At 66.1% G+C, this 221,819-nt stretch carries 223 protein-coding genes, 1 tRNA gene, 16 pseudogenes and 1 riboswitch (2 of these 241 only partly in view); of the genes and pseudogenes, 108 read left to right on the top strand and 132 right to left on the bottom strand.

The features are described 5' to 3' along the window. The 11 genes from LRS08_RS03650 to LRS08_RS03600 form a co-directional block, all read right to left on the bottom strand. Positions 1-96, bottom strand: partial view of a toxin-antitoxin system HicB family antitoxin gene (locus LRS08_RS03650; protein WP_257845506.1) — the start only. The gene continues 123 nt to the left of window position 1, outside the view; the window shows 96 of its 219 coding nt (coding positions 1-96); its start codon is at positions 94-96; the stop codon falls past the left edge of the window. Between the two features lie 4 nt (positions 97-100). Next, entirely contained in the window at positions 101-994 is an 894-nt protein-coding gene (locus LRS08_RS03645; protein WP_260481350.1) for an SPFH domain-containing protein, read from the bottom strand. Between the two features lie 103 nt (positions 995-1,097). Next, a complete protein-coding gene (locus LRS08_RS03640; RefSeq protein ID WP_257844857.1) occupies positions 1,098-1,394 on the bottom strand; it encodes a hypothetical protein in 297 nt (98 codons plus the stop codon). Positions 1,395-1,479: 85 nt separating this feature from the next. After that, positions 1,480-1,803, bottom strand: a complete 324-nt coding sequence (locus LRS08_RS03635; RefSeq protein WP_257844858.1) for a hypothetical protein — start codon at positions 1,801-1,803, stop codon at positions 1,480-1,482. Positions 1,804-1,975: 172 nt separating this feature from the next. Next, positions 1,976-2,491 (bottom strand): peptidoglycan-associated lipoprotein Pal, encoded by a 516-nt coding sequence (gene pal, locus LRS08_RS03630; RefSeq protein WP_260481349.1) that lies wholly within the window; start codon positions 2,489-2,491, stop codon positions 1,976-1,978. A gap of 89 nt (positions 2,492-2,580) precedes the next feature. Further along, positions 2,581-3,948, bottom strand: coding sequence for a Tol-Pal system beta propeller repeat protein TolB (tolB, locus tag LRS08_RS03625; RefSeq protein WP_257844859.1), 1,368 nt, complete (start codon positions 3,946-3,948; stop codon positions 2,581-2,583). A gap of 67 nt (positions 3,949-4,015) precedes the next feature. Next, positions 4,016-4,765, bottom strand: coding sequence for a hypothetical protein (locus LRS08_RS03620; RefSeq protein WP_260481348.1), 750 nt, complete (start codon positions 4,763-4,765; stop codon positions 4,016-4,018). Continuing rightward, positions 4,765-5,199, bottom strand: a complete 435-nt coding sequence (tolR, locus tag LRS08_RS03615) for a protein TolR (RefSeq protein WP_257844862.1) — start codon at positions 5,197-5,199, stop codon at positions 4,765-4,767. The genes LRS08_RS03620 and tolR overlap by 1 nt, the downstream gene beginning before the upstream one ends. Further along, positions 5,199-5,912: a protein TolQ gene (tolQ, locus tag LRS08_RS03610; protein ID WP_257844863.1), complete on the bottom strand. Its 714-nt coding sequence runs from the start codon at positions 5,910-5,912 to the stop codon at positions 5,199-5,201. Before tolQ ends, tolR begins: the two co-directional genes overlap by 1 nt. Before the next feature lie 7 nt (positions 5,913-5,919). Then, positions 5,920-6,375 (bottom strand): tol-pal system-associated acyl-CoA thioesterase, encoded by a 456-nt coding sequence (ybgC, locus tag LRS08_RS03605; protein WP_308223019.1) that lies wholly within the window; start codon positions 6,373-6,375, stop codon positions 5,920-5,922. 108 nt (positions 6,376-6,483) lie between these two features. Further along, positions 6,484-6,885 (bottom strand): EVE domain-containing protein, encoded by a 402-nt coding sequence (locus tag LRS08_RS03600; protein WP_257844864.1) that lies wholly within the window; start codon positions 6,883-6,885, stop codon positions 6,484-6,486. 162 nt (positions 6,886-7,047) lie between these two features. Here LRS08_RS03600 and LRS08_RS03595 point away from each other — a divergent pair, with 162 nt between their 5' ends. After that, on the top strand, positions 7,048-7,407 hold the full coding sequence (locus tag LRS08_RS03595; RefSeq protein WP_257844865.1) for a hypothetical protein: 360 nt from the start codon (positions 7,048-7,050) through the stop codon (positions 7,405-7,407). A gap of 69 nt (positions 7,408-7,476) precedes the next feature. Further along, entirely contained in the window at positions 7,477-7,743 is a 267-nt protein-coding gene (locus LRS08_RS03590; RefSeq protein WP_257844866.1) for a DUF3297 family protein, read from the top strand. Positions 7,744-7,871: 128 nt separating this feature from the next. Here the strand turns inward: LRS08_RS03590 and LRS08_RS03585 are convergent, their stop codons facing one another. The 4 genes and pseudogenes from LRS08_RS03585 to LRS08_RS03570 form a co-directional block, all read right to left on the bottom strand. Continuing rightward, positions 7,872-8,102 carry an isocitrate lyase/phosphoenolpyruvate mutase family protein gene (locus tag LRS08_RS03585; protein ID WP_260481638.1) on the bottom strand — a complete coding sequence of 77 codons (231 nt, stop codon included), beginning with the start codon at positions 8,100-8,102 and terminating at the stop codon, positions 7,872-7,874. A 49-nt stretch (positions 8,103-8,151) separates the two neighbouring features. After that, positions 8,152-8,619 (bottom strand): annotated as a pseudogene (locus LRS08_RS03580) (isocitrate lyase/phosphoenolpyruvate mutase family protein); the annotation flags it as partial. Between the two features lie 75 nt (positions 8,620-8,694). Then, the gene (locus tag LRS08_RS03575) at positions 8,695-9,495 is read right to left on the bottom strand and encodes a LytR/AlgR family response regulator transcription factor (protein WP_257844868.1); all 801 of its coding nucleotides are present in this window, start codon (positions 9,493-9,495) and stop codon (positions 8,695-8,697) included. Between the two features lie 104 nt (positions 9,496-9,599). Then, positions 9,600-10,697 (bottom strand): sensor histidine kinase, encoded by a 1,098-nt coding sequence (locus LRS08_RS03570; protein ID WP_260481347.1) that lies wholly within the window; start codon positions 10,695-10,697, stop codon positions 9,600-9,602. Positions 10,698-10,841: 144 nt separating this feature from the next. On the opposite strand from LRS08_RS03570, the gene LRS08_RS03565 reads away from it, so the two are divergent. Continuing rightward, entirely contained in the window at positions 10,842-11,267 is a 426-nt protein-coding gene (locus LRS08_RS03565) for an OsmC family protein (protein WP_260481346.1), read from the top strand. Positions 11,268-11,356: 89 nt separating this feature from the next. Here LRS08_RS03565 and gpmA read toward each other — a convergent pair whose 3' ends face one another. Beyond that, positions 11,357-12,043: a 2,3-diphosphoglycerate-dependent phosphoglycerate mutase gene (gpmA, locus tag LRS08_RS03560; protein WP_257844870.1), complete on the bottom strand. Its 687-nt coding sequence runs from the start codon at positions 12,041-12,043 to the stop codon at positions 11,357-11,359. Positions 12,044-12,112: 69 nt separating this feature from the next. Here gpmA and LRS08_RS03555 point away from each other — a divergent pair, with 69 nt between their 5' ends. After that, positions 12,113-12,838: a dienelactone hydrolase family protein gene (locus LRS08_RS03555; protein WP_257844871.1), complete on the top strand. Its 726-nt coding sequence runs from the start codon at positions 12,113-12,115 to the stop codon at positions 12,836-12,838. Positions 12,839-12,935: 97 nt separating this feature from the next. Here LRS08_RS03555 and LRS08_RS03550 read toward each other — a convergent pair whose 3' ends face one another. Genes LRS08_RS03550 through purB form a run of 3 tightly spaced genes read right to left on the bottom strand, consistent with a single transcriptional unit; the run spans position 12,936 to position 15,567 of the window. After that, the gene (locus LRS08_RS03550; RefSeq protein WP_257844872.1) at positions 12,936-13,550 is read right to left on the bottom strand and encodes a DUF4126 domain-containing protein; all 615 of its coding nucleotides are present in this window, start codon (positions 13,548-13,550) and stop codon (positions 12,936-12,938) included. 4 nt (positions 13,551-13,554) lie between these two features. After that, entirely contained in the window at positions 13,555-14,226 is a 672-nt protein-coding gene (locus LRS08_RS03545) for a hypothetical protein (RefSeq protein ID WP_257844873.1), read from the bottom strand. Positions 14,227-14,253: 27 nt separating this feature from the next. Beyond that, a complete protein-coding gene (purB, locus tag LRS08_RS03540) occupies positions 14,254-15,567 on the bottom strand; it encodes an adenylosuccinate lyase (RefSeq protein WP_257844874.1) in 1,314 nt (437 codons plus the stop codon). Between the two features lie 261 nt (positions 15,568-15,828). Here purB and LRS08_RS03535 point away from each other — a divergent pair, with 261 nt between their 5' ends. Next, entirely contained in the window at positions 15,829-16,392 is a 564-nt protein-coding gene (locus LRS08_RS03535; protein ID WP_257844875.1) for an EF-hand domain-containing protein, read from the top strand. Positions 16,393-16,463: 71 nt separating this feature from the next. Here LRS08_RS03535 and radC read toward each other — a convergent pair whose 3' ends face one another. Continuing rightward, complete coding sequence (gene radC, locus LRS08_RS03530; protein ID WP_260481345.1) at positions 16,464-17,264, bottom strand: RadC family protein; 801 nt, start codon at positions 17,262-17,264, stop codon at positions 16,464-16,466. A 204-nt stretch (positions 17,265-17,468) separates the two neighbouring features. Between radC and LRS08_RS03525 the strand changes: the two are divergent. The 5 genes and pseudogenes from LRS08_RS03525 to LRS08_RS03505 all read left to right on the top strand — a co-directional run bounded on the left by LRS08_RS03525 (position 17,469) and on the right by LRS08_RS03505 (position 19,986). Next, a pseudogene (locus LRS08_RS03525) lies at positions 17,469-17,785 on the top strand (AtpZ/AtpI family protein). Between the two features lie 63 nt (positions 17,786-17,848). Continuing rightward, entirely contained in the window at positions 17,849-18,613 is a 765-nt protein-coding gene (locus LRS08_RS03520; RefSeq protein WP_257845508.1) for a F0F1 ATP synthase subunit A, read from the top strand. 43 nt (positions 18,614-18,656) lie between these two features. Beyond that, positions 18,657-18,884, top strand: a complete 228-nt coding sequence (locus LRS08_RS03515) for a F0F1 ATP synthase subunit C (protein WP_257844876.1) — start codon at positions 18,657-18,659, stop codon at positions 18,882-18,884. A 63-nt stretch (positions 18,885-18,947) separates the two neighbouring features. Beyond that, on the top strand, positions 18,948-19,439 hold the full coding sequence (locus tag LRS08_RS03510; protein WP_257844877.1) for an ATPase: 492 nt from the start codon (positions 18,948-18,950) through the stop codon (positions 19,437-19,439). Between the two features lie 10 nt (positions 19,440-19,449). Beyond that, a complete protein-coding gene (locus LRS08_RS03505) occupies positions 19,450-19,986 on the top strand; it encodes a hypothetical protein (RefSeq protein WP_308223020.1) in 537 nt (178 codons plus the stop codon). A gap of 155 nt (positions 19,987-20,141) precedes the next feature. Here LRS08_RS03505 and LRS08_RS03500 read toward each other — a convergent pair whose 3' ends face one another. Both LRS08_RS03500 and LRS08_RS03495 read right to left on the bottom strand, forming a co-directional pair. Then, positions 20,142-21,461, bottom strand: coding sequence for an amidohydrolase (locus LRS08_RS03500; RefSeq protein WP_260481344.1), 1,320 nt, complete (start codon positions 21,459-21,461; stop codon positions 20,142-20,144). A 66-nt stretch (positions 21,462-21,527) separates the two neighbouring features. Then, the gene (locus LRS08_RS03495) at positions 21,528-22,973 is read right to left on the bottom strand and encodes a S41 family peptidase (protein ID WP_257844880.1); all 1,446 of its coding nucleotides are present in this window, start codon (positions 22,971-22,973) and stop codon (positions 21,528-21,530) included. An 86-nt stretch (positions 22,974-23,059) separates the two neighbouring features. On the opposite strand from LRS08_RS03495, the pseudogene uvrC reads away from it, so the two are divergent. After that, positions 23,060-24,976: pseudogene (uvrC, locus tag LRS08_RS03490) on the top strand (excinuclease ABC subunit UvrC). Positions 24,977-25,011: 35 nt separating this feature from the next. Here the strand turns inward: uvrC and LRS08_RS03485 are convergent. Beyond that, positions 25,012-25,842, bottom strand: a complete 831-nt coding sequence (locus tag LRS08_RS03485; protein WP_257844881.1) for a 23S rRNA (adenine(2030)-N(6))-methyltransferase RlmJ — start codon at positions 25,840-25,842, stop codon at positions 25,012-25,014. Between the two features lie 175 nt (positions 25,843-26,017). Between LRS08_RS03485 and LRS08_RS03480 the strand changes: the two genes are divergently transcribed. The 6 genes from LRS08_RS03480 to LRS08_RS03455 all read left to right on the top strand — a co-directional run bounded on the left by LRS08_RS03480 (position 26,018) and on the right by LRS08_RS03455 (position 31,422). Continuing rightward, positions 26,018-26,338 (top strand): hypothetical protein, encoded by a 321-nt coding sequence (locus LRS08_RS03480; protein ID WP_257844882.1) that lies wholly within the window; start codon positions 26,018-26,020, stop codon positions 26,336-26,338. A 276-nt stretch (positions 26,339-26,614) separates the two neighbouring features. Then, a complete protein-coding gene (locus LRS08_RS03475) occupies positions 26,615-27,568 on the top strand; it encodes a polysaccharide deacetylase (protein WP_257844883.1) in 954 nt (317 codons plus the stop codon). Next, positions 27,565-28,485 (top strand): GNAT family N-acetyltransferase, encoded by a 921-nt coding sequence (locus LRS08_RS03470; protein ID WP_257844884.1) that lies wholly within the window; start codon positions 27,565-27,567, stop codon positions 28,483-28,485. Before LRS08_RS03475 ends, LRS08_RS03470 begins: the two co-directional genes overlap by 4 nt. A 9-nt stretch (positions 28,486-28,494) precedes the next feature. Continuing rightward, positions 28,495-29,226 (top strand): DNA repair protein RecO, encoded by a 732-nt coding sequence (gene recO / locus LRS08_RS03465; RefSeq protein WP_257844885.1) that lies wholly within the window; start codon positions 28,495-28,497, stop codon positions 29,224-29,226. A gap of 49 nt (positions 29,227-29,275) precedes the next feature. Then, positions 29,276-30,322, top strand: a complete 1,047-nt coding sequence (gene leuB / locus LRS08_RS03460; protein ID WP_257844886.1) for a 3-isopropylmalate dehydrogenase — start codon at positions 29,276-29,278, stop codon at positions 30,320-30,322. 65 nt (positions 30,323-30,387) lie between these two features. Continuing rightward, on the top strand, positions 30,388-31,422 hold the full coding sequence (locus LRS08_RS03455; RefSeq protein WP_409456290.1) for a glycosyltransferase: 1,035 nt from the start codon (positions 30,388-30,390) through the stop codon (positions 31,420-31,422). Here the strand turns inward: LRS08_RS03455 and LRS08_RS03450 are convergent. After that, positions 31,419-32,657 carry a glycosyltransferase family 39 protein gene (locus LRS08_RS03450; RefSeq protein ID WP_260481342.1) on the bottom strand — a complete coding sequence of 413 codons (1,239 nt, stop codon included), beginning with the start codon at positions 32,655-32,657 and terminating at the stop codon, positions 31,419-31,421. The two genes, LRS08_RS03455 and LRS08_RS03450, sit on opposite strands and share 4 nt — an antisense overlap. Positions 32,658-32,739: 82 nt before the next feature. Between LRS08_RS03450 and LRS08_RS03445 the strand changes: the two are divergent. The 5 genes and pseudogenes from LRS08_RS03445 to LRS08_RS03420 all read left to right on the top strand — a co-directional run bounded on the left by LRS08_RS03445 (position 32,740) and on the right by LRS08_RS03420 (position 36,549). Then, a pseudogene (locus tag LRS08_RS03445) lies at positions 32,740-33,947 on the top strand (trans-sulfuration enzyme family protein). Further along, positions 33,944-34,342, top strand: coding sequence for a Co2+/Mg2+ efflux protein ApaG (gene apaG / locus LRS08_RS03440; RefSeq protein ID WP_257844889.1), 399 nt, complete (start codon positions 33,944-33,946; stop codon positions 34,340-34,342). Before LRS08_RS03445 ends, apaG begins: the two are co-directional and overlap by 4 nt. A gap of 3 nt (positions 34,343-34,345) precedes the next feature. Further along, positions 34,346-35,139 (top strand): annotated as a pseudogene (locus tag LRS08_RS19995) (LysR family transcriptional regulator). Then, positions 35,136-35,933, top strand: a complete 798-nt coding sequence (locus LRS08_RS03425; RefSeq protein WP_260481340.1) for a hypothetical protein — start codon at positions 35,136-35,138, stop codon at positions 35,931-35,933. The pseudogene LRS08_RS19995 and the gene LRS08_RS03425 overlap by 4 nt, the downstream one beginning before the upstream one ends. 103 nt (positions 35,934-36,036) lie before the next feature. Next, positions 36,037-36,549, top strand: coding sequence for a GNAT family N-acetyltransferase (locus tag LRS08_RS03420; protein WP_257844892.1), 513 nt, complete (start codon positions 36,037-36,039; stop codon positions 36,547-36,549). 9 nt (positions 36,550-36,558) lie between these two features. Here the strand turns inward: LRS08_RS03420 and parE are convergent, their stop codons facing one another. Further along, positions 36,559-38,541, bottom strand: a complete 1,983-nt coding sequence (gene parE, locus LRS08_RS03415; protein ID WP_257844893.1) for a DNA topoisomerase IV subunit B — start codon at positions 38,539-38,541, stop codon at positions 36,559-36,561. A gap of 147 nt (positions 38,542-38,688) precedes the next feature. On the opposite strand from parE, the gene LRS08_RS03410 reads away from it, so the two are divergent. Then, positions 38,689-39,513: an outer membrane protein gene (locus LRS08_RS03410; protein WP_257844894.1), complete on the top strand. Its 825-nt coding sequence runs from the start codon at positions 38,689-38,691 to the stop codon at positions 39,511-39,513. A 63-nt stretch (positions 39,514-39,576) separates the two neighbouring features. Here the strand turns inward: LRS08_RS03410 and LRS08_RS03405 are convergent, their stop codons facing one another. The 4 genes from LRS08_RS03405 to LRS08_RS03390 form a co-directional block, all read right to left on the bottom strand. After that, positions 39,577-40,113 (bottom strand): methyl-accepting chemotaxis protein, encoded by a 537-nt coding sequence (locus LRS08_RS03405; protein ID WP_260481339.1) that lies wholly within the window; start codon positions 40,111-40,113, stop codon positions 39,577-39,579. Positions 40,114-40,264: 151 nt separating this feature from the next. Continuing rightward, on the bottom strand, positions 40,265-41,122 hold the full coding sequence (locus LRS08_RS03400) for a hypothetical protein (RefSeq protein WP_260481338.1): 858 nt from the start codon (positions 41,120-41,122) through the stop codon (positions 40,265-40,267). Next, positions 41,119-41,397 (bottom strand): hypothetical protein, encoded by a 279-nt coding sequence (locus LRS08_RS03395; RefSeq protein ID WP_257844896.1) that lies wholly within the window; start codon positions 41,395-41,397, stop codon positions 41,119-41,121. Before LRS08_RS03395 ends, LRS08_RS03400 begins: the two co-directional genes overlap by 4 nt. 132 nt (positions 41,398-41,529) lie before the next feature. Continuing rightward, entirely contained in the window at positions 41,530-42,216 is a 687-nt protein-coding gene (locus LRS08_RS03390; protein ID WP_260481337.1) for a GcrA family cell cycle regulator, read from the bottom strand. A 63-nt stretch (positions 42,217-42,279) separates the two neighbouring features. Here LRS08_RS03390 and LRS08_RS03385 point away from each other — a divergent pair, with 63 nt between their 5' ends. Next, a complete protein-coding gene (locus LRS08_RS03385; RefSeq protein WP_260481336.1) occupies positions 42,280-43,125 on the top strand; it encodes an ABC transporter permease in 846 nt (281 codons plus the stop codon). Here the strand turns inward: LRS08_RS03385 and LRS08_RS03380 are convergent. Continuing rightward, positions 43,115-45,082, bottom strand: a complete 1,968-nt coding sequence (locus LRS08_RS03380; protein ID WP_260481335.1) for a sensor histidine kinase — start codon at positions 45,080-45,082, stop codon at positions 43,115-43,117. The two genes, LRS08_RS03385 and LRS08_RS03380, sit on opposite strands and share 11 nt — an antisense overlap. Positions 45,083-45,355: 273 nt before the next feature. On the opposite strand from LRS08_RS03380, the gene LRS08_RS03375 reads away from it, so the two are divergent. The 6 genes from LRS08_RS03375 to queE all read left to right on the top strand — a co-directional run bounded on the left by LRS08_RS03375 (position 45,356) and on the right by queE (position 50,353). Further along, positions 45,356-46,549, top strand: coding sequence for an aspartate aminotransferase family protein (locus tag LRS08_RS03375; protein ID WP_257844901.1), 1,194 nt, complete (start codon positions 45,356-45,358; stop codon positions 46,547-46,549). Continuing rightward, positions 46,550-47,473 carry an ornithine carbamoyltransferase gene (argF, locus tag LRS08_RS03370; RefSeq protein WP_257844902.1) on the top strand — a complete coding sequence of 308 codons (924 nt, stop codon included), beginning with the start codon at positions 46,550-46,552 and terminating at the stop codon, positions 47,471-47,473. It abuts the gene before it with no gap. A gap of 153 nt (positions 47,474-47,626) precedes the next feature. Continuing rightward, entirely contained in the window at positions 47,627-48,517 is an 891-nt protein-coding gene (locus LRS08_RS03365; protein ID WP_257844903.1) for an Hsp33 family molecular chaperone HslO, read from the top strand. Between the two features lie 50 nt (positions 48,518-48,567). Beyond that, complete coding sequence (locus LRS08_RS03360; protein ID WP_260481334.1) at positions 48,568-48,969, top strand: hypothetical protein; 402 nt, start codon at positions 48,568-48,570, stop codon at positions 48,967-48,969. A 54-nt stretch (positions 48,970-49,023) separates the two neighbouring features. Beyond that, positions 49,024-49,710 carry a 7-cyano-7-deazaguanine synthase QueC gene (gene queC, locus LRS08_RS03355; protein WP_257844905.1) on the top strand — a complete coding sequence of 229 codons (687 nt, stop codon included), beginning with the start codon at positions 49,024-49,026 and terminating at the stop codon, positions 49,708-49,710. 10 nt (positions 49,711-49,720) lie between these two features. Continuing rightward, positions 49,721-50,353, top strand: coding sequence for a 7-carboxy-7-deazaguanine synthase (queE, locus tag LRS08_RS03350; protein ID WP_260481333.1), 633 nt, complete (start codon positions 49,721-49,723; stop codon positions 50,351-50,353). A gap of 78 nt (positions 50,354-50,431) precedes the next feature. Here the strand turns inward: queE and LRS08_RS03345 are convergent, their stop codons facing one another. The 3 genes from LRS08_RS03345 to lipB all read right to left on the bottom strand — a co-directional run bounded on the left by LRS08_RS03345 (position 50,432) and on the right by lipB (position 52,352). Beyond that, complete coding sequence (locus tag LRS08_RS03345) at positions 50,432-51,121, bottom strand: hypothetical protein (RefSeq protein WP_260481332.1); 690 nt, start codon at positions 51,119-51,121, stop codon at positions 50,432-50,434. Positions 51,122-51,341: 220 nt separating this feature from the next. Continuing rightward, entirely contained in the window at positions 51,342-51,590 is a 249-nt protein-coding gene (locus LRS08_RS03340) for a hypothetical protein (protein ID WP_257844907.1), read from the bottom strand. An 87-nt stretch (positions 51,591-51,677) separates the two neighbouring features. Continuing rightward, positions 51,678-52,352 carry a lipoyl(octanoyl) transferase LipB gene (lipB, locus tag LRS08_RS03335; protein ID WP_257844908.1) on the bottom strand — a complete coding sequence of 225 codons (675 nt, stop codon included), beginning with the start codon at positions 52,350-52,352 and terminating at the stop codon, positions 51,678-51,680. A gap of 112 nt (positions 52,353-52,464) precedes the next feature. On the opposite strand from lipB, the gene LRS08_RS03330 reads away from it, so the two are divergent. Both LRS08_RS03330 and LRS08_RS03325 read left to right on the top strand, forming a co-directional pair. Next, positions 52,465-53,280, top strand: a complete 816-nt coding sequence (locus tag LRS08_RS03330; protein WP_260481331.1) for a hypothetical protein — start codon at positions 52,465-52,467, stop codon at positions 53,278-53,280. Further along, positions 53,277-54,017: a hypothetical protein gene (locus LRS08_RS03325; RefSeq protein ID WP_257844910.1), complete on the top strand. Its 741-nt coding sequence runs from the start codon at positions 53,277-53,279 to the stop codon at positions 54,015-54,017. Before LRS08_RS03330 ends, LRS08_RS03325 begins: the two co-directional genes overlap by 4 nt. Here LRS08_RS03325 and LRS08_RS03320 read toward each other — a convergent pair. Genes LRS08_RS03320 through LRS08_RS03310 form a run of 3 tightly spaced genes read right to left on the bottom strand, consistent with a single transcriptional unit; the run spans position 53,981 to position 55,882 of the window. Next, positions 53,981-54,580, bottom strand: coding sequence for a GNAT family N-acetyltransferase (locus tag LRS08_RS03320; RefSeq protein ID WP_257844911.1), 600 nt, complete (start codon positions 54,578-54,580; stop codon positions 53,981-53,983). The genes LRS08_RS03325 and LRS08_RS03320 overlap by 37 nt on opposite strands. A gap of 1 nt (position 54,581) precedes the next feature. Beyond that, positions 54,582-55,436, bottom strand: coding sequence for an oxygen-dependent coproporphyrinogen oxidase (gene hemF / locus LRS08_RS03315; RefSeq protein ID WP_257844912.1), 855 nt, complete (start codon positions 55,434-55,436; stop codon positions 54,582-54,584). After that, a complete protein-coding gene (locus LRS08_RS03310) occupies positions 55,433-55,882 on the bottom strand; it encodes a tRNA (cytidine(34)-2'-O)-methyltransferase (protein ID WP_257844913.1) in 450 nt (149 codons plus the stop codon). The genes hemF and LRS08_RS03310 overlap by 4 nt, the downstream gene beginning before the upstream one ends. A 316-nt stretch (positions 55,883-56,198) precedes the next feature. Between LRS08_RS03310 and petA the strand changes: the two genes are divergently transcribed. The 5 genes and pseudogenes from petA to LRS08_RS03285 all read left to right on the top strand — a co-directional run bounded on the left by petA (position 56,199) and on the right by LRS08_RS03285 (position 60,277). Continuing rightward, positions 56,199-56,771, top strand: coding sequence for a ubiquinol-cytochrome c reductase iron-sulfur subunit (gene petA, locus LRS08_RS03305; protein ID WP_257844914.1), 573 nt, complete (start codon positions 56,199-56,201; stop codon positions 56,769-56,771). Between the two features lie 15 nt (positions 56,772-56,786). Then, positions 56,787-58,073, top strand: a complete 1,287-nt coding sequence (locus LRS08_RS03300) for a cytochrome b (protein WP_257844915.1) — start codon at positions 56,787-56,789, stop codon at positions 58,071-58,073. A gap of 14 nt (positions 58,074-58,087) precedes the next feature. Next, positions 58,088-58,922, top strand: a pseudogene (locus LRS08_RS03295) (cytochrome c1). Between the two features lie 68 nt (positions 58,923-58,990). Further along, positions 58,991-59,530 (top strand): adenine phosphoribosyltransferase, encoded by a 540-nt coding sequence (locus LRS08_RS03290; RefSeq protein ID WP_257844917.1) that lies wholly within the window; start codon positions 58,991-58,993, stop codon positions 59,528-59,530. A 228-nt stretch (positions 59,531-59,758) separates the two neighbouring features. Then, on the top strand, positions 59,759-60,277 hold the full coding sequence (locus LRS08_RS03285) for a hypothetical protein (RefSeq protein WP_260481330.1): 519 nt from the start codon (positions 59,759-59,761) through the stop codon (positions 60,275-60,277). On the opposite strand, the gene LRS08_RS03280 is transcribed toward LRS08_RS03285, so the two are convergent. The 4 genes from LRS08_RS03280 to LRS08_RS03265 all read right to left on the bottom strand — a co-directional run bounded on the left by LRS08_RS03280 (position 60,274) and on the right by LRS08_RS03265 (position 63,775). Beyond that, positions 60,274-60,726, bottom strand: coding sequence for a MaoC family dehydratase (locus tag LRS08_RS03280; RefSeq protein WP_257844918.1), 453 nt, complete (start codon positions 60,724-60,726; stop codon positions 60,274-60,276). The two genes, LRS08_RS03285 and LRS08_RS03280, sit on opposite strands and share 4 nt — an antisense overlap. Before the next feature lie 41 nt (positions 60,727-60,767). After that, positions 60,768-61,973 (bottom strand): ectonucleotide pyrophosphatase/phosphodiesterase, encoded by a 1,206-nt coding sequence (locus LRS08_RS03275; RefSeq protein WP_257844919.1) that lies wholly within the window; start codon positions 61,971-61,973, stop codon positions 60,768-60,770. Between the two features lie 38 nt (positions 61,974-62,011). Beyond that, positions 62,012-63,073: a hypothetical protein gene (locus LRS08_RS03270; RefSeq protein WP_260481329.1), complete on the bottom strand. Its 1,062-nt coding sequence runs from the start codon at positions 63,071-63,073 to the stop codon at positions 62,012-62,014. A 381-nt stretch (positions 63,074-63,454) separates the two neighbouring features. Beyond that, positions 63,455-63,775, bottom strand: coding sequence for a hypothetical protein (locus LRS08_RS03265; protein ID WP_260481328.1), 321 nt, complete (start codon positions 63,773-63,775; stop codon positions 63,455-63,457). 50 nt (positions 63,776-63,825) lie between these two features. Between LRS08_RS03265 and LRS08_RS03260 the strand changes: the two genes are divergently transcribed. Beyond that, entirely contained in the window at positions 63,826-64,665 is an 840-nt protein-coding gene (locus tag LRS08_RS03260; RefSeq protein ID WP_260481327.1) for an oxygenase MpaB family protein, read from the top strand. 34 nt (positions 64,666-64,699) lie between these two features. Beyond that, positions 64,700-65,461 carry a hypothetical protein gene (locus LRS08_RS03255; protein ID WP_257844922.1) on the top strand — a complete coding sequence of 254 codons (762 nt, stop codon included), beginning with the start codon at positions 64,700-64,702 and terminating at the stop codon, positions 65,459-65,461. A gap of 44 nt (positions 65,462-65,505) precedes the next feature. Here the strand turns inward: LRS08_RS03255 and ychF are convergent, their stop codons facing one another. From ychF to LRS08_RS03240, 3 genes are all read right to left on the bottom strand, one after another. After that, positions 65,506-66,606: a redox-regulated ATPase YchF gene (gene ychF / locus LRS08_RS03250; protein WP_257844923.1), complete on the bottom strand. Its 1,101-nt coding sequence runs from the start codon at positions 66,604-66,606 to the stop codon at positions 65,506-65,508. Between the two features lie 107 nt (positions 66,607-66,713). Then, positions 66,714-67,178 carry a glycine zipper 2TM domain-containing protein gene (locus tag LRS08_RS03245; protein ID WP_260481326.1) on the bottom strand — a complete coding sequence of 155 codons (465 nt, stop codon included), beginning with the start codon at positions 67,176-67,178 and terminating at the stop codon, positions 66,714-66,716. A gap of 78 nt (positions 67,179-67,256) precedes the next feature. Next, complete coding sequence (locus LRS08_RS03240; protein WP_257844924.1) at positions 67,257-67,856, bottom strand: TIGR02466 family protein; 600 nt, start codon at positions 67,854-67,856, stop codon at positions 67,257-67,259. 112 nt (positions 67,857-67,968) lie between these two features. On the opposite strand from LRS08_RS03240, the gene LRS08_RS03235 reads away from it, so the two are divergent. The 3 genes from LRS08_RS03235 (at position 67,969) to LRS08_RS03225 (ending at position 69,676) form a co-directional block, all read left to right on the top strand. Further along, positions 67,969-68,229, top strand: coding sequence for a hypothetical protein (locus LRS08_RS03235; protein WP_260481325.1), 261 nt, complete (start codon positions 67,969-67,971; stop codon positions 68,227-68,229). Next, entirely contained in the window at positions 68,226-68,504 is a 279-nt protein-coding gene (locus LRS08_RS03230) for a hypothetical protein (RefSeq protein ID WP_260481324.1), read from the top strand. The genes LRS08_RS03235 and LRS08_RS03230 overlap by 4 nt, the downstream gene beginning before the upstream one ends. Positions 68,505-68,965: 461 nt before the next feature. After that, positions 68,966-69,676 carry a transferrin-binding protein-like solute binding protein gene (locus LRS08_RS03225; RefSeq protein WP_260481323.1) on the top strand — a complete coding sequence of 237 codons (711 nt, stop codon included), beginning with the start codon at positions 68,966-68,968 and terminating at the stop codon, positions 69,674-69,676. A gap of 58 nt (positions 69,677-69,734) precedes the next feature. On the opposite strand, the gene pth is transcribed toward LRS08_RS03225, so the two are convergent. The 3 genes from pth to LRS08_RS03210 form a co-directional block, all read right to left on the bottom strand. Further along, positions 69,735-70,307 carry an aminoacyl-tRNA hydrolase gene (pth, locus tag LRS08_RS03220; RefSeq protein ID WP_257844927.1) on the bottom strand — a complete coding sequence of 191 codons (573 nt, stop codon included), beginning with the start codon at positions 70,305-70,307 and terminating at the stop codon, positions 69,735-69,737. Positions 70,308-70,392: 85 nt separating this feature from the next. Then, on the bottom strand, positions 70,393-71,079 hold the full coding sequence (locus LRS08_RS03215) for a 50S ribosomal protein L25/general stress protein Ctc (protein ID WP_257844928.1): 687 nt from the start codon (positions 71,077-71,079) through the stop codon (positions 70,393-70,395). A 110-nt stretch (positions 71,080-71,189) separates the two neighbouring features. Further along, a complete protein-coding gene (locus tag LRS08_RS03210) occupies positions 71,190-72,035 on the bottom strand; it encodes a TraB/GumN family protein (RefSeq protein WP_257844929.1) in 846 nt (281 codons plus the stop codon). An 81-nt stretch (positions 72,036-72,116) separates the two neighbouring features. On the opposite strand from LRS08_RS03210, the gene LRS08_RS03205 reads away from it, so the two are divergent. The 4 genes from LRS08_RS03205 (at position 72,117) to LRS08_RS03190 (ending at position 78,613) form a co-directional block, all read left to right on the top strand. Continuing rightward, a complete protein-coding gene (locus LRS08_RS03205; RefSeq protein ID WP_257844930.1) occupies positions 72,117-73,010 on the top strand; it encodes a glycine--tRNA ligase subunit alpha in 894 nt (297 codons plus the stop codon). After that, positions 73,007-75,151, top strand: coding sequence for a glycine--tRNA ligase subunit beta (gene glyS, locus LRS08_RS03200; protein ID WP_260481322.1), 2,145 nt, complete (start codon positions 73,007-73,009; stop codon positions 75,149-75,151). The genes LRS08_RS03205 and glyS overlap by 4 nt, the downstream gene beginning before the upstream one ends. A 250-nt stretch (positions 75,152-75,401) precedes the next feature. Continuing rightward, entirely contained in the window at positions 75,402-78,065 is a 2,664-nt protein-coding gene (ppdK, locus tag LRS08_RS03195) for a pyruvate, phosphate dikinase (RefSeq protein WP_260481321.1), read from the top strand. Between the two features lie 5 nt (positions 78,066-78,070). After that, positions 78,071-78,613, top strand: a complete 543-nt coding sequence (locus LRS08_RS03190) for a hypothetical protein (RefSeq protein WP_257844931.1) — start codon at positions 78,071-78,073, stop codon at positions 78,611-78,613. A gap of 13 nt (positions 78,614-78,626) precedes the next feature. Here the strand turns inward: LRS08_RS03190 and LRS08_RS03185 are convergent, their stop codons facing one another. The 9 genes and pseudogenes from LRS08_RS03185 to LRS08_RS03150 all read right to left on the bottom strand — a co-directional run bounded on the left by LRS08_RS03185 (position 78,627) and on the right by LRS08_RS03150 (position 86,498). Then, positions 78,627-79,253: a hypothetical protein gene (locus LRS08_RS03185; RefSeq protein WP_257844932.1), complete on the bottom strand. Its 627-nt coding sequence runs from the start codon at positions 79,251-79,253 to the stop codon at positions 78,627-78,629. A gap of 88 nt (positions 79,254-79,341) precedes the next feature. Next, positions 79,342-80,340 (bottom strand): type II secretion system F family protein, encoded by a 999-nt coding sequence (locus tag LRS08_RS03180; RefSeq protein WP_257844933.1) that lies wholly within the window; start codon positions 80,338-80,340, stop codon positions 79,342-79,344. 4 nt (positions 80,341-80,344) lie between these two features. Then, entirely contained in the window at positions 80,345-81,322 is a 978-nt protein-coding gene (locus LRS08_RS03175; RefSeq protein ID WP_257844934.1) for a type II secretion system F family protein, read from the bottom strand. Between the two features lie 46 nt (positions 81,323-81,368). Continuing rightward, a complete protein-coding gene (locus tag LRS08_RS03170; protein ID WP_257844935.1) occupies positions 81,369-82,652 on the bottom strand; it encodes a pilus assembly protein CpaE in 1,284 nt (427 codons plus the stop codon). Next, positions 82,649-83,287 (bottom strand): CpaD family pilus assembly protein, encoded by a 639-nt coding sequence (locus LRS08_RS03165; protein WP_257844936.1) that lies wholly within the window; start codon positions 83,285-83,287, stop codon positions 82,649-82,651. Before LRS08_RS03165 ends, LRS08_RS03170 begins: the two co-directional genes overlap by 4 nt. Before the next feature lie 18 nt (positions 83,288-83,305). After that, a complete protein-coding gene (locus LRS08_RS19990; protein ID WP_312026646.1) occupies positions 83,306-84,121 on the bottom strand; it encodes a hypothetical protein in 816 nt (271 codons plus the stop codon). Beyond that, positions 84,040-84,762, bottom strand: a complete 723-nt coding sequence (locus LRS08_RS19985) for a pilus assembly protein N-terminal domain-containing protein (protein ID WP_312026676.1) — start codon at positions 84,760-84,762, stop codon at positions 84,040-84,042. The genes LRS08_RS19990 and LRS08_RS19985 overlap by 82 nt, the downstream gene beginning before the upstream one ends. A 177-nt stretch (positions 84,763-84,939) precedes the next feature. Beyond that, a pseudogene (gene cpaB, locus LRS08_RS03155) lies at positions 84,940-85,977 on the bottom strand (Flp pilus assembly protein CpaB); the annotation flags it as partial. Between the two features lie 50 nt (positions 85,978-86,027). After that, positions 86,028-86,498 carry a prepilin peptidase gene (locus tag LRS08_RS03150; protein ID WP_257844939.1) on the bottom strand — a complete coding sequence of 157 codons (471 nt, stop codon included), beginning with the start codon at positions 86,496-86,498 and terminating at the stop codon, positions 86,028-86,030. A 50-nt stretch (positions 86,499-86,548) separates the two neighbouring features. On the opposite strand from LRS08_RS03150, the gene LRS08_RS03145 reads away from it, so the two are divergent. From LRS08_RS03145 to LRS08_RS03120, 6 genes are all read left to right on the top strand, one after another. Beyond that, a complete protein-coding gene (locus LRS08_RS03145; RefSeq protein ID WP_257844940.1) occupies positions 86,549-87,493 on the top strand; it encodes an alpha/beta fold hydrolase in 945 nt (314 codons plus the stop codon). Continuing rightward, positions 87,490-88,596: an FAD-binding oxidoreductase gene (locus tag LRS08_RS03140; RefSeq protein WP_260481320.1), complete on the top strand. Its 1,107-nt coding sequence runs from the start codon at positions 87,490-87,492 to the stop codon at positions 88,594-88,596. The genes LRS08_RS03145 and LRS08_RS03140 overlap by 4 nt, the downstream gene beginning before the upstream one ends. 60 nt (positions 88,597-88,656) lie before the next feature. Beyond that, on the top strand, positions 88,657-88,830 hold the full coding sequence (locus LRS08_RS03135; protein WP_257844942.1) for a YegP family protein: 174 nt from the start codon (positions 88,657-88,659) through the stop codon (positions 88,828-88,830). A 16-nt stretch (positions 88,831-88,846) separates the two neighbouring features. After that, positions 88,847-89,185, top strand: coding sequence for a YciI family protein (locus tag LRS08_RS03130; RefSeq protein ID WP_257844943.1), 339 nt, complete (start codon positions 88,847-88,849; stop codon positions 89,183-89,185). Positions 89,186-89,229: 44 nt separating this feature from the next. Continuing rightward, positions 89,230-90,261, top strand: coding sequence for a sulfite exporter TauE/SafE family protein (locus LRS08_RS03125; RefSeq protein WP_257844944.1), 1,032 nt, complete (start codon positions 89,230-89,232; stop codon positions 90,259-90,261). Positions 90,262-90,793: 532 nt separating this feature from the next. Next, on the top strand, positions 90,794-91,120 hold the full coding sequence (locus LRS08_RS03120; RefSeq protein ID WP_257844945.1) for a hypothetical protein: 327 nt from the start codon (positions 90,794-90,796) through the stop codon (positions 91,118-91,120). Positions 91,121-91,154: 34 nt separating this feature from the next. Here the strand turns inward: LRS08_RS03120 and rnhA are convergent, their stop codons facing one another. The 3 genes from rnhA to ispH all read right to left on the bottom strand — a co-directional run bounded on the left by rnhA (position 91,155) and on the right by ispH (position 93,766). After that, positions 91,155-91,595, bottom strand: a complete 441-nt coding sequence (rnhA, locus tag LRS08_RS03115; RefSeq protein ID WP_257844946.1) for a ribonuclease HI — start codon at positions 91,593-91,595, stop codon at positions 91,155-91,157. Continuing rightward, positions 91,592-92,545: a homoserine kinase gene (gene thrB / locus LRS08_RS03110; protein ID WP_257844947.1), complete on the bottom strand. Its 954-nt coding sequence runs from the start codon at positions 92,543-92,545 to the stop codon at positions 91,592-91,594. The genes rnhA and thrB overlap by 4 nt, the downstream gene beginning before the upstream one ends. 267 nt (positions 92,546-92,812) lie before the next feature. Then, the gene (ispH, locus tag LRS08_RS03105; protein ID WP_257844948.1) at positions 92,813-93,766 is read right to left on the bottom strand and encodes a 4-hydroxy-3-methylbut-2-enyl diphosphate reductase; all 954 of its coding nucleotides are present in this window, start codon (positions 93,764-93,766) and stop codon (positions 92,813-92,815) included. A gap of 123 nt (positions 93,767-93,889) precedes the next feature. On the opposite strand from ispH, the gene LRS08_RS03100 reads away from it, so the two are divergent. The 10 genes and pseudogenes from LRS08_RS03100 to LRS08_RS20185 form a co-directional block, all read left to right on the top strand. Further along, positions 93,890-94,555, top strand: a complete 666-nt coding sequence (locus LRS08_RS03100) for a hypothetical protein (protein ID WP_257844949.1) — start codon at positions 93,890-93,892, stop codon at positions 94,553-94,555. 256 nt (positions 94,556-94,811) lie between these two features. Next, positions 94,812-94,908: riboswitch (glycine riboswitch) on the top strand. A gap of 213 nt (positions 94,909-95,121) precedes the next feature. Further along, positions 95,122-96,231 carry a glycine cleavage system aminomethyltransferase GcvT gene (gene gcvT / locus LRS08_RS03095; RefSeq protein WP_257845510.1) on the top strand — a complete coding sequence of 370 codons (1,110 nt, stop codon included), beginning with the start codon at positions 95,122-95,124 and terminating at the stop codon, positions 96,229-96,231. After that, on the top strand, positions 96,228-96,599 hold the full coding sequence (gene gcvH, locus LRS08_RS03090; RefSeq protein WP_257844950.1) for a glycine cleavage system protein GcvH: 372 nt from the start codon (positions 96,228-96,230) through the stop codon (positions 96,597-96,599). Before gcvT ends, gcvH begins: the two co-directional genes overlap by 4 nt. Before the next feature lie 164 nt (positions 96,600-96,763). Continuing rightward, entirely contained in the window at positions 96,764-98,122 is a 1,359-nt protein-coding gene (gcvPA, locus tag LRS08_RS03085) for an aminomethyl-transferring glycine dehydrogenase subunit GcvPA (RefSeq protein WP_257844951.1), read from the top strand. Further along, positions 98,119-99,708 (top strand): aminomethyl-transferring glycine dehydrogenase subunit GcvPB, encoded by a 1,590-nt coding sequence (gene gcvPB, locus LRS08_RS03080; RefSeq protein ID WP_257844952.1) that lies wholly within the window; start codon positions 98,119-98,121, stop codon positions 99,706-99,708. Before gcvPA ends, gcvPB begins: the two co-directional genes overlap by 4 nt. A gap of 9 nt (positions 99,709-99,717) precedes the next feature. Beyond that, positions 99,718-101,301 (top strand): DUF4403 family protein, encoded by a 1,584-nt coding sequence (locus tag LRS08_RS03075; protein ID WP_260481319.1) that lies wholly within the window; start codon positions 99,718-99,720, stop codon positions 101,299-101,301. 91 nt (positions 101,302-101,392) lie between these two features. After that, a complete protein-coding gene (locus LRS08_RS03070; RefSeq protein WP_257844955.1) occupies positions 101,393-101,755 on the top strand; it encodes a hypothetical protein in 363 nt (120 codons plus the stop codon). Positions 101,756-101,815: 60 nt separating this feature from the next. Then, positions 101,816-102,940 carry a serine hydrolase gene (locus LRS08_RS03065; RefSeq protein ID WP_257844956.1) on the top strand — a complete coding sequence of 375 codons (1,125 nt, stop codon included), beginning with the start codon at positions 101,816-101,818 and terminating at the stop codon, positions 102,938-102,940. Further along, on the top strand, positions 102,937-103,566 hold the full coding sequence (locus LRS08_RS03060; protein WP_257844957.1) for a class I SAM-dependent methyltransferase: 630 nt from the start codon (positions 102,937-102,939) through the stop codon (positions 103,564-103,566). Before LRS08_RS03065 ends, LRS08_RS03060 begins: the two co-directional genes overlap by 4 nt. Continuing rightward, a pseudogene (locus tag LRS08_RS20185) lies at positions 103,563-103,700 on the top strand (hypothetical protein); the annotation flags it as partial. The gene LRS08_RS03060 and the pseudogene LRS08_RS20185, both read left to right, overlap by 4 nt. A gap of 403 nt (positions 103,701-104,103) precedes the next feature. Here LRS08_RS20185 and LRS08_RS03055 read toward each other — a convergent pair. Further along, positions 104,104-105,060 (bottom strand): DMT family transporter, encoded by a 957-nt coding sequence (locus LRS08_RS03055; RefSeq protein WP_257844958.1) that lies wholly within the window; start codon positions 105,058-105,060, stop codon positions 104,104-104,106. 85 nt (positions 105,061-105,145) lie between these two features. Here LRS08_RS03055 and LRS08_RS03050 point away from each other — a divergent pair, with 85 nt between their 5' ends. From LRS08_RS03050 to LRS08_RS03040, 3 genes are read left to right on the top strand one after another with little or no spacing between them, the layout of a single operon-like run. Beyond that, positions 105,146-106,678 (top strand): proline--tRNA ligase, encoded by a 1,533-nt coding sequence (locus LRS08_RS03050; RefSeq protein WP_257844959.1) that lies wholly within the window; start codon positions 105,146-105,148, stop codon positions 106,676-106,678. A 59-nt stretch (positions 106,679-106,737) separates the two neighbouring features. After that, positions 106,738-107,085, top strand: a complete 348-nt coding sequence (locus tag LRS08_RS03045; protein WP_257844960.1) for a DUF6152 family protein — start codon at positions 106,738-106,740, stop codon at positions 107,083-107,085. A gap of 10 nt (positions 107,086-107,095) precedes the next feature. Further along, a complete protein-coding gene (locus LRS08_RS03040) occupies positions 107,096-107,581 on the top strand; it encodes a DUF6644 family protein (RefSeq protein WP_257844961.1) in 486 nt (161 codons plus the stop codon). On the opposite strand, the gene glpD is transcribed toward LRS08_RS03040, so the two are convergent. Beyond that, positions 107,572-108,711 carry a glycerol-3-phosphate dehydrogenase gene (gene glpD, locus LRS08_RS03035; protein WP_257844962.1) on the bottom strand — a complete coding sequence of 380 codons (1,140 nt, stop codon included), beginning with the start codon at positions 108,709-108,711 and terminating at the stop codon, positions 107,572-107,574. The genes LRS08_RS03040 and glpD overlap by 10 nt on opposite strands. Before the next feature lie 171 nt (positions 108,712-108,882). Between glpD and LRS08_RS03030 the strand changes: the two genes are divergently transcribed. The 5 genes and pseudogenes from LRS08_RS03030 to LRS08_RS03005 all read left to right on the top strand — a co-directional run bounded on the left by LRS08_RS03030 (position 108,883) and on the right by LRS08_RS03005 (position 112,463). After that, positions 108,883-109,626 (top strand): hypothetical protein, encoded by a 744-nt coding sequence (locus LRS08_RS03030; RefSeq protein WP_260481318.1) that lies wholly within the window; start codon positions 108,883-108,885, stop codon positions 109,624-109,626. A gap of 70 nt (positions 109,627-109,696) precedes the next feature. Then, on the top strand, positions 109,697-109,825 hold the full coding sequence (locus LRS08_RS03025; protein ID WP_260481317.1) for a hypothetical protein: 129 nt from the start codon (positions 109,697-109,699) through the stop codon (positions 109,823-109,825). A 50-nt stretch (positions 109,826-109,875) separates the two neighbouring features. Beyond that, a pseudogene (locus tag LRS08_RS20180) lies at positions 109,876-111,383 on the top strand (RNB domain-containing ribonuclease); the annotation flags it as partial. Positions 111,384-111,474: 91 nt separating this feature from the next. After that, entirely contained in the window at positions 111,475-112,131 is a 657-nt protein-coding gene (locus tag LRS08_RS03010) for an RNB domain-containing ribonuclease (RefSeq protein WP_260481315.1), read from the top strand. Continuing rightward, complete coding sequence (locus LRS08_RS03005) at positions 112,131-112,463, top strand: hypothetical protein (RefSeq protein ID WP_257844964.1); 333 nt, start codon at positions 112,131-112,133, stop codon at positions 112,461-112,463. Before LRS08_RS03010 ends, LRS08_RS03005 begins: the two co-directional genes overlap by 1 nt. Before the next feature lie 2 nt (positions 112,464-112,465). Here the strand turns inward: LRS08_RS03005 and LRS08_RS03000 are convergent, their stop codons facing one another. Both LRS08_RS03000 and LRS08_RS02995 read right to left on the bottom strand, forming a co-directional pair. Beyond that, complete coding sequence (locus LRS08_RS03000; RefSeq protein ID WP_257844965.1) at positions 112,466-113,632, bottom strand: saccharopine dehydrogenase family protein; 1,167 nt, start codon at positions 113,630-113,632, stop codon at positions 112,466-112,468. Between the two features lie 41 nt (positions 113,633-113,673). Next, positions 113,674-113,925, bottom strand: coding sequence for a hypothetical protein (locus tag LRS08_RS02995; RefSeq protein WP_257844966.1), 252 nt, complete (start codon positions 113,923-113,925; stop codon positions 113,674-113,676). 20 nt (positions 113,926-113,945) lie between these two features. Between LRS08_RS02995 and LRS08_RS02990 the strand changes: the two genes are divergently transcribed. Beyond that, positions 113,946-114,263 carry a hypothetical protein gene (locus LRS08_RS02990; protein ID WP_257844967.1) on the top strand — a complete coding sequence of 106 codons (318 nt, stop codon included), beginning with the start codon at positions 113,946-113,948 and terminating at the stop codon, positions 114,261-114,263. Here LRS08_RS02990 and LRS08_RS02985 read toward each other — a convergent pair. Further along, positions 114,260-116,047 (bottom strand): ABC transporter transmembrane domain-containing protein, encoded by a 1,788-nt coding sequence (locus LRS08_RS02985; RefSeq protein WP_260481314.1) that lies wholly within the window; start codon positions 116,045-116,047, stop codon positions 114,260-114,262. The genes LRS08_RS02990 and LRS08_RS02985 overlap by 4 nt on opposite strands. A gap of 150 nt (positions 116,048-116,197) precedes the next feature. Between LRS08_RS02985 and LRS08_RS02980 the strand changes: the two genes are divergently transcribed. Further along, positions 116,198-117,427 (top strand): polyhydroxyalkanoate depolymerase, encoded by a 1,230-nt coding sequence (locus LRS08_RS02980; RefSeq protein ID WP_260481637.1) that lies wholly within the window; start codon positions 116,198-116,200, stop codon positions 117,425-117,427. A gap of 32 nt (positions 117,428-117,459) precedes the next feature. Here LRS08_RS02980 and LRS08_RS02975 read toward each other — a convergent pair whose 3' ends face one another. Further along, positions 117,460-117,828: a YkvA family protein gene (locus tag LRS08_RS02975; RefSeq protein ID WP_257844968.1), complete on the bottom strand. Its 369-nt coding sequence runs from the start codon at positions 117,826-117,828 to the stop codon at positions 117,460-117,462. A gap of 31 nt (positions 117,829-117,859) precedes the next feature. Then, on the bottom strand, positions 117,860-118,453 hold the full coding sequence (locus tag LRS08_RS02970) for a TetR/AcrR family transcriptional regulator (protein ID WP_257844969.1): 594 nt from the start codon (positions 118,451-118,453) through the stop codon (positions 117,860-117,862). A gap of 124 nt (positions 118,454-118,577) precedes the next feature. Here LRS08_RS02970 and LRS08_RS02965 point away from each other — a divergent pair, with 124 nt between their 5' ends. Then, on the top strand, positions 118,578-119,024 hold the full coding sequence (locus LRS08_RS02965) for a hypothetical protein (RefSeq protein ID WP_257844970.1): 447 nt from the start codon (positions 118,578-118,580) through the stop codon (positions 119,022-119,024). A 68-nt stretch (positions 119,025-119,092) separates the two neighbouring features. On the opposite strand, the gene LRS08_RS02960 is transcribed toward LRS08_RS02965, so the two are convergent. The 4 genes from LRS08_RS02960 to LRS08_RS02945 form a co-directional block, all read right to left on the bottom strand. After that, entirely contained in the window at positions 119,093-120,268 is a 1,176-nt protein-coding gene (locus LRS08_RS02960; RefSeq protein WP_257844971.1) for an acetyl-CoA C-acyltransferase, read from the bottom strand. Positions 120,269-120,294: 26 nt separating this feature from the next. Continuing rightward, positions 120,295-120,714 carry a MaoC family dehydratase gene (locus LRS08_RS02955; RefSeq protein WP_374581299.1) on the bottom strand — a complete coding sequence of 140 codons (420 nt, stop codon included), beginning with the start codon at positions 120,712-120,714 and terminating at the stop codon, positions 120,295-120,297. Between the two features lie 212 nt (positions 120,715-120,926). Then, positions 120,927-122,120: a mechanosensitive ion channel family protein gene (locus LRS08_RS02950; RefSeq protein ID WP_257844973.1), complete on the bottom strand. Its 1,194-nt coding sequence runs from the start codon at positions 122,118-122,120 to the stop codon at positions 120,927-120,929. A 9-nt stretch (positions 122,121-122,129) separates the two neighbouring features. Then, positions 122,130-123,137: a DNA topoisomerase IB gene (locus tag LRS08_RS02945; protein WP_257844974.1), complete on the bottom strand. Its 1,008-nt coding sequence runs from the start codon at positions 123,135-123,137 to the stop codon at positions 122,130-122,132. 105 nt (positions 123,138-123,242) lie between these two features. Between LRS08_RS02945 and LRS08_RS02940 the strand changes: the two genes are divergently transcribed. Together LRS08_RS02940 and LRS08_RS02935 are read left to right on the top strand one after the other, a co-directional pair. Further along, positions 123,243-123,794: a type 1 glutamine amidotransferase domain-containing protein gene (locus LRS08_RS02940; RefSeq protein WP_257844975.1), complete on the top strand. Its 552-nt coding sequence runs from the start codon at positions 123,243-123,245 to the stop codon at positions 123,792-123,794. Positions 123,795-123,880: 86 nt separating this feature from the next. Beyond that, complete coding sequence (locus LRS08_RS02935; RefSeq protein WP_260481313.1) at positions 123,881-124,813, top strand: right-handed parallel beta-helix repeat-containing protein; 933 nt, start codon at positions 123,881-123,883, stop codon at positions 124,811-124,813. A 91-nt stretch (positions 124,814-124,904) separates the two neighbouring features. Here LRS08_RS02935 and LRS08_RS02930 read toward each other — a convergent pair whose 3' ends face one another. The 6 genes and pseudogenes from LRS08_RS02930 to LRS08_RS02905 all read right to left on the bottom strand — a co-directional run bounded on the left by LRS08_RS02930 (position 124,905) and on the right by LRS08_RS02905 (position 130,511). Further along, a complete protein-coding gene (locus LRS08_RS02930; protein WP_260481312.1) occupies positions 124,905-125,258 on the bottom strand; it encodes a hypothetical protein in 354 nt (117 codons plus the stop codon). After that, positions 125,255-125,623 (bottom strand): hypothetical protein, encoded by a 369-nt coding sequence (locus LRS08_RS02925; RefSeq protein WP_260481311.1) that lies wholly within the window; start codon positions 125,621-125,623, stop codon positions 125,255-125,257. The genes LRS08_RS02930 and LRS08_RS02925 overlap by 4 nt, the downstream gene beginning before the upstream one ends. Further along, positions 125,620-128,289: pseudogene (gene acnA / locus LRS08_RS02920) on the bottom strand (aconitate hydratase AcnA). The gene LRS08_RS02925 and the pseudogene acnA overlap by 4 nt, the downstream one beginning before the upstream one ends. Before the next feature lie 625 nt (positions 128,290-128,914). Then, a protein-coding gene (locus LRS08_RS02915) for an IS5 family transposase (RefSeq protein ID WP_374580061.1) occupies positions 128,915-129,693 on the bottom strand; the annotation gives its coding sequence in 2 pieces (ribosomal slippage) (positions 128,915-129,336 and positions 129,336-129,693; 780 coding nt in all). Then, positions 129,644-129,934, bottom strand: a complete 291-nt coding sequence (locus LRS08_RS02910; protein ID WP_260481310.1) for a hypothetical protein — start codon at positions 129,932-129,934, stop codon at positions 129,644-129,646. Before LRS08_RS02910 ends, LRS08_RS02915 begins: the two co-directional genes overlap by 50 nt. Beyond that, positions 129,915-130,511 (bottom strand): DUF5677 domain-containing protein, encoded by a 597-nt coding sequence (locus tag LRS08_RS02905; RefSeq protein WP_260481309.1) that lies wholly within the window; start codon positions 130,509-130,511, stop codon positions 129,915-129,917. The genes LRS08_RS02910 and LRS08_RS02905 overlap by 20 nt, the downstream gene beginning before the upstream one ends. A 124-nt stretch (positions 130,512-130,635) precedes the next feature. On the opposite strand from LRS08_RS02905, the gene LRS08_RS02900 reads away from it, so the two are divergent. Next, positions 130,636-131,397 (top strand): LysR family transcriptional regulator, encoded by a 762-nt coding sequence (locus LRS08_RS02900; protein ID WP_257844979.1) that lies wholly within the window; start codon positions 130,636-130,638, stop codon positions 131,395-131,397. 217 nt (positions 131,398-131,614) lie between these two features. Continuing rightward, positions 131,615-132,781: pseudogene (gene purT / locus LRS08_RS02895) on the top strand (formate-dependent phosphoribosylglycinamide formyltransferase). Here purT and LRS08_RS02890 read toward each other — a convergent pair. From LRS08_RS02890 to LRS08_RS02875, 4 genes are all read right to left on the bottom strand, one after another. Beyond that, entirely contained in the window at positions 132,778-133,212 is a 435-nt protein-coding gene (locus tag LRS08_RS02890; RefSeq protein ID WP_260481308.1) for a hypothetical protein, read from the bottom strand. The pseudogene purT and the gene LRS08_RS02890 sit on opposite strands and share 4 nt — an antisense overlap. A gap of 73 nt (positions 133,213-133,285) precedes the next feature. Next, positions 133,286-133,678, bottom strand: coding sequence for a hypothetical protein (locus LRS08_RS02885; RefSeq protein ID WP_257844982.1), 393 nt, complete (start codon positions 133,676-133,678; stop codon positions 133,286-133,288). A 76-nt stretch (positions 133,679-133,754) separates the two neighbouring features. Further along, positions 133,755-134,675, bottom strand: coding sequence for a DMT family transporter (locus tag LRS08_RS02880; RefSeq protein ID WP_257844983.1), 921 nt, complete (start codon positions 134,673-134,675; stop codon positions 133,755-133,757). A 277-nt stretch (positions 134,676-134,952) separates the two neighbouring features. After that, positions 134,953-136,467 (bottom strand): fumarate hydratase, encoded by a 1,515-nt coding sequence (locus LRS08_RS02875; RefSeq protein ID WP_257844984.1) that lies wholly within the window; start codon positions 136,465-136,467, stop codon positions 134,953-134,955. Between the two features lie 74 nt (positions 136,468-136,541). Here LRS08_RS02875 and LRS08_RS02870 point away from each other — a divergent pair, with 74 nt between their 5' ends. Then, positions 136,542-136,934: a hypothetical protein gene (locus tag LRS08_RS02870; RefSeq protein WP_257844985.1), complete on the top strand. Its 393-nt coding sequence runs from the start codon at positions 136,542-136,544 to the stop codon at positions 136,932-136,934. Between the two features lie 195 nt (positions 136,935-137,129). Beyond that, positions 137,130-139,160, top strand: coding sequence for a TonB-dependent receptor family protein (locus tag LRS08_RS02865; RefSeq protein WP_260481307.1), 2,031 nt, complete (start codon positions 137,130-137,132; stop codon positions 139,158-139,160). Here LRS08_RS02865 and LRS08_RS02860 read toward each other — a convergent pair. From LRS08_RS02860 to LRS08_RS02835, 6 genes are all read right to left on the bottom strand, one after another. After that, positions 139,157-140,017, bottom strand: coding sequence for a hypothetical protein (locus LRS08_RS02860; protein ID WP_257844987.1), 861 nt, complete (start codon positions 140,015-140,017; stop codon positions 139,157-139,159). The genes LRS08_RS02865 and LRS08_RS02860 overlap by 4 nt on opposite strands. 276 nt (positions 140,018-140,293) lie before the next feature. Beyond that, positions 140,294-141,586, bottom strand: coding sequence for an ATP-dependent protease ATPase subunit HslU (gene hslU, locus LRS08_RS02855; protein ID WP_257844988.1), 1,293 nt, complete (start codon positions 141,584-141,586; stop codon positions 140,294-140,296). 8 nt (positions 141,587-141,594) lie between these two features. Beyond that, the gene (locus LRS08_RS02850; protein ID WP_257844989.1) at positions 141,595-142,002 is read right to left on the bottom strand and encodes a hypothetical protein; all 408 of its coding nucleotides are present in this window, start codon (positions 142,000-142,002) and stop codon (positions 141,595-141,597) included. Beyond that, the gene (gene hslV / locus LRS08_RS02845) at positions 141,999-142,550 is read right to left on the bottom strand and encodes an ATP-dependent protease subunit HslV (RefSeq protein WP_260481306.1); all 552 of its coding nucleotides are present in this window, start codon (positions 142,548-142,550) and stop codon (positions 141,999-142,001) included. The genes LRS08_RS02850 and hslV overlap by 4 nt, the downstream gene beginning before the upstream one ends. Positions 142,551-142,650: 100 nt before the next feature. Further along, positions 142,651-143,064 carry a holin family protein gene (locus LRS08_RS02840; protein ID WP_257844991.1) on the bottom strand — a complete coding sequence of 138 codons (414 nt, stop codon included), beginning with the start codon at positions 143,062-143,064 and terminating at the stop codon, positions 142,651-142,653. Positions 143,065-143,100: 36 nt separating this feature from the next. After that, entirely contained in the window at positions 143,101-143,643 is a 543-nt protein-coding gene (locus LRS08_RS02835) for a glycoside hydrolase family 108 protein (RefSeq protein ID WP_257844992.1), read from the bottom strand. A 167-nt stretch (positions 143,644-143,810) separates the two neighbouring features. On the opposite strand from LRS08_RS02835, the gene LRS08_RS02830 reads away from it, so the two are divergent. Together LRS08_RS02830 and LRS08_RS02825 are read left to right on the top strand one after the other, a co-directional pair. Next, the gene (locus tag LRS08_RS02830) at positions 143,811-144,563 is read left to right on the top strand and encodes a TlyA family RNA methyltransferase (RefSeq protein WP_257844993.1); all 753 of its coding nucleotides are present in this window, start codon (positions 143,811-143,813) and stop codon (positions 144,561-144,563) included. A gap of 99 nt (positions 144,564-144,662) precedes the next feature. After that, a complete protein-coding gene (locus LRS08_RS02825) occupies positions 144,663-144,815 on the top strand; it encodes a hypothetical protein (protein WP_257844994.1) in 153 nt (50 codons plus the stop codon). A gap of 29 nt (positions 144,816-144,844) precedes the next feature. On the opposite strand, the pseudogene LRS08_RS02820 reads toward LRS08_RS02825, so the two are convergent. From LRS08_RS02820 to LRS08_RS02755, 14 genes and pseudogenes are all read right to left on the bottom strand, one after another. Next, positions 144,845-146,341: pseudogene (locus tag LRS08_RS02820) on the bottom strand (helicase HerA domain-containing protein). Positions 146,342-146,526: 185 nt separating this feature from the next. Beyond that, complete coding sequence (locus tag LRS08_RS02815; protein WP_257844996.1) at positions 146,527-147,375, bottom strand: dienelactone hydrolase family protein; 849 nt, start codon at positions 147,373-147,375, stop codon at positions 146,527-146,529. Position 147,376: 1 nt separating this feature from the next. After that, positions 147,377-148,874: pseudogene (locus LRS08_RS02810) on the bottom strand (gamma-glutamyltransferase family protein). A gap of 221 nt (positions 148,875-149,095) precedes the next feature. Beyond that, on the bottom strand, positions 149,096-149,527 hold the full coding sequence (locus LRS08_RS02805) for a gamma-glutamyltransferase (protein WP_260481305.1): 432 nt from the start codon (positions 149,525-149,527) through the stop codon (positions 149,096-149,098). A 55-nt stretch (positions 149,528-149,582) separates the two neighbouring features. Continuing rightward, positions 149,583-149,705 (bottom strand): annotated as a pseudogene (locus tag LRS08_RS02800) (gamma-glutamyltransferase); the annotation flags it as partial. Further along, positions 149,674-150,816 (bottom strand): gamma-glutamyltransferase family protein, encoded by a 1,143-nt coding sequence (locus LRS08_RS02795; RefSeq protein WP_260481304.1) that lies wholly within the window; start codon positions 150,814-150,816, stop codon positions 149,674-149,676. The pseudogene LRS08_RS02800 and the gene LRS08_RS02795, both read right to left, overlap by 32 nt. A 46-nt stretch (positions 150,817-150,862) precedes the next feature. Continuing rightward, a complete protein-coding gene (locus LRS08_RS02790) occupies positions 150,863-152,173 on the bottom strand; it encodes a dicarboxylate/amino acid:cation symporter (protein WP_257844999.1) in 1,311 nt (436 codons plus the stop codon). Then, positions 152,170-153,765, bottom strand: a complete 1,596-nt coding sequence (locus tag LRS08_RS02785; RefSeq protein ID WP_257845000.1) for an N-acyl-D-amino-acid deacylase family protein — start codon at positions 153,763-153,765, stop codon at positions 152,170-152,172. The genes LRS08_RS02790 and LRS08_RS02785 overlap by 4 nt, the downstream gene beginning before the upstream one ends. Continuing rightward, the gene (locus tag LRS08_RS02780) at positions 153,765-156,821 is read right to left on the bottom strand and encodes a TonB-dependent receptor domain-containing protein (protein WP_257845001.1); all 3,057 of its coding nucleotides are present in this window, start codon (positions 156,819-156,821) and stop codon (positions 153,765-153,767) included. Before LRS08_RS02780 ends, LRS08_RS02785 begins: the two co-directional genes overlap by 1 nt. A gap of 53 nt (positions 156,822-156,874) precedes the next feature. After that, entirely contained in the window at positions 156,875-158,092 is a 1,218-nt protein-coding gene (locus LRS08_RS02775; RefSeq protein ID WP_257845002.1) for an FAD-dependent oxidoreductase, read from the bottom strand. A gap of 142 nt (positions 158,093-158,234) precedes the next feature. Then, the gene (locus LRS08_RS02770) at positions 158,235-159,137 is read right to left on the bottom strand and encodes a LysR family transcriptional regulator (RefSeq protein ID WP_260481303.1); all 903 of its coding nucleotides are present in this window, start codon (positions 159,135-159,137) and stop codon (positions 158,235-158,237) included. Positions 159,138-159,146: 9 nt separating this feature from the next. Beyond that, entirely contained in the window at positions 159,147-159,971 is an 825-nt protein-coding gene (locus tag LRS08_RS02765) for a phytanoyl-CoA dioxygenase family protein (RefSeq protein WP_257845005.1), read from the bottom strand. Between the two features lie 54 nt (positions 159,972-160,025). Then, positions 160,026-160,193 (bottom strand): hypothetical protein, encoded by a 168-nt coding sequence (locus tag LRS08_RS02760; RefSeq protein ID WP_257845006.1) that lies wholly within the window; start codon positions 160,191-160,193, stop codon positions 160,026-160,028. Between the two features lie 51 nt (positions 160,194-160,244). Continuing rightward, on the bottom strand, positions 160,245-160,523 hold the full coding sequence (locus LRS08_RS02755; protein WP_257845007.1) for a hypothetical protein: 279 nt from the start codon (positions 160,521-160,523) through the stop codon (positions 160,245-160,247). Positions 160,524-160,730: 207 nt separating this feature from the next. Between LRS08_RS02755 and LRS08_RS02750 the strand changes: the two are divergent. The 4 genes and pseudogenes from LRS08_RS02750 to LRS08_RS02735 all read left to right on the top strand — a co-directional run bounded on the left by LRS08_RS02750 (position 160,731) and on the right by LRS08_RS02735 (position 164,321). After that, positions 160,731-161,373: pseudogene (locus tag LRS08_RS02750) on the top strand (cell cycle transcriptional regulator TrcR). An 80-nt stretch (positions 161,374-161,453) separates the two neighbouring features. After that, positions 161,454-162,551, top strand: a complete 1,098-nt coding sequence (locus LRS08_RS02745; protein ID WP_257845009.1) for an MBL fold metallo-hydrolase — start codon at positions 161,454-161,456, stop codon at positions 162,549-162,551. Positions 162,552-162,718: 167 nt separating this feature from the next. Further along, positions 162,719-163,579, top strand: a complete 861-nt coding sequence (locus LRS08_RS02740; RefSeq protein WP_257845010.1) for a dienelactone hydrolase family protein — start codon at positions 162,719-162,721, stop codon at positions 163,577-163,579. A 115-nt stretch (positions 163,580-163,694) separates the two neighbouring features. After that, on the top strand, positions 163,695-164,321 hold the full coding sequence (locus tag LRS08_RS02735; RefSeq protein ID WP_257845011.1) for a glutathione S-transferase family protein: 627 nt from the start codon (positions 163,695-163,697) through the stop codon (positions 164,319-164,321). 37 nt (positions 164,322-164,358) lie between these two features. On the opposite strand, the gene LRS08_RS02730 is transcribed toward LRS08_RS02735, so the two are convergent. The 3 genes and pseudogenes from LRS08_RS02730 to LRS08_RS02720 all read right to left on the bottom strand — a co-directional run bounded on the left by LRS08_RS02730 (position 164,359) and on the right by LRS08_RS02720 (position 167,623). After that, positions 164,359-166,104 carry an asparagine synthase C-terminal domain-containing protein gene (locus LRS08_RS02730; protein WP_260481302.1) on the bottom strand — a complete coding sequence of 582 codons (1,746 nt, stop codon included), beginning with the start codon at positions 166,102-166,104 and terminating at the stop codon, positions 164,359-164,361. Positions 166,105-166,121: 17 nt separating this feature from the next. Continuing rightward, positions 166,122-167,484, bottom strand: a pseudogene (locus LRS08_RS02725) (DUF5935 domain-containing protein). Continuing rightward, the gene (locus LRS08_RS02720; RefSeq protein ID WP_257845014.1) at positions 167,477-167,623 is read right to left on the bottom strand and encodes a hypothetical protein; all 147 of its coding nucleotides are present in this window, start codon (positions 167,621-167,623) and stop codon (positions 167,477-167,479) included. The pseudogene LRS08_RS02725 and the gene LRS08_RS02720 overlap by 8 nt, the downstream one beginning before the upstream one ends. Positions 167,624-167,689: 66 nt before the next feature. On the opposite strand from LRS08_RS02720, the gene LRS08_RS02715 reads away from it, so the two are divergent. Further along, positions 167,690-168,931, top strand: a complete 1,242-nt coding sequence (locus LRS08_RS02715) for a TIGR04063 family PEP-CTERM/XrtA system glycosyltransferase (RefSeq protein ID WP_257845015.1) — start codon at positions 167,690-167,692, stop codon at positions 168,929-168,931. Continuing rightward, on the top strand, positions 168,901-169,824 hold the full coding sequence (locus LRS08_RS02710) for a hypothetical protein (RefSeq protein WP_257845016.1): 924 nt from the start codon (positions 168,901-168,903) through the stop codon (positions 169,822-169,824). The genes LRS08_RS02715 and LRS08_RS02710 overlap by 31 nt, the downstream gene beginning before the upstream one ends. A gap of 1 nt (position 169,825) precedes the next feature. Here the strand turns inward: LRS08_RS02710 and LRS08_RS02705 are convergent, their stop codons facing one another. Further along, positions 169,826-170,140, bottom strand: a complete 315-nt coding sequence (locus LRS08_RS02705) for a hypothetical protein (RefSeq protein WP_257845017.1) — start codon at positions 170,138-170,140, stop codon at positions 169,826-169,828. Continuing rightward, positions 170,137-170,331 carry a hypothetical protein gene (locus LRS08_RS02700; protein WP_257845018.1) on the bottom strand — a complete coding sequence of 65 codons (195 nt, stop codon included), beginning with the start codon at positions 170,329-170,331 and terminating at the stop codon, positions 170,137-170,139. The genes LRS08_RS02705 and LRS08_RS02700 overlap by 4 nt, the downstream gene beginning before the upstream one ends. 102 nt (positions 170,332-170,433) lie before the next feature. Between LRS08_RS02700 and LRS08_RS02695 the strand changes: the two genes are divergently transcribed. After that, positions 170,434-171,054 (top strand): S24 family peptidase, encoded by a 621-nt coding sequence (locus tag LRS08_RS02695; protein WP_260481301.1) that lies wholly within the window; start codon positions 170,434-170,436, stop codon positions 171,052-171,054. A 7-nt stretch (positions 171,055-171,061) separates the two neighbouring features. Here LRS08_RS02695 and LRS08_RS02690 read toward each other — a convergent pair whose 3' ends face one another. Both LRS08_RS02690 and LRS08_RS02685 read right to left on the bottom strand, forming a co-directional pair. Beyond that, positions 171,062-171,835: an energy transducer TonB gene (locus tag LRS08_RS02690; protein ID WP_257845020.1), complete on the bottom strand. Its 774-nt coding sequence runs from the start codon at positions 171,833-171,835 to the stop codon at positions 171,062-171,064. 38 nt (positions 171,836-171,873) lie between these two features. Continuing rightward, positions 171,874-172,059 carry a hypothetical protein gene (locus LRS08_RS02685; RefSeq protein WP_257845021.1) on the bottom strand — a complete coding sequence of 62 codons (186 nt, stop codon included), beginning with the start codon at positions 172,057-172,059 and terminating at the stop codon, positions 171,874-171,876. Positions 172,060-172,239: 180 nt separating this feature from the next. Here LRS08_RS02685 and LRS08_RS02680 point away from each other — a divergent pair, with 180 nt between their 5' ends. From LRS08_RS02680 to LRS08_RS02670, 3 genes are all read left to right on the top strand, one after another. Beyond that, complete coding sequence (locus LRS08_RS02680; protein WP_224923392.1) at positions 172,240-172,452, top strand: hypothetical protein; 213 nt, start codon at positions 172,240-172,242, stop codon at positions 172,450-172,452. A 143-nt stretch (positions 172,453-172,595) separates the two neighbouring features. After that, positions 172,596-174,275, top strand: a complete 1,680-nt coding sequence (locus tag LRS08_RS02675; RefSeq protein ID WP_260481636.1) for an SLC13 family permease — start codon at positions 172,596-172,598, stop codon at positions 174,273-174,275. Between the two features lie 56 nt (positions 174,276-174,331). Continuing rightward, positions 174,332-174,682 carry a zf-TFIIB domain-containing protein gene (locus LRS08_RS02670; protein WP_257845022.1) on the top strand — a complete coding sequence of 117 codons (351 nt, stop codon included), beginning with the start codon at positions 174,332-174,334 and terminating at the stop codon, positions 174,680-174,682. A gap of 108 nt (positions 174,683-174,790) precedes the next feature. Here LRS08_RS02670 and LRS08_RS02665 read toward each other — a convergent pair whose 3' ends face one another. The 6 genes from LRS08_RS02665 to LRS08_RS02640 form a co-directional block, all read right to left on the bottom strand. Continuing rightward, positions 174,791-176,215 (bottom strand): aldehyde dehydrogenase family protein, encoded by a 1,425-nt coding sequence (locus LRS08_RS02665; RefSeq protein WP_260481300.1) that lies wholly within the window; start codon positions 176,213-176,215, stop codon positions 174,791-174,793. Positions 176,216-176,303: 88 nt separating this feature from the next. Next, positions 176,304-177,599, bottom strand: a complete 1,296-nt coding sequence (locus LRS08_RS02660; protein WP_257845023.1) for a M20/M25/M40 family metallo-hydrolase — start codon at positions 177,597-177,599, stop codon at positions 176,304-176,306. A gap of 241 nt (positions 177,600-177,840) precedes the next feature. Beyond that, on the bottom strand, positions 177,841-179,286 hold the full coding sequence (locus tag LRS08_RS02655) for a purple acid phosphatase family protein (RefSeq protein WP_257845024.1): 1,446 nt from the start codon (positions 179,284-179,286) through the stop codon (positions 177,841-177,843). Between the two features lie 75 nt (positions 179,287-179,361). Beyond that, positions 179,362-182,139 carry a TonB-dependent receptor gene (locus tag LRS08_RS02650; RefSeq protein WP_257845025.1) on the bottom strand — a complete coding sequence of 926 codons (2,778 nt, stop codon included), beginning with the start codon at positions 182,137-182,139 and terminating at the stop codon, positions 179,362-179,364. 242 nt (positions 182,140-182,381) lie between these two features. After that, a complete protein-coding gene (gene glnA / locus LRS08_RS02645) occupies positions 182,382-183,794 on the bottom strand; it encodes a type I glutamate--ammonia ligase (protein WP_257845026.1) in 1,413 nt (470 codons plus the stop codon). 130 nt (positions 183,795-183,924) lie between these two features. Further along, complete coding sequence (locus LRS08_RS02640; protein ID WP_224923404.1) at positions 183,925-184,263, bottom strand: P-II family nitrogen regulator; 339 nt, start codon at positions 184,261-184,263, stop codon at positions 183,925-183,927. Between the two features lie 290 nt (positions 184,264-184,553). Between LRS08_RS02640 and LRS08_RS02635 the strand changes: the two genes are divergently transcribed. After that, positions 184,554-186,368 carry a DUF885 family protein gene (locus LRS08_RS02635; RefSeq protein WP_260481298.1) on the top strand — a complete coding sequence of 605 codons (1,815 nt, stop codon included), beginning with the start codon at positions 184,554-184,556 and terminating at the stop codon, positions 186,366-186,368. A 7-nt stretch (positions 186,369-186,375) separates the two neighbouring features. On the opposite strand, the gene LRS08_RS02630 is transcribed toward LRS08_RS02635, so the two are convergent. The 4 genes from LRS08_RS02630 to map all read right to left on the bottom strand — a co-directional run bounded on the left by LRS08_RS02630 (position 186,376) and on the right by map (position 190,793). Next, positions 186,376-188,166: a hypothetical protein gene (locus tag LRS08_RS02630; protein ID WP_260481297.1), complete on the bottom strand. Its 1,791-nt coding sequence runs from the start codon at positions 188,164-188,166 to the stop codon at positions 186,376-186,378. A 285-nt stretch (positions 188,167-188,451) separates the two neighbouring features. Next, positions 188,452-189,576, bottom strand: a complete 1,125-nt coding sequence (locus tag LRS08_RS02625) for an NAD(P)/FAD-dependent oxidoreductase (protein WP_257845514.1) — start codon at positions 189,574-189,576, stop codon at positions 188,452-188,454. A 205-nt stretch (positions 189,577-189,781) separates the two neighbouring features. Beyond that, the gene (locus LRS08_RS02620) at positions 189,782-189,964 is read right to left on the bottom strand and encodes a hypothetical protein (protein WP_257845029.1); all 183 of its coding nucleotides are present in this window, start codon (positions 189,962-189,964) and stop codon (positions 189,782-189,784) included. Position 189,965: 1 nt separating this feature from the next. Beyond that, positions 189,966-190,793, bottom strand: coding sequence for a type I methionyl aminopeptidase (gene map / locus LRS08_RS02615; RefSeq protein WP_257845030.1), 828 nt, complete (start codon positions 190,791-190,793; stop codon positions 189,966-189,968). Between the two features lie 63 nt (positions 190,794-190,856). Here map and LRS08_RS02610 point away from each other — a divergent pair, with 63 nt between their 5' ends. The 6 genes from LRS08_RS02610 (at position 190,857) to LRS08_RS02585 (ending at position 197,445) form a co-directional block, all read left to right on the top strand. Next, the gene (locus LRS08_RS02610; protein WP_260481296.1) at positions 190,857-191,612 is read left to right on the top strand and encodes a competence/damage-inducible protein A; all 756 of its coding nucleotides are present in this window, start codon (positions 190,857-190,859) and stop codon (positions 191,610-191,612) included. 84 nt (positions 191,613-191,696) lie between these two features. Further along, complete coding sequence (locus LRS08_RS02605; RefSeq protein WP_260481295.1) at positions 191,697-193,118, top strand: M16 family metallopeptidase; 1,422 nt, start codon at positions 191,697-191,699, stop codon at positions 193,116-193,118. 1 nt (position 193,119) lies between these two features. After that, positions 193,120-194,535, top strand: a complete 1,416-nt coding sequence (locus LRS08_RS02600) for a M16 family metallopeptidase (RefSeq protein WP_260481294.1) — start codon at positions 193,120-193,122, stop codon at positions 194,533-194,535. Between the two features lie 214 nt (positions 194,536-194,749). Continuing rightward, positions 194,750-195,091 carry a hypothetical protein gene (locus LRS08_RS02595; protein WP_260481293.1) on the top strand — a complete coding sequence of 114 codons (342 nt, stop codon included), beginning with the start codon at positions 194,750-194,752 and terminating at the stop codon, positions 195,089-195,091. Positions 195,092-195,158: 67 nt separating this feature from the next. Beyond that, positions 195,159-196,091, top strand: a complete 933-nt coding sequence (locus LRS08_RS02590; protein WP_260481292.1) for a hypothetical protein — start codon at positions 195,159-195,161, stop codon at positions 196,089-196,091. Positions 196,092-196,200: 109 nt separating this feature from the next. Next, a complete protein-coding gene (locus LRS08_RS02585; protein WP_257845035.1) occupies positions 196,201-197,445 on the top strand; it encodes a hypothetical protein in 1,245 nt (414 codons plus the stop codon). A gap of 224 nt (positions 197,446-197,669) precedes the next feature. Here LRS08_RS02585 and rplL read toward each other — a convergent pair whose 3' ends face one another. The 12 genes from rplL to rplK all read right to left on the bottom strand — a co-directional run bounded on the left by rplL (position 197,670) and on the right by rplK (position 209,539). Then, positions 197,670-198,050: a 50S ribosomal protein L7/L12 gene (gene rplL, locus LRS08_RS02580; RefSeq protein WP_257845036.1), complete on the bottom strand. Its 381-nt coding sequence runs from the start codon at positions 198,048-198,050 to the stop codon at positions 197,670-197,672. 56 nt (positions 198,051-198,106) lie between these two features. Further along, positions 198,107-198,622 (bottom strand): 50S ribosomal protein L10, encoded by a 516-nt coding sequence (gene rplJ / locus LRS08_RS02575; RefSeq protein ID WP_257845037.1) that lies wholly within the window; start codon positions 198,620-198,622, stop codon positions 198,107-198,109. A gap of 444 nt (positions 198,623-199,066) precedes the next feature. Continuing rightward, positions 199,067-199,384, bottom strand: a complete 318-nt coding sequence (locus LRS08_RS02570; RefSeq protein ID WP_257845038.1) for a hypothetical protein — start codon at positions 199,382-199,384, stop codon at positions 199,067-199,069. 20 nt (positions 199,385-199,404) lie between these two features. After that, complete coding sequence (locus LRS08_RS02565; RefSeq protein WP_257845039.1) at positions 199,405-200,886, bottom strand: murein L,D-transpeptidase; 1,482 nt, start codon at positions 200,884-200,886, stop codon at positions 199,405-199,407. 74 nt (positions 200,887-200,960) lie between these two features. Continuing rightward, complete coding sequence (locus LRS08_RS02560; RefSeq protein WP_257845040.1) at positions 200,961-201,791, bottom strand: alpha/beta hydrolase; 831 nt, start codon at positions 201,789-201,791, stop codon at positions 200,961-200,963. Between the two features lie 72 nt (positions 201,792-201,863). Then, on the bottom strand, positions 201,864-202,322 hold the full coding sequence (locus LRS08_RS02555) for a YaiI/YqxD family protein (protein WP_257845041.1): 459 nt from the start codon (positions 202,320-202,322) through the stop codon (positions 201,864-201,866). Positions 202,323-202,661: 339 nt separating this feature from the next. Continuing rightward, positions 202,662-203,440, bottom strand: a protein-coding gene (locus LRS08_RS02550; RefSeq protein WP_374580061.1) for an IS5 family transposase whose coding sequence is annotated in 2 segments (ribosomal slippage) — positions 202,662-203,083 and positions 203,083-203,440 — 780 coding nt in all. Because the reading frame shifts where the segments join, the coding sequence is not laid out codon by codon here. A gap of 47 nt (positions 203,441-203,487) precedes the next feature. After that, on the bottom strand, positions 203,488-205,050 hold the full coding sequence (locus LRS08_RS02545) for a DUF4011 domain-containing protein (RefSeq protein WP_257845042.1): 1,563 nt from the start codon (positions 205,048-205,050) through the stop codon (positions 203,488-203,490). 76 nt (positions 205,051-205,126) lie between these two features. Continuing rightward, positions 205,127-206,191: a type I restriction endonuclease gene (locus tag LRS08_RS02540; RefSeq protein ID WP_257845043.1), complete on the bottom strand. Its 1,065-nt coding sequence runs from the start codon at positions 206,189-206,191 to the stop codon at positions 205,127-205,129. A gap of 280 nt (positions 206,192-206,471) precedes the next feature. Then, a complete protein-coding gene (locus tag LRS08_RS02535) occupies positions 206,472-208,223 on the bottom strand; it encodes a DEAD/DEAH box helicase (RefSeq protein ID WP_260481635.1) in 1,752 nt (583 codons plus the stop codon). Between the two features lie 181 nt (positions 208,224-208,404). After that, positions 208,405-209,103, bottom strand: a complete 699-nt coding sequence (gene rplA, locus LRS08_RS02530) for a 50S ribosomal protein L1 (protein ID WP_257845044.1) — start codon at positions 209,101-209,103, stop codon at positions 208,405-208,407. 4 nt (positions 209,104-209,107) lie between these two features. Continuing rightward, positions 209,108-209,539, bottom strand: coding sequence for a 50S ribosomal protein L11 (rplK, locus tag LRS08_RS02525; protein WP_257845045.1), 432 nt, complete (start codon positions 209,537-209,539; stop codon positions 209,108-209,110). 272 nt (positions 209,540-209,811) lie between these two features. Between rplK and LRS08_RS02520 the strand changes: the two genes are divergently transcribed. From LRS08_RS02520 to nusG, 9 genes are all read left to right on the top strand, one after another. Continuing rightward, positions 209,812-209,888 (top strand) — tRNA-Trp (locus tag LRS08_RS02520). Positions 209,889-209,933: 45 nt separating this feature from the next. Continuing rightward, positions 209,934-210,506, top strand: coding sequence for a YqaA family protein (locus LRS08_RS02515; protein WP_257845046.1), 573 nt, complete (start codon positions 209,934-209,936; stop codon positions 210,504-210,506). 83 nt (positions 210,507-210,589) lie between these two features. After that, complete coding sequence (locus LRS08_RS02510; RefSeq protein WP_260481291.1) at positions 210,590-210,838, top strand: hypothetical protein; 249 nt, start codon at positions 210,590-210,592, stop codon at positions 210,836-210,838. 91 nt (positions 210,839-210,929) lie between these two features. Continuing rightward, positions 210,930-211,343 carry a ketosteroid isomerase-related protein gene (locus LRS08_RS02505; protein ID WP_260481290.1) on the top strand — a complete coding sequence of 138 codons (414 nt, stop codon included), beginning with the start codon at positions 210,930-210,932 and terminating at the stop codon, positions 211,341-211,343. A 240-nt stretch (positions 211,344-211,583) separates the two neighbouring features. After that, a complete protein-coding gene (locus tag LRS08_RS20175) occupies positions 211,584-211,928 on the top strand; it encodes a hypothetical protein (RefSeq protein WP_409456272.1) in 345 nt (114 codons plus the stop codon). Next, positions 211,925-212,821 carry a carbon-nitrogen hydrolase family protein gene (locus tag LRS08_RS02495; protein WP_260481289.1) on the top strand — a complete coding sequence of 299 codons (897 nt, stop codon included), beginning with the start codon at positions 211,925-211,927 and terminating at the stop codon, positions 212,819-212,821. Before LRS08_RS20175 ends, LRS08_RS02495 begins: the two co-directional genes overlap by 4 nt. A gap of 85 nt (positions 212,822-212,906) precedes the next feature. Further along, positions 212,907-213,158, top strand: a complete 252-nt coding sequence (locus LRS08_RS02490; protein ID WP_260481288.1) for a hypothetical protein — start codon at positions 212,907-212,909, stop codon at positions 213,156-213,158. A 264-nt stretch (positions 213,159-213,422) separates the two neighbouring features. After that, positions 213,423-213,620, top strand: coding sequence for a preprotein translocase subunit SecE (gene secE, locus LRS08_RS02485; RefSeq protein ID WP_257845051.1), 198 nt, complete (start codon positions 213,423-213,425; stop codon positions 213,618-213,620). Positions 213,621-213,645: 25 nt separating this feature from the next. Then, positions 213,646-214,185, top strand: a complete 540-nt coding sequence (gene nusG, locus LRS08_RS02480) for a transcription termination/antitermination protein NusG (RefSeq protein ID WP_257845052.1) — start codon at positions 213,646-213,648, stop codon at positions 214,183-214,185. A 129-nt stretch (positions 214,186-214,314) separates the two neighbouring features. Here the strand turns inward: nusG and LRS08_RS02475 are convergent, their stop codons facing one another. The 4 genes from LRS08_RS02475 to LRS08_RS02460 form a co-directional block, all read right to left on the bottom strand. Further along, positions 214,315-215,727, bottom strand: a complete 1,413-nt coding sequence (locus LRS08_RS02475) for a HEPN domain-containing protein (protein WP_260481287.1) — start codon at positions 215,725-215,727, stop codon at positions 214,315-214,317. A 166-nt stretch (positions 215,728-215,893) separates the two neighbouring features. Further along, positions 215,894-216,736 carry a hypothetical protein gene (locus tag LRS08_RS02470; RefSeq protein ID WP_260481286.1) on the bottom strand — a complete coding sequence of 281 codons (843 nt, stop codon included), beginning with the start codon at positions 216,734-216,736 and terminating at the stop codon, positions 215,894-215,896. A gap of 189 nt (positions 216,737-216,925) precedes the next feature. Next, on the bottom strand, positions 216,926-219,244 hold the full coding sequence (locus LRS08_RS02465) for a putative bifunctional diguanylate cyclase/phosphodiesterase (RefSeq protein WP_257845515.1): 2,319 nt from the start codon (positions 219,242-219,244) through the stop codon (positions 216,926-216,928). 192 nt (positions 219,245-219,436) lie between these two features. Further along, positions 219,437-221,200 carry a fatty acyl-AMP ligase gene (locus LRS08_RS02460; protein WP_257845055.1) on the bottom strand — a complete coding sequence of 588 codons (1,764 nt, stop codon included), beginning with the start codon at positions 221,198-221,200 and terminating at the stop codon, positions 219,437-219,439. A 136-nt stretch (positions 221,201-221,336) separates the two neighbouring features. Here LRS08_RS02460 and LRS08_RS02455 point away from each other — a divergent pair, with 136 nt between their 5' ends. After that, positions 221,337-221,819, top strand: the 5' portion of a protein-coding gene (locus LRS08_RS02455; RefSeq protein WP_257845056.1) for a regulatory protein RecX. 51 nt of this gene lie beyond the right edge of the window; the window shows 483 of its 534 coding nt (coding positions 1-483); it begins with the start codon at positions 221,337-221,339; its stop codon lies off the right edge, out of view.

Here is a 221,819-nt window from a genome sequence, read left to right as displayed (position 1 = left end):
GTCGGTTGCCGCGCTCCGCTCGATCGCGGCGTAGAGCGCGGGATCGAGGCGGAGCGGGAACGCTTTCTTGGATGGGGCGTCGGCCATCGGCCCGATCCGCTTACTGGTACAGCGACCCGGCGTTCACCACCGGCTGAGTGTCGCGTTCGGAGCAGAGCACGACCATCAGGTTGGACACCATCGCCGCGCGGCGCTCGTCGTCCAACTCGACGACATTCTTGTCGCTGAGCTGCTCCAGCGCCATCTCGACCATGCCGACCGCGCCCTCGACCAGTGTCTTGCGCGCCGCGACCACCGCCTCGGCCTGTTGCCGGCGCAGCATCGCCTGGGCGATCTCCTGCGCATAAGCGAGGTGGGTCAGGCGGCATTCGTCGATGTGCACGCCCGCAGCCAGCACACGCTCCTGCAGCTCGACGCGCAGTTCCTCGCTGACATGCTCGGCATTGCCGCGCAGCGTCACCTCCTCATGGGTGAAATCGTCATAGGGGTAGCGCGAGCCGATCGCGCGGACGGCACTCTCGATCTGGATATGGACGAACTCCCGATAGTCATCGACGTCGAACAGCGCCTGCGCTGTGTCGGCGACGCGCCACACCACGTTCGACGCGATCTCGATCGGATTGCCGCGCAGGTCGTTCACCTTCAGCCGCTCCGAGGTGATGTTGTGGATGCGGACCGAGATTTTCTTCTTGCTCAGCCACGGCCATGCCCAGCGCAGCCCGGTGGTGCGGTCGGTGCCCTGATAGTCGCCGAACAACAGGATCGCTGCCGCCTGATTGGGCTGAAGCAAGTAGAAGCCGCACGACACGAAGGTGAGGATCAGCGCGCCCGCGACCGTGATGAAGGGTGCCCATTGCACCTCACCGATCTGCGGTGCCGACGCGATAATGGCGATGAGCGACAGCAACGCGACGAGCAGCATGACATAGCCGCTGGCGGTGCTGGCGGGCCGCTCCGCACTGGAGCGAAGCGCGCGCGAATCGAAGTCCGACATATTTGCCTCCCTGTAAAATATGATATCATATTTATATCGAATCTTGGGGTTGGCAAGCGGAATCGGACGCCCCCCGCCGCGCGGGGCGGCGGGGGGCAAGGGGTCACCGCGCACCGACCTCCCAGGCCAGCCAGCAGATCACCAGGAAGGGCAGCGCAATCGCTGCGGCCACCACCAGCTGTCGACCGATGCCCAGCCGGAAATGCTCGGGGTGATCCGCCTCGACCCGGCGGATCGCGGCGGCGGTGGCGGGGTCGCCCTTGAGCATCCCGCGATCGACCGCTGGGCCGGACTTGATGAAAGTGATCAACTCGTCGCGCTCGACGGGGTCGAGTGTGGGGTAGCGGCCGAGAAGCACCGCCATGCGATCGCGCAGGCGGGTGTCGTTGGTGTCGTTCATGCTGAAATTCCCGTTGCGGCGCACGCGCACAGGCGCGCGCCGACCGCCGCTGGGGGCGGTCATGTGATACGTCAGATGTCGGGGTTCAGGCTGAGTAAGGCGGCGCGCGTGCTTGATAGGGGCGTCCCCGGCGGGCGAAGGGCGCTATTTCCGGCGTCGCTGGGGCGAACCGGACAGAGGGTGCCGCATGAAGCGGGGTACGCGCGGCGGACTGCGCGGGGATCGGCGGATCCCCATCGCGGTGATCTGGCCCCTTTAGCGCGCGCTGTGCCGCCGCCTCGATCGCGGCGGCAGGGTCGCGGAACTGGGCATGGGCCGGCGTCGGCGCGCTGAGTGCGGCAGAGCGCAGCTCGGCGGGGTCGATACGCGGTGCCCCGGGCAGCGCGGCGGCGGCGTTGATCGCCAGCAACAGCCCGGCAAGCCAAAGCCACAAGCGACGCGAGGCTCGGGCCGTGACGGGGCTGGAGGGCAGAGCGGGGGTCATGCTGCGGTCAGATATAGGGAGGATCGTCGGAATTGCCCGCACAAACAAAAGGGGCGCGACCGCAGTCGCGCCCCCTCGTTCCGGTCGGGACGGCCGATCAGTTGATGACGATCGTCACCGCACGGCGGTTCTGCGCCCAGCTGGCTTCGTCCGAACCCAGCGCGATCGGGCGTTCCTTGCCATAGCTGATCGTCGTGATCCGCGCGGGTGAGACGCCGCGCGCGGCGAGATAGTTCTTCGCAGCATTGGCGCGGCGGTCGCCGAGCGCGAGGTTGTATTCGCGCGTGCCGCGCTCGTCGGCATGGCCCTCCAGCGTGATCCGCGTGTTCGGATACTGCGTCAGCCACTGCGCCTGGCTGTCCAGGATCTGCCGTGCGCGCGCGTCGATGTCGTACTGATCGAAACCGAAATTGATCGTGTCGCTGACCACGTTCTGCCGGAAATGTTCCGCCGTGCCGGGTTGGGCATAGCCGCCGCTGCCACCGCCGCCGGTCGAGCCTGAATCGACTTCACCGCCGGGGCCGGGGGGCAGCGTTTCGGGGCGCTTCTTCTGGCAGCCGGCGACCGCGACGGCCATGGTTGCGATGATCAGGGCGGTCTTGAACTTGGCCATTGGTCTATTCTCCCTTGGCTGTTTCGAATATCGATACCCCTGCGTAACGGGCAGGGTGCGGGTGTGTTCCCCTCCGCGTCAACCCCGCATCATGGGCGTAGCGGTCCCCATGCGGGATCTGAACCGTCCAATTGGGTCGGAATCCGGCGCGACGTGCTGCCGGTCAGGTCCACCGACCAGATGTCGGACTTGCCCGACGGCCCCTGCGCCCCGCGCGAGAACAGCAGCACGCGGCCATTGGGCGACCAGCTCGGCCCCTCGTCGCCCCAGGCATCGGTGAGCAGCTTCTCGCCGCCGCCCGACGGGCTCATTACCCCGATGCGGAATCCGCCGCCGATGCGGGTGAACGCGATCAGGTCGCCGCGCGGGCTCCACGCCGGCGTGGCATAGCGCCCGCCACCAAAGCTGATCCGCTGCTGGTTCGATCCGTCGGCGTTCATCACATACAGCTGCTGGCTACCCGAACGGTCGCTCTCGAACACGATCTTGGACCCATCGGGCGAGTAGCTGCCGCCGGTGTCGATGCCCGGCGCGGTGGTCAGCCGCTGCGGGGTCCCGCCACTCGCCGCGATCCGATAGATATCGGCATTGCCCGCGACCGACATGGTGAACAGGATCCAGCGCCCGTCGGGCGAGAAGCGCGGCGCGAAGGCCAGGCTGACATTGGTCACCAGCAACCGCTGCGTGCCATTGGCCAGATCATAGACATAGAGCGACGGCTTGTCGTTCTGGTAGCTCATATAGGCGATGCGCCGCTCGTCGGGCGAGAAGCGCGGGGTCAGCACGATCGACTGGCCATTGGTCAGGAAACGGTGGTTCGCGCCGTCCTGATCCATGATCGCCAGCCGCTTGATGCGACGGTTCTTCGGCCCGGTTTCGGACACGTAGATCACCCGGCTGTCGAAATACGGCCCCTCGCCGGTCAGGCGGGTGTAGATCGTGTCCGAACATTTATGCGCCGCGCGACGCCAGTCCGCCGGGCGCACGATAAACCCCTCCCGCGCCAGTTCGGTGCCGAGCGCCACGTCATAGAGATAACAGCCAACGGTCAGATTGCCGTCGCCATTGGCGCGCACAAAGCCCTGAACCAGTGCCTGCGCTGTCGCGCCGCGCCAGTATCCGAAATCGGGCGCGCTCACCTCGCTCACCGGCACCGCGCGGACGCCGGTGGGGCCAAGCGGCTTGAACAGCCCCGTATTGCGCAGATTGTCGGTGACGATCTGCGCGATCTGGCGGCCGAGCGCATCGGTGCTGCCCGCCGGCGTGTTGACGACCTGCTGCGTCGGCATTGGCGGGACGATGATCGTCAAATCCTGCGCGCTCTCGTCGGTGACGTCGATCGTCGGCAGTTCCTGGCTCTCACCGGTGGGCGGTGCGGGCGCGGGCTGTTCCTGTGCAAGCGCAGGCACAGCCAAGGCGAGCGCCGCGCTTGCGGCGAGAGAGGTGCGCAACTTCATCTACAGTCTCCTGTCGAAGGACAGTCGGAAGGCTTTCCATCCGTCATAATATTCCTCGGGCAACCCTTCAAAGGGCGCGGCGAGCCGGATCGCGGCGAGCGCGCGCTCCTCGTGCAACTCCTGCTGGGGCCGGTTGCTGGCGGTCTTGCCGGTCTGTTCGACGACACGCGGCGGCCCGGCGAGCGATCCGTCGCGGTTCAACCGCACCTCGACAATCGTCGCGAGCAGGTTGACGTCGGCACCGGTCGGCGCGCGCCAGTGCGGCTTCACCTGCCGACGGATCAGCCCGAAGATCGAGGAGCGGACCTCGGGCCCCATCTGCGCGGCCTGGGGGTGTGGTCGCCTTGCCCTTGCTTTGCTGGTCGGTCAGTCCGTCGGTGATGCCGGTCAGGCGACCGGTCGGCTTCACCGCACTTCGTTCGGTCTTGGGCAGCGCCTTCGCCGGGGCGGGGTTCGACTTTTTCGCCTCCGCCTTGGGCTGGGGCCTGGGCGCGGGGGCGGGCGCGGCCTTGGGCGGGGTCGGGTCGGGCTTCGTCACCGGTTCGGGCTGCGTCACCGGCACCGGCGGGGGCGAGTCGAGCTCGGGCGGGCCGGGGACTTCGGCCAGCCGCTCGGCGGGGGCTTCCTTCTCGATCACTGGCGCTTCGCTGACCAGCCCCGCCTCGTCGGTCAGCGAGACCTCGATCGGGGTCGATTCGAGCTTCAGCGGATTGGGCGTGGCGAGGAAACCGACCGAGAGCAGGCCGAACAGCGCGACATGGCCGATCACGGCCACCCCGATCGCTGCGCCTTCCCTCCGGTCGATAGCTACTGCCATCAGTCCTTGCCCTCACCCGTGGTGACGAGCGACACCTTGTTCAGCCCCGCGCGGTTGAGTTCGCCCATGACGCGCATGACCTTGCCGTAATCGAGGCGGGTGTCGGCGCGCAGGAACACCTGGGGCGTGTCCTCGGCGCGCGCGCTGGCGATCTCGGACAGCAGGTTCGGCAGTTGGTCCTCCGCCACCTCGCTATTGTCGAGGAAGATCGCGCCGCGCTCGTCGATCGAAATCTGGACCGGCTTCTGATCCTGGTCGAGCGGTTTGGCGCGGCTTTCCGGCAAATTCACCTGCACCCCCGCGGTCAGCAGCGGCGCGGTGACCATGAAGATGATCAGCAGCACCAGCATCACGTCGACCAGCGGCGTGACGTTAATGTCCGCCATCGGCGCGCGCCGCCCCTTGCCGCGGGAGGAGGGGAGGTTGGCACCCATCAGAGCACCGGCTTGCCGCCCGCAGGCGCACTGTCGAGCTGGCGGCTGAGCGTTGCGTGGAATCCGTCGGCGAAGCGATTCAACCGCGCCTCGACCCGGTCGATGCCGTGGCCGAAGCGATTATAGGCGATCACTGCGGGGATCGCCGCGAACAGGCCGATCGCGGTCGCAAACAGCGCCTCGGCAATACCAGGCGCGACGACCGCGAGCGAGGTGTTCTGCTCGGTCGCGATTGCGGTGAAGCTGCGCATGATGCCCCAGACGGTGCCGAACAGGCCGACGAACGGCGCAACCGATCCCACGGTAGCGAGAATGTTGAGCCGGTCGGACAGCTTGTCGATCTCCAGCGCGACCGCTGCGCCCATCGTCGTCGCCAGCCGCTCGCGCGTGCCGTCCTTGTCGAGCGCGCGCCCGCCGGTCGAACGGCGCCATTCGGTCACCCCTGCGGCAAACACGCGCGCCGAGGGATGGTCCTCGTCACCATGCAGTTTGTAAAAGGCGTCGATATCGTCGCTCTTGCGGTAATCGCCCTCGAAGCGGTCGGCGGACTTGCGCGCTCGCGCGATTCGTCCGCGCAGCGAAAAAATGATGCCCCAGGTCCAGATGCTGGCGAGGAGAAGGCCGATCATCACGCCCTTCACCACCCAATCGGCCTGGTAAAAGAGGCCGAGCGGCGACATCGCGTCGGCGTTGAGGTTTACGAACCAATCCATGTGACGCTCAGTTTCCCTTCCAAACAAGCGGCACGAACGCTTCGACCCACTCTGGCGGTTGCCGCCGCGCGCGCCCCGTCGGGGTCACGAACGCCGCTTCCACATCCGCCTGGGTCAGCAATTCCCCGTGCCGCATGACTCGTTGCTGAATATCCACCGCTGCCGCCCGCACGCGCATCACCCGGCTGACGACCACCAGCGCATCGTCGAGCCGCGCCGGCGCGACATAGCGGATGGCGATATTACGCACGACATAGACGCCTTCGCCCGCCTCATGCGCCGCCCGCTGATCGATCCCGGCACAGCGGAGCATATCGGATCGCGCGCGCTCCATGAACCGCAGGTAATTCGCGTGATACACTACTCCCGACAGGTCGGTGTCCTCAAAATAGACACGTACCGGAAACAGATGCTCGATCCCGTCGAAACGGCCCGATGCCGGGGGAAGGTCAACTACGCTCACCCGTTTGCCCATAGCGGCGGGGGGGAATCGAAGTTCAACTGTCACTGTCCAGATGCGCCGCACCCGCGATCAACGGAGGGGCGGGGGAGGGGTTCCGCTCTTGCCGCGTCACCGCTTCGCCATCTCCAGCACCACATCCCATTCCTCGGGGCTGACCTTGCCGACCGACAGCCGCGAATATTTGACCAGCTCCATCCCGGCCAGGCGGGGCTCGGCCTTGACCTGCTTGAGCGTTACCGGCTGCGGCAACGGCTCGACCGGCTTCATCTGGACCGACACCCAATGCTTGCCCTCGCCATCGGGCTTGGCCTCGCGGCTCACCTCCATGACCCCCACGATCTCCAGCCCGATATTGCTGTGATAGAAAAAGGCCCGGTCGCCCAGCTTCATCGCGCGCAGATTGCCTGCGGCGGTGTGGTTGCGCACGCCGTCCCATTCGGTGCTGCCATCGCGCACCAGATCGTCCCAGCTGAACACATCGGGTTCGGATTTCATCAGCCACAGGGCCATCACGCTATCTCCTTTTGCGGCTCCCATCGCCCTCCCTCATCTAAACCGCAAGTGAACATCCAATTCCGCAGTAGTTCAGGCGGGCGGGCGCATTGTGCATCCATGGCGCCCGCTCATGCGTTTTGGCGTCAATCAAGTGCAGAATGCACGAGGAGGACAGTCATGAAGAACACCCTGACCAAGGCAGTGCTCGGCCTGACGCTCGGCGCCACCGCCCTCACCGTGGCGGCGCCGGCAGAAGCCCAGCGCTATCGTCACCGCGACCGTGACAACACCGGCGCAGCCGTTGTTGCCGGCATCGCTGGCGTCGTGATCGGTGCGGCCATCGCGGGTTCCAGCCGCGACCGCTATTATGATCGCCGCTATGATCGCTATGACGGCTATTACCGTCAGCGCGGTTACTACCCGCGTGAGAGCTATTACTATCGCGACTATGAGCGCCGCGGCTGGCGCGGTTGTTCGGTGCGCCGGGTCTATGACCCGTATCTCGGTCGCCGGGTGAAGGTGCGCTACTGCCGCTAAGCGCGGACTATCGAGAACAACGGGCGGCGCGGGTTTATTCCCGCGCCGCTTTTGGTTAGAGGGCGCGCCATGAGCGACACTCCTCCCGACCGGCTCTCGGTCAACCCGAAGAGCCCCTATTTCGATCAGGCCACGCTTCAGCGCGGCATCGGCATCCGCTTCAAGGGCAATGAACGCCGCGATGTCGAGGAATATTGCATCTCGGAAAACTGGATCCGCGTGCAGGTCGGCAAGACCATGGACCGCAAGGGCAACCCGCTGACCATCAAGCTGTCCGGCCCGGTCGAGGCGTGGTTCGAGAGCCCGGCACCGGGTGAGGGCGAAGCCGAAGCCTGACCTGCATAAGCCCCTCCCCTTCAGGGGAGGGGGTTGGGGTGGGGCGTTTAAGTCTCACCGAGACCGACGCGCCAAGAGGATAGGCCCCACCCCCCAACCCCTCCCCTGAAGGGGAGGGGTTTTAAGGGCTATCCCAGCAACCCCCGCGCCGCCTCCTCCACCGCGCGCATCGCCGCGCGGAACGGGAACGGCCCATGACTGATCCGCGCGACGCCCGCCGCGGCCACCGCCGCCGCATCCGGCGCTCCCGGAAATGTCATGAAGTTCACTGGCAGCGGCGATTCGCGGCAGACGCGCGCCAACAGGTCGAGATCGGCCAGCCCCGGCACGAAGAACCCGCTCGCCCCCCGCCGCCGCATAGGCATGGGCGCGGGCGATCGCCGCATCGACCTTCGCCGCGTCATGCGTGCCTGCCGCCGCCTGCAGGAAGATGTCGGTGCGCGCGTTGATGAAAAACTCCGGCCCGACCGCCGCGCGGATCGCCGCAATGCGTGCCGCCTGGACCTCGGGCGCGTGCATCCCCGACCCGCCGATCACCTGATCCTCGAAATTGCAGCCGACTGCGCCCGTTGCGGCGAGCAGCGCGACGTTCGACGCCACTGCGTCGGGATCGACCGCATATCCGCCTTCGAAATCGATCGATACCGGCAGGTCGACCGCTCCCACGATCCGCCGCGCATTGGCCAGCGCCAGGTCGAGCGGCAGCGCCTCCGCATCCGAAAAGCCGTTCGCCGCAGCGACCGACGCGCTCCCGGTCGCAATCGCCGTCGCCCCCGCCGCCGCGACCGCCCTGGCCGACCCGGCATCCCACACATTGACCAGCACCAGCGGCGTGCCCGGCACGTGCAGCGCGGCGAATTCAGCGAATCGGCTCATGGACATCCTCCTTCGTTCCGGCCCTGATAGGGTCGGAACGAAAGAGGAACAATCCCGATTCTTGCGATCAGTGCGTCAGTGGACGAACCGCGCGACCACGTCGCGATAGCTGCGGCTCACCTTCACCTGCGACCCGGAATCGAGCACCAGGAAGCATTCGCCGTTGGTGTGCGGCTTGACCTGCTTGACCTGATCGAGGTTGACGATGGTCGAGCGGTGGACGCGCTGGAACCGGCGCGGGTCGAGCCGCTTTTCCAGGTCCTTCATCGTCTCGCGCAGGACGAGCGTGTTGTCCGCGGTCTTGATGCACATGTAATCGCCGGCGGCCTCGACCACCTCGATCGTGTCGACATCGACGCGGAAGATCTGGCCGCGATCCTTGATGTTGATGAGCTTTTCGTAGCGGCTCGACGACACGTCGCCGTCGCTGGCGGCAAGTTCCTCGGCGGCTTCCGGCGCGACCTCGGCGAGCACTTCCTTGAGCTTCTCGACCTCCTCCACGCCGCGCTTTTCGGTCAGGCGCTGGCGCACCCGCTCCAGCGTGTCGGCCAGGCGGCCTTCGTCGACCGGCTTCATCAGATAGTCCATCGCATTCGCCTCGAACGCGCGGATCGCATGGTCCGAAAAGGCGGTGACGAAGACGAACAGCGGCGGCTCGACCTCCATCAGCCCCTGAACCACCGAAAACCCGTCGAATCCGGGCATCTGGATATCCAGGAAGACCAGATCGGGCTTGTGCGTCTTGATCGAGCGAATCGCTTCGCGGCCGTTCTGGCATTTGTCGATGATCTCGACATCCTCATGCGCGGCAAGGCGCAGTTCGAGGCCCTGAATGGCCAGAGGTTCGTCATCGACCAGGATGGTGCGGATCGTCATATCTCTCTCTACTCTCATTGACGCCGTTCCGATGCCCCCGGTCCGGCGTCCCACAATCCCCTGCCTTTTATCCTTCGAAATCAATAGTTACGGTCCGGTTCCGATCAGGCTGCCTCCTTGGCTTGCTCCTCAAACTGGAACGGAATCTCGATCTCAACGCGGAAACCGCCTCCGGGGTCCGAATGCGTCGAAAAGCGATGCTCTGCGCCGAATGCCTGCACCAGTCGTTCACGGATATTGGTGAGCCCAACCCCGGTTGAAAGGCTTGGCCGGTTCTTGCCCTCGATCAATCCCGGCCCGGTGTCGGATACGGTGATCTGCACCCGTTCGCCGTTCAGTCGAGCGGCGACGCGGATTTCGGCCCCTTCTTCCTGCGGCGTGACGGCATATTTGATCGCGTTCTCGACCAGCGGTTGCAGCAACAGCGAGGGCAGTCGTGCCTTGGCGGTGCGCGGGTCGATGTCGAACTCGGGCTTCAACCGCGCGTCGAACCGCATCTTCTCGATCTCGAGATAGAGTTTCAGCGTCTCCACCTCCTGCGCCAGCGTGACATGCGCGGTCGGTTCGTTGGCGAGCGTGTAGCGCAGGAAATTGGCCAGGCGGGCGAGCATCGCATTCGCCCGATCGGTCTGCTTGAGCAGCACCAGGGTCGAGATCGAGTTGAGCGTGTTGAACAGGAAATGCGGGTTGAGCTGATAGCGCAGCATCGCCAGCTGCGCCGAACTGGCCTGACTCTCCAGCATCTGCATCCGGTCGCCCTGATCCTCGACGATCAGGTAGAAGTTGATCCCGAAATACAACGCCGACCACCCCGCCAGCACGGTAAAGTTGAGGAACAGGCTGCCCAGAATCAGCGGCAATTCGATCCCCGGATCGCCGCGCATCACCGAGACGGTGAAAGCGTTCAGCACCGCATAAATGAGCGTCGCTGCGGCGAGCGTCGCGATCGACGCCAGGATGCCCGTGATCCGTGGCAGGGTACGGAAATAGCCGAAGAGTGCCGAAAGCAGCAGCGTCAGGCAGTACCCGACGATCGATTCGATCGTGACGCGGATCAGATCCTCGAAGCTGAAGGTGCGGTTCGAGAAGTTGGACACGGCACGCAGCAACAGATAGCCGCCCCAGCCCGCACCCTGGAGCATCCAGAAGGCGCGGGTCTTCTGTTCGAAAAAAGGCCGGGAGAAGATTGTAGGGTTGGTCATTGCGTTGGCGGCTTCTCTACATCGCAGGTCGCCCGGTGGGAAGAATGCGGGAACGTGGGCGTCACGATATCGTTGCACAGGCGGTTCACACCCGCGTCGGGACATCCCATATCCCGATCCCGATCCACCGCAGGAGACATGCCGATGACCACGCGCACCGCCACCGCCCGCTATTCCGGCTTCGGCAAGGAAGGAAAGGGCGCGATCACCACCCAGTCAGGGGTGCTGACCGACCAGTTCTATGGCTTCAATACGCGGTTCGAAGAGGAGCCGGGGACCAACCCCGAGGAGCTGATCGCCGCCGCCCATGCCGGTTGCTTCACCATGGCACTGAGCTTTGCTCTCGCGCGCGCGGGCTTCAGCGAGGGGACGCTGGAAACCAAAGCCGCAGTGAAGCTGGAGCAGAAGGATGGCGGTTTCGCCATCACCCGCTCCGACCTGACGCTCGAAGCCAGCGTGCCGGGCATCGACCCCGACCAGTTCGCGCAGCTGGCCGATGAGGCGAAGAAGAACTGCCCCGTGTCGAAGCTGATGAACGCCGAAGTCAGCCTGGCGCACACGCTGAGCTAGGTTCCTGTGCTCCTGCGAAGGCAGGAGCACAGGGCATTTGAGCGAGTCGCCCGTGGCTCTGGGCTCCTGCCTCCGCAGGAGCGCAGACCTTACCGTTCGCTCAGATAATAGCGATCCATCGCGGTCAGATCGTCCGCCAGCTCGTACACGATCGGCTGCCCGGTCGGGATTTCCAGCGATGCGATATCTGCGTCCGAAATCCCCGACAGATGCTTGACCAGCGCGCGCAGCGAATTGCCGTGCGCGGCGATCAACACGCGCTTGCCCGCGCGCAGGTCCGGGGCGATCCGCTCTTCCCAATAGGGCAGCACGCGCGCGATCGTGTCCTTCAGGCTTTCGGTCTGCGGGATCGGAATGCCCTTGTAGCGCGCGTCCTTGGCCAGGTCCCAAGGCGACCCTTCCTCGGGCAGCGGGGGCGGGATGTCGAAGCTGCGGCGCCAGATCTTGACCTGATCGTCGCCATGCTTGGCTGCGGTCTCCGCCTTGTCGAGCCCGGTCAGCCCGCCATAATGCCGCTCGTTCAGCTTCCAGCTCTTCTCGGTCGGCAGCCACAGCCGACCCATCGCCTCCAGCGCCAGATTGAGCGTCTTGATCGCCCGGCTCTGAAAGCTGGTATAGGTCATGTCGAAGTCGAGACCCTTCTCGCGCATCAGCTCGCCCGCGGCCCACGCTTCCTTAACGCCCTGTTCGGTCAGGTCGACGTCCCACCATCCGGTGAAGCGGTTTTCCAGATTCCAGGACGACTGGCCGTGGCGGATCAGGACGAGCGTGGGCATGGGCTACTCCTTGCAGGACTTTGCCCGCGTCCTTAGCGAAGTGGGCCGACAGGGCAACGGAGGATGGCCATGGCAATTGAAAGACAGACCATCGTCTATGACGGCCCCGGCGGCCCGTTCGCGGGGGTCGCGGTGGTCGACAGCGACTGGACCGCGCCGCGCCCCGGCGTGCTGATCGTCCCCAATGTGCTGGGCGAAAAGGAACAGGACCGCGTCACCGCTGAGCGGATCGCGGCGCTGGGCTATGTCGGCTTCGTCGCCGATCTCTACGGACAGGGCAAGCGCACCACGCGCGAATCACCCGACCCCGCAATGTATATGAATGCGCTCAACGCGGACCGCCCGCTGCTGCGCGACCGCCTGTTTGCCAGCCTCGCCGCGCTCCAGGCGCTGCCACAGGTCGATGCCGGGCGGACCGCCGCCATCGGCTATTGCTTCGGCGGCAAGTCGGTCATCGACCTCGCCCGCGCGGGTGGCGCGGTGCGCGGCGTGGTTGCATTCCACGGCATCTTCGACCCGCCGGGCTATGCCTATCCGACCCCGATCGCGGCGAAGCTGCTGGTCTGCCACGGCTGGGACGACCCGCTCGCCCCGCCCGACGCGGTCACCGCCCTCGCCGCCGAGCTGAGCACTGCGGGGGCGGACTGGCAGCTCCACGGCTATGGCGGGGCAGGACACGGCTTCACCGACGTGAGCCAGAAAGGCTCAACTCGCCCCGGCTTCGGCTACGACGCGAATGCCGACCGCCGCAGTTGGGCTGCGATGATGGGGTTTCTGGCCGAGGTATTCGCTTAAAAATCCTCCCCGGAACGGGGAGGGGGACCGCCCGCGCAGCGGGTGGTGGAGGGGGCCCGAGGCTAGGGGTCCGGTGCCTCGCCCCCCTCCGTCAGCGCTACGCGCTGCCACCTCCCCGTCCCGGGGAGGATTTGCGACTAAGCAACCGCCGCAACACCCGACGCAACACCACCAGCGCCGCTACCGTCGCCGCCAGCACCAGAACCGCAATCACCACCGCCGCCACCGGGTTCGCCAGCGCCAGAAACAGCAGCCCGCCGGTCAGGATATCCTCGCCCGTCGACACCACGACATTGCTCACCGGCTCCGGACTGACATTCACCGCCGCCCGCGCGCCTGCCTTGGCGCCATGCGTCAGCAGCGCGCCCCCACCGCCGAGCAGCAGCGCAGCGACCTGCCACGCCGGATCGCCCGGATCGACGATGGCGAGCGCGAGCAATGCGCCGCCAATCGGTCGGATCGCGGTGTGGATGCTGTCCCACACCGAATCGATCCACATCACCTTGTCGGCAAAGAACTCCGCGACCGCGCCGATCCCGGCAATGCCGATCACCCACGGGTTCGCCAGCACGTCGAGGGCCTTCAGCTGATGCGGCAGCTCGACCCAGCCGGTCTGCATCGCCAGGCCGACCGCGAACACGCACAGATAAAGCCGCCAGCCCGCGAGCAGGCTGACCGAAGCGGCCAGCCCGATGATCTCGACCGCGCCCACGGGCTCAGGCGGGTGGAGTCTTGGGCTTGGCGGCGCGGGGCGCGCGCGGCTTGGCGGGAGCCTTTGCAGCGGGCTTGGCGGCGGGCTTCTTCGTTGCGGCAGGCTTCGCAGCAGCAGGTTTCGCAGCAGCAGGTTTCGCCGCGGCCGGCTTCTTCGCGGCAGTTGCTTTGAGTGCAGGCTTTTTCGGCGCTGCGGGGTTCTTCGGCGGCGCGGGCGGAGCTTCAGCAGCGGGTGCCGCGGGGGCCTCTGGTGCCTTCGGAGCCTCGGGCGGCTTCTCGCCAGCCAGCCGCGCCGTGATCTTCTCCGCCGCGCGCGCCGCAATCAGCGTGGCGAGCGACGAGGCGTTCCTTGCAAAGTCGTCCATACCCGACGGCTTGGGCGCGTCGCTCGCGGCGGGAGTGGGGGCAGGGGCGGATTGCGCGTCCGCCGCCTTCTTGCGGACATTGCCCGCCAGCGCGACCAGTCCTGCGGCAACGATATCGGCGACCAACGGGTGCTTGGTCAGCTCGAGCAGCTTGGCACCCTGTTCGCGCAATTCCTTGGGCAATTCGATCCCGGCGACCGTCTTGGGCAGCTTGGGTGCCTTGGCGGCCTTCGATGCCTTGGCCGTCTTGCTCTTCTTCGCCTTCGCCCCGTCCTTCGCCTTGGCCATCGTCACGCCTCCTTGGTGTGTCACTCGACTGACACACCCGGAGGCATGTCGTCAATCCGCGAATACCCGTGCGAAAATGGTATCTACCGCCTTGAAATGATAGTCGAGGTCGAACTTCTCCTCGATCTGCTGCGGCGACAGCGCGGCGGTGACCTCGGGATCGGCCTTGAGCAGTTCGAGCAGCGACAGTTCCCCGTCGCTCTCCCACACCTGCATCGCGTTGCGCTGGACCAGCCGATAGCTGTCCTCGCGGCTCACCCCGGCCTGGGTCAGCGCCAGCAGCACGCGCTGCGAGTGGACCAGCCCGCCCATGCGATCCAGATTCTTCTGCATCCGCGCCGGATAGACCAGCAGCTTGTCGATCACCCCGGTCAGCCGGGCGAGCGCGAAGTCGAGCGTGATCGTCGCGTCCGGGCCGATATAGCGCTCGACCGACGAGTGACTGATGTCGCGCTCATGCCACAGCGCGACATTCTCCATCGCCGGGATCACCGCGCTGCGGACCATGCGGGCGAGGCCGGTGAGGTTTTCGGTCAGCACCGGGTTGCGCTTGTGCGGCATCGCCGACGAACCCTTCTGCCCGGGCGAGAAATACTCCTCCGCTTCCAGCACCTCGGTGCGCTGCAGATGGCGCACCTCGACCGCGAGCCGCTCGATCGAACTGGCAATGACGCCCAGCGTCGCGAAGAACATCGCATGCCGATCGCGCGGGATCACCTGCGTCGACACCGGCTCGACCGCGAGGCCCAGCTTGTCGGCGACATGCTGCTCCACGCGCGGGTCGATATTGGCGAAGGTGCCGACCGCGCCCGAAATCGCGCAGGTCGCAATGTCCGCGCGGGCCGCGATCAGGCGGGTCTTGCACCGCTTGAACTCGGCATAGGCTTCGGCAAGCTTGAGGCCGAACGTCACCGGTTCCGCATGAATGCCATGGCTGCGCCCGATGGTCGGGGTCAGCTTGTGCTCATATGCACGGCGCTTGAGTACCGCGAGCAGCTGGTCGAGATCGTCGAGCAGGATATCCGCCGCGCGCGTCAGCTGCACCGCAAGGCAGGTGTCGAGCACGTCGCTCGACGTCATCCCCTGATGCATGAAGCGCGCTTCGTCGCCGACATTCTCCGCGACCCAGGTCAGGAACGCGATCACGTCATGCTTGGTCACCGCCTCGATCGCGTCGATCGCGGCGACGTCGATGGTCGGGTTGGTCGCCCACCAGTCCCACAGCGCCTTCGCCGCCGATTCGGGCACCACGCCCAGCTCGCCCAGCTTCTCGGTCGCGTGCGCCTCGATCTCGAACCAGATGCCGAAGCGGGTTTCGGGCGACCAGATCGTGGTCATGGCGGGGCGGGAATAGCGGGGGACCATGTCAGAGCCTTTCGTGGGACGCGGCGGCCCCTAGCAAAGCCCCGGCGGCGCGGCAAACCCGGCCACACTGAAGTGTTCCAATCGGCTCGTCGCATCGTTCGCACAGAATTTGGTCGAACAGATGCGTTACGGAGGCGAGTTGCGCTGATTGAAATAATATTGTGGAACGTGACAAATATGCAACTCGTTCTCTTGTCACACTCGCTGGAACTAAATGTTCGGCGTTTTCGGAATTAACATTTCTGATGACTGGAGAATGACATGTTGAAATCTATCCTTTTGGCCAGTGCGGTTGCGATCTCGGCCCCGGCACTTGCCCAGGACATGCCCGACCCGCAGACTCCGCCGACTCAGGAACAGCCGGCCCCGGGCGAGACGACCGAGCCTGTTCCGCAAGAGGTTCCGGCACCCGCGCCACAGCCCGACGCTGAGCCGGTTCCGGAAGCGACGCCGACGCCTGAGCCGACTCCCACGCCGACTCCGTCGCCCACGCCGACTCCGGAGCCTCAGGCCGCAGAGCAGGCACAGGCGACTCAGCCCGCTCAGCAGCCTGCGCAGCAGCCCGCCAATGCGGAGCAGATTGCGCAGATCGTCGATCAGGGCTTCCCGACCTATGACAAGGATGCCGATGGCAGCCTGAAGCAGGAGGAATTCGGTGCCTGGATGGTTGCGCTGCGTTCGGCGACCGAGCCTGCGTTCACCGGCGAATCGGCGGCTGACAAGGAATGGCTCGGCAAGGCGCTTGCCTCGGCGGATGCCGACAAGTCGGGCGGCGTGAGCAAGGACGAACTGAAGGCCTTCCTTGCCCCTGCTGCGGCGTCGTAACCGTGTCTCCTCGGAGGGGCGTACCGCATCGCGCCCGTCCACCGGCCGCCGGAGTTCGCTCCGGCGGCCGTTTATCCGGGCTCCTGCGCAGGCAGGAGCCCGGAGCCAAGGCGGATGTCTGGTGCAACTCTGGACCCCTGATCTCGCAGGAGATCAGGTCGCCGGACAGCGCCGAGCGCTACATCAGCCCCCTGCGCGCGCAGGCTGACATGCCCGGCGGTGCCGATGACGATATGGTCATGCACCGCAATGCCCAGCCGCTTCCCCGCCTCCACAATATTGCGCGTCAGTTCGATATCCGCCCGGCTCGGGCTCGGGTCGCCACTGGGATGGTTGTGGACCAGGATGATCGCGGTCGATCCCAGATCGATCGCACGGCGGATTACTTCGCGGACATAGACCGGGGCCTCGTCCACCGACCCTTCCTGCATCAATTCGTCGCGGATCAGCATGTTGCGGCTGTTCAGATGCAGTACCCGCACGCGCTCGATCGCATGATGCGCCATGTCGGCGCGGAGATAATCCAGCAGCGCCTGCCAGTTGGACAAGATCGGCCGCGCCGCGACCTCTCCCTTTAGGAGCCGCAACGCTGCCGCATGCGCGATCTTGAGCGCCGCGACCGAGGTCTCGCCCATCCCCGGCACCCGCGCGATCGCTTCCGCGTCGGCGGTCAACAGTCCGGCGATGCCGCCGAACTGATGGAGCAGCGCCTTGGCCAGCGGCTTGGTATCGCGCCGGGGAATCGCCAGAGCGAGCAGATACTCGATCAGTTCATGGTCGAGCAGCGCTTCATGATCCGCCAGCAACCGCGACCGCAGCCGCGCGCGATGCCCGGTCCCGTCGGTAATCGCCTCGCTGCCGCCGTCCCCCATAAAGGGAGCCTAGCGGCAGAGGCGGGGGCGGGAAAGGGGCGCAAAAACCCTCCCCCTGGCAGGGACGGATTGATCTGTCGGTTGCAACAATGTTGCACCGCGGTTGACTCGGCGACCCCCCCTTTCTAAAGCGCGCGTGCCTTGGCGGGCTCGCCGCTCGGCCCATGCGTTTCGCCCTGGAATATGACTGGCGGAGGAAGCGAAATGACCGAGAACGAGCCCGGACTGGACCCCCTCAAGGAGGATTCCCGCATCACTTCGCTCAACGAGCGGCTGGCGCGGGCCAAATCCGAAGAGGCGGATCGGCGGGGCGAGGGGCAGCAGGATGGCGATCGTAACTATCGCCTCGGCAACCGCGTCCTCGCCGAGCTGATCGGAGGAATGGTCGGGGGGCGCTGATCGGGTGGGTACTCGATCGGTTCCTGGGAACCTCGCCATGGCTCCTGCTCACGCTGCTTGCCCTCGGCATCGTCAGCGCGTTCAGGAACATCATCAGGATTTCGAACCAGCGCTCGAAGTGACTTTCGGGCGCTTGCGTTACATGGGAAACGGGCGTGGCTGAAGAAGCAGGCAAGATCGATCCGATGCACCAGTTCGAGGTGACGTCGATTGCCGACATGTTCACCGTGGGCAATCAGACGATCGCCTTCACCAACAGCGCGCTATGGATGGTCCTCGCGACCGTCGCGCTGTGGGTGTTCATGCTGGGCGGCATGAAGCGCGACGTCGTGCCGGGCCGCTGGCAGATGGCGGTCGAGGGCTTTACCGGCTTCATCGACAATCTGCTCAAGGCGAATATCGGGCATGAGGGGCGCAAGTTCCTGCCCTATGTCTTCTCGCTGTTCATGTTCATCCTGTTCGCCAACGTGATCGGCCTGCTGCCGTTCGGCGCGATTCCCGGCGTGCATCCGTTCACCGCGACCAGCCACTTCACCGTCACCGGCGTGCTCGCGATCCTCAGCTTCTCGATCGTGCTGATCGTCGGGCTGGGCAAGCATGGCTTCCGTTTCTTCTCGCTGTTCGTGCCAAAGGGCACGCCGCTGCCCGTGCTGTTCCTCGTGGCGCCGATCGAGTTCGTCTCGTTCATGGTCCGCCCGTTCAGCCTGGCGCTGCGACTCTTCGTCGCGATGACCGCGGGCCACATCCTGCTCAAGGTGCTGGCGGGCTTCATCATCAATTCGACCAATGCCGGCCTGGGCTGGGGCGCGCTGGTGGGCATCCCCAGCTTCGCGCTGATGCTCGGCGTGTCGGCGCTCGAGATTCTGGTCGCGGGCGTCCAAGCCTATGTGTTCGCGCTGCTCACGTCGCTGTACATCAACGACGCGGTGCACCTGCACGATCATCACTGAGTTTTTTCCAACCAACGACTGATTTTTCTAAGGAGTGATTTCAATGGAAGCAGATGCATTCAAGCTGCTCGGCGCCGGTCTCGCGGCGATCGGTGCGGGCCTCGCGGCGATGGGCGTGGGCAACGTGTTCGCGGCGTTCCTTCAGGGCGCGCTGCGCAATCCGGGCGCGGCTGCCAGCCAGCAGGGCAACATGTTCATCGGCTTCGCGGCTGCCGAGCTTCTCGGCCTGCTCGCGTTCGTCGTGGCGGTGCTGCTGATCTTCGTCGCCTGATGTCTCTGCCGCCCTGCGTGATCCACGCGGGGCGGATTTGACGACGGACCAGAGGACGGACCAATGCCCCAGATCGAACAAGTCGCAGCGACCTATGCGTCGCAGATCTTCTGGCTGCTGCTGACCTTCGGGCTCACCTTCGTGATCGTCGGCCTGGGCATTTTGCCCAAGGTCTCCGGCACGATGGATGCGCGCGACAAGTCGGTGGCCGACGACCTTGCGGCTGCGGAAGCGGCGCGCACGGCGGCGGACCAGGCCGAAGAGACGTGGCGTGCGCAGGAAAATGCGGCGCGTGATGCGGCGCGCAAGCGCCTGGCCGAGGCGCGTGCCGAGGGGCAGGCGCAGACCGACGCCGCGCTCGCATCGGCCAATGCCGAGATCGAAGGTCGCGTCACCGCGGCCGAAACCCGGATCGCGGAGGCCAGCGCCGCCGCAGCCGGTGAGATCGAAGCGGTCGCGACCGACGCTGCGCGCGACATCGTCGCCCGCATCTCGGGCGTCAGCGTCACGGCTGCGGAGGCCGGACAGGCAGTGAAGGCGGCGCTCAATGGCTGAGGAAGCAACAGTGACCACGGGAACCGCGGCTCCGGCTGAGGTCCATCACGCGGCGCCGGCGGTGTTCGGCATCGACGCGACCATGTGGGTCGGCCTCGCCATGCTGGGCCTGCTGCTGATCGTGGTGTGGAAGAAGGTGCCGTCGGCGATCGGCGGCATGCTCGACAAGCAGATTGCGGCGATCCGCACCCGGCTTGACGAAGCGAACCAGCTCCGCGCCGAGGCCGAAGCGCTGCGCGACGAATATGCGCGCAAGCTCACCAATGTCGAGCAGGAGGCCGCCGCCATGGTCGCCCATGCCGATGAGGAGGCACAGGCGCTGCTGGTCAAGGCCAAGTCCGATGCCGAGGACCTGATCCGTCGCCGCACCAAGATGGCCGAGGACAAGATCGCCGCGGCCGAGCGCCTCGCGCTCGACCAGGTGCGCGCCACGGCCGCCGAGGCCGCGACCAAGGCGGCCGGTGCGATCATCGCGCAGAAGCACGATGCGAGCGCCGACAAGGCACTGGTCGACCAGACGATCGCGGGTCTCTCGCGGCTCAACTGAGCGGCGGGTTCCGGGTGAAGAAAAAGGGCGTCGGTCGAAAGACCGGCGCCCTTTTTCTGTGCCTGTCGTCACCCCGGGCTTGACCCGGGGCCCCGCTGCCTTTGCCGGTCGAAGAAGCTGGGCCCCGGGTCAAGCCCGGGGTGACGGGTAATGCCTCACTTCCCCAACAAATCCAGCACCGCCACGGTCATCGCGGTCGTCCCCAGCGTCACCGCCGGCTTCGCCTCGACCTTGAAGAAGGGCGAATGGTGCGCGGGCAGCGTCTTCTCGCCGCGCTTGGCCGCGTCCAGCTCGGCCTGCGGTGTCCCGCCGACCACGAAATAGGCCCCCGGCACGCCCAGTTTCTGCTCGATGAAGTACGCGAAATCCTCCGCGCCCATGCTCTCGCGCGGTTCGGTGCGCAGGATGTCCTTGCCGAACGCCTTGGTGAACGCGCCGCGCACCCGCGTCGTCAGCGCCGGATCGTTGAGCGTCACCGGGGTCGATCTGAACCCGACGCGCACCACCGGCAATTTGTCCTCGGGCAGACCGTTCATCCGCCCGACATTGGCGGCGATGCGCTTGATGCCGTCGAGCAGCTTCTTGCGCGTGTCTTCGTCATCCGACCGCACGGTCAGTTGAAGCTCCGCCTTGTCGCTGATGATGTTGTGCTTGAATCCCGAATGGAACGATCCGACGGTGACCACGCCGGGCTTCAATGGCGCGATCTCGCGGCTCACCAGCGTCTGCAGCGCCATGACGATCTGCGACCCCATCACGATCGGGTCCTTCCCCATATGCGGCGCGGCACCATGCGTGCCGATGCCGTGGATGGTGATGTCGACGCTGTCCGACGATGACGAGCTGATCCCCGGCTCCAGCCCGATCTTGCCGGTCGGAAAGCCCGAGGTGACGTGGAACGCCACCGCATAATCGGGCTTGGGGAAACGGGTGTAGAGCCCGTCCTCCATCATCTTGCGCGCGCCGCCGATCCGCTCCTCGGCGGGCTGTATGACGAACACGACGGTGCCCTTCCACCGGCTCTTGAGCTTGGCCAGCTGCCGCGCGGTGCCGATCAGCGAGGTGATGTGCACGTCATGCCCGCACGCATGCATCACCGGCTTCACCACGCCGTCGATATCCTCCTGCGTCACCGTCGAGGCATAGGCGAGCCCGCTATCCTCCTTGAGCGGTAGCCCGTCCATGTCGGCGCGCACCAGGATCGTCGGACCGGTGCCGTTCTTCATCACGCCCACGACGCCGGTCCCGCCGACCCCCTCGGTCACCTCGATTCCACCGACCGCGCGCAGCTCCTTCGCCATGATCGCGGCGGTGCGCGTCTCCTTGTACGACAGCTCGGGATTCTTGTGGAAATCGATGAACAAGGCTTCGAGATGCGCCGCATAATCCGCCTCCACCGCCGGGGCGAAATCGGGCTCGGCCAGTGATGGCGTGGCGAGCAGCGAAGTTGCGAGCAGGGCGGTGAGCAGGCGCATGAAGGATCCCCCGAAATCAGATGGCGGACACGCTAACAGATGGGCCGCCCCGTGCAATTCCCTCGCTCAGCGGTCGCCATGCAGCGCTTGCGCGCGCGCCACGGCGGCGGGCAGTGCGGCATTGAGCAGGCGGGACCGAAATGCCACGCTGTCGGTCGCGCGCCAACCGATCGTCACGTCAGGAACGATGCCCGCCACCTCATTGCTGCCATCGGCGCGGAACCGTGCGCAATCGGGCAGCAGCAAGGTCGCGCCGCTGTGATTGAGCGTCGTCGGCGTGCCGCCCCAGGTATAGCCGCATCCCGCGCCGCCGGTCCGCGCACCGACGATCGTCGCGACGCGCGCGTCCTGTAACAGCGCGGTGAATTGTTCGGCGGCGGACCAGGTCTCCTGATCGACGAGCACCATCACCGGGCCGCGCCACGCGCCCTCCTGATAGGCATGCTGGCCCGCGCTGAACACCCATGCGCCCCATTCGCTGCCCAGCCATTCGCCGGGTTCCGCGCTGCCGACCAGCCCGGTCGCATAGCCAGCGCGACCCAGCCATTGGCAGCCGGTGTCGGGAGCGCAGGGCGTCTCCGCCGCCACGCGCGCCGCATCCGCCTTCTCCGCCAGCGCGCGCAGCTTCGCCCGCTCCGCTTCGGGGGCGGTCCTGGCCCAGCCGTGCAGCAGCTCGGCCAGCCTCCCCCAGGTCCCTGCCCAGTGCGGACCGCGCACGAACCCGACCGGGGCCGAAGTAAGCCGCTTCGCCGTGACCATGCGCGCGGCGGCCTCCGCCCATTCGCTGCCCCCGCCATTCCCGGTCAGGTCGACCAGCAAAGACGTCGCTCCCACAGCCTGTAGCTGGCCCAATCGCGTCGCCATGTCGCGGGTGAGCGCAGCATAGGCGTGGGTGATCACCGCATTCTTGCAGCTATCATCGCACGGCTTGTCGATCGGCAGCTGCAGCGCGGCGACGGCGTCGGCGCATAGCTGAGGAAAGGCGTGCGGATCGAATACGGGGATGCGCAGCACGCCCACCGTCTCACCCGCCGTCGCCACGACGCCCGCATCGAGCGCCCCCTTATCGACCAGCGCGCGGTAGCCGAGGAGTGCAGACGCGATACCGGGCCGCCCCTTGCGCGCGTCATAGCCGATCGACTGGCAGAGCGACGCCACGCTGGTCGGCGCCGGGGCCGTGGCGGGCATAACGGGAGTAGCGGACTGCGGGCGGGGCCAGCGCAGCGCGACATGGCCATCGCCGATGCCCCGGATGGCGCGGTCGAGAATCGCCCGCGCCTCCGCATCGCTTCCGGCGGTCCGGAGCTGCGCCGCCAGCTGGTCGAACGTGCGGGCGATGGCAACGCCGCGCTCCTGCTCCAGCCATTCACGGTTCGCATATTTGGTCTCGAACGCCGCACGCATCTGCGCGACATCGGCGAGCCAAGGCGCGGGGTCCCACGCGCGCGCCTGCCCCTGCGCGCTCCCAACGACGAGCGCAAATCCCGCGAGCGCCGCTAGCATCTTTCGCATCGTTCCTCCCATGTGTGTTGCTGATGCAATACACAAGGATTGTGCTCTGGCCTAGCCCCCCGCGCAATGCCTAGATCGGGCGTTCGATGTCCGACCCCAATTCCCCCAACCGCTTCAACGAAGACTCCGCCACCTATGCCGTGCGCGGGTCGGAAACCCCCGATCTCGACGCCGGGGTCGCGGCCATCCGCAATGTCCTGAAAACACTCCCCCGCCCGCCCCGGCGTCTATCGCATGCAGGATGCGCGCGGCGACGTGCTCTATGTCGGCAAGGCCCGCGCGCTCAAGAACCGCGTCGCCAACTACACCCAGCCCGCGAAGCTCTCAATCGGCTGCGCCGCATGATCGCCCAGACGCGGTCGATGACCGTGGTGACGACCAATAACGAGGCCGAGGCGCTCCTCCTCGAAGCGCAGCTGATCAAGCGCTTCCGCCCGCCCTACAACGTCCTGTTGCGCGACGATAAGTCGTTCCCCTACATCCTCCTGCGCGGCGACCATGACTTCCCCCGCGTCCAGCTCCATCGCGGCGCGCGCCGGGCGAAGGGCGACTATTTCGGCCCGTTCGCCGGCGCGGGGCAGGTGCGCAAGACATTGAACGCGCTCCAGAAACTCTTCCTGCTGCGCAGCTGCACCGACAGCTTCTTCAACACCCGCGACCGCCCGTGCCTGCTCTACCAGATCCGCCGCTGCTCGGCCCCCTGCGTCGATCGCATCGACAAGGCGGGCTATGCCGAGCTGGTTGCCGACTCCCGCGACTTCCTGATGGGCAAGTCGACCAAGGTTCAGGCCAAGCTCGGCGAGCAGATGCAGGCCGCCGCCGAAAATCTCGACTTCGAGCTCGCCGCGATCCTGCGCGACCGGTTGAAGGCGCTCACCTTCATCCAGGGCAGCCAGGCGATCAATGCGGAGGGGATCGGCGACGCAGACATCTTCGCCATGGCCGCCAAACAGGGCCAGATCGGCATCCAGGCCTTCTTCATCCGTGGCGGCCAGAATTGGGGCCACCGCGCCTTCTTCCCCGCGCACACCGCCGATGTGCCGGAGGATGAGGTGTTCACCCAATTCCTCATGCAATTCTATGAGGAAGTGCCCCCGCCGCGCACCATCTTCGTCGACCGCAATCTCGACGACCTGAAGCTCCTCTCCGAAGCCCTCGCCGAACGCGCCGGGCGCAAGGTCGCGATCGGCATGCCGCAGCGCGGCACCCGCCGCCGCCTGCTCGATCAGGCCAAGCGCAACGCGATCGAGGCGCTCGACCGCCGCATGGCCGAATCGACCACTCAGGCAAAGATCCTGCGCGATATCGCCGACCTGTTCGGCCTGCCCGAACCGCCCGACCGCATCGAAGTCTATGACAACAGCCATATTCAGGGCGCCCACGCCGTCGGCGCGATGATCGTCGCTGGGCCAGAGGGATTCCGCACCGGCCAGTATCGCAAGTTCAACATCAAGAGCGCCGCCACCGACGACGATTTCGCGATGATGCGCGAAGTCTTCACCCGCCGCTTCGCCCGCGCGCAGGAGGAAGACCCCGACCGCGACAAGGGCGTGTGGCCCGACCTCGTCCTGATCGACGGCGGCAAGGGCCAGCTCAGCGCCGCCCGCGCCGTGCTCGAGGAACTGGGGATCGAGGACGTCTGCATGGTCGGCGTCGCCAAAGGCCCGCACCACGGCCGCGAAGGCCGCGAAGTCTTCCACCTGATGGACGGCAGCGAACGCATGCTCCCGACCAACGCGCCGGCCTTGTTCCACATTCAGAAACTCCGCGACGAAGTCCACCGCTTCGCCATCGGCGCGCACCGGGCAAAGCGTGCCAAGGCCATCGGTGCCAGCCCGCTCGACGAAGTCCCCGGCATCGGCCCCGCGCGCAAGAAGGCGCTGCTGATGCATTTCGGCACGGCCAAGGCGGTGCGCGGCGCGAGCCTGGAGGATCTACAGAAAGCGCCCGGGGTGAGCGCGGCGGTGGCGCAGCAAGTCTATGATTTCTATCATGCGCGGTGACGCGGCGTGACGCAGGGCCGGGACCGGGCGCATCTTCAATTGTCCAACCAGTTCGCAGTGATCATGCCCCGATGCCCCGCCGGTGCGAGCGTGGCACGGAGCGCCTCCAGCAGCGGCGGCAGTTCCTGCGTAAAGGCATAGGGCGGATTGACGATGAACAGGCCCGCGCCGTTGTAGATGCTGGGCTGGTCGGCATCGTACAGCCAATGCTCGACGACCAGGAATTTCGGGATGTTCAGGTTGCGCAGCTTGTTCTTCCACTGCTGATGCGTCGCGCGGTCCTTCAGCGGATACCAGATCACCGTCACGCCATGCGCCCATTTGCGGTGCGCGGCAGCGAGGGTGGCGGTGATCCGGGCGCGCTCGTCGGTCTGCTCGTACGGCGGATCGACTACCACCACGCCGCGCGCCGTGCGGGTCGGCAGCATCGCCAGCCACAGCTCATAGGCATCGCGTTCGTGCACGGCGGCGGGCGTACCGCGCATCGCGCCGCGCAGGGCGTACGCATCCTCGGGATGCTTTTCGTTGAGGATCAGCGCGTCCTGCGGGCGCAGCAGCTGCGCCAGGACCTGTGGCGATCCGGGATAAAGGCGCGGCTCCGCGCCGACATTCACCGCCCGCACGGCAGCGCGATAATCGTCCAGCAAAGGGTTCGCATCGGCAAAGACGCGAAAAACCCCCTGTGCAGCCTCGCCGGTGCGCTGCGCCTGCTCGCCGCCCAGGTCGTAGAGCCCGCAGCCGGCATGGGTGTCGATCAGGGTCAACGCGCCCGGTTTTTGCTGCAATGCCCGGACAAGGGCGATCAGCAGGCTGTGCTTCACCACATCGGCGCTGTTGCCGGCGTGGAAGGAATGGCGATAATTCATTGAAAATCCAAAACCCTGCCGCTTTGCCCTGTTTACGCACTACTGACCGGGGAAGCCGATCCCGACACGATGGATGTGCGCGTCGAACTGCATCGTCGGTCTTGCGTGCCACTGGCAAACCTTGCCTAGACGTTCAGCTAGGCCTTGCAAGATCGGTCATGCTAGAGGCGCGGATATGTCAAAGTCTCAAAGCAAAGGCGGTGCCGTCCAGGTCGACGGTATTCTCTACGATTGGCACCTTCAGCGCGAACCGCATCTGTCCGATGACGAGGGTTGGAGAGGCATGACGATCTCCCTGCAACAGCGTGATGCCAGGCGCGAGGCGCTGGTGGAATTTCCCCCGCCCAAGCGGCTGATGAAGGGGTTGCCGCCCGGTCGCCTCCAGCTCGACGACGCCACGATTTCGCGGTGCGTCCGCGCCGCGCTGTCGGCGGGATGGGAACCGACCACGCGGGGGAAACCGGTGGTATTCATGGTAGACGCCGAGGGCAATTGAGCTGCTTGGCACTAACTGACCGCTTCACCGCATTGCAGAAGCACGGGTCCGAACGCAGCGTCACCTCCAGGGGCTGTCCTACAAGCCCCACAGCCACTACACTCCCGCCATGCCCAGCACCCTGCCACCCCCGCACGCCCGCATCACGCGGAAGTGTCCGGCGGCGCCCCTCACATACGGACATCTTGTCAGAATTGTCAGCATGGTGAACGCGGTCGTTCACCAACCCCGCCCACATTTTGCGATTTCTTCACCCCCGTCCGCTAGACACCGGCCATGCCCACGCGCGTTTTCCTGACGGTCGATACCGAGCTGATGTGGCGGCACCATGCCGCCGGGCTGTCGCTGGCGGAGATTGCGGAGCGGTCGCTGGAGCCGGCCGGGGTCGGCATTGGCTATCAGCTGCGCCGCTTTGCGGAGCATGGCCTCAAAGCCACCTTCTTCGTCGATCCGATGCCCGCAGTGGCGCATGGCCTCGATCCGATCCGCCGCGTGGTCGAGGCGATTCTTGACGCGGGGCAGGAGGTTCAGCTGCACCTCCATCCCAATTGGGCCGCTGCGTGCGACGAGGATCGCAGTGCCGCCGCGTCGTTCGAACTGATCGACTATAATCTGACCGAGCAGCGGGAGCTGATCCGCGCCGCGTCCGACCTGCTCGTCGCCGCTGGGGCACCGCGCCCGATTGCCTTCCGATCGGGCAGCTACAGCGCCAGCGACGACACGCTCGCCGCCCTTGCTGAACTCGGCATCCGTTACGACAGCAGCCATAACGGCTCCGAACATCCCTGGCCCAGCGCGATCGGCCTCGCGCCGCGTCAGATTGCCCCGGTCGAGCATCGCGGCGTGATCGAAGTGCCGGTGACCTTGATCGAGGATGTGCGCGGCCATCTCCGGCATTTCCAGATCTGCGCGCTGTCGACCGCCGAGATGCGCGATGCGCTCGACCATGCGGTGGCGGCGGGGCATGCGGCGGTGACCATCGTCAGCCACGGGTTCGAGCTTGCCAACCGGTCCGGCACCCGCCCCAATGCGGTGCATGTCGCCCGCTTCGACGCGCTGTGTGCGATGCTCGCGGAGCGGCGCGGCGGCATGGAGACGGTGCATTTTGCCGACCTCACCCATCTCCCGCTCGATCAGGACGACGCCCCGCTCGGCCCCAGCCTGATCCGCACCCGGATGCGTCAGGCGCAGCAGCTCTGGTCCAACCTCGTGTCGGAACGCGCCGCATGACCGCGACCGCGCGTCCCACCCCGCTCAACTTCCGCATCGGGGCGCGGACGTTGATGGCGGTGCAGCGCGACATGGTCCGCGTGCCGCTCAGCCTCGACGAGGCACGCGAGGGCCGCTTGCCCGTGCTTCCGCCCTTGCCGCGCGACGCGCATGGCTATGTCGTGACCTCGCTGCCCGAGGATCGGCTGGAGGCGATGGTCTATGCCTCGGGCCGGATGATCGGCTTCGTCCGCCAGAAATATACGCGATACTATGCCGACCTGACCGGCGGGTTCGACGCCTATATGGGCGGCCTGTCGAGCAATGCGCGACAGGGCGTGCGGCGCAAGGCGAAAAAGATCGCACAGGTTTCCGGCGGCGATCTCGACATCCGCAGCTATCGCACGCCGACGGAGCTGGAGACGTTTCACGATCTGGCCCGCCGCATCGCGCTGCGCACCTATCAGGAAAAGCTGATGGGGGAGGGGTTGCCCGCCAATCCGGAGTTCATCCGGGGGATGCTGAGCGCGGCGGCGGCGGACGATGTCCGCGCCTGGCTGTTGTTCATTGAGGGCGAGCCCGCCGCCTATCTCTATTGCCCCGCGCATGGCGAGACTCTGGTCTATGAATATGTCGGGCACGATCCGGCGTTCAACGACTTGTCCCCCGGCGCGGTGTTGCAAGTAGAAGCGTTCCGCGACCTCTTTGAGGAACAAAAATTCGCCAGATTCGACTTTACGGAGGGAGATGGCCAACACAAACGCCAATACGCCACCGGCGGTGTCCCCTGTGTGGACTTGTTGCTCCTGCGCCCAAGTTTGACGAACCGCGTGACGACGGCGGCGCTGGGCGGGTTCAACCGGACGGTGGCCGGCGGGAAGGCACTGGTCGAGGCGGTCGGACTGGAGAAGCTGTCAAAGAAGCTGCGGCGGGGATAAGGGCAGGGCATGCATCTGCGTGCCCCCGCCATCATCGTCGCGATCCGCCCCCATGGCGAGAGCGGCGCGATCGTCCGGGCGCTGACGGCGGAAGCGGGGTTGTTGGCGGGCTATGTCCGCGGCGGTCGGTCGCGGCAACACCGCCCGGTGCTTCAGCCCGGCAACGACATCCTCGGGGATTGGCGGGCCAGGACCGAGGATCAACTGCCGGCCCTGGTGGCGGAACTGACGCACAGCCGCGCCCCGCTGTTCCGCGAGCCGCTCCCCGCCGCGGCGATCGATTGGGCCACCGCGCTGACCGCCGCGGCCTTGCCCGAGGGCCAGACCTATCCGCCGATCCATGCGGCACTTGGCGGTCTGCTCGACGCCATCGAAGCCGCCCCGGCGGCGCGGGGCTGGGCGGTGGCGATGGTCCGCTACGAATTGTTGCTGCTGGCCCTGCTCGGCTTCGGCCTCGACCTCGACCAGTGCGTCGCCACCGGCGGGACCGAGGATCTGGCGTTCGTCAGCCCCAAAAGCGGCATGGCGGTCAGCACCGCCGCAGCGGTGGGCTATGAGGCAAGGCTGTTCCGCCTACCGCCATTCCTCCGCGAGGGCGGCGCAGCGGAGTGGGACGACATCCTGGACGGCCTCCGCCTCACCGGCCATTTCCTCGAACGCGACCTGCTCCACGGCAAGGCGGCGGAGGTGCTGGCGGCACGCGAGCGGCTGGTCGACCGGATTAACAGGGCGGTTGCGTGATGCGGCGCAGCACGGCAAGGGGCCAACACCCTGAGCAGGTGGAGTAGCCATGCCGTTGATCGCAATCCTTCCCGGTGACGGGATCGGCCCCGAAGTGACCGCACAGGCGCGGCGCGTGCTGGATGTGCTCGACCTTGGCCTGAGCTTCGAGGAAACCCCGGTCGGCGGTGCGGCCTATTTCAGCGATGGCCATCCGCTGCCGCCTGCGACGCTCGACCTTGCAAAGCGCGCAGATGCGATTCTGTTCGGCGCAGTCGGTGATCCGCGTTGCGACGCGCTGGAGCGGCATCTGCGCCCCGAACAGGCGATCCTGGGGCTGCGTAAGGAACTTGGCCTGTTCGCCAATCTACGCCCCGCGACGCTGTTCCCCGGACTTGAGGACGCCTCTGCGCTGCGGCCGGAAGTCGCGGGCGCGATCGACATGGTGATCGTGCGCGAGCTCAATGGCGACGTCTATTTCGGCGAAAAGGGGATGCGCACTACCGCGTCAGGCCGCCGCGAGGGCTATGACGTCATGTCGTATAACGAGGACGAGGTCGCCCGGATCGCAAAGGTAGGGTTTGAGACCGCGCGCGCGCGTCGCGGCAAGCTGTGCTCGGTCGACAAGGCAAACGTCCTCGAAACCTCGCAGCTGTGGCGCGATGTGGTGATTGAGGTCGCGGCCGACTATCCCGACATCGAACTCAGCCACATGTATGTCGATAACGCCGCGATGCAGCTGGTGCGCAACCCCGGCCAGTTCGACGTGATCGTCACCGGAAACCTCTTTGGCGACATCCTGTCGGATCAGGCGAGCATGTGCGCCGGGTCGATCGGGATGCTGCCCTCTGCCTCGCTCGATGGCAGCGGCAGGGGGTTGTACGAGCCGATCCACGGCTCCGCACCCGACATCGCCGGGCAGGGCAAGGCCAATCCGTGCGCGACGATCCTGTCGGCGGCGATGCTGCTGCGCTATTCGCTTGGGCTTGCGGAGGCGGCGGACCGGATCGAGGCGGCGGTGACTGCGGCGCTGACCAGTGGCGCACGCACGCCCGACCTGGGCGGAGCGCTGTCGACGGCACAGATGGGCGATGCAGTGGTGAAGGCGCTGGGGTGACCGCGGGCGAACTCGAACTGGCGGTCGTCGTCCCGACCTTCAATGAGTCGCGCAACGTCCCGCTGATGGTGGCCGCGCTCCACAAGGCGCTGGCGGGGCGGCGCTGGGAGGTGATCTTCGTCGACGACAACAGCCCCGACGGCACCGCCGACGCGGCGCGCGCGATCGGGCGCAGCGACCCGCGCGTGCGGGTGGTGCAGCGGATCGGGCGGCGCGGGCTGTCCTCCGCGACGATCGAGGGGATGTGCGCCACCGCCGCGCCGTTCGTCGCGGTGATCGACGGCGATATGCAGCATGACGAGACGCTGTTGCCGAAGATGCTCGATGCGCTGCGTGCCGACGACAGCGTCGACGTCGCGATCGGATCGCGCTTCGTCGAGGGTGGCGGGACCGGCGAATGGGACCGCGACCGCGTGGCCAAGTCCGAGCTCGCGACCCGCATCTCGCGCAAGGTGCTGAAGGCCGATCTCAGCGACCCGATGAGCGGCTTCTTCATGGTTCGCAGCGAGGTGGTGCGCGCGATCATCCCGCATTTGTCCGCGATCGGGTTCAAGATCCTGCTCGACATCCTGACCGCCAGCCCGCGCGCGCTCAAGTTCGTCGAGCTTCCCTATGTCTTCCGCACGCGCCAGACCGGTGAGAGCAAGCTCGATCATGTCGTCGCGATGGAATTCCTGATCGCGCTCTATGACCGCATGTTCGGGCGATTGGTGCCGGTGCGCTTCGTCATGTTTTCTGCAATCGGTGCGATCGGGGCAGGTGTGCATTTCGCAGCGCTCTGGCTGTTCTTCCGCCTGTTCGGCACCAGCTTCCTCACCGGAACGATCGTCGCGACGCTGATCGCGATGACCTTCAACTTCTTCCTCAACAACGCGCTCACCTATCGCGACGCGCGGCTAAAGGGGTTCAGGCAGCTGGTCGACGGCTGGGTCGGCTTTTGCATCGTCTGCTCGGTCGGCGCGGTGGCGAACGTTGGCGTCGCGGCGTTCCTGCACGATGTCCAGCAGGCGCAATGGGCTCCGTCCGCGCTGGCAGGGATCGCGGTCGCGGCGGTATGGAATTTCGCGCTGTCGTCGCGCTTCGTGTGGGGGCGGTATTAAGCCCAGCCCGGCAGCCACATCCAGCGGGTGAAGGCGCGCGTGCTCGTCAGGTCCTGCGCCGCGATGATCGGGTAGAAATAGGCGAACATCCCGACGGCAGGTACCAGCAGCCATTCGTCGCGCTGCTTCAGCACGTCGCGCCAATGGTTGAGGGCGACAGCCAGTACCACGCACAGGATGATGCTGGGCAGATAGTAATAATAGAAAAAGCCCAGCGACTTGGGGATGATCGCCCAGATGCCGAGCGAGAAGGTCCAGAGGATCGCGGCGGCGAGCGGCACGACTGCCCTTTGCTTCACACCCGCCCACCAGCATGCCGCGACCGCGACCAGCCCGGTCCACATGATGACGGGGTTGCCGATCAGCAGCACGCCGCGCATCGCCCCCTGATCGGGCTCATAGAAATACCAGATCGGGCGCAGCATCAGCGGCCAGCTCCACCAGCTCGACTGATAGTTGTGCGCGGCCAGCACCTGCGTCTGGAGCGCCAGCATCTCGAACTGGAACGGGATCAGCCGGGCCAGCGTCATCGGGTCGGTGCGGTAGAAAAAAGCGGGGGCGAAGGTCGCGAAATAGGTCGCGATGCTGACGATCCCCATGACCGCCAGCGCGGGCAGCCAGTGCATCCCGCCGAAGCGCTTCGGGTCGCGATAGCGCAGCCACAGGAAGGCGACTCCCGTCAGTGCGACATAGGGGATCGCCGCCCATTTGACGCCCACCGCTGCACCGAACAGCAGTGCGGAGGCGACCCAATAGCCCCAAGCCCGCCGCGACTCGGCGTGCATCGCGGCGAGGAAGGCGACCCCGGCCCAGACCAGAAACCCGCCCATGAAGATGTCGAGCATGCCGATCCGCGCCTGCACGAACACCATCTGCCCGAGCATCGCGAAGATCGCGGCGAACAGAGCCGGGCGGGTCGCGCGGGTGAGCAGCAGCGTGAAGGCATAGACGCCGGCGATCGTCGCGCTGCCAAACAGCGTCGAGAACAGCCGCCATCCCAGCGCATTGTCGCCGATCAGATGAATGCCCAGCGCGATCAGCGACTTGCCCAGCATCGGATGCTCGGGATTGGTGATGTGCGAGAAGTCGAGCAGGATCCGCGCAGCGGGCACATAGTGTACCTCGTCGAACAGCAGGATGCTCGGGCGCTCGACGCCGATGGTGAACAGGGACTGCGCAATGGCCGCGATAAGCAGGCCGAGCAGGACGGGGCGCTGTTCGAGACGGTCGAGCATCGCCCAAGTCGATAGCTGAGCTTCGCGCCCGCGTCATCCGTCGCGCTTGCGCCCGCGCGGCTTCCGCTTCTAGAGGGGCAACATGAAGCGTCGCACCGGACAAGACCGCGAGATCACCCGCCACTGGAAGCCCGCCACGCTCGCGGTGCGCGGGGGGACCGCGCGCAGCGAATGGGGGAGACGAGCGAGGCGCTCTTTCTGACCTCTGGCTATGCCTATGACTGCGCGGGGGACGCGGCAGCACGCTTTGCCGGCGATCAACAGGGCATGACCTATTCGCGGCTTCAGAACCCGACTGTCGAGATGCTCGAACAGCGCATCGCCTTGCTCGAAGGGGCCGAAGCATGCCGCGCGACCGCGTCCGGCATGGCGGCGATGACCGCAGCCTTGTTGTGCCAGCTGTCGGCGGGCGACCATCTCGTCGGCGGGCGCGCCGCGTTCGGATCGTGCCGCTGGCTCACCGACACGCTGATGCCGCGCTTCGGGATCGAGACGACCGTCGTAGATGCGCGCGACCCGCAGCAGTTCGTCGATGCGATCCGCCCGAATACCAAGGTGTTCTTCTTCGAGACCCCGGCCAATCCGACGATGGATATCGTCGATCTCAAGGCGGTGTGCGACATCGCGCGCGAACGCGGCATCGTCACCGTGGTCGACAACGCCTTTGCCACCCCCGCGCTGCAACGTCCGATGGAGTTCGGCGCGGACGTGGTCGCCTATAGCGCGACCAAGATGATGGACGGGCAGGGCCGCGTCCTTGCTGGCGCGATCTGCGGGAGCGAGGACTTCATCACCAACACGCTGCTGCCGTTCCACCGCAATACCGGGCCGACGCTGAGTGCGTTCAATGCCTGGGTGGTGCTCAAGGGGCTGGAGACGCTCGACCTGCGCATCCAGCGCCAGAGCGAGAATGCGGTGAGGGTCGCGCGCTTCCTTGAGGGGCGCGTGCCGATGGTCAATTATCCCGGCCTGCCCAGCCATCCGCAGCATAATCTGGCGATGAGCCAGATGGCGGCGGCAGGACCGATCTTCTCGTTCGAGGTCGATGGCGGGCGTGCGCAGGCGCACGGCCTGCTCGACGCGCTCGGCCTCATCGACATTTCGAACAATATCGGCGATTCTCGCTCGCTGATGACCCATCCCGCCTCCACCACGCACAGCGGCGTCGCCGAGGATCAGCGGCTGCTGATGGGCGTGCGCGAAGGGATGCTGCGGCTCAACGTGGGTCTTGAGGACCCTGAAGACCTGATCGCCGACCTCGATCAGGCGCTGGGATCGGTCGGGCTGTGAAGGCGCTGTTCGGCCAGGAAGCGGTGACCCGCGACATCACGGTGCTGGTGTCGGTCAGCTACCTGTCCGATCAGTCCGAACCGGGGCGTGGCCGCTGGTTCTGGTCCTATCATATCCGCATCGAAAACGGGTCGCACCAGGCGGTGCAGCTGCTCTCGCGCCGCTGGACGATCACCGACGGGCGCGGCAGCCAGCATATCGTCGAGGGCGAGGGCGTCGTCGGCGAACAGCCGATGATCGCGCCCGGATCGAGTTACGATTATGTCTCGGGCTGCCCGCTGACCACGCCGACCGGGTGGATGGAGGGTAGCTATGTCATGGTCGGTGCGGACGGGCATGAATTCGACGTGGCGATCCCCCGCTTCGCGCTGCGCGCGCCGGCGGTGGCGGAGTAACAGATGAAGCGCACCCACCTCCCCCTCAACGGCCTGCGCGTGCTCGACGCGGCGGCGCGGCATCTGTCCTTCACCCGCGCGGCGGACGAGCTGGCGGTGACCCCGGCGGCGGTCGGGCAGCAGATCCGCGCGCTCGAGGATACGCTGGGCGTCGTGCTGTTCCGCCGGACGACCAAGGGTCTGGAGCTGACCCCGGAGGCGCATGCCGGGCTCGACGCGCTGCGCGCCGGGTTCCTCCAGTTCGAGGAATCGGTGCGCGCGATGCAGGCCGGGCAATCGTCCAAGTCGCTGACCATCGCCGCGCCGCGCGACCTGACCGAAAAATGGCTGATGCCGCGCCTCGCCGAAATCGCGCGTGCGGACCCCGAACTGCGCTTCGTGCTGATCGCGGCGGACGAGGCGATCGACTTCACCGAGGCCAATCTCGACCTTGCGATCCGCTGGGGGAAGGGCCGGGCGAGCATGAGGGCGAGGCGCTGGAAAGCGACGGGATGGTCACCGTCGCCAAGCCCGGCGGGCGCGGCGAAACGCCCATCGGCTGGCCCGGTTGTGTTGCGGAGGATGGCGCGGCGCTCGTTCGGGTCGGCGACGCAGGCCTTGCACTCGACGCCGCCGCCGAGGGGCTGGGCCGCGCGACCGTGCCGGAACTGCTCGCGCGCGCCGACATCGACGCGGGCCGCGTCGTGGTGGTCGGCGAGCCGATCCCCTCGCGGCTCGGCTACTGGCTGGTCGCGCCGCTGCCGCAATGGCGGCAGAAGAAGGTCAAGTCGCTGGTCGAGGCGCTGGGGGAGGCGTGACACGGATCGTGGCTTGGCTCGCTGCAATCGCGGCGATGATCGCGGTTCCTGCCGTAGCCAGCACGTATTTCACGGTCCGCAAAACCTGCCCGGTGGGTGGCCAGAAATTCAAGTTTCAGGAACTGGGCAGCATCTCGACCTGGGGCGCCTTGCCCGACGGTATGCCCGTGGGATCGGGCGAATTTCCAATCCGGTCTCCACAATGTCCAGGCAACGGACTGGTGATGTTTCGCGATTTCTCCCGACCCGAAATCGCGAAGCTGACGCCCTATGTTCAGGGTGAAGTGTATCGCGGGCTGCGCGCAGCGGGTGAGACGCCCTATTATCTCGCCTTTCACGCGGCGCGGATGTTGGGTGATGCCAATCCCGAATGGCTGTTGCTGTCGGCGACGTGGGAGGCAAAGAACGCCGGGTCCGCTGCCGCTGCCCGTGCTGATCGCTACAATGCCGAGTTTGCCGATCAGGTGAAAGCGCGCGCGGCAAGCGCCGCCGATTTCGTATCGATTGCGATGCGGGCCCGCGCGGCGAACGCTTTGCGAGAGCTTGGTCGCTTTGACGAGGCAGAAGCGTTGCGGGCGGCCATCGTGATCGCTCCGGACGCCGGGGGCAGCGCGGACGATGCTGCTGAAAATCGGGAAGGCTGGGCGAAATATCTGCGCGATCTCGTCGGGCCGATTGCGCGTCGCGATATGACACGCGTCCCGATCGATATGATGACGCAAGACTATGCCGTCTATCGCTGCCTTGAAAAGGAGCAGGCCGCAAAGCATGGCCTGCCCGAGCCGCTGCGCTGACCGAATTCGAGGTTCGATATTGCGCGCGACCTGAACGGGTTCAGGCCATCGAGCAGGCGCGGAAGCGATCGGCAGATGCGATGTGATCGCACCGCGTGACCCCGTGGTTCTGGAAACCCCGCGCCTGATCCTGCGGCCGCGGCGCTTGCGCGATGCCGAGGCACTGTTCCCCAGCTTCGCCGATCCCGATCTGATGCGCTACTGGTCCGGTCCGCCGCACAGCAGCGTCGATGAGACGCGCGCGGATTTCGAACGCCACGCCTCCGACTGGCGCGCCTGGGCGGTCACGCTGCGCGGCGACGATACCGCGATCGGCATGGTCGCGGCGGGCGAAAAGCGGCAGGGCAATGTCACCGAACTCGGCTATCTCTTTGCACGCACGCACTGGGGCGGCGGCTTCGCGCGCGAGGCCGTCAGCGCAGTGATCGACCGCATCTTTGCCGAGGGGCAGCGCAAGGTGTTCGCCGACACCGACCCCGACAATGCCGCGTCACGCGGTCTGCTCGAACGGCTGGGCTTCAAGCTCGAAGGCTATCTGCGCGCCGAATGGGAAACCCATATCGGCGTGCGCGACACGACCATCTACGGCCTGCTCCGCGACGAGTGGGTGCGCTGACGCACTGCGTCAGGCGTCAATCGCTTCCTCGTCCAGCCGCGCGGCGTTCTCCTGGATGAAGGCGAAGCGGTGCGCCGGGTTGGTTCCCATCAGCCGGTCGACCAGATCCTTGACCCCGGCGCGCTCCTCATATTCCTGCGGCAGGGTGATGCGCAGCATCGATCGGGTGGCTGGATCCATCGTAGTCTCGCGCAGCTGGCCCGGATTCATCTCGCCAAGGCCCTTGAAGCGCGACACCTCGACCTTGCGGCCCTTGAACGGTCCCGCCTCGATCTCCGCCCGGTGCGCGTCGTCGCGGGCGTAGAGGCTCTTGGCCCCGGCGGTGATGCGATAGAGCGGCGGCTGGGCGAGGTAGAGGTGTCCACGCCGGACGATGTCGGGCATCTCCTGGAAGAAGAAGGTCATCAACAACGTCGCGATATGTGCGCCGTCCACGTCCGCGTCGGTCATGATGACGATGCGTTCGTAGCGCAGATTGTCGGGCTGGCAGTCCTTGCGCGTGCCACAGCCGAGCGCGAGGATCAGGTCGGCGATCTCGCTGTTCGCGCCGATCTTTGCGCTGGTTGCCGACGCGACGTTGAGGATTTTGCCGCGGATCGGAAGGATCGCCTGGGTCTTGCGGTCGCGCGCCTGCTTGGCACTCCCGCCGGCCGAGTCACCCTCGACGATGAACAATTCGGTCCCCGCCGGATCGTCGGCGGAGCAGTCGGTGAGCTTGCCGGGGAGGCGCAGCTTGCGGCCGCTGGTCGCGGTCTTGCGCTTGACCTCGCGCTCCTGCTTGCGGCGCAGGCGGTCGTCCATCCGCTCGAGCACATAGTTCAGCAGCGCCTTGCCGCGGTCCATCCGGTCGGCGAGGAAATGGTCGAAATGGTCGCGCACCGCCTTTTCGACCAATGCGGTCGCCTCTGGAGAGGTCAGGCGATCCTTGGTCTGCGACTGGAATTGCGGATCGCGAATGAACACCGACAGCATCAGCTCCGACCCGACCATGATGTCGTCGGCGGTGATGTCTTTGGCCTTCTTCTGGCCGACCAGCTCGCCGAACGCGCGGATGCCGCGCACCAGTGCCTGGCGCAGCCCTTGTTCGTGGCTGCCGCCATCGGGGGTCGGGATGGTGTTGCAATACCAGCTGTAGCTGCCGTCGCTCCATAGCGGCCAGGCGACCGCCCATTCGACGCTACCCTGCGCTTCGCCGGGAAAGTCCTGCCGTCCCGCGAAGAACTCCGCAGTCGCACCCTCGCGCGTGCCGAGCTGTTCCCGCAAATGATCGGCAAGCCCGCCGGGGAACTGGAACATCGCCTCGGCCGGGGTGTCATCCGAAATCAGCTCGGGCGCGCATTTCCAGCGGATTTCGACGCCCGCGAACAGATACGCCTTGGACCGGGCGAGCTTGTAGAGCCGTGCGGGCTTGAAGTGCATCTCACCGAAAATCTCGGTGTCGGGCGTGAAGGCGACGCTGGTGCCGCGCCGGTTGGGCGTCGGCCCGACCAGCTCGATCGGGCCCAGCGTCTGCCCCTGGCTGAAGCGCTGACGATAGAGTTGGCGGTCGCGCGCCACCTCCACGACCATATCGGTCGATAGCGCGTTGACCACGCTGCTGCCCACGCCATGCAGACCGCCCGATGTCGCATAGGCCTTGCCCGAGAATTTGCCGCCCGCGTGCAGCGTCGAGAAGATCACCTCCAGCGCCGATTTGTCGGGGAACTTCGGGTGAGGATCGGTCGGAATGCCGCGGCCATTGTCGGTGATGGTCAGCCGGTTGCCGACGTCCAATGTCACCTCGATCCGGCTGGCATGGCCCGCGACCGCCTCGTCCATCGCATTGTCGAGGATTTCGGCAGCGAGGTGGTGCAGCGCGCGCTCGTCGGTGCCGCCGATATACATGCCGGGGCGACGACGCACGGGTTCCAGCCCCTCCAGCACCTCGATCGAGCTGGCGTCATAGGCGTTGGTGGGGGAAGCGGAACCGGACTGGAAAAGATCGGACGACATTTGTTCTGGCTAGTCCGCCGCACGGGTCGGGGCAAGCGCGGGTGTTGCTGCGTGGCAACATGAATGTGGAAATTCGGAACGGGGCGGGAAAGAAGCGCGTCCTGCCTCGTTAACCTCGCGCAAGTTTATCAACGGAGTATCCTGTAAATGCGTATGCGTACCCTGCTGGGGGCCGGAGCGGCCGCCCTGACCCTCGCTGCTGCCCCGGCTCTGGCCCAGGACGGCGAGCCCGCCTTTGACGGCCTCTACGTCGGCGGTTCGGTCGGCTATACCGTCCAGAACAATGATGTCGGTGAGACGATCGAGTTTGATGCGGGCCGCGACGGCAGCTTCGGCGACACGATCGCAACCTCGACCGGCGCGAACGCCTTCTCGCCGGGCTTCTGCAACGGCGCGGCGACGTCGAGCGCCAATGTCGCCTGCACCAACGACAAGGATGATCTCGAATATTATGGCCGCATCGGCTTCGACAAGCAGATGGGCAAGGTCGTGATCGGCGCGGTGGCCGAGTTCGGCAAGACGCAGGCGCGCGACAGCGTCAGCGCCTACAGCACCACGCCTGCTTTCTACACCATGACTCGCGAACTCGACTGGAACGCGGCGCTGCGCCTGCGCGCCGGCCTGGTCGCGGGCGAGAGCACCCTGTTCTACGCCACCGGTGGCGGCGCCTATGCGAAGCTCGACAACAGCTTCAGCAGCAGCAACACGGCCAACAGCTTTACGCTGGAAGGCGACGACATGGCCTGGGGCTGGCAGGCCGGCGGCGGTGTCGAGCAGAAGATCGGCCGCAATTTCTCGATCGGCCTGGAATATCTCTACAGCCGTTATGACGATAGTAATGCGCGCGTCGCGGTCGGCACCGGCACGGCGGGTGCGACCAACCCGTTCGTGCTGGCGGGTGGCGCGGATTTCCGTCGCAGCTCGGATTTCGACTTCCATTCGCTGCGCGCGACGGCGGCATTCCGCTTCTAAACAACTTCCCGAGCGGGAGTCTGGAGCCGGCGGGGCGACCCGTCGGCTTCTTCTTTTGTGGGTTTAGGCCGCGTCGAGCTTGGTCAGGAACCCGCGCGTCGATCTGTCGAGCGCCTTGGCGGTGCGGGACAGGGCACCCGCAGCAGCTGCGACGCGGTCGGACAGTTGTTCCGTTTCGCCTGCCATCGCGGCTACTCCGCGCACACGCTCGGCCATGAAGGCCGCACCGGTGGCGGTATCACGCGCCGAGCGGTCGATCGCCGACGCGGTCTCTCGCTGCGCATCCACTGCGGCGCGGATCGCTTCGGCGGCGGTGGCGAGGTCGCCGACCATCGCGGTGATCTCCGACAGGGCATCTTGGGCGACTTCCGCCCCGCCATGCATTGAATCGGCGAGGTGGCGAATTTCGCCGGTGGCGCGCGCAGCCTCGCTCGCCAGTTGCTTCACCTCGTGCGCGACCACCGCAAAGCCGCGCCCGGCCTCACCAGCGCGCGACGCTTCGATCGTGGCGTTGAGTGCGAGCAAATTGGTGCGCGTCGCGATCTCGTGGATCGATTCGGCAAAGCTGGTGATCGTCTGCGACCGCTGAGTCAGCGCCACGACCGCGCCGCGTCCGCCATCCGAAATGCTGCTGGCGTCGTCGCTGCGCTGCGCCTGCTGGTCGGCGCTGGCGGCGATCGCGGTGATCGAGGTCGAGAGCTCGTGGAGGCGAATCGCCAGCGTCTCGGCGGCGCCGGAGGTCTGGCTGGCGCTAGCAGCGGTCTCGCCCGATTCTGCGGCTGGCGCGGCGGGCGACGCCGTTGAGCGATCCGGCGAGCTGTTCGAGTTCGCCCGCCGCAGTGCCGACAGTGGCGACGATGCCGCTCATCGATTGCTGGAAGGCTTCTGCGAGGCGGCGGTTGTCTTCACGCCGTGCCGCTTCGGCTTCGCGGCGCTGCGCCTCGGCTTCGCGCGCGAGCGATTCGCGGGCGCTGCGTTCAATGCTTTCGCGGCGTGCAGCGGCGGCGGCTTCCTGCATTGCGCCTTCCGCTTCGATCCGGCGCTGCTCGGCAATCGCGGCGGCGCGGTCGCTCGCCTCGCGCGCTTCGCCGTGCCGCCACAAGAGGTTGCGGATGGTGAGGGTCAGATGGATCAGCACCGCGGCCTGCATCACCACCGCCAGCGCGTGGAACAGCACGCGGCCAAGGTCGCCTGCGCCGGTGAACACCCATGCGGGCGCGGCATATTGCAGGACAAGGTGGTGGACCGCGATCAGCGCCGAGGCGAAGACGATCGCGCGCGCGTCGCACAGGATCGTCAGCGCGGCGAGCGCGACGAAGAAATACATGTGCCCGTCCATCTGCCAGGCATGGCCGCTGAGTGCATAGACGGCGAGCGCGGGCTGGACTGCGGCGAGCGAGGCGATGATCAACCGCGCGTGACGATCGACGCGGCGCTGACGGACCATCAGCGTGGGCAGGATGTTGGCGAGGATGCCAATCACCGCGAGCGGTAGCGTCCGGTCGCTGCCCGCGATCAGGCTGAGCAGGATGATCGCGACGGTGTTGAACCAGCTGACCCCGACCAGGATCGCCGCGCCGCGCAGACGCAGCAGGGTGATGTCCTTCATGCGGCAACTCCCTGGCTGCACAGGCCGCGCGGGGCGGCAAGGGCGATCACGCCGGTTCCGAGCAGCGGCGCGAGATGCGCGCGTGTGCCGCTGACCAGGATCATGTTGGCCATCGGGCCGCGTCCGGCCAGCGTCGCCCCGGCATTCAGTGCGGGGCCGACCAGCCGTGCGCCGTCACGCCCGTCGAGCGCAACCAGCAGCATCGGCCCTTCGCGGGGTGGCCAGAAAGCGAGCGTTGCGGCACCTGCCGCAATGAGCGCGGCCTGTATCAGCACGGGAGCAGATCGGCGGAGGTGAAGGACGCGGGACACGCGCCGGTACTACTGCCGATATGGTTAAGTGAGTCTTGACCATCCGGGCCGGGATTGCCCGCAAGCTACCCGTTCCGGTTAGCAGAAACGCTGGGTCTACCGGACGCGTGGGCCGCCATAGGGCAAAGGCGGCGGCGGACGGCGATCACGGCGCGGAAGCTGCGCCTGATAGGCGTGGCCGCAGTGATCGACGCAATAAGGGAAGCCGGGGTTCACCTTCTCGCCACAGAAATGGAAATCTGGCTCACCCGGATGACCCAGCGGCCATTTACAGATGCGGTCGTTGAGATCGAGCAGGCTGGTCTTTCCCTCGATCTCCTTGCTCGGCTTGGCCGGAACCAGGCGGCGCGGCGGGGCCGGGGCGATCGGCGGGGCCTGTTCGCCGGGATTCTGGCGGATGAAGCCGCCGGGGCCGACCGAGCGCAGCACCGGGCCTTCGCGCACGGCTGCAGGGGCCGGAGTGTCGTCCTCGTCCTCGTCCGCATCATCGACAACCGGCGCGGGCGCGGGTGTAGGCGCAGCGGCCGCCGGTACGGCGGCGCGTGGCGCGGGGGCTGCCGGAGCAGGCTTGGGCGCGGGCGGCGCAGCTGACGCGGGTGTGGGCTTCGCCTCGGTCGCATTCGCCTTCACCGGCGACGGGCGCGAGGCGAGGCCCAGGCGATGCGCCTTGCCGATCACGGCATTGCGGCTCACTCCGCCGAGTTCCTCGGCAATCTGGGTCGCGGTCAGTCCGCTGTCCCACATCTTGCGCAGCGTCTCGATCCGTTCGTCGGTCCAGCTCATTTGTCGTCCCTAAAGAATCAATCCCGTTGCCGGGTTTGGCGTCAGCGATTAACCGGCCTTTGCATGACCGACCAGTCCCCGCCGCCCGAAAGCATGATCGCCGGCCCCGGCGTTCCGGTAATCCGTAACGTGAATTGGGGCGGGCTGTGGACCCTCTATGTGAAGGAGGTGCGCCGTTTCTTCAAGGTGCAGCTCCAGACGGTATGGGCACCGGCAGTCACGACGTTGTTATTTCTGGTGGTTTTCACGGTCGCTTTGGGCGGAGGCGGGCGCACGGTGACGCTCGGTGGCACCGCGGTTCCCTTTGCCAACTTTCTCGCGCCCGGCCTGATCGTCATGGGAATGCTCCAGAACGCCTTCGCCAACGCCAGCTTTTCGCTGCTGGTCGGCAAGATTCAGGGGACGATCGTCGATTATCTGATGCCGCCGCTGTCGACCGGCGAACTGCTCGCGGCGCTGTGCGGTGGAGCCGTCACCCGCGCCTTCTGCGTCGGTGCGGCAGTGTGGCTGGCGATGGCGCTGTGGCCCGGGGTCACCGTTACCCCGGTGCATTTTTGGGCGATCCTGTGGTTCGGTCTGCTCGGCTCCTTGTTCCTTGCGCTGATGGGGGTGCTCACCTCGATCTGGGCGGAGAAGTTCGACCATGCCGCTGCGGTCACCAACTTCGTGGTCGCGCCGCTCGCCCTGCTGTCGGGGACCTTTTATTCAGTCGATCGCCTGTCACCGCTGTTTCAGGCGATCAGTCACGCCAACCCCTTTTTCTACATCATCTCGGGTTTTCGTTACGGGTTCCTGGGCGTCGCCGATTCGCCAATCCTGGTCGGGAGCGCGGTAATCCTCGCGCTCGACGTCGCGCTGGCGCTCGCCTGCTATGCGCTGTTGCGCTCGGGCTGGAAGATCAAGAGCTAGCGGCGGCGCTTTCCATCTGCGCTGCGTCGCCCAGCGCAGGGACGGTGAAGCGGAAGGCGGCACCATGCGGCTGGAGACTTTCGGCGACCAGCGTGCCGCCATGCGCCTCGACGATTCGTTTTGAGATGTTGAGGCCGATGCCGAGCCCGGTTTCGCCCTTGGTCGAGGAGAAACGCTGGCCCAGCCGTTCGGCGAATCCCTCGGGCAGACCGGCACCATTGTCGGATACTTCGATCTCGACCAGGTGGTCGCCCGATCGGCGCGCGACAATGTCAATCCGCGCCTCGCGCCCGGCCTCTTCGCATGCCTCGAACGAATTGCGGAGCAGATTGACCATCACCTGCTGAATCTGGATGCGGTCGACATAGACTGGGGGTGTGTCGAACGGGATGTCCACCTTTACCTGACCCCGCATCCGCCGCGATCCAATGCGTACCAGATTCACCGCGTCCTTTACCACGACGTCCAGCGACTCGCGGCGCAGCTCGATTTCACGATTGGCGAGAAAGGCGCGCAGCCGGCTGATAATTCCCCCCGCGCGCAGGAGCTGGGCGCTGATTTCCTTGAGATAGTCGCGGGCCTTGTCGGCGTCGCCGCGCTGGTCCAGCACATAGGCGGCGGTTGAGGCATAATTGGTCGCGGCGGTCAGCGGCTGGTTGATTTCATGTGCGATGTCGCCGGCCAGTTCGCCCATCGCGTTCTGCCGCGACAGGTGCATCAGCTGGAAATTGAGGCCGTTGAGCTGATCCTCCATCGCCATGCGATCGGTCAGGTCGCGGACGAATGCGACGCATACCCGTTCACCTTCCTGCTCGGCGATGCCAAGCCGCAGCTCAGCGGGGAAGGTCGTGTCGTCGCAGCGCTGACCGGTGGTAATGATCGCGCCGCCGCGCGTGCCACTCGGGGTGCGCACCAGGCTGTCGAACGTGTCGATCGGCGCTTCCAACAGGCTGTGGAGTGACTTGCCGGTCAGTTCCATATCACCGCACCGCCACATCAGGGGGGTCGAGGCGCTGTAGGTACGGATCACCAGATCATCGCCAGTGACGATCAGCGCATCGGGCGCGGTGCCGAGGATCGAGTGGAGCTTGGCTTCTCCCCCGGCCAGCATACGGTTCTGTACGTTGGCGCGGTGGGTCACATAGGCGAGTAGCGCTGCGAGCACGACGAGGTTGGCCATCGCGATCAGAAAATAGAGTTCGGCCTGTCCCTGTGTGGTCTCGCCACGGATCCAGACCAAGATCAGCGCCGGGAGCACCGCCGCGACGATGATGACCGGCTGAATCCGCTGGAGCGTATTCCATGGCGAGACCGGGGACGTAGCGACGTCGCGCGGCAGGTCTGCGGCGGTCAGAATCGATGCGCACAACAGAATGATTGGCGCGCTCGACGCGATCGTCACGCCAAAGAAGCGGATATTGGCCGAAACCTGCCCGCCAAGGGTGAAGGTGAGCAGCAGCAGCATCCCTGCGAGCGCAATGCTCGCTGCCGGACCCGCCCACCAGCGCGTTTCGCGCCGCCGAGCGCCCAGCAGAAACAGGGCCGTGACCAACAAACCGAGTACCACCAGCGGGCCGAGCGGGATGATCCGGCGCCCGCGCAGCGGAGCAAGTTCGAGCTTCTCGGCGAAGATCAGCCGGGATATTCCGATATCGATGTCAGTAAGATGCTGGATCAGGACAATGCCGAGATAGGTAGCCGGAAGCAACAGGATCAGCCGCGACGCGCAGCGATATCCGATTGCGTGCAGTACCGCCGCCATCGACATCAGCAGGAAAACCAGCGCCGTCCCCGGCAGGATCGGATAGCGCGCCGCCCCCAGCCCGCGCAGAACCGGGACGTCGAACTGCCATCCCGAGAGCACCACAAGTGGCATCAGAGCGGCCGCTGCGGCGAACGCGACCGAAAGCGTGATCGGCCCGCGACCGCGTATTTCGGCTCCCTTTAACGCAAGCATGGCCATCTTCGTCTCGTCAATCCCGCGCCGGGCACCGAGATCTAACCTGGCACCCCGGCACAGGTCGCCGCGACCTGACGGGTCGGGTTGGACTCCAGACTCCGCCGCGACCCGCGCAGCTTAAGCGGTTACGCGGATTTTGCCACCCTTGCAGTTTCCCTAGCGTCGATTCGTTTCGGCCCCGGATTATTGACGCCTTTGGAGCGACATCTTAGGGTCTCGCTCCGGGCGGTTCGCAATGGGCCGCCCTTTTCTGTTGGAAGGAGGCTGCCCGTGTCGATCACCCCGCTCATGCCCGTTTACCCACGGTGCGATGTGCGTCCGGTGCGAGGCGAGGGGTGCTACCTCATCGGCGAGCGTGGCGAGCGCTATCTCGATTTCGCGGCGGGCATTGCGGTCAACGCGCTGGGTCACGGCCACCCGTCCTTTACTAAGGCGGTGCAGGATCAGGTCGCTACGCTGATGCACGTCAGCAACCTCTACGGCTCGCCGCAGGGTGAGGCACTGGCGCAGCGGCTGGTCGATGCGAGCTTCGCCGACACGGTGTTCTTCACCAACTCCGGCGTCGAGGCGATCGAGTGCGCGATCAAGACCGCGCGCCGCTATCATTACATCACCGGCAACCCGCAGCGGCACAAGCTGATCACGTTCAAGAATGCCTTCCACGGTCGTTCGATCGGCGCGATTTCGGCCACCGATCAGGCAAAGATGCGCGACGGGTTCGAGCCGCTGCTCCCCGGCTTCGACTATGTGAAGTTCAACGATCTCGACGGCGCGCTTGCCGCGATCGACGATGAGACGGCGGGTTTCCTCGTGGAGACGGTGCAGGGCGAGGGCGGGATGACCGCCGGCACGACCGAATTCATCCAGGGGCTGCGCAAGGCGTGCGACGAACACGGCCTGCTGCTGATCCTCGACGAAATCCAGTGCGGTTACGGCCGCACCGGCAAGATGTGGGCCTACGAGCATTACGGCATCACCCCCGACATCATGACCGTCGCCAAGGGGATCGGGAACGGCTTCCCGCTCGGTGCCTGCCTCGCCACTGAGGAAGCGGCGAAGGGCATGGTCGCGGGCACGCACGGATCGACCTATGGCGGCAACCCGCTGGCGATGGCGGCGGGGCAGGCGGTGCTCGACGTGATGCAGGAGCCCGGCTTCCTCGATCACGTCACCGCGATGGGGGATCGCCTGCGCGCGGCGTTCGAGCAGTTAATCCCCAACCACGATCATCTGTTCGAGGAAATCCGCGGCAAGGGGCTGATGCTGGGCATCAAGATGAAGGAGCCGGCGGTCAGCCGCGACTTCGTGGCGCATCTGCGCGACCATCACGGGCTGTTGACCGTGGCGGCGGGCGAGAATGTGTTCCGCGTGCTGCCGCCGCTGGTGATCGACGAAAGCCATGTCGCCGAGTGCATCGAAAAGCTGAGTGCGGGCGCGCGCAGCTATGCGGTGCCGGCGGCATAGATGGCCTATCGCAATTTCCTGTCGTTGAGCGACGCTGGCCCTGACGGCCTCGCCGCGATCCTTGCCGACGCGATCGACCGCAAGGCGGCGCGCGCGGGCTGGCCCAAGGGGCGCGTTGATGCCGACGCGCCGCTCGCTGGCCACACCCTTGCGATGGTGTTCGAGAAGAATTCCACCCGCACCCGCGTGAGCTTCGAGATGGCGATCCGTCAGCTCGGTGGCAGCGCGATCGTGCTGGACGCAGCGACCAGCCAGCTCGGGCGCGGCGAGACCGTGGCGGATACGGCGCGCGTCCTGTCGGGCTATTGCGACGCGATCATGGTGCGCACCGACGATCACGCCAAGCTGCTCGAAATGGCCGAATACGCCACCGTCCCGGTGATCAACGGCCTGACCGACGATAGCCATCCGTGCCAGATCGTCGCCGATCTGCAGACGATCCTGGAGAGCGGCAAGGCGCTGCCCGGCCTCAAGGTCGCGTGGCTCGGCGACGGCAACAATGTCCTCGCCTCGATCGTCGAGGCGGCGGGGCTGATGCAGTTCGACGTGGTCGCCGCCTGCCCGCAGAGCTTCTCGCTCCCCGACGCGGCGATGGCGCTGGGCAAGGGGCGTGCGACCTGCGTCAACGATCCCGCCGAGGCGGTGGCGGGCGCGGACGTGATCGTCACCGACACCTGGATCTCGATGGGCCAGCTGCATGCCGAGGCAAAGCTCGCCGCGCTCGCCCCCTATCAGGTCGATGCGGCGCTGATGGCCAAGGCCAAGCCCGACGCGAAATTCCTCCACTGCCTCCCCGCGCATCGCGGCGAGGAGGTCACGCCGGAGGTGATCGACGGCCCGCAATCGCTGATCTGGCCCGAGGCGGAAAACCGCCTGCATGGGCAAAAGGCAGTGCTGCGCTGGTGCTTCGGGCAAATCGGGTGAGTTGACGCGCAAGGCGTCGCTCCCCAATTAGCCGTCACCCCCGCGCGTGCGGGGGCCCATCTCCTGCGCTTACCGCCCGTCCAGCAGCTGTATCGTGCGTGACCCGGACACGAGATGGGTCCCCGCTTTCGCGGGATGACGAAGGAAAAATTGATGACCACCGACCTCGACCGCACGCTCAACTTCACGATTCCCCAGCGCCATGCGCGCGGGCGGATCGCGAGGCTGGGACCGGTGCTGGGCGAGATCCTCGCCGCGCACGCCTATCCCGCGCCGATCGAGCGGCTGCTGGCGGAGGCGCTGACGCTGACCGCATTGCTTGGCTCGACGCTCAAGGATGCGGGCGGGCAGCTGACATTGCAGGCGCAGGCGCAGGGCGGGATCGTCAGCCTGATGGTATGCGACTACAAGGGCGGCGAGTTGCGTGGCTATGCCCAGTTCGATGCCGAGCGACTGGCCGAACTGGGTTCCAGCCCGTCGCTCTATGCGCTGTTCCACAAGGGCTATCTGGCAATCACCTTCGACCAGGCGACCACCGGCGAACGCTATCAGGGCATCGTTCCGCTCGACGGCGGATCGCTGGCCGAAGCAGCGGAGAATTATTTCGACCAGTCGGAGCAGATCCCGAGCCTGGTCCGGCTGGGTGTTGGCCGCGACGCTGCGGGCAATTGCATCGGCGGCGGCCTGTTCCTCCAGCATTTGCCCGAAGGCGAGGAGGGTGGCGAGCGGCTCCATGCGCGCGACGTCCATCCCGAATGGGAACATGTCGAGGCGCTGGGCAGCACCGTCAGCAACGATGAACTGGCCGACGCGGCGACTCCACTCGAAACGTTGCTTTGGCGGCTGTTCAACGAGGATGAGGTACGTGTGCAGACCGGCGGCGATCTCGTCCGCGGATGCCGCTGCGACCCCGACTATATCGGATCGGTGCTGGCGAAGTTCCCCGAAGCGGATCGCGCCGAGATGGCCGAGGATGGCTTCATCACCGTCGATTGCGCATTCTGCGCGAAGAAGTTCCCGATCGCGCTCGACAGTTTCGCCTGACCGATTTCGTCAGCGAATAGACAGGTGAAACGTGGTAAAGGAGCGATGAAATGTTGATGCTTCGCCCCCTGTTGATCGCAGCTGCGCTGCTGGCCCCCCTTGCCGCAGGCAGCGCTGCCGGTCGTGCTGATAATGGCCTGACCGCGCTCGCCGGGATCGAGCGGGGCGAGTGGACGTTGCGTGCGCCGGACGGCACCACCCGGTCGATCTGCATTACCGATCCTCAACTTCTGCTCCAACTGCAACATCGCGGTGCGGCGTGCACGCGCTTCGTTGTCGAGGACGGGTCGCTCGGTGGTCGGATTACCTATAGCTGCCCCGGCGTCGGCAATGGCGCGACCCGCGTCGTGGTGGAAACGCCGCGGCTGGTTCGCATCGAAAGCCAGGGGATCAGCCGTGGCCTGCCTTTCTCCTTCGAATATGAAGGTCGCCGCACGGGCGCGTGCCGCTAGTCCTCGTGCCGCCCTTTCTTGCCGCGTTGCGGCAAAGGGGCTAGCGAGACGGGAATGAGCCAATCCAGCTATGCCGTCGCGCTCGTATCGGGCGGACTCGATTCCTATGTCTCGGCCGCGTGCGCGCGTGCCGACGGGCACCGCATCCTTGCCCTGTCGATCGACTATAACCAGCGCCATCAGGTCGAGTTGGCCGCCGCGCGGCGAATCGCCAACGATGTCGGTGCCGAGCGGCACATCGTCCTCCCGCTCGACCTGTCGTTGTTTGGCGGATCGGCGCTGACCGCCGATATCGCTGTCCCCAAAGGCGGCGTCGGGACAGACATTCCGGTGACCTATGTCCCCGCGCGCAACACCATCTTCCTCAGCCTCGCCCTTGGGTGGGCGGAGGCGATTGGCGCGCGCGACCTGTATATCGGCGTCAACGCGCTCGATTACTCGGGCTATCCCGATTGCCGTCCGGAGTTCATCGAGGGGTTCGAGAAGCTCGCCGAACTGGCCACCAAGGCCGGGGTCGAGGGCAATCCGTTCCGCATTCGGGCACCGCTGGCGATGATGAGCAAGGCGGACATTGTGCGCAAGGGGACCGAGCTTGGCCTCGATCTAGGGCTCAGCTGGTCGTGCTACGACCCTGCGCCGGGCGGCGTGCATTGCGGCGAGTGCGACAGTTGCCGACTTCGCTCCAAGGGGTTCGAGGAAGCCGGAATCCCCGACCCAACCCGCTATGCGGTCCCCGTCTGAGGCATTTGCAATGAGCTATGCGGTCAAGGAGATGTTCCTGACCCTTCAGGGGGAGGGCGTGAATGCCGGCGCGCGCGCCGTGTTCGTTCGCTTCGCCGGGTGTAATCTCTGGTCGGGACGGGAGCAGGACCGGGCGACCGCGATCTGCAAATTCTGTGACACGCAGTTCGTCGGTACCGATGGCCTGGGCGGCGGCAAGTTTGCCGATGCCGATGCGCTCGCGGACGCGGTCATCGGGTTTTGGGGTGAGGGAACTGAGCGCCGCTTCGTCGTGCTGACCGGGGGCGAACCGATGCTGCAGGTCGATAGCGCGCTGGTCGATGCGCTGCACGCGCGCGGTTTCCGCATCGCGATCGAGAGCAACGGGACCTTGCCCGTCAATCCCGGCATCGATTGGGTGTGCATCAGTCCCAAGGCGGGGAGCGACGTGGTCCAGCGGCGGGGCGACGAACTCAAGCTGGTCTGGCCCCAGCCGGGGACCGATGTCGCGGACATCGAGCGATGGGATTTCACCCATTTCCTGATCCAGCCGATGGACGACGCCGACGCGGCCGCCAATGTCCAGGCGGCGGTCGATTTCGCGCTCGCCCGCCCACGCTGGCGCCTGACGCTTCAGGCGCACAAGACGCTTGGTCTGCGGTAGAGCTTGTTTCAGCTAAGCTGAAACGGTCGCGGAATCGGGCCGGTCCCGAGATTCAGCGCAGCTGAATTCGGCTCCGGGTTAGCGCTTCCTTTTTCTTTTCTTCGCGCCCGGCGCGCACTGTTCGGGGTGATAGCCGCCCTTGTCCCAACAATCCTCATTCGCGAATTCGGGATAGACAAAGGATGATTGAAGCGGCGTCCGCATCGGGAATTGCTGCTCGCCCCAGCGGATCAGGCTATTGCGGATCACCGGCAACTGTTCCGCCGCCAGTTCGCCAAAGCCCCCGCGCGGGGTGAACACCGCCGCGTTCGAGACCGCGTCAGCAGCCTGGCAGAAGGTCAGCTGAGCATGCACCGCCGAATAGCTGGAATAGACGCGCGTGCCATATTGGTCGAGCGCGGTCTGGCCCGCCTTGGGGGTCTTGTGGGTCCGCAAAAAATATTTGCTCAGCACGCTGTAGGAACTGTTCAGCTCAACCTTATGATCGCGCAGGATCGTGTTGTAGTTGGGCAGGGTCAGCAAGGTCGGGCCAAACTGACACTGCAGCGCCGCGACGTTGAGCGCAGCGCGCAGATTCCATACCATTGCCGCACGCAGTTCCGCTGGGGTCGCTCCGGGCAGCGGCGATGCGAGCATGCCGGGTTCGTCCCCCGTGATGCGCTGGCTGCCTATCTCGGGTGCCTTGAAATAGAATTGCGCGGAGGCGGGCGTTGCCGCGAGCATCGCCCCGCCCAGGACTGTCGAGAACACCATACGCGAACCGAACATCAACCAACCCTCTCGAACCCTGACTGGCGCTGGGTTACGGAGTTTTGTCGTCGCGCCCAAGCAGTTTTTGGTGCCGAGTCGTTGCGGTCGCGCAAGGGGCCGCGCCCCGCCGTGGGACATGCGGGACGCGCCGCGCGACGACGCGGTCGTCACCGAAAAAGAACAGGGCCGCCCGGTCGCCCGGACGGCCCCGCGTCATGTAAGTGCCGCTTGCGGCAGATTACATGCCGTTACCCATGGTGTCGTTCGCCATGGCGTCGCCCGCCATGCCGGTGTCGTTGCCGGTGGCGCCATCGACCATGGTCATGTTGTCGGTGGTGGTGCCGTCGAGCACCGGGTCGGTCGCGTTCACGTCCAGGACCGTGGTGTTGTCCGCAGTGGTCTCAGTGGTGCCGCCGCAGGCCGAAACGAGCAGCGCGGCGCTGGCGATCATCGAACCGGCAACGGCCTTGGTGAGTAGTGCACGCATATGATTGGGCTCCCTAGATTAAGGCGGGGGCGGTTCACCGCTTAAACCCCGCACCGTGATAGACATTAAACGCTTAGCGCCACGCCCTCAACCCTTGCTGTCGGATGCGCGCGCACATGCCCCGCCCACGGAGTTGAGAAAGGCCGGGAACGCAAACGCCAGCGCCGCGTCAAAGGTTTCAGGCGAGATCGATTTTCCCAGCCGGGCGGCGCTGGTTACGGGAAATTCGGGCAGGCCGCACGGGACGATTCCACCAAAGTCATTGAGGTCGGGGTCCAGGTTCACCGCAAAGCCATGCATTGTCACCCATCGGCGCACGCGCACCCCGATCGCGCCGATCTTCGCCTCCTCGCCACCATCGCGGGTCCAGATGCCGATCCGACCCTCGGCGCGGAATGCGTTGATGCCCAGTTCTCCCAGCGCCGCGATCACCCAACCCTCCACCGCATGGACGTAGCAGCGGACATCCCTGTTGCGCCGCGACAGGTCGAGCATCGCATAGCCGATCCGCTGCCCAGGGCCGTGATAGGTGTAGCGCCCGCCGCGACCGGTCGCGAAGACGGGGAAGCGCGGGTCGATCAGTTCGGCGGGATCGGCGCTGGTCCCGGCGGTATAGACGGGCGGATGTTCGAGCAGCCAGATCTGCTCGCGACCCTCACCTGCCTGGATTGCCGCAACCCGCGCCTCCATTTCCGCCAGCGCCTCGGGGTAGGGGACGTGCCCTTGGGAGACGCGCCATTCGATGCCTTCGACCAGTTCCATCGTCGTCAGATGCGATGCCGGACGCGCCAGCGCAAGCATGTGGGCAAGCATGTGGCGCGCCGCGCGCGGATCGGCTAACGATCACCCAAAGGGGGCTGTTCACATGGTCAGTATGGGTAGTGTCTGGGATCGTACTGCGGAATTCCTCAGCGACAATCTGGGCAATCTATTGCCAATCGCATTGCTCGCGATCTTTGTTCCGACCACCATCTCGGCCAATCTCTCCTCGCTTCAGCCGACCGCTCCGTCGACGACAGCGATGTGGCTCGGGCTCGGCGTTTTTCTGCTCGCCCTAGTCAGTTTTTGGGGCCAGCTGGCGGTGACTGCGCTGGCGATCGACCCGTCGCTCGGTCGCGATGCGACGCGCGTCGCGACTCGTCGCTTTCCCGCCGCATTGCTGCTCGCAATCGTCATGCTGGTTGCGGGGTTGCTGCTGGTCATTCCGCTTGGCGTGATGCTAGCGGTCGCCGGTGTCGACCTCAGCGGGATCGATAGCGGTACGATGCCGACCATTCCCGAAAGCGTCACCCTGTGGGCGAGCCTGTATGGTCTGGTGATCATTGTCCTCGCCGTCTGGGTGTTCGCGCGGCTCGCTGTGGTCGTCCCCGCGATTGTGGGTGACCGGCTGGCGATTGGTGCGATTGCCCGCTCCTGGAGCCTCACGCGCGGCGTTGCGCTAAAGGTCGTCGGCGTGCTGATCCTCTACGCGATCGTCTCGATCGTCGCCAATCTTGCCGCCACCACGGCGTTCGGCGCTGTCATGTATCTTGTTGCCGGGCGGGGTGAGGATGGGCTGTCGCTTGCCTCGGTGCTGACCACTATTGTCGGCGGTACGGTTTCGACCGGCTTCACCGTGCTGGGCACCGCGTTCCTCGCCAAGCTCTACATCGCGCTGCTCGCCCGCAAAGAGGCGGCCGCCGCAGTATGAAATTCTCGTTCCGCGGCGCATTGAGCGACGCCGCGATCCTGTGGCGTACCGACCGTGACCTGATGTGGCCGGTCGCGGGGATGTTCCTGTTCCTGCCGATGCTGGGCCTCTTCATTCTCGCCGTGACCAGCGGCATCCAGCTTCCCGAGGGTGGCGATCGCGAACAGACCCGCGAGGTCATCAACGCATTCTTCCTGTCCAATCTCGGCTGGATGGGGCTGATCATGGCGCTGACCGAGTTTGGTGGTCTGGCGATCCTCAGCCTGTATCTGCGCCGGGGTGAGACGATTGGCGCTTTGCTGACGTCCAGCCTGATGCGGCTCGTCCCCTTTTTCCTGATCGGGGTGCTCGTCAACGCGCTGATTCAGCTCGGCATGTACCTGCTCGTCGTTCCTGCCATCTATGTCTTCGGGCGTACCTGGATGATGGGCGTTGCCTATGCTGCCGAGCCACAGCGCGGCGCGTGGAAGGCGATCACGCGCGGGTTTGAACTGAGCGAGAAAAATGGCTGGAAGATCGGCTTTTTTGCGGTTGGTCTGGCGCTGTTCATCGGCGCGGTCGTGCTGTCGATCGCGCTTGCGTTCGGCGCGTTGGCACCGTTGATCGGCGGTTCGCAAATCGCGCTCGGGCTGATTCTGGTGCCGCTGGCGCTGGCAGTCACCGCGACCTGGGTATTCTTTACCCTGGTGCGGATCGCGATCTATCGGCGGCTGGGCGGGTCGATCAACGGGATGTGAGGAGCGGCGTCCCGCGGCAAATGCCCGGTGACGCGCGGATCGGCGAAAGTTTCGATCACGCGGTTGAATGGCACGAAGCCCGACGCCCGGTAGAAGCCCAGCGCCGTGGGATGGTCGAGCGTGCAGGTGTGCACCCACACCCGGGTTACATCGGGCTGCCAAGCGCGCATCAGGGCGTGCGCCATCAGCCAGCGGCCATGGCCCGCGCCGGTCAGCTCGGGGACAAGGCCGACGAACGACATCTCGCACGTCGCCGTCTCGCGATAGTCTAGTTCGAGCATCCCGACCTCGATCCCCCGGGGATCGACCACTGCGAAAATCTCGATTCGCGGGTCGTGGATGATCGCGGTCAGTCGGGTTTCGTCCATCACGAGGCGGGAGAACCACAACCAGGGCGAGCCGACGCGGGCGAACAATGTCCGGTATTTGTCGGGGCTCGGCGCTTCCCAGCGCACCAGTCGCAGCGGCGAATCGGGCAGGGGGCGGGGGCGCGGTTTTTCGCGCATTTCCAGGCTGGTGACGATCGTCGCCACCTCGCCGGGCTTGACCGGGATCAGGCCCATTTCAAGACCATTTCGCCAGCGGTGGGAGGCTCATCAGGATCGCGTCGATATTGCCGCCGGTCTTGAGGCCGAACAACGTTCCCCGGTCATAGACCAGATTGAACTCGGCATAACGGCCGCGCCATTCCAGCTGCTGCACCTTGTCGGCATCGGTGAAGGGCGTGGCCATGCGGCGGCGGACGATTGCGGGGTAGATATCGAGGAAGGCGCGGCCGACATCCCGGGTGAAGGCGAAATTCGCCTCCCATGTCGCATTGTCCTCACTGTCGAGGTGATCGTAGAAGATGCCGCCGACCCCGCGATGGACATTGCGGTGGGGAATGTAGAAATAGTCGTCGGCCCATGCCTTGAACCGCGGGTAATGCGCGGTGTCGTGCGTGTCACATGCCGCCTGCAGACGTGCATGGAAGTCCACAGTGTCTTCATCATAGGGAATCGGCGGGTTCAGATCCGCGCCGCCGCCGAACCAGCGCTTGGTCGTCACCAGGAAGCGGGTGTTCATGTGGACCGCAGGGACATGCGGGTTGGCCATGTGCGCGACGAGGCTGATGCCGGTGGCGAAGAAGCGGGGATCCTCGCCCGCGCCGTGGATCGACTTGGCGAAATCGCCCTCGAACGTGCCGCCGACGGTCGAGACGTTGACGCCGACCTTTTCGAACACCTTGCCCTTCATCACCCCGCGCACGCCGCCACCGCCTGGCTCGCCCGACGGATCGACGCGGTCCCAGGCGATATAGTCGAAGGCCGCGTCCGACCCGGCCTCACGCTCAATCGATTCGAACTCGGCGGAGATCGCGTCGCGCAGCTCCTCGAACCAGGCGCGGGCGCGCTGTTGCTGGGGGTCGAGTTCGATCATTGCGGATAGCCTTTGGTTTGCCGGAGCGCTTCGGACAGGGCGATGCCCGCCGAGACGGAGAGGTTCAAGGAGCGCATCGCCGGTTTCATCGGGATGCGCAGGCGCAGGTCGGCGCGGTCATGGACATGATCGGGCGCCCCTGCATCCTCCGACCCGAGCAGCAGGATATCGTCGGGCGCGAATTGCGCTTCGTCAAAGCGCGACGCGCCCTTGGTGGTGAACAGTGCGATGCGGCCGGTCACGGTCGCGAGAAACGAATCCCAGTCGCGGTGCCGAGTGACGCGGACATGGTCGATATAGTCCATGCCGGCGCGCGCCACGCGCTTGTCGTCCCACGCGAATCCCATCGGCTCGACCAGGTCGATCTGCGTATCGAAACACGCGCCGATGCGCAGGACCGCACCGACATTGCCGGCAATACAGGGCTGGAACAGGGCGAGGCGCATCATGCCCCGATAGTGCAGGGAGCCCGCCCGTCACAAGGCGCAGTTGCTGAAGTCCGACACCGGCACGCTCCCCCACCCGGCCACCCATCGGCTGGATATTCTGAAATGGGCGGCCGGGTGGGGGAGCGGGCCGGTGTCGAAAACAAACCGGTGTAATGCGCCGGTCAAAAAGGCGGTTGGCAAAGTCGCCCCGTGCCGTCTATCAGGCCCGCCAGCCACCGGGGGCAATCCGGGGGCCTGGCGTGGCGTTCGCGCGCTCCGCCGTCCGGGACAGGGGCGTGAAAACGCCGGAATTTTGAAGTGCAAGGGCTGATGCATGGCAACGCTTGAAGAAGCTGTACCTCCGGGTGACGCGGGTGACGCGCCGGCCGATCCCCGCCGTCGTGACTATTTCGCGATCGGCGCGGTCGCTTTCGCTGGCGTCGGCGCGGGCGTCGTGGCGCTGCCGCTGATCAACCAGATGAGCCCGTCGGCGGACGTGCTGGCGCTGTCGACCACCGAACTCGACATCTCGGCGATCCAGCCGGGCCAGTCGGTCAAGGCGACGTTTCGCAAGCAGCCGTTGTTCGTGCGCAACCTGACGCCGACCGAGATCGAAGAGGCGAACAAGACGTCGCTGTCCGACCTGCGCGATCCCCAGACTCTGGCCGAGCGGACCAAGGAGGGCAAGGCCAACTGGCTGGTCACCCTCGGCGTCTGCACCCATCTCGGCTGCGTGCCGCTGGGCGCAGGCGAGGGTGAGAATAAGGGGCCGTATGGCGGCTATTTCTGCCCGTGCCACGGCTCGGCCTATGACACCGCCGGTCGCATCCGCACCGGCCCGGCACCGACGAACCTCGTCGTTCCGGAATATGCATTCATTTCCGACACCGTAATTCGGGTCGGCTGAGGGGGGCACCTTGAAATGAGCTTTCCCTGGGCAAAGCAGTATGAGCCGAAGCATCCGGTGATGAAGTGGGTGGACGATCGTCTGCCCCTCCCGCGCTTCGTCTATAACGCCGTCGGCGCCGGCTATCCGGTCCCGCGCAATCTCAACTATTTCTGGAATTTCGGCGTCCTCGCCGGGATGTTCCTGGCGATCCAGATCGTCACTGGCATCGTGCTGGCGATGCACTATGCCGCCAATGCGGGCATCGCGTTCGATAGTGTCGAGCACATCATGCGCGATGTGAACTCGGGCTGGTTCATCCGCTATGCGCACGCCAATGGCGCGTCGATGTTCCTGCTGGTGGTGTACATCCATATCGCCCGCGGCCTGTGGTACGGTTCGTACAAGGCGCCGCGCGAGATGGTGTGGCTGCTCGGCGTCGTCATCTTCCTGCTGATGATGGCGACCGCGTTCATGGGCTATGTCCTTCCCTGGGGCCAGATGAGCTTCTGGGGCGCGCAGGTGATCACCGGCTTCTTCTCGGCAATCCCCGTGGTGGGCGAACCGATCCGCGTCTGGCTGCTCGGCGGTTTCGCGCCGGACAATGCCGCGCTCAACCGCTTCTTCTCGCTCCACTATCTGCTGCCGTTCGTGATCGCCGGCGTGGTCATCCTCCACATCTGGGCGCTGCACATTCCGGGTTCGTCGAACCCGACCGGCGTCGAGGTGAAGGACGAGCAGGATACCGTGCCGTTCCACCCATACTACACCGCCAAGGATGGTGTGGGCGTGGGCGTGGCGCTGCTGGTATTTGCGTCGCTGATCTTCTTTGCGCCGAACCTGCTGGGGCACCCGGACAACTATATCCCGGCCAACCCGCTCTCGACCCCGGCGCATATCGTGCCCGAATGGTACTTCCTACCCTTCTACGCCATCCTGAAGTCGTTTACCGTCGACTTCATCATGTCGGCGAAGCTGTGGGGCGTGCTGGCGATGTTCGGCTCGATCCTGCTGCTGTTCTTCCTGCCCTGGCTCGACACGTCGCCGGTTCGATCGGCGAATTATCGCCCGACCTATCGCTGGTTCCTGCTGATCCTGCTCGTGGACGTGCTGGTGCTGGGCTATGTCGGTGGCGCGGCCCCGACCCCGGGCGTGATCCTGATCGGTCAGTTCGCGACGGCCTATTACTTCCTGCATTTCCTGGTGATCCTGCCGATCGTCTCGGCAATGGAGCGTCCGCGCCCGCTGCCGAACTCGATCACCGAGGCCGTGCTCGCCGGCAAGGGTGGCACCTCGCCGCTCCAGACCGCAGCTGCCGAATAAGAGGGGCATAGAAAATGGTTCGCATCGGCGGATTTTTGGTCGGGCTGGGGTTCGTCTTCGCCCTGTTCCTTGGGATCATCGACACCTTCTCGAACGGGCTGACCACGCCCAAGACGGTCGAGCAGGAATTCCACAAGCATGCCGAAGCGCCGGAAGGCGGCTTTAGCTTCACCGGCATGTTCGGCACCTATGACCAGCGCCAGCTGCAGCGTGGCTTGCAGGTGTACAAGGAGGTTTGCGCCGCCTGTCACTCGCTGCGTCTGGTGTCGTTCCGTGACCTTGCCGCGCTCGGCTATAGCGAGGGCCAGATCAAGACCATCGCCAAGGGATTCCAGGTTCCGTCGGTCAACCCGGACACGGGTGAACCCGCGACCCGCGACGGTATTCCTGCCGATCGTTTCCCTTCGCCCTATGCCAATGATATCGCCGCAGCGGCCGCGAACAACAACGCGATCCCCCCCCGACCTGTCGCTGATGGCCAAGGCGCGCGCGGATGGCAGCAACTATCTCTACTCGCTGCTGACCGGATATCAGGACCAGCCTGCGGAACTGCTCAAGAAGTTCCCGGACGCCAAGACGCCTGAGGGGCTGCACTACAACCCCTATTTCCACACGCTCAACCTCGCAATGGCACCGCCGCTCGCGGACGGGCAAGTGACGTATTCGGACGGTACTGCCGCCACGACCAAGAACTATGCGGCGGACGTCGCGGCGTTCCTGACCTGGACCGCAGAGCCGAAGTTGGAAGCGCGCAAGACCGCCGGTCTCGCGACGCTGATCTTCCTCGTGATCTTCTGCTTCCTGGCCTATGGCGCGAAAAAGCAGATCTGGCGGAACGTGAAGGACTGAACGTTCGCCTGAACTTTTTCCAGCGGCCCGGGAAGCGATTCCCGGGCCGTTTTCTTGGGAGCGATGCCGTGACCCCGACCAATGACGATCTCGCCGCGCTGATCCGCACCATCCCCGATTTTCCCAAGCCGGGGATCATGTTCCGCGACATCACCACGCTGCTGCTCGACCCGTCGGGCTTCGCGCGCGCGGTCGAGCGGATCGTCGAGGCGGTGGACGGGCCGGTCGATCTGGTCGCGGGGATCGAGGCGCGCGGCTTCATCTTCGCCGCGCCGGTCGCGCTGGCGCTGGGGGCGGGGACATTGCTGGTGCGCAAGGACGGCAAGCTGCCCGGCGCGACCGTCGCTGAGGACTATGCGCTGGAATATGGCACCGACCGCATCGCGATCCATGCCGATGCCGTCGCGCCCGGGGCGCGGGTGTTGCTGATCGACGATCTGATCGCGACCGGCGGCACCGCGCGGGCCGCGGCGCGGCTGTTGCGCAAGGTGGGCGCAGTGGTGACGCAGGCGGCGTTCGTCATCGACCTGCCCGACCTGGGCGGTGCGGATGCGCTGCGTGCCGAAGGCGTGCATGTGACCGCGCTGGCCGAATTTCCCGGGCATTGACGCCCGGTAATCCTCCCCGCCAGGGGGAGGTGTCAGCGCCGCTGACGGAGGGGGCGGACGGCGATGTCCTGTCCCTTCAGGCCGATCCCGTTCCTCCCCCTCCGTCGCCTTCGGCGCCACCTCCCCCTTGCGGGGGAGGATCTAGAAGCGCCGCCGTATGGAACCCCTGCCGCTTCTCCCCTGTTCTCAATAGATTAGGGCGCCCCCATGGTGTCCGGGAGAAGCATCATGTTCAGTTTGCGTATCGTGAAGCTCGGGCTTGCCGGTGCCGCCGCGCTCGGCGTTGCCGCCTGCACCGACGGCTATGGCTATAGCGGCGTTTCCGTCGGCTATGGCGGCGGAGGTGGCGGCTATTATGCCGGTGGTTATGGCGATCCCTATTGGGGCTGGTATGGCGACTATTATTATCCGGGCACCGGATATTATGTCTATGATCGCGATCGCCGTCCCATTCGTTGGAGCGACAGCCAGCGCCGCTATTGGGAGCAGCGCCGCCAAAACTGGCGTGGCGACCGCCGCGAGGTGCGACAGAATTGGCGCGAGTTTGCGCAGGACCGCCGCCGCGATGACCGCGCCTATCGCCAGGATCGGCGGCAGGATCGCCGGGACTATCGTCAGGGCGAGGTGACGCGGCCCGAAGCGCGCGCGGAGCGGCGTGACGATCGCCGCGAATATCGGCGGGAATATCGTCAGGATCGACGCGAACTACGCCGCGAAAACCGCCGCGACCGGCGCCGTCCGGGCTAATTGACTGCGGGTTTCCGCGCGACAATCGCGTTGGCGATGAAGCTCAGCACCGGCTCGTCATGCTGGTTGAACACCAGCATGCGCGAGCGGGTGCGACCCATTTCGGGCCGTCGTTCGGATTCGCGCTTTTCGAGCAATTCGGTTTCGCAGCGCAGCGTGTCGCCGGGGAAGACCGGCTTGATCCAGCGCAATTCGTCGATGCCCGCCGCGCCGAGACTGGCGGTGGGGCGGACCTTCATCTGCTCCACCAGCATCGCCATGGTCATCGCCGCGGTGTGCCAGCCGCTCGCTGCGAGCCGCCCGAAATGGGTCCTGGCCGCCGCCTCGTCGGAGATGTGGAATGGCTGGGGGTCGTATTTCTGCGCGAAGTCCAGCACCTCGTCGCGTGTGACCGCATAGGAGCCGAAGCTGGCCTTGTCCCCGACCGTCAGGTCCTCGAAATAGATCATGGGATCAGTTTCTATCCGAAACTGGATTTTGGCAAGAGGGTTCAGCGTCTCAGCGCCGGGGCGAACACCGCCGCGTCACCATCGGCATCCTGCGCCTGTGGCACCCCGGCCAGCAGGCGCAGCAGCGGCGCGACATGGATGTTGTCGAATGCGGGCAGGGTGACGCCCCATGCGAAGGCGGGGCCGTGCGCGAGGAAGAGTGCCGCCATCTCGGGCGCGGCGGGGTCATAGCCATGCGCGCCGCCGGGGCGCAGCGGCTCGGCGGCGGGGCGGATGGTGATCGTCCAGCCGACCCGGGCGAGGCACAGGAAGGACGGCGTGCGCGGGTTGCGGCCATAATGGAGACGCGCGGGGATATCGGCGCGCCGCCAGCACTCCATATTGGGATGTGGCTTTAGCAGCGCCGTCGCGAGCGCTGCCTCGCGCCCTGGCAGCGGCTCGATTGCGGCATAGGGGCCGTCCTCGATCAACCGGAAATCGGTCGCGGCGGCGACGGTGTCGAGCTGAATGCGGCGGCTTTCGTCCACCGCCGCCATACCGTGATCGGCGACGAAGACGAGATTGGCGGGCTGGCCGAGTGTGGCGAGTTCGCCGAGCAATCGCCCGATCAGCGCGTCGATTTCCGCCACTGCTGCGGTCGTCTCCGCCGCATCGGGGCCGTGGCGATGCCCGGCGGTGTCGATCGTGTCGAAATACAGGCCGAGCAGTCGGGGTCGGGTCGCGGCGGGACGGCGCAGCCAGTCGATGATCGCATCGACCCGCTGGCGACCGGTCACTGCCATGCCGAACGCCTGCCAGTCATGCGGGCGCGTGCCGCCGATCTCGACCCCCGAACCGGGCCAGAACATGACGGCGGTCTGCACGCCGGCTCTCTCTGCTGCGGTCCAAAGCGGCTCGGCCTGGTCCCACCAATAGGGCTGGTCGGATGCGAGGGTGAAGCGCTCGCCGGGGCGCGCGGGATCCTCGAAGCGGTTGGCGACGATGCCGTGGCGGTCGGGGCGCTTGCCGGTGACAAGAGTGTAGAAATTCGGGAAAGTCTTGGTCGGGAAGGACGGACGCATCGTTGCGCGCACGCCTTCGCTGGCGAGCTTCGAAAGGACCGGCGTGACCCCGCGATCGAGATAGTCGGGGCGGAACCCGTCGATGCCGATCAGGATCGTCACCGGGGTGCGCGCTTCGGCCTGGGCGGAGGCAGGCGCGGAGTGGACGACCAACAGAACCGCCGCCATGAGCAGGAACCAGCGCATGACGGCGGCCTCTATCGGTTCAAGATGACGCGCGCGAGTCAGTTGCCGAGCGACAGCTTGGCGAACGCGGTGCCGCTGACTGGGCTCTTCCCGTAATAGGGGTCGAGCGCTTGCGGCTTGGCATAGGTCGCGACCGATCCGCCGAGTGCCAGTGTCACCTTGTCACCCAGCGGGATTCGGTAGGCGTAACCGCCCTCGAACCGCGCGACGCGGAACGGCTGGTCGTGCAGCGGATGGTGGTGGTCGGGGAACAGCTCGTCGTTGCGGACCAGTTCGGCGCGGGCGAAGAGGCTGTGGCGCGCGTCCACGTCCCAGTTCGCCTCCGCCACCCAGGCGCTGAGCGTATCGCCGGGGATTCGGTTCTTCGCCGACCAGGCGAGCGTCGCGGACAGGCCGCCGCGGGCGTAATGCACGCTGGCGGTGGTGCGCGCCTCGTCATTGCCGCCGTGCAGCGCTTCGGGGCTTTCGAGGCGGCCATGGCTGACTTGCATCGCCCAGTTGGGGCTGGGGGTGAAGGTCGCGCGCAGGCTCCACGAATCGAGCTTGATGGGATCGAAGCCCCAGCGTTCCTCGTCCGGCTCGCGGCCCTTGAATGCGGAAGCCTCAAGCTGGAATGCGCGGGTGCGCACGCCGGCGGTCACCACGCCGTAGGTGATGTGGGTCGAATCGAACCAGTGATGCGCGATCGGAGACATCGTCTGATAGCGCGCGGAACGGCGGTGCATGAAGGCGGGCGGGCCAAGCGCGGGCTCGCCAACCGGGCCGCCATAGAGGAAGGCGGTGGTGCCGGGGGCGACATCGACCTCGACCCGCGCGGCGAACTCCATGAACAGATCGTGCGGATGCTGGCGATCGACCAAAGCGCGGCCATTGGCGGTCTCCCCCGCCGCGAACAGGTTTGGATAGCCGCGCTTGCCCATCAGCGGGTCGAGGCTGAACATGCCGCGCAGCTCGATCCGTGCGGAGTCGCTGAGCGGGCGGCTGGCGGTGACCATGCCCATGGTCTGGACGAACGCCATGTCGTCGCCGCGCGGGCCGCCCTGGCTGGTAACCGCGCCCCAGGCATAGCCATGCGCCATCAGCATCCAGTCGCCGGCCATGGCGTGCAGCCCGCCATGCTGGCCGCCCTCGGCTGCGGGGAGCAGGGCGGTGCCGGACGCGATTTGGGCGTTGGGCGTCGGGGCGTCGGCGGCCTGATGGTCGCCGTGATGCTGGTGGTCGGTCCTGGCCGGGGCGGGGGTGTGCGTCGGTGTCGGTTGCGCATGTTGCCCATGGTCGTGTGCGGGAGCCGGCGCGGGCGTGGGAGTGGGGGGTGGGGGTGGGGGTGGGTGCCGGCATCGTGTGCTGGCTATGGTCATGAGTCTGCGCTGCGGCCGCAACCGGCAGCGCCGTCGCCGCGAGCAACGCGGCGAGCGTCGTAGGTGTGTTCATTGTCCAAACTCCGTGAATGATCGGGGATGCGGGTCCGTGCCCGCGACCGATCAGCCGCGCGGAGGGGGTGGTTCGGGCGTCAGCAGCGCTCCGGCCATTGCGCGGGTCGGAGCGGAGGCAGCATGCGCAGCGACGAGCGCGTGCGGCGCGGCTACCGATGCAGTTTTCATCGTGGCGGGGGCGATGCAGCCGACGCACAGCGGCTTGCCCATAACGGGGGCGGGATCGCGTTCCGGCGCGGGCATGTCGTGGTCCATCGGCATCGGCGTCGCCATCGTGCCGGCCGCCTCATGGCACGGCGGTGCCGCCGCCGCAGGGGCGGGCAGGGTGCCGAGCACCAGTGCAATCAGGATCAGCAGTCGCACGATCATCCCGTCGCACTAGCATTGCCGCGCGGGTCGCGACAACCTAGCTTCACCCGATGCCGCCCCCCGACCTCGCTGCCGGTCTTCGCAAGCGCCTGATCGGCGTGATCCGCGCGACGTTCAACGATCAGGCCAAGGGCGAGACGCCCGTGGTGCGCAGCGATGACGCGCTGTTCCCGCGCGACAGCGTCACCTGGCGCGTGCATGGCGACGTCACAACGATGATGGTCGGCGGGGTCGCGTCGCTGCTGCTGCAGATGCTGCATCCCGCGGTGCTGGCGGGGGTGTGGGACCATAGCGCGTTCCGCAAGGATATGCTCGGCCGGCTGCGCCGCACCGCGCGGTTCATCGCCGAGACCACCTACGCCGAACGCGGCATCGCCGAGGCGACGATCGCCAAGGTGCGCGAAGTGCATGAACGAGTCGCGGGGGTACTGCCCGACGGCACGCCGTATCGCGCCGACGATCCCGAACTGTTGGCGTGGGTGCATGTGACGGAGATGTGGAGCTTCCTCGCCGCGTGGCAGCGCTACGGCGTGCCGGTCAGCCGGGCGGAGGAAGATGTCTATTACACCGAAACCGCGCGGATTGCCGAGGCGCTAGGGGCCGACCCGGTACCTCGCAGCCGGTTCGAGGCGGAGGGGCTGATCGCGGCGATGCGGTCGCAACTGGTGGTCGACGATCGCACGCGCGAGGTCGCGCATTTTTTGCTCGGCCACCCGCCCACCAGCCTGGCGATGGCGCCGGCGCAGGCGGCGATCTTCGCGGCAGCGGTCGATCTGCTCCCCGATTGGGCGCGTGCGATGCATGGCCTGCAACGTCCGGTTGCCACGTTGCCGCTGGTGCGGGGATCGACGCTGGCGATCGCCAAGACATTCCGCTGGGCGTTTCACTAGCGGAACCAATTTTGGCCGCTTAGGTTGTCGCGCCATGAGCAATCCCCGCGCTGTCGCCACGCTGATCCTTGCCTTTGCGCAGATCGCCACGCCGTTGCTGCCGATGATCGGCATCGGCGAGCCGGTCGGCGAGCAATCGGGGCAGACCCAGACGCTGATCACGCCCGCCGGATGGGCCTTTGCCATCTGGGCGCCGCTCTATTTCGGCACGATCGCCTATGCGATCTGGCAGCTGTTGCCGGCGCAGCGGGACAGTCATCTGGTGCGGCGGATCGGTTGGCACGCGGCGGGCGCGTTTCTGGGCAATGCGGTGTGGGTCGCCTATACGCAGCTGTGGGGGCTCGGCTTCCCGTCGGTGCTGATCATCATGTTCACGCTGGTCAATCTGCTGGCGATCCTGCGCATCTTTGCCAGCATGCCGCGCTTTACCGCCGGAGAGCGGCTGGCCGCCGTCCTGCCGCTTAGCGCGCTGGCCGGGTGGCTGACAGCCGCGACGATAGTCAATATCGCCGCCGCGCTGAACTTCCACGACATCGTCCTCCCCGGACCGGCACCGCTAATTGCGGCGGCGATATTGACCGTCGGCGGGCTAATCGTCGCGGCGGCACTGGTCGGGACCGGCGGCAATCCCTGGTATCCGCTGCCGTTCCTTTGGGCGCTGTTTGCGATCCACCAAAAGCTCGGCGACGAGTATCCCCCGATCGCCACCGCGACGCTCGTTGCGGGGCTGCTGGTGGTTGCCACGCTGGTCGTGATGCTGGCCAGCGCGGAGCGCCGGGCGCGCTATCTGGGGTAGGACGCCATGCTCCCCTCCCAGTCAGGGAGGGGAAGTGGAAAACGTCAGACGTTGAACCGGAACAGCATCACGTCGCCGTCCTGGACGACATATTCCTTGCCTTCCGAGCGCAGCTTGCCGTTGTCGCGTGCGCCGGTTTCGCCGTTGAACTTGACGTAATCGTCGAACGCGATCGTTTCGGCGCGGATGAAGCCGCGTTCGAAATCGGTGTGGATCTCGCCCGCCGCCTGCGGTGCCTTCGCGCCGACATGGGTGGTCCAGGCGCGCGCTTCTTTGGGCCCGACGGTGAAGAAGGTCAGCAGGTGGAGCAGCGAATAGCCGGCGCGGATCACCCGGGTCAGGCCGGTTTCCTGTAGGCCCAGCTCGGCGAGGAATTCGCCGCGCTCTTCGGCGGGCATCGTCGCGATCTCGGCCTCGATCGCGGCGGAGACGACGACGGCCTGCGCGCCCTCGGCCTTGGCCTTTTCGAACACGCGCGCCGAATAATCGTTGCCGTCGGCGGCATGTTCCTCGTTGACGTTGCAGACATAGAGGACCGGCTTGGCGGTGATCAGCTGCGCCTGCTTGAGGACGCGCTCCTCTTCGACGTCATTCGGTTCGACCAGCCGGGCGGGTTTCCCTTCGCGCAGCAGGTCGAGCGCCTGTGCCAGCACCGTTGCGGCAATCTTGGCTTCCTTGTCGCCCTGCGCGGCCTTCTTTTGAAGGTTCGGCACGCGCTTTTCGAGGCTTTCGAGGTCGGACAGCATCAGCTCGGTCTCGACCGTCTCGGCGTCGGCGATCGGATCGACCTTGTTGTCGACATGCTGGATGTCGTCATTCTCGAAACAGCGCAGAACATGGACGATCGCGTCCACCTCGCGGATGTTGCCGAGGAACTGGTTGCCCAGGCCCTCGCCCTTGCTCGCGCCGCGCACCAGACCGGCGATGTCGACGAACCCCAGCTGAGTCTCGATGATCTTTGCCGATCCGGCGATCTTCGCCAGCGCCTGAAGCCGGTCGTCGGGGACAGCGACGTTGCCGACATTCGGCTCGATCGTGCAGAAGGGATAATTGGCCGCCTGTGCCGCCGCAGTCTGCGTCAGCGCGTTGAAAAGCGTCGATTTGCCGACATTCGGCAGGCCGACAATGCCGCAGCGAAAGCCCATTGGTCTCTAGGTCCTGTGATCCGGGAAAGGCGCGCAGATACGCCGGAGACAGGCAAAAGGCTAGGGGTGCAATTCCTCCCCCGCCGGTGGCGGGGGAGGTTGATCACTCAGCGGCAGCGCACGTTGCCGCGATCCAGCTCACGGCCCAGCACGGCGCCGCCGGCACCGCCAAGGATCACGCCGAGCAGGTCGCCATTGCCGATCGCGCCGCCGAGGATCCCGCCCAGCGCCGCGCCGACCACAAGGCCGGTGGTGCCGTCGCCACGGCGGCAATAATAGCGCCCGTCGCGGCCGCGATAGATGCGGTCCTGACGGCTCAGCCGACGCTCGCGATAATTGCCCTGACGATAGGCGCGCGAGGCGTCCCAGTTGCGGTCATTGTCGCGCCAGCGATAATCGCGGTCGCGATAGTCCCGCCGCTCGCCATAGCGCCGGTCGCGGCGCTCATTGTATTCGCGGTCACGCTCGCGCTCACGCTCCTGCCAGCTTTGCGCCGATGCAGTGGTGGACATGAGGGCGGTGCTCGGGACGGCGAGCGACAGCGCCAACAGTGCGAAAAGGCCCTTGCGCATGGTCAATCTCCAGATGGACAGGCAGTCTAACCGTATCACGAGCGAAATGGTTCCGCGAGCGATCGGCGCGACCCGAATTCAGCGGTAGTTGAAGCTGATGCTGATCCGCTCGCCTTTGCCCGCATGCGGCATGACTTCGTGCCGCAGCCAGCTTTCCCACAGGAAGATGCTGCCCGGCGCAGGCTGCGCATAGACGAAGGTCTGTAGATCTTCGGGCGCGTCGGGGCGACGGGACGGGGCGGCCATCAGCATGGGGAGGCGCGGGTCCTCCAGCTTGAGCGCGCCGGCGCCCGGCGGCACTTCGATATAGATGGTCCCCGAAACCACGCTGTGCGGGTGGATATGTCCCGAATGGGTCCCGCCGGGCTTGAGGACGTTCACCCAAAGGCTGTCGAGTTTCAGCTTTCGCGACAGATCCAGCGCGCAGGCATCGGCGAAGCGCGCGACCTGGCGGTTGAGGTGGCGGACGAGGTCGGCGAAGCGCGGATCGCGATCCGGGAGGTCGTCGAGCGAGGCATAGCTGGTGTAGCCCCGATACCCATGGTCCTTCGACCAGCGCTGCCCCGCCCGATCATGCGCTGCAAGGTCACGGCACGCGTCGGCCAGCTCGGCCAGCAATGCCGGGTCGTCGAGCGTCGTTTGTGAAAAGCGCGTGGCGAACAGCGTCTTGATCGTCATGCCGCCCGAACAGCATGGACTCGATCGCTGTGCAAGCTGCGCTTGGTTGACAGCGGGCGACGGGGCGTCAAAGTCGCGCGATCAAGATTTGATTGGGGAGGACGTCAAGTCCATGAAGAGGTTCGCATTCCTCGCGCCGCTGGCGCTGTTCGCGCTGGCCGGGTGCGGCGATAATGGCGCGCAGGAGAAGGCTGCGGCGGAGGCCAAGGCCAAAGCCGCTGCGAAGCGCAAGGCGCAGGATCTTCAGGATGCGCTGGCACTCAATGTGCGCTGCTACGCTGCGGTGAAGTGGCAGCAACGGCTGCTCGACAGCCCCGTGCCGCGCAACATCGCGGGGGGAGCGCGCCGTTCCTCGCCTATTATCGCGGCATGATCGAGAAGAAGCTGGGGGATCAGGTGATCCCGGCCGATCCGCCCAAGCCGGAATTGTCGAAGGCCGGACTCGACGCCTATCTCGACTGGGCAGTGAAGGATCAGATCGACACCAATTTCACCAAGAGCGACCGTGCCCAGGCACATGCTCAGGTCACCACTTGCATCCAGAGTGCCGCTGAATTCGGCACCGGGACGATGGCAAAGATCAGTCCTGCAGAGCGGTTCGGCAAGATTCAGCAGCTGCGCGGCCTGCTCGGGCAGCTGGGCGACTGACGCAGGAACGCGCCGGTGCGGCGAAACCCGCACCGGCGCTCTTCCGTTTCGCGGCTAGCCACGCTACCGCAGCACCCGAGTGGTCGCGGCAACGCGGCCCGTTCATCCACGGTACAGGCGCAACGCGCCTTCCAGACGGCCACGTTACAGGAGTCGCAGTATGATTCGCCGTTCCATCCTGATTGCCAGCACCGCTGTTGTCCTGGTCGTAGCCGGCTGCAGCGGCGGCGACGACGACGCGACGCCGACCCCAACCCCGACGCCCAGCTCCAGCGTGACGCCGACGCCGTCGCCGATCAGCTATTCCACGCTTCCGATAACCGCGGCCAATGCCGCTGAATTCTTCACCGTCAGCGCCGCGACCAGCTATACCGGCGACGCGGCGGCTGGACCGGTCACCCTTGGCGCCGCGGGCACCGACGCATTTTCAGAATCGTGTCCGCCTTGCGCTCCAGGGCACCTTGACCTCGACCTCGACGACCGAACTGGTCGTGCGAGAGAATACCGAAGAGTCGCGCTTCACCGGCGCCGACCTCCTCACGGCGCCAGCGCCGGCGGTCACCGAATATGTGCTGCGCGAGACGACTGCGCCGACCACGGCGGGCGCGTTCACTCAGCTGGACCTGCTCAACAACACCGTTTCGGGGCAGGTCACGTCCGATACCGCGCTGGCGCTGACCCGGGTCAGCTATGCCGGCTGGTGGCGCGGCGACAGCACGGCGGGTGCGAAGCGGATCACCTATGGCGTGTTCGGCTATCCGACGGTCGTTTCCGACATGCCGACCACCGGGACGGTGAGCTATACCGTCCGGATCGCCGGTCGTTCGGTGATCGCCCCGGCGGCAGGCGCGAGCCCGGTCGACAAGCTGGGCGGCACGGCGACGCTGTCGATCAACTATGCGACGGGGCTGGTCACGCTGACGCTCAACCTCGAGCGCCTCACGACGGGCGGTAATATTGCGCTCGGCACCTTCACCGGCACCGGCGCGATCCCCGTCGGCAGCAACCAGTTCACCGGCAGCTTCGGCCCGGGCAGCACCGTGGGCGGCACCTTCCAGGGCCTGGCCTATGGTCCGCAGGCGGCCGAGATCGGCATCAGCTTCGCGATCAGCGGCGCGGTCGCCGCGGGCGACGCCCGCGCGGTCGGTGTGGTGGTCGGCAAGAAGAGCTGATCTTTACGCAAAGTCTATGGAAAAGGCCGGGGCGACCCGGCCTTTTTTGTGTCCGGGGTCAGGGTCGCTGCAGTCGCAACGCGATGTCGTTCATGAACCGCGCATCGTCGCCCTTTGCGAGCCATTCGGCCTCGCCCGCGATCGCGCCAAGCAGGTCGGACAGATCTTCGATCTCCGCCTTGGCGTAATTGCCGAGGACGTATCCGGTGACGCGGTCCTTGTGTCCCGGATGGCCGATGCCGATCCGTACGCGGCGGAAATCCGCCCCGATATGCGCGATCGCGCTGCGGATGCCGTTCTGTCCGGCCGCGCCGCCGCCGCGCTTTACCTTGACCTGGAACGGGGCAAGGTCGAGCTCGTCGTGGAACACGGTGACCGCCTCAGGCTCCAGCTTGTAGAAGTCCAGCGCCGCGCGGATCGCCCGGCCGCTTTCGTTCATGTAGGTGGCTGGCTTGAGCAGCAGGATCTTGTCACCGCCGATCCGCCCTTCCTGAAACCAGCCCTGGAATTTCCTTGCGGGCGCCGAAAAGCCGTGCACTTCGGCGATGGCATCGGCGGCCATGAAGCCGACATTGTGCCGGTTCATCGCATATTCGGGGCCGGGATTGCCCAGGCCAACCCAGAGCTGCATCGGTCAATTGTTCCCACAAGCAAGAAGCGCCCCCGCACGCGGGTGCGGAGGCGCTCCTAATTGATCGGCAGATGCCGCGAAAGGCTTACTCGCCGTCCTTGGCCTCGCCCTCGGCAGCGTCACCCTCGGCAGGAGCCTCTTCGGCAGGTGCCTCGGCTTCGGCCTCAGCCGCCTCGGCTGCTTCAGCCTCTTCGGCCTTCAGCGCCGCCGGAGCAGCGATGGTGGCGATGGTGAAGTCGCGGTCGGTGATCGCGCTGGTCACGCCCTTGGGCAGGGTCACCGCCGAGATGTGCAGCGAATCGCCGACTTCGAGGCCCTTGAGCGAGATGGTGATCTCGCTGGGGATCTCGGCCGCGTCGCACACCAGCTCCAGCTCGTGACGGACGATGTTGAGGACCGCGCCCTTCTTGATGCCGGGCGACGCGTCTTCGTCAGTGAACACGACCGGCACCGCAACGGTAACCTTGGCGTGCTCGGAGATGCGCAGGAAATCGACATGGACCGGGCGTTCGGTCACCACGTCGAGCGACACGTCCTTGGGAAGCGTACGGATCGCCTTGCCGCCCAGACCTTCGATCATCACGACCGAGTTCATGAAGTGGCCGGTGTGCAACGCCTTGTACAGCGCGCGCTCATCCAGGTGGATGCTCGTCGGTTCCTGATTGTTGCCGTAAATCACGGCGGGGACGCGGCCTTCACGACGCAGCGCCCGGGAGGCTCCCTTGCCAACCCGGTCGCGCGTCTCGGCCGACAGCGTAAGCGTGTCGCTCATATGTCGTTCCAATGCGCTAAAGTGTTTCCAATTCCGCCCAGGCCTCCAGGGATGACCCTGACCGGAAGCGCGCGCCTATAGGCGGGGAGGGCGCAAAAGGCAAGCTGCGGTCAATAAGCCACCCGCTCGACCTTCAGTCCCTTTTCGCCGAGCAGCGCCTGGACGCTGCCCTTGCCGGCGAGGTGTCCCGCGCCGACCGCAACGAATACCGTGCCCGGGCGATGCATCCGCGCGGCGATCCAGTCGGCGAAGCGGGCGTTGCGGCGGGCGATCACCGCTTCGGCGATTTCGGGTGAGGCCACCGCGCCGCGGTTCATCTCAGCGCCGACGCTTTCGGCATCGCCCTTGGCCCAGGCCGCGACGAACTTGTCGAGCCGCGCCTTGGTCCCGGGCAGCGCCTTGACCGTTTCCTCGAGCATCGCACTCTGCGCCGCGCCCGACAGGCCGTCGAACAGCATCAGCTGCCCGCGTGCGGATTCGAGCGCCTTGACCGGCTTCCCCGCATCCTCCGCCGCCTCCGACAGGGTCGCCTCAACACCGTCGCCGGCGTCATAGCCCGCCTTCTTGACCGCCAGCTGCGCCAGCGTCAGCGCCGCCAGCCACGGCTCCTGCCTGTCGATCGCGCCCGCCGGCATGCCAAGATCGCGCGCCGCCTTGTCCACCTCCGGCGCGAAGGGCGGGCCGCCGCGCGTGCCGAGTTGCGCGGTCAGCGCGGCGATCGCCTGCGGATCGGGCCTGGCGATCTCCAGAACCACCTCGTCGCTCGCATCGAACGCCTCGCGCACGCCCTCGTCGAACCAGTGCATGCGGGGCTTGAGCACATGGACGGTGCCGAACAGATAGATGGTGGTGTCGCCATCCTTGACCACCCACAGGGCTGGGTCGGCATCCTCGCCGAACAGCGAGCAGCTGGAGAGGAGCAGGGCGGCGAGGGGAACGATCAGACGCTTCAACATGATCGCCCCTCCAAAGCCGCCCCTGTGCCCCGCGTCAACCGCAGTTGACCGCCCTTCGCCCTTTCGCCAAAGCCCGGCACCATGACCACGCCGCTCAGCTTCCAGGGCATGATCCTCAAGCTCCATGACTATTGGAGCCAGCGGGGCTGCCTCATCCTGCAACCCTATGACATGCGCATGGGCGCGGGGACGTTTCATACCGCCACGACGCTGCGCGCGCTGGGGCCTGAGCCGTGGAACGCCGCGTTCGTCCAGCCGTGCCGCCGCCCGACCGATGGCCGCTATGGCGAGAACCCGAACCGGTTGCAGCACTATTACCAGTATCAGGTGATCCTGAAGCCCAGCCCGCCCGACCTGCAGGAACTGTATCTCGGCAGCCTGACCGCGATCGGCATCGATCCGCTCAAGCACGATATCCGCTTCGTCGAAGATGACTGGGAATCGCCGACGCTCGGCGCCTGGGGCCTAGGCTGGGAAGTGTGGTGCGATGGGATGGAGGTGACGCAGTTCACCTATTTCCAGCAGATGGGCGGGTTCGACTGCAAGCCGGTGGCGGGCGAGCTGACCTACGGTCTCGAACGCCTCGCAATGTATATCCAGAACAAGGACAGCGTGTACGATCTGGCGTTCAACGACGCGGGCGTGACCTATGGCGATGTGTTCCTCGAGAACGAGCGCCAGATGTCGAAGTACAACTTCGAGGTCGCCGACACCGACACGCTGTTCGAGGGCTTCCGCAAGGCGATGGCCGAGTGCGAGAATTGCCTGACCAACAACGTTCCCATCGCCGCCTATGAACAGGCGATCGAGGCGAGCCATTTGTTCAACTTGCTCCAGGCGCGCGGCGTCATCTCGGTCGCCGAGCGTCAGGCCTATATCGGCCGCGTCCGCGATCTCGCGAAGGGCAGCTGTGAGAAGTACATCGCGCACATGACCCCCGACTGGAGCGCGAAATATCCGGAGTGGTCGCTGTGACCGACTTCCTCCTCGAACTCCGCTCCGAAGAAATCCCCGCACGCATGCAGGACAAGGCGCGCGAGGATCTTGCGCGCCTGTTCACCGCCGAACTCGACAAGGCGGGACTGAAGGCCGCCGAACTCGTCACCTATGCCACCCCGCGCCGCCTCACACTGATTGCGCGCGATCTGCCCGAGCAGACGGAGGCGCTGCGTGAGGAACTAAAGGGGCCTCCGGTTGATGCGCCACAGCCAGCGATCGACGGCTTTCTAAAGAAGGCTCAGATTGAGTTTACTGGCTGCGAAGTTCGCGACGTCAAGGGCCGCGCGACCTTGTTCGCGGTGATCGACAAGCCGGGCCGCGCCACGGCGGACGTGCTGACCGAAGCGATCCCGGCGATCGTGCGAGCTTTCCCCTGGCCGAAGTCGATGCGCTGGGGCGAGGCCTCGCTGTCGACCGAGAGCCTGCGCTGGGTCCGCCCGCTGCAGGGCATAGTGGCGCTGCTGGGCGAGCAGATCGTCGAGTGTGAGGTCGCCGGAGTGAAATCGGGTGCCGCCACGGTCGGGCACCGTTTCCACCATCCGGGCGTCATCACCATCGGCAGCGCCGCCGACTATGTCGAAAAGCTGCGCGCATGCCATGTCATCGTCGACCAACATGAGCGCCGCGCGACCATCGCGGTCGGCGCGAAGCTGGCGGCGAACAAGGCCGGGCTGACCTTGGTCGAGGACGAAGGGCTGCTGATCGAGAATGCGGGCCTCACCGAATGGCCGGTGCCGCTGCTCGGCCGCTTCGATGAAGCGTTTCTGGATGTGCCGCCCGAGGTGATCCAGCTCACCGCGCGCGTGAACCAGAAATATTTTGTCTGCACAAATGCCGAGGGCAAGCTCGCCAACGCCTTCATCTGCACCGCGAATATCGACGCGGCGGATGGCGGCGACAAGATCGTCGAGGGCAACCAGAAGGTCCTCGCCGCGCGGTTGAGCGATGCGCGGTTCTTTTACGAAACCGATTTGAAGACGCGGCTGGATGACCTGCGTCCGAAGCTCGAAAAGATCGTTTTTCATGAGAAGCTGGGGACGGTTGCCGACAAGGTCGATCGCGTTGCCAAGCTGGCCCGGTGGTTGGTTGAGCAACAAATCGTCACCCCAGCGAAAGCTGGGGTCTCCCGCGATGGCACCGCGCAAGAGCCGCAAAAGACCCCAGCTTCCGCTGGGGTGACGGAATTGGCCGACCTCGCCGAACGCGCCGCGCGGCTGTGCAAGGCGGACCTCGTCACCGGCATGGTCGGCGAATTCCCCGAGTTGCAGGGCCTGATGGGCGGCTATTACGCAGCTGCACAGGGCGAAGACCCCGCCGTCGCCGCCGCGATCCGCGACCATTACAAGCCGGTCGGGCAGGGCGACGAAGTGCCGACCTCGCCGGTTACGGTGGCGGTGTCGCTGGCGGATAAGCTGGATACGATTTCGGCATTTTTCGCGGTTGGTTTGCCGCCGTCCGGTTCGAAGGATCCGTTTGCGCTGCGTCGTGCTGCTCTGGGCGTCCTGGCGCTGATGACCACGAACAATCTTCGCTTCGATCTGGCAAATCTCATGCAATTGGCCACCATGTGGCTGCGCTATTCCCGTCACGATCTGACCGGGTTTTCTGCTCAGACTCGTGACTTCTTCGCCGACCGCCTCAAGGTCCAGCAGCGCGAAGCGGGCGTCCGCCACGACCTGATCGACGCGGTGTTCGCGCTGGGCGGGGAGGATGATCTCGTCCGCCTTCTCGCGCGCGTCCATGCGCTGCAGGCGTTCATGGCGACCGAGGATGGGGCGAATTTGCTCGCCGGCTACAAGCGCGCGGCGAATATCCTGAAGAAGGAGGGCGGCGTGCCCGAGGGGGCGGGGGCCAATGCGTCGCCCGAACCCGCCGAGGCGGCCCTGATCTCCGCGCTCGACGCGGCCGAGCCGAAGGCTGCGGCGGCGGTCGAGGCGGAGGACTTCGAGGGCGCGATGGCCGCGCTCGCGACGCTGCGCGCGCCGATCGACGCGTTCTTTGAGGATGTGACGGTCAACGACGCCGACAAGGACAAGCGCGCCGCACGCCTCGCGTTGCTCGCCCGCATGCGCGATGCCGTTCACCGCGTCGCGGATTTCGGGAAGATCGAGGGGTAGGCGGCGTCTCGGCAACCTGGGAATTTCTGGTCACCCCGGACTTGTTCCGGGGTCCACTCCTCCACTTGGGCGTCCGCGCATGGGGCGCGGTGGACCCCGGAACAAGTCCGGGGTGACGAGGTCAGTTTATTGGGCCACCCCCAAATTTCACACGCCTGTAGCATTTCTTCCCCCTGACAACGGGGGACAAGCCCTTTCGCCTTCTTCGCACCTGCGGTAGGCCCCGCGCCAAGTCACGGAAGGGGTTTGAATGACTCGCTATGTGTACCGCTTCGGCGGGGATGTTTCCGACGGCGGCCAGGGCGACAAGAATCTGCTCGGCGGCAAGGGCGCGAACCTCGATGGGATGGCGTCGATCGGCCTTCCGGTGCCTCCGGGCTTCACCATCTCGACCCCGGTCTGCGCGCTCTATTACGAGAATGGCCAGACCTTTCCCGACAGCCTGAAGGCCGAGGTGTCGACCGGGATCGCGCATATCGAGGGGATTACCGGCAAGCGCTTTGGCGACGCCGCCGATCCGTTGCTGGTGTCGGTGCGTTCGGGCGCGCGGGCGTCGATGCCGGGGATGATGGATACGGTCCTCAACCTTGGCCTCAATGATGCGACGGTCGCGGGGCTCGCCGAAATCTCGGGCGACGCGCGGTTCGCGTGGGACAGCTATCGCCGCTTCATCCAGATGTATTCCGACGTCGTGCTCGAACTCGATCATGGCCGGTTCGAGGAAGCGCTGGAGATCGCCAAGGAGGATCGCGGCTATTTCCTCGATACCGAGATGACCGCCGCGGACTGGCAGAAGCTGGTCGAGGAATACAAGGCGATCGTGGTCGAGCTGTGGGGCAAGCCGTTCCCGCAGGATGTGCACGATCAGCTGTGGGGCGCGATCGGCGCAGTGTTCGGGTCGTGGCAGTCGGAGCGCGCGAAGGTCTATCGCCGCCTCAACGACATTCCGGCCGACTGGGGCACGGCGGTCAATGTCCAGGCGATGGTGTTCGGCAATATGGGCGACACCTCGGCCACCGGCGTCGCCTTCACCCGCGACCCCGCGACCGGCGAGAACGCCTATTATGGCGAGTTCCTGATCAACGCACAGGGCGAGGATGTCGTCGCGGGCATCCGCACGCCACAGTACCTGACCAAGGCGGCGCGCGAGCGGGCGGGGGCCAAGCCGCTGTCGATGGAAGAGGCGATGCCGGAAGCCTATGCCGAGCTGGCGCGCGTGTTCGACCAGCTCGAACGCCATTATCGCGACATGCAGGACATCGAGTTCACGGTCGAGCGCGGCAAGCTGTGGATGCTTCAGACGCGGTCCGGCAAGCGGACGGCTAAGGCCGCGCTCAAGATCGCGATCGACATGGCGAATGAGGTGCTGATCACGCGCGAGGAGGCGATCCTGCGCGTCGATCCGGCGGCGCTCGACCAGCTGCTCCACCCGACGCTGGACCCCAATGCGCCGCGCGACGTGCTGACCAAGGGGCTGCCCGCCTCGCCCGGGGCGGCGTCGGGCATCGCGGTGTTCGACAGCGATACCGCCGAGAAGCGCGCGGCGGCGGGCGAGGCGGTGATCCTGGTCCGCGTCGAAACCAGCCCGGAGGATATCCACGGCATGCACGCCGCCAAGGGCATCCTGACCGCGCGCGGCGGCATGACCAGCCATGCGGCGGTGGTGGCGCGCGGCATGGGCCGTCCCTGCGTCTCGGGCGCGGGCACGCTGTCGATCAAGGCATCCGAAGGCGTCATGCGGATCGGGTCGCGCGAGGTGCGCGCAGGCGAGGTTCTGACGATCGACGGATCGACCGGTGAGGTGATGCTGGGCGCGGTGCCGACGATCCAGCCCGAGCTGGCCGGCGATTTCGGCACGCTGATGGTCTGGGCCGACGAGGTCCGTCGACTGAAGGTCCGCACCAACGCCGAAACCCCGCTCGACTGCCGCACCGCGCGCGAGTTCGGCGCGGAGGGGATCGGGCTGTGCCGGACGGAGCATATGTTCTTCGACGCGGCGCGGATCACCGCGGTACGCCAGATGATCCTGGCAAGCGACGAGGCGGGCCGCCGCGCGGCGCTCGACAAGCTGCTGCCCGAACAGCGCGCCGACTTTATCGAGATATTCGAGGTGATGGCGGGGCTGCCCTGCACGATCCGCCTGCTCGATCCGCCGCTGCACGAATTCCTTCCGCATGAAGAGAGCGAATTCGAGGAAGTGGCGCGGGCGGCTGGACTCGATGTCGAAACGCTGCGTCGTCGCGCGGCGGAGCTGCACGAGTTCAACCCGATGCTCGGCCATCGCGGTTGCCGCCTCGGCGTGACCTATCCCGAGATCTACGAGATGCAGGCGCGCGCGATTTTCGAGGCGGCGTGCGCCGTCGCGGAAAAGTCCGGCGCGGCGCCGGTGCCGGAGGTGATGATCCCGCTGGTCGGAACCAAGCGCGAGCTGGAGCTGATGAAGGCGGTGGTCGATCGCGCCGCGCAGGCGGTGTTCGCCGAACAGGGGCGGACGATCGAGTATCTGGTGGGTACGATGATCGAGCTGCCCCGCGCCGCATTGCGCGCCGGGGAGATCGCGGAGGCAGGGGCGTTCTTCAGCTTCGGTACCAATGACCTGACGCAGACGACGCTGGGCGTCAGCCGCGACGATGCGGGTCGGTTCCTGACGACCTATGTCGAAAAGGGTATCTACGCCCGCGATCCGTTCGTCAGCCTGGATGTCGAGGGTGTCGGCGAACTGATCAGCATCGCCGCCGAACGTGGCCGCGCGACCCGCCCGGACATCAAGCTCGGCATCTGTGGCGAGCATGGCGGCGACCCGGCGTCGATCGCATTCTGTGAGGAAACCGGGCTCGATTACGTCTCCGCCTCGCCCTATCGCGTGCCGATCGCGCGGCTCGCGGCGGCTCAGGCGGCGTTGCAGGCACGGTGAGTGGAATGGCGCTGGCCGCGATTCTGATCGAGGCCGTCGCCGCCGCGCAGATGACGCCAGTCGACCGCCTCAATGCCGATCTGCTCGCCGCGCCCACCGCGACCGGCGTGCTGGAGGCGCGTTGCGCCGCGCTGGGTCTTGCCGATCCGCCGCGGGTGCGGGCCGAGGTGAAGCGCGGGCGCGTCGTCGCCAGCGCATCGCCCGCGCGGACGCGGCTCAAGGTCGGCAAGGACGAGATGTTGGGCTATCGCCGGGTGCGGCTGATGTGCGGAAGCCATGTCCTGTCGAAGGCGACCAACTGGTATGTTGCCAGCCGTCTCACGCCAGAGATGAACACCGCTCTCGATGGAAGCGATGTGCCTTTTGGCCGAGTCATCCTGCCGCTCTCACCACGCCGCGAAACCTATTCGACATGGCAGGTACGGCCGGGCCGGGTATCGCCCGGCGGTGTTGTTGTGCGCCATCGCGCGATCGTCCTCGACGGCGAGGGGAGGCCCCTCGCCGACGTGGTCGAACATTATCAGGCTATCCTGCTCGGCGGGAGCTGACCCCGTCGCGCGATCAGTGTTGCGGCGCGGTGTCTGCCCGGACGTGCGGGGGCAGCCATTCGTTGCTCACGCTCCCGGTTGGCTCGCCTTGATCAGTCGCTCCCGGCGCAGCTGGATCCGTTCCGCCCGCATCTGCCGACGTTCCGCTCTCTGACGCTGGAAAGGTGGCCACGGGCGAAGCCGGGGCGACCTCCTCCTGCACGGGGGCAGGCGCAGGCGTGGACTCGACGGGCTGCGCTTCGGATGTCCCCATCGGCAATGGGGGCGGGGGCGGTCCCTCCGGAATCCAGTTGTTCGCCGGTTCAGGCGCGGGGGCGGCATCGCCCTTGTCCTGCGCCTTGTCATGCGCGCGCTCGATCAGCGTCGCGGCGGCTGCCCCGGCCACTGCCGCACCGACCACCGGTGCAGCCGACTGCGCGGGGCGCGAATCGCGCAGTTCGCGCTCGAGCTCACGGATGCGATCCTTGGCCGCGCGCAACTCGGCGTCATCGCGGTCGCGCGCACTGGCGTAATTGATCTCGGCATCTTCGAGCTGGCGCTTCCATTTCTTGCCGCCCGAGCTGCTGGCCAGACCAAAGAACCAGCCGGCAACAAGCGTGAAGCCAAGCGCCGCCCATTCGGTGGGCGTGGTGAACAACATGGTCGCGTCTCCCCATTTCGCGTTCGAAACAGGTTAACCAAAGCGGCAGCCGAGCGCCACCCGCCGAATCGACGGGTGGCACGGGAGGTTATCCGCTCATCAGCGCGTCGTTGATCGAGCAGGCCGCCGGACCGAGGATGACGACGAACAGCACCGGAAGGATGAACAGGATCAGCGGTACGGTCATGATCGCGGGCAGGCGCGCGGCCTTTTCCTCGGCGCGCATCATGCGTTCGTTGCGGAATTCGGCAGACAGCACGCGCAGCGCGGAAGCGAGCGGGGTGCCGTATTTCTCGGTCTGAATCATCGTCGTGACGACCCCGCGCACCGAGTCGAGATCGATGCGGGTGGCCAGATTTTCAAAGGCCTGGCGGCGATCGGTGAGGAAACCCAGCTCGATCGCGGTGAGCGAAAATTCCTCGCCCAGTTCGGGATAAGCCTTGCCCAATTCCTTGGAGACGCGACCAAAGGCCGCATCGACCGTGAGTCCCGCTTCGGCACAGATCACCAGCAGGTCGAGCGCGTCAGGAATGCCCTTTCGAATCGCGTGCGACCGCTTCTGGATCTTGTTCTTGAGATAGATGTCCGGTGCCTTGTAGCTCAGGATCGCGCTGCCCGCGACGAGGCCATAAGCCTTGAGCGGCGTCCAGTCGGCGAACATTTCGGTCCCATAGACGAGGAACGCCATCGTACCGCCGATCACGATCGGAAGCACCAGCCGACCGAAGATTACCGCAACGGCATAATCCTTGGACCGGATGCCTGCCTGCATCAGCTTGATCTGCGCGGTCTTGACCTGCGAATCCTGAAGCACCTTGAGCGACGAGAGGAAGTCGCGGATGCGGTCGGTGGTCGCGTTCTTCTGGACCAGCTTCGCCCGGCGCTTGCTGGTCGATGCGGTGATGCCGGCCTTGAGCTGTTCGCGGCGTTCGTTGAGTGCCTTGACGCGCTTTGCCATCGGATCGCGCACCGACGCGGCGGCGTAAATGGCGAGCAGCACGCTGAACGCGGCGACACCTGCCAGGACCGTGGCGACATAGATCACGTCGACGCCGAGCAGGGTGGGGCCGGAGGGAGCGGTCATCATTTCATCAAATCTCGAAATTGATCATCTTGGCCATGATGAAGGCCCCGATACCCATCCAGATGATCCCGCCGCCGCCGGCGATGATCAGCCGCTGGTCAATGAAGAACCCCTGCATATAGGTGTCGTTGATCATCCAGATCATGCCGAAGACGATGAACGGCAGCGCGCCGATGATATAAGCCGATGCCTTGGATTCCGACGACATCGCCTTGATCTTCAGCTTCATCTGGCTGCGCTTCCGCAGCACCTCGGCGAGGTTGGCGAGCGTTTCGGCAAGGTTGCCGCCGGTCTCGCGCTGGATCGCGATCGTGATGCAAAAGAACTGGAATTCGGGTGTACCCAGTCGGTCGGCGGTTTCCTGAAGCGCCTGGTCGAGGGTGCGACCGATCTTCATCTTGTCGCTGATCGAGCGGAACTCCTCGCCTACCGGGCCATCGACCTCCGCACCGACGACACCCATCGTCTCGGTGATCGGAAGGCCCGAGCGCAGGCCGCGCACGAGCAATTCGATCGCGTCGGGGAATTTCGCGGTGAAGCGCGCGATGCGGCGGTTGATCAGGAACCCGACAACCATATGCGGCAGGCCGCCGCCGACGATGATACCGACGAGCAGCGCGAGCAGCGCGGGCAGCCCCTGCACCATCAGCGCAGCTGCGATCACCACGACGATACCGACCGACGCCATGCCATATTGGCCGACGGACCACGGCTTTCCGGTCATTGCCAAGCGTTTGCCGAGCTGGGCCGGGTTGGGCAGGAACCGCGCCGCGGCATTGTCCATCTTGGTCGCGCGCCCGGTCGAGATACGGCGTAGCTGCGCCTCGACCGCGCCCGCGCCGACGACGCCGACGTGACGATCGCGCACGCTGGTGAGGCGGCGCGCGCTCGCGGTCTTCGCCGATGGACCGGCAAAGGCGAGGATGAGCAGCGCGAGCACCATGAAGGTGCCGCCCGCCAGCATCATCATCGGGAGCAATTCCACCCTGTTACGCCTCCGGAAACGGGGAGCCGGCCGTAGCCGACACCGGTTATGCCTTTGCCTTGCGGCCGAGCTTCATCGAACTGGTCAGTTTGCCGAGCAGCGAGCCGCCCTTGGCCCCTGCACCCTTGCCCTTGTCGCGAACGACCTCTTCGCCCGAATCGGTGATCGCGACGACGCGCGCAGCAATCTCGGCCAGCGGGGCGAGTGCCTTGACGTTCTTCCCCGCCTCGGCAAGCGGTTTGCCCAGCTTCGCCGCCTGCACCGCAGTCTTGGTGTCGAGCGGGATCACATAGTCGATCTTGCGCTCGATCGATCCTTCGAAGTCCTTGCGGCTGATTTCGAGCTGACCGGTCGGAACCCGGTTCGCCACGACGATCAGCTGGGTATGCGGCGCGTTCGACTTGAACCAGCTGATGATGCGGATCGCGTCGCGCGCGGCAGCCAGGGTCAGCTCGGTTACCAGCACGGCCACCTGCACATCGGAGATGAGGTGCGGGTAATTGACCAGCATCGCGCGCGGCAGATCGACCACGGTGCACTCGAACGCGGTACGGATCTCCTCCTGCAACTGGAAGAACGCCGCGCCGTCGGTCATCACCGGCGAGTTGATCGGCGCTTCAGCAGACAGCACGGACAATTTATCCGACGCCTTGACCATCGCGCGTTCGATGAACAGTCCGTCGATACGGCTTGGATTTTCGATCGCGTCGGTCAGGCCGCGACCCGGTTCGAGGTCCAGCGTGAGTGCGCCGGTGCCGAAATGTACGTCGAGATCGAGCAGCGCGGTCGAACGGTCGCTTTTCTCGCTCATCAGCCAGGCGAGCGAGGTGGCGAGAGTCGAAGCCCCGACCCCGCCGCGCGTGCCGATCACCGCAACCGCGCAATGCGGGCGGTCCGACGCTACATCGGCATGTTTTGGCGCATTCAGCATCGCCTGGGCATGCACGAACGCTTCACGCATCACGTCGGGATTAAGCGGCTTGAGCAGATAATCCTGAATGCCCGACGCGACGAGGTCGCGATACAGGCGGACGTCGTTGACCTGGCCGGACGCGATCACGACAGTACCCGGCTCGCACACTTCGGCGAGGGCATTGATGTCGTTGAGCGGATCGCCCGATTCGGACAGGTCCACGAACAGGATGTGCGGGCTGGCGGAGACGGAAAGCGTCTGGACCGCATTGCGCAGCCCGCCCTTGTTGACCTTGTCGGGGTTCCAGCCCTGTTCGATCGCGATCGGGCGGATCGTTTCGGCAGTCGTCTCGTCGCACACGAACGCGACGAACGGCTCGCGATGGGCAGCGCGCTGGGGGTTGAAGGGCGCGTTCACTGGTCGCCTCCTCCCGTAGCTTCGGCTTTGACCGTGGTTCCGCCGGTGCCAGTCGGTGCGGCCTCGCGCAGCGCCTTGATCGACTTGCTGATCTGCGCCGGATCGGCGGTGGGCGAGCCGGGCTCACCACGCACCAGATCCTCCGGACGCGCGACCATCGAGGCGAGGTTGCCGTTGACCGCGCAGCCATAGCCAGAGCTGGTCTTGCCGCCGAAATTGCCGTCGCCGGTGTCGCGCCGGTCGGGGCAGCCCGGAACGCTCGCCTTCATGCGGCTGACGATCACGCGGACCATGCCCGGCTGGACCACGCCGGCGGTGACCGGGGCGGGGCCGGACAGCAGCACGCCGTAGCGCGCCGCTTCGCTCGCCACCTGACGCGCTGCGCCGGTGTTGCCGGGATCGTCGACATAGACGCGGTCGCCATGGCCGAGCCGTAGCGACGCGAGCCAGCCGGCGACGCGCGCCTGCTCGCCGGATGCCAGATAGCTGCCGTCGGTGGACGCATCGAACACATAATCGGTGCGCGCGACGACGGGCTGGTTGGCCGATTCGAGACCCGGGGTGCTGCCGACGCCGCATGCGGACAACAGCCCGGCTGCGGCGCTCAGAAAGAGGATCGTATTACGCTTCGACATGGTCGTTCCTCGCCGCGATCAATTGAAACCGAAGCCCGGTGCGGGGGCCGCACCACGCTTGCGCTTGTCCTTGCCGGTGTCCTGCGCCGCCGGTGTAGCGAGCGGCTGGACCGGCTCGCGCTTGGGCTGCGGTTCGGGCTGAACCGGGCTCGCCGCGCCGAGCGAGGGCTCCGCGCCAACCGGGGGGGCCATCTGCGGCGTGGGACGCTTTCCGCCCTTGTCCGACCCGCCAAGGCGACCGAGCAGCACGCGCTCTGCGTCGTCGGGCGCGCGATAGCCGTCGGTCGGCAGCGCGATCTGGTTCCCGTCGACTGGCTTCACCAGATAGGGGGTGATGACGATCACCAACTCGGTCTCGTTGCGCTTGAACCCGTTGGAGCGGAACAGCGCACCGAGCACGGGAACGTTGCCGAGGCCCGGGGTCTGATCGATCGAATTGTCGTGCGAATTCTGGAGCAGGCCGGCAATCATCAGGCTCTGGCCCGACCCCAGCTCGACCGTCGTTTCCGCGCGGCGGGTGGTGAGCGCAGGGATCTGCACGCCGCCGATCGTCACCGATCCGGCGGCCGACAGCTGCGACACTTCGGGGCGGACGCGCAGCGAGATGCGGCCGTCAGCGAGCACCGTGGGCGTGTAGGCGAGGCTGACGCCATATTGCTTATACTCGACCGACACCGCGCCGAGCCCCTGGCTGACCGGGATCGGAATCTCGCCACCGGCGAGGAACGATCCGGTCTCGCCTGACAGCGCGGTCAGGTTCGGGTTGGCGAGCGTCGAGACCTGGCCATTGGTTTCGCCAAGGTCGAGCGCGCCGAGAATGTCGAGGCCGAACAACCGGCCAAGACCGCCGATCGTGGTTCGGCCCGGCCCAGGCGTGATTGCGGTGCCCGGACGCTGGGTGATCGCGCCCGTGATCGGGTCGATCGTGTAGCCACTGACCGTTCCCCCCCCACGCCCAGCGGGAGGTTGGGGTCGGTGGTCCAGCTGGTCGCAGGCTGGCGTCCGCTGCCGATGCCGAACTTGAACCCGCCCGACCCGTCGAGCGTGGTGAAATTGCTGCCGATATTCTTGGCAAAGCTGCGGCTGACCTCCGAGATCCGGACCTGAAGGTTCACCTGCAGCGGGGTCGAGGTCTTGAGGCGCGAGAGGATCTTGGTCTCTTCGCCGACAAATGCCTGGGCCAGACGTTCCGCCTCTGCCGCATCCTGCGGCGCAGCGACCGTGCCGGTGAGCAGCACGAAGCCGTTCATCGTCGTCGCGGTGATGTTCGAGTCGGGCATCGCCGTGTCGAGCATCCCCTGAACGCTGTCGAAGTTGTTCCCGACACGCACTGTGGTCGAATAGATGACCTTGCCCGCCTTGGTGGTGGCATAGACCGTGGTCTCGCCGACCTTCTTGCCGAACACCCAAAGCTGGGTCGGCGAGCGGACCTGGACGTCGGCGACGTTGCTGTCGGCGACGAAGATATCGGACATCGGCGCGCTCAACGTGATCAATCGGCCACGTCCAGTGGCGATCTGGACCGTGTCGCGCGGCGCGGCATGGACGGTCTGCGCCAGCACTGGTGCCGGCAGCGTCGCCGCCGGCATCGCCAGCACGGACACCGCCGCGAGCGATGCGCCCAGCTTGTTACCCATCACCCGCATTTCAGTTCTTCCCCCAACGGGAACGACGGTAACCGCGTTGCCCCGTGAAACCTTGACCACCGGCCCGTCGCCGGCGGCTGCCGCGCCGGGATAGTTCCCGCCCGCAGGAGCAGCCCCCGTGCCGGGCATTGCGCTCTCGTCGCGTGCCTTGCCGGGCACCGTGCTGCGCTGGAAGCGCGAGACATCGGCACCGGTCGAGAAGGTCGATCCACCCTCGCTCGGGCGGGCCGCGACACGTGCGATCATCGCCTTTTCGGCCTTGGGATCGTTGCCCTCTGGCATCGTCACCTCACCGGAAGCGATCGCCTCTTCGAGTTCGCTGGCATTGTCGGCGATCGAGCGGAGCGAGAGCGACAGCGTGCCGAGCGTCTGCGCGACCGCGATCTTCTCGGCGATGCGCGGCGTCGCTTCGACCGTCACGGTCGAATAGGTGGCCACGACGGTCTTGCCATTCTCGTCCTGCTGCTTGTCGGTGCGCTGATCGGTGGCGAGCACGCGCAGATTGCGCAGCACCGTTTCCGACGCCTTGAGTGGCGGGCCGTCGCCGCCACCCGCGACCGCCTGGGTCAGGATGAGGTCGACCCGGTCGCCCGGAAAGATGAAGCCCGCGACGGCGGCCTGCGCCGACACCGGGACGGTCACCGCGCGCATACCCGGCGAGAGGGCGGCGGCGAGGAAGCCGCGGTCGCCCGGCTTGACGATCGCGCCCTGGGTCAGCGGCTGGCCTGCGGGAATCGCGAAGCGGACGACGGTGCCCTGCAGCTTGGCAAGGTCGGTGTCTTCCTTCTTGAAATAGGCGCCCTCGACCAGATCCTTGGGCCAGGCGACGAACTTGATCGAATCGGGGCCGAGGATAGTGCCGATCGGCAGCGCCTTGGTCGCGACCAGAACTTCGATCGCATCGACCGGCGCAGGCTGGCCCGGCGCGGGCGCAGCGACCGCGCCCGGGGCCGAGGACCCGGTCATCAGGCTGCGCGCCATGAACGCGGTGATTGCAGCGACGAGTAGTGCTCCCACCAGCAAAATGATCTTGCGTCCATCCATGACGTCTCAGGCCTTTTCTCTGTCGGACCGGGTTGCACCGGCGTTAAGCATCACAAGAAGGGGTTAAAAATCGGTTCGCGGATGGTGAGCAGCGCTGCGATGGCAATCGCGATCCCATAGGGGACCTCCGGTTGCTCGCGTCGCCGACGCACCCATTTCTCGACCAGCATCACCAGCGTGATCGCGCCGCCCGCGAGCGACATGATGATCAGCAGCGTGACCAACTGATTGAACGGAAACCAGAGTGCGAGCGCGGCGATCATCTTGACGTCGCCCCCGCCCATCATTCCGAATTGGAAGGCAGCCGCGAACAGCGCGAACACGCCGACCGCAATGCCCAGCTGGATCGCCATGTCGGGCCAGGGGGACAGGCCCATCGCAAACCACCAGGGCAGCGCCAGCAGCGCGATCGCCGCGTTCTTCCAGTTCGAGATCTCACGGATTCGCGCATCTTCGATCCCGGCCGAAACCAGGATCAGGACCAGCAGGCCCAGCAGAATCACAGGCGCAAATTCCCCCATCGGACTCGAAGTCCTAGACGGGAGGGCTTTCCAAACCGTAACCAGCGCCCATGACCGTTTCCCCGATTGACCGCCGGGCGATTCCCGCCGGTGCCAGCGTCACCAACTGGACCGCCCCCGATGGATGGGTGCTGCGCTGCTTCGCCTGGCCCGCCAGCGGCACGCCGCGCGGGTCGATCCTGTTCCAGGGCGGGCGGGGCGACATCTTCGAGAAATATCTGGAGAGCTTCGCCCACTGGCGGGCGCGCGGCTGGACGATCACCTCGTTCGACTGGCGCGGGCAGGGCGGATCGGGGCGACTGACCGATGCCGCCCATTGTGGGCATATCGAGGATTTCGCGCAGTATATCGCGGACTTTCGCGACTTTGCGCGTGAGTGGATGGCGGCGACGCCGGGGCCGCATGTGATCATGGGGCATTCGATGGGCGGTCATCTGGTGCTGCGCGGGCTGGTCGAAGGCGCGGCGCGGCCGGATGCGGCGGTGCTGATCGCGCCGATGCTGGGGCTGAAGGGGCCGTTCGGTGCGGCTTTGGGCGAGCGGCTGGCGCGCTTTCTGGGCGGGGTGGGCAACAGCGCGCGGCCGGCGTGGAAGTCGAACGAGCGGCCTTACACCACCACCACGCGCGAATCGCTGCTGACGCATGACACCGACCGCTATCAGGACGAGATCTGGTGGCAGCAGGCGAACCCGGGCAACGTCACCGGCCCGCCGAGCTGGAAATGGGTGATCGAGGCGTTTCGATCGACCCGCGAACTGCGCGCCAACCCCGCGCTCAAGCGGATGAACGTGCCGGTACTGGCGCTGATCGCCGAGCATGATGGACTGGTCGATCCAAAAGCGGCGCTGGCGACGGTGGCGAAGCTGCCCGACGCGCGCATTGTCCGGTTCGGCAAGGAAAGCGCGCATGAAATCCTGCGAGAGGCAGACAAGGTGCGCAACCGCGCGATCGGCGAGATCGACATGTTCCTAGAAGCTCGGGTGCGGCGCGGATGAGCCAATATGACGTCGCGATTGTCGGGGCGGGGATTGCGGGGGCGAGTCTGGCGGCGGAGATCGCGCCGCACGCCCGAGTCCTGATCCTGGAGGGCGAGGACCAGCCGGGCTATCACGCCACCGGGCGTTCGGCGGCCTTCTGGTCCGAAACCTATGGCGGACCGGACATTCAGCCGCTGGTGACCGCGTCGGGAGATTTCCTGCACAACCCCCCTGCCGAGATGGGCGGGGAGAGTTTCCTGTCCCCACGCGGTGAACTGTTCATTGCGCAGCGCGATGACCGCGCAGTGATCGACGGCTTCGTCGCGAAGTTCGCGGCGCTCGGGGTCATGCTCGATGAAGTCGATCCGGCGGCCTATTGCCCCGGCCTGCGTCCCGAATGGACCGACGCGCTGTACGACGATGGCTGTTGCGACATCGATGTCGCGCGGCTGCACGGTGCGTATCTTACCGCCGCGCGGCGGGCGGGGGCGGAACTGGTGTGCGATGCCGCAGTGACCGGCCTGTCGCGCCACGGGCATTGGACGATCACGACGCGGGCGGGGGTGTTCACCGCCGATGTGCTGGTCAATGCAGCGGGGGCGTGGGCCGAGGCGGTGGGGATCATGGCCGGTGCGCCGCCGACCGGCATTGCGCCGCTGCGCCGCACGATGGTGCAGCTGCGCGTCGATCCGCCTGCGCCGATGACGTTGCCGCTGGTGCGCGACGCGCATGAGCGGTTTTACTTCAAGCCCGAATCGGGCGGGCGCATCTGGCTGTCGCCGCATGACGAGATCGCGACGGATCCGTGCGATGCGGCGCCCGAGGAGATCGACGTCGCGATCGCGATCGACAAATTGGACAGCGCGGTCGACTGGCGGGTCACGGCGGTCGAGCGGCGCTGGGCGGGGCTGCGCACCTTCGCGCCCGACCGGCGGCCGGTCTATGGCTTCGACCCCGCCGTGCCGGGGCTGTTCTGGTGCGCGGGGCAGGGCGGGTTCGGCATCCAGACCGCGCCCGCCGCGTCGAAGATCGCCGCCGCGATGCTGATGGGCATGCCGGTCGATCCGATGGCGGCGCATCTCGACCCCGAACGCTATTCGATCCGCCGTTTTCGCGGGTGAATCGCTGGACGAGCGCCGCGGCTTCGCTATCGTTCGACCATCGCAACGAAGGAGCATGACATGGCCCACAAGTTCGTGATCGAGCAGAACAAGGCCGGCGAATATGTCGCGAAGTTCAAGTACAACAGCGAAGTGATGTTCTGGACCGAGGGCTATTCGAGCAAGGCGTCGGCGCAGAACGCAATCGATTCGATCAAGAAGAACGGGCCGGGCGCGCCGGTCGAAGAGGGCTGAACGCCCGCGTGCCCGCATGACCAAATATCTGATCTCCTTCCCCAGCGCGGCGATGCAGGTCAGCGATGACGAGCTTCCCGCGGTGGGCGACGCGGCCCGCGCCGTGATCCGCGAAGCGAAGGCGGCGGGTGTCTATGTGTTCGGCGGCGGCATCGCCGAGGATGTTCCGCCGATGCTGGTATCGGGCGACGGCGGAGTCGTTGTCGGGACCTATCCGGGCAGCCGCCTCGACGGCGGGTTCACCGTTCTCGAAGTGCCGACGCGCGCCGAAGCTGAGCAATGGGCGCGCCGGATCGCCGTCGCGTGCCGCTGTGCGCAGGAGTTGCGCGAATTCATGTACGATCCGGAGAGTTAGGCGCGGTTGCGCGCCCGTCGCGGTGCGCTAGAACGGCGTGAACGGTGCTGAGTGCAATCGGGGGATTGCGGCACAAGGGGCGGGTGATGTTCTTCGAAAGCCGGATTTTCCGCGGCTGGTATGGCGGCATGATTCTGCTGTGGGTGATCCTGTTCGCCCTGCTCAACTCGATCCCGTTCCTGATCGACCATTGGCATTATCCGGCGATCATGGTGCTGGGGGCGTTCGTCGCCGGCCTGACGCCCGAGGGCGGCGGCGCGGTGGCGTTTCCGGTGCTCAGCGTCTTTTTCGACATCAAGCGCGAGATGGCGCGCGACTTCAGCCTGATGATCCAGTCGATCGGGATGACCAGTGCGAGCATCTGGATCCTGTCGCGCAAGGGCCGGAAGCTGGCGACCTATGCACCGCTATTGTGGTTCGTGCCGGTCAGTTTTCTCGGCTTCGTGGCGGGCATGTTGCTGCTGCAGACGATCCCGGTGTTCATCATCCAGGCGCTGTTTCTCAGCCTGATCCTGACCTTTGCACTGGCCTATGTGTCGAGCAAGCATCGCGGCGCGCTGCCGGTTCTGACCGCAAAGGGGCCGGTCGATCATGCGATGCTGGCGGGGGTTCTGATCCTGGGCGGCATGTGCGCCAGCCTGTTCGGGACCGGGGCCGATATCGTGCTCTACACGATGCTGGTGACGCGGTTCCGCATGGACGAGAAGGTTGCCACGCACATGAGCATCATGGTGATGGCGGCGATCAGCATCCTTGGCTACGCCTATCGCTTCTTCTGGGACGGCGACATCACCGATTATCAGATCCGCACCTGGCTGTGCGCCTATCCGGTGGTGTTGTTCATGGCGCCGTTCGGCAGCTACATCCTGCACAAGATGCACGTCGAATGGATGCTGCGCGGGATTGTTGCGCTCAATATTTTCCAACTTGGTTATTTCAACCTCAAAAATCCGAGCTGGGAGAAACTCGCCTGGTCGAGCGGATTCAGCGTCGTGCTGTTCGCGATCTTCTGGTTCTCGCTCGCGCATATCGCGCGGCAGACCGAGCGCAGACGGCTGGCGGCGGAGGCAAACTGAGGGGGGGCGAGCAACGCCGCGTCGCTCGCCGGTCTGTCCGCCGAGCCTGGAATTGTCGTTGTGGACGCGGCGTGTTGCGTTTGTTCACCGGGTCTCCGTCTGCTGTGGCGTGCGGATAATTATAACCAAATAGGTTCTTGTAGGAAAGCGGGTAGTAATTTTTGGCTGTTTTCCGCGGGTTTTCGCGTGGGCGGCAGATGGCCGCGATGGGTCGGACGGGCGATTTCAGGAGTCGTGCCGGGCGTGGTGCGAACGATGCAATGCGACGATGTCGACGAACTTCGTGTGATGGAGCACCGGTCGGGTGTCGCGTTTGCGGAGGGAAATGTCGAACGCGTGCAACGGTGGGGACGAGCCGATCGAGCAATGCCGGTGGTGAAGTGAATTTCAAACCGAGGCCGCGATGACGGTGGAAGCGGAATGACGGCTAACGACCCCAAGTCGGTCATTCGGCGTCGCCGCTATGCTGCCCAAAGCGGACATTGGCTGCATGGCCCCCTTGCTGTAGCTACGCTGCAAAGGGGCGATTGGTATGGATGCTAAGGACTTCGCAGCAGCTTGCCGAGAGAAACGCGACACGCTGCTTTCATCTTTTGCTGACCTGTCAGGAGGGAGCGCAGTCGCAGCTCATCTTGCAGCCGCCAACCTCACCCAATCTCAACGCAAGCAGGTGTTCGCCGCGATCGACGCGGCGCTGACAGACACCTTCTACACCTTGCTCCTGGCGCTCGATGGCTCCGCTTCATTAGCGGGTAATCAGCATACCTTCGTCTTAATCGACGAGACCGGCAACACTATCGCGAATGGTGACGGCCGCTTGGAAGCGGCGGCGTGGGCGGCTTTTCACTCAGATAGCTGAACGGCAGCTAACCACCCAAAACCCGCCGCCCGTACTAACTCCGCAGCGCGGCGTCGCTCGCGAGCTGGTCGGCGCGTTCGTTGTCGGGGTGGCCGGCGTGGCCCTTGACCCATAGCCATTCGATGCGGTGCGGTTTGGCGGCGTCGAGGAGTTCGATCCACAGGTCGCTGTTCTTGACCGGCTTCTTGTCCGCCGTGCGCCAGCCATTGCGCTGCCAGCCCTTGATCCACTTGGTCAGGCCATCCATCACGTAGCGGCTGTCGGTCGACAGCTTGACCCGGCACGGCTTGTTGAGCGCCTTCAGCCCCTGAATCGCCGCCATCAGCTCCATGCGGTTGTTGGTGGTGTGCGGCTCGCCGCCCGAGAGTTCCTTTTCGACCGTCCCCGCGCGGAGCAGCACGCCCCAGCCGCCGCGCCCGGGATTGCCCTTGCACGCGCCGTCGGTGGCGATTTCGACGAGGGGGAGTTCGGTCATGCGGGGGTGCTCATGGCTTGGTAATGGCGGAGTCGGCGGACATAGGCGAGCGGGTCCTTGCGCGTCACCAGCGCGTCCGCCGGGGTGTTGATCCAGTCGAATGCGCGCGACAGGGCGAAGCGGATGCACGCCCCGCTGGCGAGCAGCGGGAAGGCGGCGCGTTCGGCTTCGCTCAATGGGAAACGGGATTCATAGCCGCGCAGCAGCGCGTCGCCGATTGATGGGTGATAGTCCGCGCCGGTCGCGTCGAAGCTCCATGCGCTGTGCATCACGGCGAGATCGTAGATGCGGATGTCGGTGCTGGCGAAATAGAAGTCGATCAGGCCGGTGACGGTGTCGCCGAGCATCAGCACATTGTCGGGAAACAGATCGGCATGGATCGCGCAGCGGTCGAAGCCGTCGCGCGGCCAGTCCGCCAGCACCTTGTCGAGCGCGGCACCGAGTTCGGCGTGCAGTCCCGGGGCGATGTCGTCGAGGCTGTCGCCGCAGCGGTCGAACAGCGGACGCCAGCTGTCGAAGCCCATCGAATTGGGGCGGTCCTGTCCGAAATCGGCGACCGCGGCGTGCATGTCAGCCATCGCCCGCGCCGCCGCCTCGGCCTGAGCCGGGGTGGGGTGCGACAGCGAGACCCCCGACAGGAATTTGATCAGGCACGCCGGGCGGCCCTCCAGCGTCTGGATCGCCACGCCGTTGCGGTCGGGAATCGCGGGCGGGACCGACAGCCCCTTGGCATCGAGATGCGCGAGCAGATCCATGAAATAGGGCAGGTCGCCCGCATCGACGCGCTTTTCGTAGAGCGTCAGGATGAAGCGGCCGCGGGTGGTGTCGACGAGGTAATTGCTGTTCTCGACCCCTTCGGCGATGCCCTTGGCCGAGACCAGTTCGCCGACATCGTAGCGCGCGAGGAACGCGGCGAGCGATTCGGCCGGGACCTGTGTGTAGACTGCCAATCTGGGTCCCCATGCATGTGGTGTTCGAGGGTCGCGGGTAAATGCTGGGCGGAACCGGGGCAAGGCGGATTTGGCGCTGGAATGTGGTCCAAGCCATTCCTCCCCCAGATTGGTGGGGAGGTGGCAGCGCGAAGCGCTGACGGAGGGGCCGCCCTCGTAGAGGGCGGGATTTTGCCGAGCTGTTTACGGCTGTCTGCGCAGCCGCCCCTCCACCACCGCCTTCGGCGGCGGTCCCCTCCCCCCAGCGAGCTGGGGGAGGAATGTTGGCTACGCCGCCTCGAGCCCCTTGGGCAGTTTGAAGGTGATCGTTTCCTGTGCGGTTTCGACCTGGCGTTCGGTGATGTCGTAGCGGGTGGCGATATGGTCGATCACTTCCCGCACCAGCACTTCGGGAGCCGATGCGCCAGCAGTGATGCCAAGCGTGCCGACGCCGTGGAGCCAGTCGAAATCGAGATCCTCGGCGCGCTGGATCAGCTTCGACGTCGTGCCCTCACGCTCGGCCAGTTCGGCAAGGCGCAGCGAGTTGGACGAATTGGGCGCGCCGATCACGAGGACCAGGTCGCACGAGCTCGCGATCGCGCGCACCGCCGCCTGCCGGTTGGAGGTTGCGTAGCAAATATCGTCTGCCTTGGGCGCGACGATATTGGGGAAGCGCCGCTGGAGAATGCCCAGGATTGCCGCCGTATCGTCGACCGAAAGTGTGGTCTGGGTCAGGAAGGCGAGGTTTTCGGGATCGGTCGGCGCCACCGCTTCGGCGTCCGCTTCGGTCTCGATCAGCGTCATCGCGCCTTCGGGCACCTGACCGAAGGTGCCGATCACCTCGGGATGCCCGGCATGGCCGATGAACAGGATTTGCCGCCCCGCCGCGACCAGTCGCTCGGCCTGGCGATGCACCTTGGATACGAGCGGGCAGGTCGCATCGAGATAGGAAAGCCCGCGATCCTGCGCGGCGGCGGGCACCGATTTGGGGACGCCGTGCGCGGAGAAGACGACATGGACGCCGTCGGGGACCTGATCGAGTTCGTCGACGAAGATCGCGCCCTTCGCCTTCAGTGTATCGACGACGTACTTGTTGTGGACGATCTCGTGCCGGACATAGACCGGCGCGCCGTGGAGTTCGATCGCGCGCTCGACGATCTGAATCGCGCGGTCCACCCCGGCGCAAAATCCGCGCGGCGCGGCGATGAGGAGTTCGAGGACGGGCTTCTGGGTGTCGGTCATCGCGCTCGCCTTACGCGATCACGGGCTGCTGTGAAAGGCGCGGGATGGGCGTTGCGGGAAGCCGACGCGCTGCCTATGGTGCGCGCCGCCGGGCCGGGTCCGCCAGTAGTGGCGGGGCCAGGCATGTCTTGTTCGGGAAAGGTGCCCCAGTTGAAACTCCGCAAACTCGCTCTTGCCGCTGCGATCCCGTTGGCGCTGGGTGCCTGCTCCCGTGAGGGAGACATTGCCGAGGGCGGCATCACTGCGGTCCGTTCGGCCTGTCCGCGCGTCGGCGTCCCGGCGGGGACGGGCGACGTTACCCTGTTCAATCCCGCTGGCAGCACGGATGCGTCGGCAATCGACGTCACTGCGGTGATGACCAACGTCACCTCGACTTGCGACGACAGCGGCGAAATGATCCGCAGCGACATCGCGTTCGAGGTGCTGGGCAGCCGCCGTTCGACCGACGGCGCGCGCGAGGTGACGCTCCCCTATTTCGTGACGGTGGTTCAGGGCGGCACCTCGGTAGTTTCGAAGCGGGTCGCGCAGGTGACGCTGCGGTTCGAGCCGGGGCAGGCGCGTGCGCAGACGAGCGGTACGGCCAACGCCTACGTGTCGCGCGCCGCCGCGACCTTGCCCGAGGATATCCGCCGCCAGATCCTGGCGAAGCGCAAGGCGGGCGACGAAACCGCAGCGATGGACCCGCTGGCCCGCCCCGAAGTGCGGCAGGCGGTGCTGCGCGCGACGTTCGAGGCGCTGGTGGGGTTCCAGCTCACCGACGCCCAGCTGAAGTATAACGCGACGCGTTAGTTCGGCGATTCAAGCCAATCCTCCCCCGCCAGGGGGAGGTGTCGCCAAAGGCGACGGAGGGGGAGGACGGCTGCGTCCTTTCGGTTCAGACCGAACCCCTTCCTCCCCCCTCCGTCACGCTGCGCGTGCCACCTCCCCTGGCGGGGGAGGATTGAAGGCAGGTGCCGGATCTGCATCCGACCGAATCCCCAACTTCGCGATTGACTCGAACGGTGCGGCGCAGCATTCCGGCTGCGTCGACATCGGGCAACCGGTGAAGGCGCGCGCGGGAGAGTTTTCGGGTCTTCGGGTCCGGAACGCCGAAGGAGCAACCGCCCCGGAATCTCTCAGGCACCAGGGACCGCGCGGGCCACGACACTCTGGAAAGCGCTCGCTCCGTCAGGGGTGAGCCACCGAAGGGGTAAGTCCCGGATGTGCTCCGGGATCAAAGCTCTCAGGTTCCCGTGACAGAGGGGGCGACGGATGAATGGCCGCGCTGTGCGGCATTCCGTCGTCAATTCTGGAGCACGCGCGTGACCGATACCCCTGATACCGTAGCGGGCGAGCCCGAATTCGTCGAAGAGCTGATGCTGCTTCCGCTCGATGCGTGGCATCGTGCGCGCGGCGGGCGGATGGTGCCGTTCGCGGGCTATGAGATGCCGGTCCAGTATGAGGGCATCATGGCCGAGCATCTGTGGGTGCGCGAATCGGCCGGGCTGTTCGATGTGTCGCATATGGGGCAGCTGTTCCTGTCGGGCGAGAATCTCGACGCCGAGCTGGAGAAGCTGATCCCCGCCGATGTCGCGGGCGTCGCGGTGGGGCAGCAGAAATATTCGCTGCTGCTGGCCGAGAATGGCGGGATTCTCGATGACCTGATGTTCAGCCGCTGGCCGGGTGGCATCTACATGGTCGTCAACGGCGCGTGCAAATGGGACGACATCGCCCATCTGCGCGAGCATCTGCCCGACGATATCGAGATCAACCATATGGACGAGCATGCGCTGCTGGCGCTGCAGGGTCCCAAGGCGTTCGACGCGCTGAACCGCCATGTGACGGGCGAGTATCCGCTCGATGCGCTGGTGTTCATGAAGGGCGGCAAGTTCGAGATTGCGGGAGTGCCCGCCTATATCAGCCGTTCGGGCTATACCGGCGAGGACGGGTTCGAGATTTCGATCCCTGCAGAGGATGCCGCGAAGGTCGCCGACCTGCTGTGCGGCGAGCCCGAGGTGAAGCCGATCGGGCTGGGTGCGCGCGATTCGCTGCGGCTCGAGGCCGACCTGCCGCTCTATGGCCACGACCTCGATCCCGAGACGACGCCGATCATGGCGGCGCTGAACTTTGCGGTGGCGAGCAAGCGGCGGCGCGAGGAGGCGAACTTCCCGGGTGCCGAGCGCATCCTGATGGAGCGCGAGAACGGCCCGATCCAGCGCCGCGTCGGCCTGATCGTCGAGGGGCGCCAGCCGGTGCGCGAGGGCGCGTTGGTGCTGGACGATGCCGGCAACGAAGTCGGCCGCGTCACCAGCGGCGGTTTCGCCCCGACCGTCCAGAAGCCGATCGCGATGGCCTATGTGCCGACCGCGATGGCCGCAATCGGCACGCGCGTGACGCTGAGCCAGCGCGGCAAGATCCATCATGGCGAAGTGGCGCAGATGCCCTTCGTCCCCCACCGCTATGTCCGTCAGGGAGGCATGAAATGAGCCGTTACTTCACCGAAGATCATGAGTGGATCGAACTCGACGGCGAGATCGCGACCGTCGGCATCTCCGAATATGCGCAGAGCCAGCTGGGCGACATCGTGTTCGTCGAGGTGCCCGAAGAGGGCAAGACCGTCAGCAAGGGCGACGACGCCGCGGTGGTCGAAAGCGTCAAGGCGGCGAGCGACGTCTATGCGCCGGTCAGCGGCACGGTGATCGAGGGGAACCCGGCGCTGGAGGACAATCCCGCGCTGGTGAACGAAGACCCCGAGGGCGATGGCTGGTTCTTCAAGATGACGCTGAGCGACACGAGCGAGCTTGATGGGTTGATGAACGAGAGCGCCTATGCGGAGTTCGTGAGCAAGCTGTGATCTTCTAGCTCCCCTCCCTGCAAGGGAGGGGATGGGGGGTGGGTGGCGAGCGCAGCGAGCCCCGTCACCGCATCCCCGAAAAGCGCCGCCGGAGGCATCGAGCCTCCGCCGCCGCTGACCCACCCCCGGCCCCTCCCTTGCAGGGAGGGGGGAGACTGTCTGGAATGCGCTACCTTCCCCTTACCCCGTCCGACCGGCAGGCGATGCTCGCCGCGGTCAATGCCGCGACGATCGACGATCTGTTCGCCGATGTCCCCGAAAGCGCGCGGCTGACCGGGCCGGTCGCGGGGCTGCCGATGCATGCCAGCGAGCTGGCGGTCGAGCGGCACATGTCGAAGCTGGCGGGCAAGAACCTGTCGGCGGGGGCGGCGCCCTTCTTCATCGGGTGCGGGGCGTATCGCCACCATGTGCCGGCGAGCGTCGATCACATCATCCAGCGCGGCGAGTTCCTGACCGCCTATACGCCCTATCAGCCCGAGATCGCGCAGGGCACGCTGCAGGTGATGTTCGAGTTCCAGACCCAGGTCGCGCGCTTGCTGGGCACCGATGTCGCCAATGCGTCGATGTATGACGGATCGACCGCGTGCTGGGAGGCGATCGGCATGGCGCGGCGCATCACCAAGCGCGCCAAGGCGATCCTGTCGGGCGGGCTGCACCCGCATTATGTTTCGGTCGCCAACACCATGGCCAAGTACACCGGCGACACGCTGGTCACCGCGACGCCCGAGCTGACCGCCGAGCCGGATACGGCGAAGCTGATCGACCTGATCGACGACGACACCTCGTGCGTCGTGGTGCAATATCCCGACATTCTCGGTCGCATTTCCGACCTGTCCGACCTTGCCGCGGCGTGCCAGGCGAAGAAGGCGCTGCTGGTTGCGGTGGTGACCGAGCCGGTGGCGCTGGGCGCGATCAAGTCGCCGGGCGAAATGGGCGCGGACATCGTCGTCGGCGAGGGCCAGTCGATCGGCGTCGGGCTGCAGTTCGGCGGCCCCTATGTCGGCCTGTTCGGCTGCAAGGAAAAGTACGTCCGCCAGATGCCGGGGCGGCTGACCGGTGAGACGGTGGATGCCGAGGGCAAGCGCGGCTTCGTGCTGACGCTGTCGACCCGCGAGCAGCATATCCGGCGCGAGAAGGCGACGTCGAACATCTGCACTTCGTCCGTGTTGTGCGCGCTTGCATGGTCGATCCACATGACTCTGCTGGGCGAGGCAGGGCTGCGCAATCTCGCAACCGTGAACCATGTCGGCGCAACGACGGCCGCTGATCGCTTGGCCAAGGTGCCGGGGGTCGAGTTGGTGACGCCGACATTCTTTAATGAGTTCACGCTGGAGCTGAGCAAGGAAGCCCGCCCGGTCGTGCGCGAACTTGCCGACAAGGGCATCCTTGCCGGCGTCTCGCTGGGCCGCCTGTATCCGGGTGAGGACGCGCTGGCCAACGGCCTCGTTGTCGCGGTCACCGAAACCACCACGGCGGAGGACGTCGAGACGCTTGCCGCCGCGCTTGAGGAGGTGCTGGCATGAGCACGATCAACCAGTCTGGCTGGCGCCCCGAAATGAACGCAGTCGAGGGCGAGGCGGCCGCCACCTTTACCGGCAACCGCGCCCTGATGCTTGATGAACCGCTGATCTTCGAGATCGGTTCGCTCAGCACCACGGGTGTCGATTTTGATTTTGAAGCAGGACGCGGTGCTTATCAGGATCGCCTTGGCGGTTTGAATCGCAACAAGGATATCGGTCTCCCCGGCCTGAGCGAACCGGAGGCGGTGCGTCATTACACCCGCCTGTCGCGCCAGAATTACGGGATCGACCTCGGCTTCTTCCCGCTGGGCAGTTGCACGATGAAGCATAATCCGCGCCTCAACGAGCGGATGGCGCGGCTGCCGGGCTTTGCCGACATCCACCCGCTTCAGCCGGTCGATACGGTGCAGGGCGCGCTGGAGGTTATCGATCAGCTGGCGCACTGGCTGGTCACGCTGACCGGGATGAAGGCCGTGGCGATGTCGCCCAAGGCGGGCGCGCATGGCGAGCTGTGCGGCATCCTGGCGATCAAGGCAGCGCTGGAAGCACGGGGCGAGGATCGCCGCGTGGTGCTGGTCCCCGAAAGCGCGCACGGCACCAACCCGGCGACGGCGGCGTTCGCGGGCTTCACGGTCGAGGATATTCCGGCGACTCCGGACGGGCGCGTCGATGTCGCGGCGCTCACAGCGCGGCTGGGGCCGGACGTGGCGGGGGTGATGATCACCAACCCCAATACCTGCGGCCTGTTCGAGCGCGATCTCAAGACAATCAGCGACGCGGTCCATGCCGCCGGCGGGTACGTCTATTGCGACGGCGCAAACTTCAACGCGATCGTCGGCAAGGTGCGCCCCGGCGACCTTGGCGTCGATGCGATGCACATCAACCTGCACAAGACCTTTTCCACCCCGCATGGCGGCGGTGGCCCGGGTTCGGGGCCGGTGGTGCTGTCGGAAGCGCTGGCGCCCTTCGCACCGCTGCCGTTCGTCGAGCAGCAGGATGGCCGCTTCGTGCTGGTCGAAGAGGAAACCGCGGGTGAGCATCACGGCTCCAGCTTTGGCCGCATGGTCTCGTTCCACGGCCAGATGGGCATGTTCACGCGCGCGCTGACCTATATCCTGTCGCACGGCGCGGACGGACTTCGCCAAGTGGCTGAGGACAGCGTCCTCAACGCCAACTATGTCCTGCGCAGTCTGGAGGACGTGCTCGACGCGCCCTTCGCGAATAGCGGGCCGTGCATGCATGAGGCGATCTTCAGCGACCGTGGGCTGGCCGAAGGGTTCTCGACGCTCGACATCGCCAAGGGACTGATCGACGAGGGCTTCCACCCGATGACGGTCTATTTCCCGCTGGTCGTGCATGGCGCGATGCTGGTCGAGCCGACCGAGACCGAGAGCAAGGCGGCGCTGGACCAGTTTATCGGTGCGTTCCGGTCGGTCGCACAGCGCGCCAAGGCGGGCGACGCAGCGCTCAAGACCGCGCCGCACTTCGCGCCGCGCCGTCGCCTCGACGAGACGCTGGCCGCGCGCAAGCCGGTGCTGGTATGGAAGGAACCGGCCCAAGTATCGGGGGCTGCACAGGCGGCCGAATAGCGAGGCACAATGGCGACAGGACGGCGATGGCGGCTGGCAGGGGCGGTCGCCGCGCTCGTCCTGTTGCTGGCCGCTGCGGGCGGGGCATTGTGGTGGTTCCTCGGCGACCGCACCGCGCCGATGGTCAACCCCGCGCCGCCGCAGCTGACCGCTGCAGCCGAGCTGCCGTCGCACGCATCGACGATCGTCGTGCCGATGACCACCAGCCTCGACCTGATCGAGGCGGAGCTGAACCGCGCCGTCCCGGCGACGCTGTGGCAGATCGACCAGCGCGAGGCGAGGTGCATTCCCGGCCAGCGGGTGACGATCTGCCCGGTGCCCAAGCGCGAATGCGTCAATGGCAAGTGCCGCAAGGTCGGGTGCAAGTTCGGGCTGCAGCGGACCAAGGTTACCCCCGACATTGCGTGCCGCATCGTCGGCAATGCGCGGCGCGGGCCGATCCGGCTGAGCGGGAGCGGCGAGACGCTGATGCTGCACATGCCGGTGCGCGCCACGGTGCAGGTGCGCGACCTGGGCGGGGTGATCCGTCAGGAGACCGCGACCGGCGCGGCGGATGTGCGCGCGCGGGTGCGGCTCGACCTCAAGCGCGACTGGTCGCCGACCGCGCGGGTCGAGATCGATTATGGCTGGACCAAGGCGCCCGGGATCGACGTGCTGGGGCGCCGCATCCGCTTTACCGACAAGGCCGATGCGAAGCTGGCCCCGGTGATCGCGGGGCTGGAGCGGCAGCTGCCCGGCATCCTGTCGCGGTTGCACCTGCGCAGCGAACTGGACGCGCTGTGGCGGCAGGGCTTTACGTCGATCGAGCTCAACCGCGACAAGCCGCCGGCGTGGATGCGGGTCACGCCGCAGCGGATGGGCTTTGGCGGGTATCGCGTGCAGGGACGCACGCTGGAGCTGACGCTGGCGGCGGAGGCGCTGACCGAGACGTTTATCGGCGACCGGCCGAGCGATCCCGCCGCGACGGCGCTGCCCGCCGGTGCGGGGCGGATCGGCGACCGGGGGCTGCGCTTCTTCATCCCGGTGCTCGCCGATTATGCGCAGCTGGAGCCGGTGGTCGAGCGCGCGCTGACCAAGCTGGCGCGCAAGGGCGTGAGCTTGGAGGGGATCGGGCCGATCGACGCCAAGTTCGGCAAGGTGACGGTCTATGCCACCGATGGCGGTCGGCTGGCGGTGGGGGTGACGGCGCAGGCGGATGCGCGCAACACGCCGTTCGGCGCGGCGCATGGCGTGGTGTGGTTGTGGGGGACGCCGTACAACGACCCGGGGTCGCAGCTGGTGAAGGTCCGCGACCTCAGCATCGCGACCGGGACGGATAGCCGTGCGGTCAATCTGCTGGTGCCTTTGTTCGCCGACGCGCAGGTGCTGGCGACGATCCGCGACGCGCTGAGCCATGATTTCGCGAAGGATTATGCGCGCGTGCTGGCGGCGGCGCGGCGCGCGGTGGCTGAGCGGCGCGAGGGCGATTTCCTGCTGTCGGCGCAGATCCGCCGCGTCACCAACGGCACGATCCGCGCGACCGGGCAGGGGCTGTTCATGCCGGTCGAGGCGGAGGGGGTGGCGCGCATCCGCTATGCCCCGCAGCGGCGCTGAACCGATTTCGTCAGTTTCGCGGGGCGGGGTTTCGCGATAGCCTTGGTGCAATAGGGGCGGGTGCGACCCGTGCCGCTGGGGGAGACGATCGATGCGATCCTTTGCACTGCTGCTCGCGCTGGCCATCGCCGCGCCGGTCACCGCACAAACCCATGATCCGCGCATCTCGCGCGAGGAAGCCGACGCCGACCGGATCGCGGCGCAGCGGATGTACGACCAGCAGAAGCAGCGCGATCAGGCCGAGGCGGATCGCGTCGCCAAGACCAATCTCGACCGCAAGGCCGATTACGACCTCTATGTCGCCCGGCAAAAGGCCGAGCATGAGGCGCGGATGGCGGCGTGGCGCGCGGATGTGGCGCGGCGCGAGGCGGAGGCTGCCCGGGTGCGCGCCGAATGGGAGGCAAAGGTCGCGCGGTGCAAGGCCGGCGACCGTTCGGCCTGCGCGCCGCGCTGACCTCTCCGCTTTGACGCGGAGCCTCAGGGGATTAGCGTCGGGTTTCGAGGGAGAAACCCGATGATTCGCAACGTGCTTCTTGCGCTGGCGGCGTTGAGCCTGCCCGTCCTGGCGCAGGCGCAGCCCGCACCGCGGGACGATGCGGCCAAGATCGCCGAATTTACCGCGGCGGTGAAGGCGTATCGCGCCGAGCATCATGTGCTCAGCCTGTCCTGGGCGATCGCGAAGGGCGACAGGATTATCGCGGCGGAGGGCGTCGGCTGGCAGGACCACGATGCCGAGGAGCCGACCACCGCCGATACCAGCTACCTCGTCGCGTCGATCACCAAGACCTTTTCCGCCGCCACGCTGATCGCGATGGATGCGGACGGGGTGATCGACCTGGACGACCCGTTCACGACGCTGTCGGACTGGAAGGACCGCTGTGCGTGGCTGGTGAAGAGCGGAAACATGTTCGGCGGCGGCAAGACGCTCGCTGATGGATATACGCCGCCGAAGATCGATTGTTCGGCCACGCTGACCTTGCGCGACGTGCTGCAGATGCGCGTGCTGGGCAAGCCGGGGACCAATTTCCTGTACAATCCGATCGTGTTCGGGCGGCTGGCGAACTGGGTCGAGGAGAAGACGGGCAAGCCGTTCGACCAATGGGTGCGGCGGTACGTGATCGACAAGGCGGGGCTGAAGGATATCGCGGCCGGCTGGCGTGATCCCGAGGGCGGGCTGGCGCTGGTCAACCTTGCGCCGCCATTCCGCACCGTCGCGCCCGAGGTGGAGGCCGACCGGTTGCAACCGACGCCGCTGCCCAATCCCGAAATGAATGCATCGAGCGGGATCATCGCGAGCGCGCGCAGCCTGGCGCTTTACTCGATCGCGCTCGATCAGGAACGGATCCTGCCGCGCCGCTTGCTGACCCAGATGTGGACCCCGGCGATCGATCCCGACGGGCGCGAGGCAAGCTATGCCTATGGCTGGTGGACGCAGCGTTGGCGGGGGCAGCGGCTGGTGTGGCATGGCGGCTGGTGGCCCGAAGCCTATGCCGGGCTGTTGCTCAAGGTGCCGGAGAAGAAGCTGACGCTGGTGCTGCAGGGCAATACCGACGGGTTACACTGGGGCAACCGCGTGCAGGTGGCGGAGGTGGAGAAGAGTCCGCTGGCGCTCAAATTCCTGGAGCTGTTCGCGCAATGAGCGATGCGACGCCGTGGATCGTGGCCGAGGATCGCGGCGATGTGCGCAAGCATGCGCCAGCGACGCTGCGCAACCGGGAGGCGATCGCGACGGAGCTGGCGGAGTTGCTGCCGGACGCGGGCAGTGTGCTGGAGGTGGCGAGCGGGAGCGGGGAGCATGCGGCGTTCTTTGCCGGGCGCTTTCCGACGCTGAGCTTCGTGCCGAGCGATCCCGACCCGGATGGGCGCGCGTCGATCGCTTCATGGTGCGCGGGGCTGGCCAATGTCGCGTCGCCGCTGGCGATCGATGCGGCAGCACCGGAGTGGCCAATCGGTGCGGCGGATGCGATCCTGTGCATCAACATGGTGCATATCAGCCCGTGGGCGGCGACGCTGGGGTTGCTCGACGGCGCGGCGCGGTTGTTGCCGGTGGGCGGGCCGTTGATCCTTTATGGACCCTATCGCCGCGCCGATGTGCCGACTGCGCCGTCGAACGAAGCGTTCGATGCCTCGCTCAGGGCACGCGATCCGTGCTGGGGGCTGCGTGACGTTGCCGATGTGACCGGGGCGGCGGCGGCGCGCGGGTTGCGGTTCGACCGGCTGGTCGAGATGCCCGCGAACAATATCCTGCTGGTGTACCGCCGATGACCGAACGCGAGACTGGACGCATCGACAATTTCACCGATGCGGCGTTCGCATTCGCGATCACGCTGATGGTGGTCGGCGCCGGAGGATCGGCGGCAGACGGCGGGACGCTGGAAAGCGCGGTCGCGGCGATCCCCAGTTTCGTCATCGGTTTTGCGATCATGGCGCTGTTCTGGTGGTCGCATGTGCGGTGGCGGCGGCTGCGCGGGGCAGGGGGACGGGCGGTCGCTGCTGCTGACGCTGCTGCTGATCTTCACCGTGCTGATCTATGTCGTGCCGCTGCGCGCGATGTCGGTGTCGTTCGCGGCGTTTCTGGCGGGCGATCTTGCCGGGTTTCGCGGGAGTCTGGGGCGGCTGTTCACCGTCTATGGCATGGGGTTCACCGCCATGTCGGCGATCACCGCGCTGCTGTTTCGCGACGTGCTGCGGCGGCAGGACATCGATCTGGAGGAGCGGCGCGAGGCGATCGGGCAGGTCTGGATCTGGTTGATCCTGGCGCTGACCGGGCTGGCGTCAACTGCGCTGGCGATGGTGCGGAGCCTAGCTCCGCTCGCGCCCACCCTTTACGCCACGCTCCCCATCAGCATCGGCATCTTCGCCTGGCGCTTCGACTGGACTGGTACGGCGGGCGAGGCCGAGCCGTTGCTCGCGCCAGGCGATGTAGAGGCCGCTGGCGACGATGATCGGCGCACCGACCCAGGTCCACAGGCCGGGTAGCACGCTGAACAGAATATAGCCGTAGAGCGTCGACCAGATCAGGCTGGAATAATCCATCGGCACCACTGCGGAGACGGGGGCGAAGCGCAATGCCGCGGTGAGCGCGAGCTGTCCCGCGCCGCCGACCAGGCCGATGCCGATCAGCATCGCGAAGGTCTGCCAGTCGTGCATCTGCGCGAAAAAGACATAGCCAATCGCGAGCGGGGGGACCGACAGGGTCGAGAACCAGAAGACTGTGGTGGCGGGACTTTCGGTCTTGCCCATGTGACGCAGCTGGATTGCGATCAGCGCGACGAAGAAGGCGGCGGTCAGCCCCACCAGCGCGCCGGTCAGCGGAATGTGGCCGTCGCCCGGCTGGGTCACGATCAGCACACCGACGAACCCGGCCAGCACCGCGCCCCAGCGCCGCCAGCCGGTCGGTTCCCGCAGAATCAGCGCGCCCAGGATCGTCGCAAAGATCGGTGCGGTGAATGAGAGCGTCGTCGCCTCGGCCAGCGGTAATAGGAGCACCGCGCCGAAATTGAACACCATGCCGGTCAGGCCGATCACGGTGCGGTTGAGATGCAGCCCGAAGCGTTCGGTGCGGATGGAGGCGAGTCCAGCGCCGGCGGCGATCCAGGCGAGGATGAAGGGAATGGCGAACAGCTGACGGAACAGCAGGATCTCGGCGAGGTGTGCGCCGCGCATCTCGACCAGCTTGATCAGCGCGCCCATCGTCGAGAGCATGAGGATGGCGACGAGGCGCAGGCCGAGGCCGGTCAGTACGCGATCACTTTGCACCCGCGAATGCCTAGGGGGCGAGGCCGCGCGGGGCAACCCGCGAAGGGGCGTGACGGGTCCCGATTCGCACGCTAATCGCGCTTCCATGATCAAACGCGCACTCAACGTCACCCGCGAAGCGGACTTCGCCGCCTGGTATCAGGCCGTCATCACCGAAGCCGATATGGCCGAGGAGAGCGGCGTGCGTGGGTGCATGGTCATCCGGCCATGGGGCTATGGCATCTGGGAGCGCATCCAGCGGCTGCTCGACGATCGCATCAAGGCGACGGGGCATGACAATTGCTATTTCCCGCTGTTCATCCCGCTGTCCTACTTCGAGAAGGAGGCCGAGCATGTCGACGGGTTCGCCAAGGAAATGGCGGTCGTCACGCATCACCGGCTGATCCAGAAGGACGGGCGGCTGGTGCCCGATCCCGATGCGAAGCTGGAGGAGCCGCTGGTCGTGCGCCCGACGAGCGAGACGGTGATCGGCGCGGCGTTCAGCCGCTGGGTCCAGTCGTGGCGCGACCTGCCCGTCCTCATCAACCAATGGGCCAATGTCGTCCGTTGGGAGATGCGCACGCGCATGTTCCTGCGCACCGCCGAGTTCCTGTGGCAGGAGGGGCATACCGCGCACGCCACGGTCGCCGAAGCGCGCGAAGAGACGATGAAGATGCTGGAGGTCTATCGCAGCTTCGCCGAGGAATGCGTCGCGATGCCGGTGATTGCGGGCGAGAAGCCGGAGAATGAGCGCTTCCCCGGCGCGGTCGCGACCTACAGCATCGAGGCGATGATGCAGGACGGCAAGGCGCTTCAGGCGGGCACGTCGCACTTCCTGGGCACCACCTTCTCGTCGGCGCAGAACATCAAGTTCCAGAATTCGGAAGGCGTGCAGGAGCTGGCGCAGACGACCAGCTGGGGCATGTCGACGCGGATGATCGGCGGGCTGATCATGGTGCATGGCGACGATGACGGCCTGCGCGTGCCGCCGCGCGTCGCACCGTGGCAGATCGTGATCGTGCCGATGCTGCGCGACACCGACGAGGACGCCGCGCTGCTCGATTACTGCAAGGGGTTGCAGGCCGAACTGGCGAAGCTGTCGTCGCTGGGCGAGCCGGTGCGCGCGCTGTGCGACGCGCGTCCCGCCAAGGCCGCGACCAAGCGCTGGGGCTGGGTCAAGAAGGGCGCGCCGGTGGTGATCGAAGTCGGCGGGCGCGACATGGCGGGCGGCAATGTCTCGGTGATCCGCCGCGACCGGTTGTACCGCGAGGACGGCAAGCTCGACAGTGCGGTGGTGGCGAAGGGCGACTTCGTTGCTTCAGCCGCGGCGCTGCTGGAGGAAATCCAGGCCGGGCTGCACGCCGATGCGCGCGCACGGCTGGACGGCAATATCGTGCGCGGGGTCGACAGCTTCGATGCGCTCAAGGCGCATTTCGAAGGGTCGGGAAAATATCCCGGCTGGGTCGAGGTGCAGTGGGCGCGGCCCGAGGGGGCGGAGCTCGACGCGGTGGTCGAGCGGATCAAGGCGCTCAAGCTCACCTTCCGCAACGTGCCGCTCGACGCAGCGCCGGCGGATGGCGCGTGCGTGTTTACCGGCAAGCCGGCGGTCGAGCGGATTCTGGTCGCGCGCGCCTATTGATTTGAACCCTCTCCCGGTTCGTGCGTATGCTATTGCATCCACGATCCGGGAGAACTCGCATGCGTTCACTCACGCTGATCGCCGTCGCCGCGCTGGCCGTTGCGGTGCCGGCGGCCGCGCATCATGGCTGGTCGTCCTATGACGAGGCCAAGCCGCTGACGCTGACCACCAGCTTTACCGAGCTCAATTGGGGTAACCCGCACGGGACTGCGAAGATCAAGTGGAAGGGCAAGAGCTGGGACGTGATCCTGGCACCGGTATCGCGGATGGAAGCGCGCGGGCTGAGCAAAGCCGAGGTCGAGCCGGGCAAGCGCGTCCGCCTGACCGGCTATGCCCGCCGCGACGGCACCGCCGAGATGCGGATCGAGCGGGTCATGGTCGGCAGCAAGACCGTCGAACTGCGCTGAGGCGAGGCGGTTGGAAAGCCTGTTGCTGAGCGCCGCCGCGTGGCTCGATGCAGTGGGAATCGCTGGCTGGGCGCGCGGATCGGCGTTGGTCTATCCGATTGCCAATACGCTGCATTTGCTGGGACTCGTCATGCTGGTCGGCGGGATCGGCGTGGTCGATCTGCGCATCGCCGGGCTGTGGCGCGCACTTCCGATCGCGCCGCTGTCGCGCGCGCTGACCCCCGTGGCGATCGCCGGGCTGGCGGTGATGACTGCGAGCGGCATCGTCCTGTTCGCGGCGGACGGGCGCGCGCTGGCGACGTCCGACATCTTCTTCCGCAAGCTGGTGCTGATCGCTCTGGCACTGGTCAACGCGGTGGCGTTCCGGCTCATCTGGGGCGACCGGGTAGCGGGGTGGTCGGGAGAGGTGCCGACGGCGGCGCGACTGATGGCGGTCGTGTCGCTCCTGCTGTGGCTCGCCGCGGGGACGATGGGACGGTGGATCGCCTATGGCTGAGGAAGCCTCCGGTCGCGTGTGACCGGGCGCGCAGTGTAGCCGAGTTCTGGGGCAAGCTTCGCCATTACGTGCTCGGCGAGCGCGCGGGCGGTGGTGATCTTGCCTCCGAAGACGGACAGGACCGGCGCGCCGCGTAAATCGAGTTCGAGATGATAGTCGCGTGTCACGGTGCGCGCCTCTCCGGCTCCATCGTCGTAAAGCGCACGGATGCCCGACCAGCTGCCGGTGATGTCAGCCGGTCCGATCTGCCGCCTGAAATAGCGATTCGCTGCGGCGCAGAGATAGGCGATCTCGCCCGCGTCGATGCCTGCATCGCCGGGGTGTTGCACCGGCACGTCGGTCGTGCCGATCATCGTCTTGCCCTGCCATGGCGCGGCGAAGACGACGCGGCGGTCGGGTTGCTGCAGGATATAGGCGTGGTCCCCGTCCCAAAGAGCGGGCACGGTGATGTGGCTGCCCTTGACCAGCCGCAGGTCGCTGGCGGTCTCTATGCCGATCGTCTTGAGCAGTTCCAGCACCCACGGCCCCGCGGCGTTGACGAATCCGCGCGCGTTGATCGTGCGCCCGTCGGAGAGAGCGACGTCCCAGCCCATCCCGGTCCGTTGCGCGCCGGTCACTGCGACGCCCGTTGCGACCTCCGCGCCGTTCGCGAGGGCGTCAGCGGCGTTGGCGCGGACCAGCGCGGCATCGTCGACCTGTGCGTCCCAGTAAAGAAATCCGCTGCTGTCGGGTGCCAGCGGGGCGAGGCGGGGATCGTCGCGGCCCAGCACGCGCGATCGGGGGAGCGACGAGCCGAGCCCGAGCAGGTCGTAGAGCCAGAGTCCTGCGCGGATCATCCAGCGGGGGCGGACGGCATGCGCGTGCGGCAGGACGAACGCCATCGGGCGGATCAGATGCGGCGCGGCGGCGAGCATCCGCTCGCGCTCGACCAGAGCTTCACGGACCAGCCGGAACTCATAGGTTTCGAGGTAGCGCAGCCCACCATGGATCAGCTTGCTCGACGCCGAGGAGGTGTGCGCGGCCAGGCTATCGCGCTCGACCAGCAGCACCTTCAGCCCCAGCAGCGCTGCCTCACGCGCAATGGCGCACCCATTGATGCCGCCACCGGCGATGAGAAGGTCATAGGTCATCCCGCAACGTTAGCGGGCAGGTCAGCTTTCGTCGATTGACCGCGCGCGGGGCTGTGCCAGTCTCTTGCGATGCGACTGCTTGCCCTCGCCCTGTTACTCGCGCCGATCCCGGTCTCTGCGGCGCAGACAAGGCCGCCCACCGCCGCCGCGCTCAAGGCGGAAGAGAGCGCCTTGCGCAAACAGATCGCGGCGATCACGCCAGAAGAGGTCGATATGGACCTCGATGCCAATCGCTTCGGCCTTTGGATGCAACTGGCCGAAAACCTCGCGAGGCAGGGCAAGATCGAGGCCGCGATTCGCGTTGCCTATGATGGCGCATACGAGATTCCGACGCGCAGTGCGGATTTCCGGGGTACCTCGCGATACGCGATCCAGGAAGCAGCGCTGTTCGAGGAGCGGGTGCGGGGCCGACCGACCGAACAAAGCACGGCAGCGCTGTGGCAGGCCGGTGCCAGCAGACAGCTAGGCATTAGCCCGGTCGATGCTCAAGGCAGAATCCCCGCCTTTTCGGGATACAACCTTGCCACGATCGAACGGTTTCGCGCCATTGGGCGCCATGCGGAGGCCCATGCGCTCGCGTCGGCGGTAATGGTCGAGCACACCGAGTTCAGATTTCGTTCGGCACGGGGATCGAGTCAGCGCGACGATCTGAAGGGCTTTGGTGTGGCGCGCGTGTCGTTGCTGCGGTTCATCCGGCATTCCTGGGATTTTTTCGCAGAAGCTGCGCCCGCAGGACGCGCGCGCGCTCATCGCGGCCGAGGCGCTGCTCGATGGCGGCGATGCGCCGGCTGCCGAAGCGGCCTTTCGCACCTTCCTGAAGGAGCGGCCCGCTTTTCTGGTGCTCACGGCGGTACAATCGCGGGCACGGCGCGGACTGGCGCGCGCGATGGTTGCTCAGGGGCCGGCGAGGTATGATGCGGCAAAGACGGAACTGCGATCCTTGCTCGGCACGCTGATGTGGCAATCGTCGCGCGATGATCCGCGCATGTTGGCCGTTGCCGCCGAGTATCGTGCGCTGCTGATCGCGGGGGCCGGTGGCGATGCGCGCGCTGCAACATATTTCGATCGTGCGCTGGCCGATTTCCGTCTCACCGGGCGGATGCGACCCTTCTAGCAGGGCTGTGCGCTGGCGCGCTGGTGCTGCGCGCACTATATTCGGCGCCAATGGCATATCAGAACAAAGCAAAGACCAAGCCCGCTCCGGGCCTGCCGACACGGCAACAGATTATCGATTTCATCACATCGTCGGACCAGCCCGCAGGCAAGCGCGAGATTGCGCGCGCGTTCGGCCTGTCGGCGCAGGAGAAAATCGCGCTCAAGGCGCTGCTCAAGGACATGAGCGACGAGGGGCTGATCGACGTCGCCCCCGGCCGCGCTTTCCACAAGATGGGCGGCGTGCCCAAGGTGGCCGTGCTGCGCATCGTCGAAGCGGACGGCGATACCGTCTGGGCGGTGCCGGAGCGCTGGGAAGCCGAGGGCATTCCGGTGCCGCGGCTGCGCGTGCGCGAAAAGCGTGGGCCGGGTGGCGCGCTGGGCGTCGGTGACCGCATCCTCGCGCGGACCGAGGAGGCCGGGAAGGGCCTGATCGCGCATCCGATGAAGAAGCTCGCCAAGGGCGATGCGGCGGTGCTGGGTGTCGTCCATGAAGAGGGCGGCCGGCTCTATCTGCAGGGCTTGGACAAGAAGGAGCGTACCAGCCCCGTCATCTCCGACCGCAATGGCGCGGAGCCGGGTGACCTGGTGATGGCGGAGGTTACGGGCAAGGGGCCGCGCCTGTTCGCTAAGGTCAGCGAGATTCTCGGCGATCCCTTCGCGCCGCGCAGCTTTTCGCTGATCGCCATCCACAAGCATGAAATCCCGCACATCTTCTCGGAGGAATTGCTCGCCGAAGCCGAACGGGTGGCGAAGCAGCCCTTGGGGGAGGGGCGCGAGGATCTGAGTCATCTGCCGATCGTCGCGATAGACCCGGCCGATGCGCGCGACCATGACGATGCGGTGTGGGCGACGCCCGACGACGACCCTGCGAACAAGGGCGGGTGGAAGGCGATCGTCGCGATTGCCGATGTCAGCTTCTATGTCCGCCCCGGCTCGCTGCTCGACCGCGAGGCACGCAAGCGGGGAACAGCGTCTATTTCCCCGACCGCGTCGTGCCGATGCTGCCCGAGGTGCTGTCGGCGGATGTGTGTTCGCTGAAGGAGGGCGTCGAGCGCGCGGCGCTGGCGTGCCACATGCGGATTTCGGCCGATGGCGAGATCAAGGACTGGCGGTTCAGCCGCGCGGTGGTCAAGCTGGCTGCGAACATCGCGTATGAGGATGCGCAGGCGGCGATCGACGGTGCGGAGGAGCACCCGCTGACCGAAACCGCGCTGCGCCCCCTATGGGACTGCTGGGCCGCGCTCAACAAGGCGCGGGCGAAGCGTGAGCCGCTCGACCTCGACCTGCCCGAACGGCGCATCGTGCTCGACGAAAAGGGTCGTATCCTCTCGGTCGCGCCGCGCGAGCGACTGGACGCGCACAAGCTGATCGAGGATTACATGATCGCCGCCAATGTCGCGGCGGCCAAGGCGCTGGAGAAGAAGAAGGCGCCGGTGATGTACCGCATCCACGAGCCGCCGAGCCGCGAGAAGCTGGTCGCGCTCAAGGAGTATCTGAAGACGCTCGATGTGGAGTTCGCACTGGGGCAGGTGATCCGGCCCAAGACGTTCAACCATGTCATCGCGCGGACCAAGGAGGCGGATTATCACGCCGAGGTGATGACCCAAGGTGCTGCGGACGCAGACCCAGGCCTATTACGGCCCGCAAAATGCCGGGCATTTCGGGCTGGCGCTGGGCAGCTATGCGCACTTCACCTCACCGATCCGGCGCTATGCCGATCTGGTCGTCCACCGCGCGCTGACCGAAGCGTTCAAGCTGGGGCCGGGCGGCGAGCTGCCCGCCGACAAGGACATGGAGAAGACCGGCGAGCTGATCAGCAAGCTCGAGCGCCGCGCGATGGAGGCCGAGCGCGACACGATCGATCGCTATGTTGCCGCCTATCTGGCGAGCCATGTCGGCGAGGTGCTGGATGCGCGGATCACCGGGGTGCAGTCATTTGGGTTCTTTGCGACCGTCGATGGGATCGGCGGCGACGGGCTGGTTCCCGCGCGCGATCTGGGGCGCGAATATTTCCGCTATGACGAGGCGGGGCAACGACTGGTGGGCGAGGATACCGGCGCGGAGTTCGCGCTGGGCCAGCGGCTGCAGCTGAAGCTGGTCGAGGCGAACCCGGTGTCGGGGGCGCTGCGCTTCGAGCTACCCGACGGCAAGGGTAGCGGGTCCGGCCCGCGTCCTGACGGCGAGCGCCGCAAGTCCGGTCCGCCACGCCCGCTCAAGCGGCGTGGGCGGCCTGCGAACATCAAGCATCAGGGGCGGAAACGCTGATGGCGGTCGTTGAATCGGTCCCGATCACCAAATTCGCGCGCGCGCGGCGGAAGATCGTCGATCATTTTTGCGCGCAGCATGCGGTGACGCCGCTCGACACGATCATTTACACGCCGCCCGCCGAGTTGAAGCCGGTGTTCGACAAGCTGATCGCACAGCGCGTGATCCGCCGTGAAGGGCAGGGCTATTATTGGCTCGATCTGCGCGTGCTCGATGCGGTGATCCTGCACCACCGGCGCAAATATGTGCCGGTGGCGATCGTGGTGGCCGTGCTGCTCGCGATCGTCGCGATGGCCTTCTACACGGATATCCCGATCGGCGCGATTGGCTAGCCTCAGCGAACCCTGAACGTCAGCCCCGCATTGGCCTCCAGCCGCGCCTTCAACGGCTCGGCCATCAGCGCACCGGGGGTCCAGACGCCGCCGTCGCCATCGACGTCGCGGATCAGGCAGAGCGCTGCCTCCGCGATCATCTTCGATGTCGATCCATAGCCCGGGTCACGGTCGCCGGTGACGGTGCAGGTCAGGCGCTCGCCGGTCGGCATTTCAGCGATGAAGTCGATTTCGTAGAAGCCGGCCTCGCGCTCTTCCTTCGACGGTCCCTCGCCGGGGGCAGGCCCCTTGTCGGCGTTCATCGGGTTCATCTTCGAGATCGCCTCCGCCGCCGCCTTGCCGAGTTCGCCCAGCCCCGGCGCGACCATCATCTCGTCATAGCGGAAGTCGCGGCCATAGGGGTGGTGGGCGAGGAAATTGGTGCGGTGGACATTCTTGGTGTTGATCACCGCCATCACGAACGGCGCGACCCAGCCGCCGACCGCGTCGTCATATTCGGGCATCACCCCCTTGGGCTGGTCCGGCCCGGTAAAGCCGGGGGTGAGCGCGAAGGGGTCGAGCAGGATCTTGAAGATCGCGGGGTTCTTTGCCGCCGCCGCGGCGGTTGCCTTGCCGCTGGCGAAGGTGCCGCCGGAGAAGGTGCCCTGCATCTTGCGTACGCGGCCCTTTACGCGCGGGGCGGGCTGGCCCCATTTGGCGATCGCGGCCTGCTCGACGGTCCACACGCCAAGGTCGAAGGGGATCGAATCGAAGCCGCACGACAGGACGATCCGCGCGCCGCTTGCCTTCGCCGCATCGTGGTGGCGAGCGATGACGTCGTGCATCCAGTTGGGCTCGCCGCACAGGTCGACATAGCCGGTGGCGGTCTCGACGCAGGCGGCGACGAGGTCGTTGCCGTAAAGCTGATAGGGGCCGACGGTGGTCAGCACGACCTTGGTCCGGGCAGTCAGGGCGCGCAGCGCGGCGGGATCGTCGGCATTGGCGGTGAGCAAGGGCGTGTCAGCGGGCGCGCCGATCTCGTCGCGCACCGCTTCGAGCTTGGTCAGCGAGCGCCCGGCCATCGCCCAGTTGAGCGATCCGTCGCTGTAATGCTGTGCCAGATACTCGGCGACGAGGCGGCCGGTGAAGCCGGTGGCGCCATAGACGATCAGGTCGAACTCGCGGGTCATCATCCTCTCCGGTCTTTTGGCGACCGTACCGCGCTTTCAAATTATTGGGAAGCCGCGCTCCTGCCGCGCCGCACCTGAGCGTGGCCCTCGGCGAGCAAGAGCAGCACGTCGAGATCAAGACCCGCGCAGACGAACACGGTCAGCGCGATGCAGATCGTTGCGCCGACGCACGCGACGATGCGGTCGAGCGGACGGCACCGGCGATGACCGGGCGGAACAGGTGGAACGGCATGGCGCCCTTTGGCGGAGGCGATGGCGACGCGACCAGAGGCCTTGAAACTGCGGACGTGCACGCCGACTATCCGGCACGGCCATGCTCAACGTCCATTCCCTCTCCGCCAATGGCGCGTCCGACCTGTCACAATTCCGGGTCCAGCGTCACTTTGCCGACCACCGCGCGATCTCTCCCGGCACGGCGATCGAATATGCTCCATCGAGTCCCGCCGAGCGCCAGGCGTTCGACCGTCTGCGCGACATGGGGGTGATCCGCGAGGCGCACCCGGCGCATTACTGGTTCGACCTCGACCGGATCGGGCAGGATCGCAGCCGCGAACGCAACCCGAAGCTTCGGGTCGCGATCGTGCTGGGTGCAGTGCTTGCCTTCGCTGCCTGGTATCTCTCGCGCTATTAGGCGCTTTCGCTGAACTGAAGGCTGGCAAGGCGGGCATAGAGGCCGCCCTTTGCGACCAGTTCGCCGTGTGTGCCGGTCTCGACGATGCGCCCTTCGTCCATCACGATGATCCGCTGCGCCGCGCGGACGGTGGCGAGTCGGTGGGCGATGACGAGCGTCGTGCGCCCCTGCATCAGATGCTCGAGCGCATCCTGCACCAGCCGCTCGCTTTCGGCGTCGAGCGCGCTGGTCGCCTCGTCGAGCAGCAGGATGGGCGCGTCGCGCAGCAATGCGCGGGCGATGGCGATGCGCTGGCGCTGGCCGCCCGACAGGCGCGCGCCGTCTTCACCGAGGAAGGTGTCGAGCCCCTGGGGCAGCTCGCGCAGAAAGTCTGCGGCGTTCGCGGCCTCGGCGGCCTGCCAGATCTGCTCTTCCGTAGCGTCCCAGCGGCCATAACGGAGATTGTCGCGAGCGCTGGCGGCGAAGATCACCGTTTCCTGCGGCACCATCGCCATGCGCGCGCGGACCTGTGCCGGGTCGGCCTTTGGCAGCGGCACGCCATCGACGCGGACTTCGCCCGCTTCCGGGTCGTAGAAGCGCTGGACGAGCTGGAAGAGCGTCGATTTGCCCGCGCCTGACGGGCCGACGACAGCGACGGTCTCACCGGGAGCGACCGACAAAGTGAAGTCGTTCAGCGCCGAAACCTCGGGGCGGGTGGGGTAGCGGAAGGTGACATGATCGAAGTCAATCGCACCCTGTGCCGGTTCGGGGAGCGCGACCGGGTTGGCGGGGGCGGCGATCTCCGGCTCTTCGGCGAGCAGCTCGGCGAGCCGCGCGGCGGCACCCGATGCGCGGAGCAGGTCGCCATAGACCTCGGTCAACGCACCGAACGCACCGGTGACGAGGCCGGCGGTGATGACGAAGGCGGTGATCGACCCGCCCGAGATGCGGCCCTGCGCCACGCCATAGACCGCGTCCCACATGATGAGGGTAATCGCGGTGAACAGCGCGAAGATCACCAGCGCCGTCATCAGCGCACGCGTTGCAAACCGCTTGCGCGCGGTCGAAAAGCCGCGATCGACTGCGTCCTGGAAGCGCGCGCTCTCGCGATTCTCCTGCCCGAACGCCTGGACTATGCGCATCGCGCCCAGCGTTTCCGAGGCGATCGACCCGATATCGGCGACGCGGTCCTGGCTGGTCCGCGAAAAGCGGCGGACGCGCCCGCCCAGCCACATGATCGGCAGCACGATGACCGGGATACCGACCAGCAGATAGGCCGCGATCTTCGGCGCGAGGACGAAGAGGTACAGCGTCCCGCCGATCGCGATCAGCAGGTTGCGGAGCGCCACCGAGACCGTCGTGCCGACGATCTGTTCGACCACGGCGGTGTCTGCGGTCAGGCGGCTGGCGATTTCCGACGGGCGGTTTTCCTCGAACCAGCGCGGGGGCAGGCGCAGCAGATTGCGGTGCACCGCCGCGCGCATGTCCGCCACCGTGCGTTCGCCCAGCCAGGACACGAAGTAGAAGCGCATCGCGGTGGCGAAGGCGAGGACGATAACGACCAGCAACAACCCCTGGAAATAGCCGCCGATCTGGCTGGGGTCAGAATCGGGGCCGAAGCCCTTGTCCACCACCTCCTTGAAGGTGCGCGGAATCCACAGGGTCGCGCCTGCGGCGAGGAGGAGCGCGACGATCGCCAGCGACAGCTGGAGCGGATAGCGGCGGGTATAGCCCCAGACGATCGTCAGGCTGGACAGCTTGCGCTGCGGCTGTGCGGCGGCGGGGGGCGGTGTCGTTTCGGACATGGCCGCCGCCTAGCCCGAAGCGCAGGACAAGGAAACAGGCTTCGCGGATCGAAAATCCGGTACGTCGCGTTTGCACTGCAGCATGAGCCCGCTATAAACCCAATGAGACCGTTGTCATTGCCCCGTGCGGGGCGGGGATGTTGATTGCCGATGTTGTATAACGCCTATGAACTTCAGCGCTCGATGCTGGCCGGCGCGAGCGCGCTGGCGAATTTCAGCGCGGGCCTGCTCAACAATCCGGCCAATCCCTTTGCCTATTTCGGCGGCGGCCCGATCCTCGCCTCCGCGCTCGAAGTGTTCGCCCATGCCTCTGCACCGCGCGGCAAGCCGGAATTCGGGCTGGATTACACCGAGATCGACGGCAAGCAGATCGCGGTGCGTGAGGAGATCGTGCTCCGCAAACCGTTCGGCCAGCTCAAGCGCTTCGTGCGCGAGGGCGTCGAGGGCGGCCCCAAGCTGCTGATCGTCGCGCCGATGAGCGGGCATTTCGCGACGCTGCTGCGCGGCACGGTGCAGCGGATGCTGCCGGTTGCCGATGTCTACATCACCGACTGGCGCGACGCGCGACAGGTGCCGTTGAGCGACGGGCGCTTCGACCTCGATGATTATGTCGATTATCTGGTCGAATTCCTCGCGACGATCGGCGCTGAGGGCGATGCGCGCCCGCATGTACTCGCCGTGTGTCAGCCCTCCGTCCCGGCCTATGCCGCCGTGGCGCTGATGAATGCCGACAAGCACCCCAACACGCCGCGTACGCTGACCATGATGGGCGGGCCGATCGACACGCGCGAGGCGCCGACTGCGGTCAACACGCTGGCGACCGAGCGGCCGCATAGCTGGTTCAAGCAGAATGTGATCGCGACGGTCCCCGGCACCTATCCGGGCGCGGGGCGGACCGTCTATCCGGGCTTCCTTCAGCTCGCCGGCTTCATGACGATGAACCTGGGCAACCACATGATTTCCCACTGGGAAATGTTCAAGCATCTGGTCAAGGGCGATGGCGAGAGCGCCGATCCGACCATGCGCTTCTACGACGAGTATCGCGCGGTGTGCGATATGACGTCGGAATTCTACCTCCAGACGATCGACGTGGTGTTCCAGTCGCACGCGCTGCCCAAGGGCGAGATGATGCATCGCGGTCGCCGGGTCGATCCGGGCGCGATCACCGACACCGCGCTGCTGGCGATCGAGGGTGAGAAGGATGATATTTCAGGGCTGGGCCAGACCAGGGCGGCGCTGACCATTGCGACCAAGCTGCCTGCGAAGATGAAGAAATACCACATGGCCGAGGATGTCGGCCATTATGGGATCTTCAACGGCAGCAAGTGGCGCACCCGCATCGCGCCGGTGCTGGAAGAATGGATGGCGAAGCATAGCTGAGCGGGGCGACGGTTCGCCCGCAGCTTCAGCGCTCAGTCATAGCCGAGCATCAGGAACTCATAGACCACCAAGGCGATCAGCGCCCAGATCGCGATCACGATGGCGATGCCCCATTTGCTGACCGGGCGCTCCGCTGCTGCGGCGGCGGTCGCGCGATGTTCGGCGAGCAGCGCGGCGGGGACCAGCTTCCCGAACAGCCACACCCCTGCCGGGATCAGCAGCGCGTCGTCGACCAGCCCCAACACCGGGATGAAGTCAGGGATCAAGTCAATCGGCGAGAGTGCGTAGGCGGCGACGAGCAGCCCGACCAGCTTCGCGAACAAGGGCGTGCGGGGATCGCGGACGGCGAGCCAGACGGCGTGCGCCTCGATCCGGATGCGGTGCGTGAAGCTCATTCCCATGCGCGCGGCTTTGCCCGACGGCGGGGCGGCGTCAAGCGTCGGGACGCAGCGCGCGGGTGACGAGGTCGACCAGCATGTCGGCATAATGGGTCGGCGGCTCGGGGGTCAGGCCCGTGAGCCAGGAACGGGCGAGCCACTGGCTGGGGCCGAAGACGAGCGCGGCGACGAGTTGCGGGTCGATCGGGCGGAGCCGTCCGGCCATCACGTGCGGCGCGCCCCATGCGATGAAGCGCGTCGTAAACTCGGCGTTGAGCGCCTGAACCGGCTCGGCATGCGCGCGGGTCCAGGTCGAACTGGCGCATTCGATCATGAAATTGTGCCGCTCGGGATGTTCCTGCTGATAGGCGAGCGTGGCGCGGACCGCCGCACCCAGCGCGTCGACGGGGTCGCCGTCATGCGCCTCGACCGCCGCGATGGCATGCTCCCAATAGGCGCGGCGTTCGTCGAGATAGACATGGAGCGCAACGCCGTTCTTCGAGCCGAAATGGTGGAAAATGCTGCCGTTCGAGACGCCCGATGCGTCGCGGATATCCTGGATCGACACCGCCTCCAGCCCGCGTTCGGCGAACAGGCGGGCGGCCGCCTCTAGCACACGGGTTCGGGTTTCACCTGCCTTGGTCGCCATACGCATCTACTCGAAACAGTTCAGACTGGATTAATGCTCTAGAGTACAAGTCTAGCGCAACGCTCCAATCGGCATAGCCGCAGCGCGAGGGCAGGGCAATCACACAGCGACGGGAGACGGGACGATGCGACTGATTATTGTGGGCGCGATGATGGCGATCGCGGTGCCGGCGGCGGGCGGGCAGTTTTTGAAGTTCGACGGGGTGAAGGGTGAATCGCGGGACGACGTCCGCTGCATCGACATCGTTGCCGGCGCAGGTGCCGGGGCCGGCAGCGGTGCGATGAAGCAAGCAAAGCTGACCCCGCGCAAAGCAGGTGGCGGCGGCAATGGCGAGGCGATCCAGGGCGGCCTCGACCGTGACATCATCCGCCGAATTCCGAAGGGCCCTCCGCCCAAACCGCAGGAAGCGCGCGGCGGCGTGCAAGTTGCGGTGGGTGACGTCACCGGCGACGGACGCGCGGACGGCAAGGCCCACAAGATGGACTCGATCACGCTGAAACAGGGCGCGGCGGCTGGCCGACCGAAATATGGCGACATCACGTTGAAGCGCGGCGCTGCGGCGGGTTGCTGAGGCACTCCCAAATATGAAAAGCCGGTGGATCGCTCCACCGGCTCTTCAATATTCTGCGCGGGTAAGGCTCAAAGAACCTCGAACAGCCCCGCTGCGCCCATGCCGCCGCCGACGCACATCGTCACGACGACGTACTTGGCACCGCGACGCTTGCCTTCGATCAGCGCGTGGCCGGTGCAGCGCGCGCCGGTCATGCCATAGGGGTGGCCGATCGAGATCGAGCCGCCATTGACGTTGAGCAGTTCGTCCGGGATGCCGAGCTTGTCGCGGCAGTACAGCACCTGCACCGCGAACGCCTCATTCAGCTCCCACAGGCCGATATCGTCCATCTTCAGGTTGAAGCGGTCGAGCAGCGCCGGGATCGCATAGACCGGGCCGATGCCCATCTCGTCGGGCTTGGTGCCCGCGACCGCCATGCCGACATAGCGGCCGAGCGGGGTGAGGCCGCGCTTCTCGGCGACCTTTTCCTCCATCAGCACGCTGGCCGACGAACCGTCCGACAGCTGCGAGGCATTGCCCGCGGTGACGGTGCCATTGGGGACGACCGGCTGGAGCGACTGAAGCCCCTCCAGCGTGGTGTCGGGGCGGTTGCCCTCGTCCTTGGTCAGCGTCACTTCCTTCTGGGTGACTTCCTTCGTTTCCTTGTTGACGATGTTCATCGTCGCGGTGACGGGGATGATCTCGTCGTCGAACTTGCCGGCGGCCTGGGCAGCGGCGGTGCGCTGCTGCGACTGGAAGCCATAGGCGTCCTGCGCGTCGCGACCGATGTTGTAGCGCGCGGCGACCACTTCGGCGGTCTGCAGCATCGGCATGTACACGTCATTGTGCATCGCCAGCAGCTCGGGATCCGGGGCGACGCGCATCTGCGGCGTCTGAACCAGGCTGATGCTCTCGACACCGCCGCCGATGGTGATGTCCATGTTATCGACCACGATCTGCTTGGCGGCGGTCGCGATCGCCATCAGGCCGCTGGCGCACTGGCGGTCGACCGACATGCCCGATACGCTGGTGGGAAGGCCGGCACGCAGCAGCGCCTGACGCGCGATGTTGCCGGCCTGATGCCCCTGCTGGAGCGCCGCGCCGAGGATCACGTCCTGCACTTCGGCCCCGTCGATCCCGGCGCGGGCGACCGCGGCCTCGATCGACCTGGCGGCGAGCGTCTGGGAGGGGAGGGCGTTGAACGCGCCGCGATAGGCGCGGCCGATCGGGGTACGGGCGGTGGAAACGATGACGGCAGAACGCATGCGGACGGTCCCTTCGATTTTATTGTCTATACAAAAAGCTGGCTGATCCATTCGGCGATCAGGGCGGGCTTGTCCTGCCCCTCGATCTCGATGGTGAATTCGACGGTTTGTTGCCATTGGCCAGGGCGCTTCTCGACCAGCTCAAGCGTCTTGAAACGCCCGCGCACGCGGCTGCCAGAGCGTACCGGGGTCAGGAAACGGACTTTGTTGCCGCCATAGTTGACGCCCATTTTCAGCCCCTCGATCCGGGGCTGGGGCGTTTTCTGGCTGAGCAACGGCATCAGTGAGAGGGTGAGGAAGCCGTGCGCGATGGTGCCGCCGAACGGAGTCATCGCGGCCTTGGCCGGATCGACATGGATGAACTGATGATCGCCGGTCGCGTCGGCGAACTTGTCGATCATCTCCTGCGATACCGTGACCCAGTCGGACACACGTTCCTCGCCCATGCCCGCGGCGAGTTGCTGGATCGTGACGCTTTCCACTGTGTCGGTGTCGGACATTCTGGTCCCCGCGATGGCCTGCTCAGGGGCATCTAGGCCAACCCCCAGCCATCGGCAAGAGGTGGCCTACTGCAATCGCGAAAATCGACCATGCCGTAAGGTAAGCTAAGGGCGCGACTGCAAACCCTATATTCGAAAATGTAGGATGTCAGAGCGAATCAGCGTTCTCCGGCGCCCTTGTCCACGCGCATCACGGGCTGCACCTCGGGATAGGGCAAAATCAGCTTCCCGCTGGGATCGGCGGTGTAGGTCGTCTGGGTGGGGTAGGGGATCGAGATGCCCTCTGCGGCGAAACGGCGCAGGATGGCGATGATGACCTTGTCGCGCACTTTGTGCGCGGTCGGCCAGTCGTCTCCGGGAATATCGAACCACAGGAAGAAATCGACCGAACTCGCGCCCAGCCCCTCGAAGCTGGCGCGCGCTATCGTGCCGCCAGCTTCTTCGACGATGCCGGTCAGCATGTCGGGCAGCGCCTCAAGCTGTTCGGGCGGGGTTTCATAGGCGACGCCGATGGACAGCTTGACCCGAACGTGATCGCGGTTCGAGATGTTCTGGATCTCCTTGTCGAGCAACTGCTTGTTCGAGATGACACGGACTTCGCCGTCGAACGAACGCACGCGGGTAGACTTCAGACCGATCTCTTCCACCACGCCGACCGTCTGATCGTACATGACCTTGTCGCCGCGCCGAAACGGCTTGTCGAAGATGATCGCGAGCGCGGCGAACAGGTCGGCGAAGATGCCCTGTGCAGCCAGGCCGATCGCGATGCCGCCGACGCCGAGACCCGCGACGAGACCAGTGACGTTGACGCCGAGATTGTCGAGCACCACCACCAGCGCGATCGCGAACAGCGCCACGGTGACAAGCAGGCGGATCAGGCCGAGCGCGGACAGCAGCGCCTCGCCATGATAATTTTCGGCTTCGGTCTTCTTCTCGATCGCGCCGAGGATGATCTCGCGCGCCCAAATGGCGGCCTGAAACACCGCCGAAACGGTGAACAGGAAATCGATGGTCTGGCCGAGCATCTCGGGCGGGGCGGCGTAGCTGGAGACGAGCCGGGCGGCGATCATGGTGATGAAGAAATTGCCGGTGCGCGACACCGCACGGCCGATGATCGTGCCCCAACCCGCCGGTCCTTCGGAGCGCTCGCACAGCTTCATCCCCCACCGGCGCAGGACATGGAGCAACAGCACGATGCCAATGGCGATGCCGGTGGCGATCAGGATCTGGAGCCAGTGCGATTGCAGCCAGGCCGTGGCATCGACGAAGAATGCCTGGGTCTGCGCCTGCATGGCGTCGACCGTGTTGGTGGCCGCATTCTCGGCAGCGGCGGTGGTGTTGGAAACAGTCATTGAGATCCTTCAGGCAGCCTTTGCCGTGATTCCTCCGCGTTCGAGAAACGCGATGAGGCCACGTTCGGCGCGGGACAGGTAGCGCGTGCTGCGCGGCAGGGCGAGGCCCTCACGAAACGCAGTCTGCGCATCGCGATCCTTGGCGAGTTCGATCAGATCGGGGTGGACATAGGATTTGCGCGCGATGCTGGGCGTATTGCCGAGTGCGGCGGTCACCGGCTCCAGCAGCGCCTTGAGCCCGACGTGACTTTCGGCGGTCGCCAGCGTCTCATAGGCGATCACACTCGCCCCCCAGGTGCGGAAATGCTTGGCAGTGAAATCCTCGCCCATCGCGTCGCGGATATAGGCGTTGACGTCGCTGGACGTCACCGGATGCGCCTCGCCCGCGTCGTCGAGCCAGCCGAACAGATGCTGGCCGGGAAGGTCCTGGCATTTCTTGACGAAGCCGATCAGGCTGTTGTCGGTTATCCGAAGCACGCGGATCCGCCCGGATTTGGCGCGATATTGCAGCCGCAATGTGCGCCCCTCCAGCTTTGCATGGCGGCGACGCAGCGTAGTGGCGCCGAAGCTCTTGTTCGCCTTGGCATAGCCCTCATTCCCGACGCGGACATGGCCGAGGTCGAGCAGGCGGACAACCGCCGCAACGGCGCGCTCGCGGGTCAGTGCACGCGTGCGCAGGTCAGCCTTGATCGTTGCGCGCAGTCGCGCAAGGCGATGGCCGAAGCTGGCGCAGCGGTCATACTTCGCAGCCTCCTGCGCCGCGCGGAAATCGGGGTGATAGCGATATTGCTTGCGCCCGCGCGCATCGATCCCGGTCGCCTGAAGATGACCGTTGGGATGCGGACAGTACCAGGCGTCGGTATAGGCCGGGGGCAGGGCAACCGCGTTGAGCCGGTCGATCTCGTCGCGATCGGTGATGCGGCTCCCGGCGGCGTCCCAATAGCCCCAGCCGCCGCGCACCTTGCGGCGTGTGATGCCGGGCGCTCCGTCGTCGCAATAACGCAGCTTGCCGCTCATTTTGCCCTCATCATGCGCGATCAATGCGCGTCCCGTCGCATCGTTCCGGAACTGCGCTGATGCTGACCGGTTGAGTGGGCAACCCCAACCAACTGGAGACACAAGATGGCCGAGCTATCCCATGCGCGCGTGCTGATGATCGCGACCGACGGGTTCGAGGAATCCGAGCTGATGAAGCCGCGCCAGGCGCTGATCGATGCGGGGGCGCAGGTGACCCTCGCGTCGCTCAAGACCGATCCGATCCAGGGCGAGACCGGCGGAGAGAAGGGGCAGAGCATCACCCCCGACATGCTGGTGAGCGACGTCGACAGCGCCGACTATGACGCGCTGGTGCTGCCCGGCGGGGTCGGCAATCCCGACAAGCTGCGAATGGACGAGACGACGGTCGATCTGGTCCAGGAATTCTTCGACGACGGCAAGACCGTCGCCGCGATCTGTCACGCGCCGTGGCTATTGATCGAGGCCGATATCGTCGATGGCAAGCGCGCAACGAGCTGGCCCAGCCTGCGCACCGATCTGGAAAATGCCGGGGCGACGGTGGTGGACGAGGAGGCCGTCGTCGACGGCAACCTGATCACCAGCCGCAATCCGGATGACATCCCCGCATTTGTCGATGCGATTAAGGCGGCGCTGGTCAAGGAAGCAGCGGACGCCTGACCAGGGCTAAGCCCCTCCCGCGCCCGGGAGGGGCTTTTTAACATTCCGCGCGCATATCCTTCGGCAAACCGCCGGAGCCCATCCCCATGCGCCTGTTCGCACTTGCCGCCGCCCTGCTCACCACGACCGGACCTGCACTGCCACAGGGGCAGGGCACGCCCTTCACGGTCGAGGAGACCGGGCAGTCCTTCGCCACCCTGCAGGAAGCGGTCAGCGCCATCGGCGAGCGCCGCGGCACGATCCGGATCGCGCCCGGTCGTTATGGAGAATGTGCGGTCCAGGAGGCGGGCGACATCGCCTATGTCTCGCTGGTTCCCGGAAAGGCGGTGTTCGACCGGGCGATCTGTGAGGGCAAGGCGACGCTGGTCTTGCGCGGGCGGGGCGCCAAGGTCGACGGCATCGTGTTCATGCGGACTTTGGTCGAGGACGGCAACGGCGCGGGCATCCGGCTGGAGACGGGCAACCTGCACGTAACCAACGCGATGTTTATCGACGGCCAGTGCGGGATACTGACCGCGAGCGATCCGCGTGGGTCGATCACCGTCGAGCGATCGACCTTCGCGGGGCTGGGCAAGGATCCGACCGGCAATGGCGCGCACGCCATCTATGTCGGCGCTTATGGCAGCCTGAAAGTCGTGGAGTCGCGGTTCGAACGCGGCACTGGCGGCCATTATGTGAAGGTCCGCGCGCCGCGCGTCGAAATCCTCAACTCCAGCTTTGACGACAGCCTCGGCCGCAACACCAACTATGCGATCGACCTGTCCAACGGCGCGTCGGGCCGGATCGCGGGCAATGCGTTCGAACAGGGGCCGACCAAGGACAATTACGGCACGATCATCGCTGTCGCGCCCGAAGGGGTTAAGCACAGCTCGGCGGGCCTGGTGATCGAGGGCAACAAGGCGTGGCTGTCGCCGGGGTTCAAGGAATCGACGACGTTCGTCGGCAACTGGTCGCGCGATGCGGTGACGGTGCGCGACAATGACCTGGCCGAGCGGATCGCGGTGATTGCGCGACGGTGATCGTTCCAGTGCTTCTGCGAAGGCAGGAGCCCAGGGTTTCAACCTCTATCGCTTGTGGCTCTGGGCTCCTGCTTTCGCAGAAGCGCAAGGGTCAGCTCCGGCACACCATCCTGAACGCCGGGTCCTTCGCCGGGTTGGGAATTTTCTGACGCGGGCGCTTGGCGACGGGGAACACGCGCTCGCGCACGACCTTGCCGCGTGCGAGCAGCCGCTGGCCGCGCAGTTCGGTGATCCCGGCGGCACAATCCATCGCGACCGTGCCGATGATCGTCCCCTCCATGCCCAGTGCGGTGGTGCGGGTGCGGAACACGCGCCACTTGCCTTCGCGCTTGATGCCCGCGGTGTCGATCGACAGCGAGGCGTTGGCGGCACCCGGGACCGGCTTCCACGTTTGCGCACTGGCGGGCAGCGCGAACAGGCTGATGATCAGGGCGGCGCGGATCATTGCAGCGGCTTTCCGTCGCAGACGAAGTCGATCAGCTTGCGCATCGTCGGATGGCCGGGATCTGCGGGCTTCCGGTCGGCGGGGGCGATCTCGTTGGCTTTTCCGGACTTTGCGTCGGTCAGGCGGATCATCACCGCCTCCCGCTTCGTGCAGGACACCGACAGGTCGATATAGATGTCGCTGGTCGCGTTGGTTTCTGCGGTGTCGAGCAGGCGGATAGTCTTCTCCCCGTCCGCATCCTTGACGCTGGTCGGGTCGATATAGACCGGCCCCTGGCCCTCCGCCTGGAACTTGACCCATGGCGCTCCCGGTTCACGGTCGGGCAGGAGCCCGGCCGCAAGCAGCGGGAGCGCCAGGGCGATCATGCTGCGAGCTTCCGCAGCACGTACTGGAGGATGCCGCCATTGAGGAAATATTCCAGCTCGTTGACGGTATCGATGCGGCAACGGGTCAGGAACGTTTCGGTGCTGCCATCGGCGCGGGTCAGCTTGACCTCGACTTCCTGACGCGGGCGCAGGCCCGAGACGCCGGTGATGGTGAAGGTCTCGTCGCCCTTCAGGCCCAGCGTTTCGCGGGTCACGCCCTCGGCGAACTGGAGCGGAAGGACGCCCATGCCGACCAGGTTCGAGCGGTGGATGCGCTCGAAGCTCTCGACGATCACCGCCCGCACGCCGAGCAGGTTGGTGCCCTTCGCCGCCCAGTCGCGCGACGATCCGGTGCCATATTCCTTGCCGCCGATGACGACGAGGGGGTGCCGTCGGCCTTGTGGCGCATGGCGGCGTCGTAGATCGGCATGACTTCGCCGTGATAGTGGGTCATGCCGCCTTCGACGCCGTCAAGCATCTGATTTTTAATGCGGATATTAGCGAAGGTGCCGCGCATCATGACTTCGTGATGGCCGCGGCGGGCGCCGTAGCTGTTGAAGTCGGCCTTGCTAACCTGATGATCTTGCAGCCATTTTCCGGCCGGGCTGTCGGCCTTGATTGAGCCGGCGGGGGAGATGTGGTCGGTGGTGATCGAATCGCCGAAAATCGCCAGCGGCTTGGCCTCGATGATGTCGGTCACCGGCTTCGGGTCCATCGTAAGCCCCTCAAAATACGGGGGATTTGCGACGTAGGTCGATCCGGCGCGCCAGCTGTAGGTGGCAGAGCCAGTGACGTCGATCGCCTGCCAGCGGGCGTCGCCGGTAAAGACCGTCGAATAACGCGATACGAACATGTCGCGGGTTAGTGCGCCATCCATCACCGCGCGCACTTCATCGTTCGAAGGCCAGATGTCTTTCAAATAGACGGGACCGTCGGTGCCTTCGCCGATCGGGGTGGCGATGAAGTCCTGAATCACCGTTCCCTTGAGCGCATAGGCGACGACCAGCGGGGGCGAGGCGAGGAAATTGGCCCGCACGTCGGGCGACACGCGGCCTTCGAAGTTGCGGTTGCCCGACAGGACCGACGCGGCGACGATGTCGTTGTTGTTGATCGCGGCGCTGATCGGCTCGGCCAGCGGGCCCGAATTGCCGATGCAGGTGGTGCAGCCATAGCCGACGAGGTTGAAGCCGACCTGATTGAGGTAGGTCTGAAGCCCCGCCTTCTCCAGATAGTCGGTCACGACCTGCGACCCCGGGGCGAGCGAGGTCTTGACCCACGGCTTGGGCTTAAGACCCTTTTCGACCGCCTTCTTGGCGACGAGGCCCGCGGCGACCAGCACGCTGGGGTTGGAGGTGTTGGTGCAGCTGGTGATCGCGGCGATCACGACGTCGCCGTCGCCGATGTCGTGGTCCTTGCCCTCGACCGGCACGCGGCAATGCTCGTCCTTGTTATAGACCTTGCTCAGATCGTTGTTGAACACGTCGTCCACCGAGCCGAGCAGCACCTTGTCCTGCGGGCGCTTGGGGCCGGCGAGCGAGGGTTGGACGCTGCCGAGGTCGAGTTCGAGCACGTCGGTGAACACCGGCTCAAGATCCGGGTCGATCCAGAAGCCCTGTGCCTTGGCATAGGCTTCGACCAGCGCGACATTCTCGTCGCTGCGGCCGGTGAGGCGCATGTAATCGAGCGTCTTGTCGTCGATGCCGAAGAAGCCGCAGGTCGCGCCGTACTCGGGCGCCATGTTGGCGAGCGTCGCACGGTCGGCGAGGCTGAGCGAACCCAGACCCGGGCCGAAATATTCGACGAAGCGGCCGACCACGCCCTTGGCGCGCAGCATCTGGGTGCAGGTCAGCACCAGATCGGTCGCGGTTATGCCCTCACCCAGCTCACCGGTGAACTTGAAGCCGATGACTTCGGGGATCAGCATCGACACCGGCTGGCCGAGCATCGCGGCCTCCGCCTCGATCCCGCCGACGCCCCAGCCGAGCACGCCCAGGCCGTTGATCATCGTGGTGTGGCTGTCGGTGCCGACGCAAGTGTCGGGATAGGCGACCAGATCGCCATCGGGGGTGGTCGACGACCACACCGCCTGCGCGATATTTTCAAGGTTCACCTGATGGCAGATGCCGGTGCCGGGGGGGGACGACCTTGAAGTTGTCGAGGCTCTTGCTGCCCCATTTCAGGAAGTCGTAGCGCTCCATGTTGCGCTGATATTCCAGCTCGACGTTATCCTCGAACGCCTGGGGCGTGCCGAATTCGTCGACCATGACCGAGTGGTCGATGACGAGGTGGACGGGCACCTGCGGATTGATCTTCGACGCGTCCGCGCCGAGCGCGTTCATCGCGTCGCGCATCGCGGCGAGATCGACGACGCAGGGAACGCCGGTGAAATCCTGCATCAGCACGCGCGCGGGGCGATACTGGATCTCACGCTCCGGCGCGCGCGGGTTGTTCTGCCAGTCGACGATTGCCTGGGCATCCTCCGTGCTGACGGTCACGCCGTCTTCGAAGCGGAGCATGTTTTCCAGCAGCACCTTCATGCTGAACGGCAGGCGGCTGACGTCGCCCAGCTTCTCGGCCGCCTTGGCAAAGCTGTAATAGGAATAGCTCTTGCCGCCGACGGTGAGCGTGTCGCGCGTTCCGAGGCTGTCCTGGCCGATGGCTGTCATGTGTGCGGGTCCCTTTCCCTGTCCAGTTGACGCCGGGCGTCACGGGGAGGCGGCAAGATGCCGCACGAGCGCGCCGGTGTGCGAATGCGAAGATTCGCGTGGCCGATAGCAGGGAGGGGGCGTGGGGGGAAGGGGAGGGGGTGTGGGGAGGGGGAGGGATTTTGTTGGGGGGTATAAGGGAAGCTGAGGGATCGCGGGAGGGACGGTGCCGGTGATCGGCCGGCTGGCGGTCGATCGCGCCTATGCCGGGCGCGGGATCGGGAGTTGCAGAGCGAAAGTGACTATCTAAACCATCTCGTGAAGAATGTTGTTCGCTGTCGCCTCTTCATCTCACGATCCCATGTCTCTCCGTCCAAGCGGAGAAAAGTTTCACCTATACTGTCCGACAGACGTAGCATGATCTGTGCCACTACCAGCCGATCGAGGTTTGGTTGCAGCGTGATGACTGGGGTAGTTGCCAAATTGAGAGAGATTGCGGTCATGTGAGCTGGATCCGTCATTCCCGAATTGCTCTCACCGACAGCTAAGACTGGTCGATCTGCTTCCGATGTCGCAAGGGTGCTGTTGGGCCTGCGATATGATCCGTGGGTGTTTATCGCAGACCATTTGTATCTAGGGTCGGGACTCATAACCACCATGTGACGGCTGCGGCGAGGTAGATGGCGCTGAGGAAGTTGGTGGCGAGCTTGTCGTAGCGGGTGGCGATGCGGCGATAATCCTTGAGGCGGCAGAACATGCGCTCGACGGCGTTGCGGCCCTTGTAGAGCGTCTTGGAGAAGCAGCTTTTCCAGCGGCGGTTCGTCTTGGAGGGGATGTTCGGAACGGCACCCTGCCGCTCGATCAGGTCGCGGATCGCATTGCTGTCGTAAGCCTTGTCCGCGAGCACGATGGTGCGCGGCGCGAGATCATCGAGCAACACATCGGCTGCGCGGCAGTCGGCGACCTGGCCACCGGTCAGCAGGAAGCGGAGCGGCCGACCTTCGCCGTCGGTGAGCGCGTGGAGCTTGCTGTTGCGGCCGCCCCGGCTGATCCCGATCGCCTGGACGAGCGCCCCCCTTTTCCACCGCCCGCGGAGCGGTGCGCCTTCATATGCGTGCTGTCGATCAGGACCTCGGCGGGCGGCCCGCCTGCTGCCGCGAGCGTGACGAACAGCTCCTGCCACACACCCTTTGCCGCCCAGCGCACGAACCGGTTGTAGAGCGTCTTCCTCGGCCCGTAGCAGGCCGGCGCGTCGACCCAGCGCCCGCCCGACTTCACCACATGAATGATGCCGCTGATCACCCGCCGATCATCGACCCGCGCCACACCGCGCACCTTGTCCGGCAGCAGCGGACGCAGCCGCTCGAACTGGGCTTCACTCAACCAAAACTCGCTCAAATCCACGCTCCTGCTGGCGCAGCGCATGAATCACATCCCAGCCGCCAAGGGAATCCCGTTTATGGGTCCCGACCCTAGGTCGCCAATGATCCAGCCCCGTCGCAATTTCCAGATCGACAAAAATTGGCTTTTCTTTCCCTAAGCACTCAGCCGCCCAGCCATAATCGTGCCGCATGGCAGGGCCATATTCAGAAATGATCTGATCGTTGGCCTGTTTCAGTTCGACTAGTACCTCATCTTCAATAGGTTCAAGATTCTGCGCGCTCATGGTGCTCCATGTAGTTGAGTGCGCGCTTGTACGATGTAATGTGATCATGGAGGATGTACCTCTTGGCGACGGTTGGTCCCTGTTGAGAGAGGAAAACTGAAGTCACCCCAATTTCATGAAGAGTTCTCCATCTGGCTAGAGCTCCATCTGGAAAACCGCCAATCATCAGTGTCATAATTTCTCGGGAAACTTGAACGGCCCGTGCGTGGTTCGTAATAACGGCCTCAAATAGCGCGTCGTTGGCTTCAATCGCTGCCGGGCGCAGCGCCTCATTAATGGCTTGCCCGGTTTCTTGACTTATCACGATCAATTGTTCCAAGAGATCAAAACCCGCCCGCCATCTCCTGAAATTTCTTCGAACAAAACCTTTGCGTATCTTCCGATGCTCCCTCAGCATGGCTGAAGAGCGACGTGAAAGCTCAGCATAGAGCGTGTCGGTCATTTTGGGAAAAGTGCCGTCAATTACCTCATCAATCAGATCGTCAGTGACCACATCTTCGCCGTGAACTGCCATCGCATCGGCAATTAGCGCCTCAATAGCTCGCTGATAGTCGTTGAGATGCCATGCGTCGCTCATTTCGCTATCGTATCTAAAGGCGCCATCAAGCACCACACAGCAATGAATGTTCCCAAAATGTTCTTTCCTACAAGCCCCGTCGCGTATATCTGGTTCCCCCTCAACGTGACGGACGGGGTGGGGGATGATCAAGCAACCTTATATGCGCTGGACGCAGGATACCGAGACGGCGTTTCTGCTGGCGCTCAAGGCGACGGGGACGGTGCGGGCGGCGGCGGATGCGGTCGGGCGGTGTGTCGGGTCGGCCTATAAGCGGCGGCAGCGGCGGCCGGAGTTTCGCGAACGCTGGGACGCGATGGTGGCTGAGTGGCAGGCGCAGTGGATCGAGCAGCGCGGGACCAAGGTCGCGGAGACTGCGCCGCGCGAACGCTGGGACGGGTGGTCGGACGTGCGGCGGCGGGCGTTTCTGCGCGCGCTGGCCGAGACGGGCGGGATTGCCGAAGCTGCGGAACGGGTGGGGTTGTCGCGCAGTGCGGTGACGCGGCTGAAGGCGCGCTCACCCGAATTTGCGGCGGCGTGCGCGGCGGCGCTGGCGCGGGCGCTGCCGTGCCTGGAGCAGGTGGCGTGGGAGCGCGCGGTCGAGGGCTGGGACGAGCCGATCGTCCATGGCGGCAAGGTGACGGGGACTCGGCGGCGCTATTCGGAGACGCTGCTGCGCACGTTGCTGGTCCGCGAACAGGCGGCGCGGCAGGCGGAGCGGGTGGTGGCGGCGAAGGCGCGGACGGTGCCGGAATATGCGACGCGCGACGAGACCGACACGGCGTTGCTGAAGGCGCTGGACCGGATCGCGCAGCATCGGCGGCGCGAGGCGGTGGTGCGGGCGGATGCGTGGCAGGAATATGAGCGCGCGGTGCTGGCGGGGGAGCGGCCGGGGCTGGTGCCGTGAGGGGCAATCCTCCCCGGCACGGGGAGGTGGCGCCGTAGGCGACGGAGGGGGAGGACGGCTGTGCGCCTGCGCCTCTTGCTCATTGCTTCCTCCCCCTCCGTCATGCTTCGCATGCCACCTCCCCCTGGCGGGGGAGGATTGAATTGGGCGTTTGGCATTTACGGCACCCTGAGGGATGTGCGAGGCGGCGGGGACGCTGTTTTACCGAGTGGATGCCATGACCTTTACCGCGAAAATCCTGTTGCTGGGCTCGGGCGAGCTGGGGCGTGAGTTTGTCATTTCGGCCAAAAGGCTCGGGGCGCAGGTGATTGCGTGCGATTCCTATGCGGGTGCGCCGGCGATGCAGGTGGCGGACGGGTGCGAGGTGTTTTCGATGCTCGACGGCGATGCGCTGCGCGCGGCGATCGACCGGCATGCGCCCGATTTGGTGGTGCCGGAGATCGAGGCGATCCGCACCGAGGTGTTGGCGCAGGTCGAGGCGGCGGGGGTAACGGTGGTGCCCTCGGCGCGCGCGACGATGATGACGATGAACCGCGATGCGATCCGCGAGGTGGCGGCGGTCGAGCTGGGGCTGCGCACGTCGCGCTACCGCTATGCCGAGAGCCTGGAGGAGGTGCTGGCGGGGGCGGCGCATACGGGGCTGCCGTGCGTGATCAAGCCGGTCATGTCCTCGTCGGGCAAGGGGCAGACGACGGTGCGCGCGGCGGAGGGCCTGGAGGCGGCGTGGGACTATGCGGTCGCGAACATGCGCGGCGACCGGCGGCGGGTGATCGTCGAGGAGTTCGTCGATTTCGATTACGAGATCACGTTGCTGACGGTGCGGACGCGCGAGGGCGCCGTGTTCTGTCCGCCGATCGGGCATCGGCAGGAGCGGGGGACTATCAGGAAAGCTGGCAGCCGGCGGCGATGACTGCGGGCGCGATTGCCGCGGCGCAGGATATGGCGCGGAGGATCGTCGACGATCTGGGCGGCTATGGGCTGTTCGGGGTCGAGTTCTTTGTGAAGGGGGAGGAGGTGATCTTCTCCGAACTCTCGCCGCGGCCGCATGATACGGGGATGGTGACGTCGATCTCGCAGAATCTGAGCGAGTTCGACCTGCATGCGCGCGCGGTGCTGGGGCTGCCGGTGCCGGAGGTGGTGCTGCGCGGGGCGGCGGCGTCGGCGGTGATCCTGGCGGATCGGGACAGCGCGGGGCCGGGCTATGCGGGACTCGCCGAGGCGCTGGCGACGCCGGGCGGGGAGGTGGATGTGCGCATCTTCGGGAAGCCGACGACGCGGCCGTACCGGCGGATGGGCGTGGCGCTGGCGCTGGCGGGGGGATGTCGATGCGGCGCGGCGGGTGGCGGTCGAAGCGGCGGGGAAGGTGCGGATCGTCTATCGCTAGAGATCGCGGGCGCTGTAGCTGCGGGTCGCGAGGGTTGCGTGGAGGAAGGCGAGGATCGCGGCCTGATCCTCCAGCCCGTGGCGGCGACCGATCCAGACCATGAAAGCGCCCATGGCGAGCATCAGCGCGGGGATGGCGACGAAGGGCAGGCTGACCAGCCGCTCGCCGATGCCGTCCGCGAAGGCCATGGTCAGGCCGAAGAGCAGGAACGCGCCGACGAAGCCGAACCAGAGAAGCATGAACAGCGCCACCGACCGCGGTGCGCCGACGCGCCCGCGGATGCGCGTGCCGCCGGCATGCGGTTCCATCGTGGCGCGGAGCATGGTCTTGAAGTCGTTGCGGAAATTTGGACGGTGAACCCACAGGGTCATGCTCTGATCGGTCCCGGTGCCGAGCACACGGCGGGGGGTATCCGGCGTCACCCCCTCCATCGCCGCCTTGAGGCGGTTTGCCGCGTTGACCGGCGAATGGGGGAGAGGAGATCGATCCGGGCCATGCGGGCGATCAGGGCGCGATGATGGTGAAGCCTGCGACCGGCGCGGTTTCGACATGGTCGTGGTACATGTCGATATAGACCGACACCGGCTGCGCACCTGCGCACTGGACCGTGTAGAGGTCGAGGATGTTGTGATAGGGGCCGATCCCCGCGCTGCCCAGCCTCTGAAATGCGGGCGCAGCGCCGTCCGCACAGCGCAGGCGGGCAAGATAGGCGCGCTCGCCGGGCGGCATATCGGCGCGGATCGGGTTCTTCTCGCTGCCCAGCGGATGCGCCTGCGCGGCGGTAATCGCGGTGCGGAGCTTCTTGCCCTTGAGCCCGTCGAACAGCTGGCCCAGTGCCGGCTGCGCACCGAGCAGGGCGAGGCTGGCGGCGATCAGCGCGATACGAGTCGGTTTCATGCGGTCCCCCGGTCTATTCGGCGCGAGTGTATCGCGCCACCATGCGATCTCAAGCGACGGTCGCGTCGGCGGGGCGTTACAGCGATCCGGCGAGTGCCGCGACGACCCCGGCGGTGACCAGCAGCAGCCCGGCAACCTCGCTGCGCGACACGCGCTCGCCGAGATAGAAATGGCCGAAGGCGATAGTGAAGGCGACCTCGATCTGGCCGACGACGCGGACCAAGGCGACGGGCGCGGTGGCGAAGCCGGTGAACCAGCAGGCCGAGCCGAGCGCGGAGAGCAGGCCGACCTGGCCCGAAACGCGCCAGCCGCGCAGCACCGGGCCGACCTGATCGCGTTCCCGCCAGATGACGAACGCGCCCTGCATCAGCGTTTGAAGCGCGACGGTGGTGGCGAGGACGATCAGCGCGGCGCGGATCGGGTCGGGGGTGCCGACCTGGACCGTCGCGCTGCGGATCGCGATGGCGGTGAGCGCGAAGAAGAAGCCCGAGGCGATGCCGAAGCGCGCGCCGGGCTGGCCGAGCGCGCGGAGCAGTTCGCCGGGCGTCATGCGCTTGCCGCCGGCGGAGAGGATCATCACCCCGGCGACGCCGAGCGCGATGCCGAGCCAGCTTAGCGGAGCGAGATGTTCGCCGAGCAGGACGATCGAGAGCAATGCGCCCTGCACGGCTTCGGTTTTCGAATAGGCGGTGCCGACCACGAAATTACGCTGGTCGAACGCCATCAGGAGGAGGTTGGTGGCGACGATCTGCGCGAGCCCGCCGCCGATGCAATAGGTGAGGAACCACGGGCCGAGCGTGGGGAAGGCGGCGGGTGCGATGAGCCACTGATAGGCGGCCGCCATCGCGAGCGCGAAGGGTAGGCCGTAGAGGTAGCGGACCAGCCCTGCAGCGTTGATCGACAGGTCTTTGCTGACCCGGCGCTGGATCGCGGTGCGCCAGGGCTGGAAGATCGCGGCGAGGAGCGTGGCGGGGAGCCAGATGGGGGAGGTGATCATGGGTTGGGTGGCATCGCGTTCGAGCTCTTCTTCCCTCGCCCCCTCCGCAGGAGGGGAGAGGGTTGCGCAGACTTGGTCTTGCGCAGCAAGGCCTTAGTCGGAGCTGGGAGAGGGTGGGCGGCTGCATCGCAGCCGCGCGGAGCGTCGCTCCGCTCTACCCCTCTCCAAGCTGCGCTAAGGCAGCAAGCTGCCATGCTTCGCTATCCTCTCCCCTATCAAGGGGAGAGGTAATTGAAGACCAAGATCATGGCGGCCCCGGCCCTCGCCGGGGCGACCGTCAGGCCAGCAGCTTTTCCTTCGCGATCTTGTCCTTCCATACCAAAGGCGCGAGTTGGTGGACGTTGTTGCCCTCCGCATCGACGGCGACGGTGACGGGGAAGTCCTGGACCTCGAATTCGTAGATCGCTTCCATGCCGAGATCCTCGAAGCCGACGACCTTGCTGCCCTTGATCGCGCGGGCGACGAGATAGGCGGCGCCGCCGACGGCCATGAGATAGGCGGACTTGGCGTCGCGGATCGCGTCGGTCGCGGCGGGGCCGCGTTCGGCCTTGCCGACCATCGCGAGCAGGCCCTGGTCAAGCATCATGCGGGTGAACTTGTCCATGCGCGTCGCGGTGGTGGGGCCGGCAGGGCCGACGACTTCCTCGCCCACCGGATCGACCGGGCCGACATAATAGATGACGCGGCCCTTGAACTCGACGGGGAGCTCCTGTCCCGCAGCGAGCATGTCGGCGATCCGCTTGTGCGCGGCGTCGCGGCCGGTGAGCATCTTGCCGTTGAGCAGCAGGCGGTCGCCCTGCTTCCAGCTTTGCACGACCTCGGGCGTCAGCGCGTCGAGATCGACGCGGATCGCGGCCTTGTCCGGCGTCCAGTTGACGTTCGGCCATTCGTCGAGCTTCGGCGCTTCGAGATAGGCCGGTCCGCTGCCGTCCAGCGTGAAGTGCGCGTGGCGAGTGGCAGCGCAATTGGGGATCATCGCCACCGGCTTGCCCGCGGCGTGGCAGGGCGCGTCCATGATCTTGACGTCGAGGATGGTGGCGAGGCCGCCCAGCCCCTGTGCGCCGATGCCGAGTGCGTTCACCTTGTCGAAAATCTCGATGCGCAGCGCTTCGAGGTCGTTCTGGGGCCCGCGCTGCTTGAGGCTGGCCATGTCGATCTGTTCCATCAGCGCCTTTTTGGCGAGGAGGACGCAATGTTCGGCGGTGCCGCCGATGCCGATGCCGAGCATGCCGGGCGGGCACCAGCCCGCGCCCATCTGGGGCAGCATTTCGAGCACCCAGTCGACGATCGAGTCACTGGGGTTCATCATCTTGAACTTGGACTTGTTCTCGCTGCCGCCGCCCTTGGCCGCGACGTCGATATGGACCTTGTCACCCGCGACCAGCTCGACATGGAGCACGCAGGGGGTGTTGTCGCGGGTGTTGCGGCGGGTGAAGGCGGGGTCGGCGAGGACCGAGGCGCGCAGCTTGTTTTCGGGGTGGAGATAGGCACGGCGGACGCCTTCATCGACCACGTCCTGAAGCGAGCGCGAGGTGTCGTCGAGCTGGCAGTTCATGCCCCATTTGACGAAGACGTTGACGATGCCGGTGTCCTGACAGATCGGGCGATGCCCCTCGGCGCACATGCGGCTGTTGGTCAGGATCTGGGCGATCGCGTCCTTGGCGGCGGGGGACTGTTCGGCCTCATACGCCACGCCCAGCGCGCGGATATAGTCCATCGGGTGATAGTAGCTGATGAACTGAAGCGCGTCGGCGACGCTGTCGATGAGGTCGTCGGTCTTGATCGTTACCATGGTCGGTCCCTGAGACAATTTGTCCGCCCCTTTAGCCGATGACAGGCGGGTTTCCAGCCGCTAACCGCCACGCCGTGTTCCGGGGGCTGATCCTTTCGCATCGCTGGTGGGCGGCGGCGCTGATTGCGCTGGCGCTGGCGATGAAGCTTGTCGTGCCGGCGGGGTATATGCCGGTGCAGCAGGCTGGCACGATCACCGTGATGGTATGTACCGGCATGGGCCAGCAGCAAGTCGAGATCGACGTGCCGGGGATGCCCACGAAACCGGACGGCGCGAGCCGGGTGGCGGGGCAGCCTTGTACATTTGCCGGGCTGGGGCTGGATATGCTGCCGGGGGTGGACCCGGTGCTGCTGGCCGGGGCGCTGGCGTTCATCCTCGCGCTGGGGTTTGCCGGGGTTGCGGTTCCGCGCGTTGCCCGGGCGCGGCAGTTGTGGCCGCCGATGCGCGGGCCGCCGGTTTTTTCCTGATCCTTTCGACCGTTTTGAATAGCTAGCGCCTCACCGCGTCAGCGCGCCTTGCGGTCACCCTCACCCTTCCGGCGCTTCGCGCCTCCCTCCCTCTCCCAATGGGAGAGGGAAGGGGGCCCGCCGCCGAAGGCGGTGGGAAGGGTGAGGGTGACGCGGGCGACGGCCGGTGGTGCGCCGATCAGGAATGCAAATCTTATGAAGACCCATTTTTCGGCCGCGTTGCTTGCGGCCAGCTGCCTTGCGACTCCGGCCCTTGCCGATGACAGCGATCAGGTGCCGGTGATCATCGTCACCGCCAAGGCCAATCCCGAAGACCCGCCCGTCGTCGCCGAAGCCCGCGAGCGGCTGGCGCGGACGCCGGGGTCGGTGTCGGTGGTCGCCGCCGAAGCCTATGAGGATCGGTTCGCGGTCGGGACGCCCGACATATTGCGCGACGTGCCGGGGGTGCTCGCCGCCAAGCGCTATGGCGAGGAGGGGCGGCTGTCGATCCGGGGATCGGGGCTGGACCAGAGTTTCCACCAGCGCGGCGTGATGCTGGCGCAGGACGGGGTGCCGTTCGCCGATGCCGACGGCTTTTCGGATTTCCAGAAGATCGATCCGCTGGGGGCGCGCTTTGTCGAAGTCTACAAGGGCGGCAATGCGCTGCGCTTTGGCGGGGCGCAGCTGGGCGGGGCGATCAATTTCGTGACGCCCAATGGCAAGACCGCGCAGTCGCCGGTGCTGGTGCGGGTCGAGGGTGGGAGCTACGAGACGGTGCGCGGGGTGGCGCAGGTCGCGGGCACATCGGGCGCGTTCGATTTCTATGCCGGGGTCAACGCCTTCCACAGCGATGGCTATCGCGTGCAGGGCTATCAGGATCAGGTTCGGGGCACGCTGAATCTGGGCTGGTCGTTCGGTGAGGATCATGAGGTCCGCGCGATCCTCTATGCTGCGGACATCTATCAGGGCGTGCCGGGGACGGTGACGCTGGGGCAGGCGCTGACCAACCCGCGTGCGCCGGGGACGACGGTGGTGGCGCAGAACCAGCGGCGCAATCTGGGGACGTTCCGTGGCACGCTCCAGACGCGGTTGCGACTGAGCGACAGCCTGACGTTCGAGGGCGGGGTCTATGCGACGCAGACCGACCTGTATCACCCGGTCGGCGTGTTCATCCTGCAGGACACCGATACGCAGGGCGCGTTCGGGCGGTTCGACTGGAAGGGTGAGCTCGCGGGCATGAAGGCCGATTTGTTCTTCGGCGCATTCTATCGCGAGGGCGGGACGGAGCAGGATCTGTTCGTCAATGCCGCCGGGGCGCAGGGCGCGCGGATTGGCGATGCGCGGCAGATGGCCAATGCGATCGACCTGTTTGCCGAGGGGCGGCTGTTCGTGACCGAGGGACTGGCGCTGGTGGGCGGGGCGAGCTGGGGCCATGCCGGGCGCGATTATCTGAACCGGCTGAACGGGCGCGTGGCCGAGCAGGACTATGAATGGCTCGCGCCGCGTGTCGGGCTGTTGTTCGAGACCGGCGATGCGCAGGTTTATGCCAATGTCACGCGGTCGGTCGAGCCGCCGCATTTCGGGGCGCTGGCGCAGACGAACCTGCTCGGGTCGGTGTTCGTGCCGCTCGATCCGCAGCGGGCGTGGACGGCGGAGATCGGGACGCGCGGGCGCAGCGGCGCGGTGGCGTGGGATGTCACCGCCTATCGCGCGTGGGTGAAGGGGGAGTTGCTGAGCTTCCTGACGTCGCCGACGATTCCTTCGACGATCTTCAACGCCGACGAGACGGTGCATCAGGGGATCGAGGCGAGTGTCGACTGGTGGATCCTGGATGGGCCGGAGGGGCGGTTGCGGCTGCGCCAGACCTATGGCTGGTCGGATTTCCGGTTCGATGGGGATGCGGTCTATGGCGACAATCGGCTGCCGATCGCGCCGGTGCATTCGTACCGGGCCTCGTTGCGGTATGAGGGCGGGAGCGGGGTGTTCGTCGAGCCGAATTTCGACTGGCGACCGCGCGCGACCTGGGCGGACTATCGCAATATGATGAAGGTGCCGGGCTATGCGTTGCTGGGTATCGGCGCCGGGTTTGAGCTGGGTGGGGTGACTTTGTTCGTCGATGCGCGGAACCTGACCGACAGGCATTATGTGTCGGATCAGTCGGCGGCGATCAGCGCGAGCGCGGCGAGTGCAATCTTTCACCCGGGTGAGGGGCGGACGGTGATTGGAGGGGTGCGGGCGCGCTTCTAACCGCCGGTTGGCGACGGGACGGCGGGACAACCGCCGTCCCGGACCCCGCTGACGCTACCTACGCCAAGAATGATTTTCGCCCGGCGGGAGAAGGTCAGGGCCTGCCAGCGGCCGGCATTGCCGGTGGCGGTGCGGCTGCGCAGGAAGGTGAGGTGGAGGAGTTCGTACTGTTCGTCGTCGACGCGGCCTGCGTCGATCAGGCAGGTCCATTGCGCTACGTTCCAGGCATAGTCGCGGCTGACGCCGTCCTGATCGACTGCTTCGCTGAGCCCTTGGTACCAGGCGAGCATCGCCTTGAGCCGTTGCGGGCGCTGTTCGGGCGTGAGGTCGCCGAGCTTGCGGCGGAGGCGGGCGACGTCTTCGTCGCCGGGCAGGGTCTTTTGCTGGACGCGGGTGTCGATCGCCCATTTGACCTTGCGCGGGGTGATCGGGCCGGTGGGCCAGAGGCGGAAGAGTTCGGCGCGGACTTCGAGGAGGAGGGTGACATAGGTGTCGGTCTGGACCTGAAGCATCGCGTCATGTTCGAACAGCGCGGTGAGTTCGGCGAGGGCGGTGGGGTTGAGTTTTCCGTCCTCGCCATGCGCCGCGAGGATGCCGGTGCGGCATTTGTCGCGGACGGGGACTTTCAGGCAGTCCTTCGAGAAGAGCAGTTTGCCATAGGTCGGGGCGAGGTCGCGGAGGGCTCGCTTGAACTTGCGGCGGCTATGGAAGCTTTCGCGCCAGGCGATCAGCTGGGGCTGGAGGCTGCCGGTGCCGTAGTTGCGCTGGGCCATGCCGACCGAGACGAGCTGGCTGTCGAAATTGCCGACGGGCATTGCCCAGCAGCCCATCGTCTCGGGGATCGACGTTTCGCGCATCCGGGCGAAGATCGCGGTGCGGTCGAGGCCGATTTGCGCGAGTTGCTGGGCGGCGTCTGGGGCGATCTGGATGTGGGGGGGTGTCGGCGACTTCGCGGCACGGGGGGCGGTTTTGGGCTGCGGCGGGGAGGGCTGCGAGCAGCGCGGCGGCGATGGCCCAGAGTTTCATCGCCTGCTGTCCTTTTCTTCGTCACCCCGGCCTTGACCGGGGCCCAGCTGCCCTCCCGCCGTTTCAGAAGAAGCTGGGCCCCGGGTCAAGCCCGGGGTGACGAGAGGTTAGAGGACGTATCGGCTCAAATCCGTATTCCGGGCGATGCTCGCCAGCTGGCTGTCGACATAAGCGGCGTCGACGACGAGGGCTGTACCTGAGCGGTCCTCGGCGTCGAAGCTGACTTCCTCGAGCAGCTTTTCCATCACCGTCTGGAGGCGGCGGGCGCCGATATTTTCGATCTCGCCATTCACCTCGGCGGCGATGCGGGCGACGGCGCGGATGCCGTCGTCGGTGAAGCGGACGTCGACCCCCTCGGTGCCGATCAGCGCGCGGTACTGTTCGGGCAGCGACGCCTTGGTGTCCGAGAGGATCGCGACGAAATCATCCTCGGTCAGGCCCTTGAGCTCAACGCGGATGGGGAGGCGGCCCTGGAGTTCGGGGAGCAGGTCGCTGGGCTTGGCGACGTGGAACGCGCCGCTGGCGATGAACAGGATATGGTCGGTCTTCATCGGGCCGTATTTGGTGGCGACCGTGGTGCCCTCGATCAGCGGGAGCAGGTCGCGCTGGACGCCCTCGCGGCTGACGCTGCCGCCGCGCACGTCGCTGACCGCGATCTTGTCGATCTCGTCGAGGAAGACGATGCCGTTCGCCTCGGCGTCGGCCAGCGCGACGCGGGCGACATCGTCCTGATCGAGGCGCTTGTCGGCTTCCTCCTCGACCAGCTTGGCCCAGGCGGCGTGGACATTCATCTTGCGGCGCTTGAGCTGGGGGCCGCCCAGGCCCTTCATCATCTCGCCGAGGTTGATCATCTGCGGCCCCGCGCCGGGGATGTCGAACGGCATGCCGCCCGAGGCTTCGACCTCGATCTCGATTTCGGTGTTGTCGAGATGCCCTTCGTTGAGGCGCGCACGGAAGGCTTCGCGGGTCGCCTGGCTGCTGTCCTTGCCGGTGAGCGCGTCGAGCAACCGGGTCATCGCCGCGGCTTCGGCCTTGTCCTTCACCGCAGCGCGGCGGCGTTCGCGTTCGAGGCGGATCGCCTCTTCCACGAGATCGCGGGCGATCTGTTCGACGTCGCGGCCGACATAGCCGACTTCGGTGAATTTGGTCGCTTCGACCTTCACGAACGGGGCGTCGGCGAGCTTGGCCAGACGGCGGCTGATCTCGGTCTTGCCGCAGCCGGTCGGGCCGATCATCAGGATGTTCTTGGGCGTCACTTCGTCGCGCAGATCGGCCTTGAGCTGCTGGCGGCGCCAGCGGTTGCGCAGCGCGACGGCGACCGCGCGCTTGGCGTCGCGCTGGCCGATGATGTGCGCGTCGAGCGCGGCGACGATGGCTTTGGGGGTGAGGGAGTCGGTCATCTTTTGAATCAAATTCTCTGGTTCGATGCGGTCGATTGAAGTTCGGCGTCGGGTGCTGCGGCGAGCCATGCTTCGGCTTCCGCCATGGTCATGAAGATGCGCAGGCGCGGATGGGTCTGGGTGCGCTCCGCCTGCATCTTGTTGAGGTGGCTGCCGACCACCGATGCGGCGCGGCCGGTGGTGAGCGCCAGTCCGCCCTCGGCGATCTGGGGCAGGAGGTCGGCGACCTCATTGGTCTGAACCGGGAAGTGGCGCGAGTCGATCAGCACGTCGTAATCGTCGCGGATCGCGCGGACCTCCTGTGCCTTGGCACCCGATGCCGCCGCGAAATCGCGCACCGTCTCGACCGTCCACAAGTCGCGGATTTCGACCTGAAGGCGGTTCAGGCGGGGGTTGTAATCGATCCGGAATTTCATGCGGCTGCGTCGAGCGATTCGATGGTGAGGCGGTCGTTGGTATAGACGCACAGCTCGGCGGCGATCGCCATTGCCTTGCGGCACATCGTCTCGGCATCCGGCTCGTAATCGTTGAGCGCGCGGGCGGCGGCGAGGGCGAAATTGCCGCCCGATCCGATCGCGGCGATGCCGGCTTCGGGTTCGAGGACGTCGCCGTTGCCGGTGACGATCAGCGTCGTCGCCTTGTCCGCGACGATCAGCATCGCTTCGAGGTTGCGGAGATATTTGTCGGTGCGCCAGTCCTTGGCCAGCTCGACCGCGGCGCGGAGCAGCTGGCCCTGATGGCGTTCGAGCTTGCTTTCCAGCCGCTCGAACAGGGTGAAGGCGTCGGCGGTGGCGCCGGCGAACCCGGCGATGACGCTGCCGTCACCCAGCGGGCGGACCTTGCGGGCATTGGGTTTCATCACGGTCGAACCCTGCGAGACCTGGCCGTCGCCGGCGATGACCACGCGGCCGCCCTTGCGCACGGAAAGGATTGTCGTGCCGTGCCATTGTATCTTGTCGCTCATGCGCCGGGATATGGGGAAGGGGTCTCGGACTTGCCAAGACCCCCCGCCCGAAACTGACGAAGTTCCGCGGAAACGCCGCGATCCTGTCAGCTTCGCGCCCTTATTTCTCGACGCCCTTGATCTTTCCCCATTGGCGCGCGGCGGTGTAGCCGAGATAGCCGGTGCCGAAGAGCGCGTAGAGCGATTCCGGGATGCCGGAGAGATAGGCGTTCATGCTTGCCGCGATGCCCGTGGCCATGTCGGGCTGGACCGCGCCGATCAGGCCCATCGGGATCGCCCAGAGCAGCAGCGCATACATGACGTAGAGGAAGCTGGGGCGGGCGCGGCTGGTCCAGGGGTCGGGGGATTGCGCCTCCGCGACGATTGCCGAGAGCTGGGTGCGGACCGCCTCCATCTCCTGCGTGCCTTGCAGCTTGAGAAGTTCGAGCTTGGCGGCGTCGCGCGCCTTGGGGTCGGGGATGATCTTGTCGATCAGACCGGCGATCGGGCCGATCAGGCTGGCAATGACACTCATGATGGGTCTCCTGACACTGCTGACAAAATTGCGGGCTTACGAACCGATGCGGTTCGCGAGCCAGCCGTAGAGAAAGGCTTCGTTGGCGGGGCGGCCTTCGGCGAGCGCGATGTAGCGTTCGCCCTGCAGTGCCTCGACCGCCTTGAGCAGCACGCGCTCGCCGGGCGGGCCGCGCGTGTCGAGAAACGCGGCGAGGGCGGCGAGGGTGATGGGGCCGATCTGGCCGTCGACGCCCATGTCGGGATAGTCGCGGCCGTTGCGGTTGAGGCCGTTGAGCGCGCGTTGCAGGAAGCGCGCGGCGACCGCCGGGCCCATGTTGACGCCGGTGTCGAACAGTTCGGCGGCGAGCGCGGGCGCGCGCTGCGCGACCTGGTCGAAGCGCGGACGCAGCCAGTAGAGGCGGCGGTAGATGGCGGCGGCTTCGCTGCGGGGAAAGACGCGCATGTCGCCGGAATAGCCGTGGGCGCGGGCGACCCGCTCGGTCACGCCCCAGCGCGTCGGGCCGCCACGGTCGGCGGGGTGGTCGCTATAGCCGCCCTCTCGGGCGATCACGTCGTCGATCAGTTGGTCGATGGTCATGATTTGTTCCTCTTTGCCGACTCGCGATAACCTATATGGTTCGTTGTAGGAAAGGGGGTTTTTCGCTGAGGCACATCGGGCCTCGCCGTCCGGCAGGCAGGCAGAAGAAGCTGGGCCCCGGCTCAAGGCCGGGGTGACGAGAGGGTGGGGAGCGGTTAGACGGGCGCATGGCCAAGACACGACCCGATCAGCTGCTCGTCGAACGCGGGCTTGCCGAGAGCCGCACGCGGGCGCAGGCGTTGATCCTGGCGGGGCTGGTGTTCAGCGGCGACAAGCGCGTGGACAAGCCGGGCCAGCCGATCGCGCCCGATGCGCCGCTGATGGTGAAGGGCCGCGACCATCCCTGGGTGTCGCGCGGCGGGGTCAAGCTGGCGCATGCGCTCGACCATTTCGGGATCGACCCTGCGGGTATGGTGGCGATCGATGTGGGGTCGTCGACCGGGGGCTTTACCGATGTGCTGCTGAGCCGGGGGGCGACCCGCGTCTATGCGGTGGACAGCGGGACCAACCAGCTGGCGTGGAAGCTGCGGCAGGACGAGCGCGTGGTGGTGCATGAGCAGACCAGCGCGCGGGTGCTGACCGCGGCGCACATTCCCGAGTCCGTAGACATCGTGGTGTGCGATGCGAGCTTCATTTCGCTGTCCAAGGTGCTGGAGCGGCCGTTCGCGTTCGTGCGCGAAGGGGCGTGGGTGGTCGCGCTGATCAAGCCGCAGTTCGAGGCGGGGCGCGGCGAGGTCGGCAAGGGCGGCGTGGTGCGCGATGCCGCGGTGCATGAGCGGGTGTGCGGTGAGGTTGTGGCGTGGCTGGAAGAGCTGGGCTGGAGCGTCGCGGGGGTGACGACCAGCCCGATCACCGGGCCGGAGGGGAATGTCGAGTTTCTGGTCGCCGCGCGCGCCGGGGCGGCGGGTGTGTCACCTTGAATCCCGTTTCGGGTATGCTGCGCGCGATGTGACGAATCTGTGACTCGACATCGCGCGTGGAGAGGCGCAGCATGTCCCTACTCTTGGGGGAGAGTGACGATGCGCATACCGTTGATTGCCACCGCAACCGATCTGCTCCGCGAAGTGCCGGAGGATCCGGCGCAGCGCGAACCGCGAATTCTGGTTTATATCGAAGCGATTGCCGCATGCGGCGTACTGGTCGCCGCGGGATGGGTGATCGCTGCCGGCTGAGCGCGCCGGAACCGCTGGCTGAAACGACCCTAGATTAGTTTCGCGCGTTCGGCGGCGCGTACTGCGGTACGGCCGACGGGCGGGGGCTTGGCCGGGTCGGGCCAGGAGGGCGCGGTGGTCCAGCCGAGATGGGGGAGGCTGACGCTACGCTTGCCCGACAGGTCGGTGCGCGCGACGATCAGGCCCTTTTCCTCGATATGCGCCATCATGCGCTTGGCGCGGCCCATCGAGCTGGTGCCGTAGAGCGCGGCGATGCGCGCGTCCGACGGGCAGGGCTCGCCCGCGCGCGCAGCCTTGGCGATGCCGAGGAAGGGGGGCGAGCATCTCTTCTGGCAGCGACGCGGCGAGGGTGAGCGCGTCGTCCCAGCCGGTGCGGTCGGTGATCCCGGCGCGGGCGAGCGCGAGCGCACTGCGGAAGGCGGGCAAGTCCATGCCCGGATCGACGCCGCGCATTTTGCAGCGCACGCCATAGTCCTGAAAGATCGTGGCGAGCGGGGCGCGGCTGTCCTCTGACCCGATTTCGGCGAGGATCGCGCGGCGGATCTCTTCCTGTTCGCCTTCCTCAAGCACCGGCATGTCGGGGACAGGTGCGGGCGCGGGGGTGGCGACGGCGCGCATCAGATCGGCCATCGGCACCGGGGCGGGGGCGGCGGGGGTGGTAGCTCGTCCTCAGTCGGCGGGGCGAAGAGCATGTCGCGCATCTCGCCGGTCGGGGCGGTGGGCAGCGGGGTGAGCTTGGGGCTGACCGCTTTCGACCCGGTCTGCACCGCGCCGATGCGGACGCTGATCGGGCGGCGGGTGATCGCCGGGCCGAGCGCGAGGAACTCGCCGCGCGCAAGGTCCCGGATCGTGTCGGCCTGACGGCGGTCCATGCCGAGCAGGTCGGCGGCGCGGGCCATGTCGATGTCGAGAAAGGTGCGGCCCATCAGGAAGTTCGAGGCTTCGGCGGCGACATTCTTGGCGAGCTTGGCGAGGCGCTGGGTGGCGATGACGCCGGCGAGGCCACGCTTGCGGCCGCGGCACATGAGGTTGGTCATCGCGGCGAGCGAAGTGCGGCGGGCTTCCTCGGTCACTTCGCCGGCGGCGGCGGGGGCGAAGAGCTGGGCTTCGTCGACCACGGTGAGGACGGGGTACCAATGTTCCCGCGGGGCGTCGAACAGCGCGGAGAGGAAGGCGGCGGCGGCGCGCATCTGGCCGTCGATCTCGAGCCCTTCGAGATTGAGGACGACGCTGGCGCGGTGCTCGCGGACGCGCAGCGCGAGGCGGGCGAGTTCGGTGAGGCTATATTCGGCGGCGTCGACCGCGATATGGCCGAAGGCGTCGGACAGGCTGACGAAATCGCCCTCGGGGTCGACCACGACCTGCTGGACGTAACCCGCGCTGCCCTCAAGCAGGCGGCGCAAAAGGTGCGACTTGCCCGAGCCCGAATTGCCCTGAACGAGCAGGCGGGTGGCGAGCAACTCCTCCAGATCGACGGCAACCGGGTTGCCGCCGCTGTCGAGTCCCATGTCGATGCGGGCAGTCATTGCTGGGGGCTTTGGCGTATGGCGGGGGGTGGGGGGCAAGGGGTGATTGGTCGCAAATCCTCCCCGGCACGGGGAGGTGGCAGCGCGTAGCGCTGACGGAGGGGGCCCGAGGCACGGGATTCCTTTGCCTCGGGCCCCCTCCACCATGCTGCGCATGGTCCCCCTCCCCGTTCCGGGGAGGAATTTTACTTCTTTAGCCGCTCCGCCAGGAAGGCGAGGATATCGGCCTCCGTCGCGGCCTTGGCCGTCACGTTCGCCGCGACCGACTGGCGCGATTTGGTGGGGGTGTCGTAGCTGTGGGTCGCGCCTTCGAACATGCGGAGCGCGATGTCGTGGCCCTTGGCCTTGCTGCGCGCGACGAAGGTTTCGCAGAGCTTGGGCGAGACCTCTTCGTCGGCGGTGCCCATGAAGACGCGGACGGGGTGGTAGGGTTTGTAGCCGTCCTTGTCGAAACGCTTCTTGAGGCCGCAGCCGGGGTAGAGCGCGACGCCGGCGGCGAAGCCGATCTTGCGCATGTCGCCTGGCTTGTCGTCGGCCATTGCGGCGAGCGTGGCACTGCCGCCGTTCGACCAGCCGAGCAGGGCGACGCGGTTGCCGGTGACATCGGGGCGCGACTGGAGGTAGCGGAGCGCGCCATAGGCGTGGAGCGGGCGGAAATTCACCTCGTCCACCTCGGGCGGGCGATCGGCATAGGTCCCGGCGGCGAAACCGGTGGGATGGCCGACCGCGCCGAAATCATCGACCATCAGCGCGACATAACCATTTTCGGCGAGGAGCTTGCCCCATGCCTTGTGCCGCGAGGCGAGGGTAGAGGCGTCGTACTTGCCCTTGGCGAGGGTCGAATAGGCGCCGCCGCGGCCGTGCATCATCACCACTGCGGGTGCCCTGGCGGGGGCGTCGGTTGGTTTGAACAGATAGCCCTTTACCTGCGTCTTGCCGTCGCGGCTGAGGAACTGGACCTCCTCGACCTGTACCTGCTGGGCGGCGACGGGCGCGGCGATGATCAGGGCGATGGGGGCGAGTAGGTGGCGCATCCTATTTCCTCGCTGGCAGGGTGATGGTTTTCGCCACGCCATCCCGGCGCGGGTCGGCACCGCCGTCGAACTTGCCGTCGCGGATCATCACGCCGTGGAGGCCGGAATCCTCGCCCGATCCGGCGCGGACGGTGACGCCGCGCTCGGCCATTGCGGCGAGCATGGCGGGGGCGAACTTGTCGGCTTCGCCGTTGAAGCTGGTGCCGCGCGCGACGAGGTTGGGGAGCGCGATGGCGTCGGCGACGGGGAGCTTCCAGTCGATCATGCCCACCAGAGCCTTGGACACGTAACCCAGGATCGCATTGCCGCCGGGCGAGCCGATCGCGCCGGCGAGGCTGCGGTCGGGGTGGAGGATGACCGTCGGGACCATCGATGAGCGCGGACGCTTGCCCGGTGCGATCGCATTCGGGCCGCTGGGCACGAAGGAGAAATCGGTCATCTCGTTGTTGAGGAAGAAGCCATCGACCATTCGGCCGGTGCCGAACAGGCTCTCGACCGTGGTGGTCATCGACACCGCGTTGCCGTCGCCGTCGATGACGATGAAGTGCGAGGTGCCGGCGACTTCGTTGGTGGCATCGATCCGCGCGGTGACCGCGCCGGGGGGCGTACCGGGCTGGGGCGCGGGGCCGGCGCGATCGCCGATCAGCGCGGCGCGGCTGGCGACATAGGCGGGGTCGAGCATGCCCTTGACCGGCACGGTCGCGACATCGCCGACATAGGCGTCGCGGTCGGCGTACATGACGCGGCTGGCCTCGGCATATTTGACCCAGGCGACGGGGTCGTTGGGACCGCGTGCCCCGATGTCGGTGCGCTCGATCATCGCCATCAACTGGAGCAGCCCGACGCCCGATGACGGCGGGGGCGGGGCGCAGAGGATATAGGTGCGATAGGGGTTGCACAGGCCTTCGCGCACGACCGGCTTGTAGGCGGCAAGGTCCGCCTCGGTCATGCTGCCGGCATAGTCGCCTTCGCGCACCCTGGCGACGATGCGGCGGGCAGTCTCGCCGCGGTACATCGCGTCCGGGCCTTGGGCAGCGAGACGGCGGAGGAAGGCGGCATAGGCGGGGTTGCGCAGCGTGTCGCCGGCCTTGGTCTTCGTCCCATCCGCGTTGCGGAAATAGGCGATCGAGTCGGGGGGTGCTGGCCTGAGGCGCGGCCGAGTTGATGAAGCGGCCGAGGCGACCGGTGACGGTGAAGCCGTTCGCGGCGGTGCGCTCGCTATCGGCGAACAGATCGCGCCATTTGAGCTTGCCGTGCCTCTCCTGCGCCAGCGCCATCATGCGGACGACGCCGGGGACGCCGGTCGCGCGGCCCGACAGGACGGCGGTGCGGAAGCCTAGCGGCTTGCCGTCCGGGCCCATCAGCATGTCGGGGGTTGCGCCCGCCGGGGCGGTTTCGCGGCCGTCATAGACGGTGACGGCCTTGGTCTTGGCGTCGTAGCGGACCATGAACGCACCGCCGCCAAGGCCGCTGCTCTGTGGTTCGACCAGGCTGAGCATCGCCTGGACCGCCACCGCGGCGTCGACCGCGCTGCCGCCCTTGCGCAGCACGTTGAGGCCAGCTTCGACCGCGAGCGGGTGGGCGGCGGCGACGAAGGCCTGACGCTCCGCAGACGCGGCGGGGGCGGTCGCAGTGGCACTGGTATCGGTTCCCGCGCGCGGCGCGCAGGCGGCTAGCGCGGCGACGGCGAGGGTGAGGGTAAGCGGCTTCAACAGGGAGTTCATGGTTCGATTGCCTTGGCACCGGGACGGCGGGGATCGGCGCCGCCGAGGAAGAGAGAGTCGGTAATCATGATCGACTGGGCGCTGCCCATGGTTTCGTCGGAAGTGATGCGATGCCCCTTTGCCTTGAGCGCCGCAACCGTATCGGGGTTGAACCCGGGTTCAACGCGCAGCGACGCGGTGGTTCCCTGATAGATGCGCGGACGGTGGGTCGCCTCGTCGACGTTGAGGCCATAGTCGATCGCGTTGACGATGATCTGAACCACCGTGGTCGGGATCGTGCTGCCGCCCGGCGTGCCGGTGACGAGCCAGGGCTTGTCGCCCTTGAAGACGATCGTCGGCATCTGGGTGGACAGCATCCGCTTGCCGGGGGCCATCGCGTTGAGCGGGGGCGGGGGTGCCGCTGCGCTGTGCCTCCCATGCCTGTTCATGGCTGAAATTGTTCATCTGGTTGTTGAGCAGGATGCCGGTCTTCGCAATCATCACCCCGGAGCCGAAATCGGAGCCGAGCGTGGTGGTGACCGATACGGCGTTGCCGTCGGCATCCGCGACCGAGAAATGGGTGGTCGAGGGGCTTTCATATTTGAGCGGGTCGCCATGCGGGGGCATCGGCACCGGGGATCACCTTGTCGGGCGCGATCAGCTTCACCCGTTCGGCGGCATAGGCCTTGGACACGAAGCCCTTGACCGGGGCGGTGACGAAGGCGGGGTCGCCGAGCACGCGGAAGCGGTCGGCATAGGCAAGCTTCATCGTCTCCGCGAGGATGTGGAGCGAGGCGGCACTGCCCTGACCCATCGCCTTCATGTCGAAATGCTCAAGGATGTTGAGCATGTTGAGCAATGTCGCCCCGCCCGCGCTGGCCGGTGGAGGGGTATATACGGTGTGCCCGCGATAGGTGCCGACCAGCGGGTCGCGCTCGACGGCCTTGTAGGCGGCGAGGTCGGCCATGGTGATGAGGCCGCCATTGGCCTTCATGTCCGCTTCGATCCGGCGGGCGATCTCCCCGGTGTAAAAGGCCTTGGCGCCGCCCTTCTGGATTTCGCCCAGCGTCCAGGCGAGGTCGGGCTGTTTCAGCACCTCGTCCTTGGCGTAGAGACTTCCGTCGGGCTTGTAGAAGACCGATTTGCCCGAGACACTGTTGCCGAGCCGCTCGCGGCCCCAGCCAAACACGAAGGCTTCGTCGGCGGTGAGCTTGACGCCATCGCGGGCGAGACGGAGCGCGGGTTCGACGACCTTGGCCCAGGGGAGCTTGCCCCATTTCTTGTGAGCGTGCTCCAGCCCCGCGACGCTTCCGGGCACCGAAGGGGCGAGATAGCCATAGGAAGCGACGCCGCGTTCCTTGCCCTTGTTGTCGACGAACATTGCCGCGGTGGCCGCGCGCGGGGCGATGCCGCGAAAGTCGATGACGCGGACCTGTTTCGCCTTGGCGTCATAGACCGTCATGAAGCCATCGCCGCCGACATTGCCCGCGCGCGGCAGGGTGACGGCGAGGGCGAAGGCGACCGCGACCGCAGCGTCGATGGCATTGCCGCCGTCGCGCATGATCTGAGCCCCGACCGCGCTCGCCATCTCGTTCTGGCTGACCACCATTCCGCGCGTGCCTACGACGGGGGAGTGGATCGAGGGATATTCGAGGAGGTGGCGGCTTTGCGCCAGCGTGGGCGTGGGGAGAGCGAGGGCGAAGGCCGAGAGGCCGAGGGTAAGGGTGCGCAGGAACATGGGATACCTTTCAGATCCTCCCCGTTCCGGGGAGGATTTTGGTGCCTCAAACATCGTCGGCGGAATTGTACACCGCGACGTCCATCTCTCCCTCCCAGCGCGCGACGGCGGTGGCGATGGCGAGGTCCGACGTGACGTTGGGGACGGTGCGGGTCATGTCGAGAATGCGGTCGAACGGGAGGATGAAGCCAACGACGATCGCGGTCTGCTCCGGCGTGATGCCGATGGCGTGCAGCACTGCGGCGAGGACGAACAGCGATCCCGACGGGACCGGCGCGACGCCCATCGCGACGATGGTCGTGGTGGCGGCGATCACCAGATAGTCGGCCATCGACAGATCGACGCCGAATGCCTGCGCCGAGAAGAGGGTGAGCATCGCGACATACATCGCCGCGCCATCCATGCCGATCGTCGCACCCAAGGGCAGGACGGTCGAGGCGACCGGGGGCGAGACGCCGAGGTTGCGCTCGGCCACGCGGATCGCGACGGGGAGGGTGGCAGAGCTGGACGAGGTCGAGAAGCCGACCATGATCGCATCGGCAATGCCGCGGAAGAAGGGAAGTGGCGAGAGCCATGCCATCAGCCGCACGACGATCAGCCCGTGGATCAGCAGGGTGACGATCGCCGAGCCGATCACGACGCAGAGACCCAGCTTGAGCACTGCGAGGAAGCTGGACGGGCCGGTGGTGCCCATCACCACGGCGATCAGCGCGAAGACGCCGAACGGGGCGGTTTCCATCACGAAGCCGACGATCTTGAGCATCACCTCCGACCCGGCGCTGAGGAACTGGCGCACCGGCTCCGCGCCCTTGCCAGCCGCGATGACGCCCGCGCCGACGAGGATCGCGAAGAAGATTACTGCGAGCGTCTTGCCTTCGGCCATCGCGCCGATGGGATTGTCGGGGATGATCTCCATGAACATCTGCGCGGTGTCGGGCGGCGTGCCCATCGCCTTGGGCACCGCCCCCGCGAAGCTTGCGCCGAGGCCCGGGGCGATCAGCGTCGCGACGATCAGACCGGTGGTGACGGCGAGCGCGGTGGTGAAGACATACATTGCCAGCGTCTTGACGCCGATGCTGCCGAGCCTTTTGGGATCGGCGAGCGCGGCAACGCCCGAGGCGATGGTGAGAAAGACGAGCGGCACCACGAGCATCCGGATCAGGCGGACAAACAGCGTTCCGATCCAGCCGATCGACGTCGCACCCTCACCCCAGACAAGGCCCGCCGCAGCGCCCAGAACGAGCGCGGCGAGGATGCGCTTCCACAAGGCAACGCTGAACCACCAGGCGAAGGCGCGCTTGATCGGGCCGCGTCGTTCGGGCGTCTCGGTGGAGTCCGGGGCAGTGGTTTCGGTCATGCGGGGCAGTTCCATTCGGGTTGGCGCGGCTTGGGCAGCGGGCGGCCGGCGAGCGTGCCGGTGAGCTTGCCCTTGTCCACTGCGAGGCGGCCGTTGACTAGGACGTAGCGGACGCCGGTGCTGGGTTCGTCGGGCCGGTCGTATGTGGCGCGTTCGGCGTAGGTGTTTGGGTCCAGGATCGCGATGTCGGCGAACTTGCCCGGCGCGAGGATGCCGCGATCGGGCAGGCCGAGGATTTGGGCAGTCTGGGCCGAGGAGCGCTGAACGAAGCGCTCAGGGCTCATCAGCTGCTTCTCGTGCACGAACATCCGCCAGCCGCGCGCGAAGCTGCCCATGCGGCGCGGATGGCCGTTGGTGGCGTCGGAGGAGGTGACGACCCAATTCTGACGCGCAAAGGCGTCGATATCGGACTGGACCATGTTGAAGCTGGCGATGCTGGTGCCGGGATCGGCGATCAGGATGCGTGCGGCGGCGTCGAGCGGGTCGAGTTTCCACGCGGCGGCGAGGGCGTCGAGGCGCTGCCCCTTGTGCGGGCCGCTGACGAGGAGGATGGCGTTCGCACCGCCGCGGATGCGCAGGCGTTCGGTCATTTCGCTCCGCAACTGCGCGCCGATGTCGCGGAGCCGCGTCACCATCGCCTTGCTCCCGCCCTCTTGCGCATCCGGCGGAACGAGGGCGGCGGCGAGCGAGGTGCTGGAGGCTTCCCACGGATATTGGTCGGCGGTGATCATCACGCCGGACAGGCGGGCGGTGCGGATCTGTTCGATAATGCGCGGCGCAGTGCCCTGTGCATCGACGCCGAGCGCCTTGATATGCGCGATGTGGAGCGGGAGATGCCCCAGACGGGCGATGCGGATCGCTTCGTCGATCGCAGCGGACAGGCCGATCGAGTTGCTGCCCTCGTCGCGGAGGTGGGTTTCGTAGATGCCGTCATACCTGCCCGCGATGCGGGCGAGGTTCGCCACTTCATTCGCGGTCGCGAACATCTGGGGGGCGTAGAACAGGCCGGCCGAAAGCCCGAGTGCGCCATCGCACATCGCACGCTCGACAAGACGCTCCATCTTATAGGCCTCGCCTCCGTCGGTGCCGCTCGGCGGGCTGACGCGGTGGCCGACGACTTGAATTCGGATCGTGCCATAGCCGGTGAAGCTGGCGACGTTCGGGCCGGTCGGGTTGGCGGAGAGGCGCGCGAACAGGCCGGCGATGTCGCTGGCGCCGCCGCCATCATTGCCGATCGCGATACTGGTGACGCCTTGCAGCAGATGGTTGGCGAGCTGGCGCTTCGCCGCGTCGGGGGACGTCGCGTCGGGGCCGCTATGCGTGTGCGGGTCGATGAAGCCCGGGGCGACCGTGAGGCCCTTCGCATCGAGAGTGCGCCGCGCGGTGATGCCGCGCGGACGCTGGCCGACATAGAGGATGCGGTCGCCGTCCACGCCCACTTCCGCCACCCGCGCCGGGGTGCCGGTGCCGTCGATGACCTGGCCATTGATGATGACGAGGTCGATCGTGCGGGGGGCGGGAACCCGGTCCTGCCCCGCCCCGAGGGGCAGGAGCAGGAGCGGTGCCGCGAGAACGCGGACGGCGCGACGCATCAGAACCGCTTGCTGACCGAGAAATAGATCTGGCGGCCGCGGTTGCTGTAGAGTTCGCCCATATAGCCGTTGGAATTGTCGGCAATCGGGGCGAGCTGGTTGAACAAATTGCGTGCGCCGACGCGCAGGCGCAGGCTGTCCATCGGCCCGCCATCGACCTCATACTGTGCGTAGAGGCTGTGGGTCATGTAATCGTCGACGCGGAAGCGGGTGCCATCCGGAAGCGACGCCGAGGTGTCGGTGACCTCGCCGACATAGCCGCCATAATAGCCGAGCCCGAAGCCGTTGTGACGCCAGGTCACGCTGGCCGAGGCGCGCCATTTCGGGCGGCCATTCTGTTCGACGATATCCTGCGCGCCCGCGATCGCGATGGTGTCATCGATCGTACCGGCCGCCTGTGCGTCGATCAGTGCCTGGGCTGCCGGGCTGGGCGTCTGGTAGAATTCGAGCAGGCGCGCAGCGTTCACCCGGACGCTGAAATCGCCGATGCCGGTGTCCTTGACCTGATAATAGACGCCGAGGTCATAGCCCCGCACCGCGCGCGGCGAGAGGTTGGTGTAATTGTCGATGACCTGGATCACGCGACCCACGGGGGCGATGCCGGTGCCGGCAAAGTCCAGAACTTCCTGCGGCGTCGGGGCGGCGCGCTGGACATTGGGGTTGGACGATCCCTGAAGGCGCAGCAGATAGTCGAGGATCAGCGCATTGCCGTCGCCGAACAGGCCGATCACATTCTGTTGACGGATTTCCCAATAGTCAGCGGTGAAGGTGAGGCGACCCGCCTTGCCCATGTTCAGCTGGAACGTGCCACCGACCGAGAGGTTGTCCGATTCCTCCGGCGTGAGCGACTGGCTGCCCGACCGGTTGCTGACCACACCCTGGCTGCGCGTGCAGGCGTCGAAATTGGTGATGCGACCGGCACGGAAGTCGGCTTCGCACTTCACCCAGTCGGTGCGGGTGTTCGACCGCTGGATGCCGTTTTCGAACAGCTGGGGCAGGTTCGGCGCGCGGAAGCCCTGCGACCAGCTGCCGCGCAGCTGGAGATTGGCGAAGGGATACCAGGACGCCGCGACCTTTGGCTTCGCGACCGTGCTGAACCCCTGATAGGATTCGACGCGGCCAGCGAGCTGGAGATCGAGCGAGCGGATCAGCGGCACGTTCATGTCCGGCGCGACCAACGGCACAGCGAATTCGAGATAGCCCGACACGGTGTCGCGAGATCCGCTGCTGTCCGGGGTCGGGCTGGCGCCCATCGTGTCGCTGCCGTTCGAGCTGCCGTCCAGGGCGGTGAACACGATCGTGCCGTCCAGCCGGTCGTCGCGGTCGTCGGCGAAGGTTTCGTGGCGGAACTCGATACCCGCCGCCATGCCGACACGGCCGCCGGGCAGCGTGAACAGGTCGTTCTTGCTGATCTTGAAATCCGCCATCGCCAGCTCGGTCGTGCTGACGCGACCGATGTTCACCATGAAGCTGTCGATCACCGCCTGTGAATTGGGTGACGAATCCAGGCGGCCCGGGTTGAGCGGGTCGCCGCCGTTGAACGGATTATAGGCACTGGCGTCAGTGCGGCTGAGTGCTTCCTGGAACTTGGTCAGGCTGACGGTGCGCATGCTGTCGGAGGTGCGGGCGCGCGAATAGAGCGCGGCGCTGTCGAAGTCGAAGCCGAGCACTTCGCCGCGGAAGCCGGCGAGGAAGCGGGTCGTGTCGTTGCGGACGCTGACCACCAGCGGACCGGCATCGACCGGGCGATAGTCGATCAGCTCGATCGGCACGCCGGTGGTGGCGACGCCGGTCAGGCCGGGGATGCGGAACGCGCTGCCGGTCGGGCCGAACGGGTTGTAATAGCCGTTCGCCGGGATGATCAGCCGCTGGCTGGCGAGCGCGGTATCCTGTTCGCGCTGCGACTGGAAATCGGCGCGATACCAGCCCGCTTCCGCGAAGAATTCGAGCCCGCTGTCGAATTCGTGATTGAGGAAGCCGAACAGGTTGATGCGGTCGTTGCGCCCCTGAAGCGTGCGGACATCGTTGACGTCATATTTCAGGTTGTTGTCGGTCGAGGCGGTCGACAGCGAGCTGTTGTCCCAGCACGTCCCGGCATAGGGCGTCGCGGCGATGCAGCCTTCATTGGTGTTGGGCTGAATATGGAAAATGCCGCTGCTGGTCAGCGTCACGCCATTGACCTGGGCTGCGGTGGTCGATGCGACGTAGCTGTTGGTCAGCCGCTGGAATTCGCCCCAGATGCTGTCGACCGATGTGTTGTCGAAATCGGAATCGCCAGCAAAGGGCGTGCCCGCGACCAGCGGGCGCATGTCGGCCGAGCGCGAGTTGCGGCGGTCGCGCGCATAGAGCGGGTCGCGATGGTTGTACGATCCGAATACCGAGATGTTCGACTTGCCGCCGTTGAAGCGGTGGCCTGCCTCGAACGCGAACTCGGCCTCGACCTGGCCCGAATCCTCGGTAAAGCCGATCTCTGCGGTGGTGCGCAGCCCGCGGAAATTGTCCTTGAGCACGGTGTTGATGACGCCTGCGACCGCATCCGATCCGTAGATCGCGGCGGCACCGTCGAGCAGCACCTCGACGCGGCGGACGCCCAGGACGGGAATGGTGTTGGTGTTGACGCTCTGCACCGGAACGAGGTTTTCGCTCTGCGTGCCGGGGTGGAGGACCATGCGGCGGCCGTTGAGCAGCACCAGCGTGTTGCCGGTGCCGAGCGCGCGCAGGTTGATCGAGGCGGTGTCGCCGCGCGCGTCGTTGATGCCGCCCGCGTCTCGGCTCTCGTTGAAGGCGACGTCGCCTGCCTGCGGGATCGAACGGAACAGCTCGTCGCCGCTGGTGGCGGCGGTGGCGGCGATGTCATCCTCGTTCAGCACGGTGACCGGCAGCGATCCGGCGACGTCGGCGCCCTTGATCTGCGACCCGATGACCACGACTTCCTCGGCGGCCTCGTCCTGCACATCCGCGGCGGTCTGCGGCGCGTCCTGCGCCATGGCGGCGGTGGCGGAGGCGAGAAGCGAGATGCTCCCCAACAGACTTGCGATCCGGATACTGGTTTTCATGATTACACCTTCCCTGAGTTTTGTTCTTTCGTGCCCTGGCGTCTGACGCGCCTTCAGCCCCTCTCTTCGATGATCTCCGCGACGCGCTCCGCGCTGCCTGCGGCGTAGGTCCAGCCCAGAGCGCCATGCCCTGTCGCAGCGATCACGCCCGGCGCGATGGTCCGGGTGATCGGAAGCGAATTGGGGGTCATCGGTCGCAGGCCGGCCCAGCTCGATTCGATTTGTTCATAGTCCGCCGCCTGAGGCAAGGCCGCGCGGGCGCTGTCGACCAGCACGCGCAGCCGTGCCGGTTCGACCCGCGTGTCCCGCTCGCCGAGCTCGGCCAGGCCGGCGATCCGCATACGGTTGCCGATACGGGCGAAGACCACGCGGTTGGCGACATCGGTGATGCTGATGCTCGGCGCGGCGGGGCCGGGCGCAAGGGTGATCGAATAGCCCTTCATCGGCTGAATCGGCAGGCGCACGCCAAGTTGGCGCGCGAGCCGCGCGGAGCCGGTACCCGCGGCGAGGATGATGCGATCGGCACCGACGCGGGTTCCGTCGCTGGTGATCAGCGCAGGACCGGAGCCATTGGCGATGATCCGGTCGATGCCAGTGCCCATCATCGAGCTGCCGCCCGCGCGCAGAAGCGCTTCATGCGCGCTGACGCAGAAGCGATGGGGGTCGCCGACCTCCTCGCCACGGGTCAGCAGCGCGCCGACGATGGAATCGCGCACCGGCGCGAGCATCGGCTCGGCGGCGACGGCAGCATCGGGGTCCAGGATCGTCTGGTCGATGCCGTGCGCTGCCTTGAACGCGGCCATTTCCTGCGCCCCCGCGAAGGACGCTTCGCTGCGGTAGAGATGGATCTTGCCCGGCGCGCCGTGACCGAAGTCGAGCCGGTGGCGCGCGGCAAGCCCCGCCAGTGCCGCACGCGACCGGGCAGCAAGGTCGAGCCCGGCAAGGGTGTTGCGGCGGAAGCGCGCGGCGGTGCCGTTGCGCAGGAAGGCAAGGCCCCACGCGATGAAGTCCGGATCGAGCCGCAGATGGAAGCGCAGCGCGCGATCGAGACCGAGCAGCACTCGCGGTATCTGTGCCAGCGTGGCGGGGCTCGCGAGCGCATCGGTATAGCCATAGCTGAGCTGCGCGCCGTTCGCGAAGGAGGTGCCGAGGCCCGGTCCCTTGGCACTATCGATCACCGTGACGCGGTGGCCGCGTTCGGCAAGCGTCAGCGCCGTGGCCATGCCGACCACCCCCGCGCCCAGCACGATCACCTCACGTGGGTCGGTCATGCCGCCAGCCATGTGTTGCGGTCGAACAGCGTGCATCTCCCCCTGGATACGATTGGATCGACATTCCAATCGCGTTCCCAGATGCGACATTAAAGTGCGCCCCGCCGCGGAAAACCGCGCAATCGCTGCGATAGGTATAGATTTAGGTTATGGCTTTCGCGCGATTATCCTCGAGAACCTGTTCGAAGGTGCGCAGGAAAGCGCGGGCGGCGCGCGACGGCTGGCGCTCCTCCAGCGTCACCCAGGAAATGGTGAACCGCAGCGGCGGGCTGGTCGGTCGCCAGGTGAAGCCCGGCGCGCGCCAGGCTCGTGCAGTAAATTCGTCGATCACGGTGACCCCGCGTTCAAGCTGGGCGAGGCGGGCGGCGATGAAGAAGGTCTGGACCGACACGGTTTCGCGGAACGTGATGCCGCGCGCGCGCGCCGCTTCGGTCAGTACCGCGCCGATCGGGCCGGCGGCGGCGACGCCGATGACGTCGCGGTCGGCGAGTTGTTCGAGCGGGAAACGCGCGCCCGGATCGGGGAACATGCCATCCGGATACTGCACCACCAGTTCGCCCTCTGCCATCACCTCTCGCGCCAGCCGGGGATGGGGCGGCGGAGTGTAGGCGATGGCGAGATCCAGCTCACGCTCGATCAGCGAGCGCAGCAGATCGTCATGGTGGTGCGTGTGCACCTCGAACGTGACACGCGGCCAGTCGCGCCGGAACAGCGCCATTGCCTGGGGCACCATGTCGAGCGCGAGACTGGGGACGATGCCGAGCCGGATATGTCCGCCGCCCGAATGCGACAGGTTGCGCGCAGTGATCTGCAGCGTGCCGAGCCGATCGAACAGGTCGCCCGCCTCACGCATCAGCGCATGCGCCTCGTCAGTGGGGATCAGGCGACCGCGCGACAGCTGAAACAGGCGGAAGCCCAGATTGTCCTCGGCATGATGCAGGGTCTTTGACACCGAAGGCTGTGAGACGCCGAGTGCGCGCGCGGCGGCACTGATCGAGCCGTGCTGGTAGACGGCGTGGACGATTTCGAGCTGGCGCAGGCGCATCAGGCAGGGTCAGACATAATGGGGTTCGGGCTTTTCGTGCAGGGCTTCGTAATGGACCAAAGCGGGTTCGGGGCCAAGCGGGACAGGGCGACCGTCGCGGAACGCCCATTCGCCGCGATCGCAGTCCTCCGCGCGGACATAGCCGTTGATGTAGAAGCGACGCTGGTGGTCGGCGGTGTTGCGGCCCGATCCGTGGACCAGATAGGGGCTCCACATCGCGATGTCGCCGGGCGCGAGTTCGAGGTCGACGACGCTGGCGGGATCGATGCCCGCGTCGCGCAGCGCATGGTCGGTCATTTCGTTGCCCAGCACTTCGATATCGGTGTCGAGATCGAGCGGCCCGGCGCGGTGGCTGTTCGGAATCATCCGCATTGCGCCGCTGTCGCGGGTGTGCGGATCGATCGCAAGGCCGGTCTGGATGTAGGAATCGCCGAGGTTGCGATAGGCGGCGTCAGGTTTGCGGAAGCGCGAGTCCTGATGCCAGGCGAAGTCGCCGCGCGACCCCGGTGCCTTCCAGTGAAGCTGGTTGATGATCTGTTTGAGATCGCCGCCGATCAGCGGCCCGAGCAATGCGACCCAGCGCGGATCGAGCCGGACGGAATCGAGCACCGCATTATGGTAGGACGGCCATTGCACCATCCGCACCAGCGGATCGCCGTCGGCATCGGGTGCGATATTGTAGAACAGGTTGCCGTGCCGGAAGCTGCGGCCATGTGCGACACCCTCGGCATGGACGGCGTCGATCGCGGCACCGATCCGTGCCACCTCATCGGGTGAAAAGACGCCGCGGACAATGGCATAGCCGTTTGTCCGATACTGGGCGACATGATCCATGCGGGCCTCCGCTACGCGCTACGCGCACGAGGCTTTCACCGGATCGGAGGTCCGTCAACCCGTTGGCGGGGTCGTTTCCGGCGCGGGTTCGGCGGCATTTGCGTCGAGCAGGTCGGCGGCTGCGTTGAGCTGGGCCGCTTCGTCGGACGAGACACCGGTGGTGTCGTCAGTGCCGCCGCATGCTGCGAGCAGCGCGAGTGGCAGCAGGGCGATGGCGCGCATGATTCCCCCGGAATTGCGCGGGGCCGTCATTGCGACGGCCCCGGCTGGTCTTCAGTTCTTGTCGAGTTCGTCTTCGGCGGCATCGGCAGCATTGCCGACCCGGTCCGCGCCCTCGCCGATCGCCGCGCCTGCACGGTCGGCGGCGTTTTCGGCCGTATCCAGCGCACTGTCGGTTGCGGCCTCGACATCGGCGGCGGCTTCGCTCATCGTCGCATTGGCGTCCGCGCCGATCGCCTCGGCGGCTTCGGCAGTCTCGTTCTGCGCCTTGTCGCTGCACGCGGCGAGGCCAAGCGCGGCGACGGCGGCGAGCGGAAGAAGGGCCTTTTTCATGGAATTTCCTCTCTGAAACTTCGGGTCGTTCCGGGCAGGACGCCCGAAGCGAAACTAGGTTCCGTTTCGGAGGAGGGCAATCGCGCATCGACCGGGGCCAAAATGCTTGCCTCAGCGCCCCCATGCGCCTAAATCCAGCCTGTAGTCGGCCGCCCGTGGAGGGCGGCCCTTATTGTTTCTGGAGACTTTGACGTGGCTCAGCCGCTCATGCCGCATGCGACCGCTTCCTGGCTGGTCGACAACACCGCGCTCAGCTTTGAGCAGATTGCCGAGTTCTGCGGGCTGCACATCCTGGAGGTGCAGGCGATCGCCGACGACACCGCCACGACCAAGCTGACGGGTCGCGATCCCGTCCGCGCGCACGAACTGGCGCTGGAAGAGATCGAAAAGGGTCAGGCAGACCCCGATTATCGTCTGAAGATGATGAAGGGCCCCGACCAGATTCGCCGTACCAAGGGTCCGCGCTACACGCCGGTGTCCAAGCGCGCCGACAAGCCCGACGGCATCGCATGGATCATCCGCAACCATCCGGAAATCAGCGACGGCGCGATCGGCAAGCTGATCGGCACCACGCGCACGACGATCGCCGCGATCCGCGACCGCACCCATTGGAACATCTCCAACATCACCCCCCAAGGATCCGGTGACGCTGGGGCTGACCAGCCAGCGCGAGCTGGATTCGGCGGTGGCCAAGGCGGCGAAGGCGGCGGGGATCGAGGCCCCGGTCGACACCAGGCTGGAGGGCGATCGCGAGGCGTTGCTGGAACAGCTGCGCGCCGAGCGCGAGGCGGCGTCGCGCGACGCCACGCCCGGGGTCGAGCTGGACCGGGATACGCTGTTCAAGAGCTGATCGGTCGGTTTTTCGGTTTTACGGTATTGTGACGGCGCGTGGACTCGACAAGCGGGTCCCGCGCCGTCAATGTTTCGGGTATGGCCGACCCTGCCGTTTCCCCTGACATCTCGCTGACGCAGGACGAAAGCTTCGTCGCGACCAGCCATCGTGGGCTGACCTATCCGCTGGGCGAGCGAACGCCGGCGGTGGGCGAGGCGATTGCGGTCGCTCCGGGCGTCCACTGGGTACGCATCCCGATGCTCGGGCCGCTCGACCATATCAATTGCTGGCTGGTCGCCGATGGCGATGCGACGACGATCGTCGACACCGGCCTGAATGTGCCGCCTTCGGTTGACGCATGGCGTGCGCTGTTCGACGCGGAGCCGCTGACGGAGCGGCCGCCGGGCCGGGTGATCTGCACCCATTTCCATCCCGACCATATCGGCCTGGCGGGATGGCTGGCGCGCAAGTTCGATGCGCCGCTGTGGATGACGCGGGGCGAGTGGCTGATGGGGCGGCTGCTGACCGCCGATGTGCGCGATGCGGTCCCAGACGAGCAGATCGCCTTCTGGCGCGCGGCGGGATGGGATGACGAACAGATTGCGGCGGCCAGTGCCAAGGGATTTGGCCAGTTTCGCCGGATGGTCGCGCCGATGCCGCTCGGCTATCGCCGGATCGTCGATGGCGAGACGATCGCGATCGGCGGCGGGATCTGGCGGGTGGTGGTCGGGTCGGGGCATTGCCCGGAACATGCGTGCCTGTGGAACGAGGCCGATGGCGTGCTGATCGCGGGGGACCAGGTGCTGCCGCGGATCAGCTCCAACGTGTCGCTCGGCGTGACCGAGCCGGAAGGCGATCCGCTGGGCGAGTGGTTGGCATCGATCGAGAATCTGCTCGAACTCGCCGATGACCTGCTGGTTCTGCCCGCGCATGGCGCCCCGTTCACCGGCCTGCACGCGCGGCTGGCGGCGCTGCGTGACGAGCATCGCAAGCGGCTCGACATATTGGCCGAGCATCTGGTCGAGCCGCGCCGTGCGGTCGATTGTTTCGGGCGGATGTTTCGACGGACGATTACCGGCGACATGCTGGGCCTCGCGACCGGCGAAACGCTGGCGCATCTGCGGCGGCTTGAGGTCGAAGGGCGAGCGGTGCGCGAGGTGCGCGAGGGCGTGTGGTGGTATCGCGCCTCAGCTTGAGCTTTGCTGGTTCGGCACCGGCCCGCTCCCCCACCCGGCCACCCATAAAATACTGACGTTGGGTGGCCGGGTGGGGGAGCGGGCCGAAGCCGCGCGGTTTCAGTGTAACTGAAACCGACTCTGGTTTAGCCTTCGTTGCCGGGGACGCGAATCTGGAGAGCGATGCGATGTGCGACGATCTGACCAACGCCGATAACGAGAAGCTGATGAAGGGCGTCAGCCGCCGCGAGTTCGGCGCGATGGCGGGCGCGGCGGGGCTTGCCGCACTGCTGCCCGCACCGGCGAACGCCAAGGAGGTGAAGGGCCGCGATGTGACCTTTGCGACGCCCGACGGAACCGCGGATGGCTATTTCGCCGCGCCGACCAGCGGGAAGCATCCCGCGGTGCTGGTGTGGCCCGATGTAATGGGCATGCGCCCCGCGTTCCGACAGATGGGCGAGCGGCTGGCGCAATCGGGCTTTGCGGTGCTGACGGTCAACCCCTTCTACCGATCGGTGAAGGGACAGTTCCTGCAGCCTGGCGAAAGCTATGCCGACCCGGCGGTGCGGGCGAAGATCGGGCCGTGGCGCGCGCTGCTGACCCCCGATGCGGTGGTGCGCGATGCGACGGCCTATGTCGCCTGGCTCGACGCGCAGAAGGAAGTGAACGTCAAGCGCGGGGTGGGGACCACCGGCTATTGCATGGGCGGGCCGTTCACCATGCGCACTGCCGCCGCGCTGCCCCATCGGGTGCGCGGTGGGGCATCGTTCCATGGCGGCGGGATCGGCAGCGACCGGCCGGACAGCCCGCATCTGCTGGTGCCCAAGATGAAGGCGCGCTTCCTGTTCGCGGTCGCCGAAAATGACGACAAGCGCAATCCGGGCGAGAAGGAACTGGTGCGCAAAGCGTTTGCGGACGCGGGGCTGAAGGCGGAGATCGAGGTCTATCCGGCGATGCACGGTTGGTGCCCGCCCGACAGTCAGGTTTACGACCAGGTTCAGGCGGAGAAGGCGTGGGCCCGGTTGCTGGCGACGTTCAAGGCGCTTTGATCGGGCTTCAGCTTTGCTGAAACGGGAGCGGGCTGGCCCCGCAACGACAAAAGGCGCTTGACCTCCGGGTCGAATGAGTTCCTAATTTGTTCTCAATCGACTCGGAGGGACGACGATGGCGATCACGCTCTATACGAACCCGATGTCGCGCGGCCGGATCGCGCGCTGGGCGCTCGAGGAGGTCGGCGCCGACTATGACATCGTGACGGTCGACTGGCGCAACAAGACGGCCGAGTTTTTGGCCGTCAACCCGATGGGGAAGGTGCCGACGATCGTCCATGACGGCGTGGTGGTGACCGAATGCGCGGCGATCTGCGCCTATCTGGCCGATGCCTTTCCGGCGGCCAGGCTCGCCCCGCCGGTCGACGCGCGTGGCGCCTATTATCGCTGGCTGTTCTTCGCCGCCGGGCCGCTGGAACAGGCGGTGACGAGCAAGGCGATGGGGTGGAGCGCCGACGCCGATCCGCAGAAGCAGGGGATGCTGGGCTTCGGCAATTTCGACCGGACGATCGACACGCTGGAGGATGCGGTGACGGCAGCGGGCGACGGCTGGCTGGCGGCGGATCACTTCACTGCGGCGGACCTGTATGTCGGGGCGCATCTGAGCTGGGGCACGCAGTTCGGGACGATCCCGAAACGCGATGCGTTCGTCGCCTTCGTCGAACGGGTGCAGGGCCGCGATGCGGCGATCCGGGCGAATGCGAAGGACGACGCGCTGATGGCGGAGTTGCAGCCGGCGTGAGGACTTTGTGCTCCTGCCTGCGCAGGAGCGCCGAGGGTTACCCCACTACCCGCGACCCCAGCCGGGCGGCGAGATATTCGAGGTTGGCGACGCGGCGCCACACCGCGCTGTCGGTGATGGCGTCGGGGTTGAAGAAGCTACGCATCGCCGGGAAGTCGAGGTCGATGACGCGGCGCATATAGTCGGCGCTCATCGCGCCGCCATGTTCGTCGCCCATCGGACCAAGGCGGCGGCGCAGCGCGTAGCTGTGGCGGCGGAGCCAGACCGGGCGGATCCGGGTCAGCCATTCGGTGCGGCGGTGCGCCAGGCTGGGCGGGCCGGTAAAGTCGTGGCCGTAAGCGGAGGGCTGGGCGGCGAGGACCGGGTCGATCGCATTGAGCAACGCAGCCTCGAACCGCCCGGCATATTTGAGCGGCATCGGGAGCGTCATCGCCTCCGCCACGACGCGATGGTCGAGAAAGGGCATGAGATAGGGGCTGAACCGCGCCTCAAGGCTGATCTCGCGACCAAACAAGGCGCGACAGCGGATGCGGGGGTAGATCTGCTCAACGCGGTTGCGTGCGAGCTTGCCGGTTGCATCAGGCGGGGCGAGCGATGCGCTGATCTTGCCGGAGATGGCGTCGATGAAGCCGCGCGGGTCGAAGCGGTCGGTGGCGTCGGCGGAGGTGAAGCGCGCGAAGAAGGTCTGCGCGATATCGTGCGCGGTGAAGCGGCGGTCGGGGAGGTAGAAGAAATTGCGGTAGATCTCGCCACAGCCCCCCGACACGGCGAGCGCGCCATCGGCGTGGCGGGCCAGCTGCGCCGTGCCGTTGGTGCCGTTGTCGAAGATGTTCCCGAAGGTCGGGAGCCCGTCATATTGGCGGTAGTTGCGATCGACCAGATCGGCGAAGGCGTCGGGCGGGACGGTACCGTCCTCCTTGTCGAGCCATTCGATCGGGAAGCCGAGCGTGTCGCCGATCTGCCGGGCGATCACGACATCCTCATCGTCCGGCACGCCGTAGACATAGACGTGCGGGGCGCAGCCGCGATTGCGCAGCGCGGCGAGGACGAGGCGCGAGTCGAGCCCGCCCGACAGCGGCGCGCGGACATTGCCGCCCAGCGCGTCGACATGCGCGCCGACGATTCCGAGCAGCCGGTCGCGGTGGCGCGCGATGCGGTCGGGCAGCGCATCATTGCTGGGCACGACGGGCAGGGGCTTGGCAACGGAATGTCGCACGGTACCGGTCGCGGTCAGCTCGACGACGCTGTTGGGGGACAGCGTCCTGAGCTGTTCGAACACCGTGTCGTCGCCGACCGGCATGACGTTGAAGACGAGTTCGTACACGCCCTGCGCATCGAAGCTGAGGCGCGGGAGGGCGCGGGCGGCGGCGAGGAAGGCGGTGGCGAAGACGCGGTCGTCGGTATCGTGGAACAGCTGGAAGGCGGAGAAATAGTCGCCGAACAGGAAATTGCGGCCATTGCGGCGGACCAACGCGACGAACTGGCCGCCGAGGCGATCCCAGTCGAGCGCGAGCGGGTCCATGTCGAGCAAGGCGGCGAGGGCTGCGTCGCCCATCTTGCCGTCGGCGACCAGGGTACCGGCGACCGCGACGAGATCGTCTCCGCGCTGGAGGATAGCGGGCGGTCCAGCGATGATGTGGCCAGCGTGGAGCAGCGTCCAGCCGGGCAGGCCCAGTTCCGAAGGCTCGGGGAACCCCTGTTCCGAAAGGACTGCCCGTGCCTCGGCCAGCGCGGTCTGCGCGAAGCGCGGGTCGTCGTTCCGGACGAGAAACAGGCTGGCCATGACCGCTTCCTAACCGATCATGCCGTCGCAGGCGCGGGTGAAACGCGCGGCTTGCCCATCGGGCGGATGCCTTCCTCGGCACGCTTCCGCGCGAGATAGGTGTCGAGCCCGATCTGCGCACCGACCAGCATGTAGACGAACGGGTTGAGCGCGATGCCGACGAACAGCGACCCGAACAGATAGATGATGTGCCCATGCTGAAGCGCGGTGGCGAGCGGGGCGATCCATGCCTTGTCCGGGGGGACATCGCGGTAGCGGCGGCGCAGCACCTCCATGCGCAAAATGCCCCCCAGATGGATCATCAGCCAGAGGATGAAGCCGGGCCAGCCCTGTTCGCCGAGCATCTCGAAAAAGGCCGAGTGATAGGCGCGTGCCTTGTCGATTTCGGGCGTGCGAACGACGGTCTGGTTGGGGCCGTCACCGACGATCGAGACCTTGTCGTATTTGATCTCATTCTGGCGGTAGGCTTCGAACCCGCCACCCATCGGGTGAGTCTTGACGTAGTCCCAGGTCCATTTCCAAACCTCGATCCTGGTCGACGCGGAGGCATCGGCCCGATAGGTCTGGATCGTTCCCATCCGCTCGGTGAAGGCGGTGGGCAGGAAGGGAATGGCCGCGATGCCGAGGAAGCCGGCGGCGGCGACGTAGAGGATGCGCCGCTTGACGTCGCGCAGCATCAGCACCGCGAGCAGGCCGGCACAGACCAGTCCGGTGCGCGCCTGGGTCCCGATCGGCATCAGCAGGCAGGCGAAGATCAGCGCGTAGCCGAAAGTTTTCACCCGCCAGTCTGGGGGGGAAGATCGTGCCATATTTGGTGAACCAGAGGATCAGCGGGATCAGGCAAATCGATACGGCGGAGATGATACTGCCTTCGAACAGGCCCGAGTTGTTGTCGACGATCAGCTTGAGCTGGCCATAGCCGCCGCCGCCCAATGCGGTCTTGACCCCGCCCGCGATGATGATCGTCGCGACCGACAGGAGCATGAACAGCAACAGCGCCTCGATCCGCAATCGCGTGCGCAGCGTGAGGGGCAAGAAGATCGCGAAGGCCAATGCCTTCCACACCCAGTCCCATTTGAACGCCGCGTCGATCGGGAAATCGGCGTTGACCGTGGTGTAGTAGCACCAGCCCAGCAAGGCGAGCATCAGCCCCTGGCGCGGCGCGACGCGCATATCGCGCTTGTCGTCCATCGCCGCCCAGGACAGCACCGCGAACGCCACCGCCATTGCCGAAATCGGAAAGGCGTTGAGCAGGAAATAGCTCATCCGCTGGGGCGAGACGATGTCGATATAGACATAGGCGAGCACGAACAGGAACGGCCGGCGCAGGCCGAGCGCGAAGATCGCTCCGAGGAACGCGATGAAGGCAAGATCACGCACCGGGGCGTTTCCAGCTGCGCCTGGGCGGCGGGGGCTTGCCATCGAGGCTGTCGTCATCGACTGCGGGGCTGTTCATCAGACGCCAGGCGACGATGAGCAGCAGCCCGTGGGTCAGCGCGAGAACCAGCGTGTCGATCATGGTGGAATGGCCATATCCGCATCCGGTTGACGGGCCGTTAAGTGATCGCGTGGCATTGGGGCGGGCATGCGGATCCTGCACGTCCTCGACCATTCGCTGCCGCTGCACAGCGGCTACACCTTTCGCACGCGCGCGATCTTGAAGGCGCAGATGGCGCGCGGCTGGACCGTCGCCGGGGTGACCGGGACGCGATACCATACTGGCGATGCGCCATTCGAGACGCTCGACGGGATCGATTTTCACCGCACGAAGCAGATGCGGCGTCTGCCGCCGGTCGTGGGCGAGCTGGCCGAGATCGCGGCGTTTGCGCGGCGGATCGGGGAGGTGGTCGAGCGGTTTCGGCCCGATATCCTGCATGCACATTCGCCGGTGATCGACCCGCTCGCAGCAATGCGCGCGGCGAAACGCTATGGCTTGCCTTTGCTCTACGAAATCCGCGCCTTCTGGGAGGATGCGGCGGTCGGCAATGGCACCGGGACGGAAGGGTCGGCCAAGTATCGCGCGATCCGCGGGCTGGAGACCTGGGCGGCGCGGCGCGTGGATGCGGTGGCGGTGATCTGCGAAGGGCTGAAACGCGACCTGATCGCGCGCGGGATCGACGCGGGCAAGATCATGGTGTCGCCCAATGGCGTGGACCTGCATCTGTTCGGCGAACCCGCCCCGCGCGACGAAGTGCTGGCGGCGCAGCTGGGGCTGGATGGGGCCGACACGATCGGCTTTATCGGAAGCTTCTATGACTATGAGGGACTGGACGATCTGATCGCGGCGATGCCGGCCTTGCTGGCGCAGCGGCCCAGGGCGCGGCTGGTGATGGTCGGCGGCGGGCCGATGGAGCAGGCGCTGCGCGCTCAGGCGGCGGCGTCGAGCGCTGCCCACGCGATCCATTTCGTGGGGCGCGTTCCGCATGAACAGGTCGAGCGCTATTATTCGCTGATCGATCTGCTGGTTTATCCCCGCAAGCACATGCGGCTGACCGATCTGGTGACGCCGTTGAAGCCGATCGAGGCGATGGCGCAGCACCGGCTGGTCGCGGCGTCGGATGTCGGCGGGCATCGCGAGCTGATTCTGCATGGCGATACGGGGACGCTGTTCCCGCCCGACGATCCGGCAGCGCTGGCGGCGGCGGTGGCAGGGGTGTTCGCCGATCGATCCGGCTGGGACGCGCAGCGGGAACGCGCGCGGCGCTGGGTCGAGACCGAGCGTAACTGGTCGTCAAACATTTCACGCTACGAACCTGTTTACCAAAGATTGATCGACGCCCGATCACGGGAATCCAAATGGTTGCGTACACCCTCGTTCAACGTCTGACCCCCAATGCGGCGCTCGCGATCGCCGGTGGTGCGGGCGTGTGCGCGGTGTTGGCGAGCCTGATTCTGCCCGGCGCGCTGCTGGAGGACATGGTGCTCTCCAGCGGGATCGCGGCGTTCGTTCCTGCGGCCGAGCCGCCGCTGGGAACCACCGCGCGGCTGTGCATCGGCCTGTTTGCAGGTGGCCTGATCGCGCTGGTCGCGTGGATGGGGCTGTCGGCGCTGATGGCCTGGATCGATTCGCGCGATGCGGACGGGCCGGAGGGCGAGCGCCGCCCGACCGTGCGCCGCGCCGACGCGCATCCCGACGCGCGCCCGCGCGTGCCGCTGCGCGCCAGCGATCTGGAGGTGCCGGTCTATGGCCGCGTGCCTGTCGCTGAGCCGGTCGTCGAAGAGATCCTCGACCTGGAGGAGGAAGCGCTGCCCGAAGAGCCAGTGATTGCGCTGGGCGCGCCGTCCGAGGGGCGGGCATTCCATGCGCCGCTGCCCGAGGTGCAGGAGCTGCCGGTCGATCTGAACCAGCCGCTATCTGCGTTCGATCCGTCGGCGATTCCCGCCGTGCCGATCGCCCCGCCGCCGCCGGTGCGCCCGCTCCGCCGCCACGCGCCGCGCCTGCCGATCTATGACGAGGGCGAGCGGTTCGAGACGTTCGAACTGACCCCGCCGGTGCGGCCGGCTGCGACGCCGATGCCGCTTCCAGTGCCTGACCCGGAGCCTTCGCCCGCGCCCCCGATCGCGGCACCCCAGACCGATGCGAGCGTTCACGCGCTGCTCGACCGACTGGAAAAGGGGCTGGGCAAATTCGCCCCGCCGCCGCCCGAGCCGGTTGCGGACCCCAGGCAGAAGCTGGAGGACACGCTGTCCGAGCTGCGCCGGATGGCGATGCGGGCGTAACTCAGCTTTCCTCCACCGTCAGCACGCCGATCCGGAGTTCGACGCGGTCGCCAACGCGCGTGCGCGCTTCGACCGTCAGATCCGCGACCAGGTGGCTGCGCAGCGTGAACTCCGCCTCTGGCAGGGTCGCGATCCAGTCGTCGAGAGCCGGGGAGGGGACAGCGGAGAGGAGCAGGTCGTGGCGCGCGCCGGCAAAGGTTGCGCTTGCCCAGCGGGTCCAGCCCGCCGAGACGATCGACAGCTCAATCCCCGCGTCGGCCGCGTGACGGAGCAGCGCACGTTCGAGCAGCACGCCTGCATCGGGACCGCGGCTCATCGTGCGGCCCCCGGACCGGCGGGGTTGCGCGCCAGTTGTGCCTCGATCCACGCGCAGAGTTCCGGACCTGGGTCACGGCCGTTGCGCAGATCGTCCACGAGCCGCGGATCGTTGACCGCCAGCCGCCCGAATTTGGTGCGCGGCATGTCGTAGCGCCGCAGATACCGTTCGATCTTTCCCAAAATCGCCATTGCCTTTCCTCGACTCGCGGGGCCGCTCCCCGACTCATATGTTCTTTAAATGTTCTCATTTCCAACTTGTCTAGGAAAAATCCTGCGGCTATGGATGCGATCATGGACTCAGGAGATCAGCGGCGCGCGTTGGAGCAGGCGGCGGCGGCGCGGGGGGAGTCGCTGGCGGCGTTGTCGCGGCTGATCGGGCGCAATGCGGCCTATCTTCAGCAGTTCGTGACGCGGGGCAGCCCGCGCGTGCTGGCGGAGGCAGACCGGCGGCGGCTCGCACGTTATCTGGGCGTCGCCGATGCGGCGCTGGGCGGGCCGGTCGCGGAGGGGCTGGTCGCGGTGGCGCGGGTGGATGCGGGCGCGGCGGCAGGGCGCGGGCGGGTGGTGGAGAGCGAGCGGATCAGCCCGCTGCTGCTCGACCCCGCGCTGCTGCGGAGACTGGGGGTGCGCGCGGACATGGCCTCGACCGTCCGTGTCGAAGGCGCGTCGATGGAGCCGACCTTGTGCGACGGCGACGAGATCCTGGTCGACGGCGCACGCCGCATGCCGGGGCCGCGTCCGGCGATCCATGTCTTTCGCCGCGACGGGATGCTGGCGGTCAAGCGGCTAAGGCTGATGGGGGGCGAGGTCGAACTGGCCAGCGACAACCCCGATTACGGGCGCGAGATCGTACCCGTGCGCGCGATCGAGGTGGTCGGGCGGGTGGTTTGGATGCACCGCGCGCTGGTGTGAGGACGGGTCAGCGGGACTTCCAGCTAAAGCGATAGGTAATGCGACTGCGGATCGGCTTGCCCTCGGCATCCCTGGCGGGCCGAAACTTGGCGCGCGCCTTGATGATGAGACAGGATTGGGCATCAAGCGTCGCCACGCCGCTCGCTTTCTCGACGAGACAGTCCTTAACCGAACCCGCTTCGTCGATCAGTAGCGAAACTGCGGTCGACCCGTCGCGTCCCTCAATGCTTGCCTGGCGGGGATAGTCGCGCGCGGTGACGTAGCGGTCTGGCGTCAACAGCGCGACTGCCTTGGTGCCGATCCGCGCCTGCCCCGCCTCGTCCACGTTCCAGTGGCTCCGCAAGTCGCGATTGCACGTGTCCATCGCCGCCGCCGCCGCCGCAAAGCCAAGTGTCGAGAGCTCGAGAGCGAGCTTGCGACCCTCGATCTGAAGCGCAGGCTCCTTGGCGAGACGGTCGAAATCGGCGCGCGCGATGTTGATCCAGTAGACTTCTAGACCAGACCCCTTGGGCGTAAAGGTCAGCGCGGTCGTCTTGAGATCGCCGACGGTCACGTTGAAATGGGCGGCGTTCTGATACGATCCCTTGCGCGATAGCATCATGTGAATGACGCCACCGTCGATCGAGGGCTTGAAGACAAAGGTCGTCGGCTTCGCCGGATCCCCATATTTCTGATGCGCGGCGCAGTGGGTCTCACCCCAGTCGACCGTCCATTTTCCGTTTGGCGGCAGCGGATCGGTGGGCGTGGCAATCGCGACGGCGGCGAGAAAAATCTCGAGCATTCCGGCTACCTTGCACGGGCAGGTCACGTCCGCAAGTGTCAGCGGCTGCCGCGCATCCGGTCGATCAGCGCGACGATCAGCAGCAGCACGATCCCGACGCCAAGGCCGGCGAGGAAACCGATCGAGGGCTGGCTCATCCGAACGCCGATGACGGTGCCGACGACCAGCGAGAGGGCGAGAAGCGCGCCGCCGGCGATGGGGGCGGGTTTGGGGGAACGGCTCATGCCCCGCGCCATGCCACGTCCCGCGACGGGACGCCACCGTCCCGGTTCGGCACGGGCGATACGGGGCGGAGAGGCATGGTTGACGGAGATTCACCCTCGCGACCCGCAGTGCTGCGCGGATCGGGCAATGCTGGCACGCGCGATGCGTGCGTGCGCGTGAGCTCTAGTCAAGGATTCTCGATGTCGCCCATCCCCTACCTCGCCGACCGCGCCCATGTGTTCGACGCCGCGGACCTGATCCGCGCATTTGGCGACGATGCGGGGCTGGAAGCGGCGGCGCGCGCGGACAAGTTCCGCGACCTGGGCAACCACATCAATTTCTGTCGCTGGCGCCAGATCGAGCGGCTGATCGTCCTGATGAGCGTGAACCGCGCCGTGGGCACTGTGCACTAAATCAGGCAACCACCGCGCCCTCGCCGCGTTGAGCGGGCATGGGGGCGTTATGACATTGCCGCAGATCCTGTCCGTCACCGTCCTGATCGGGATGATGGCGCTGTTTCTGTGGGGGGCGGTTCCGCTACGACGTCGTTGCGGTGATGGCGCTTCTCGCGGCGGTCGCGGCCGGGATTGTGAAGCCTGACGACGCCTTTTCCGGCTTTTCGGACGATATCGTCATCATCGTGGGTTCGGCGCTGGTGCTGTCGGGCGCGGTGCAGCGATCGGGCGTGGTCGAACGGCTGATGCGGCACTTGCAGAAGCGGGTGACGCGGGTCCGCTCGCAACTGCTGTTGCTTTCTGCCAGCGTCGGGTTCGGATCGGCCCTGGTCAAGAATATCGGCGCGCTGGCGATGATGATGCCCGCCGCATTCCAGATGGCAAAGAAGTCGAACAGTTCGCCCAGCGTCTTCCTGATGCCGATGGCCTTCGCCTCGCTGCTCGGGGGACTGATCACCCTGATCGGCACTTCGCCCAACATCATCGTCAGCCGGGTGCGCGAGGAGATGACCGGCGAGCCGTTCGGCATGTTCGACTATGCACCCGTCGGGATCGGGCTGACGCTGGTCGGGCTCGTCTTTCTGCGCTTCGGCTATCGTCTGCTGCCCGCCGACCGGCGCGCCGCACCGACAATGGGCGAGGCGCTCGACATCCATGACTATGCGACCGAGGCGAAGATCGTCGAACAATCGGCACCCAATGGCGAGCGGGTCGCTGACTTTATCGAGCGACACGAACAGGAGGTGACGATCACCATGTTCCTGCGCGATGGCGTGCGCGCGACGCCCCTCGCCGATACGGTGCTGCACGAGGGCGATATCCTGATCCTGGGCGGACCCCCCGACAGCCTGGAGCGGGTGATCGCGCGCGACAAGCTGGACTTTGTCGGCACGAGCGAGGCGCCCGAAAGCCCGGAAGGCGAGGAGATCGGCGTGATCGAGGCGGTGGTCTCCGCCGGGTCACCGCTGGTCGGCGGCACGGCGGGGTCGCTGATGCTGCGCCAGCGCTATGGCATCAACCTGATCGCGGTGTCGCGCCAGGGCGAACGGATCGTCCGGCGCATGCCCAATGTCGTGTTCCGCGCGGGCGACGTGGTGGTGCTGCAGGGGCCGCTCGGCATCCTGCCCCAGACGCTGAACGAACTGGGCGCATTGCCGCTGGCGGAGCGCGAATTGCGGCTGGGAAGCGTGCGCAAGGGGCTGTTGCCGATCGCGGTACTCGCGGTCGCGATGGCGGCGACGGCGACCGGGGCGGTGCCCGTGACGATCGCCTTTTTCGCGGCGGCTGCGGCGGTCGTGCTGTTCGGCGCGCTGCCGCTGCGTGACGCCTATGACCATGTCGAATGGCCGATCCTGATCATGCTGGGCGCGCTGATCCCGGTCAGCGATACGCTGCGCTCGACGGGGGTGACCGAGCTGATCGGCCAGTGGCTGTCGGTGACGGCCGCGACCTTGCCGCCGTGGGGCGCGGTCGCGCTGATCATGGCGGCGGCGATGGCGGTGACGCCGTTCCTCAACAACGCGGCGACGGTGCTGGTGATGGCACCGATCGCGGCGACGTTCGCGGGCGACCTGGGGCTGCGACCGGAGGCATTCCTGATGGCGACTGCAGTGGGGGCGGGGTGCGATTTCCTCACCCCGATCGGGCACCAGTGCAACACGCTGGTGATGGGGCCGGGCGGGTATCGGTTCAGCGACTATGCGCGGCTGGGGGCACCGCTGTCGCTGATCGTGCTGATCGTGGGGCCGCCGCTGATCCTGTGGTTTTGGCCGGTCGCCTAGTTGTAGCGACAGCGCGACGTCCCTAGCTCGGATCCGGAACCTGTAGAGGAGAGATCATGCGTACCCCAGAAGCCGTTGCCGGAATGCTTTGCCCCGTGTGCAAGACCGGGCTTCATATGAGCGACCGGCAGGGGATCGAGATCGATTACTGCCCGCAGTGCCGGGGCATCTGGCTGGATCGCGGCGAGCTGGACAAGATCATCGAGCGCAGCGGCGCGGGGGAGGCTCCGGTCGCACCACGGGCTCCGCAATCGCCCCAGCCGCCGCAGGCTAGCCCCTGGCCGCAGCAGGGCGGCGGCTATCCGCAGCAGCAGGGCTATGGCGGCGGATATGGCCATCAGGGCCACGATCCGCGCTATTACAAGCACAAGCGCAAGAAGAGCTTTCTGGAAGAGCTGTTCGACTGAGGCGGCGGACCTTGTGCTCCTGCCAAGGCAGGAGCCCAGGGTTTCGAAGGGAACCGCGCGCGGCTCTGGGCTCCTGCTTTCGCAGGAGCCCAGAATTGCGTCTGCGCGCTAACCCAGCGCGCCGACCAGCGACTTCACTTCCATGAATTCCGCCAGGCCGTATTTGCCGTGCTCGCGGCCATTGCCGCTCTGCTTGTAGCCGCCGAAGGGCAGGTCGGGGTTGGGCTGGCCGCCATTGATATAGACCATGCCGGCGCGCAGGCGTGGCGCGACGCGCTTGACCGCTTCGGGGGAGCCGAACACCACCGCCGACAGGCCATAATCGGTGTCGTTGGCGATGCGAACGGCGTCTTCCTCGGTCTCATAGGGGATGATCGTGACGACCGGGCCGAAGATTTCCTCGCGCGCGATGGTCATGTCGTTGCCGACGCCGGAAAACAGGGTCGGCTTGACGAAATAGCCGGTCTCGATCCCGTCGGGTCGGCCGGGACCTCCGGTTTCCAGCGTCGCGCCCTCCTCCATTCCCTTGCGAATCAGGCCCTGAATCTTCTCCCACTGCGCCTTGTTGACCACCGGGCCGAGATGCCGGCCTTCCTCGGCGGGATTGCCGCAGGTGGTGGCCTTCATCATCTCCGACGCGGCGGCGGCGGCTTCCTTCTCCAGCGCGGCGGGGACGAGCAGGCGCGCGGGGGCGATGCAGCTCTGGCCCGAGTTCATCAGCACGCTGAACAGCGTCCCCTTGACCGCGGCGCCGACATCCGCGCCTTCAAGCATCAGCGAGGGGGACTTGCCGCCCAGTTCCTGATGGACGCGCTTGACCGTGTCAGCAGCGTTCTTGGCGACCGCGATCCCCGCGCGGGTCGATCCGGTGAAGCTCACCATGTCGACATCCTTGTGCCGCGACAGCGCGGTGCCGACACCGGGACCATCGCCATTGACGAGGTTGAACACGCCCGCCGGCACGCCCGCCGCGTCCATCACCTCGGCAAAGATCGCGGCGCAGCTCGGTGCTTCCTCGCTGGGCTTCAAAATCATCGTGCAGCCAGCGGCGAGCGCGGGAGCCACCTTCGACACGATCTGGTTGAGCGGCCAGTTCCACGGCGTGATCATCGCGACGACGCCGATCGGCTCGTGGACGACGAGGCTGTTGCCGACCTGCTCCTCGAACTGGAATTCCTTGAGCGCGCGCGCGGCGGACATCAGGTGACCGATGCCCGATCCGACCTGCGCGGTCCTGGCGAGGCTGAGCGGCGCGCCCATCTCGGCGCTGATCGCCAGTGCCATGTCCTCGGTGCGCTTCTTATACTCCTCCAGCACCCGCTCGATCAACGCGAGCCGCTCCTCGACGCTGGTGCGTCCGAAACTCTCGAACGCGGCCCTGGCTGCGGCGACCGCCTTGTCGACATCGGCCTGCGACCCGAGGGTGATTTCGGTGGTGGCAGATTCTATAGCTGGATCAATAACTTGATGGCGGGTTCCGCCTTCGCTTTCGATCCATTGGCCGCCGATATAGTGGTTGAGATAGCTGCGCATCCTCGCCTCCGGGAATTTGAGTATCGGGTATGGTCGCTATGTGGCGAGCGGCGGCACGGGTTGCAACCTGAAACCGACTCGCCGCAGGTCAGGGACGCCTCTCCCGGCTGAGCCGAGTGATGAATGCGGCGCTGCGCAATGCCTGGAGCGGGATCGAGGTGAGATCGACCCATTCGCCCTCTGCATGCGCGTTGCCGCCGGCGACGCCGAGACCCGCCAGCGTATCGACATCGGCGGCAACGAAGGCGCTGTCGGCGGCACCGCGGCGGGCGGGGTCCATCTCGGCCATTTCGGGGAGCTTGAGGTCGCGGTTCACCGCGTTGAGCTTGGCCAGCAGCGCGCGGTTGCCGTCGGTCGGGGCCATCGGCGGATAGCCCTCCTGGAAATCGAGCTTCGCGGTGGTGCCGGGCAGATTCTTTGCCGTGATCGCGATCATCGCCGCCCGGGTCTTTGCCTCCTGCTCCGGGGTCAGCGCGCGCAGGTCGCCGCGCGCCACCGCCTCGGCCGCGACGATGTTGGTCTTGCCGCCCGCACTTACCTGATAATTGTTGTCGGCAAGGGTCGCGGGAGTGCCGGCGGCCATTACGCCGACGTTGAAGGTGAGGTTCGGCTCTGGAAGGGTGCGGCGGAATTCGTCCAAGATGCGGGCGAGTTCATAGGCCGCACCATAGCCCAGCGTGGCGTTGAACACGCCGCTGCTGTGCCCGGTCTTGCCGGTGGTGCGCAGCGTCCAGTTGGTCGAACTGCGCCGCGCGATCGTGCCGGTATCCTTGCCCTCGTCGCGCGCGAGATTTTCATATTCCAGTGCGACATCGGCCCATTTTCCTGCGGCGATCAGGTCGCGGCGGGCGACGGCGAGCGGGGCGCCGGTGCGCTCCTCGTCGCCGGTCAGGACGATCTTGATATCCGCGTTCTTGAGCGTCCCCGCCGCCTGCATCGCACGCATCGCGGCGACGATGACGACGATCCCGCCCTTGTCGTCGCCGATGCCGGGGCCGGTGGCGCGGTCGCCGTCACGGACGAATTTCTGGAAGGGTGATTCCGGCTCGAACACCGTGTCGAGATGCGCGATCAGCAGGATGCGCTTGCCCTTGCCGCTACCCGTGTGGGTCGCGACCAGATGCCCGGCACGGCCCGTTTCCTTCATGTCGATCCACTCGACGGCAAAGCCCAGCGGCTCCAGCTCGGCGCGGACCATGGCACCGACCTTGGTCACGCCATCGATGTTGAGCGAACCGCTATTCTGGTTGACCAGCTTCTCCAGCAGCGCGACGTGGCGGTCGGTCTCTGCGGTAATCGTTGCCGCCATCTTGCTTTCGGCAGGGGTCTGCGCGGTGGCGGGGAGGGCGGCGAGGAGCGCGAGCGGCGCGAGGAGCTTCAGCATGGCGATACCCTAACGTACGTGCGGCGAAAGGGAATGGCGCAGTGCGGTTTTCGCCGTTTCGAATGTGCGGTATCGAATCGCTGTTGGAGCGCGAAATTGAACGAAGCGAACATGTCGCGGCACAATGCGCCGCCGGTCTCAACTGGGGTGTCGCATTGCGCCGCGAAATGTCCTGTCAGTAGAATTTAAGCGACGCCAAACGCCGACTTGATGTCCGCTCAGGCGACGAACGTATTTTCGATCAGTCCTTGAACCCGGCGACGCACTTCCCGCCGTCCGGGCCGATCGTCTGGCTGCCGCCTGCATCGCGCGGGCCGGAGCAGAAGCGTTCGGCGATCTTCGGCTCGGCGATCTCGCTCAGCCGGTTGCGGCCGTCGGCGCCCTTGGCCAGATCGAACCCGTCATAGAGCTTGCCCGACGCGGTGAAGGTGCGGAATTTGAGATTGCCGCCGTCGACGTCGACGATCTGGTAGAGTTCGGTCGCCTCGGCGGTGCGGTCGGGCTGGGTGCGGGCGCGGGTGTTGAGGCCGTACATCTTCGATCCGGTGACCGAGACGAGATAGACCGGCCCCTGGATCGATCCGTCCGCGCGCGCCCTGGCGCTGGCCTCGCGGCCCGCCTCGCTGGTCAGGCGGGCGTAGCAATGGTCGTGGCCCTGCAGGACGAGATCGACCCTGCGCGCCTCGAACACCGGCTTCCACGCCGCCTTGATCTTGGCGGTGTCCTTGGGCCGGGCGCAGGTGAAGACCGGCTGGTGGAACAGCACGACGTTCCACTTCGCCTTGCTCGATGCGAGCGTCGCGTCGAGCCACGCCGTCTGCTGCTGCATCGAGCCCAGGTCGATCGCCGCCGTGCCGTCGAGCACGATGAAGCGCACGCCCTGATAATCGACGAAATAGGTGGTCGCCTCGACCGGATCGGTGCCGTTTTTCGGCAGCGCGAACTGGGCGTGCCAATAGGGGCCGAGCACGCGGCTTTCGGTGCCGTCGGGCGCGATCAGGTCGGCATATTCATGGTTGCCCGTCGCCGGAAGCTGCGGGACGCTGGCGTAATTATAGCCGCCCGCCTGGTTCCACTCGCCCCATTCATCGTCATGGTCGAGATCGTCGCGCTGGCCGACCAGATCGCCGGCATGGACGGTCAGGCGGATGTCGCCATGGCCGAGGAACGCCTGGCGGATCACGCGGCTGGCATAAGTGAGGATGCCGTTCTGAACGTCGCCGAGATAGAGGAAGCGAAACGGTCTCGCCTCGGCTGCTGCGGTGCGGAACTGATACCATTCGCTCCAGCCGGCCGCACCCTTGACGCGATAGGCATAGACGGTGTCGGGCGTCAGGTCGGTGAAGCGGAGCTGGTGGTAGAAAGCGCGGCCATAGCTGCTGTCGATCGGCATGGTGATGCCGCTGACGGTCCGGGCCTTTTCCTCAAGCGTCGGGCCGTCGACCGAGACCGCGATCTGCGCCTGTGCGGTCGTCTGCACGGTGTCGGTGCGGAAGGCGACCGCCATCTCGCGCGACGGATCGGCGCCGGGGGTCAGGACGATGCGGTCGGCCAGGTTGCGCGGCGCATAGGGCTTGCCCGGCGAACGGGGGATGGGGGCGCCATCCTCCGTCGTCGTCGGGATCGCGAAGCCGGTTGTCCGGGGCAGCGGGGCCGCTGCCTGTTGCGCCAGTGCCCCGTGGCTCACGGCCGCGACCAGCGCGACCGTGAGGGGAAGGGCGAGTGCCCGGATCTTCTGCGATATCACGGCATCTACCTCCGGTCAGAAATTGGCGCTGACGCCGAACTTGGCGGTCCAGCTATACTTTTCATATTGCAGGATGCGCTTGGCACCGCCGAAATTCTGATAGGCGAAATAGGGCGCGTCGGTGACGTTGATCCACTCCGCGAACAGGCGGACGCCCTTGGTCACGCGATACTTCGCCGACAGGTCGAGCTGGAAATGGTTGTCGACGATGCGATCCTCTTCGGCAGTGTCGGCCAGCTCGTCGAGATATTTGTCGCGATAGGTGCCCGCCACACGCAGCGAGACCGGTCCCTTTTCATAGCCGAGCACGACGTTGAACGTATGCTTCGACGCCGAGGGCAGGGTGATGATGCGCGGGTCGTTCGGATTGCCGTCGATGAACACCGTGCCGGTCGCGTCGGTGTAGGTATAGTTGGCGTTGAGCAACAGCCCGTCGAACGGCGCGGGGAGCGACGCGAACTGCTGGGCAAAGGATAGCTCGATGCCCTTGACCTTGGCGCTCTCGCCATTCTGGAAGGTCACCGCTTCCTCGTAATCGACGCCATAGGCGGTGCCGGGGTCGGTATCGCGGACGGTGACGATGAAATCGTCGATCGACTTCCAGAACACACCGGCGGTGAGCGCCGCGTTCTTGCCGAAATACCATTCCGCCGAAGCGTCGATGTTCCACGCGCTATAGGGACGCAGATCGGGATTGCCGAACTCGGCCTCCAGATCCTCGTTGATCAGGAAGCGCGGGGCCAGGTTGGAGAGCTTGGGGCGGACCAGCGCCTTGTAGCCGCCAAGGCGCAGCACGACGTCGCGCGTCGGCGCATAGCGCAGCGTCACGCTGGGCAGCCAGTCGGTGTAGCTGCGGGTGAAGCGGTTGGGCGTGACGGTGGCGTCGGTGCCGTCGCTTTCGACCAGGAAGCCGCGAATGTCATTGTGGGTGCGCTCGACGCGGACGCCGCCGATCACGCGCAACATGCTGTTGTCCCAGCGACCGAGCAGATAGCCGGCCAGGATATCCTCATCGATCGCATAGTCGGACGATGCCGAATTGATCGCCGAATCGAGTGCGTTGAGCTCGAACCGTGCGCGATTGTCGTTGAAGAACGCAGTGGGTGCGGTTTGCGACGGCAGCGGCAGGATGTTCTGGATGCGATAGGTCTGATCGCCCAGCACGTTGGCAAGGGTGTAGGTGCCGTCATAGCCGTCGAACACCAGCCCGTCGAAATTATAGGACTTTTCGCGCCAGCGCGACTTGATGCCCCCCTGCACGGTGAAGGTGCCGCCTTCGCCGACAAACTCGCGCGATACGTCGGCGCGTGCGGTCCATTCCCTGTCCTGCGAGTCGGAGAGGACGCTCAGCTCCAGCTCGTTGAACGTGTAGCGCGCCGGATCGCTGAAGCGGGCGGTGTTACCCGAAACGGTGAACAGCGGGCGGCGCGGATCGGCATAGTCGAAATTCACATTGACGCCGTGGCCATCGAAGCGCGCGCGGAAGCGGGTCGGGTCAACCGAGCCATTCTCCACCTCGCTCGCATCCGAATAGGCGCCCGAATAGGTGAAGGTCCAGGGGCCGGTCTCGGTCTTGCCGCCGAGCGTCAGCGACTTGATCTGCTGCTCCTCGAACCGGTCCTTCATGCGGCGGCGCACCTCGATGCGGCCATCGGCGTCGGTGAAGAAGGCCGAGGTGGCGGTGCCGGAGGCGGGCGCCTCATCCATGATCAGGATCACGTCGCCGCGATATTCCTGGTCGGAGAACTGGCTGTAGAGGCCACGTGCATAAAGGGTCGTGCTGTCGCCCGCGCGCAGGTCGAGGCTCAGCGAGCCGCCGATGCGCTCACGCTCGACATTATAGTCGCGATACTGGACCTCTTCGGCATAATAGATGCCGCCATCTTCGTTCCAGTCCGCTGCCTCGATATTGTCGGTCTCGAACTTGCGGCGATAATAGCTGACGCCGCCCGCGATGCCGAAATTCTCGGTGATGCGGGTCGAGAAGTCGAGGCTGCCCTTGGGCGTCAGCGAGTCGGCATAGTTGTTGTAGCTGCCCTCCAGCTTGACCGAGAACAGGTCCTTCTTGCGGTCGAAGGCGCTGACGGTGGTGATCTCGATCGACGCACCGAGCGTGTCGGCGTCCATGTCGGGGGTCAGCGACTTCTTGATCTCGATCGATTCGATCAGTTCGGCGGCGACGACGTCGAGTGCGACCGAGCGGACGTCGCTCTCGGGCGCGGGTACGCGGGTGCCGTTGATCGATGCGGCGTTGAGTTCGGGGTCCAGACCGCGGACCGAGACGAACCGGCCTTCACCCTGATCGGCAAGGATATTGACGCCAGGAACGCGACGCAGTGCCTCGGCGACATTCTGGTCGGGGAACTGACCGACATCGTCGCGGGTCAGCACGTTCTGGATACCGTCCGCGGCGCGCTGGCGCGACAGGCTGCTGGCGAGGCTGGCGGCCTGGCCGACGATCAGGATTTCGTTTTCGCCGCCGATCCGCAGCTCTGCAGTCGCGACCGCAGTGTCGGTGACGGTGATGCGCGCGGTGACAGGGTCGGCACCGATATAGCTCGCCTCGATGGTATAGGTACCGGCGGGCACGTCGATGAAGCGGAAGCTGCCGTCGCGCGCCGCTTCGGTCACGCGGTCCAGTTCGATGATGCGGACCTGCGTACCCTGAAGCGCGCGCCCACCGCCGGCATCGGTCACGGTCCCGGTCACGTCGCTTGCGAAGGCAGAAGCAGGCGCGATCAGCGCGGCGGCGAGGCAGGCACCCTGAAGAAAACGAGCGCGGCGAAGAGTCATGATGGTCCCCCGAAATGCGAATCCCGCCGGAGTGGCGGCGACCCGTTCGAGGGGGGCGCTAGGGGCGACTCATGTCATCTGGATGTTAGTTCAGGGACCAATCAGTTTCGGTTGCGTGACAATGGCATGACGGCGACCGAATGGGGCTGTGTCGCGCAAGAAAAACGCCCGGACCCTCGCAGGTCCGGGCGTCCTCGCTGTCCGGCGCCGTCTCCCCCGAGACGGCGACGAAACGGGTCGTCTCAGGCCGAATAGTACATGTCGTACTCGACCGGCGACGGAGTCATTTCCCAGCGCGCGACGTCGCCGCGCTTGAGTTCGACATAGGCCTCGATCTGGTCCTTGGTGAACACGTCACCCTTGAGCAGGAAGTCCATGTCCGCCTCGAGGCTGTCGAGCGCTTCGCGCAGCGAGCCGCAGACGGTGGGGACGAGGCTCAGCTCCTCAGGCGGCAGATCGTAGAGGTTCTTGTCCATCGGGTCGCCCGGATGGATCTTGTTCTGGATGCCGTCGAGGCCGGCCATCAGCAGCGCGGCGTAGCAGAGATACGGGTTGGCCAGCGCGTCGGGGAAGCGGAACTCGACGCGCTTCGCCTTGCTGCCTGCGCCATAGGGGATGCGGCACGAGGCCGAGCGGTTGCGCGACGAATAGGCGAGCAGCACCGGCGCCTCATAGCCCGGGACCAGGCGCTTGTAGCTGTTGGTGGTCGGGTTGGTGAAGGCGTTGAGCGCCTTCGCGTGCTTGATCACGCCGCCGATGAAGTAGAGGCACATGTCGCTGAGGCCGGCATAGCCATTGCCCGCGAACAGCGGCTTGCCGCTATCCCAGATCGACATGTGGGTGTGCATGCCCGAGCCGTTATCTTCCTTGATCGGCTTGGGCATGAAGGTCGCGGTCTTGCCATAGGCATGGGCGACCTGATGCACGACATATTTGTAGATCTGCATGCGGTCGGCGGTCTGCACCAGCGTGCCGAAGGTCAGGCCCAGCTCGTGCTGCGCCGCGGCGACTTCGTGGTGATGCTTGTCGCAGGGCAGGCCCATTTCGAGCATGGTCGAGACCATCTCGCCACGGATGTCGACCGCGCTGTCGACCGGCGCGACGGGGAAATAGCCGCCCTTGGCGCGCGGACGGTGGCCGAGGTTGCCGCTCTCATATTCCTTGCCCGAATTGCCGGGCAGCTCGACATCGTCGATCGCGTAATAGCTGGTCGAGTAGCTGTTCTCGAAGCGGACGTCGTCGAACATGAAGAATTCGGCTTCCGGGCCGACATAGACGGTGTCGCCGATGCCGAGCGACTGGAGATACGCCTCCGAACGCTTCGCGGTCGAGCGCGGGTCGCGCGAATAAAGCTCGCCGGTCGAGGGTTCGACGATGTCGCACACCAGGATCAGCATCGGGGTGGCGCTGAACGGATCGGTCCAGACCGCGTCGAGATCGGGCTTGAGGATCATGTCGGATTCGTTGATCGCCTTCCAACCCTCGATCGACGAACCGTCGAACATCAGGCCGTCGGTCAGCTCGTCCTCACCGATCACCGAAGCGACCATGGTGAGGTGCTGCCACTTGCCCTTGGGGTCGGTGAAGCGCAGGTCGATCCATTCGATCTCCTGATCCTTGACCATCTTCAGAATGTCGGCGGCGGTGTTAGCCATTGGAACCAAGCCCTTTCTGTTTTGTCCTGGTCCGCCTCGGTTCGAAACCGGGTGCGGAGAATCATATTGCGCTGCGGTGCAGCTTCGTGAAATTTTTGCAGTGCGTCAATTCGGCGCGCTGCAGGGGGTGTCAGATCGCATTCTCGTCACGCTCGCCGGTGCGGATGCGCAGCGCGGTTTCGATTGCGGTGACGAAGATCTTGCCGTCGCCGATGCGGCCGGTCTGCGCGGCGTTGGCGATCGCCTCGACTACGCGCTCGGCCAGAGCGTCCTCGACCACCACTTCCAGCTTCACCTTGGGCAGGAAGTCGACGACATATTCCGCGCCGCGATACAGCTCGGTATGCCCCTTCTGACGGCCAAAGCCCTTGGCCTCGGTCACGGTGATGCCCGACACGCCCACTTCGTGAAGCGCCTCCTTCACCTCATCCAGCTTGAACGGCTTGATGATGGCTTCGATCTTTTTCACGGTTTCTTCCCTTCGTGACGCCGGAGCGAATCCCGACCGGCCCGGTTCCGCCGTCGAAGGTGACGGTGGATTGGATCACGATCAAGCGGAACGCCCCTGTCGCGCGACTTTGCATGGCGCGTGCCAGTTTGCGGATCGACGCAATTGCGCGGAACACCGCCGTCGCGGGTTAACAACTGCCTAACAATTGGGCAGATGCGCGCGTGGCTTGCGCGATTGCGGTGCAGCCTTGCGCGCGGACGGGGTGGGTGTAATGTCCACCTATCACACCCAGTCTCCAAGGATAATCGATGCGCGCTGTTCCGCTTGTTCTCGCCGCCCTGCTCGCCGGCGCTTCCGCTCTGCCCGCCGTCGCGCAGCAGCAGCCCGCGCCCACCGCGCTGCCGGGCGAGGGGGCCGAGGACGCGAAGCTCAAGGCGCTGTTCCATGCGAGCGACGAGGCGTCGCTCAAGCGCAACCCGATCATGGCGCTGTTCCGCGGCGACCTGCGCTATGCCGACCAGCTCGGCACCTATTATACCGACGCCTATCTGGCGGCGGAGAAGGCGGCGAGCGAGGCGGACCTGGCGGGGCTGCGCAAGATCGACCGGGCGAAGCTGACCAAGGTCAACCAAATCGCCTATGACGTGTTCGAGGCGGATCAGACGCGTACGCTCAAGGGTTTTGCGCCCGAGCTGGTCGCGGTGTCCAAATACCTCCCGATCGACCATTTCACCGGCTTTCAGGCATTCTACCCCGGCTTCGCATCGGGCGAGGGTGCGGCGCCGTTCAAGACGCTGGCGGATTACGAGAATAACCTGAAGCGCAACGCCCAATATGCGGCGACCTATGACCGGGTGATCGGCCTGTTCCGCGAGGGGATGAAGCGCGGGATCGTTCAGCCCAAGCTGGTCGTCACCAACATGATCGGCCAGTTCGACAATCTGAACGGGCAGGGGGTCGAGGAGTCGGTCTTTTACGGCCCGGTGAAGAAGTTCCCCGAGGGGATTTCGGCGGCGGACCAGGTGCGGCTGAAGGCGGCCTATGCCGCACAGGTCCGCGACGTGATCGTGCCGGCGCACAAGAAGATCCGCGACTTCCTGGCCAATGAGTATCTCCCCGCCGCGCGTGAGAGCGTCGGGACATCGGCGCTGCCGGGCGGGGCGGCGCTCTATGCCTATGCGATCGAGAGCAACACGACGCTGCCGCTGACCGCCGATTACGTCCATGATCTGGGGCTGTCGGAGGTCAAGCGCATCCTGACCGAGATGGAAGCGCAGAAGGCGAAGGTCGGGTTCACCGGCACGCTGCAGGAGTTCTTCACCCATCTACGCACCGACAAGCGGTTCCAGCCCGAGAGCGCCGACGCGCTGCGCATCGGATATGAGGCGATCGGCAAGCGGGTCGATGCGCGGATCGGCACGCAATTCTCGCTGCTCCCCAAGGCACCGCTCGAGATCCGCCCGGTCCCGGCATATCGCGAAAAGACCGACGCGGCGGGCAGCTATTCGCAGGGCACGCCCGACGGGTCGCGGCCGGGCATCTTTTACTTCAACGCCTATGACCTGCCGACGCGCTACACCTGGGGGATGGAGACGCTGTACCTGCACGAGGGCGCGCCGGGGCATCATTTCCAGATCAGCCTGGCGCAGGAGAATGCCGCGCTTCCCGCCTTCATGCGCTTTGGTGGGAATACGGCCTATGTCGAGGGCTGGGCGCTCTATGCCGAGACGCTCTACACCGAACTGGATGTCGCGGTGGAGCCGTATCAGCGCATGGGCGGCCTCAACGACGAGATGCTGCGCGCGATGCGGCTGGTGGTCGATAGCGGGCTGCACGCCAAGGGGTGGAGCCGCGACCGGGCGATCGAGTATATGGTCACCAACTCGCCGATGTCGCAGACCGACGCGATCGCCGAGGTCGAGCGGTACATCGCGATGCCGGGACAGGCACTGTCGTACAAGATCGGCCAGCTCACGATCCTGAAGGCAAAGGCCAAGGCGAAGGCGGCATTAGGCGCGAAGTTCGACCCGCGCGGGTTCCATGCCGCAGTGCTGGACACCGGCGCGCTGCCGATGCCGGTGCTGGAGAAGAAGATCGACGATTGGGTGGCGGGGGTGAAGTGAGCCGGAGCTAGCGGCTCGCCTTCCACGCCGCCTCGACCATCAGCCGTGCCGCTTCGGTGCGTTTGCGGGCGAGGGCGAGGTCGCTGAGGTTGGCGCGCGCCGCGTCGCCAGTGAAGCGGGCTGATGTGCGGGCGGCGAGCGCAATGCGGGCGGGGGTGAGCGCGGCGTCGGGGCGACCGGACTGGAGCAGGGCGCGGGCGAAGGGCTCGGCGACATCGAGCAATTGCGGGCTGTCGGTGCCGTAGATGCGGGTGGTGGCGGCGATGCGTTCGGCGAACAGGCGTGCGCCTTCCTCCTTGCCCTGCATGGTCAGATTGGCGGCGAGCGCGCGGAGCGCTTCGGTGCGATATTCTCCTTCCCACGGGATCATGTCGTTGCCCTCGATCTTCGCGAGCAGCAGGCGGCGGATCGGTTCGCCCTGCGCGGCGCGGCCCTGGCGTTCGAGCAGATGGGCGAGGCGGGCGCGGGCATAGACATTGGGGTCGTCGAACGCGGCGGCGATGTTCATCTTGTCGTCGCTGTCACCGATGCCGAGCGCCTCGCGCGCATGGGCTTCGGCATCGGCCAGCGCTCCCGATGCCTCCAGCGCCTGTGCACGGGCGAGCAGGTAGAACATGCGCCGCCACACATTGATCTCTTCCCCCGCCGCGCGGACGCGGGCGATGCCATCGGCGGTGAAGGCGAGCGCGTCAGCGACCAGCCCGCGTGCGAGCAGGGTGCGGGTGATCCCCTCAAACGCTTCACGCGAGTCATCCGGCTCGTAATTATTGTAGCGCAGCGACAGCGCCCAGATGCGGCGGTAGAGCAGTTCCGCCTCCGCCAGCCGGTTCTGCGCCTCGACCGAGGCGGCGAGTTCGAGGACGTACATCAACGCGCCATTCGATTCCGGTCCCCAGCGCTTTTCCGCGCTGGCGAGCAGGCCGGTCAGGATCGGTTCGGCGCGGGCGGGGTCGCCGGTCTCGATATAGAGGTTGGCGAGGATCGATCCGGCATTCTGGAGCTTGAGGTCGTCGAATTTGAGCAGGCGGAGATAGACCGGCCAGACGCGCTCATAGATCGCGATGGTGGCGGCGTTGCCGCTGCCGGTCTGGCCGGCGATCTCGACCAGCCGGTCGGCGGCGGAGCGCGACAGGGCGCTGCCCGGGCTGTCGCCGACCAGTTGCTGGACGGCGCGGATGCCGTCATCGACGTCTCCCATCGCGAACATCAGGGCGAGTTCGGCGTCGTCGGGCGGGGTGCCGGGCTTGCGGGCCTTGGCATAGGCGGCGCGGGCACCGGCAAAGTCTCCGGCGGTGCGCAGGATGACGCCCTGAACGCGGTAGAGGTCGCGGACTGCGTCGGGCGCGCGGGCGGCCGGGCGGTCGAAGGCGGCGATGGCGAAGGCGACGAGACGCGCGGCGCGGGGTTTGTCCTGCCCGCCCCAGCTCTGAACGCTGACCGCGCGCTGCGCCATGTCCTTGGCGAAGGCGGTTTCGAAGGCAGGGTCGGGCGCGGCGATGAAGGGTGCGAGGAAGGCCGTAGCGCGCTGCTCTTCGCCCGCGAGAACGAGGCCGTAGGTCATGAAGAACAGGTCGTCGATATCGTCGAGCTCGACCGGGCCGGTTGCGGTCGTGCGCTCCGCTGCGCCCTTCATGCGATAGGCGGCGGTCAGCCACGTCCAGCGGGCGAAGGTTGCGAAGTCGCGCGCCTTCATCGCGGTGCTGCGGGCTTCGAGCCAGCGGGAATAGATTTCGAACTGGGTCTGTCCTTGCAGCTGCGCGGACGTCGTCGGCGGGGCCGGCGAGGGTGAGAGCTTCACGGACCAAGGGTGCGGCATCGGCGCGGCGGCCGGCGATGAGGTGTTCGGCAGCGCGGATCAGGAGCGCGTCGGCGCGGGCCTGAGCTTCGGGCGGAATCGCAGGGAGCTGGGTCGGGGGGGTGGCCGGCGCGTCCTGCGCAAAGGCGGGAGTGACGATCAGCAGGCCGAGGGCCAGGATGGTGTGACGCATGCGATCCTCCCGCCGGGCCTTGTGGCAGCGGGGGGCGGGAGCGGCAACGGTCGAAATCGGGCAAGTGTCGGAAAAGGCGTCAGAACGGCGGGCAGTCAGATCGCTTGCCCCGCCGCCCAGCCGCTCGACCATGCCCATTGGAAGTTATAGCCGCCGAGCCAACCGGTGACGTCGACCCCTTCGCCGATCGCGTAGAGGCCGGGCACGGCGCGGGCCTCCATGGTTTGCGAGGAGAGGTCGGCGGTGCTGATCCCGCCGATGGTGACCTCGGCCTTGGCATAGCCCTCGGTTCCGTTTGGGTGGAAGGTCCAGGCGGACAGGCGGCGTTCGGCTTCGGCGAGGCGCTTGTCGGCGGCGGACTGGAGTTCTCCGTCGAGCGCCAGTTGCTCGGCGAGCGTGTCGGCGAGGCGGTTGGGCAGGGCGTCGCCGAGCAGCTTGCGCAGGGTGGTGCGCGGGGCGGCGCGCTTGGCGTCGGTGAGCCAGCCGGGGGCGCGGTCAGGGAGGAAGTCGATCTCGACCGGCTGACCGTGGCGCCAATAGGAACTGATCTGGAGGATCGCCGGGCCGGACAGGCCGCGATGGGTGAACAGGGCGGCTTCGTGGAAACTGGTTTTTCCGGCGCGCGCAGCCACCGGCGCGGCGACGCCGGAGAGTTCACGGAACAGCACCTCGTCGCCGCCGAGCGTTAGGGGGACAAGCGCTGGGCGCGGCTCGACCACCTTGAGCCCGAACTTGCGCGCGAGGTCATAGGCGAAGCCGGTCGCGCCCATCTTCGGGATCGACGGGCCGCCGGTGGCGATGACGAGCGCAGGGGCGGTGGCGGTGCGGTCGCCGATGGTGACGCGATAGCTGCCATCGGCGTGGCTGACGTCGTTGACCGGGTGGCCGAGCGCGACCTCGACTCCGCCCTTGTCGCATTCGTCGAGCAGCATCGCGACGATCTGTTTCGCGCTGCCGTCGCAGAACAGCTGGCCCAATGTCTTTTCGTGCCAGGCGATGCGGTGCCGGTCGACCAGATCGATGAAGTCGTGCTGGGTGTAGCGGCGCAGCGCGGACTTGGCGAAATGCGGGTTGGCGGAGAGGTAGCGGTTGGGGGCTATACCCAAATTGGTGAAATTGCAGCGTCCACCGCCGGAGATCAGGATCTTCTTCCCGACCTGATCGGCGTGGTCGATCAGCAGGATGCGGCGGCCGCGCTGGCCTGCGGTGAGCGCGCACATCAGGCCGGCTGCGCCGGCGCCGAGGATGATGGCGTCGTAGGAGGAGGGGGTATTCAGGACGGCGCTTCCCAAATTTGGTCACCCCGGCCCTGTGCCGGGGTCCACCGGGCGTCAGGCGCGAAGCGAGAGGCTCAAGCGCCGGATGTGCGGCACAGTGGACCCCGGCACAAGGCCGGGGTGACGATTGGGGATTTGGGCCGAAGCGCTAACGCAATTTCGCGATCGACAGGCCGTCTTCCTTGGCGCGGTCCTTGACCGATTCCTCGCTGCGGGTCAGCGCCTTGGCGATGGCCTTGAGCGCCATGCCCTTCTTCGCCAGCGTGTGCAGCTTCTGGATCTCGTCCTGCCGCCAGGGCTGGCGGTGACGTTCGAACTTGCCGTCCGCCATGTCAGGCGTAGGGCGGGTTGTGGCGGCCGGTGGGCGATTGCGTGAAGATTTCGCAGCCGGTCTCGGTGATGCCGATCGAATGTTCGAACTGCGCCGAGAGCGAACGGTCGCGGGTTACCGCCGTCCAGCCATCGTCGAGCAGCTTCACATCGGGGCGGCCGATGTTGATCATCGGTTCGATCGTGAAAAACATGCCGGGACGCAGCTCTGGGCCAGTGCCGGGGCGGCCGACATGGACGACTTCGGGCGCGTCGTGGAACACGCGGCCAAGGCCGTGGCCGCAGAAATCGCGCACGACGCCGTAGCGATGCTTTTCGGCATGGCGCTGAATGGCGTGGCCGATATCGCCCATCGTATTGCCGGGCTTCGCCATCTCGATGCCGATCATCAGGCATTCATAGGTGACGTCGACCAGGCGGCGCGCCTTCAACGGAACGTCGCCGACGAGGTACATGCGGCTGGTGTCGCCGTGCCAGCCATCGAGCAGGGGCGTCACGTCGATATTGACGATGTCGCCGTCCTTGAGCGTCTTCGGCCCCGGAATGCCGTGGCAGACAACATGGTTGATGCTGATGCAGCAACTGTGCGTGTAGCCGCGATAGCCGAGCGTCGCGGGTACCGCGCCGCCGTCGAGCATGCGCTGACGGACGAAATCGTCGAGTTCCGCGGTTGTCACGCCCGGCACGACATGCGGCACGAGCGCGTCGAGAATCTCGGCGGCGAGTTTGCCCGCGGCGCGCATCCCGGTGAACCCGTCGGGGCCATAGAGTTTGATCGCCCCGTCGCGGGCGAAATTGGTGTCGGCGGTTACGGCAACATACTCGGTCATCGTCGCCATATAGGCGAAAGGTCGCCGCTTTGCGAGGGGATCGGCGCGCGCTATGGCGGGTTTATGAGCGAGCGCATCTGGACGGCGGGACTTGTGGTGATCGGGGACGAGATCCTGTCGGGTCGCACCCAGGACAAGAATGTCGCGCAGATCGCGGTGTGGCTGAATGTGCAGGGCATCCGCCTGTCCGAAGTGCGCGTCGTACCCGATGTGCAGGAGCGGATCGTCGAGGCGGTGGACGCGATCCGCACGCGATACGACTATTGCTTCACCACCGGGGGCATCGGGCCGACGCATGACGACATCACCGTCGATGCGATCGCGGCGGCTTTGGGCGTCCCGGTGGTCATCCACCCGGAGGCGCGCGCGACGCTGGAGCGCTATTACGAGACGCGCGGCGGGCTGACCGAGGCGCGGCTGCGGATGGCGCGGGTGCCGGAGGGCGGCGACCTGATTCCCAACCGCATGTCGGGCGCGCCGGGCATAAGGGTCGGCAATATCTTCATCATGGCCGGGGTGCCGCACATCACCGCGGGCATGCTCGATGCGCTGACGGGCACGCTGGAGGGCGGGCAGCCGGTGGTCAGTGGCACGATCGGCTGCTGGGTTGCCGAGAGCGAGGTCGCAGACGTGCTGCGCGCGACCGAGAAGGCGCATGCAGGGGTCGCGATCGGGAGTTATCCGTTCTTCCGCGAAGGGCGGGTGGGGGCGAATTTCGTCGCCCGTGCAACGGACCCGGCGCTGGTCGAGGCGTGCCTGGCGGACCTGACCGCGCAGCTGGAAGCGGCCGGGCGCGCGGTAATGCAGGGCGGGATCTAGCCCGCCGCGATATTCGACGAACGCCCTTGCCCTCGCGCGCTGTGCTGATAGGCTAACACAGCTGACGAGTCAGAGGGGATTTCCATGGCGATGAAACAATGGGTTACGGCGCTTGCGCTGGCCGGGGCGGCGGTGCCGCTGGGGCTGGTGGCGAGCCCGGCGGCGGCGCAGAGCGCGCCCGCGAAGCTCAAGGTCGAGATGCAGTATTTCACGCTGCCCAATGGGCTGCGCGTGGTGCTGGCCAAGGATACGCTGAGCCCGACGGTCACCGTCGGTGTCTATTACGGCATCGGGTTCCGCATCGAGCCGCGCGAGCGCACCGGCTTTGCGCATCTGTTCGAACATTTGCTGTTCCAGGGATCGAAGAACGCGCCAAAGGGCGTGCATATCAGCACGATCAGCAATGCCGGCGGCGTGCTGAACGGGTCGACGCGCTACGACTTCACCAACTATTTCGAGGTGGTGCCGTCGAACGCTCTGGAGCGGATGCTTTGGCTCGAGGCCGATCGCATGTCCGCGCCGGTGATCAACGACGAGGTGCTTAAGAACCAGCAGGGCGTCGTCGGCAACGAGGTGAAGGTCAACGTCCTCAACCAGCCGTACAGCACCTGGCCGTGGATCGACCTGCCGATGCTGGCCAACACCAACTGGTATAACAGCCACAATTTCTACGGCGAGTTGAAGGAGATCGAGGCGGCGACGGTAGAAGATGCCAAGCAGTTCTTCGACAGCTTCTACAAGCCGTCCAACGCCGTGCTCGTGGTGGCGGGCGACATCGACTATGCCGCGACCAAGGCGATGGTCGAGAAATATTATGGCTGGATGCCCAAGGCGCCGCCGGTCAAGCTGCCCGACATCAGCGAACCGCGCCAGACTGCGGAGAAATATCGCGCGCGTACCGACAAGCTGGCACCCAAGCCCGGCTGGGCAGCGGGCTATCATGTCCCCGCGCGCGGCACGCCCGAATGGTATGCAATGGGCCTGATCGACCAGATGCTGGTGAAGGGTCAGGACAGCCGGCTGTACCGCAAGCTGGTCGCCGAGACCGGAATTGCGGGCGAGGTCGGCGGGGGGATCAACTTCCCGCTGGGTAACATGTTCAATTATCAGGGGCCGATGCTGTGGAGCTTCAACTTCACGCATGACGCCAATCGCAGCCGCGACGAGATCAAGGCCGCGGTCGACGCGGTGATCGAGGATCTGCGCACCAGGAAGGTGACGCCGGAGGAACTGGCGCGGGCGCGGACCAAGATGCGCTCCTCGCTCTATTCGACGATCGACGGGACGGGGCGGATCGGCCTGATCGACCTGCTCGCCGTCTATGCGCTGTTCGATAACGACCCGAACAAGGTCAATACGCTGGAGGACGGGTTCGCCAAGGTGACGCCCGAACTGATCCAGAAGACCGCGCAGGAATATCTACGCCCGACCAACCGGTCGATCTATGTCATCGATCCCGGTGCGGCCCAGCCTGCCGCGCCCGCCGCTCAGCAAGGAGGCAAGTGAGATGCGCCGCATGATCGCAAGCCTGACGGCTGCCGCCCTTCTCGCCGCGCCGATGGGGGTCGCCGCGCAGGAGCTTCCTTCCACCCCGCCGCCGATCCCGGCGCCCAAGCCGTTCAAGGTTCCGGCGAGCGAAACCTATGTCCTGGAGAACGGGATGAAGGTGACGCTGATCCCCTATGGCGTGGTGCCCAAGGCGGTCGTGTCGCTGCAAACCTATACGGGGTCGATCAACGAGGGGCCGGACACCTGGCTCGCCGGGCTGACGCTCGACATGATGCGCGAGGGCGCGGCGGGGATGACCGCCGCGCAGATCGCGCAAAAGGCCGCCGAGATGGGCGGCGGTCTCGCCGTAAATGCGGGTACGACCACCTCGGCAGTGTCGATCAACGTCCTGTCCGACCGCACCACGGATGCGATCGGGTTGGTCGCGGACGTTGCGCAGCGGCCGGGCTTCCCCGAAAGCGAACTGGCGCGGGTCAAGGCGAACTGGAACCGCCGCCTCGCCATCGCGCTGACGCAGCCGGGGACGCTGGCCAATGCGGCGGTGACGCGCGCCTATTATGGCACCGACCACCCCTATGGCCGGGTGCTGCCGACCCCGGCGCAGTTCGGAGCCTACGACGCGGGCAAGCTCAAGGCGTGGCATGCCGCCAATTTCGGGGCGAAGCGGTCGCACCTCTATATCGCCGGGCGGTTCGATGCGGCGACGGTCAAGGCGGCGGTCGAGAAGGCGTTCGGCGGTTGGGCTGCGGGGCCGGAGCGGGCGCTGATCCCGGTCAATCCCAAGTCCGGGCCGCAAGTATTGCTGCTCGACCGTCCGGGCGCACCGCAATCGACGATCAACCTCGTCTTTCCGGCTCCCGAGGCGGGGAGCGCGGGGGATATCCCGACGCGGGTGATGAATGCGCTGTTGGGCGGATCGTTCAGCTCGCGCATCACGCGCAATATCCGCGAGAACAAGGGGTACACCTACTCGCCGGGGTCGAGCGTTGCGCTGTTGCCGACCAATGCGGTGTGGACGTTCAACGCCGATGTGACCACGGCGGCGACAGGGCCGTCGCTGACCGAGGTGTTCAAGGAGATACGTGAGCTGCAGGCGACCCCGCCGGGCGACGAGGAAGCGGCGGGGATGCGGCAATATATGGCCGGCCTGTTCGTCATCCAGAACTCCACCGCCGGCGCGCTGGTCAACACGCTGGCGACGCGCGATTCGCTGGGCCTGCCGCGCGACTGGCTGGAAAATTATGTCCCGGCGACCCTTGCGGTGACCAACGCGCAGATCAGCGAGGCGGCGAAGCGGCTGCCGCTCGACAAGATGACATTGGTGGTTGTCGGCGACCTGAAGGTCATCACGCCGCAGCTTCAGGCGCTTCCCGAACTAAAAGGCGTAGAATTCAAGACGGTGACCGTTCCCTGAACGGTTGTTCATCTTGAGGTGGAACTAAAAACGGGGGTGGCGAAAGTCATCCCCGTTTCGTTTCGGGGGGTAGATTGAATCATCACTTGAACGTCGCGCGCCAACAACTCGCCGCAATTTCGAGCCATAGCTGCGACGAATCGCGGGTTCCACTTGTTGACCCCCCGTTATGACCCACACAGCACATCATGCGCGACCCGCGCTTCGCCGAGCAGTGGCGCTGCTTTTCGCCGCCGCCGCTCTCCCCGCAACCGCCCTGGCGCAGGAGACGGTGACCCCGCCGACCGTGCTGGCCCCGGCCCAGCCTGCTCCGGCTCCGGCACCACAGCCCGTCACTCCACCTCCGGTCCAGACCCCAGTCGCGCAAACCCCGCCGAGCGGGGAGTCGCGCACAACGATTGCTCCCGGCGTCGCCGAGCAGGCCGAGCAGGAGGCGCGCGAGCGTGCCGCTGCGCGACGCGCCGAAGCTCCGGCTCGTCCGACCCGCGCGGTAGAAACGCCGCAGCGTGCGACCCCCGCTGCGGCTCCGATCCCAGCCCCCCGTTGCTGCGCCTGAGATCACGCCTGCCGCGCCTACCTCGGCGGATCCCGTTGCGCAGACTGCGCCGCCGGTCGTCGATCCGGTGACCGAAACCGCGCCCGCACCGATCGAGGCCGCGCCGGGCGATGGCGGCACGATGTGGCTGATCCTGGCTGCGCTGGGCGGTGTTGCCGCGCTGATCGCTGCCGCGATGCTGCTGCGTCGTCGTCGTTCGGACGAGCCCTATATCGAGGATGAGGTCGTGGTCGCTGCGCCGGTCGAGTCGGCCCGTGAACCGGTGATCGAACGTCGCATGCCCGATCCGGTGATCCAGCGTCCGGTTGCCAATCCGGTCGCTGCTGCGCCAGCGTTCATCGCGCCGCGTCATGAGCGGGAGCTTGCAGAGCGCCTCGCGCCGGATGCGAAGCCGGTTACGCCCAAGCATGATGAAGCGAAGCCCGCACTGGAGAATGCGGCGCTGTCCGATGCCGACCCGGCGGATGTTGCCGCAGTGCTTGGCGGTGCAAAGCCGGCGGGCGGTCGTCCGCAGCTCGAGCTCGCGATGCGTCCGATCCGGGCTGGCATGAGCCGGCGTGGTGCTACGGTGGGGTTCGAGCTCACCGTCGCCAATGCGGGTGGTGCGCCTGCGAAGGACGTGCAGATTGGCGCGTTCATGCTGGGCGAGCACGGCGCACAGCAGAGCGAAATCGAGCGGATGCTGAGCAATCCGCCCACGGATTCGAGCCTGCCCGCCGCGACGATCGCGCCGGGGGACGGCACGACGCTGGAGGCCATGCTGACGATGCCGCGCGACGCGGTCGATGCGATCGCGGGCGACGATGACGGGTTTACCCCGGTGCTGGTCGCCGATGCCCGCTACCGCCTGCCCGACGGGCGCGAGGGGCGCACCGCTGCAGCGTTCCGCATCGGGCGCGTCAATGGTGGCACGCATCTGGAGCCGATCGCGATCCAGGACGATCCGTCGATGTACGTCGATGTCGAGGCCGAACTGGTCGGAGTACCGGCCAAGCTTTGATGCCTTATCACAATGCCCGTCCCGGTTTGCGCCGGGGCGGGTCGCTTTTCGGGCGGGCCTGCGCATTTTTTGGTGCGCGGGTCCGCCTTCTCCATGCTAGGCGCGGCGCGTGACTGCGTTGACCCTTCGCGCGACCACCGCGCTGACCACGATCCTGTTGCTTGCGAGCCCCGCTGTTGGCCAGGAGGCGCAGCGACCGACGGTGATTACGCCGCCGATCGGGGATTTCGACATCAACCCCAATCCGACGCCGCGTCCGACGCCGACCCCGACGCCGACGTCGACGCCGACTTCGGCTCCCGCGCCGCAGCCGACGGTGACGCCGGTGCCGATCCCGCCGCGCGCGACGCCCACGCCGCGTGCGACGACGGCACAGCCGACCCCGGTGGTGACGCCGCAGCCAGGTGTACAGCCAACCGGGCAGCCAGCGCCGCAGCCGAGCCCAACCCGGTTCGGGCCGTCCGACTTTACGGCGGTGGCGACGCCACAGCCGGGGCCGAGCCCGGCGGTATCTCCTGATGCCCAGGCTCCAGCGGCCGTGCAGAGTGACGGCCTTGGGGCGACGGTCGAGGCCCTTGATGCCTGGCTCTGGCCCGCTCTCGCTGCGACAGCCGCGTTGGCGGTGGGACTGATTGGCGGGCTTGCGATTGCCGGTCGCCGCCGTCGTCGTCGCGAAGCGGTGGATGAGGTGGAGGTGGCCGAAACTCCGGTGGTCGCGTCGCCGCCGACACCGGGACCGCCGGCGCGTGCCGGGGTGGCCAGCCCGCCCGCGCCGCCGCGCCCCGCGCCGCAACCCGCCGCGCCCGCTCCGCGGCCGGCACCTGCTGCGCCAGTCGCGCCGGTGCCGCCACCGCCGGGGCCGCTGGTGACCGAAATCCGCCCGCTGCGCGCGGCAATCCGTGACGGGATGGTGAGCATCGATTTCGAGCTCTACATCCAGAATCGGGGGCCGGAGTCCGCCGACAATGTCCGCGCGGTGCTCGCGCTATTTTCGGCCAACCCGGATCAGGACGCGCAGATTGCGGGCTTCCATGGCGCGGCGCGGATGGCGCCGGGGTCGGAACCGTTCAGCATCGCGCCGGGTGGCATCCACATGCTGAAGGGCCAGGTCAGCCAGGCGGCCGACCAGATGCGGGTGGTCAATGTCCAGGGCAAGCCGATGTTCGTGCCGATCCTGCCAGTCGCGCTCAAATGGTATGCCGGACTTTCGATCCGCACGCTGCGCGATTGCTTCATGGTCGGCACCGTGCCCGCGCCGGGCAGCGATAGGCTGGGGCCGCTTTGGGTCGAGCGGGCGGCGGATGGCTTCGGGCGGTTGGCGGCGAAGCGGTATGTACCGAAGGATGTGGGGTAACTGAATCCTCCCCCGAACGGGGAGGCGGACCAGCGAAGCTGGTGGAGGGGGCCCGAGGCAAGGGAATCCGACGGCTCGGGCCCCCTCCGTCAGCGCTGCGCGCTGCCACCTCCCCGTGCCGGAGAGGATTTTTGCAGCTCGCCTCAACGAGGCAGCCGCCCAACGAAAAGGGGCGGCCCGTTGCCGGACCGCCCCCTTCATAAGCTGCTGATGCAGCCGCGAGATTACTTGATCTCGACGGTCGCGCCGGCTTCTTCGAGCTGCTTCTTGAGCTTCTCGGCTTCGTCCTTCGACACGCCTTCCTTGACGGCCTTCGGCGCGCCCTCGACGAGAGCCTTCGCTTCGGTCAGGCCGAGGTTGGTGATGGCGCGGACTTCCTTGATGACGTTGATCTTCTTGCCACCGTCGCCGGTGAGGATCACGTCGAACTCGGTCTGCTCTTCAGCAGCCGGAGCCGCGCCGCCGGCAGCGCCGCCAGCAGCAGCAACCGCGACCGGAGCAGCGGCGCTGACGCCCCACTTCTCTTCGAGGAGCTTCGACAGCTCAGCGGCTTCGAGGACGGTCAGTTCCGACAGCTGGTCAACAAGAGCGTTCAGGTCAGCCATTTGATATTCCCTTCAAAAATTCAGATTGGTTCGAAAAATCGCAAATGGACGTCGGCTCAGGCCGCGTCCTTCTCCGCATAGGCATTGAACACGCGGGCGAGCTGCGCCGCGGGTGCCTGGGTGATCGACGCGAGCTTGGCTGCCGGGGCCTGAAGCAGGCCGACAATCTTGCCGCGCAGTTCGTCGAGCGAAGGCAGCGATGCGAGTGCCTTCACGCCTTCCGCGTCGAGCAGCATGCTTCCCATTGCGCCGCCGACGATTTCGAGCTTGTCGTTCGTCTTGGCGAAATCCGTCACCACCTTGGCGGCGGCGACCGGATCGGTCGAATAGGAAAGCGCCGTCGGACCCGTCAGCAGGTCCGCGAGCACCGAGTAATCGGTGCCTTCGATCGCGATCTTGGCAAGGCGGTTCTTTGCGACCTTGTAGCTCGCGCCAGCTTCACGCGCCTTGTTACGGAGGTCCGTCGACTGCTTGACGGTCATCCCGAGGTTGCGGGTGACGACCACCACTGCGACCTCGTTGAAGGTGCTGTTCAGCTCGGCAACGGCCTGGGTCTTCTGAGAACGATCCATGCCTGTCTCCTCACTATGCCCCGGCCAGGGCCGGAGCGGTTACGCCAGGAACCGGGCGGCTGCCCGATCCCCATTGTCCGTGGGGGCATGATCGTCAGGGCCGGAAGGGTCCGGCGGGCTGACCCGGAGGCTCCGCAATGCGGATACGACCGGCGTAAATCTCTGTCCCCGTCTTGGCGGGAAATTAAGTGCGGCCAAATGCCGCACACCCACTGTCTCGGACGGAACGCGCACCGGTTGCCCGGTGATGCGAAGGCGCGCTCATAGCGGGTGGGGGACAGGAGTCAAGTGTGGGGGTAGTCCAATCCTCCCCCGCAAGGGGGAGGTGTCAGCGCAGCTGACGGAGGGGGAGGACGGCGATGCCCTTAAGGCTCAAGCCGCAGTGCTTCCTCCCCTCCGTCGCCTTCGGCGCCACCTCCCCCTGGCGGGGGAGGATTAACAGTGTCACTCCGCCGGGGCGGCCTGGTTGCCCGAGCTGTCGCCGCGCTGGACGCGGGCGGTCATGCCGACCGATTCGGCGTCGTCCTGAATCTGCGCTTCGTCGGGGGCCGCCGGTTCGGCGACCGGGGCGGGAGCCGTGGCGTTGTCGGTGGTCAACGGTGCCGTTTCGGTGACATTCTCGTCCGCCGGCAGGTCTTCGGTCAGCTCCATCGCGTTGACGGCATTTTCGGCGGGCGCGGCTTCCTCCGACGCGCCCGAGCAGGCTGCGAGCGCGGCTGCGGCGGCGAGGGCGGTGGCGAGTTGGATCGTGCGGCGGTTCATTGGCTTTCTCCCCTTGTTGCTTAGCGCGCCGACTGGGCCTGGGTGGCCGATCGCGCCTCGATCTTCGATGCGAGCGTCTTGTCCCAGTTATAGGGATCGCCGCGGAAGTTCATCGTCCCGCTCGCGCTGCCATAGGCGGTCCAGTAGAGCAGATAGACCGCGACCTGCTTTTGCAGCGGCACGCGGGTGGTCTTGCCCCCGGCGACGGTCTCGGCGATCTTTTCCGGCGTCCATACCGGGTCGCCGGTCAGCAGCAGATTGGCGAGCTCCGCAGGCCGTTCGAGCCGGATGCAGCCATGGCTGGCGAGGCGGTCGAAGCGCGAGAAGGTGCCCTTGGTCGGCGTGTCGTGCAGATAGACCGCGAAGGGATTGTTGAAGTCGAACTTGAACTTGCCCAGCGCCGAGTGCGAGGGAGCCTGTTGCAGGCGGCGGTTGGCACCGGTGCCGATGATCTTGAACCCGTTGCGCGCCAGATAGGCTTCGCCCTTCGGGAACAGCTCACGCGCGGCGATTCCGGCGGGAACGTTCCAGGGCGGGTTCACCACCACCGAGTGGATGTTCGAAACGAGCATTGGCGTCTCGCCGCCGCCCGGCTTGCCCGTCACGCCGCGCATCGACATTACCGGGCGGTCGCCCTCGAACACTGCGACGCTGGCCGAGGCGATATTCACCTGAACCCGGTCGGTCGGCATCGTCTTGGGCATCCAGCGCCAGCGTTCCATGTTTGCCATGATCTGGCGGATGCGCCCCTCGACCGGAACGTTGAGCGCGCCCAGCGTGCCGCTGGAAACGGTGCCGGTGGGATTGAGGCCATAGCGGCGCTGGGCGCGGACCACGGCTTCCTTGAGTTCGGCGTCGAAGCTGTCGCCGAGCCGCGCGACGCCGTCATCTTCAACCGCGAGCCGGGCGCGCAGCGCCGCGACGCGCGGGCCGGTCGCCCCGACGCTCATGTCGGGGCCGGCGGCAATCGCGCTCCAGCCGCCCGCGGATTCGATCAGGCGGTAGCGGGCAAGCCCGGCGCGCAGCGTCTCATAGCCCTCATAGGGCGGGGCGAGATCGGCGAACCATTGTGTCAGGCGGTTCTCCGCCAGCGCGCGGGTGAAGCCGGGCTGCGGATCCCATGCGGCGGGGCGCAGCGCCCAATCCTCCTGGAAATCGGCGGTGTCGAGGCGACCGATATGGATCGCGCGGGCATAATCGAGCGCGGCGCGGACGAGGCCGACATCGTCGGTGGGAAGGATTTCCGCCGCCTGGGTCGAATAGCGCAGTCCGTGCGCGATGCGGCCCTGCACGATCAGGCGGCGCAGTTGCTCCGCCTGATCCGCCGTCACGGTCGGCAGGGGCAAGGGAGTCGGAAGCGGCTGGACCTGAAGCGGCGCGCCGGTCGGCGTCGCGCTGGGCGACGGTGAGGGCGAAGGTGCCGCCGTCTGCGCCAGCACGGGTGCGGCGGCTGCAAGCGCCAGAGAGGCCGCGACCAGACGCGGCCCGGGTCGTGCAAACATCGAAAACTGCTTCCTTGTCACCGGTGACGCCGATGATAGGGCGGGCGCGGGTGAATGTCACCCGCTTCCCGCCGTCAGTTCGGCGCAGGCAGCCGCGCCGCGATCCAACTCTGGATGTCGGCCATCACCTTTTCCTTGCCGGTGTCGGCGAGCAGATCGTGATAATGACCGTCATAGAGTTTGAGCGTCTTGTCCGCCGATCCGGCGCGGTCGAAGAAAAACTGGCTGCCCGCGGGCAGGGTGGCGTGATCCTCGGTGCCATGAATGATCAGGATCGGCATCGAAAAGGCGCCGAACGCCACTTCAAGGCGCTTGTCGGCCCTCCACATCTCGCCCACCGTCCGCGCGGGCTGGGTCTCGTCGGCGATCAGCGGGTCGGCGTCCATCATCGCGACATGCGTCGGATCGCGCGAGAAATCGGCGTTCTTGAGCTTGAGCACGCCGAGGCGGGGCAGGAAGCCGCCGATCCATTGCAGCAGGTTGAGCGCGAAGCGTGGCGCGGGCACGCGGAAGGCGAAGCTATGGCAGATCAGCCCGGCGAGCTGCGCCTGATGCTTGAGCGCATAGCTGGTCGCGATCACCCCGCCCGCGCTATGGCCCATCAGGAAGATGGGAAGGCCCGGATGGTCGGCGCGGGCGCGGTCGAGGGCGAGTTGCAGGTCAGAGAGATAGTCGCCGAAATCCTCGACGAAATAGCGTTCGCCGTCCGACTTGCCGCGCCCGCGCAGATCGACCGCGTAACAGGCATAGCCCGCCGCGTTGAGCTGTTCCGCCGGCCATTGCATGTGCCCGCCATGCGCATTGAAGCCGTGCTGGAGGATGACGACGGCCTTGGCGTCGGCGAGCGGCCAGCTGTGCAGGTTGATTCCGGTTCCGTCGGGGTGGGTGATCCTCGTCTCGGTCATGCGCGCCTCCAGATCAGAGTCGGGATCGCTATCACGCAGCCGTAACGACCGCGATTGCATTTTGAGTAAGCGTCAGCCTAGTCGCGCCAGCCGGTTCAAAGCCTCGTCGAGTGCCGAGAGGAAGCGCGAGCGGTCCTGCTTGGCGAAGGGAGCGGGGCCGCCGATCTGGTCGCCGCCCGCGCGCAGATCGGCCATGATCGCGCGGGTGGCGATGGCAGCACCGATCGAGCTGGTGGTAAAGGGTTTGCCATTGGGCGCGAGCACCGCTGCCCCGGCCTTGAGGCAGCGGTCCGCAAGCAGGATGTCGGCGGTGATGACCACCGTTTTCGGCCCGGCACGCTCGGCGATCCAGTCGTCCGCAGCGTCGAAGCCGTCCGAAACGATCTCGCGCGCGATCAGCGGGTGATCGGGGATGCGGATGAAGCTGTTGGCGACGATCGTGACGGGCACTTCGCGCCGCCACGCGACCTTGTAGATCTCGTCCTTTACCGGGCAGGCGTCTGCATCGACGAGGATGTGGAGGGTGGTCATGCTGCGGTCCACACATCGTCACCCCGGCCTTGTGCCGGGGGAAGAACTATAAGCATCGAGTAGGCATGGGGCTACCACGCCCTGAGTGCTCATAATTTCTGGCTGCACTTCGCAGCTATTCCGGTGCATCGGTACAGATAGGAGTCGCGCCGCCAAGATTGGCGGCGCGACTTTAATCACAAGGCTAGCGGATCAATGGCCGCAGCCTACGCTACCACTTTGGCCGTTGCCGCAGCTCCCATCTCCATCGCACCCGCCGGGGGCGAAGGAAGCGAACACCTGATACTTGTCGATCATCAGTCTATCCTTTCGTCGGTTGTTAATTGCTAGGGTCGGGACTCATAACCACCATGTGACGGCTGCGGCGAGGTAGATGGCGCTGAGGAAGTTGGTGGCGAGCTTGTCGTAGCGGGTGGCGATGCGGCGATAATCCTTGAGGCGGCAGAACATGCGCTCGACGGCGTTGCGGCCCTTGTAGAGCGTCTTGGAGAAGCAGCTTTTCCAGCGGCGGTTCGTCTTGGAGGGGATGTTCGGAACGGCACCCTGCCGCTCGATCAGGTCGCGGATCGCATTGCTGTCGTAAGCCTTGTCCGCGAGCACGATGGTGCGCGGCGCGAGATCATCGAGCAACACATCGGCTGCGCGGCAGTCGGCGACCTGGCCACCGGTCAGCAGGAAGCGGAGCGGCCGACCTTCGCCGTCGGTGAGCGCGTGGAGCTTGCTGTTGCGGCCGCCCCGGCTGATCCCGATCGCCTGGACGAGCGCCCCCCTTTTCCACCGCCCGCGGAGCGGTGCGCCTTCATATGCGTGCTGTCGATCAGGACCTCGGCGGGCGGCCCGCCTGCTGCCGCGAGCGTGACGAACAGCTCCTGCCACACACCCTTTGCCGCCCAGCGCACGAACCGGTTGTAGAGCGTCTTCCTCGGCCCGTAGCAGGCCGGCGCGTCGACCCAGCGCCCGCCCGACTTCACCACATGAATGATGCCGCTGATCACCCGCCGATCATCGACCCGCGCCACACCGCGCACCTTGTCCGGCAGCAGCGGACGCAGCCGCTCGAACTGGGCTTCACTCAACCAAAACTCGCTCAAATCCACGCTCCTGCTGGCGCAGCGCATGAATCACATCCCAGCCGCCAAGGGAATCCCGTTTATGGGTCCCGACCCTAATTCAACGGGCTGCAGGTCGAGCGCGCCGACTCCCAAAAAGGATGGGAGCGCAGGTTACCCAAGGATTGAAGCAGAGAACCAAATTCAAGAAGGTCGTTGGCAAGTTCGCGCTCTTTTGCCTTCGGCATCGTTGCCAGCGCATCGGCTTCAAACATCGGCGTTGGTGCATCCATGCCGATATAGCGAGCTTGGCGGGCGAGCGCGGAGAATGGCGTTTCACCCGTTTCACCAATCGGTGTGTGCAGCGCGTCTGCGATCCGGTTTAGGCGATCCCTTGTTTCTGTCAGCGCAACAGGCGCTTGCGGCATAGCGGGAATGGCTTGCGCGGCACCGAGCGTCCTTGCGATCTCCGCCAGTACAACCTTTTTGTTCGCCGATTTGGAATGCAGTTCGAGGCAAACGTCTCGCAGGCCGACTTTGACCAAGCGATCGTGCACTACCGAAAGCGCAGCCATTTTTTCCGCGACGAATAAGACGGTTTTGCCCTCTTTCGCAGCGGCCGCGATGATATTGGTAATGGTCTGACTCTTGCCGGTGCCGGGTGGCCCCTGAACGACCAAGTTCCGACCAGAGCGCACTTCTTCGATCACGCGCGCCTGACTGGAATCCGCATCGACAACATGAAACATCTTTTCAGGTGGCAGAATGTCATCGAGGCGGTCATCGGGTCCAAACAGCGGTTGTTCGGAATCGAACCCTTCGTACAATAGCCCGCGTGTCAGGGCGTGGCCCTCCAACGCGCTGTCAGGCCACGCATCCAGTGCGAGGTCGAGATACATCAGAAGCTTTGAAAACGAGAAAAATCCCAGCTGCATCGCATCGCTGTCGATTTTCCATCGCGCGCGGTCGGCAACTACACCTTGGACCTGCGCGTAATAATCGGAGGGTTTCCAGTTATCTCCGACTTCAACCGGGGGAAGTCTGATCCCGAAATCCTCAGACAGTCTTTGTTGCAGTGGTAGATTTGTGATCAAATCATCATCCCGCAACCTAATGTCATAGGTTGAGGTTCGGGCGTTGCGGACCAGCTCCACCGGCAACAGGATTAGCGGAGCTTCGCGCGCCACGGTTGAGGTTGTGTCCTCGAACCAAGTCAGAAATCCGAGAGCGAGGTACAGAATGTTGACGCCTTGCTCTTCCTCTGCCGTTTTCGCTTCACGCGCGATCTTGAGCAGCTTCTTCGCCAGTCCATCCGGCCCTAATCGCGTCTCTAGCTGGTTGTCGGTGTAGCGGTCGGTTCCGACCTCATCGAAATCCTCATTCGCCAAGACAATATCCGACGCATCATCACCGCGTCGGGTATCATGCCCCAGCGCGCGAAACCGCATGGCTTTGCCTGACGAGAGGATCGCCCACACATCATCGGAACGCTCATTGACGATATTCACAACATTGCCGCGCGTGTTCGCACGGTTGACGTGAACAAGCCGATTTCGCGTACCCGTCTCTACAAGCCGTTTGCGCGTGTCATCGAAGAGCTTCTGTATCGAGCGGGCAGAAGCAGATTGCTCGCCATTGTTATCAAATTTGCCGTCATCCAGCGGTGCTTCTTCATGCACGGGCTGAGAACCTTTCGATACATCGCAGCGGGACTGAATTGCCTGAAAGCGTAGATTTCAGCTCTGGGAATGCGGCTTAATCACCCTTCTTGCTATCAAGCTCGCTGATGCGCGCTTCGATTTGTGGCGCGAGCTTATAAATGTCAGTCAGGTCGCTGATTAGGTTTCGCGTCTCCGTCTGGCCGTCGAATGTCCCGACATATTTCGTCGTGAGGCCATTGAAGTGAAGTCGAGCCAGCGACTTACGATTATTGTCGTCCAGCAGAACTGCGCAATAGGATTTCGCATCGCGCATAACGACCCGCTTGGGATCGATGAGCTTGGAAGCGATGGCCTGTACGATCCTAAAGCCGCTAATTTCTTCCTCGGTGGTGATAACCTCTTCCGTCGAGGATGCCCCCGGTCCCTCGTCATGTTCGGGAACAGCCGAGGCATTCAGCGCGGAGGTAAGCCGATCATTCACATGGTCACGCACAATCGCCGAGAAAGAATTTGCGATGAGCCGCGTGAAGTTATCCTTCACCTGCGATGTTATCTGGCCTGAATAAACGCGCTTCGCGATCAGGCGAGCAAACTCTTCCGATGCCGTACCCATTTCGCTTTCCAGCTCCTTGCGGACGAGCGATTCAAGTTTCAGATTGGATGCCTCACGCACGATAGCGTCGATATCGAAACCGGCTTTGGTGAAACTTTCGAGGATACGCACGTCAGACTTACGCACCGCGTCTAAGCTCAGCGTAAAGAACGGCTGCGTATCCATCTTGTTCGGCTGATCAAGATCAGAGAAAAACTTATAGATTACGCCGTTCGTTAGGATCGCAAGCCGAGCGTCCGTTACGCTAAAATAGCGGAACAGCTGCGATGCGTGGTTGATCGTCAGGTCGCCGGTAGAGGGCTTGCACTCAATCAGGATCGAAAGCTTGCCGTCGATGCAAATTGCATAGTCGACCTTCTCACCCTTTTTGGTGCCAACGTCCGCGACGTATTCCGGCACAACCTCGGAAGGATTGAATACGTCATAACCCAGCAGGTTGATGAATGGCATGACGAGAGCGGTCTTGGCCGCTTGCTCCGTGAGTAAGACTTCCCGATGCTGCTGCGTCTTCGCCGCCAGCTCAGTAAGACGAGTCGCCAAATCCATGCTTTCCCCCCTAAAACCCCGAGGCGGGAACTTGCATGTGAATCAGGCGGAACGCAATCGAGCAACTATTCAGAACGGTTGGTTCTCAACACTTGCGCGAGTGGTGTGGTACGCAAGTGTCCATATTCCACCAACAGCTCTTCCCCCCGGCCTTGTGCCGGGGTCCACTCATCAACGCTGCCCAACGCTCGTGGCGGGTGCAGCGCAGGAGCTGCGAGCACCGGGACATGCGGCCCAGTGGACCCCGGCACAAGGCCGGGGTGACGAGCGTGGCTGGAAATCACCGTTTCGGCGGCTTGCCGCGATGGGGTTTCGGCGCGCGCGGCGGCTGGCCGCCGCCCGGACCCGCAGGGCGCGCGCGGTGCATCGGGCGGCTATGGTCGCGCGGCTTGAGCTGGCGACGATGATCGTTGGGCGCATGATCGCCGCGCGTTCCGGGCGGCGGCGGACCGTCGGCCTGCTCGATCAGCACATCCTCGTCCGGACCTGCCGACTTGGCGACTTCGCGCATGAAGCGGTCGGCAATCGCGCGCGGCACCTGAAAGCGCGTCTCGCCTGCGCCGATGCGGATCGCACCGATCTCGCTCTTGGTGACATGGCCGCGACGACAGATCAGCGGCAGGATCCAGCGCGGATCGGCATTCTGGCGGCGGCCGATATTCATCCGGAACCACACCGTATCGTCGAAGCCGGGACGATGGACCTGGCCGCGCTGATCGGACGGGCCGCGGTCGATCAATTCCTCGGGCGCGGGCATCGACGCGCGATGCGCACGGACCAGAGCGGCAGCGATATCCTCCGCAGTCATCTTTTCCATCAGCTCGGCGGCGAGTGCGCGATCGTCCTCGTCTTGCTCGACCGGGGCGGTGATCTTCTCGATCAGGCGGTCGCGGTCGCGGGCCTTGATGTCCTCGACGCTGGGGACCGGCAGCCACTCGGCGTTGATCTTGGCCTGCTTCAGCGTCATCTCGACCCGGCGGCGGCGCGGATAGGGGACGATGAGCACGGCGGTGCCCTTCTTCCCGGCGCGGCCGGTGCGGCCCGAGCGGTGCTGAAGCGTCTCGGCGTCGCGCGGCAGCTCGACATGGACGACCAGGCTCAGCGTCGGCAGGTCGATGCCGCGCGCGGCGACGTCGGTGGCGACGCAGACGCGCGCGCGGCGGTCGCGCAGCGCCTGAAGCGCGGCGTTGCGTTCGCTCTGGCTATGCTCGCCCGACAGCGCGACCGCGGCGAACCCGCGCTCGGTCAGCCCGGCATGGAGGTGGCGGACATTGTCGCGCGTCGCGCAGAACAGCATCGCCGTTTCCGCCTCGTGGAAGCGCAGCAGGTTGATGACGGCGTGCTCGATATCGGATGGGGCGACGGCGATCGCCTGATAGCTGATGTCGCCATGGCCGCGATCCTCGCCCACGGTCGAGACGCGGTGCGCGTCGCGCTGGTAGCGGCGAGCGAGCGCGACGATCGGCTTGGGCATGGTCGCCGAGAACAGCAACGTGCGGCGCTCAGACGGCGTGGCGTCGAGCAGCGCCTCCAGCTCCTCGCGGAAGCCCATGTCGAGCATCTCGTCGGCTTCGTCGAGGACGACGGCACGGATACCCGACAGGTCGAGCGCGCCACGCTCCAGGTGGTCGCGCAGCCGGCCGGGCGTGCCCACGACGATATGGGTACCGTGCGACAGCGCGCGCCGCTCACGCGAGGCGTCCATGCCGCCGACACAGGTGGCGATGCGCGCGCCCGCGGCGGCGTAGAGCCAGGTGAGTTCCTTTGCGACCTGCAGCGCCAGCTCGCGCGTCGGTGCGATGACCAGCGCGAGCGGGAGGCCGGGGGCGGGGAGGGTGTCGCCGTCGAGCAGCTGATCGGCGATGGCGAGACCGAAGGCGACGGTCTTGCCTGAGCCGGTCTGGGCGGAGACAAGCAGGTCGCGGCCGCGCGCGTCGTCCTGCGTCACTTCGGCCTGGACCGGGGTGAGCGCGGTATAGCCGCGCTGGGTCAGCGCCTCGGCGAGGCGGGTGGGGAGGTGCGAAAAAGGCATCAAGCTCACAAATATGCCGCGCGCCCCGCGGGCAGCGCGTCGAAACCGGGATTGTCGCGGGGATTTGACCGGCCCCTAGCGCATTTTTGTGGACTTGGCGAGGGGGGCGATGTGCGCGCGTCAGCAACAAAAAAGGGCCGGGTTTCCCCGGCCCTTTTCGATTTTCGCAGGGTTGCGAAGATCAGATCGCCGAGACCTCGGCGACGTCGACCTTCACGCCCGGGCCCATCGAGGACGAGACCGCGACCTTGCGCAGATACTTGCCCTTGGCGCCCGACGGCTTGGCCTTGACCACCGCATCGACCAGCGCATCGAAGTTCGCGCGCAGGTCGGCGGCCGAGAACGACGCCTTGCCGATGCCCGAATGGATGATGCCGGCCTTTTCGACGCGATATTCGACCTGGCCGCCCTTGGCAGCCTTCACCGCTTCGGCGACGTTCATGGTCACGGTGCCGAGCTTCGGGTTCGGCATCAGGCCCTTCGGACCCAGCACCTTGCCGAGGCGGCCCACCAGACCCATCATGTCCGGGGTCGCGATGCAGCGATCGAACTCGATCTTGCCGCCCTGAACGATCTCGAGCAGGTCTTCGGCGCCGACGACGTCCGCACCCGCTTCACGGGCTTCGTCCGCCTTCGCGCCCTTGGCGAACACGCCGACGCGCACGGTCTTGCCGGTGCCGGCGGGCAGGGTGACGACGCCACGGACCATCTGGTCGGCGTGACGCGGATCGACGCCCAGGTTCAGCGCGACTTCGATCGTTTCGTCGAACTTTGCGGTCGCGTTCTTCTGCGCCAGCGCGATGGCTTCATCGACGCCGTACAGCTTTTCGCGGTCGACGGTGCCGGCCAGGGCCTTCTGCTTCTTGGTCTGCTTAGCCATGGGTTCAGCCCTCCACCACTTCGAGGCCCATCGCGCGGGCGGAGCCTTCGATGATGCGCGTCGCGGCATCGAGATCGTTGGCGTTGAGATCCTTCATCTTCGCGGTCGCGATTTCGGCGAGCTGCGAGCGCTTGATCTTGCCGGCCGAGATCTTGCCCGGCTCCTTCGAGCCCGACTTGAGGTTCGCGGCCTTCTTGATGAGGTAGGTGGCCGGCGGCTGCTTCGTTTCGAAGCTGAAGCTGCGATCGGCATAGACGGTGATGACGGTGGGAAGGGGGGTGCCCTTCTCGACTTCGCCGGTCGCCGCGTTGAACGCCTTGCAGAACTCCATGATGTTCACGCCGCGCTGACCCAGCGCCGGACCGATCGGCGGCGAGGGGTTGGCGGAGCCCGCAGGCACCTGGAGCTTGATATAGCCCGTAATCTTCTTTGCCATGTGTCTCACTCTGTCGCTGGACGCGGCTTGCGGCCACGCCCGGTTCAAGTTTAGCGGTCCAGACGCCCCGGACTTGTGGTCCGATGCTCCCGCAATTCCAACGGTAGCCGGTGGAAGCGCGCGCCCTTAACGGGGAAGCGCGGAGAAGGCAAGCGCGGGCTTTATAGCTTGCAATGTTGGAATTCGTATGTTCTATATATGTTCCGTTCTGCATTTGGTCGCAAGCGGCTCTTGTGTGATTTCCAAAGCGTCGCTAAAGCGCACCACCGCACAGGGGTGTAGCTCAGCTGGTTAGAGCGTCGGTCTCCAAAACCGAAGGCCCTCGGTTCGAATCCGAGCTCCCCTGCCATCTTCTCCGGGCGCGCCCGGACCCCTTGCAGAGGTTTCGCCCCGCATGTTCCGCGCGCTCTATGACTGGACGCTGAGGCTGGCCGGTCATCGCCATGCCGACCGCTATCTCGCGACCGTCAGCTTTGCCGAATCCAGCTTTTTCCCGATCCCGCCCGACGTGATGCTGGTGCCGATGGTGCTGGCGCGGCGCGACAAGGCGTATCGCATCGCGACGATCTGTACGATCGCGTCGGTGCTGGGCGGGCTGTTCGGTTATGCGATCGGATACTTCCTGACCGGGTTCGCGCATCAGGTGCTGGAATTCTTCCGCGAGGGCGCGTTCGAGGAGTTCACGCACTATTACACCGAATGGGGTGCGGCGCTGATCCTGGTCAAAGGATTGACCCCGATTCCGTTCAAGCTGGTGACGATCGCGAGCGGCCTGTCGCACTATCCGCTGGGCATCTTCATCCTGCTGTGCACCATCACCCGCGGTGCGCGCTTCTTCCTCGTCGCGTTCCTGCTCAAGAAATATGGCGAGCCGGTGCAGAAGGTGCTGGAGGAGCGGCTGAACCTGATCGGCTGGCTGGTGCTCGCCGCGCTGATCGGCGGCTTTGCCGTGGTGGCATTGCTCTGAATTTGTTTCGTTAGCGATTTTTCTATTGCAACGCACACAAAGTTCTGAAATAGCGCGCTTGTTCAATTTTTGAGGTGCTCGAGATGTTCATGAAGGTCGCCGCTGCAGCGCTGATGCTGGCCAGCTCCGTTTCCGTCGCGCAGGCGAACTCGGCGCAGTCGCTGAGCCTGAGCAAGGCCCAGGCAGCTCGCGCAACCACCGCCACTGGTGAGAAGAACGAGCAGTTCCAGCTCAGCCCGCTGGTGCTTCTCGGCGGCATCGTCGCGGTTGTCGCCATCCTGGAGCTGACCGGCGCGATCAACATCTTCGACGACACGCCCGATTCGCCGTAATCGGCAATCGACCGTTCGGTCAGTGAAAATGGCGGCCTCAGGCCGCCATTTTTGTTTGTGTTTCCCGTGACGACGACCGCATAGGCGGGCGATGCACGATGCCGACGCAACCCGCCGCCTGATCGAATCCTATTACGCCGCGTTCAACGCGGGCGATCACGACGCGATGCTCGCTTGCCTGACCGAGGATGTCGCGCACGACATCAACCAGGGCGGGCGGCAGAGCGGGAAGGCGGCGTTCCGCGATTTCCTGAAGCATATGGATCGGTGCTATCGCGAGCGGCTGACGGATATCGTGGTGATGACGTCGCAGGACGGCGCGCGCGCGGCGGCGGAGTTTGTCGTGCACGGGGAATATCTGGCGACCGATGAGGGGCTGCCCCCGGCGACCGGCCAGACCTATGTGCTCCCGGCGGGGGCGTTCTTCGAGGTCCGCGACGGGCGGATTGCCCGCGTGTCGGTCCACTACAACCTGGCCGACTGGATCGCCCAGGTCGGCGGATGAGCGTTTCCGTCCGAACGCTCGGCCCCGGCGAGGTGCAGGACCGCATCGCCGATCTCGCGCGGCTGCGGATCGCGGTGTTTCGCGAGTGGCCTTACCTTTACGACGGCGATGCCGGGTATGAGAGCGGATACCTCGCCGCCTTTGCCGCCGCGCCGCACGCGGTGCTAGTCGCGGCGTTCGATGGCGATGACATCATCGGCATGGCAACCGCGTCGCCGCTGGCGGCGCAGGGGGGCCGCGGTGCTGGAGCCGGTCGCGGCGCACGGGTTCGATGTCCCCACGACCTTTTACTTCGGCGAATCGGTGCTGTTGCCGCAATGGCGCGGGCGGGGGATCGGGCATGCGTTCTTCGACCAGCGGGAGGCGGGGGCACGGCGGGCAGGGGCGGCGCACGCGACCTTCTGTTCGGTGATCCGGCCCGACGACCACCCGATGCGGCCCGAAGGTGCGCGCAGCCATGCCGCGTTCTGGACCGCGCGCGGCTATCGCGAAGTGCCGGGGCTGGTCTGCACGATGCGCTGGGCGGACATTGGCGATGCGGGCGAAACGCCCCATCAGCTGCAATTCTGGAGCCGCGCCCTATGACCGCCTTCACCCTTGCCACCGCCGCCTATCCGGTCGAGCAACTGACCGACTGGGATGCCTATGCCGCCAAGATCGCGCGCTGGGTGGGCGAGGCGGCGGAGGGCGGGGCGAAGCTCGCGGTGTTCCCCGAATATGCCGGGATGGAACTGACCGCGCTCGATGCGACGACCGTCGAGGACCTGCACGGGTCGATCGCGGCGCTGGGGTCGCTGGTCGAGCGGGTCGATGCGCTGCATGGCGAGCTGGCGGTGCGGCATGGCATCCATCTCTGCGCCGGGAGCCTGCCGGTGCGCGAGGGCGATGGCGTGTTCCGCAACCATGCCCGGCTGTTCGCGCCGAGCGGGAAGAGGGGCACGCAGCGCAAGATCGTGATGACGCGGTTCGAGCGGGAGATCTGGAACATCGGCGCGGGATCGCCGCTGCATGTGTTCGACACCGATCTCGGGCGGATCGGGATCGCGATCTGTTACGATGTCGAATTCCCGTTGCTGGTCCGCGCGCAGGTGGAGGCGGGGGCGACCCTGATCCTTGCGCCATCGGCGACCGATACGCTGCACGGCTATTACCGCGTGCGGGTGGGGGCGCAGGCGCGGGCGCTGGAAAACCAATGCTATGTCGTGCAGGCACCGGTGGTGGGGGACGCCGAATGGACCCCTTCGCTCGGCACCAGCCATGGCGCGGCGGGGATCTATGGCCCGCCCGATCTGGGCTTTCCCGAAGACGGCGTGGTCGCGCAGGGCGCGGTCGATGCGCCGGGTTGGGTGTATGGCGAGATCGACCCGGCCAAGGTCGAACGGGTGCGGCGCGAGGGAGCGGTGTTCAATCACCGCCACTGGGACGACCAGGGCGCGCGGGTGACGCTGCCCCCCGTCGAGGTCGTCGATCTGCGTTGAGGCATGCTGTCAGGTTCCGACCGACGACTGCGGCGATGCGTCGCGGCTAATCCGCGTGGCGTCCCCAAACCGGATGGAGAATGCCATGCTGAAGAAATTCATGACCACCGCGATGACCGCCGTCGCATTGATGAGCGCGAGCGCCCATGCTGCACCCGCCCAGTCGCTGAGCCTCACGCATGGCATCGCGCAGGCGCGTGCGACCACCGCAGTAGAGGACGGCAATGCGCTGGCCGGGCTGCAGGGGCCGGGGCTGGTCGCGGTGCTGATCGGGACTGTGCTGGCGGTATGGGGCATTGTCGAACTGGCTGAAGACGACCGGCCCGATAGCCCCTGAGCATCGCGGCGACGGTCGATGACCGGGGCGGGCGCGGAGCTTTGGCTCCCGCCCGCTTCCGCTATTGGGGCCACCCCGCCCGACGATCGCCGGGCATGTTGCCGCGCCCTTGATCGGTTGCGCCCAAGCCCCTTGCCCCCTGTCGCACAGTCGCTAGATAGCGTCCCCAATCCGACAGCGTGATGGGGTTCGCCGGGTTCCTTACCGTAGGAGCCGGGCGGAGAAACCTGTCCCGAAGCCGGGCATTTTATTTGTGAGGCAGACGTGGCGAAGACCAATCCGCTGGAATTCATGCGCCAGGTGCAGGCAGAGACCAAGAAGGTCGTCTGGCCCACCCGCAAGGAAACGATGATGACCGCGATCATGGTGTTCATCATGGCGACGCTGCTCGGCATCTTCTTCTTTGGCGTCGACCGTCTGTTCGGCGCGATCGTGAACTTCCTCCTCGGCCTTGCAGGCTGAGCGGCCAGATAACGGGAAATATTCCATGGCGGCGCGCTGGTACATCATTCACGCCTATTCGGGCTTCGAGAACAAGGTGCGGGACCAGATCCTGGCCGATGCGACGCGGCTGGGCCTCGACGCGCTGGTCGAATCGGTCGAGGTGCCGGTCGAGACGGTGACCGAAGTGCGGCGCGGCAAGAAGGTGCAGTCGGAGCGGAAATTCTTCCCCGGCTACGTCCTCGCCAAGCTGAGCATGAACGACGACGTCTATCACCTGGTCAAGAATACGCCGAAGGTGACCGGATTCCTGGGATCGTCGGGCAAGCCCCAGCCGATCAGCGAAGCCGAAGCCGCGCGCATCCTGAACACCAAGGAAGAAGCCGCCGCCGCGCCCAAGCAGCAGATCAAGGTCGATTACGAGATCGGCGATTCGGTCAAGGTGCTGGACGGCCCGTTCGCAAGCTTCAACGGCGTGGTCGAGGAACTGGATTTCGACAAGTCGAAGGTCAAGGTCAGCGTGTCGATCTTTGGGCGTGCGACGCCGGTCGAGCTGGACTTCGATCAGGTGGAGCGGTCGAAGTAAGGCTTCGCACCATTAGTGGGTTACGGGAAAGCCGGGGTGGGAGCCCCGGCTTTTTTGTTGGGGCAAATGTCTGAAGGTCGGTTTTGAGGAGGCCGTCAGATAACAGACACAAACGAACGTCGTGTGGCATCAAAAAGGAGCATTCTCGCTCTCCCATAGCTGCGCGAACTCTCGATGCCGCCGGATGAGACCCCCTATATCGTCAGCCGAAACGCCGAGACGACGCAATAAGAGAACGGTCAGCAGTACTATGATGCGGCGGCTTGCCCAATACATTCCCGATCCGTCTAGCTTCTTTTCCTCGAGGTCAGGCGAGAAATGGGTGTAGTAGTTTCTGGTGTCGACTAACTGTTTAATAAAGCTCTTATTTAACGCGGGAGGAAGTTTTCCGAACTCATCTTTGATCGTCCTGGCTATAGATTTAAGGCGCTGGCTCAAACTCGGCTCGTTCGTGAATCTGTAGCTCTGAATGAGTCTTTCTCTCATTTCCTTCGTGGCTGAATCTGGTATCGCGGCAATCAACTCTTCCCGAACTTTCTCGAAGTTGGCTTGGTCCATGACGGTCTGCGCTGAGGTCCTTCGGTGAAAGACCTCAAGCGCCTGAACCGCAAGAATGAAGCGGACGTTAGTATACATCTGGCGCTGCCCTTTGATCGTGAAGAGCAGGTCAAGCGCCGAACCTAGATTCTCGTGCTCACTAAACCATACCGCTGCCGCGTCAGGATTGAATCTCAACAGTTCGGGCCCCGAGACAATCGGTTTGTCGTGCCGCCGCCATTTGTCTGCGACCGGGTGCTGCATCCGGGCGTAGACATGGACCTCGCAGGTCATCGTTTCGCCAATCCCAACCTCTACGTCGGGACCCCGCAACTCCAAGGAGAGTAGTGGAAGATGGTAACCCGAGCAGAGTGATGCGAGACCTTGAATGCGGACCGCGCGGTTGAGGTGCCAGTCAAGTGACTTTGCCTCCGTTGGTCTAATGCCCATCTGGCTCAAGACTTCAATCGAGTATCGAGTGTCGATATCATTGTTCGAGTAGAGATTGCCCACCGTGGTTATTTCAAAATCATCGACCGTTGCGAAGTAGATCTCGCGCGGCTTCTCAGCGCGCAATGTCGCAACTTTGCTCTCCGTTTCGAACGAAAAAGTGAATGGATTGTGCTCCAACCATTTCTCGATTTCTTGAAAGCGCAAGTAGGATTTTGAAAATATCGCATCGTCGCTCTTCGACAGGTGGCACCCCACGAGAAGCATGTTCGAGTTCCATGTCTCGTTCGCGATGCCCGGCATGTTCATCTGCCGATTTGTGCTGAAAGCTCGGAGGAGGGTAACGGGCTTCCCCTTCTTTGTGACACCGTGAATCGTTAGATTCTCGCTGTCGCCGGATAGCGATGCGTTGAATGCCGTTACGAAGTCTTGGAGCGTCCCGAGTAACTTGAGGACCGGACCATCCTCAAGATCGAAGGACAGGGTGCCGGGGACCTGATTCTTGTCGTCACCCTCCAGCCACCAGAGACCTTCCTCGGAAAAAGAGTCGTTCAAACCCGCTGCTGGCATAAATGACTGCCTCCCCACCTCGCCATATGACGCTCGACTTCGACGCTTAGTTCAAACATCGCAAGGAGGTACAACATAGTAGCCCCAAGGGTCGCACTAAATGCCGCTAAGGTATGAAAGATCTTAGAAATTGGGGTGAGCGAAGCGAGGCTCACCCTTTCCCCTTCCGCCACCCCTTGACCTGATCGAGCGCCGGTAGCGTCGGGAACGGCTCCTCAAACGGGCTTTCGCTGGTCGCCGCCGTTGCGGAGCGGCGTTCGGCTTCGGCCACGTCGAAGGCGTCGCGGGCGCGTTGCAGGCGGGCCTTGTACATTTCGGACAGGCGGTAGCTGTGCGCTTCGCTGCTTTCGCCGCGGCGGCGCTTGAGGTGCGGGGGTTCTTCCTGGAGGCGGACGCTCTGGTGGTGGAGGCGGAGCAGCATCATCGCCTCGTCCGCGGTCATGCTGGGGATCGCCGGGGGATCATTGTGGCGCCAGGCGTCGTCGCGATAGCTGGATGCCAAGGCGGCCTCCATCAGCGCCAGTTCGACGCGCTCATAGCCGGTTTCGAGCGCGAGCTGCATCTCGCGGGCGAAGGCGGGGCTCTGGCGGCGGCGGGCGTAGAAGGCGGAGTGGCTGAAGCCGGCGGCTGCGGCGGAGAGGCGGACGTTGGCGGTGGCGCTGAGCGCGGAGAGGAACGCCTGTTCGGCGGCGCGGTCGAGCGCGCGGGCAGGGAGGGCGCGCAGCTGCATGCGGCTTGATGCGGTGCGGACCGCGCGGGGTTCGCTGGTGTCGGGTTGCTGCCCGGCTGTGTTGAGGTTCGCATGGGCGAAGACGAGTGCGGCGTCCCATTCGGCGGCGAAGGCGGGGTCGCGGGCACGACGCTTGGTCATGGTCGAGCGGTGGAAGCCGAGGCTGCGCGCTGCCTCGCGCGCATTGCCGGTGCGGCGCAGCGCGGCGAGGAATGCGGCGTTCTCGTGCGCCTGACGGCGGTTGAAGGGGCGGGGTCCGGTCACTGGCCAGTGTTCCGAAACCAAATCCAACATTGCAAGGGGGTATGTTGGGGGGCTGCTCCCTCTCTCCGCTTGCGGGGAGAGGGTTGGGGAGAGGGGGCTTGGGGTTTGGGATTTGCCTACCGGACTGCCCCTCTCCCGGCCTCGCTTTGCTCGGCCACCCTCTCCCCTGAAGGGGAGAGGGGAGATAGGTCACGCCACGCGGACCGCGTCGTGCTGGCTGTCGCGGGTGGCGAGGGTGCGGGCTTCGGCGACGGGGAGGGGGCGGCCGAAATAATAGCCCTGGACCTTGGTGCAGCCGAGCGACTGGATCAGCCGGTGCTCGTCCTCGGTTTCGACGCCTTCCGCCGTGGTGGCCATGCCGAGGCTCTGGGCGAGCGCGACGACGGCGCGGATGATGGCGATCGCCTCCTTCTGGCCCTTCGACGCGCCCTGGACGAAGCTGCGGTCGATCTTGATCGAGCTGAAGCGGGTACGGCTGAGGTAGCCGAGCGAGGAATAGCCGGTGCCGAAATCGTCGAGGCTGAGGCGGACGCCCATGTCGAGGATCGCCTCCAGTGTCTGAACCGCGGCGGTGCCTTCGCGCATGAACACGCTTTCGGTGACTTCGAGCTCGAGGCGGCTGGGGTGGAGGCCGCTTTCCTTGAGCGCCTTGGCCACGAAGGGCGCGAAATTGGCGTTGTGGAGCTGTTCGGGGCTGACATTGACCGCGACGCGGATCGGGTCGTCCCATTTCGCCGCCTCGATGCAGGCCGCGCGCAGCACCCATTCGCCGATCGGGGCGATCAGGCGCGCATCCTCGGCGAGCGGGACGAACTTGACCGGGGAGATCGGCCCCAGTTCGGGGTGGGTCCAGCGCAGCAGCGCTTCGAATCCCATCAGCGCGCCGGTGCCGGCCTGGACGACGGGCTGGTAGAGGAGGTGCAGCTCGTCGTTCTCAACCGCGGCGCGCAGCGCGATCTCGAGGACGCGGCGTTCCTCTGCCTCGACATGGAGCTGGGGTTCGTAGGAGTGGAAATTGCCGCCGCCGGCGTCCTTCGAGCGATACAGGGCGAGGTCGGCGGAGCGGATCAGCATTTCCGCAGTACGCCCGTCGCGCGGTCCGAACGCGAGGCCGACGCTGGCACCGATATAGAGGGTGTGGTGATCGACGTCATAGGGGGCGGACAGGACGTCGATGATCGTCCGGGCCAGCGCCTCGACTGCAACCGCGTCATTGGCATCGCGCACCACCACGGCGAACTCGTCGCCGCCCAGGCGTCCGATCGTCTCATTGGGGGTCATCAGCTTTTTGAGGCGTTCGGACACGCGCATCAGCAACCGGTCGCCGACCGGGTGGCCGAGCGTGTCGTTGACCGCCTTGAACCGGTCGAGGTCGATCATCATGAAGGCGCAGCGCGCGTTCCACTTGTCCGCCTCGGCCATTGCGGTCGCCAGCGCTTCGTTGATCAGCAGGCGGTTGGGCAGGCCGGTGAGCGTGTCGTAGCGCGCCATCTTGCTGATCTTGTTCGCCGATTCGCGCGCTTCGGTGACGTCGGAGCCGACCCCGCGAAAGCCGATATAGCCGCCCTCTTCATTGAAGCGGGGCGAGCCGGTCAGCTCCCACCAGCGTTCTTCGCCATCGACGATGACGGGCAGGAGGATGTCGCGGAACGGCTCGCGCTTCTTGAGCGATTCGGCGAGGTCGCGCAGCCCTTGCGAGAAATTGCCGCTTTCCCAGGCCGAGCCGGCGAGCACCTGAAGGAAGGGCATGCCGTTGATCGCCTTGGGATCGACCCCGAGCGAGACGGCGAAACGGGGATTGGCGCGGAACACGCGGCGCTGGGCGTCGGTCTCCCACAGCCAGTCGGCGCTCTTGTCCTCGAACTCGCGCAGCAGCAGGCTCACTGTTTCGTCGCGTTCGCTGAGCGCGATCTCGTTGGCGCGAATGACGACCAGCGCCTTGCCGCGGGCATAGCAGGCGATGACGAGCAGGAGGGTGAAGAGCAGGGTCGCGGCACCGAGCGCGGGCGATTGGGTCAGGGCAAGTGCGGTGGCATTGGCGCTGCCGAGCACGACGAGGAAGCTGATCGTCGCGAGCGGCAATGCGGCCATCGCGACGGAGGAGGCGACCATGAGAATCGACAGGACGATCCACAGTCCGGTCGCGGCCTCGGCATTGGCGAAGGAGCCGAACAGCAAGGGCGCGATCGACCACACCGCGCCGAGTGCGATGCCGTCGAGCATCGTGTCGCGCACGTCGCGCAAGCTGGCGGTGCGTTCGGTGCGGTGACGCACGGCGAGGCGGCGGAAGGCGACCGCGACGCCGACTGCAGCGACCAGGGCACCCCAGCTGGCGAGCTTCCACAGCGGGACCAGGCTGGAGAAGTTGAGCACGATCAGCGTCGCGCCGAGCACATTGGCGGCGAGCATGAACAGCGCGAGCTGGCTGCCCGCATTCATTTGCGCAGCACGGATCGGTCCCCAGTCGGTGGTATCCGCTGGGTCATAAAGGCCGAGCAGCGCGCGCATGTCGATGCGCGGCCGCGCGAACTGGGAGGTGGTCTGGCTCGTCACCCGGGCAGATTACCGGGGTGGAGGTTAGCGATCCGTTAGAGTTCGCGGGGGTGGCGGAAAAAATTTCCGCCAGTTTGGCGTGACTCTCAAGGGGGTTAGGGGGAGGCGCTCCCGTTTCCCCCTCCCGTGCAGGAAGGGGGTAAGGGATCAGGCGGCGATGCTGTAGGGCTTGATCTCGCCGTTGAGATACTGGTTGCGCGCCTTGGCGCGGCTGAGCTTGCCCGAGCTGGTGCGGGGCAGGGTGCGTGGCGGGATCAGTTCGATCACGCAGTTCATGCCGGTCACCGCGCGGACGCGTTCACGGATTTCCTCGCGCAGCTTCTGGCGCTCGCTGTCGTCGCTGGTGCGGCACTGGACGAGCACGGCGGGGGTTTCCTCGCCGCCCGGGGTGGTGATCGCAAAGGCCGCGACGTCGCCCTGCTTGAACGCGGGGAGCTGTTCCACCGCCCATTCGATGTCCTGCGGCCAGTGGTTGCGACCGTTGACGATGATCATGTCCTTCGCCCGGCCGACAATGTAGATATAGCCTTCGGACATATAGCCCATGTCGCCGGTGTCGAGCCAACCGTCCTTCATGCAGGCGGCGGTCGAATCGGGGTCGCGGAAATAGCCGACCATGACGCTGGGGCCGCGGCACCAGACCTTGCCGATCGCGCGGTCGGGCAGCGGGGTGCCGTCCTCCTCGCGGATCTCGATCTCCATGTCCTTGACCGCCTTGCCGCAATTGACGATCGCGCGATAGCGCTGGGGGCGATCGCCGCCGTTGACGCCGCCCGACAGCTGGGTTTCCTCGACCAGTTCGACCACGATGCCCTCACCCGGGGGCATGATCGACACGGCGAGCGTCGCTTCGGCAAGGCCGTAGCTGGGCAGGAAGGCGCTGGCCTTGAACCCGGCATCGGCAAAGGCATCGACGAACGCCTGCATCACGTCGGGACGGATCATGTCGGCGCCATTGCCCGCGACCCGCCAGCGGCTGAGGTCGAAGCGTTCCGACGCCTTGGTCTGGCTCGACATGCGGCGCGCGCAGATGTCGTAGCCGAAGGTCGGCGAGTAGGAGAGGGTCGTGCCCTGATTGCGGGTGATCAGGTCGAGCCAGGCGAGCGGACGCCGCGCGAAATCCTCGGTCTTGAGGTAGTCGGTCGACACCTGATTGGCGACGACCGAGAGGAAGCAGCCGACGAGCCCCATGTCGTGATACCAGGGCAGCCACGAGACGCAGCGGTCGCTGTCCTCCAGCTTCATCCCGTGGCTGTGCGCCGACAGATTGTTGAGCAGCGCGTGGTGGGTGATCGCGACGCCGTGCGGGAAGCGGGTCGAGCCGCTGCTGTACTGGAGGTAGGCGATGTCGTTGGTGTCGGCCTGGGGCAGTTCGACGTCGGGGGCTTCGCGGGTCGCGAAGCTTTCCCAGTCGATGCCCTCGACGCCCTTGAGGCGCGCGGCTTCGCCGGCCATCGCCGACAATTCGGCCGGATAGAACAGCATCGACGGGTCGCAGCTTTCGAGCTGGACCGAAAGCTGGTCGATATAATGCTGGCTGCCGCCGAAGCTGGTGGGCAGTGGGAGCGGCACCGGCCACGCGCCGGCATAGATGACGCCGAAGAACAGCGAAGCGAAGTCGGTGCCGGTTTCGGCGATCAGCGCGATGCGGTCCTGCGGCTTTACGCCCGCTGCGATTAGGCGACGCGCCTGGGCCAGCGCATCGTCGCGCATTTCGCGGAACGGATAGGGGCGGGTCAGCGTGCCGCGAGCATCGTGAAAGTTCAGCCCCCGGCTACCCTGCGCGGCATAGTCCAGCGCATCGCCGAGCGTGGCGAATTCCGCCAGTCGACGGGGTAACGTGCATTCGGTCGGGGTCGGCTGCATCGTGGCGCCTTTCGCTTCGACCTGATCCTTGACGTCCAAAGCCATATCCTAAAATCCGTGCCCCCTGATCGTGTCAGGCCACCCGCCCGTCATCGACGATAGGCCCCACATCAGAAACGCGGGCGGCTCTGCTACGCACTGTCGTTCAAATTCGGTTGGCAGTGTGGCACAAACAAGGCGCATGCGTTCTCCACGTCGCCCCATCCCGCCATTGGACCGCGGATCGCTCGACCGGCTGGCGCTGCGCTATGTCGAGCGCTTCGCAACGACTCGCGGCAAGCTGACCGCGTATCTGGTCCGAAAAATCCGCGAGCGCGGCTATGACGGAACGCCTCCGGACCCCGCCGAAATCGCCGAACGCTTTGCCGAGCTCGGTTATGTGAACGACCGGCTCTATGCCGAAAGCAAGGCGGCGGCGATGGCGCGTCGGGGGCTGGGCGCGCGTCGGGTTGGGGAGGCGCTACGCCATGCCGGGGTGCAGGCGGAGGATGCCGAGGCGATCGCGCCACAGGTCGATGCACGCACCGGACAAAGCGCAATCGATTTTGCCCGTCGCAAGCGAATCGGTCCCTTTGCCGCAGAGCCCGCCGACCGCGACCGGATCGCCAAACAGGTCGCGGCGATGGTGCGTGCGGGTCACGCGCCGGGACTCGCCTGGCGAATT

The organism is Sphingomonas sp. J315 (assembly GCF_024666595.1).
Taxonomy (GTDB): domain Bacteria; phylum Pseudomonadota; class Alphaproteobacteria; order Sphingomonadales; family Sphingomonadaceae; genus Sphingomonas.
Note: the sequence above shows the minus strand (reverse complement) of the source record. Positions and strands in the feature narration are given on the sequence as shown.

Coding starts and splice junctions, on each gene's coding strand:
- LRS08_RS03645 (WP_260481350.1), bottom strand. CDS start 994: ATGTCGGACTTCGATTCGCGCGCGCTTCGCTCCAGTGCGGAGCGGCCC.
- LRS08_RS03640 (WP_257844857.1), bottom strand. CDS start 1,394: ATGAACGACACCAACGACACCCGCCTGCGCGATCGCATGGCGGTGCTT.
- pal (WP_260481349.1), bottom strand. CDS start 2,491: ATGGCCAAGTTCAAGACCGCCCTGATCATCGCAACCATGGCCGTCGCG.
- tolB (WP_257844859.1), bottom strand. CDS start 3,948: ATGAAGTTGCGCACCTCTCTCGCCGCAAGCGCGGCGCTCGCCTTGGCT.
- LRS08_RS03620 (WP_260481348.1), bottom strand. CDS start 4,765: ATGGCAGTAGCTATCGACCGGAGGGAAGGCGCAGCGATCGGGGTGGCC.
- tolR (WP_257844862.1), bottom strand. CDS start 5,199: ATGGGTGCCAACCTCCCCTCCTCCCGCGGCAAGGGGCGGCGCGCGCCG.
- tolQ (WP_257844863.1), bottom strand. CDS start 5,912: ATGGATTGGTTCGTAAACCTCAACGCCGACGCGATGTCGCCGCTCGGC.
- LRS08_RS03600 (WP_257844864.1), bottom strand. CDS start 6,885: ATGGCCCTGTGGCTGATGAAATCCGAACCCGATGTGTTCAGCTGGGAC.
- LRS08_RS03595 (WP_257844865.1), top strand. CDS start 7,048: ATGAAGAACACCCTGACCAAGGCAGTGCTCGGCCTGACGCTCGGCGCC.
- LRS08_RS03590 (WP_257844866.1), top strand. CDS start 7,477: ATGAGCGACACTCCTCCCGACCGGCTCTCGGTCAACCCGAAGAGCCCC.
- LRS08_RS03585 (WP_260481638.1), bottom strand. CDS start 8,102: ATGCGGCGGCGGGGGGCGAGCGGGTTCTTCGTGCCGGGGCTGGCCGAT.
- LRS08_RS03575 (WP_257844868.1), bottom strand. CDS start 9,495: ATGACGATCCGCACCATCCTGGTCGATGACGAACCTCTGGCCATTCAG.
- LRS08_RS03570 (WP_260481347.1), bottom strand. CDS start 10,697: ATGACCAACCCTACAATCTTCTCCCGGCCTTTTTTCGAACAGAAGACC.
- LRS08_RS03565 (WP_260481346.1), top strand. CDS start 10,842: ATGACCACGCGCACCGCCACCGCCCGCTATTCCGGCTTCGGCAAGGAA.
- gpmA (WP_257844870.1), bottom strand. CDS start 12,043: ATGCCCACGCTCGTCCTGATCCGCCACGGCCAGTCGTCCTGGAATCTG.
- LRS08_RS03555 (WP_257844871.1), top strand. CDS start 12,113: ATGGCAATTGAAAGACAGACCATCGTCTATGACGGCCCCGGCGGCCCG.
- purB (WP_257844874.1), bottom strand. CDS start 15,567: ATGGTCCCCCGCTATTCCCGCCCCGCCATGACCACGATCTGGTCGCCC.
- LRS08_RS03535 (WP_257844875.1), top strand. CDS start 15,829: ATGTTGAAATCTATCCTTTTGGCCAGTGCGGTTGCGATCTCGGCCCCG.
- radC (WP_260481345.1), bottom strand. CDS start 17,264: ATGGGGGACGGCGGCAGCGAGGCGATTACCGACGGGACCGGGCATCGC.
- LRS08_RS03520 (WP_257845508.1), top strand. CDS start 17,849: ATGCACCAGTTCGAGGTGACGTCGATTGCCGACATGTTCACCGTGGGC.
- LRS08_RS03515 (WP_257844876.1), top strand. CDS start 18,657: ATGGAAGCAGATGCATTCAAGCTGCTCGGCGCCGGTCTCGCGGCGATC.
- LRS08_RS03510 (WP_257844877.1), top strand. CDS start 18,948: ATGCCCCAGATCGAACAAGTCGCAGCGACCTATGCGTCGCAGATCTTC.
- LRS08_RS03500 (WP_260481344.1), bottom strand. CDS start 21,461: ATGCGCCTGCTCACCGCCCTGCTCGCAACTTCGCTGCTCGCCACGCCA.
- LRS08_RS03495 (WP_257844880.1), bottom strand. CDS start 22,973: ATGCGAAAGATGCTAGCGGCGCTCGCGGGATTTGCGCTCGTCGTTGGG.
- LRS08_RS03485 (WP_257844881.1), bottom strand. CDS start 25,842: ATGAATTATCGCCATTCCTTCCACGCCGGCAACAGCGCCGATGTGGTG.
- LRS08_RS03480 (WP_257844882.1), top strand. CDS start 26,018: ATGTCAAAGTCTCAAAGCAAAGGCGGTGCCGTCCAGGTCGACGGTATT.
- LRS08_RS03475 (WP_257844883.1), top strand. CDS start 26,615: ATGCCCACGCGCGTTTTCCTGACGGTCGATACCGAGCTGATGTGGCGG.
- LRS08_RS03470 (WP_257844884.1), top strand. CDS start 27,565: ATGACCGCGACCGCGCGTCCCACCCCGCTCAACTTCCGCATCGGGGCG.
- recO (WP_257844885.1), top strand. CDS start 28,495: ATGCATCTGCGTGCCCCCGCCATCATCGTCGCGATCCGCCCCCATGGC.
- leuB (WP_257844886.1), top strand. CDS start 29,276: ATGCCGTTGATCGCAATCCTTCCCGGTGACGGGATCGGCCCCGAAGTG.
- LRS08_RS03455 (WP_409456290.1), top strand. CDS start 30,388: ATGGTGGCCGCGCTCCACAAGGCGCTGGCGGGGCGGCGCTGGGAGGTG.
- LRS08_RS03450 (WP_260481342.1), bottom strand. CDS start 32,657: ATGCTCGACCGTCTCGAACAGCGCCCCGTCCTGCTCGGCCTGCTTATC.
- parE (WP_257844893.1), bottom strand. CDS start 38,541: ATGTCGTCCGATCTTTTCCAGTCCGGTTCCGCTTCCCCCACCAACGCC.
- LRS08_RS03410 (WP_257844894.1), top strand. CDS start 38,689: ATGCGTATGCGTACCCTGCTGGGGGCCGGAGCGGCCGCCCTGACCCTC.
- LRS08_RS03400 (WP_260481338.1), bottom strand. CDS start 41,122: ATGAAGGACATCACCCTGCTGCGTCTGCGCGGCGCGGCGATCCTGGTC.
- LRS08_RS03390 (WP_260481337.1), bottom strand. CDS start 42,216: ATGAGCTGGACCGACGAACGGATCGAGACGCTGCGCAAGATGTGGGAC.
- LRS08_RS03385 (WP_260481336.1), top strand. CDS start 42,280: ATGACCGACCAGTCCCCGCCGCCCGAAAGCATGATCGCCGGCCCCGGC.
- LRS08_RS03380 (WP_260481335.1), bottom strand. CDS start 45,082: ATGCTTGCGTTAAAGGGAGCCGAAATACGCGGTCGCGGGCCGATCACG.
- argF (WP_257844902.1), top strand. CDS start 46,550: ATGGCCTATCGCAATTTCCTGTCGTTGAGCGACGCTGGCCCTGACGGC.
- LRS08_RS03365 (WP_257844903.1), top strand. CDS start 47,627: ATGACCACCGACCTCGACCGCACGCTCAACTTCACGATTCCCCAGCGC.
- LRS08_RS03360 (WP_260481334.1), top strand. CDS start 48,568: ATGTTGATGCTTCGCCCCCTGTTGATCGCAGCTGCGCTGCTGGCCCCC.
- queC (WP_257844905.1), top strand. CDS start 49,024: ATGAGCCAATCCAGCTATGCCGTCGCGCTCGTATCGGGCGGACTCGAT.
- queE (WP_260481333.1), top strand. CDS start 49,721: ATGAGCTATGCGGTCAAGGAGATGTTCCTGACCCTTCAGGGGGAGGGC.
- LRS08_RS03345 (WP_260481332.1), bottom strand. CDS start 51,121: ATGTTCGGTTCGCGTATGGTGTTCTCGACAGTCCTGGGCGGGGCGATG.
- LRS08_RS03340 (WP_257844907.1), bottom strand. CDS start 51,590: ATGCGTGCACTACTCACCAAGGCCGTTGCCGGTTCGATGATCGCCAGC.
- lipB (WP_257844908.1), bottom strand. CDS start 52,352: ATGGAACTGGTCGAAGGCATCGAATGGCGCGTCTCCCAAGGGCACGTC.
- LRS08_RS03330 (WP_260481331.1), top strand. CDS start 52,465: ATGGGTAGTGTCTGGGATCGTACTGCGGAATTCCTCAGCGACAATCTG.
- LRS08_RS03325 (WP_257844910.1), top strand. CDS start 53,277: ATGAAATTCTCGTTCCGCGGCGCATTGAGCGACGCCGCGATCCTGTGG.
- LRS08_RS03320 (WP_257844911.1), bottom strand. CDS start 54,580: ATGGGCCTGATCCCGGTCAAGCCCGGCGAGGTGGCGACGATCGTCACC.
- hemF (WP_257844912.1), bottom strand. CDS start 55,436: ATGATCGAACTCGACCCCCAGCAACAGCGCGCCCGCGCCTGGTTCGAG.
- LRS08_RS03310 (WP_257844913.1), bottom strand. CDS start 55,882: ATGCGCCTCGCCCTGTTCCAGCCCTGTATTGCCGGCAATGTCGGTGCG.
- petA (WP_257844914.1), top strand. CDS start 56,199: ATGGCAACGCTTGAAGAAGCTGTACCTCCGGGTGACGCGGGTGACGCG.
- LRS08_RS03300 (WP_257844915.1), top strand. CDS start 56,787: ATGAGCTTTCCCTGGGCAAAGCAGTATGAGCCGAAGCATCCGGTGATG.
- LRS08_RS03285 (WP_260481330.1), top strand. CDS start 59,759: ATGTTCAGTTTGCGTATCGTGAAGCTCGGGCTTGCCGGTGCCGCCGCG.
- LRS08_RS03280 (WP_257844918.1), bottom strand. CDS start 60,726: ATGATCTATTTCGAGGACCTGACGGTCGGGGACAAGGCCAGCTTCGGC.
- LRS08_RS03275 (WP_257844919.1), bottom strand. CDS start 61,973: ATGCGCTGGTTCCTGCTCATGGCGGCGGTTCTGTTGGTCGTCCACTCC.
- LRS08_RS03270 (WP_260481329.1), bottom strand. CDS start 63,073: ATGGCCGGCGACTGGATGCTGATGGCGCATGGCTATGCCTGGGGCGCG.
- LRS08_RS03265 (WP_260481328.1), bottom strand. CDS start 63,775: ATGATCGTGCGACTGCTGATCCTGATTGCACTGGTGCTCGGCACCCTG.
- LRS08_RS03260 (WP_260481327.1), top strand. CDS start 63,826: ATGCCGCCCCCCGACCTCGCTGCCGGTCTTCGCAAGCGCCTGATCGGC.
- LRS08_RS03255 (WP_257844922.1), top strand. CDS start 64,700: ATGAGCAATCCCCGCGCTGTCGCCACGCTGATCCTTGCCTTTGCGCAG.
- ychF (WP_257844923.1), bottom strand. CDS start 66,606: ATGGGCTTTCGCTGCGGCATTGTCGGCCTGCCGAATGTCGGCAAATCG.
- LRS08_RS03245 (WP_260481326.1), bottom strand. CDS start 67,178: ATGCGCAAGGGCCTTTTCGCACTGTTGGCGCTGTCGCTCGCCGTCCCG.
- LRS08_RS03240 (WP_257844924.1), bottom strand. CDS start 67,856: ATGACGATCAAGACGCTGTTCGCCACGCGCTTTTCACAAACGACGCTC.
- LRS08_RS03235 (WP_260481325.1), top strand. CDS start 67,969: ATGAAGAGGTTCGCATTCCTCGCGCCGCTGGCGCTGTTCGCGCTGGCC.
- LRS08_RS03230 (WP_260481324.1), top strand. CDS start 68,226: ATGATCGAGAAGAAGCTGGGGGATCAGGTGATCCCGGCCGATCCGCCC.
- pth (WP_257844927.1), bottom strand. CDS start 70,307: ATGCAGCTCTGGGTTGGCCTGGGCAATCCCGGCCCCGAATATGCGATG.
- LRS08_RS03215 (WP_257844928.1), bottom strand. CDS start 71,079: ATGAGCGACACGCTTACGCTGTCGGCCGAGACGCGCGACCGGGTTGGC.
- LRS08_RS03210 (WP_257844929.1), bottom strand. CDS start 72,035: ATGTTGAAGCGTCTGATCGTTCCCCTCGCCGCCCTGCTCCTCTCCAGC.
- LRS08_RS03205 (WP_257844930.1), top strand. CDS start 72,117: ATGACCACGCCGCTCAGCTTCCAGGGCATGATCCTCAAGCTCCATGAC.
- ppdK (WP_260481321.1), top strand. CDS start 75,402: ATGACTCGCTATGTGTACCGCTTCGGCGGGGATGTTTCCGACGGCGGC.
- LRS08_RS03190 (WP_257844931.1), top strand. CDS start 78,071: ATGGCGCTGGCCGCGATTCTGATCGAGGCCGTCGCCGCCGCGCAGATG.
- LRS08_RS03185 (WP_257844932.1), bottom strand. CDS start 79,253: ATGTTGTTCACCACGCCCACCGAATGGGCGGCGCTTGGCTTCACGCTT.
- LRS08_RS03180 (WP_257844933.1), bottom strand. CDS start 80,340: ATGATGACCGCTCCCTCCGGCCCCACCCTGCTCGGCGTCGACGTGATC.
- LRS08_RS03165 (WP_257844936.1), bottom strand. CDS start 83,287: ATGTCGAAGCGTAATACGATCCTCTTTCTGAGCGCCGCAGCCGGGCTG.
- LRS08_RS19985 (WP_312026676.1), bottom strand. CDS start 84,762: ATGTCCGATATCTTCGTCGCCGACAGCAACGTCGCCGACGTCCAGGTC.
- LRS08_RS03150 (WP_257844939.1), bottom strand. CDS start 86,498: ATGGGGGAATTTGCGCCTGTGATTCTGCTGGGCCTGCTGGTCCTGATC.
- LRS08_RS03145 (WP_257844940.1), top strand. CDS start 86,549: ATGACCGTTTCCCCGATTGACCGCCGGGCGATTCCCGCCGGTGCCAGC.
- LRS08_RS03140 (WP_260481320.1), top strand. CDS start 87,490: ATGAGCCAATATGACGTCGCGATTGTCGGGGCGGGGATTGCGGGGGCG.
- LRS08_RS03135 (WP_257844942.1), top strand. CDS start 88,657: ATGGCCCACAAGTTCGTGATCGAGCAGAACAAGGCCGGCGAATATGTC.
- LRS08_RS03130 (WP_257844943.1), top strand. CDS start 88,847: ATGACCAAATATCTGATCTCCTTCCCCAGCGCGGCGATGCAGGTCAGC.
- LRS08_RS03120 (WP_257844945.1), top strand. CDS start 90,794: ATGGATGCTAAGGACTTCGCAGCAGCTTGCCGAGAGAAACGCGACACG.
- rnhA (WP_257844946.1), bottom strand. CDS start 91,595: ATGACCGAACTCCCCCTCGTCGAAATCGCCACCGACGGCGCGTGCAAG.
- ispH (WP_257844948.1), bottom strand. CDS start 93,766: ATGACCGACACCCAGAAGCCCGTCCTCGAACTCCTCATCGCCGCGCCG.
- LRS08_RS03100 (WP_257844949.1), top strand. CDS start 93,890: ATGTCTTGTTCGGGAAAGGTGCCCCAGTTGAAACTCCGCAAACTCGCT.
- gcvT (WP_257845510.1), top strand. CDS start 95,122: ATGCTGCTTCCGCTCGATGCGTGGCATCGTGCGCGCGGCGGGCGGATG.
- gcvH (WP_257844950.1), top strand. CDS start 96,228: ATGAGCCGTTACTTCACCGAAGATCATGAGTGGATCGAACTCGACGGC.
- gcvPA (WP_257844951.1), top strand. CDS start 96,764: ATGCGCTACCTTCCCCTTACCCCGTCCGACCGGCAGGCGATGCTCGCC.
- gcvPB (WP_257844952.1), top strand. CDS start 98,119: ATGAGCACGATCAACCAGTCTGGCTGGCGCCCCGAAATGAACGCAGTC.
- LRS08_RS03075 (WP_260481319.1), top strand. CDS start 99,718: ATGGCGACAGGACGGCGATGGCGGCTGGCAGGGGCGGTCGCCGCGCTC.
- LRS08_RS03070 (WP_257844955.1), top strand. CDS start 101,393: ATGCGATCCTTTGCACTGCTGCTCGCGCTGGCCATCGCCGCGCCGGTC.
- LRS08_RS03065 (WP_257844956.1), top strand. CDS start 101,816: ATGATTCGCAACGTGCTTCTTGCGCTGGCGGCGTTGAGCCTGCCCGTC.
- LRS08_RS03060 (WP_257844957.1), top strand. CDS start 102,937: ATGAGCGATGCGACGCCGTGGATCGTGGCCGAGGATCGCGGCGATGTG.
- LRS08_RS03050 (WP_257844959.1), top strand. CDS start 105,146: ATGATCAAACGCGCACTCAACGTCACCCGCGAAGCGGACTTCGCCGCC.
- LRS08_RS03045 (WP_257844960.1), top strand. CDS start 106,738: ATGCGTTCACTCACGCTGATCGCCGTCGCCGCGCTGGCCGTTGCGGTG.
- glpD (WP_257844962.1), bottom strand. CDS start 108,711: ATGACCTATGACCTTCTCATCGCCGGTGGCGGCATCAATGGGTGCGCC.
- LRS08_RS03025 (WP_260481317.1), top strand. CDS start 109,697: ATGTTGGCCGTTGCCGCCGAGTATCGTGCGCTGCTGATCGCGGGGGCC.
- LRS08_RS03005 (WP_257844964.1), top strand. CDS start 112,131: ATGGCGGTCGTTGAATCGGTCCCGATCACCAAATTCGCGCGCGCGCGG.
- LRS08_RS03000 (WP_257844965.1), bottom strand. CDS start 113,632: ATGACCCGCGAGTTCGACCTGATCGTCTATGGCGCCACCGGCTTCACC.
- LRS08_RS02990 (WP_257844967.1), top strand. CDS start 113,946: ATGCTCAACGTCCATTCCCTCTCCGCCAATGGCGCGTCCGACCTGTCA.
- LRS08_RS02985 (WP_260481314.1), bottom strand. CDS start 116,047: ATGTCCGAAACGACACCGCCCCCCGCCGCCGCACAGCCGCAGCGCAAG.
- LRS08_RS02980 (WP_260481637.1), top strand. CDS start 116,198: ATGTTGTATAACGCCTATGAACTTCAGCGCTCGATGCTGGCCGGCGCG.
- LRS08_RS02975 (WP_257844968.1), bottom strand. CDS start 117,828: ATGGGAATGAGCTTCACGCACCGCATCCGGATCGAGGCGCACGCCGTC.
- LRS08_RS02970 (WP_257844969.1), bottom strand. CDS start 118,453: ATGGCGACCAAGGCAGGTGAAACCCGAACCCGTGTGCTAGAGGCGGCC.
- LRS08_RS02965 (WP_257844970.1), top strand. CDS start 118,578: ATGCGACTGATTATTGTGGGCGCGATGATGGCGATCGCGGTGCCGGCG.
- LRS08_RS02960 (WP_257844971.1), bottom strand. CDS start 120,268: ATGCGTTCTGCCGTCATCGTTTCCACCGCCCGTACCCCGATCGGCCGC.
- LRS08_RS02955 (WP_374581299.1), bottom strand. CDS start 120,714: ATGGGCGAGGAACGTGTGTCCGACTGGGTCACGGTATCGCAGGAGATG.
- LRS08_RS02950 (WP_257844973.1), bottom strand. CDS start 122,120: ATGACTGTTTCCAACACCACCGCCGCTGCCGAGAATGCGGCCACCAAC.
- LRS08_RS02945 (WP_257844974.1), bottom strand. CDS start 123,137: ATGAGCGGCAAGCTGCGTTATTGCGACGACGGAGCGCCCGGCATCACA.
- LRS08_RS02940 (WP_257844975.1), top strand. CDS start 123,243: ATGGCCGAGCTATCCCATGCGCGCGTGCTGATGATCGCGACCGACGGG.
- LRS08_RS02935 (WP_260481313.1), top strand. CDS start 123,881: ATGCGCCTGTTCGCACTTGCCGCCGCCCTGCTCACCACGACCGGACCT.
- LRS08_RS02930 (WP_260481312.1), bottom strand. CDS start 125,258: ATGATCCGCGCCGCCCTGATCATCAGCCTGTTCGCGCTGCCCGCCAGT.
- LRS08_RS02925 (WP_260481311.1), bottom strand. CDS start 125,623: ATGATCGCCCTGGCGCTCCCGCTGCTTGCGGCCGGGCTCCTGCCCGAC.
- LRS08_RS02910 (WP_260481310.1), bottom strand. CDS start 129,934: ATGAGCGCGCAGAATCTTGAACCTATTGAAGATGAGGTACTAGTCGAA.
- LRS08_RS02905 (WP_260481309.1), bottom strand. CDS start 130,511: ATGAGCGACGCATGGCATCTCAACGACTATCAGCGAGCTATTGAGGCG.
- LRS08_RS02900 (WP_257844979.1), top strand. CDS start 130,636: ATGATCAAGCAACCTTATATGCGCTGGACGCAGGATACCGAGACGGCG.
- LRS08_RS02890 (WP_260481308.1), bottom strand. CDS start 133,212: ATGGAGGGGGTGACGCCGGATACCCCCCGCCGTGTGCTCGGCACCGGG.
- LRS08_RS02885 (WP_257844982.1), bottom strand. CDS start 133,678: ATGAAACCGACTCGTATCGCGCTGATCGCCGCCAGCCTCGCCCTGCTC.
- LRS08_RS02880 (WP_257844983.1), bottom strand. CDS start 134,675: ATGATCACCTCCCCCATCTGGCTCCCCGCCACGCTCCTCGCCGCGATC.
- LRS08_RS02875 (WP_257844984.1), bottom strand. CDS start 136,467: ATGGTAACGATCAAGACCGACGACCTCATCGACAGCGTCGCCGACGCG.
- LRS08_RS02865 (WP_260481307.1), top strand. CDS start 137,130: ATGAAGACCCATTTTTCGGCCGCGTTGCTTGCGGCCAGCTGCCTTGCG.
- LRS08_RS02860 (WP_257844987.1), bottom strand. CDS start 140,017: ATGCGCGAAACGTCGATCCCCGAGACGATGGGCTGCTGGGCAATGCCC.
- hslU (WP_257844988.1), bottom strand. CDS start 141,586: ATGACCGACTCCCTCACCCCCAAAGCCATCGTCGCCGCGCTCGACGCG.
- LRS08_RS02850 (WP_257844989.1), bottom strand. CDS start 142,002: ATGAAATTCCGGATCGATTACAACCCCCGCCTGAACCGCCTTCAGGTC.
- hslV (WP_260481306.1), bottom strand. CDS start 142,550: ATGAGCGACAAGATACAATGGCACGGCACGACAATCCTTTCCGTGCGC.
- LRS08_RS02840 (WP_257844991.1), bottom strand. CDS start 143,064: ATGAGTGTCATTGCCAGCCTGATCGGCCCGATCGCCGGTCTGATCGAC.
- LRS08_RS02835 (WP_257844992.1), bottom strand. CDS start 143,643: ATGACCATCGACCAACTGATCGACGACGTGATCGCCCGAGAGGGCGGC.
- LRS08_RS02830 (WP_257844993.1), top strand. CDS start 143,811: ATGGCCAAGACACGACCCGATCAGCTGCTCGTCGAACGCGGGCTTGCC.
- LRS08_RS02825 (WP_257844994.1), top strand. CDS start 144,663: ATGCGCATACCGTTGATTGCCACCGCAACCGATCTGCTCCGCGAAGTG.
- LRS08_RS02815 (WP_257844996.1), bottom strand. CDS start 147,375: ATGCGCCACCTACTCGCCCCCATCGCCCTGATCATCGCCGCGCCCGTC.
- LRS08_RS02805 (WP_260481305.1), bottom strand. CDS start 149,527: ATGAACAGGCATGGGAGGCACAGCGCAGCGGCACCCCCGCCCCCGCTC.
- LRS08_RS02795 (WP_260481304.1), bottom strand. CDS start 150,816: ATGTTCCTGCGCACCCTTACCCTCGGCCTCTCGGCCTTCGCCCTCGCT.
- LRS08_RS02790 (WP_257844999.1), bottom strand. CDS start 152,173: ATGACCGAAACCACTGCCCCGGACTCCACCGAGACGCCCGAACGACGC.
- LRS08_RS02785 (WP_257845000.1), bottom strand. CDS start 153,765: ATGCGTCGCGCCGTCCGCGTTCTCGCGGCACCGCTCCTGCTCCTGCCC.
- LRS08_RS02780 (WP_257845001.1), bottom strand. CDS start 156,821: ATGAAAACCAGTATCCGGATCGCAAGTCTGTTGGGGAGCATCTCGCTT.
- LRS08_RS02775 (WP_257845002.1), bottom strand. CDS start 158,092: ATGACCGACCCACGTGAGGTGATCGTGCTGGGCGCGGGGGTGGTCGGC.
- LRS08_RS02770 (WP_260481303.1), bottom strand. CDS start 159,137: ATGCGCCTGCGCCAGCTCGAAATCGTCCACGCCGTCTACCAGCACGGC.
- LRS08_RS02765 (WP_257845005.1), bottom strand. CDS start 159,971: ATGGATCATGTCGCCCAGTATCGGACAAACGGCTATGCCATTGTCCGC.
- LRS08_RS02760 (WP_257845006.1), bottom strand. CDS start 160,193: ATGCGCGCCATCGCCCTGCTGCCACTCGCGCTGCTCGCAGCATGCGGC.
- LRS08_RS02755 (WP_257845007.1), bottom strand. CDS start 160,523: ATGAAAAAGGCCCTTCTTCCGCTCGCCGCCGTCGCCGCGCTTGGCCTC.
- LRS08_RS02745 (WP_257845009.1), top strand. CDS start 161,454: ATGGCCGACCCTGCCGTTTCCCCTGACATCTCGCTGACGCAGGACGAA.
- LRS08_RS02740 (WP_257845010.1), top strand. CDS start 162,719: ATGTGCGACGATCTGACCAACGCCGATAACGAGAAGCTGATGAAGGGC.
- LRS08_RS02735 (WP_257845011.1), top strand. CDS start 163,695: ATGGCGATCACGCTCTATACGAACCCGATGTCGCGCGGCCGGATCGCG.
- LRS08_RS02730 (WP_260481302.1), bottom strand. CDS start 166,104: ATGGCCAGCCTGTTTCTCGTCCGGAACGACGACCCGCGCTTCGCGCAG.
- LRS08_RS02720 (WP_257845014.1), bottom strand. CDS start 167,623: ATGATCGACACGCTGGTTCTCGCGCTGACCCACGGGCTGCTGCTCATC.
- LRS08_RS02715 (WP_257845015.1), top strand. CDS start 167,690: ATGCGGATCCTGCACGTCCTCGACCATTCGCTGCCGCTGCACAGCGGC.
- LRS08_RS02710 (WP_257845016.1), top strand. CDS start 168,901: ATGGTTGCGTACACCCTCGTTCAACGTCTGACCCCCAATGCGGCGCTC.
- LRS08_RS02705 (WP_257845017.1), bottom strand. CDS start 170,140: ATGAGCCGCGGTCCCGATGCAGGCGTGCTGCTCGAACGTGCGCTGCTC.
- LRS08_RS02700 (WP_257845018.1), bottom strand. CDS start 170,331: ATGGCGATTTTGGGAAAGATCGAACGGTATCTGCGGCGCTACGACATG.
- LRS08_RS02695 (WP_260481301.1), top strand. CDS start 170,434: ATGGACTCAGGAGATCAGCGGCGCGCGTTGGAGCAGGCGGCGGCGGCG.
- LRS08_RS02690 (WP_257845020.1), bottom strand. CDS start 171,835: ATGCTCGAGATTTTTCTCGCCGCCGTCGCGATTGCCACGCCCACCGAT.
- LRS08_RS02685 (WP_257845021.1), bottom strand. CDS start 172,059: ATGAGCCGTTCCCCCAAACCCGCCCCCATCGCCGGCGGCGCGCTTCTC.
- LRS08_RS02680 (WP_224923392.1), top strand. CDS start 172,240: ATGTCGCCCATCCCCTACCTCGCCGACCGCGCCCATGTGTTCGACGCC.
- LRS08_RS02675 (WP_260481636.1), top strand. CDS start 172,596: ATGGCGCTTCTCGCGGCGGTCGCGGCCGGGATTGTGAAGCCTGACGAC.
- LRS08_RS02670 (WP_257845022.1), top strand. CDS start 174,332: ATGCGTACCCCAGAAGCCGTTGCCGGAATGCTTTGCCCCGTGTGCAAG.
- LRS08_RS02665 (WP_260481300.1), bottom strand. CDS start 176,215: ATGCGCAGCTATCTCAACCACTATATCGGCGGCCAATGGATCGAAAGC.
- LRS08_RS02660 (WP_257845023.1), bottom strand. CDS start 177,599: ATGCTGAAGCTCCTCGCGCCGCTCGCGCTCCTCGCCGCCCTCCCCGCC.
- LRS08_RS02650 (WP_257845025.1), bottom strand. CDS start 182,139: ATGACTCTTCGCCGCGCTCGTTTTCTTCAGGGTGCCTGCCTCGCCGCC.
- glnA (WP_257845026.1), bottom strand. CDS start 183,794: ATGGCTAACACCGCCGCCGACATTCTGAAGATGGTCAAGGATCAGGAG.
- LRS08_RS02635 (WP_260481298.1), top strand. CDS start 184,554: ATGCGCGCTGTTCCGCTTGTTCTCGCCGCCCTGCTCGCCGGCGCTTCC.
- LRS08_RS02625 (WP_257845514.1), bottom strand. CDS start 189,576: ATGTGCGCGCTCACCGCAGGCCAGCGCGGCCGCCGCATCCTGCTGATC.
- LRS08_RS02620 (WP_257845029.1), bottom strand. CDS start 189,964: ATGGCGGACGGCAAGTTCGAACGTCACCGCCAGCCCTGGCGGCAGGAC.
- map (WP_257845030.1), bottom strand. CDS start 190,793: ATGACCGAGTATGTTGCCGTAACCGCCGACACCAATTTCGCCCGCGAC.
- LRS08_RS02610 (WP_260481296.1), top strand. CDS start 190,857: ATGAGCGAGCGCATCTGGACGGCGGGACTTGTGGTGATCGGGGACGAG.
- LRS08_RS02605 (WP_260481295.1), top strand. CDS start 191,697: ATGGCGATGAAACAATGGGTTACGGCGCTTGCGCTGGCCGGGGCGGCG.
- LRS08_RS02600 (WP_260481294.1), top strand. CDS start 193,120: ATGCGCCGCATGATCGCAAGCCTGACGGCTGCCGCCCTTCTCGCCGCG.
- rplL (WP_257845036.1), bottom strand. CDS start 198,050: ATGGCTGACCTGAACGCTCTTGTTGACCAGCTGTCGGAACTGACCGTC.
- rplJ (WP_257845037.1), bottom strand. CDS start 198,622: ATGGATCGTTCTCAGAAGACCCAGGCCGTTGCCGAGCTGAACAGCACC.
- LRS08_RS02570 (WP_257845038.1), bottom strand. CDS start 199,384: ATGAACCGCCGCACGATCCAACTCGCCACCGCCCTCGCCGCCGCAGCC.
- LRS08_RS02565 (WP_257845039.1), bottom strand. CDS start 200,886: ATGTTTGCACGACCCGGGCCGCGTCTGGTCGCGGCCTCTCTGGCGCTT.
- LRS08_RS02560 (WP_257845040.1), bottom strand. CDS start 201,791: ATGACCGAGACGAGGATCACCCACCCCGACGGAACCGGAATCAACCTG.
- LRS08_RS02555 (WP_257845041.1), bottom strand. CDS start 202,322: ATGACCACCCTCCACATCCTCGTCGATGCAGACGCCTGCCCGGTAAAG.
- LRS08_RS02540 (WP_257845043.1), bottom strand. CDS start 206,191: ATGGATTTGGCGACTCGTCTTACTGAGCTGGCGGCGAAGACGCAGCAG.
- LRS08_RS02535 (WP_260481635.1), bottom strand. CDS start 208,223: ATGCCTTTTTCGCACCTCCCCACCCGCCTCGCCGAGGCGCTGACCCAG.
- rplA (WP_257845044.1), bottom strand. CDS start 209,103: ATGGCTAAGCAGACCAAGAAGCAGAAGGCCCTGGCCGGCACCGTCGAC.
- rplK (WP_257845045.1), bottom strand. CDS start 209,539: ATGGCAAAGAAGATTACGGGCTATATCAAGCTCCAGGTGCCTGCGGGC.
- LRS08_RS02515 (WP_257845046.1), top strand. CDS start 209,934: ATGTTCCGCGCGCTCTATGACTGGACGCTGAGGCTGGCCGGTCATCGC.
- LRS08_RS02510 (WP_260481291.1), top strand. CDS start 210,590: ATGTTCATGAAGGTCGCCGCTGCAGCGCTGATGCTGGCCAGCTCCGTT.
- LRS08_RS02505 (WP_260481290.1), top strand. CDS start 210,930: ATGCACGATGCCGACGCAACCCGCCGCCTGATCGAATCCTATTACGCC.
- LRS08_RS02495 (WP_260481289.1), top strand. CDS start 211,925: ATGACCGCCTTCACCCTTGCCACCGCCGCCTATCCGGTCGAGCAACTG.
- LRS08_RS02490 (WP_260481288.1), top strand. CDS start 212,907: ATGCTGAAGAAATTCATGACCACCGCGATGACCGCCGTCGCATTGATG.
- nusG (WP_257845052.1), top strand. CDS start 213,646: ATGGCGGCGCGCTGGTACATCATTCACGCCTATTCGGGCTTCGAGAAC.
- LRS08_RS02465 (WP_257845515.1), bottom strand. CDS start 219,244: ATGCGCGCGCTGCTCGGCCTTTATGACCCAGCGGATACCACCGACTGG.
- LRS08_RS02460 (WP_257845055.1), bottom strand. CDS start 221,200: ATGGCTTTGGACGTCAAGGATCAGGTCGAAGCGAAAGGCGCCACGATG.